The 223877-nt window shown below is 59.0% G+C and carries 224 protein-coding genes, 6 tRNA genes, 1 other RNA gene and 1 pseudogene (1 of these 232 running past the window's edge); 113 read left to right on the top strand and 119 right to left on the bottom strand.

Annotated features, from left to right (window positions below):
• Both ACR0C9_RS06305 and ACR0C9_RS06300 read left to right on the top strand, forming a co-directional pair.
• Nucleotides 1–392 carry the 3' end of a methylenetetrahydrofolate reductase gene (locus ACR0C9_RS06305; RefSeq protein ID WP_170450572.1) on the top strand. The gene continues 535 nt to the left of window position 1, outside the view, so only the last 392 of its 927 coding nucleotides appear in the window; its start codon lies beyond the left edge, outside the window; it ends in the stop codon at nucleotides 390–392.
• 9 nt (nucleotides 393–401) lie between these two features.
• Nucleotides 402–1463 carry a methyltetrahydrofolate cobalamin methyltransferase gene (locus ACR0C9_RS06300; RefSeq protein ID WP_480581082.1) on the top strand — a complete coding sequence of 354 codons (1062 nt, stop codon included), beginning with the start codon at nucleotides 402–404 and terminating at the stop codon, nucleotides 1461–1463.
• Between the two features lie 53 nt (nucleotides 1464–1516).
• On the opposite strand, the gene ACR0C9_RS06295 is transcribed toward ACR0C9_RS06300, so the two are convergent.
• On the bottom strand, nucleotides 1517–2053 hold the full coding sequence (locus ACR0C9_RS06295; protein ID WP_480780611.1) for a winged helix-turn-helix transcriptional regulator: 537 nt from the start codon (nucleotides 2051–2053) through the stop codon (nucleotides 1517–1519).
• 40 nt (nucleotides 2054–2093) lie between these two features.
• Between ACR0C9_RS06295 and ACR0C9_RS06290 the strand changes: the two genes are divergently transcribed.
• From ACR0C9_RS06290 to ACR0C9_RS06280, 3 genes are all read left to right on the top strand, one after another.
• Nucleotides 2094–2471, top strand: a complete 378-nt coding sequence (locus tag ACR0C9_RS06290; RefSeq protein ID WP_480780610.1) for a VOC family protein — start codon at nucleotides 2094–2096, stop codon at nucleotides 2469–2471.
• A gap of 131 nt (nucleotides 2472–2602) precedes the next feature.
• Nucleotides 2603–3430 (top strand): polyphosphate kinase, encoded by an 828-nt coding sequence (locus tag ACR0C9_RS06285; protein ID WP_170450580.1) that lies wholly within the window; start codon nucleotides 2603–2605, stop codon nucleotides 3428–3430.
• Between the two features lie 70 nt (nucleotides 3431–3500).
• A tRNA-Gly gene (locus ACR0C9_RS06280) sits at nucleotides 3501–3574 on the top strand.
• 103 nt (nucleotides 3575–3677) lie between these two features.
• Here ACR0C9_RS06280 and ACR0C9_RS06275 read toward each other — a convergent pair.
• Nucleotides 3678–5726: an ASKHA domain-containing protein gene (locus tag ACR0C9_RS06275; RefSeq protein WP_170621829.1), complete on the bottom strand. Its 2049-nt coding sequence runs from the start codon at nucleotides 5724–5726 to the stop codon at nucleotides 3678–3680.
• A gap of 215 nt (nucleotides 5727–5941) precedes the next feature.
• Here ACR0C9_RS06275 and guaB point away from each other — a divergent pair, with 215 nt between their 5' ends.
• The 3 genes from guaB (at nucleotide 5942) to ACR0C9_RS06260 (ending at nucleotide 11033) form a co-directional block, all read left to right on the top strand.
• Nucleotides 5942–7390 carry an IMP dehydrogenase gene (gene guaB / locus ACR0C9_RS06270; protein WP_170450584.1) on the top strand — a complete coding sequence of 483 codons (1449 nt, stop codon included), beginning with the start codon at nucleotides 5942–5944 and terminating at the stop codon, nucleotides 7388–7390.
• Nucleotides 7391–7472: 82 nt separating this feature from the next.
• Nucleotides 7473–8630 carry an RsmB/NOP family class I SAM-dependent RNA methyltransferase gene (locus ACR0C9_RS06265; protein ID WP_480780609.1) on the top strand — a complete coding sequence of 386 codons (1158 nt, stop codon included), beginning with the start codon at nucleotides 7473–7475 and terminating at the stop codon, nucleotides 8628–8630.
• Nucleotides 8631–8741: 111 nt separating this feature from the next.
• Entirely contained in the window at nucleotides 8742–11033 is a 2292-nt protein-coding gene (locus ACR0C9_RS06260) for a two-component system sensor histidine kinase NtrB (RefSeq protein ID WP_480780608.1), read from the top strand.
• A gap of 88 nt (nucleotides 11034–11121) precedes the next feature.
• Here the strand turns inward: ACR0C9_RS06260 and ACR0C9_RS06255 are convergent, their stop codons facing one another.
• Nucleotides 11122–11715 carry a gamma-glutamyl kinase gene (locus ACR0C9_RS06255; protein WP_170450590.1) on the bottom strand — a complete coding sequence of 198 codons (594 nt, stop codon included), beginning with the start codon at nucleotides 11713–11715 and terminating at the stop codon, nucleotides 11122–11124.
• 192 nt (nucleotides 11716–11907) lie between these two features.
• On the opposite strand from ACR0C9_RS06255, the gene recA reads away from it, so the two are divergent.
• The 4 genes from recA to ACR0C9_RS06235 all read left to right on the top strand — a co-directional run bounded on the left by recA (nucleotide 11908) and on the right by ACR0C9_RS06235 (nucleotide 17110).
• The gene (gene recA / locus ACR0C9_RS06250; RefSeq protein ID WP_170450592.1) at nucleotides 11908–12975 is read left to right on the top strand and encodes a recombinase RecA; all 1068 of its coding nucleotides are present in this window, start codon (nucleotides 11908–11910) and stop codon (nucleotides 12973–12975) included.
• A 177-nt stretch (nucleotides 12976–13152) separates the two neighbouring features.
• The gene (gene alaS, locus ACR0C9_RS06245) at nucleotides 13153–15825 is read left to right on the top strand and encodes an alanine--tRNA ligase (RefSeq protein ID WP_480780607.1); all 2673 of its coding nucleotides are present in this window, start codon (nucleotides 13153–13155) and stop codon (nucleotides 15823–15825) included.
• A 1-nt stretch (nucleotide 15826) separates the two neighbouring features.
• Nucleotides 15827–16114 carry a DUF1330 domain-containing protein gene (locus ACR0C9_RS06240; protein WP_170450596.1) on the top strand — a complete coding sequence of 96 codons (288 nt, stop codon included), beginning with the start codon at nucleotides 15827–15829 and terminating at the stop codon, nucleotides 16112–16114.
• Nucleotides 16115–16552: 438 nt separating this feature from the next.
• A complete protein-coding gene (locus ACR0C9_RS06235) occupies nucleotides 16553–17110 on the top strand; it encodes a transglutaminase-like cysteine peptidase (protein WP_480780606.1) in 558 nt (185 codons plus the stop codon).
• Between the two features lie 77 nt (nucleotides 17111–17187).
• Here the strand turns inward: ACR0C9_RS06235 and ACR0C9_RS06230 are convergent, their stop codons facing one another.
• From ACR0C9_RS06230 to ACR0C9_RS06205, 6 genes are all read right to left on the bottom strand, one after another.
• Nucleotides 17188–17928, bottom strand: coding sequence for a hypothetical protein (locus ACR0C9_RS06230; protein WP_480581111.1), 741 nt, complete (start codon nucleotides 17926–17928; stop codon nucleotides 17188–17190).
• A gap of 462 nt (nucleotides 17929–18390) precedes the next feature.
• Nucleotides 18391–20208, bottom strand: a complete 1818-nt coding sequence (gene typA, locus ACR0C9_RS06225) for a translational GTPase TypA (RefSeq protein ID WP_480626020.1) — start codon at nucleotides 20206–20208, stop codon at nucleotides 18391–18393.
• Nucleotides 20209–20284: 76 nt separating this feature from the next.
• Nucleotides 20285–20620, bottom strand: coding sequence for an SMR family transporter (locus ACR0C9_RS06220; protein ID WP_170518694.1), 336 nt, complete (start codon nucleotides 20618–20620; stop codon nucleotides 20285–20287).
• Between the two features lie 380 nt (nucleotides 20621–21000).
• Nucleotides 21001–22164 carry an HD domain-containing protein gene (locus ACR0C9_RS06215; RefSeq protein ID WP_480780605.1) on the bottom strand — a complete coding sequence of 388 codons (1164 nt, stop codon included), beginning with the start codon at nucleotides 22162–22164 and terminating at the stop codon, nucleotides 21001–21003.
• Nucleotides 22161–22406: a hypothetical protein gene (locus ACR0C9_RS06210; protein ID WP_170450608.1), complete on the bottom strand. Its 246-nt coding sequence runs from the start codon at nucleotides 22404–22406 to the stop codon at nucleotides 22161–22163. Before ACR0C9_RS06210 ends, ACR0C9_RS06215 begins: the two co-directional genes overlap by 4 nt.
• Nucleotides 22406–23059 (bottom strand): alpha/beta hydrolase, encoded by a 654-nt coding sequence (locus ACR0C9_RS06205; protein WP_170450609.1) that lies wholly within the window; start codon nucleotides 23057–23059, stop codon nucleotides 22406–22408. Before ACR0C9_RS06205 ends, ACR0C9_RS06210 begins: the two co-directional genes overlap by 1 nt.
• A 177-nt stretch (nucleotides 23060–23236) precedes the next feature.
• On the opposite strand from ACR0C9_RS06205, the gene iscR reads away from it, so the two are divergent.
• From iscR to ACR0C9_RS06155, 10 genes are all read left to right on the top strand, one after another.
• On the top strand, nucleotides 23237–23695 hold the full coding sequence (gene iscR, locus ACR0C9_RS06200) for a Fe-S cluster assembly transcriptional regulator IscR (protein ID WP_170450610.1): 459 nt from the start codon (nucleotides 23237–23239) through the stop codon (nucleotides 23693–23695).
• Nucleotides 23696–23740: 45 nt separating this feature from the next.
• Nucleotides 23741–24784: a cysteine desulfurase family protein gene (locus ACR0C9_RS06195; RefSeq protein ID WP_480780604.1), complete on the top strand. Its 1044-nt coding sequence runs from the start codon at nucleotides 23741–23743 to the stop codon at nucleotides 24782–24784.
• An 18-nt stretch (nucleotides 24785–24802) separates the two neighbouring features.
• Entirely contained in the window at nucleotides 24803–26323 is a 1521-nt protein-coding gene (gene sufB, locus ACR0C9_RS06190; protein WP_170518684.1) for a Fe-S cluster assembly protein SufB, read from the top strand.
• Nucleotides 26323–26526 carry a hypothetical protein gene (locus tag ACR0C9_RS06185; RefSeq protein ID WP_170450615.1) on the top strand — a complete coding sequence of 68 codons (204 nt, stop codon included), beginning with the start codon at nucleotides 26323–26325 and terminating at the stop codon, nucleotides 26524–26526. The genes sufB and ACR0C9_RS06185 overlap by 1 nt, the downstream gene beginning before the upstream one ends.
• Before the next feature lie 49 nt (nucleotides 26527–26575).
• Nucleotides 26576–27331: a Fe-S cluster assembly ATPase SufC gene (gene sufC, locus ACR0C9_RS06180; protein ID WP_170518681.1), complete on the top strand. Its 756-nt coding sequence runs from the start codon at nucleotides 26576–26578 to the stop codon at nucleotides 27329–27331.
• Nucleotides 27331–28611 (top strand): SufB/SufD family protein, encoded by a 1281-nt coding sequence (locus tag ACR0C9_RS06175; RefSeq protein WP_480780603.1) that lies wholly within the window; start codon nucleotides 27331–27333, stop codon nucleotides 28609–28611. Before sufC ends, ACR0C9_RS06175 begins: the two co-directional genes overlap by 1 nt.
• Nucleotides 28611–29096 carry a YIP1 family protein gene (locus ACR0C9_RS06170; RefSeq protein WP_170450622.1) on the top strand — a complete coding sequence of 162 codons (486 nt, stop codon included), beginning with the start codon at nucleotides 28611–28613 and terminating at the stop codon, nucleotides 29094–29096. Before ACR0C9_RS06175 ends, ACR0C9_RS06170 begins: the two co-directional genes overlap by 1 nt.
• Nucleotides 29093–29659 (top strand): YIP1 family protein, encoded by a 567-nt coding sequence (locus tag ACR0C9_RS06165; protein WP_170450624.1) that lies wholly within the window; start codon nucleotides 29093–29095, stop codon nucleotides 29657–29659. Before ACR0C9_RS06170 ends, ACR0C9_RS06165 begins: the two co-directional genes overlap by 4 nt.
• Nucleotides 29660–29671: 12 nt before the next feature.
• Nucleotides 29672–30892, top strand: coding sequence for a cysteine desulfurase (locus ACR0C9_RS06160; RefSeq protein WP_170450626.1), 1221 nt, complete (start codon nucleotides 29672–29674; stop codon nucleotides 30890–30892).
• Nucleotides 30893–30958: 66 nt separating this feature from the next.
• Nucleotides 30959–31035: transfer RNA gene (locus ACR0C9_RS06155), tRNA-Arg, on the top strand.
• 109 nt (nucleotides 31036–31144) lie between these two features.
• Here ACR0C9_RS06155 and mepK read toward each other — a convergent pair.
• Nucleotides 31145–31714 (bottom strand): peptidoglycan L,D-endopeptidase MepK, encoded by a 570-nt coding sequence (gene mepK / locus ACR0C9_RS06150; protein WP_170450628.1) that lies wholly within the window; start codon nucleotides 31712–31714, stop codon nucleotides 31145–31147.
• Between the two features lie 352 nt (nucleotides 31715–32066).
• Between mepK and ACR0C9_RS06145 the strand changes: the two genes are divergently transcribed.
• From ACR0C9_RS06145 to ACR0C9_RS06130, 4 genes are read left to right on the top strand one after another with little or no spacing between them, the layout of a single operon-like run.
• Nucleotides 32067–33674, top strand: coding sequence for a L,D-transpeptidase family protein (locus ACR0C9_RS06145; RefSeq protein WP_480780602.1), 1608 nt, complete (start codon nucleotides 32067–32069; stop codon nucleotides 33672–33674).
• Nucleotides 33675–33709: 35 nt separating this feature from the next.
• The gene (gene lpxD, locus ACR0C9_RS06140) at nucleotides 33710–34801 is read left to right on the top strand and encodes a UDP-3-O-(3-hydroxymyristoyl)glucosamine N-acyltransferase (protein WP_480780601.1); all 1092 of its coding nucleotides are present in this window, start codon (nucleotides 33710–33712) and stop codon (nucleotides 34799–34801) included.
• A 32-nt stretch (nucleotides 34802–34833) separates the two neighbouring features.
• Nucleotides 34834–35091 carry an acyl carrier protein gene (locus ACR0C9_RS06135; RefSeq protein WP_170450632.1) on the top strand — a complete coding sequence of 86 codons (258 nt, stop codon included), beginning with the start codon at nucleotides 34834–34836 and terminating at the stop codon, nucleotides 35089–35091.
• Between the two features lie 9 nt (nucleotides 35092–35100).
• Nucleotides 35101–36309 (top strand): beta-ketoacyl-[acyl-carrier-protein] synthase family protein, encoded by a 1209-nt coding sequence (locus ACR0C9_RS06130; protein WP_170450633.1) that lies wholly within the window; start codon nucleotides 35101–35103, stop codon nucleotides 36307–36309.
• 52 nt (nucleotides 36310–36361) lie between these two features.
• Here the strand turns inward: ACR0C9_RS06130 and ACR0C9_RS06125 are convergent, their stop codons facing one another.
• A complete protein-coding gene (locus ACR0C9_RS06125; RefSeq protein WP_170450634.1) occupies nucleotides 36362–36940 on the bottom strand; it encodes an invasion associated locus B family protein in 579 nt (192 codons plus the stop codon).
• A gap of 454 nt (nucleotides 36941–37394) precedes the next feature.
• Here ACR0C9_RS06125 and ACR0C9_RS06120 point away from each other — a divergent pair, with 454 nt between their 5' ends.
• On the top strand, nucleotides 37395–38942 hold the full coding sequence (locus ACR0C9_RS06120) for a helicase HerA-like domain-containing protein (protein ID WP_170450635.1): 1548 nt from the start codon (nucleotides 37395–37397) through the stop codon (nucleotides 38940–38942).
• A 1-nt stretch (nucleotide 38943) separates the two neighbouring features.
• Here the strand turns inward: ACR0C9_RS06120 and ACR0C9_RS06115 are convergent, their stop codons facing one another.
• The 8 genes from ACR0C9_RS06115 to ACR0C9_RS06080 all read right to left on the bottom strand — a co-directional run bounded on the left by ACR0C9_RS06115 (nucleotide 38944) and on the right by ACR0C9_RS06080 (nucleotide 46025).
• Nucleotides 38944–39198, bottom strand: a complete 255-nt coding sequence (locus ACR0C9_RS06115; protein ID WP_170450636.1) for a hypothetical protein — start codon at nucleotides 39196–39198, stop codon at nucleotides 38944–38946.
• Between the two features lie 196 nt (nucleotides 39199–39394).
• Entirely contained in the window at nucleotides 39395–40708 is a 1314-nt protein-coding gene (locus tag ACR0C9_RS06110; RefSeq protein ID WP_170450638.1) for a branched-chain amino acid ABC transporter permease, read from the bottom strand.
• On the bottom strand, nucleotides 40705–41715 hold the full coding sequence (locus tag ACR0C9_RS06105) for a branched-chain amino acid ABC transporter permease (RefSeq protein WP_170450640.1): 1011 nt from the start codon (nucleotides 41713–41715) through the stop codon (nucleotides 40705–40707). The genes ACR0C9_RS06110 and ACR0C9_RS06105 overlap by 4 nt, the downstream gene beginning before the upstream one ends.
• Before the next feature lie 117 nt (nucleotides 41716–41832).
• Nucleotides 41833–42186 (bottom strand): hypothetical protein, encoded by a 354-nt coding sequence (locus ACR0C9_RS06100; RefSeq protein WP_170450642.1) that lies wholly within the window; start codon nucleotides 42184–42186, stop codon nucleotides 41833–41835.
• 259 nt (nucleotides 42187–42445) lie between these two features.
• Nucleotides 42446–42790, bottom strand: coding sequence for a hypothetical protein (locus ACR0C9_RS06095; protein ID WP_170450644.1), 345 nt, complete (start codon nucleotides 42788–42790; stop codon nucleotides 42446–42448).
• A gap of 316 nt (nucleotides 42791–43106) precedes the next feature.
• Complete coding sequence (locus ACR0C9_RS06090; protein WP_480780600.1) at nucleotides 43107–43820, bottom strand: ABC transporter ATP-binding protein; 714 nt, start codon at nucleotides 43818–43820, stop codon at nucleotides 43107–43109.
• A 108-nt stretch (nucleotides 43821–43928) separates the two neighbouring features.
• A complete protein-coding gene (locus ACR0C9_RS06085; RefSeq protein ID WP_170450648.1) occupies nucleotides 43929–44717 on the bottom strand; it encodes an ABC transporter ATP-binding protein in 789 nt (262 codons plus the stop codon).
• Nucleotides 44718–44843: 126 nt separating this feature from the next.
• Nucleotides 44844–46025, bottom strand: coding sequence for an ABC transporter substrate-binding protein (locus tag ACR0C9_RS06080; RefSeq protein WP_480780599.1), 1182 nt, complete (start codon nucleotides 46023–46025; stop codon nucleotides 44844–44846).
• Nucleotides 46026–46186: 161 nt separating this feature from the next.
• Between ACR0C9_RS06080 and ACR0C9_RS06075 the strand changes: the two genes are divergently transcribed.
• Nucleotides 46187–47281, top strand: coding sequence for a PQQ-dependent sugar dehydrogenase (locus ACR0C9_RS06075; protein WP_480780598.1), 1095 nt, complete (start codon nucleotides 46187–46189; stop codon nucleotides 47279–47281).
• Here ACR0C9_RS06075 and ACR0C9_RS06070 read toward each other — a convergent pair whose 3' ends face one another.
• Entirely contained in the window at nucleotides 47282–48286 is a 1005-nt protein-coding gene (locus ACR0C9_RS06070) for a GlxA family transcriptional regulator (RefSeq protein WP_170450653.1), read from the bottom strand.
• A 168-nt stretch (nucleotides 48287–48454) separates the two neighbouring features.
• Between ACR0C9_RS06070 and ACR0C9_RS06065 the strand changes: the two genes are divergently transcribed.
• Nucleotides 48455–49825, top strand: a complete 1371-nt coding sequence (locus ACR0C9_RS06065) for a class II 3-deoxy-7-phosphoheptulonate synthase (protein ID WP_170450655.1) — start codon at nucleotides 48455–48457, stop codon at nucleotides 49823–49825.
• Between the two features lie 51 nt (nucleotides 49826–49876).
• Here the strand turns inward: ACR0C9_RS06065 and ACR0C9_RS06060 are convergent, their stop codons facing one another.
• The gene (locus ACR0C9_RS06060; RefSeq protein ID WP_480780597.1) at nucleotides 49877–50551 is read right to left on the bottom strand and encodes a PAS domain-containing protein; all 675 of its coding nucleotides are present in this window, start codon (nucleotides 50549–50551) and stop codon (nucleotides 49877–49879) included.
• 244 nt (nucleotides 50552–50795) lie between these two features.
• On the opposite strand from ACR0C9_RS06060, the gene ACR0C9_RS06055 reads away from it, so the two are divergent.
• The 12 genes from ACR0C9_RS06055 to ACR0C9_RS06000 all read left to right on the top strand — a co-directional run bounded on the left by ACR0C9_RS06055 (nucleotide 50796) and on the right by ACR0C9_RS06000 (nucleotide 62596).
• On the top strand, nucleotides 50796–51686 hold the full coding sequence (locus ACR0C9_RS06055; RefSeq protein ID WP_480780596.1) for a YicC/YloC family endoribonuclease: 891 nt from the start codon (nucleotides 50796–50798) through the stop codon (nucleotides 51684–51686).
• A 17-nt stretch (nucleotides 51687–51703) separates the two neighbouring features.
• A complete protein-coding gene (gene gmk, locus ACR0C9_RS06050) occupies nucleotides 51704–52345 on the top strand; it encodes a guanylate kinase (RefSeq protein WP_170450661.1) in 642 nt (213 codons plus the stop codon).
• The gene (locus ACR0C9_RS06045; RefSeq protein ID WP_480780595.1) at nucleotides 52342–52866 is read left to right on the top strand and encodes a gamma carbonic anhydrase family protein; all 525 of its coding nucleotides are present in this window, start codon (nucleotides 52342–52344) and stop codon (nucleotides 52864–52866) included. Before gmk ends, ACR0C9_RS06045 begins: the two co-directional genes overlap by 4 nt.
• A 28-nt stretch (nucleotides 52867–52894) precedes the next feature.
• Nucleotides 52895–53941: an ATP-binding protein gene (locus ACR0C9_RS06040; protein ID WP_170450665.1), complete on the top strand. Its 1047-nt coding sequence runs from the start codon at nucleotides 52895–52897 to the stop codon at nucleotides 53939–53941.
• A 191-nt stretch (nucleotides 53942–54132) separates the two neighbouring features.
• On the top strand, nucleotides 54133–55173 hold the full coding sequence (locus ACR0C9_RS06035) for a substrate-binding domain-containing protein (RefSeq protein WP_170518623.1): 1041 nt from the start codon (nucleotides 54133–54135) through the stop codon (nucleotides 55171–55173).
• An 86-nt stretch (nucleotides 55174–55259) separates the two neighbouring features.
• Entirely contained in the window at nucleotides 55260–56732 is a 1473-nt protein-coding gene (gene pstC / locus ACR0C9_RS06030; protein ID WP_480780594.1) for a phosphate ABC transporter permease subunit PstC, read from the top strand.
• Complete coding sequence (pstA, locus tag ACR0C9_RS06025) at nucleotides 56729–58060, top strand: phosphate ABC transporter permease PstA (RefSeq protein ID WP_170450671.1); 1332 nt, start codon at nucleotides 56729–56731, stop codon at nucleotides 58058–58060. Before pstC ends, pstA begins: the two co-directional genes overlap by 4 nt.
• Nucleotides 58061–58083: 23 nt before the next feature.
• Nucleotides 58084–58872: a phosphate ABC transporter ATP-binding protein PstB gene (gene pstB / locus ACR0C9_RS06020; protein ID WP_480582213.1), complete on the top strand. Its 789-nt coding sequence runs from the start codon at nucleotides 58084–58086 to the stop codon at nucleotides 58870–58872.
• Nucleotides 58873–58897: 25 nt separating this feature from the next.
• Nucleotides 58898–59599, top strand: a complete 702-nt coding sequence (gene phoU / locus ACR0C9_RS06015) for a phosphate signaling complex protein PhoU (RefSeq protein ID WP_170450675.1) — start codon at nucleotides 58898–58900, stop codon at nucleotides 59597–59599.
• A 12-nt stretch (nucleotides 59600–59611) separates the two neighbouring features.
• On the top strand, nucleotides 59612–60301 hold the full coding sequence (gene phoB, locus ACR0C9_RS06010) for a phosphate regulon transcriptional regulator PhoB (protein WP_170450676.1): 690 nt from the start codon (nucleotides 59612–59614) through the stop codon (nucleotides 60299–60301).
• A gap of 135 nt (nucleotides 60302–60436) precedes the next feature.
• A complete protein-coding gene (locus ACR0C9_RS06005) occupies nucleotides 60437–61666 on the top strand; it encodes an acyl-CoA dehydrogenase (protein WP_480780593.1) in 1230 nt (409 codons plus the stop codon).
• A 162-nt stretch (nucleotides 61667–61828) separates the two neighbouring features.
• The gene (locus tag ACR0C9_RS06000) at nucleotides 61829–62596 is read left to right on the top strand and encodes an SDR family oxidoreductase (RefSeq protein ID WP_170450680.1); all 768 of its coding nucleotides are present in this window, start codon (nucleotides 61829–61831) and stop codon (nucleotides 62594–62596) included.
• On the opposite strand, the gene ACR0C9_RS05995 is transcribed toward ACR0C9_RS06000, so the two are convergent.
• Nucleotides 62593–63462: an acyl-CoA thioesterase gene (locus ACR0C9_RS05995; protein ID WP_170450682.1), complete on the bottom strand. Its 870-nt coding sequence runs from the start codon at nucleotides 63460–63462 to the stop codon at nucleotides 62593–62595. The two genes, ACR0C9_RS06000 and ACR0C9_RS05995, sit on opposite strands and share 4 nt — an antisense overlap.
• Before the next feature lie 49 nt (nucleotides 63463–63511).
• A complete protein-coding gene (locus ACR0C9_RS05990) occupies nucleotides 63512–64732 on the bottom strand; it encodes a serine hydrolase domain-containing protein (protein ID WP_480780592.1) in 1221 nt (406 codons plus the stop codon).
• A 171-nt stretch (nucleotides 64733–64903) separates the two neighbouring features.
• On the opposite strand from ACR0C9_RS05990, the gene ACR0C9_RS05985 reads away from it, so the two are divergent.
• A complete protein-coding gene (locus ACR0C9_RS05985; RefSeq protein WP_170450686.1) occupies nucleotides 64904–65509 on the top strand; it encodes a 2-hydroxychromene-2-carboxylate isomerase in 606 nt (201 codons plus the stop codon).
• Between the two features lie 17 nt (nucleotides 65510–65526).
• Here ACR0C9_RS05985 and ACR0C9_RS05980 read toward each other — a convergent pair whose 3' ends face one another.
• Nucleotides 65527–66555, bottom strand: a complete 1029-nt coding sequence (locus ACR0C9_RS05980) for a phosphotransferase family protein (protein WP_170621806.1) — start codon at nucleotides 66553–66555, stop codon at nucleotides 65527–65529.
• A gap of 15 nt (nucleotides 66556–66570) precedes the next feature.
• Nucleotides 66571–67389 carry an SDR family NAD(P)-dependent oxidoreductase gene (locus ACR0C9_RS05975; RefSeq protein ID WP_480780591.1) on the bottom strand — a complete coding sequence of 273 codons (819 nt, stop codon included), beginning with the start codon at nucleotides 67387–67389 and terminating at the stop codon, nucleotides 66571–66573.
• Nucleotides 67390–67514: 125 nt separating this feature from the next.
• Here ACR0C9_RS05975 and ACR0C9_RS05970 point away from each other — a divergent pair, with 125 nt between their 5' ends.
• From ACR0C9_RS05970 to ACR0C9_RS05960, 3 genes are all read left to right on the top strand, one after another.
• Complete coding sequence (locus tag ACR0C9_RS05970; RefSeq protein WP_170518596.1) at nucleotides 67515–68516, top strand: NADPH:quinone oxidoreductase family protein; 1002 nt, start codon at nucleotides 67515–67517, stop codon at nucleotides 68514–68516.
• Nucleotides 68517–68638: 122 nt separating this feature from the next.
• Nucleotides 68639–69088, top strand: coding sequence for a type II 3-dehydroquinate dehydratase (gene aroQ, locus ACR0C9_RS05965; RefSeq protein ID WP_170450693.1), 450 nt, complete (start codon nucleotides 68639–68641; stop codon nucleotides 69086–69088).
• Nucleotides 69085–69840 carry a LuxR family transcriptional regulator gene (locus ACR0C9_RS05960; RefSeq protein ID WP_170518593.1) on the top strand — a complete coding sequence of 252 codons (756 nt, stop codon included), beginning with the start codon at nucleotides 69085–69087 and terminating at the stop codon, nucleotides 69838–69840. Before aroQ ends, ACR0C9_RS05960 begins: the two co-directional genes overlap by 4 nt.
• Before the next feature lie 369 nt (nucleotides 69841–70209).
• Here the strand turns inward: ACR0C9_RS05960 and tsf are convergent, their stop codons facing one another.
• From tsf to ACR0C9_RS05935, 5 genes are all read right to left on the bottom strand, one after another.
• On the bottom strand, nucleotides 70210–71085 hold the full coding sequence (gene tsf, locus ACR0C9_RS05955; protein ID WP_170450697.1) for a translation elongation factor Ts: 876 nt from the start codon (nucleotides 71083–71085) through the stop codon (nucleotides 70210–70212).
• 77 nt (nucleotides 71086–71162) lie between these two features.
• Nucleotides 71163–71942: a 30S ribosomal protein S2 gene (gene rpsB / locus ACR0C9_RS05950; protein WP_170450699.1), complete on the bottom strand. Its 780-nt coding sequence runs from the start codon at nucleotides 71940–71942 to the stop codon at nucleotides 71163–71165.
• A gap of 166 nt (nucleotides 71943–72108) precedes the next feature.
• Nucleotides 72109–72945, bottom strand: coding sequence for a lyso-ornithine lipid O-acyltransferase (olsA, locus tag ACR0C9_RS05945; RefSeq protein WP_170450701.1), 837 nt, complete (start codon nucleotides 72943–72945; stop codon nucleotides 72109–72111).
• 5 nt (nucleotides 72946–72950) lie between these two features.
• Entirely contained in the window at nucleotides 72951–73706 is a 756-nt protein-coding gene (gene olsB / locus ACR0C9_RS05940) for an L-ornithine N(alpha)-acyltransferase (protein ID WP_480780590.1), read from the bottom strand.
• 99 nt (nucleotides 73707–73805) lie between these two features.
• On the bottom strand, nucleotides 73806–73988 hold the full coding sequence (locus ACR0C9_RS05935; RefSeq protein ID WP_170450705.1) for a DUF3553 domain-containing protein: 183 nt from the start codon (nucleotides 73986–73988) through the stop codon (nucleotides 73806–73808).
• A 40-nt stretch (nucleotides 73989–74028) separates the two neighbouring features.
• On the opposite strand from ACR0C9_RS05935, the gene ACR0C9_RS05930 reads away from it, so the two are divergent.
• The gene (locus ACR0C9_RS05930) at nucleotides 74029–74625 is read left to right on the top strand and encodes a histidine phosphotransferase family protein (RefSeq protein WP_480780589.1); all 597 of its coding nucleotides are present in this window, start codon (nucleotides 74029–74031) and stop codon (nucleotides 74623–74625) included.
• Here the strand turns inward: ACR0C9_RS05930 and ACR0C9_RS05925 are convergent.
• The 9 genes from ACR0C9_RS05925 to ACR0C9_RS05885 all read right to left on the bottom strand — a co-directional run bounded on the left by ACR0C9_RS05925 (nucleotide 74622) and on the right by ACR0C9_RS05885 (nucleotide 82051).
• Nucleotides 74622–75884, bottom strand: coding sequence for a glutamate-5-semialdehyde dehydrogenase (locus tag ACR0C9_RS05925; RefSeq protein WP_170621804.1), 1263 nt, complete (start codon nucleotides 75882–75884; stop codon nucleotides 74622–74624). The two genes, ACR0C9_RS05930 and ACR0C9_RS05925, sit on opposite strands and share 4 nt — an antisense overlap.
• 21 nt (nucleotides 75885–75905) lie before the next feature.
• Entirely contained in the window at nucleotides 75906–77012 is a 1107-nt protein-coding gene (gene proB / locus ACR0C9_RS05920) for a glutamate 5-kinase (RefSeq protein WP_480780588.1), read from the bottom strand.
• Entirely contained in the window at nucleotides 77000–78034 is a 1035-nt protein-coding gene (gene obgE / locus ACR0C9_RS05915) for a GTPase ObgE (protein WP_170621802.1), read from the bottom strand. The genes proB and obgE overlap by 13 nt, the downstream gene beginning before the upstream one ends.
• A gap of 37 nt (nucleotides 78035–78071) precedes the next feature.
• On the bottom strand, nucleotides 78072–78608 hold the full coding sequence (locus ACR0C9_RS05910; RefSeq protein WP_170450716.1) for a GNAT family N-acetyltransferase: 537 nt from the start codon (nucleotides 78606–78608) through the stop codon (nucleotides 78072–78074).
• Nucleotides 78605–79213: a LysE family translocator gene (locus ACR0C9_RS05905; protein WP_480581192.1), complete on the bottom strand. Its 609-nt coding sequence runs from the start codon at nucleotides 79211–79213 to the stop codon at nucleotides 78605–78607. The genes ACR0C9_RS05910 and ACR0C9_RS05905 overlap by 4 nt, the downstream gene beginning before the upstream one ends.
• A gap of 95 nt (nucleotides 79214–79308) precedes the next feature.
• Nucleotides 79309–79578 carry a 50S ribosomal protein L27 gene (gene rpmA, locus ACR0C9_RS05900; RefSeq protein ID WP_039535512.1) on the bottom strand — a complete coding sequence of 90 codons (270 nt, stop codon included), beginning with the start codon at nucleotides 79576–79578 and terminating at the stop codon, nucleotides 79309–79311.
• Between the two features lie 11 nt (nucleotides 79579–79589).
• Nucleotides 79590–80201 (bottom strand): 50S ribosomal protein L21, encoded by a 612-nt coding sequence (locus tag ACR0C9_RS05895; RefSeq protein WP_480780694.1) that lies wholly within the window; start codon nucleotides 80199–80201, stop codon nucleotides 79590–79592.
• Between the two features lie 207 nt (nucleotides 80202–80408).
• On the bottom strand, nucleotides 80409–81212 hold the full coding sequence (locus ACR0C9_RS05890) for a DUF2059 domain-containing protein (protein ID WP_480780587.1): 804 nt from the start codon (nucleotides 81210–81212) through the stop codon (nucleotides 80409–80411).
• Nucleotides 81209–82051, bottom strand: coding sequence for a DUF2059 domain-containing protein (locus ACR0C9_RS05885; RefSeq protein ID WP_170518569.1), 843 nt, complete (start codon nucleotides 82049–82051; stop codon nucleotides 81209–81211). The genes ACR0C9_RS05890 and ACR0C9_RS05885 overlap by 4 nt, the downstream gene beginning before the upstream one ends.
• A 123-nt stretch (nucleotides 82052–82174) precedes the next feature.
• On the opposite strand from ACR0C9_RS05885, the gene ACR0C9_RS05880 reads away from it, so the two are divergent.
• The 9 genes from ACR0C9_RS05880 to ACR0C9_RS05840 all read left to right on the top strand — a co-directional run bounded on the left by ACR0C9_RS05880 (nucleotide 82175) and on the right by ACR0C9_RS05840 (nucleotide 90930).
• Nucleotides 82175–82264: transfer RNA gene (locus ACR0C9_RS05880), tRNA-Ser, on the top strand.
• A gap of 232 nt (nucleotides 82265–82496) precedes the next feature.
• Nucleotides 82497–83054 carry a hypothetical protein gene (locus ACR0C9_RS05875; RefSeq protein WP_480780586.1) on the top strand — a complete coding sequence of 186 codons (558 nt, stop codon included), beginning with the start codon at nucleotides 82497–82499 and terminating at the stop codon, nucleotides 83052–83054.
• A gap of 211 nt (nucleotides 83055–83265) precedes the next feature.
• Nucleotides 83266–84273, top strand: coding sequence for an alcohol dehydrogenase catalytic domain-containing protein (locus ACR0C9_RS05870; RefSeq protein WP_480780585.1), 1008 nt, complete (start codon nucleotides 83266–83268; stop codon nucleotides 84271–84273).
• Between the two features lie 70 nt (nucleotides 84274–84343).
• On the top strand, nucleotides 84344–85219 hold the full coding sequence (locus ACR0C9_RS05865) for a branched-chain amino acid ABC transporter permease (protein WP_170518560.1): 876 nt from the start codon (nucleotides 84344–84346) through the stop codon (nucleotides 85217–85219).
• Nucleotides 85220–85222: 3 nt separating this feature from the next.
• Nucleotides 85223–86320 carry a branched-chain amino acid ABC transporter permease gene (locus ACR0C9_RS05860; RefSeq protein ID WP_480780584.1) on the top strand — a complete coding sequence of 366 codons (1098 nt, stop codon included), beginning with the start codon at nucleotides 85223–85225 and terminating at the stop codon, nucleotides 86318–86320.
• Complete coding sequence (locus ACR0C9_RS05855) at nucleotides 86317–87081, top strand: ABC transporter ATP-binding protein (protein ID WP_480780583.1); 765 nt, start codon at nucleotides 86317–86319, stop codon at nucleotides 87079–87081. Before ACR0C9_RS05860 ends, ACR0C9_RS05855 begins: the two co-directional genes overlap by 4 nt.
• Entirely contained in the window at nucleotides 87078–87851 is a 774-nt protein-coding gene (locus ACR0C9_RS05850; RefSeq protein ID WP_170518554.1) for an ABC transporter ATP-binding protein, read from the top strand. Before ACR0C9_RS05855 ends, ACR0C9_RS05850 begins: the two co-directional genes overlap by 4 nt.
• A 5-nt stretch (nucleotides 87852–87856) precedes the next feature.
• A complete protein-coding gene (locus tag ACR0C9_RS05845) occupies nucleotides 87857–89743 on the top strand; it encodes an AMP-dependent synthetase/ligase (protein WP_480780582.1) in 1887 nt (628 codons plus the stop codon).
• 26 nt (nucleotides 89744–89769) lie between these two features.
• Nucleotides 89770–90930, top strand: coding sequence for an ABC transporter substrate-binding protein (locus ACR0C9_RS05840; protein ID WP_170621792.1), 1161 nt, complete (start codon nucleotides 89770–89772; stop codon nucleotides 90928–90930).
• A 57-nt stretch (nucleotides 90931–90987) separates the two neighbouring features.
• Here ACR0C9_RS05840 and rpsI read toward each other — a convergent pair whose 3' ends face one another.
• On the bottom strand, nucleotides 90988–91473 hold the full coding sequence (rpsI, locus tag ACR0C9_RS05835) for a 30S ribosomal protein S9 (protein WP_170518545.1): 486 nt from the start codon (nucleotides 91471–91473) through the stop codon (nucleotides 90988–90990).
• Between the two features lie 6 nt (nucleotides 91474–91479).
• The gene (gene rplM, locus ACR0C9_RS05830; RefSeq protein ID WP_039536983.1) at nucleotides 91480–91938 is read right to left on the bottom strand and encodes a 50S ribosomal protein L13; all 459 of its coding nucleotides are present in this window, start codon (nucleotides 91936–91938) and stop codon (nucleotides 91480–91482) included.
• Nucleotides 91939–92197: 259 nt separating this feature from the next.
• On the opposite strand from rplM, the gene ACR0C9_RS05825 reads away from it, so the two are divergent.
• Entirely contained in the window at nucleotides 92198–92944 is a 747-nt protein-coding gene (locus ACR0C9_RS05825; RefSeq protein ID WP_480780581.1) for a glycoside hydrolase family 19 protein, read from the top strand.
• Nucleotides 92945–92948: 4 nt separating this feature from the next.
• Here the strand turns inward: ACR0C9_RS05825 and ACR0C9_RS05820 are convergent, their stop codons facing one another.
• Nucleotides 92949–94352 (bottom strand): aminotransferase-like domain-containing protein, encoded by a 1404-nt coding sequence (locus tag ACR0C9_RS05820; RefSeq protein ID WP_480780580.1) that lies wholly within the window; start codon nucleotides 94350–94352, stop codon nucleotides 92949–92951.
• A gap of 99 nt (nucleotides 94353–94451) precedes the next feature.
• Between ACR0C9_RS05820 and ACR0C9_RS05815 the strand changes: the two genes are divergently transcribed.
• The gene (locus ACR0C9_RS05815; protein WP_170450749.1) at nucleotides 94452–94679 is read left to right on the top strand and encodes a YjiS-like domain-containing protein; all 228 of its coding nucleotides are present in this window, start codon (nucleotides 94452–94454) and stop codon (nucleotides 94677–94679) included.
• Nucleotides 94680–94739: 60 nt separating this feature from the next.
• On the opposite strand, the gene ACR0C9_RS05810 is transcribed toward ACR0C9_RS05815, so the two are convergent.
• Nucleotides 94740–95183, bottom strand: a complete 444-nt coding sequence (locus ACR0C9_RS05810; protein ID WP_480780579.1) for a PaaI family thioesterase — start codon at nucleotides 95181–95183, stop codon at nucleotides 94740–94742.
• A gap of 49 nt (nucleotides 95184–95232) precedes the next feature.
• On the opposite strand from ACR0C9_RS05810, the pseudogene ACR0C9_RS05805 reads away from it, so the two are divergent.
• The 4 genes and pseudogenes from ACR0C9_RS05805 to gluQRS form a co-directional block, all read left to right on the top strand.
• A pseudogene (locus tag ACR0C9_RS05805) lies at nucleotides 95233–96027 on the top strand (enoyl-CoA hydratase); the annotation flags it as partial.
• 257 nt (nucleotides 96028–96284) lie between these two features.
• Entirely contained in the window at nucleotides 96285–97625 is a 1341-nt protein-coding gene (gene trmFO, locus ACR0C9_RS05800; protein ID WP_170450754.1) for a methylenetetrahydrofolate--tRNA-(uracil(54)-C(5))-methyltransferase (FADH(2)-oxidizing) TrmFO, read from the top strand.
• A 37-nt stretch (nucleotides 97626–97662) separates the two neighbouring features.
• The gene (locus ACR0C9_RS05795) at nucleotides 97663–98277 is read left to right on the top strand and encodes a methyltransferase domain-containing protein (RefSeq protein ID WP_170450756.1); all 615 of its coding nucleotides are present in this window, start codon (nucleotides 97663–97665) and stop codon (nucleotides 98275–98277) included.
• Nucleotides 98274–99155: a tRNA glutamyl-Q(34) synthetase GluQRS gene (gene gluQRS, locus ACR0C9_RS05790; RefSeq protein WP_170450758.1), complete on the top strand. Its 882-nt coding sequence runs from the start codon at nucleotides 98274–98276 to the stop codon at nucleotides 99153–99155. Before ACR0C9_RS05795 ends, gluQRS begins: the two co-directional genes overlap by 4 nt.
• Before the next feature lie 54 nt (nucleotides 99156–99209).
• Here the strand turns inward: gluQRS and hisI are convergent, their stop codons facing one another.
• Nucleotides 99210–99599, bottom strand: coding sequence for a phosphoribosyl-AMP cyclohydrolase (hisI, locus tag ACR0C9_RS05785; protein WP_170450760.1), 390 nt, complete (start codon nucleotides 99597–99599; stop codon nucleotides 99210–99212).
• A gap of 48 nt (nucleotides 99600–99647) precedes the next feature.
• On the opposite strand from hisI, the gene ACR0C9_RS05780 reads away from it, so the two are divergent.
• The gene (locus ACR0C9_RS05780; RefSeq protein WP_170450762.1) at nucleotides 99648–100100 is read left to right on the top strand and encodes an iron-sulfur cluster assembly scaffold protein; all 453 of its coding nucleotides are present in this window, start codon (nucleotides 99648–99650) and stop codon (nucleotides 100098–100100) included.
• Between the two features lie 59 nt (nucleotides 100101–100159).
• On the top strand, nucleotides 100160–100798 hold the full coding sequence (locus tag ACR0C9_RS05775; RefSeq protein WP_170450764.1) for a MarC family protein: 639 nt from the start codon (nucleotides 100160–100162) through the stop codon (nucleotides 100796–100798).
• A gap of 186 nt (nucleotides 100799–100984) precedes the next feature.
• On the opposite strand, the gene ACR0C9_RS05770 is transcribed toward ACR0C9_RS05775, so the two are convergent.
• The 5 genes from ACR0C9_RS05770 to sciP form a co-directional block, all read right to left on the bottom strand.
• Nucleotides 100985–101107 (bottom strand): hypothetical protein, encoded by a 123-nt coding sequence (locus tag ACR0C9_RS05770; protein WP_480581227.1) that lies wholly within the window; start codon nucleotides 101105–101107, stop codon nucleotides 100985–100987.
• Nucleotides 101108–101218: 111 nt separating this feature from the next.
• A complete protein-coding gene (recG, locus tag ACR0C9_RS05765; protein ID WP_480780578.1) occupies nucleotides 101219–103309 on the bottom strand; it encodes an ATP-dependent DNA helicase RecG in 2091 nt (696 codons plus the stop codon).
• A complete protein-coding gene (gene ligA / locus ACR0C9_RS05760; RefSeq protein ID WP_480780577.1) occupies nucleotides 103306–105558 on the bottom strand; it encodes an NAD-dependent DNA ligase LigA in 2253 nt (750 codons plus the stop codon). Before ligA ends, recG begins: the two co-directional genes overlap by 4 nt.
• Nucleotides 105559–105681: 123 nt before the next feature.
• Nucleotides 105682–106398 carry a response regulator transcription factor CtrA gene (ctrA, locus tag ACR0C9_RS05755; RefSeq protein WP_170450769.1) on the bottom strand — a complete coding sequence of 239 codons (717 nt, stop codon included), beginning with the start codon at nucleotides 106396–106398 and terminating at the stop codon, nucleotides 105682–105684.
• A gap of 84 nt (nucleotides 106399–106482) precedes the next feature.
• The gene (gene sciP, locus ACR0C9_RS05750; RefSeq protein WP_170450771.1) at nucleotides 106483–106776 is read right to left on the bottom strand and encodes a CtrA inhibitor SciP; all 294 of its coding nucleotides are present in this window, start codon (nucleotides 106774–106776) and stop codon (nucleotides 106483–106485) included.
• Between the two features lie 129 nt (nucleotides 106777–106905).
• Between sciP and mnmA the strand changes: the two genes are divergently transcribed.
• A complete protein-coding gene (gene mnmA / locus ACR0C9_RS05745; RefSeq protein ID WP_170450773.1) occupies nucleotides 106906–108051 on the top strand; it encodes a tRNA 2-thiouridine(34) synthase MnmA in 1146 nt (381 codons plus the stop codon).
• Here mnmA and ACR0C9_RS05740 read toward each other — a convergent pair.
• From ACR0C9_RS05740 to ACR0C9_RS05650, 19 genes are all read right to left on the bottom strand, one after another.
• Nucleotides 108048–108593, bottom strand: a complete 546-nt coding sequence (locus ACR0C9_RS05740; RefSeq protein WP_170621786.1) for a carboxymuconolactone decarboxylase family protein — start codon at nucleotides 108591–108593, stop codon at nucleotides 108048–108050. The genes mnmA and ACR0C9_RS05740 overlap by 4 nt on opposite strands.
• Nucleotides 108594–108676: 83 nt before the next feature.
• A complete protein-coding gene (locus tag ACR0C9_RS05735) occupies nucleotides 108677–109252 on the bottom strand; it encodes a hypothetical protein (RefSeq protein WP_480780576.1) in 576 nt (191 codons plus the stop codon).
• Complete coding sequence (gene lpxB / locus ACR0C9_RS05730; protein ID WP_480780575.1) at nucleotides 109245–110411, bottom strand: lipid-A-disaccharide synthase; 1167 nt, start codon at nucleotides 110409–110411, stop codon at nucleotides 109245–109247. The genes ACR0C9_RS05735 and lpxB overlap by 8 nt, the downstream gene beginning before the upstream one ends.
• On the bottom strand, nucleotides 110411–111205 hold the full coding sequence (locus tag ACR0C9_RS05725) for an LpxI family protein (RefSeq protein ID WP_480780574.1): 795 nt from the start codon (nucleotides 111203–111205) through the stop codon (nucleotides 110411–110413). Before ACR0C9_RS05725 ends, lpxB begins: the two co-directional genes overlap by 1 nt.
• Before the next feature lie 4 nt (nucleotides 111206–111209).
• Nucleotides 111210–111995 (bottom strand): acyl-ACP--UDP-N-acetylglucosamine O-acyltransferase, encoded by a 786-nt coding sequence (lpxA, locus tag ACR0C9_RS05720; protein WP_170518503.1) that lies wholly within the window; start codon nucleotides 111993–111995, stop codon nucleotides 111210–111212.
• Complete coding sequence (gene fabZ / locus ACR0C9_RS05715) at nucleotides 111992–112465, bottom strand: 3-hydroxyacyl-ACP dehydratase FabZ (protein WP_170450786.1); 474 nt, start codon at nucleotides 112463–112465, stop codon at nucleotides 111992–111994. Before fabZ ends, lpxA begins: the two co-directional genes overlap by 4 nt.
• Nucleotides 112466–112537: 72 nt before the next feature.
• Nucleotides 112538–113122, bottom strand: a complete 585-nt coding sequence (locus ACR0C9_RS05710) for an OmpH/Skp family outer membrane protein (protein ID WP_480780573.1) — start codon at nucleotides 113120–113122, stop codon at nucleotides 112538–112540.
• Between the two features lie 6 nt (nucleotides 113123–113128).
• Nucleotides 113129–115489 carry an outer membrane protein assembly factor BamA gene (gene bamA, locus ACR0C9_RS05705; RefSeq protein WP_170450791.1) on the bottom strand — a complete coding sequence of 787 codons (2361 nt, stop codon included), beginning with the start codon at nucleotides 115487–115489 and terminating at the stop codon, nucleotides 113129–113131.
• A 127-nt stretch (nucleotides 115490–115616) separates the two neighbouring features.
• Nucleotides 115617–115745, bottom strand: a complete 129-nt coding sequence (locus ACR0C9_RS05700) for a hypothetical protein (protein WP_480708172.1) — start codon at nucleotides 115743–115745, stop codon at nucleotides 115617–115619.
• A gap of 79 nt (nucleotides 115746–115824) precedes the next feature.
• Nucleotides 115825–117177, bottom strand: a complete 1353-nt coding sequence (gene rseP, locus ACR0C9_RS05695) for an RIP metalloprotease RseP (protein WP_480780572.1) — start codon at nucleotides 117175–117177, stop codon at nucleotides 115825–115827.
• Between the two features lie 4 nt (nucleotides 117178–117181).
• On the bottom strand, nucleotides 117182–118354 hold the full coding sequence (dxr, locus tag ACR0C9_RS05690) for a 1-deoxy-D-xylulose-5-phosphate reductoisomerase (protein ID WP_480780571.1): 1173 nt from the start codon (nucleotides 118352–118354) through the stop codon (nucleotides 117182–117184).
• Nucleotides 118354–119136: a phosphatidate cytidylyltransferase gene (locus tag ACR0C9_RS05685; protein ID WP_480581262.1), complete on the bottom strand. Its 783-nt coding sequence runs from the start codon at nucleotides 119134–119136 to the stop codon at nucleotides 118354–118356. The genes dxr and ACR0C9_RS05685 overlap by 1 nt, the downstream gene beginning before the upstream one ends.
• Nucleotides 119133–119864 carry an isoprenyl transferase gene (locus ACR0C9_RS05680; protein WP_170450798.1) on the bottom strand — a complete coding sequence of 244 codons (732 nt, stop codon included), beginning with the start codon at nucleotides 119862–119864 and terminating at the stop codon, nucleotides 119133–119135. The genes ACR0C9_RS05685 and ACR0C9_RS05680 overlap by 4 nt, the downstream gene beginning before the upstream one ends.
• A gap of 9 nt (nucleotides 119865–119873) precedes the next feature.
• Entirely contained in the window at nucleotides 119874–120437 is a 564-nt protein-coding gene (gene frr / locus ACR0C9_RS05675; RefSeq protein WP_170450800.1) for a ribosome recycling factor, read from the bottom strand.
• A gap of 168 nt (nucleotides 120438–120605) precedes the next feature.
• Nucleotides 120606–121601, bottom strand: a complete 996-nt coding sequence (acuI, locus tag ACR0C9_RS05670; RefSeq protein ID WP_170450802.1) for an acryloyl-CoA reductase — start codon at nucleotides 121599–121601, stop codon at nucleotides 120606–120608.
• Between the two features lie 103 nt (nucleotides 121602–121704).
• The gene (locus ACR0C9_RS05665; RefSeq protein ID WP_170450804.1) at nucleotides 121705–122808 is read right to left on the bottom strand and encodes a dimethylsulfoniopropionate demethylase; all 1104 of its coding nucleotides are present in this window, start codon (nucleotides 122806–122808) and stop codon (nucleotides 121705–121707) included.
• Nucleotides 122809–123354 (bottom strand): DinB family protein, encoded by a 546-nt coding sequence (locus ACR0C9_RS05660; RefSeq protein ID WP_480780570.1) that lies wholly within the window; start codon nucleotides 123352–123354, stop codon nucleotides 122809–122811.
• On the bottom strand, nucleotides 123336–124040 hold the full coding sequence (locus ACR0C9_RS05655; protein WP_170450809.1) for a DUF1326 domain-containing protein: 705 nt from the start codon (nucleotides 124038–124040) through the stop codon (nucleotides 123336–123338). Before ACR0C9_RS05655 ends, ACR0C9_RS05660 begins: the two co-directional genes overlap by 19 nt.
• A gap of 4 nt (nucleotides 124041–124044) precedes the next feature.
• Nucleotides 124045–124836: a DUF2182 domain-containing protein gene (locus tag ACR0C9_RS05650; protein WP_170450812.1), complete on the bottom strand. Its 792-nt coding sequence runs from the start codon at nucleotides 124834–124836 to the stop codon at nucleotides 124045–124047.
• Between the two features lie 86 nt (nucleotides 124837–124922).
• On the opposite strand from ACR0C9_RS05650, the gene ACR0C9_RS05645 reads away from it, so the two are divergent.
• The 9 genes from ACR0C9_RS05645 (at nucleotide 124923) to ACR0C9_RS05605 (ending at nucleotide 131921) form a co-directional block, all read left to right on the top strand.
• On the top strand, nucleotides 124923–125654 hold the full coding sequence (locus ACR0C9_RS05645; protein WP_480780569.1) for a FadR/GntR family transcriptional regulator: 732 nt from the start codon (nucleotides 124923–124925) through the stop codon (nucleotides 125652–125654).
• Nucleotides 125655–125783: 129 nt separating this feature from the next.
• Complete coding sequence (locus ACR0C9_RS05640) at nucleotides 125784–127184, top strand: selenium-binding protein SBP56-related protein (protein WP_480780568.1); 1401 nt, start codon at nucleotides 125784–125786, stop codon at nucleotides 127182–127184.
• Nucleotides 127185–127197: 13 nt separating this feature from the next.
• Entirely contained in the window at nucleotides 127198–127848 is a 651-nt protein-coding gene (locus ACR0C9_RS05635) for a hypothetical protein (protein WP_170518472.1), read from the top strand.
• A 64-nt stretch (nucleotides 127849–127912) separates the two neighbouring features.
• Nucleotides 127913–128275, top strand: coding sequence for a DUF4345 family protein (locus ACR0C9_RS05630; protein WP_170518469.1), 363 nt, complete (start codon nucleotides 127913–127915; stop codon nucleotides 128273–128275).
• 36 nt (nucleotides 128276–128311) lie between these two features.
• Nucleotides 128312–128659, top strand: a transfer-messenger RNA (tmRNA) gene (gene ssrA / locus ACR0C9_RS05625).
• A gap of 100 nt (nucleotides 128660–128759) precedes the next feature.
• Nucleotides 128760–129191 carry an ester cyclase gene (locus ACR0C9_RS05620; RefSeq protein WP_480780567.1) on the top strand — a complete coding sequence of 144 codons (432 nt, stop codon included), beginning with the start codon at nucleotides 128760–128762 and terminating at the stop codon, nucleotides 129189–129191.
• Nucleotides 129192–129320: 129 nt separating this feature from the next.
• On the top strand, nucleotides 129321–130136 hold the full coding sequence (locus ACR0C9_RS05615) for a chromate resistance protein ChrB domain-containing protein (RefSeq protein ID WP_480780566.1): 816 nt from the start codon (nucleotides 129321–129323) through the stop codon (nucleotides 130134–130136).
• The gene (gene chrA, locus ACR0C9_RS05610; protein ID WP_480780565.1) at nucleotides 130133–131386 is read left to right on the top strand and encodes a chromate efflux transporter; all 1254 of its coding nucleotides are present in this window, start codon (nucleotides 130133–130135) and stop codon (nucleotides 131384–131386) included. Before ACR0C9_RS05615 ends, chrA begins: the two co-directional genes overlap by 4 nt.
• A gap of 76 nt (nucleotides 131387–131462) precedes the next feature.
• A complete protein-coding gene (locus ACR0C9_RS05605; RefSeq protein ID WP_170450827.1) occupies nucleotides 131463–131921 on the top strand; it encodes a ClpXP protease specificity-enhancing factor SspB in 459 nt (152 codons plus the stop codon).
• A gap of 29 nt (nucleotides 131922–131950) precedes the next feature.
• On the opposite strand, the gene ACR0C9_RS05600 is transcribed toward ACR0C9_RS05605, so the two are convergent.
• A complete protein-coding gene (locus tag ACR0C9_RS05600; protein WP_480780564.1) occupies nucleotides 131951–132514 on the bottom strand; it encodes a hypothetical protein in 564 nt (187 codons plus the stop codon).
• Between the two features lie 207 nt (nucleotides 132515–132721).
• Here ACR0C9_RS05600 and fumC point away from each other — a divergent pair, with 207 nt between their 5' ends.
• Genes fumC through ACR0C9_RS05580 form a run of 4 tightly spaced genes read left to right on the top strand, consistent with a single transcriptional unit; the run spans nucleotide 132722 to nucleotide 135172 of the window.
• Entirely contained in the window at nucleotides 132722–134116 is a 1395-nt protein-coding gene (gene fumC, locus ACR0C9_RS05595; protein WP_480581286.1) for a class II fumarate hydratase, read from the top strand.
• Nucleotides 134116–134292 carry a DUF4169 family protein gene (locus ACR0C9_RS05590; RefSeq protein WP_170450832.1) on the top strand — a complete coding sequence of 59 codons (177 nt, stop codon included), beginning with the start codon at nucleotides 134116–134118 and terminating at the stop codon, nucleotides 134290–134292. The genes fumC and ACR0C9_RS05590 overlap by 1 nt, the downstream gene beginning before the upstream one ends.
• Nucleotides 134289–134510: a ribbon-helix-helix domain-containing protein gene (locus ACR0C9_RS05585; protein ID WP_170518449.1), complete on the top strand. Its 222-nt coding sequence runs from the start codon at nucleotides 134289–134291 to the stop codon at nucleotides 134508–134510. Before ACR0C9_RS05590 ends, ACR0C9_RS05585 begins: the two co-directional genes overlap by 4 nt.
• Nucleotides 134511–134569: 59 nt before the next feature.
• Nucleotides 134570–135172 (top strand): DNA-3-methyladenine glycosylase I, encoded by a 603-nt coding sequence (locus ACR0C9_RS05580; RefSeq protein ID WP_480581289.1) that lies wholly within the window; start codon nucleotides 134570–134572, stop codon nucleotides 135170–135172.
• Between the two features lie 3 nt (nucleotides 135173–135175).
• Here ACR0C9_RS05580 and ACR0C9_RS05575 read toward each other — a convergent pair whose 3' ends face one another.
• From ACR0C9_RS05575 to ACR0C9_RS05560, 4 genes are all read right to left on the bottom strand, one after another.
• Nucleotides 135176–136057, bottom strand: a complete 882-nt coding sequence (locus ACR0C9_RS05575; protein ID WP_480581291.1) for a fructose bisphosphate aldolase — start codon at nucleotides 136055–136057, stop codon at nucleotides 135176–135178.
• Between the two features lie 73 nt (nucleotides 136058–136130).
• Nucleotides 136131–137480, bottom strand: coding sequence for a cytochrome P450 (locus ACR0C9_RS05570; protein WP_480780563.1), 1350 nt, complete (start codon nucleotides 137478–137480; stop codon nucleotides 136131–136133).
• Nucleotides 137477–138679 carry a hypothetical protein gene (locus tag ACR0C9_RS05565; protein ID WP_480780562.1) on the bottom strand — a complete coding sequence of 401 codons (1203 nt, stop codon included), beginning with the start codon at nucleotides 138677–138679 and terminating at the stop codon, nucleotides 137477–137479. Before ACR0C9_RS05565 ends, ACR0C9_RS05570 begins: the two co-directional genes overlap by 4 nt.
• Nucleotides 138680–138734: 55 nt before the next feature.
• Entirely contained in the window at nucleotides 138735–139487 is a 753-nt protein-coding gene (locus tag ACR0C9_RS05560; protein WP_170450844.1) for a cytochrome c biogenesis protein CcdA, read from the bottom strand.
• Nucleotides 139488–139600: 113 nt separating this feature from the next.
• Between ACR0C9_RS05560 and ACR0C9_RS05555 the strand changes: the two genes are divergently transcribed.
• On the top strand, nucleotides 139601–139834 hold the full coding sequence (locus ACR0C9_RS05555) for a sulfurtransferase TusA family protein (RefSeq protein WP_170450846.1): 234 nt from the start codon (nucleotides 139601–139603) through the stop codon (nucleotides 139832–139834).
• 50 nt (nucleotides 139835–139884) lie between these two features.
• Here the strand turns inward: ACR0C9_RS05555 and ACR0C9_RS05550 are convergent, their stop codons facing one another.
• The 6 genes from ACR0C9_RS05550 to purC form a co-directional block, all read right to left on the bottom strand.
• On the bottom strand, nucleotides 139885–142737 hold the full coding sequence (locus ACR0C9_RS05550) for an Rne/Rng family ribonuclease (protein ID WP_480780561.1): 2853 nt from the start codon (nucleotides 142735–142737) through the stop codon (nucleotides 139885–139887).
• A gap of 518 nt (nucleotides 142738–143255) precedes the next feature.
• Nucleotides 143256–144590, bottom strand: a complete 1335-nt coding sequence (locus tag ACR0C9_RS05545; RefSeq protein WP_170450850.1) for a sigma-54-dependent transcriptional regulator — start codon at nucleotides 144588–144590, stop codon at nucleotides 143256–143258.
• Nucleotides 144591–144601: 11 nt separating this feature from the next.
• Nucleotides 144602–146380 (bottom strand): sensor histidine kinase, encoded by a 1779-nt coding sequence (locus ACR0C9_RS05540; RefSeq protein WP_480780560.1) that lies wholly within the window; start codon nucleotides 146378–146380, stop codon nucleotides 144602–144604.
• A gap of 36 nt (nucleotides 146381–146416) precedes the next feature.
• The gene (gene purQ, locus ACR0C9_RS05535) at nucleotides 146417–147085 is read right to left on the bottom strand and encodes a phosphoribosylformylglycinamidine synthase subunit PurQ (RefSeq protein ID WP_170450854.1); all 669 of its coding nucleotides are present in this window, start codon (nucleotides 147083–147085) and stop codon (nucleotides 146417–146419) included.
• A gap of 25 nt (nucleotides 147086–147110) precedes the next feature.
• The gene (gene purS, locus ACR0C9_RS05530) at nucleotides 147111–147341 is read right to left on the bottom strand and encodes a phosphoribosylformylglycinamidine synthase subunit PurS (RefSeq protein ID WP_117872765.1); all 231 of its coding nucleotides are present in this window, start codon (nucleotides 147339–147341) and stop codon (nucleotides 147111–147113) included.
• 264 nt (nucleotides 147342–147605) lie between these two features.
• Nucleotides 147606–148361: a phosphoribosylaminoimidazolesuccinocarboxamide synthase gene (gene purC / locus ACR0C9_RS05525; RefSeq protein ID WP_170450855.1), complete on the bottom strand. Its 756-nt coding sequence runs from the start codon at nucleotides 148359–148361 to the stop codon at nucleotides 147606–147608.
• 187 nt (nucleotides 148362–148548) lie between these two features.
• Here purC and ACR0C9_RS05520 point away from each other — a divergent pair, with 187 nt between their 5' ends.
• Nucleotides 148549–148869 (top strand): DUF1476 domain-containing protein, encoded by a 321-nt coding sequence (locus ACR0C9_RS05520; protein ID WP_170450857.1) that lies wholly within the window; start codon nucleotides 148549–148551, stop codon nucleotides 148867–148869.
• A gap of 125 nt (nucleotides 148870–148994) precedes the next feature.
• Complete coding sequence (gene bmt / locus ACR0C9_RS05515) at nucleotides 148995–150011, top strand: betaine--homocysteine S-methyltransferase (RefSeq protein ID WP_480780559.1); 1017 nt, start codon at nucleotides 148995–148997, stop codon at nucleotides 150009–150011.
• Between the two features lie 6 nt (nucleotides 150012–150017).
• Here the strand turns inward: bmt and ACR0C9_RS05510 are convergent, their stop codons facing one another.
• From ACR0C9_RS05510 to ACR0C9_RS05465, 10 genes are all read right to left on the bottom strand, one after another.
• Entirely contained in the window at nucleotides 150018–150794 is a 777-nt protein-coding gene (locus ACR0C9_RS05510) for an enoyl-CoA hydratase-related protein (protein ID WP_170518418.1), read from the bottom strand.
• Nucleotides 150795–150867: 73 nt separating this feature from the next.
• On the bottom strand, nucleotides 150868–151323 hold the full coding sequence (locus ACR0C9_RS05505; protein WP_170450864.1) for a cytochrome c-type biogenesis protein: 456 nt from the start codon (nucleotides 151321–151323) through the stop codon (nucleotides 150868–150870).
• A complete protein-coding gene (locus ACR0C9_RS05500) occupies nucleotides 151320–153284 on the bottom strand; it encodes a heme lyase CcmF/NrfE family subunit (protein WP_480780693.1) in 1965 nt (654 codons plus the stop codon). The genes ACR0C9_RS05505 and ACR0C9_RS05500 overlap by 4 nt, the downstream gene beginning before the upstream one ends.
• A gap of 75 nt (nucleotides 153285–153359) precedes the next feature.
• Nucleotides 153360–153938 (bottom strand): holin family protein, encoded by a 579-nt coding sequence (locus tag ACR0C9_RS05495; RefSeq protein WP_480780558.1) that lies wholly within the window; start codon nucleotides 153936–153938, stop codon nucleotides 153360–153362.
• Entirely contained in the window at nucleotides 153929–154540 is a 612-nt protein-coding gene (locus ACR0C9_RS05490; RefSeq protein WP_480780557.1) for a holin-associated N-acetylmuramidase, read from the bottom strand. The genes ACR0C9_RS05495 and ACR0C9_RS05490 overlap by 10 nt, the downstream gene beginning before the upstream one ends.
• A gap of 150 nt (nucleotides 154541–154690) precedes the next feature.
• Nucleotides 154691–155137: a cytochrome c maturation protein CcmE gene (gene ccmE / locus ACR0C9_RS05485; RefSeq protein WP_170518405.1), complete on the bottom strand. Its 447-nt coding sequence runs from the start codon at nucleotides 155135–155137 to the stop codon at nucleotides 154691–154693.
• Between the two features lie 7 nt (nucleotides 155138–155144).
• Nucleotides 155145–156173 (bottom strand): N-acetyl-gamma-glutamyl-phosphate reductase, encoded by a 1029-nt coding sequence (gene argC / locus ACR0C9_RS05480; RefSeq protein ID WP_480780556.1) that lies wholly within the window; start codon nucleotides 156171–156173, stop codon nucleotides 155145–155147.
• 94 nt (nucleotides 156174–156267) lie between these two features.
• Nucleotides 156268–157077 (bottom strand): aspartate/glutamate racemase family protein, encoded by an 810-nt coding sequence (locus ACR0C9_RS05475; RefSeq protein ID WP_170518399.1) that lies wholly within the window; start codon nucleotides 157075–157077, stop codon nucleotides 156268–156270.
• Nucleotides 157078–157085: 8 nt separating this feature from the next.
• Nucleotides 157086–157964, bottom strand: coding sequence for a lysophospholipid acyltransferase family protein (locus ACR0C9_RS05470; protein WP_170518396.1), 879 nt, complete (start codon nucleotides 157962–157964; stop codon nucleotides 157086–157088).
• A gap of 79 nt (nucleotides 157965–158043) precedes the next feature.
• Entirely contained in the window at nucleotides 158044–161463 is a 3420-nt protein-coding gene (locus ACR0C9_RS05465) for an indolepyruvate ferredoxin oxidoreductase family protein (protein WP_480780555.1), read from the bottom strand.
• A 169-nt stretch (nucleotides 161464–161632) separates the two neighbouring features.
• Between ACR0C9_RS05465 and ACR0C9_RS05460 the strand changes: the two genes are divergently transcribed.
• The 5 genes from ACR0C9_RS05460 (at nucleotide 161633) to grxD (ending at nucleotide 168229) form a co-directional block, all read left to right on the top strand.
• Nucleotides 161633–162541, top strand: coding sequence for a LysR family transcriptional regulator (locus tag ACR0C9_RS05460; protein WP_480780554.1), 909 nt, complete (start codon nucleotides 161633–161635; stop codon nucleotides 162539–162541).
• A 270-nt stretch (nucleotides 162542–162811) separates the two neighbouring features.
• Complete coding sequence (locus ACR0C9_RS05455) at nucleotides 162812–165064, top strand: mechanosensitive ion channel family protein (RefSeq protein ID WP_170450883.1); 2253 nt, start codon at nucleotides 162812–162814, stop codon at nucleotides 165062–165064.
• A 190-nt stretch (nucleotides 165065–165254) separates the two neighbouring features.
• Entirely contained in the window at nucleotides 165255–167414 is a 2160-nt protein-coding gene (purL, locus tag ACR0C9_RS05450; RefSeq protein WP_480780553.1) for a phosphoribosylformylglycinamidine synthase subunit PurL, read from the top strand.
• A 145-nt stretch (nucleotides 167415–167559) separates the two neighbouring features.
• Nucleotides 167560–167796, top strand: a complete 237-nt coding sequence (locus ACR0C9_RS05445) for a BolA/IbaG family iron-sulfur metabolism protein (RefSeq protein WP_039530494.1) — start codon at nucleotides 167560–167562, stop codon at nucleotides 167794–167796.
• A 70-nt stretch (nucleotides 167797–167866) separates the two neighbouring features.
• Entirely contained in the window at nucleotides 167867–168229 is a 363-nt protein-coding gene (gene grxD, locus ACR0C9_RS05440; protein ID WP_170518386.1) for a Grx4 family monothiol glutaredoxin, read from the top strand.
• A 7-nt stretch (nucleotides 168230–168236) separates the two neighbouring features.
• Here the strand turns inward: grxD and ACR0C9_RS05435 are convergent, their stop codons facing one another.
• The 3 genes from ACR0C9_RS05435 to ACR0C9_RS05425 are packed head-to-tail and all read right to left on the bottom strand — an operon-like array spanning nucleotide 168237 to nucleotide 169836.
• Nucleotides 168237–168587, bottom strand: a complete 351-nt coding sequence (locus ACR0C9_RS05435) for an MliC family protein (RefSeq protein WP_170518383.1) — start codon at nucleotides 168585–168587, stop codon at nucleotides 168237–168239.
• Nucleotides 168584–168979: a cell division protein ZapA gene (locus ACR0C9_RS05430; protein WP_170518380.1), complete on the bottom strand. Its 396-nt coding sequence runs from the start codon at nucleotides 168977–168979 to the stop codon at nucleotides 168584–168586. The genes ACR0C9_RS05435 and ACR0C9_RS05430 overlap by 4 nt, the downstream gene beginning before the upstream one ends.
• Nucleotides 168979–169836 carry a hypothetical protein gene (locus ACR0C9_RS05425; protein WP_480780552.1) on the bottom strand — a complete coding sequence of 286 codons (858 nt, stop codon included), beginning with the start codon at nucleotides 169834–169836 and terminating at the stop codon, nucleotides 168979–168981. The genes ACR0C9_RS05430 and ACR0C9_RS05425 overlap by 1 nt, the downstream gene beginning before the upstream one ends.
• 236 nt (nucleotides 169837–170072) lie before the next feature.
• Here ACR0C9_RS05425 and tkt point away from each other — a divergent pair, with 236 nt between their 5' ends.
• Nucleotides 170073–172094 (top strand): transketolase, encoded by a 2022-nt coding sequence (gene tkt, locus ACR0C9_RS05420; protein WP_170450894.1) that lies wholly within the window; start codon nucleotides 170073–170075, stop codon nucleotides 172092–172094.
• Nucleotides 172095–172142: 48 nt separating this feature from the next.
• Here tkt and ACR0C9_RS05415 read toward each other — a convergent pair whose 3' ends face one another.
• Nucleotides 172143–172943 carry a thioesterase family protein gene (locus tag ACR0C9_RS05415; RefSeq protein ID WP_480780551.1) on the bottom strand — a complete coding sequence of 267 codons (801 nt, stop codon included), beginning with the start codon at nucleotides 172941–172943 and terminating at the stop codon, nucleotides 172143–172145.
• 89 nt (nucleotides 172944–173032) lie between these two features.
• Nucleotides 173033–174004, bottom strand: a complete 972-nt coding sequence (locus tag ACR0C9_RS05410) for a DUF808 domain-containing protein (RefSeq protein ID WP_170450898.1) — start codon at nucleotides 174002–174004, stop codon at nucleotides 173033–173035.
• 181 nt (nucleotides 174005–174185) lie between these two features.
• Between ACR0C9_RS05410 and gap (ACR0C9_RS05405) the strand changes: the two genes are divergently transcribed.
• From gap (ACR0C9_RS05405) to gap (ACR0C9_RS05395), 3 genes are all read left to right on the top strand, one after another.
• The gene (gene gap, locus ACR0C9_RS05405; protein WP_170450900.1) at nucleotides 174186–175187 is read left to right on the top strand and encodes a type I glyceraldehyde-3-phosphate dehydrogenase; all 1002 of its coding nucleotides are present in this window, start codon (nucleotides 174186–174188) and stop codon (nucleotides 175185–175187) included.
• Between the two features lie 71 nt (nucleotides 175188–175258).
• Entirely contained in the window at nucleotides 175259–175402 is a 144-nt protein-coding gene (locus ACR0C9_RS05400) for a hypothetical protein (RefSeq protein WP_170450902.1), read from the top strand.
• 93 nt (nucleotides 175403–175495) lie between these two features.
• A complete protein-coding gene (gene gap / locus ACR0C9_RS05395) occupies nucleotides 175496–176500 on the top strand; it encodes a type I glyceraldehyde-3-phosphate dehydrogenase (RefSeq protein ID WP_480780550.1) in 1005 nt (334 codons plus the stop codon).
• Here gap (ACR0C9_RS05395) and coaD read toward each other — a convergent pair.
• The 3 genes from coaD to ACR0C9_RS05380 all read right to left on the bottom strand — a co-directional run bounded on the left by coaD (nucleotide 176492) and on the right by ACR0C9_RS05380 (nucleotide 178467).
• Entirely contained in the window at nucleotides 176492–176983 is a 492-nt protein-coding gene (coaD, locus tag ACR0C9_RS05390; protein WP_480780549.1) for a pantetheine-phosphate adenylyltransferase, read from the bottom strand. The two genes, gap (ACR0C9_RS05395) and coaD, sit on opposite strands and share 9 nt — an antisense overlap.
• Nucleotides 176984–177067: 84 nt before the next feature.
• On the bottom strand, nucleotides 177068–177505 hold the full coding sequence (locus ACR0C9_RS05385) for a CBS domain-containing protein (protein WP_170450908.1): 438 nt from the start codon (nucleotides 177503–177505) through the stop codon (nucleotides 177068–177070).
• Between the two features lie 59 nt (nucleotides 177506–177564).
• A complete protein-coding gene (locus ACR0C9_RS05380; protein WP_170621753.1) occupies nucleotides 177565–178467 on the bottom strand; it encodes a LysR family transcriptional regulator in 903 nt (300 codons plus the stop codon).
• Between the two features lie 105 nt (nucleotides 178468–178572).
• Between ACR0C9_RS05380 and ACR0C9_RS05375 the strand changes: the two genes are divergently transcribed.
• Nucleotides 178573–180072 (top strand): CoA-acylating methylmalonate-semialdehyde dehydrogenase, encoded by a 1500-nt coding sequence (locus ACR0C9_RS05375; RefSeq protein ID WP_170450912.1) that lies wholly within the window; start codon nucleotides 178573–178575, stop codon nucleotides 180070–180072.
• Nucleotides 180073–180275: 203 nt separating this feature from the next.
• Complete coding sequence (locus ACR0C9_RS05370; protein ID WP_170453041.1) at nucleotides 180276–180860, top strand: L,D-transpeptidase; 585 nt, start codon at nucleotides 180276–180278, stop codon at nucleotides 180858–180860.
• A 69-nt stretch (nucleotides 180861–180929) separates the two neighbouring features.
• Here the strand turns inward: ACR0C9_RS05370 and ACR0C9_RS05365 are convergent, their stop codons facing one another.
• Together ACR0C9_RS05365 and ACR0C9_RS05360 are read right to left on the bottom strand one after the other, a co-directional pair.
• Nucleotides 180930–181406: a fasciclin domain-containing protein gene (locus tag ACR0C9_RS05365; protein WP_170450914.1), complete on the bottom strand. Its 477-nt coding sequence runs from the start codon at nucleotides 181404–181406 to the stop codon at nucleotides 180930–180932.
• Nucleotides 181407–181477: 71 nt separating this feature from the next.
• Nucleotides 181478–182329, bottom strand: coding sequence for a class I SAM-dependent methyltransferase (locus ACR0C9_RS05360; protein WP_170621750.1), 852 nt, complete (start codon nucleotides 182327–182329; stop codon nucleotides 181478–181480).
• A gap of 140 nt (nucleotides 182330–182469) precedes the next feature.
• On the opposite strand from ACR0C9_RS05360, the gene ACR0C9_RS05355 reads away from it, so the two are divergent.
• The 4 genes from ACR0C9_RS05355 (at nucleotide 182470) to mmsB (ending at nucleotide 186766) form a co-directional block, all read left to right on the top strand.
• Complete coding sequence (locus ACR0C9_RS05355; RefSeq protein ID WP_170734676.1) at nucleotides 182470–183585, top strand: carboxylate-amine ligase; 1116 nt, start codon at nucleotides 182470–182472, stop codon at nucleotides 183583–183585.
• Nucleotides 183586–183699: 114 nt separating this feature from the next.
• Complete coding sequence (locus ACR0C9_RS05350; RefSeq protein WP_480581353.1) at nucleotides 183700–184842, top strand: acyl-CoA dehydrogenase family protein; 1143 nt, start codon at nucleotides 183700–183702, stop codon at nucleotides 184840–184842.
• A gap of 7 nt (nucleotides 184843–184849) precedes the next feature.
• Nucleotides 184850–185890 (top strand): enoyl-CoA hydratase/isomerase family protein, encoded by a 1041-nt coding sequence (locus ACR0C9_RS05345; protein ID WP_480780548.1) that lies wholly within the window; start codon nucleotides 184850–184852, stop codon nucleotides 185888–185890.
• Between the two features lie 3 nt (nucleotides 185891–185893).
• Nucleotides 185894–186766 (top strand): 3-hydroxyisobutyrate dehydrogenase, encoded by an 873-nt coding sequence (gene mmsB / locus ACR0C9_RS05340; protein ID WP_480780547.1) that lies wholly within the window; start codon nucleotides 185894–185896, stop codon nucleotides 186764–186766.
• A gap of 1 nt (nucleotide 186767) precedes the next feature.
• On the opposite strand, the gene ACR0C9_RS05335 is transcribed toward mmsB, so the two are convergent.
• From ACR0C9_RS05335 to ACR0C9_RS05320, 4 genes are all read right to left on the bottom strand, one after another.
• Complete coding sequence (locus tag ACR0C9_RS05335) at nucleotides 186768–187637, bottom strand: fused MFS/spermidine synthase (protein ID WP_480780546.1); 870 nt, start codon at nucleotides 187635–187637, stop codon at nucleotides 186768–186770.
• Nucleotides 187638–187728: 91 nt separating this feature from the next.
• Complete coding sequence (gene uvrA, locus ACR0C9_RS05330; RefSeq protein ID WP_480625969.1) at nucleotides 187729–190587, bottom strand: excinuclease ABC subunit UvrA; 2859 nt, start codon at nucleotides 190585–190587, stop codon at nucleotides 187729–187731.
• Nucleotides 190588–190766: 179 nt separating this feature from the next.
• Nucleotides 190767–190843 (bottom strand) — tRNA-Asp (locus ACR0C9_RS05325).
• A gap of 45 nt (nucleotides 190844–190888) precedes the next feature.
• Nucleotides 190889–190965, bottom strand: a tRNA-Asp gene (locus ACR0C9_RS05320).
• A 334-nt stretch (nucleotides 190966–191299) separates the two neighbouring features.
• Here ACR0C9_RS05320 and ACR0C9_RS05315 point away from each other — a divergent pair.
• The 3 genes from ACR0C9_RS05315 to ACR0C9_RS05305 all read left to right on the top strand — a co-directional run bounded on the left by ACR0C9_RS05315 (nucleotide 191300) and on the right by ACR0C9_RS05305 (nucleotide 193916).
• Nucleotides 191300–192037, top strand: coding sequence for a porin (locus tag ACR0C9_RS05315; protein ID WP_480780545.1), 738 nt, complete (start codon nucleotides 191300–191302; stop codon nucleotides 192035–192037).
• Between the two features lie 111 nt (nucleotides 192038–192148).
• A tRNA-Val gene (locus ACR0C9_RS05310) sits at nucleotides 192149–192223 on the top strand.
• A gap of 106 nt (nucleotides 192224–192329) precedes the next feature.
• Nucleotides 192330–193916 carry an APC family permease gene (locus ACR0C9_RS05305; RefSeq protein ID WP_480780544.1) on the top strand — a complete coding sequence of 529 codons (1587 nt, stop codon included), beginning with the start codon at nucleotides 192330–192332 and terminating at the stop codon, nucleotides 193914–193916.
• Between the two features lie 50 nt (nucleotides 193917–193966).
• On the opposite strand, the gene lon is transcribed toward ACR0C9_RS05305, so the two are convergent.
• The 4 genes from lon to ACR0C9_RS05285 all read right to left on the bottom strand — a co-directional run bounded on the left by lon (nucleotide 193967) and on the right by ACR0C9_RS05285 (nucleotide 199207).
• A complete protein-coding gene (gene lon / locus ACR0C9_RS05300; RefSeq protein ID WP_480625966.1) occupies nucleotides 193967–196375 on the bottom strand; it encodes an endopeptidase La in 2409 nt (802 codons plus the stop codon).
• Between the two features lie 226 nt (nucleotides 196376–196601).
• Nucleotides 196602–197027 (bottom strand): DUF6636 domain-containing protein, encoded by a 426-nt coding sequence (locus ACR0C9_RS05295; protein ID WP_480780543.1) that lies wholly within the window; start codon nucleotides 197025–197027, stop codon nucleotides 196602–196604.
• Between the two features lie 74 nt (nucleotides 197028–197101).
• Nucleotides 197102–198232 carry a tRNA guanosine(34) transglycosylase Tgt gene (gene tgt / locus ACR0C9_RS05290; protein WP_170450938.1) on the bottom strand — a complete coding sequence of 377 codons (1131 nt, stop codon included), beginning with the start codon at nucleotides 198230–198232 and terminating at the stop codon, nucleotides 197102–197104.
• 63 nt (nucleotides 198233–198295) lie between these two features.
• Complete coding sequence (locus ACR0C9_RS05285) at nucleotides 198296–199207, bottom strand: nucleoside hydrolase (RefSeq protein WP_170450941.1); 912 nt, start codon at nucleotides 199205–199207, stop codon at nucleotides 198296–198298.
• Between the two features lie 176 nt (nucleotides 199208–199383).
• Here ACR0C9_RS05285 and ACR0C9_RS05280 point away from each other — a divergent pair, with 176 nt between their 5' ends.
• From ACR0C9_RS05280 to ACR0C9_RS05270, 3 genes are all read left to right on the top strand, one after another.
• Nucleotides 199384–200274, top strand: a complete 891-nt coding sequence (locus tag ACR0C9_RS05280) for an SPFH domain-containing protein (RefSeq protein WP_480780542.1) — start codon at nucleotides 199384–199386, stop codon at nucleotides 200272–200274.
• Nucleotides 200274–200552, top strand: a complete 279-nt coding sequence (locus tag ACR0C9_RS05275; protein ID WP_480780541.1) for an NfeD family protein — start codon at nucleotides 200274–200276, stop codon at nucleotides 200550–200552. Before ACR0C9_RS05280 ends, ACR0C9_RS05275 begins: the two co-directional genes overlap by 1 nt.
• A 90-nt stretch (nucleotides 200553–200642) precedes the next feature.
• Nucleotides 200643–201005, top strand: a complete 363-nt coding sequence (locus ACR0C9_RS05270) for an SUF system Fe-S cluster assembly protein (RefSeq protein ID WP_170450947.1) — start codon at nucleotides 200643–200645, stop codon at nucleotides 201003–201005.
• A gap of 221 nt (nucleotides 201006–201226) precedes the next feature.
• Here ACR0C9_RS05270 and ACR0C9_RS05265 read toward each other — a convergent pair whose 3' ends face one another.
• Nucleotides 201227–201565 (bottom strand): hypothetical protein, encoded by a 339-nt coding sequence (locus ACR0C9_RS05265; RefSeq protein ID WP_480780540.1) that lies wholly within the window; start codon nucleotides 201563–201565, stop codon nucleotides 201227–201229.
• A gap of 196 nt (nucleotides 201566–201761) precedes the next feature.
• Here ACR0C9_RS05265 and ACR0C9_RS05260 point away from each other — a divergent pair, with 196 nt between their 5' ends.
• The gene (locus ACR0C9_RS05260) at nucleotides 201762–202127 is read left to right on the top strand and encodes a HesB/IscA family protein (RefSeq protein WP_480780539.1); all 366 of its coding nucleotides are present in this window, start codon (nucleotides 201762–201764) and stop codon (nucleotides 202125–202127) included.
• On the opposite strand, the gene ACR0C9_RS05255 is transcribed toward ACR0C9_RS05260, so the two are convergent.
• A complete protein-coding gene (locus ACR0C9_RS05255; RefSeq protein ID WP_480780692.1) occupies nucleotides 202124–203035 on the bottom strand; it encodes an isopenicillin N synthase family dioxygenase in 912 nt (303 codons plus the stop codon). The genes ACR0C9_RS05260 and ACR0C9_RS05255 overlap by 4 nt on opposite strands.
• Before the next feature lie 126 nt (nucleotides 203036–203161).
• Here ACR0C9_RS05255 and tpiA point away from each other — a divergent pair, with 126 nt between their 5' ends.
• Nucleotides 203162–203911: a triose-phosphate isomerase gene (gene tpiA, locus ACR0C9_RS05250; protein WP_480581376.1), complete on the top strand. Its 750-nt coding sequence runs from the start codon at nucleotides 203162–203164 to the stop codon at nucleotides 203909–203911.
• Between the two features lie 15 nt (nucleotides 203912–203926).
• Here the strand turns inward: tpiA and ACR0C9_RS05245 are convergent, their stop codons facing one another.
• From ACR0C9_RS05245 to ACR0C9_RS05220, 6 genes are all read right to left on the bottom strand, one after another.
• A complete protein-coding gene (locus tag ACR0C9_RS05245) occupies nucleotides 203927–204238 on the bottom strand; it encodes a DMT family transporter (protein WP_170450956.1) in 312 nt (103 codons plus the stop codon).
• Nucleotides 204239–204376: 138 nt separating this feature from the next.
• Nucleotides 204377–205753, bottom strand: a complete 1377-nt coding sequence (locus tag ACR0C9_RS05240) for a TRAP transporter large permease (protein ID WP_170450958.1) — start codon at nucleotides 205751–205753, stop codon at nucleotides 204377–204379.
• Nucleotides 205753–206430, bottom strand: coding sequence for a TRAP transporter small permease (locus ACR0C9_RS05235; protein ID WP_170450960.1), 678 nt, complete (start codon nucleotides 206428–206430; stop codon nucleotides 205753–205755). Before ACR0C9_RS05235 ends, ACR0C9_RS05240 begins: the two co-directional genes overlap by 1 nt.
• A gap of 114 nt (nucleotides 206431–206544) precedes the next feature.
• Nucleotides 206545–207546, bottom strand: a complete 1002-nt coding sequence (locus tag ACR0C9_RS05230) for a DctP family TRAP transporter solute-binding subunit (RefSeq protein ID WP_170621739.1) — start codon at nucleotides 207544–207546, stop codon at nucleotides 206545–206547.
• Nucleotides 207547–207914: 368 nt separating this feature from the next.
• Nucleotides 207915–209144, bottom strand: a complete 1230-nt coding sequence (locus ACR0C9_RS05225) for a sigma-54-dependent transcriptional regulator (protein ID WP_170450964.1) — start codon at nucleotides 209142–209144, stop codon at nucleotides 207915–207917.
• Nucleotides 209141–210874: an ATP-binding protein gene (locus ACR0C9_RS05220; protein ID WP_170450966.1), complete on the bottom strand. Its 1734-nt coding sequence runs from the start codon at nucleotides 210872–210874 to the stop codon at nucleotides 209141–209143. Before ACR0C9_RS05220 ends, ACR0C9_RS05225 begins: the two co-directional genes overlap by 4 nt.
• Before the next feature lie 47 nt (nucleotides 210875–210921).
• Between ACR0C9_RS05220 and ACR0C9_RS05215 the strand changes: the two genes are divergently transcribed.
• On the top strand, nucleotides 210922–212103 hold the full coding sequence (locus ACR0C9_RS05215; RefSeq protein ID WP_170453043.1) for a cytochrome P450: 1182 nt from the start codon (nucleotides 210922–210924) through the stop codon (nucleotides 212101–212103).
• A gap of 148 nt (nucleotides 212104–212251) precedes the next feature.
• Here the strand turns inward: ACR0C9_RS05215 and ACR0C9_RS05210 are convergent, their stop codons facing one another.
• A complete protein-coding gene (locus ACR0C9_RS05210; RefSeq protein ID WP_170518306.1) occupies nucleotides 212252–212731 on the bottom strand; it encodes an Lrp/AsnC family transcriptional regulator in 480 nt (159 codons plus the stop codon).
• Nucleotides 212732–212875: 144 nt separating this feature from the next.
• On the opposite strand from ACR0C9_RS05210, the gene cobA reads away from it, so the two are divergent.
• The 8 genes from cobA (at nucleotide 212876) to ACR0C9_RS05170 (ending at nucleotide 219869) form a co-directional block, all read left to right on the top strand.
• The gene (gene cobA / locus ACR0C9_RS05205; protein WP_480780538.1) at nucleotides 212876–213652 is read left to right on the top strand and encodes a uroporphyrinogen-III C-methyltransferase; all 777 of its coding nucleotides are present in this window, start codon (nucleotides 212876–212878) and stop codon (nucleotides 213650–213652) included.
• Nucleotides 213652–213966, top strand: coding sequence for a DUF2849 domain-containing protein (locus ACR0C9_RS05200; RefSeq protein WP_170518300.1), 315 nt, complete (start codon nucleotides 213652–213654; stop codon nucleotides 213964–213966). Before cobA ends, ACR0C9_RS05200 begins: the two co-directional genes overlap by 1 nt.
• Nucleotides 213967–214032: 66 nt before the next feature.
• Nucleotides 214033–215697, top strand: coding sequence for a nitrite/sulfite reductase (locus ACR0C9_RS05195; RefSeq protein ID WP_480780537.1), 1665 nt, complete (start codon nucleotides 214033–214035; stop codon nucleotides 215695–215697).
• Complete coding sequence (locus ACR0C9_RS05190) at nucleotides 215687–216448, top strand: phosphoadenylyl-sulfate reductase (RefSeq protein WP_170450977.1); 762 nt, start codon at nucleotides 215687–215689, stop codon at nucleotides 216446–216448. The genes ACR0C9_RS05195 and ACR0C9_RS05190 overlap by 11 nt, the downstream gene beginning before the upstream one ends.
• The gene (locus tag ACR0C9_RS05185; RefSeq protein WP_170450979.1) at nucleotides 216445–216852 is read left to right on the top strand and encodes a DUF934 domain-containing protein; all 408 of its coding nucleotides are present in this window, start codon (nucleotides 216445–216447) and stop codon (nucleotides 216850–216852) included. Before ACR0C9_RS05190 ends, ACR0C9_RS05185 begins: the two co-directional genes overlap by 4 nt.
• A 106-nt stretch (nucleotides 216853–216958) precedes the next feature.
• Entirely contained in the window at nucleotides 216959–217810 is an 852-nt protein-coding gene (locus ACR0C9_RS05180) for a ferredoxin--NADP reductase (RefSeq protein WP_170450982.1), read from the top strand.
• A gap of 116 nt (nucleotides 217811–217926) precedes the next feature.
• A complete protein-coding gene (gene infC, locus ACR0C9_RS05175) occupies nucleotides 217927–218517 on the top strand; it encodes a translation initiation factor IF-3 (protein ID WP_480626269.1) in 591 nt (196 codons plus the stop codon).
• A 110-nt stretch (nucleotides 218518–218627) separates the two neighbouring features.
• A complete protein-coding gene (locus ACR0C9_RS05170) occupies nucleotides 218628–219869 on the top strand; it encodes an aromatic ring-hydroxylating oxygenase subunit alpha (protein WP_480780536.1) in 1242 nt (413 codons plus the stop codon).
• An 8-nt stretch (nucleotides 219870–219877) separates the two neighbouring features.
• Here ACR0C9_RS05170 and ACR0C9_RS05165 read toward each other — a convergent pair whose 3' ends face one another.
• Together ACR0C9_RS05165 and ACR0C9_RS05160 are read right to left on the bottom strand one after the other, a co-directional pair.
• A complete protein-coding gene (locus ACR0C9_RS05165; protein WP_480780535.1) occupies nucleotides 219878–221200 on the bottom strand; it encodes an aspartate aminotransferase family protein in 1323 nt (440 codons plus the stop codon).
• The gene (locus tag ACR0C9_RS05160) at nucleotides 221197–221958 is read right to left on the bottom strand and encodes a beta-keto acid cleavage family enzyme (protein ID WP_480780534.1); all 762 of its coding nucleotides are present in this window, start codon (nucleotides 221956–221958) and stop codon (nucleotides 221197–221199) included. Before ACR0C9_RS05160 ends, ACR0C9_RS05165 begins: the two co-directional genes overlap by 4 nt.
• 89 nt (nucleotides 221959–222047) lie before the next feature.
• On the opposite strand from ACR0C9_RS05160, the gene ACR0C9_RS05155 reads away from it, so the two are divergent.
• On the top strand, nucleotides 222048–222947 hold the full coding sequence (locus ACR0C9_RS05155; protein WP_170621730.1) for a MurR/RpiR family transcriptional regulator: 900 nt from the start codon (nucleotides 222048–222050) through the stop codon (nucleotides 222945–222947).
• 47 nt (nucleotides 222948–222994) lie between these two features.
• Here ACR0C9_RS05155 and ACR0C9_RS05150 read toward each other — a convergent pair whose 3' ends face one another.
• Nucleotides 222995–223786 carry an FAD binding domain-containing protein gene (locus tag ACR0C9_RS05150; protein ID WP_170450992.1) on the bottom strand — a complete coding sequence of 264 codons (792 nt, stop codon included), beginning with the start codon at nucleotides 223784–223786 and terminating at the stop codon, nucleotides 222995–222997.
• Nucleotides 223787–223877 lie beyond the last annotated feature (91 nt).

Below are 223877 nucleotides of genomic sequence, written 5' to 3'. Positions count from 1 at the left end.
CCACCGACGCGGAAATGGCTCTGGCCACTCAGTTTGCGTTTGACGCCAAGCCGATCATCGCATGGGCCGACAGCCTGAAAGAGGCGGGGATCGACATCCCGGTCCATATCGGTATCGCAGGCCCGGCCAAGCTGCAGACGCTGATCAAGTTTGCCATCGCCTGCGGTGTTGGCCCCTCGCTGAAGGTTCTGCAGAAACGCGCCATGGACGTGTCCAAGCTGCTGCTGCCCTATGAGCCGACCGATGTGATCACCGAACTGGCCAACCACAAAGCGGCCAACCCGGATTTCAACATCACCAACGTCCACTTCTTCCCGCTGGGCGGCATCAAGACCAATGCCAACTGGGCGATCAATAACGGCGGCGCTTCGGCAAAGCCTGCAAACTCCTAAGGAACGGATATGACCCGTACAGTCGTAGAATCAAAAACAAAAACTGCCGTTCTGGGCTTTGACGAACCGTTCTGCGTGATCGGCGAGCGGATCAACCCCACAGGCCGCAAGAAACTGGCGGCCGAACTGGAAGCGGGCGACTTTTCGACCGTGGAAAAAGACGCTCTGGCACAGGTTGCGGCAGGCGCGACCGTGTTGGATATCAACGCGGGCGTTGTCTACAACTCGAACCCCAACCCGAACGAGACCGAGCCGCCGCTGATGACCAAGATCGTCGAGCTGGTGCAGGGGCTGGTTGACGTGCCGCTGTGCATCGACTCGTCGGTTCCGGGTGCTTTGGAAGCCGGTCTTGAAGCGGCTGAAGGCCGCCCGCTGCTGAACTCGGTCACCGGCGAAGAAGAACGTCTGGAACTGGTTCTGCCGCTGGTCAAAAAGTACAATGTGCCGGTTGTGGCGATCTCGAACGACGATACTGGCATCTCGGAAGACCCTGATGTGCGCTTTGACGTCGCCAAAAAGATCGTTGAGCGTGCAGCCGATTTCGGCATTCCCGCACATGACATCGTGGTTGACCCGCTGGTCATGCCAATCGGCGCAATGGCAACAGCCGGTCAGCAGGTGTTCGCTCTGGTCCGTCGTCTGCGTGAGGAACTGGGTGTGAACACCACCTGTGGTGCGTCCAACATCTCATTCGGTCTGCCGAACCGTCACGGTATCAACAACGCCTTCCTGCCGATGGCTATGGGTGCTGGCATGACCTCGGCGATCATGAACCCGGTGGCTCTGCCGGTGACACAGAAGAAGATCGCCGAGAAGAAAGAGGCCGTTGCCGCCGCTGGCATCATCCTGCCCGAAGGCATGGATGATGAGACCTTCGTGCAGATGTTCGGTCTGGGTTCCACCCTGCCGCGCGCCGGTAAGGAAATGGAAGCCATCCGCGCCGCCAACCTGCTGACCAACAATGACCCGCATGGCGGCGAGTGGATCCGGTTCAACAAAGCGCCCGAAGCGCCCGGCGCTGAGGGCGAAGGCCGCGGACGCCGTGGTGGTGGCCGCCGCCGCCGCGCCTGATCCAAAGGCTATCGCAAATTTCAGAGGCCGGGCATTTGCCCGGCCTTTTTTCGTCAATGCCGAAGCCCGATGGCCCGGTTGATCTCGCCCCCGGTGTTCACTGCGCAATAGGTGGGGAAGGGTGCCCGAGCGGATAGATCGATATCCCGCTGGATCCACTCACGCTCTTCCAATTGGTGCAGGGCGGATGACAGGGCGCGATCGGTGACCGAGGCCAGCGTTGTTTTCATGGTCGAAAAGCGCTGCGGGGTTTCCGTCAACGCCAGTATCGGAACTGACCAACTGCGCCTCAGCAAGGTGAATTCGGTCTCATCAGGAACGGTCGCCACAATTCTGCTTGCGATCTCGGCGGCCTTCACGCCCTCTGCGGTCAATCTGAACTCGGGTCGCAGGGGGTGACCGTGACCCGGGTTTCTTTCCAACAGGCCCAATTGAAAAAGATGATCCAGACTGGCGGCAAAGGACGTCCGGCTTGCACTGGTCGCGGCAAGCAACGGGGCCTGACGGCCCGGAACCCCAGAATGCAGCGCTGCCAGAATGTTCAACGACCACGCCCTAGAGGTCAGCTTGACAAGTGTCGCAATGTCCATAAAGTATAGTTAATATAATTTCAGACATAAGGAAAGCGCAATGGCCCTGATTTCTCTGGACAACACGATTACGCTCGCAATCTCGGTTCGTGATCGTCATGCAAGCGCGGATTGGTATGGCGAAAAGCTTGGCTTCGAATTGATCCACCACATTGACGAAGCCGGGTGGAGCGAAATGCAAACCAAGACCCAAGGCGTGACCCTTGGATTGGGCGAGCAGGCAGAACCAGCGCCGGGCAACACCGTTCCGGTATTCGGCGTGGCCGACATTGCAGCGGCCCGAACTGCGCTGGAAGGGGCCGGAGTGCGGTTCGATGGCGAAACCGAAACCATTGAAGGCATGGTCAGCACCGCAACATTCTACGACCCGGACAACAATGCCCTGATGTTGGCGCAGGATTTGACCACAGCCGGATAAGCACGTGTTTCAGAGGTAAGTCGGGAATACCCTCTGAGTGACCACCACACCTAACAGCCGCGCATTTCCTTGCAATATGGACCTGTTCCGGGAACAGTGACGACGGCGTCGGCACGAAAAAGGTGGTCACTATGTCCAAACATCACCCCCCGAAACTCTCGGACGCGGATCTGACCAGTAAGTTGGGAAAGAAGGACTATTTCGACCAGTTGATCGATCTGCAGGCCAAGCTGGCCATCGTCCAGCAGGCGTTTCTGTTCCATGGCCTGAAAGGCGTGATCGTCTTTGAAGGCTGGGACGCGGCGGGTAAGGGCGGCACGATCCGACGGATCAGCCAGGCGCTGGACCCGCGCAGCTTCAAGGTCTGGCCCATCGGCGCGCCGCGGAATTATTACCTCAACCGCCACTACCTGTTGCGATTCTGGGAGCGTCTGCCGCCTTCGGGCGCAATCTCGGCCTTTGATCGCAGTTGGTACGGGCGTGTTCTGGTCGAACGGATCGAAAAATTGACGCCCGAACATCGCTGGCGCGCGGCTTATGACGAGATCAACGCCTTTGAACGGATGCTGACTGACGATGGCACGCGGATCATCAAGCTGTTCTTCCACATCTCGCAGGATGAGCAGATGGAGCGATTTACCGAACGGCTCACAAACCCGCTTAAACGTTGGAAACTGACCTACGAAGATTTTCGAAACCGCGAAAAATGGGCCGAGACAGAGGTGGCCGTGGACGAGATGCTGGCCCGCACCTCGACCCAGAACGCGCCCTGGCACGTGATACCGGCAAACAACAAAAAATATGCGCGTATCAAGGCAATGCAGGCTATTGTTGATGCATTTTCGAAGGACGTTGACCTGAACCCGCGCCATCTGGACAGCGAAACACTGGATGCCGCGTGCGAGGCGCTTGATGTCGATGAGACGCTGATCGAAAGCCTGCGCGCGCGGACCGAGTGAGTTTTGAGCCGAGCCGGGTGACAATCCCGCTTGAACCCCGGTTCCCGGTGGTGCTATCCACTTCCACGCGGCGGGTATGATGTAATGGTAGCCTGTCAGCTTCCCAAGCTGAACGCGCGGGTTCGATTCCCGCTACCCGCTCCAGAGTTTTCCCCATCGGACCAAAATACTGCCGTTCGCTGGTACACTTGCGCGCGGAGTCGCGACCTTAAATTCGAAGCAGATCGCGACCGTGGTCTTTTTGGGTTTACCCCCGGCGTCGGCGACGGCGGCCACCGCCTGTATCGGCGTCTGCGCCGCCCGTGTTAAAGCTGGGCGCGGGCAGGGTGACGACCTGACCGAGTTCCGGGAACGGGTCTATTTTGTGCGGGATGGCGTTGGCGGCGACGAAATGGTCCTGAAACTTCGGCTCGATGGCGGTTTCGATCTTGGTGATCTCGCGCACGACCCGTTCGATCTCGGCGCGCGATCCGATGTTGCAGAGCGCAATCCGCGCACCGGTGCCAGCCGCGTTGCCCGCGCTTGTGACCTTGTCCAGCGGCGCGTCCGGGATCATACCCAGAACCATTGCGTGTTTGGTCGAGATATGGGCGCCAAACGCGCCCGCCAGAACGACGCGATCCACGCGGTCGACCTCCATCTCGTCCATCAGCAAACGTGCACCGGCATAGAGCGCGGATTTGGCAAGCTGGATGGCGCGAATGTCGCCTTGGGTGACGGTGATGCGCGGGCCGCCCTCGGCGCTGGCGTCGTGGATAAGGTAAGCGTGGGTGCGGCCTTCGGGCACGCAGCGGGGGGTGCCGGTCTGCTCGGCCGACCCGATCAGGCCGCTTTCGTCCAGCAGCCCTGCAATACGCATCTCGGCAACGGCTTCGATGATGCCGGACCCGCAGATGCCGGTGATGCCGGTGGTGCCGATGTCCTTGTCAAAGCCGTCCTCGTCGGACCACTTGTCCGACCCGATGATGCGGAACCGGGGTTCTTTTGTGACAGGATCAATCTCGATCCGTTCGATGGCACCGGGTGCGGCGCGCTGGCCGGAACTGATCTGAGCGCCCTCGAACGCAGGCCCGGTGGGCGAGGAACAGGCCAAAACGCGGCTGGTGTTGCCCAGCAGAATCTCGGCATTGGTGCCCACGTCGACGATCAGCACCAGATCCTCGGATTTGCCCGGCTCTTCCGACAGGGCCACGGCGGCGCAGTCCGCGCCCACATGGCCCGCGATGCAGGGCAGGATGTAGACCTGCGCGCGCGGGTTCATCGCGGTGAGGTCCATCTCTCGCGCGGGCAGGGACATGGATTCCGACGTCGCCAGCGCAAAGGGGGCCTGTCCCAGCTCGACCGGATCGAGGCCCAGCAGCAGGTGGTGCATGACCGGGTTGCAGACAAACACCGTCTCGACAATCAGCGCGGCGTCAATCCCGGCCTCCTCGGCGATCGAGGTGGTCAGGTCGTTGATCGCCTCGCGTACGGCCCTGGTCATCTCGGCATCGCCGCCGGGATTCATCATGGCGTAGGACACACGGCTCATCAGGTCTTCGCCGAACCGGATTTGCGGGTTCATCAGGCCCGAGGACGCCTTGACCTCGCCGGTTTCCAGATCGGTCAGATGCGCGGCGATTGTGGTCGAGCCGAGGTCGATGGCCAGACCATAGAGGCCGTGTTCATGCAGGCCGGGCCAGATCTCGACGATACGGCCCACCGTGTCCTTGTGGCCTTTGTGGACGGCGACCGTGACCTCCCATTTCCCTTTGCGTAGAACCGGTTGCAGCTTGGACATCAGCGACAGATCGGCGGTCACGGCGTCGATGTTCCACTGCTGGCGCAGGGCGCGTTCCAAGCGCTCCAGATCGCCGGTGGGGGAATGCATGTCGGGCTCTTCGACCACCACAAAATACAGGCGCGTCGCCGGGTCCATGGTGATGGCGCGCGCGGCGGCGGCCTTGCGGACGACCTGGCGGTGTACCTGGCTTTCGGGCGGGACGTCGATCACCACATCGCCCTGAACAGATGCCTGACAGCCCAGACGCCGACCGGGTTTCAAGCCGCGCTTGTCGTCGTAGCGCTGCTCAACCGCGTTCCATTCGCTTAGCGCGTCTTCGGATACGGTGACGCCATGCTTGGGAAACTCGCCATAGCTTGGCGTGATCTGGCATTTCGAACAGATACCGCGCCCGCCGCAGACCGAATCCAGATCGACGCCCAACTGGCGCGCTGCGGTCAGAATCGGGGTGCCGACGGGAAAGTGCCCGCGTTTGCCGGATGGGGTGAAGACGACAAGAGGGTCGGTGGTCATGAATGGCCTGCCTTTGTATTCGCGCGTATGCGGCGCAAGATATGAGTTTATGCGCAAAGGGAAAGGCCATTCAGCGGCAGGTTTTGATCAACCAGCGTCGTTTTGGGCGCGGCATTCCCCGACATTTGGCAACAACTTGGGGTCAGGGGCTTTTCCTTAGGGTTGATCCATGCAATAGGGTCACCGCCAAACGGGCTTTTGCATGGGGTGAACAGATGCAGATTCGTGAGGCGCTTACCTTTGATGACGTTCTCTTGGTGCCGGGGGCATCCTCGGTCTTGCCTGCAACGGCGGATACCAGCACGCGTGTGACGCGGCAGATCACCATGAACATCCCGCTGCTCAGCTCGGCCATGGACACGGTGACCGAGGCGCGCATGGCGATTGCGATGGCGCAGGCGGGTGGCATCGGGGTGATCCACAAGAACCTCTCGGTCGAGGAACAGGCCCGCGAAGTGCGCCGGGTCAAGCGGTTCGAATCGGGGATCGTCTACAACCCGGTCACGCTGCGCGCGGATCAGACGCTGGCTGACGCGCAGGCGCTGGTGCAGCGGTATAATTTCACCGGTTTTCCTGTGGTGGACGATCAGGGCCGTGTTGTTGGCATCGTGACCAACCGCGATATGCGCTTTGCGACCTCGGACGACACGCCGATCCACGCGATGATGACCTCGGACAATCTGGCGATGCTGCAAGAGCCTGCGGATCTGGAAGAGGCCAAAAGCCTGATGCGCGCTCGCCGGATCGAGAAACTTCTGGTTGTCGATGGTGAAGGCAAGCTGACCGGACTGTTGACGCTGAAAGACACCGAACAGGCGGTCCTGAACCCAACTGCCTGTAAAGACACCCTTGGACGTCTGCGCGTCGCGGCAGCAACCTCGGTTGGCGATGCCGGATTTGAACGGTCCGAGTTGCTGGTCGATTCGGGTGTGGACATCATTGTTGTCGACACCGCCCATGGCCATTCGCAAGGCGTTTTGGATGCGGTGAAACGGGCCAAGACCCTGTCGAATGAGGTTCAGATCATCGCAGGCAACGTGGCCACGGCGGATGCGACCAAGGCGCTGATCGATGCGGGGGCGGATGCGATCAAGGTTGGCATTGGGCCGGGATCGATCTGTACCACCCGGATGGTGGCTGGTGTTGGCGTGCCTCAGCTGACCGCGATCATGGATTGTGCGGCTGCCGCCGGGGACGTTCCGGTGATTGCCGATGGCGGCATCAAGTTCTCGGGCGATTTTGCCAAGGCGATTGCGGCGGGTGCGTCCTGCGCCATGGTTGGTTCGATGATCGCAGGGACAGACGAAAGCCCGGGCGAGGTGATCTTGTATCAGGGCCGTTCGTTCAAATCCTATCGTGGCATGGGCAGCCTGGGCGCGATGGCGCGTGGGTCTGCGGACCGGTATTTCCAGAAGGACGCCGCCAATGACAAGCTGGTGCCTGAAGGGATCGAGGGGCAGGTGCCCTACAAAGGCTCGGCCAGCGCGGTTGTTCACCAATTGGTCGGTGGTCTGCGGGCGGCCATGGGCTATACCGGCTGTGGCACGGTCGAAGAGATGCGCAAGAACTGCAATTTCGTTAAGATCACCGGGGCCGGTTTGAAGGAAAGCCATGTGCATGACGTTCAGATCACGCGTGAAAGCCCCAACTACAGGGTGATGTGATCCGGTATTTGGATGCAGACGGCACCCTTTAGCGGGTGCCGTTTTGCATTTGCGCCGCGCGTAACAGGAAACGGAATAGGCAATGACACCTGCAGCCCGCATTCAGGCCTCGATTGAAATTCTGGATCAGATTTTGGATGGCGCGCCGGTTGAAAAGGCCTTGACCGGCTGGGCCCGGCGCAGCCGGTTTGCCGGGTCAAAAGATCGCGCGGCGGTTCGGGATCATGTATTTGATGCCCTGCGCTGCAAGCGGTCCTTTGCCGCGCTTGGCGGCGCATGCACCGGGCGCGGGCTTATGATCGGGGCAATCCGTGCAAAAGATGGCGATGTGGACACCCTGTTCACTGGCGATCGACATGCCCCTGCACCTGTTCAATCCTCCGAGACTGCGCGCGCGGTCACGACGGATGCGGAACGTTTTGACATCCCAGAGTGGCTCTGGCCTCGGTTCTCGGCTTCGCTTGGAGATGACGCCATAGCGGCGGCTGAGGCTTTGCAAAACCGGGCTCCGGTGCATCTGCGGGTAAACCTTCTGAAGGCCGACTTGCCCCTTGCCACGGAACGCCTGAAGGCCGACGGCATAACCGCTCACCCGCTGGGGATCTGCCCAACGGCTTTGGAGGTAACCGAAGGCGCGCGCAAGATTGCGCAGAGCCGGGCCTATCTCGACGGTCTGGTCGAGCTGCAGGACGCCGCGAGCCAGGCGGTCGTCGCGGCGCTGGACATGCGGTCGGGCCAGCGGGTTCTGGATTATTGCACCGGCGGCGGTGGGAAGGCTTTGGCCTTGGCCGCGCATCAAGGGGTCGAGGTCTTTGCGCATGACGTCAATGCCGCGCGGATGCGGGACCTGCCCAACCGGGCCGAGCGCGCCGGGGCCAAAGTGACGTTGGTAACGTCAGACGAGTTGGCCCGACACCAGCCGTTTGACATCGTTCTGGCCGACGCGCCGTGTTCAGGCAGTGGCTCATGGCGGCGCGCGCCTGCGGGTAAATGGGCGCTCACCGAAACGCGATTGCAAGAACTGACCATCATTCAGGCGGATATTCTGGTCACGATTGCGCCTTTGGTCCGGGACGGTGGCGTACTGGCTTACGCGACCTGTTCGATGTTGGATAGCGAGAACGCAGACGTTGTTGACGCGTTCCTGAATGCAAACCCGGAATGGCATGAACATCTGCGCAAATCGTGGCGAGTGGCACACGGCACGGATGGATTCTTTACGGCACACTTGACGCGGTAGCGCGTCACCGAATAGCAACCTTGGGTAGAAGCCCGTTGTTCGATTTTCGTTAAGCGGGAATTAACCAAATTGGGGTCGAAATACCCCAACGCCCAATTGACCGAACCGTTCATGTCCGACGCTGCCGAGTTTTTTTCTGATCCGCCCGACCAGAAATCACCGCCCGCGTGGCGCGCAGGCTCTTTGGCTGTTGTGGCGCTTGTTCTGACCTTGGCGCCGATGTCCGGTTTTTTGTCCTCGGACTGGATGTATGGCTTGTGGGTGTCGGGTGGGTCCTTGCTGTTGGTCGTGCTGGGCGTCGTCGCAAAGACGATGCTGGCAAATCGCTCGGCGCAACAGATGGCGTCGGTCATGGCCGCCTTTGCGCAGCAAGACCCGTGTCCATGCCTGATCGCGAACGCGCATGGCGACATCCTTATCGCGAACGCACAGGCCCAAAAAAGGTTTCAAGCCGATCCGGGTGCAGGCCTGGCCAGATGTTTGCGATCGGTCTTTGCCAATCCCGCCGCGATTCTGCTGCGCCTTCAATCGCAGGCGCAGGCTCAGGGGCGCGCGCATGAGGATATTGTCACCCATGACGCAACCATCCCGGTTTCTGTTTTCGGGCTTGGAAACGGCCTGTTTTGCTGGCGGTTTCATCTCAATGACGGCGGTCCGTGGACGGATCTGTCCCTGCCTGTTTTGACCGAGGGGCGAAACGGCGTGGTGCTGGACCTTAACGCCGCCGCCGAACGTCTTTTGGGATTTCGGCCCGAAAGAATGGACCAGTTTCTGCCGGATAGCCTTGGGCCCGACGGTGGAATTCGGCAACTCACAACACAAAACGGCACGACGCCTGCCGCCGTGACACAACTGTCGCGCTCGGGTATTGGGCGCAATCTGGCGCTGGTGCCTTTGGCCGAGACACCAAGCCATGGGGTCGGAACATGCTTTGCCGATCTGCCTGTTCCGATCATGTGCCTGCTGCCGGACGGAACGATTCAGGAAGCCAACCGTCTTGCGCTGAAACTGCTGGGCGGAAGCCATCTGAACCACACCAACATTAGCCACATCATGCAGGGGCTGGGCCATCCGATCCTCGAATGGTTGGAAAGGACCGCGGCCGGAGAAGACACGCAGCGGTCCGAATTCCTGCGCCTTACCCGCGATGACAAAGAGATTTTCGTGCAGGTGACGCTGAGGCGGGTGATCGATGACGGGCAGGTCTGCCTGATTGCCGTTCTGAACGATGCGACCGAGCTCAAGACCCTTGAGGCCCAGTTCGTGCAGGGACAGAAGATGCAGGCCGTCGGGCAGTTGGCGGGTGGCGTCGCGCATGATTTCAACAATTTGCTGACCGCCATCTCGGGCCATTGCGATTTGCTGTTGCTGCGCCATGACCACAACGACCCCGACTATGCCGATCTCGTCCAGATCAACCAGAACGCCAACCGCGCCGCAGCCTTGGTCAGCCAGCTTCTGGCGTTTTCGCGCAAACAAACCCTGCGACCCGAGGTTTTGGACCTGCGCGACACGATCTCGGACCTGATCCATTTGCTGAACCGGCTTGTGGGGGAAAAGGTGCAGTTGACCCTCAGCCATGATCCGGTGCTGAAACCCGTGCGTGCCGATAAACGCCAATTGGAGCAGGTTCTGATGAACCTTGTGGTCAACGCACGCGACGCCATGCCGGATGGGGGTGAGATTCGGATCGAGACCGAGGTGCTGGCCCTGACAGAACCCCTGCGCCGCGACCGTGCGAGTGTACCGCCGGGCGAATACGTGACTGTAAAGGTCAGCGACAGCGGCATCGGCATTCCCGCCGACAAACTGCAAAAGGTGTTCGAGCCGTTCTATACGACCAAACGAACGGGTGAGGGGACAGGGCTGGGCCTGTCCACCGTCTATGGCATCGTCAAGCAGACCGGCGGTTTCATCTTTGTCGACAGCGCGCCGGGGCGGGGAACCGATTTCACCGTGTTTCTGCCGGTCTGCACTTCGGCCTCGGCCCCGGAGGCGGTGGAAGAGGCACCACCGGTCGTCCAATCAGCGCGTCAGGGCGAAGGGGTTGTGCTGCTGGTGGAAGACGAAGCGCCGGTTCGCGCCTTTGCAACCCGGGCCTTGCGCCTGAAAGGCTATACGGTGCTCGAGGCGGAATCGGCCGAGGATGCCCTGCGCCTTCTGGAAGACCCTGACCTGATCGTGGACGTCTTTGTCACCGATGTGGTCATGCCGGGTATGGATGGGCCGACCTGGGTGGGCAAGGCGTTAGAATCCCGGCCTGATGCGCGGGTGGTCTTTGTGTCGGGCTACACCGAAGGTGCATTCGGAGACTCAGGGCCACAGATCGCCAACTCGACCTTCCTGCCCAAGCCGTTTTCACTAAACCAGCTAACCGAAGCCGTGCACCAGCAGCTTGCCTAAAGCGTGCGACCTTTAGCCTGAATTACCCTGCGACACGAATGGCCCGCGAGCGCCCAAGGGTATTCGCGTCTCAGATTTAAGGTTTGCTTCAAAGGGCGGCGTCATGGGCTGCGAATTCCTCGGCGTGTTTGCTGCGGAACTTTCGTTCGGTCTCGGCTAACAGGGTCAGGTCGCCCGGCGGGGATACATTCTCGCGCGGCAGAGAGATGTCCATCTGCAACCGGTCCTGCAAAAAGCTCAGGATCTTGTCCTGATGTTCGTATTTGAAGATATGGGTCGCACCGACCCCGTTGTTTCTGGTCCGAAAAAACTGGCTTTGGCTGCCCACATCCGCAAACCCGGGGCGCGGGTTCTGCATATAGGCGCGAACATACTCATCAAAGCTCAGATCGCGGGTCGAATGGGGATGGCCGATCCGATCCTCGCGGCTGCGAAAGCGGTACCAACTGCCCAGCCAGTCAATCGGTTCGCGCACGACGGCCATGATTTCCATCTCGGTGTCGTACATCTTTCGGTACATGTTCTGAAAAAACCGATCAAACCGGCGCACCGGCGCGTGTTTCAACTCGGGCGGGCCGGTCACAACCAGATCGGCCCGCGCACCCAACGCGGTGTGGTAAGCCGTGCTGCCAGTCTTGGGGACAGATAAAAACGCAAGGCGTTCTTTATAGAAAACAAGCATTTATCGGCCCCGAACTGTATTTCACCATGATGGCAGAGTGTCGTAAACGACTCTTTAACACAATTGCCCAAAAGTAAGTTCTGTAAGTTTTAGTTGAAATGTTCTCTTTTTGGTCCCATAAGGAACAAGAGGCGAACAAAGCAGCGATTGCCGCCCGGCAAAGGGTGTGACAAAAGGGAAGGCGACAGGACAATGGCGGATCTTCTGACGATGAGCGACAAGAAAAACGCGGATAAGCAAAAGGCGCTCGACAGTGCGCTGGCCCAGATCGAACGGCAGTTCGGCAAAGGCTCGATCATGAAGCTGGGCGAGGATGCCAAGCAGGATATCGACGCAAGCTCGACCGGATCGCTGGGTCTGGATATCGCGCTGGGAATCGGCGGTCTGCCGATGGGGCGGATTGTTGAAATTTACGGGCCGGAAAGCTCGGGTAAAACGACCCTGACGCTGCATTGTATTGCCGAACAGCAGAAACGTGGCGGTGTCTGCGCCTTTGTCGATGCGGAACATGCGCTGGACCCGCAATATGCCCGCAAGCTGGGCGTCGATCTGGATGAGTTGCTGATCTCGCAACCCGATACCGGCGAACAGGCGCTTGAGATTACCGATACGCTGGTGCGTTCGGGGGCTGTGAACATGGTCGTGGTCGACTCGGTGGCGGCGCTGACGCCGAAATCCGAGCTTGAGGGCGACATGGGCGACAGCAACGTGGGCGTTCAGGCCCGCCTGATGAGCCAGGCGATGCGTAAGCTGACCGGCTCGATCAGTCGTTCGAACTGTATGGTGATCTTCATCAACCAGATCCGGATGAAGATCGGTGTCATGTTCGGCAGCCCGGAGACCACCACCGGTGGCAATGCGCTGAAGTTCTACAGCTCGGTCCGTCTGGACATCCGCCGCATCGGCGCGATCAAGGACCGCGACGAGGTGGTCGGCAACCAGACCCGCGTGAAGGTTGTGAAGAACAAGGTGGCACCGCCGTTCAAGCAGGTGGAATTCGACATCATGTATGGCGAAGGTATCAGCAAGATGGGTGAGTTGCTGGATCTGGGCGTCAAGGCTGGCGTGGTCGAGAAATCGGGCTCGTGGTTCAGCTATGGCGACGAACGGATCGGGCAGGGGCGCGAGAATGCCAAGCAATACCTGCGCGACAATTCCCGCATCGCGCTGGAGATTGAGGATAAGATTCGCGCGGCCCACGGTCTGGATTTCGACATGCCGCCCGGCGCTGCCGATGATGACGACATCCTCGAAGCGTAAAGGACGCTGACGGGAACAGCAGAAATCCCCCGGCACCCCGATGGTGCTGAGAATACTGGGAACAGGGCGGTCCATCGGGGCCGCCTTGTTTCGTTTGGAACGGCTATGCTGTGGACACTCCCCGGACGCGGCGGTAAACCTGCGCAAACGAGTATGATTTCGCGCTGAGAGAGCCTGATGCCCACGCTGAACGATATCCGATCGACCTTTCTGAACTACTTCGCCAAGCAGGGGCACGAGGTGGTTGCGTCCAGCCCATTGGTGCCGCGCAACGACCCGACGCTGATGTTCGTGAACTCGGGCATGGTGCAGTTCAAGAACCTGTTCACGGGCGTTGAAACCCGCGACTACCAGCGCGCCACCACGGCGCAGAAGTGTGTGCGTGCCGGCGGCAAGCACAACGATCTGGACAATGTGGGTTACACCGCGCGGCACCATACGTTTTTCGAGATGTTAGGGAATTTCTCGTTCGGCGACTACTTCAAACCCGAGGCGATTCCTTTCGCGTGGGAGCTGATCACCAAGGAATTCGGTATCGACAAGAACCGTTTGTTGACAACGGTTTATCACACCGATGATGAAGCGTTCGAGATCTGGAAAAAGGTCGGCGTGCCTGAGGATCGGATCATCCGCATCGCCACCAGTGACAATTTCTGGCAAATGGGCCCGACCGGCCCCTGTGGCCCGTGCACCGAGATTTTCTATGACCACGGCGACCACATCTGGGGCGGGCCACCGGGATCAGCCGAGGAAGATGGCGACCGGTTCATCGAAATCTGGAACATCGTTTTCATGCAGAACGAGCAGTTCGAGGACGGCTCGATGGTGGAACTCGACATGCAGTCGATTGACACCGGTATGGGGCTGGAACGGATTGGCGCGCTGCTGCAGGGCAGCCATGACAACTATGACACTGACCTGTTCAAAACGCTGATCGAGGCGTCGGCGGATGCAACTGGCGTTGATCCCTATGGCGACCAGAACGTGCACCACCGGGTGATTGCGGATCACCTGCGCTCGACCTCGTTCCTGATCGCGGATGGTGTGATGCCATCCAATGACGGGCGCGGCTACGTGCTGCGCCGGATCATGCGCCGCGCGATGCGCCATGCGCATCTGCTGGGCGCAAAAGATCCGGTTATGCACCGGCTGGTTCCGACTCTGGTGCAATTGATGGGCGCGCAATATTCCGAACTTGGACAGGCGCAGCCGCTGATCGAAGAGACTCTGCTGCTTGAGGAAACCCGTTTCAAACAGACATTGGATCGCGGCCTGAAACTGCTGGATGATGAAGTTGCAGGCCTGCCCGAAGGTGCGGCTTTGCCCGGCGATGCGGCGTTCAAGCTGTATGACACATATGGGTTCCCGCTGGACCTGACGCAGGATGCGCTGCGCGAAAAAGGCCGAACCGTCGATACCGATGGGTTCGACGCCGCCATGGCCGAGCAAAAGGCCAAGGCCCGTGCCGCGTGGGCGGGTTCGGGCGAAGCAGCGGATCAGGCCGTCTGGTTCGACGTGCTGGACAGCGCGGGGGCCACGGATTTTCTGGGTTACGATACCGAGAAAGCCGAAGGTCAGGTTGCCGCGCTGATCGTCGATGGCGCTTTGGTCGACAAGATCGAGCAGGGCAACAGGGGCTGGGTCGTGGTGAACCAAACCCCGTTCTACGGCGAGGCCGGCGGTCAGGTTGGCGACACGGGTGAAATCCGTCGGCTGGAAGAACGCGATGATGTTTCGCGCGTCGAGGACACAAAGAAATTCGCAGACGGAAAGGTCTATGCGCACAAAGTAACCGTGGATCACGGCGCTTTATCCAAGGGCGACGCGGTTGAGTTGGAGGTTGATCACGCGCGCCGTTCGGCGATCCGTGCCAATCACTCGGCGACGCATTTGCTGCACGAGGCCTTGCGCGAAACACTGGGTGATCACGTGGCGCAGCGGGGGTCGTTGAATGCATCCGACCGCCTGCGGTTCGATTTCAGCCACTCGAAAGCGTTGACGCTGGACGAAATCCAAAAGGTTGAACGCGAGGTGAATGATTTCATCCGCCAGAACTCGACCGTCGAAACCCGGATCATGACCCCGGATGACGCGCGGGGGCTGGGTGCGCAGGCCTTGTTTGGTGAGAAATACGGCGACGAAGTGCGCGTTGTGTCGATGGGCAAAGCGCCGACCGGTAAGGGACAGGATGGCGAGACCTGGTCGATTGAACTGTGCGGCGGCACGCATGTGCGCCAAACCGGCGACATCGGAACCTTTGTTGTTCTGGGCGACAGCGCCAGCAGCGCCGGTGTCCGGCGGATCGAAGCGCTGACCGGGGATGAGGCGTTCCGCTATCTTTCGGCGCAGGATCATCGTCTGGCCCAGATCGCGACAGAGTTGAAAGCGCAGCCGGATGATGTGGTCAGCCGCGTCAAATCTTTGCTGGACGAACGCAAGGCGCTGCAAAACGAGGTCGCTCAGCTGCGCCGGGATCTGGCCATGGCTGGCGGCGCGGGGCAGGGCAACGGGGCCGAGGCGCGCGAGGTCAATGGCATCAAGTTCCTGGCCCAGGCGCTGAGCGGTGTATCGGGCAAGGACCTGCCTGCGCTGATAGACGAACACAAAGCCCGTCTTGGCTCGGGCGCGGTATTGTTGATCGCGGATGCTGGTGGCAAGGCCGCTGTTGCGGCTGGTGTAACGTCGGACCTGACCGACACGGTTTCCGCGGTGGATCTGGTGAAGGCCGCTGTTGTGGAACTGGGCGGGAAAGGCGGCGGAGGCCGTCCCGATATGGCGCAGGGCGGGGGCAAGGATGCCTCCAACGCCGACGCGGCGATCAAGGCCGCCGAACAGGTATTGGGAGCGTAACATGCCCGCACTCTGGATTTCGCACGTAACGGTGACCGACGCCGAATCATATGGAAAATACGCCGAGCTGGCCGGACCCGCGATCGCCAAACATGGCGGTGAGTTCATCGCCCGCGCCGCCCGTTACGTTCAGTTAGAAGGGAAAGAGCGGCCACGGAATGTGGTCGCCCGGTTCCCGTCCGTCGAAGCGGCGGTGGACTGTTACAATTCGGATGACTACCAAACGGCGCTGGATCACGCGCGCGATGCCAGCGAACGTGAGTTGGTGGTGGTTGAGATCACCGACTGAGAATCACCAGGCGCGGTGCGTTTTGGGCGCGTCGCGTGCAAGTGGGCCGTATGTAAGCGAAAATCAGCCAAGGCGCGGATGGCATGATTGTGGCAACAGCAGGCTCGCGAAAGGCGTGAGTTTTACTTCATAAATGTCATACACTTAAGCCTGCTCGGGCGAGTGTCCGTTCAGGTTTCCCGTCACAATTGTGGCCATCTGAACCCATTTCTTGCCCGAAATGGTCAAAATAAGTGACGAATTTCCGCCCTTTTTCCCCTTCAGTTTCGACCTAGATTGCATAATCGGCCACGTTTACGGATAGTTTCTGAAAACGGAATATGGTCCGGTTTGACGACAATCGCTCGGAGAGACTTGGATCGAGGGACAGGCATGAAATCGAATGGCGGGAAATTCACGTCCATCTTAGGACGCGCTGCGGCAGGTTCGGAGCGCTTTTTGGGTGTCGTTGCCATTACTTTTGGCACGTTCCTGGGGGCTACCGTTGCCCAGGCCTCGGAAGGGGCTTTCATCACCAGTGTGTCCGCGTCCCCTCCGCCAACCGGCGCACGTCAGTTGTGCCGCCAGTATGATTGGGCCTGCACCACGAAACGGTCCGGGTCGCTGACCAGCCAGCAAGAGATGCAGATCGTTCAGCGTATCAATCGCCACGTAAACGCCACCATTCGCGAAGTGACCGATCAATCGCAGTACAGAACCCGCGAACGTTGGGCGCTTCCGACCTCGCGCGGTGGCGATTGCGAGGATTTCGCCTTGTTGAAAAAGCGCGATCTGATCAACGCAGGTATCGATCCCAGAAAACTGCTGATTGCAACTGTGCTCGACAAACACCGCAATGCACATGCTGTATTGGTCTACCGTTCGGCGCAGGGGGATTTGGTTCTGGACAATCTGACCAATCAAATTAAACCCTGGTCCGCGACCCAGTATCTGTTCCTTCGCATGCAGGATCCCAAACAACCTCGGCGTTGGGTTGGTGTCTACGGTAGCAGTTAACGTAAGACCAAGAACGCATCGCAAAAAGCCAGCGGCGATAGTTACAACCGCTGGCTTTTTTGCATTCTAACCCGAGCTTAGTTCGTGCCCTGATCACCGGCTTCAGGCGAGCCGCCGCCTTCGGTTCCGTTACCTTCGGGCGAGTCACCCCCTTCGGTTCCGCCGCCTTCAGATCCACCGCCGGAGCTGGAACCACCGGAGCTGGACCCACCAGAACTGGAGCCACCTTCGGACCCACCAGAGCTGGAGCCGCCCGAACTGGAACCACCAGAGCTGGAGCCACCCTCAGAACCACCGGAGCTTGATCCGCCAGAGCTTGAGCCGCCCGAGCTGGAGCCACCTTCAGAACCACCGGAACTGGAGCCACCCGAGCTTGATCCACCAGAGCTGGAGCCACCTTCGGACCCACCGGAGCTGGAGCCGCCCGAGCTCGATCCGCCGGAGCTGGAGCCACCTGAGCTTGATCCGCCGGAGCTGGAGCCACCGGAACTTGATCCGCCGGAGCTGGAGCCACCGGAACTTGATCCGCCCGAGCTTGATCCACCACTGGAACCGCCAGTAGGCGTCACGCCGCCGGAGCTTGAGCCGCCAGAGCTTGATCCACCACCGGAACTGGACCCACCTCCGGAGCTTGATCCTCCGCCAGAACTGGACCCACCGCCGTTTTCGTCAGCCGGACCGTCGCCGGAACGCTGTGACGGCGCGCCGATCGACGCTGTCGGGAAGTCGGTCAGAACTGCTGCGAACGCGGGGCAGGTCTGAAGCGTCCGGGCCAGAATATCTTCGAAATCCGAACGGCGCTGCAGATACCGCAGCATACGGGATTCAACGACGGTACAAGCACACAGGGTTTCCGTCGATACAGACTGTTTGGCGGTCCGAACTGTACATTTCCCATCAGCCAATGCGGGACCAGCCGCGAGCAAAGGAAGTGTAGCTGATGCAAATATAACGGGTAGTATACGAGACTTGATGCGCATGGCGCTACTCCTTGAAACTCATTACTTACTGCGTCGATCTTATGCACTATTGAAACCGTGCGTTGTATGAACGACGTCACACTTTAGTCATGAATACACCTTTCTCTGGCCGAATTTACAAGGGCCGGATCGGGTGAGTCACTTGATTTTAACTTTACTAAAAGTTGAACGACCATGAAAAACAGGGGTTAGACCTGCCGTTACGGAAGGTCTCCCCATTTTCATCATTTTTGGGATGGATGAAAAAATGTCACACTCGTGTCATTGTTTCCAATTTCGAAATCGACCATTTGCCACAATTTAGGCGGATTTCGCCATGCGCTTGCGTTCATGGGGGTCCAGAAAGCGCTTGCGCAGACGAATGGCGTTGGGGGTTACCTCGACCAGTTCATCATCGTCGATATAGGCAATCGCCTCTTCCAGCGAGAACTGAACATGCGGCGTCAGGCGTACTGCGTCATCAGATCCGCTGGCGCGCACGTTGGTCAGTTTCTTGCCCTTCAGAGGGTTCACTTCCAGATCGTTGTCGCGTGAATGCTCACCGATCACCATGCCTTGATACACTTCTGCCTGAGGGCCCACAAACATCCGGCCACGCTCTTCCAGATTCCACAGCGCGTAAGCGACGGCCTGACCTTTTTCCATCGAGATGAGAACACCAGCACGACGACCGGGGATCTGGCCTTTGTGAGTAGCCCAGTCATGGAACACCCGGTTCAGTACGCCTGTGCCGCGCGTGTCAGTCAGGAATTCGCCGTGATAGCCGATCAGGCCGCGCGAGGGGACATGGGCGATAATGCGGGTTTTACCCGCACCTGCGGGGCGCATCTCGACCAGCTCACCCTTGCGCGCGCCGGTGATTTTTTCGATCACCGCGCCCGAGTATTCGTCATCCACGTCAATGGTAACTTCTTCGACCGGTTCCAGCCTCTGACCGTTTTCCTCGCGGAACAGAACCTGCGGGCGTGAGATGCTGAGTTCGAACCCTTCACGGCGCATGTTTTCGATCAGAACGCCCATCTGCAATTCGCCACGGCCCGCAACCTCGAACGCTTCACCTCCGGGGGTGTCAGAGATGCGGATGGCGACGTTGGATTCAGCCTCTTTCATCAGGCGATCACGGATCACGCGGGACTGCACCTTTTTGCCGTCACGCCCGGCCAGGGGCGAGTCGTTGATGCCGAAGGTTACGGTGATGGTGGGCGGATCGATGGGCTGGGCGGGCAGGGCCTCGTCTACTTGCGGCGAGACCAGCGAGTCGGCGACTGTCGCCTTGCTCATCCCGGCGATGGTGACGATGTCGCCTGCTTCGGCCACATCGATGGGTTGCTGCGCCAGACCACGGAAAGCCAGAATTTTCGAGGCGCGGAAGTTTTCAATCAGCGTACCGTCGCGGCTGAGCGCCTTGAGGCTGTCACCGGCTTTCAGGGTGCCGCTTTCAACGCGCCCGGTCAGGATACGGCCAATGAACGGGTCGCTGCCCAATGTGGTGGCCAGCATGCGGAAAGGTTCGTCTTTCTTTTCGGCCTGCTTGGGCGCGGGGACGTGATCCACGATCAGGTCGAACAGGGCGGTCAGGTCCTTGCGTGGACCGTCCAGCTCCATATCGGCCCAGCCGGACCGGCCCGAGGCATACATGGCCGGGAAATCCAGCTGGTCGTCATCGGCGCCGAGGTTGGCGAACAGGTCAAAGCACTCGTCCAGCGCCCGGTCGGGCTCGGCATCCGGTTTGTCGACCTTGTTCAGGACAACGATAGGCCGCAGGCCCAGCGCCAGCGCCTTGGAGGTCACAAACTTGGTCTGCGGCATCGGACCTTCGGCAGCGTCGACCAGCAGGACCACGCCGTCCACCATGCTGAGGATCCGCTCAACCTCACCACCGAAATCGGCGTGGCCAGGGGTGTCAACGATGTTGATGCGTGTGCCCTTCCACTCGACCGAGGTGGCTTTGGCCAGAATGGTGATGCCACGCTCGCGTTCCAGATCGTTGCTATCCATGGCGCGTTCCGCCACGGCCTGGTTTTCCCGGAACGCGCCGGATTGTTTGAGCAGCTCATCCACCAGGGTCGTCTTGCCGTGGTCCACGTGAGCGATGATTGCGATGTTGCGCAGGTCCATGAGAGGTCAGCCTTTGAACGGGAAGTTGCCGCGCGCATAACGCGGCACGCGCAAAGTTACCACCCCTAACAGGCGTTCAATGGCCCGCAGTCTTCGAAAACAGGTGAATGATCAGAATTCCGGCCAGGATCAGGGTCAGCCCCAGAACGGCCCAGATGTCCAGTTTTTGTCCAAAGACAACGAAGCCAATTATTGCGATGAAGAATATCCCCAATCCGGACCAGATTGCGTAGACGATACCAACCGGCATGAATTTCAGGGTCAGGCCCAAAAGGTAGAAGGCAAACCCATAGCTGACAACGACCAGAACCGACGGCCAAAGCCGCGTGAATTGCTGGCTGGCCTGCAACGCAGTTGTCCCTACGGTTTCTGCAAAGACCGCGAGCAGCAGGATCAGGTAGGCTTTGGGCATGTTTTATACCTTTGTCTCAATAAACCCAGGCAAGCTTGACCACGACTTTGCAATCTGCGGCAAGCACATTCAGTTGGAAAGCAGTGCCGACCCACAACATGAAGGTCAGGTATACCTGACTATGGGTAAAGTTGAATTTGTGTAAAGTTCCCCCGTGTATTGGTTTTTTTGTTACTGAGTATTGTTTCATGACGTTATTTGCAAAAACCGTCATTCTTGCTGCGTTTGTTATCGTAGCGCTTGGGTGGCTTGCTGGCGGGGGGTCCGTCGATACTGATGCAGCCAATATGGTTGAAAAGTTGGATGGTAGCGTAATTTAAGCGCCGATCAGAACGAAGCAGAGGGAAAAGGGGCCTTTGGGCTCCTTTTCCTATTTATGGCTATGCGTCCGCTGTGCTGTGCGATTGAAAAAAGGCGGACAGTTGCGGCTGTAGCCACTGCCAAAGCTGCGGGGCACCGCCTTCAACCGCCGGTCGTACCCGTGTTTCCAGCTGAGCATAGGTTACGTTGTAATCGACCCACGACCCGCCACCTGTTTCCAGATTGGCCACCGGGGTCTGGAACCGGTCAACGGCCTTGGCAAACCGCGCATCCGGCGTCTCCGCCGCCTCGAACTCGTGCCACAGAGCCGCGAATTGCGTTTGCTGCGGTTCGGGAAGCAGGCCGAACAGACGTTTTGCTGCCGCCTCCTCTTTGGCGGTTTGGGCGGCGTGATCCACTTGTCCGTGGATCGGGTGATCTCCGGCGTCGATTTCGACGATATCGTGCAGCAACAGCATGCGCAGGGCGCGGGCCTCGGACACTCCGTCCTCGGCATATTCCGCCAAGACCCAAGCATAGAGCATAATGTGCCAGGAATGCTCGGCAGAATTCTCAAACCGGTCGGACGCCATCAGGCGCGAGGCGCGCAGGACTGTTTTCAACTGATCAGCCTCGGCCAGGAAGGGCAGGCGTGTTGTAAATGCGTTGGAGTCCGTATCCGCGCCGTCCAGCAGTGCCCGCGCATGACCAAAGGCCAAAGGGAAATCCTGCGCCAGATAAGCTGCGCGCCCACCGTCCAGATTATCTTGCACGACGTCAATATGATCGGCCCGAGGATGCTGCGCGCAGAGCACCTGAAATAGGGGCTGAGAGCGATCCAGAATTTTTGCAAAACGGGCGTCGGCGGATTGATCGGCCTCGAACTCCTTCCAGAGGCTTTGAAACTCCGCCGCCTGATCGGCGGGCAGCAGGCCAAACAGTTCCGAGGCCGCGGCTTGTTCAGCCTTGGCGACGGCCTGCCAGTCGGTCTGCAGATGGATCGGATGGTCGCCCACGATGATCTCAACCAGATCATGCAACAGCAACATGCGGATCACCCGGTCAATCGAAACCTCGGGTCCGGCCAATGGCTCCATGACCAAAGCCCAAAGGGCCAGATGCCAGCTATGCTCGGCCGAGTTTTCACAGCGGGACAGGTCCAGCAGGACGTTTGCCCGTTCCACTGTTTTCAACCTGTCGGCCTGTTTCAGAAAGGCGATTTGGGCCGACAGACGATCACTCATTGCTTTTCGATAGCTTTCACTTTTGAGCGGTGGTCGCTGAGACGCTTGATCACAAAGGTGCGCGCCTTGCGTTCCGCCATCCGGACGCGGATTTCGGTCAGAAATGCCTCTTCCAGCGATTGCGACGCCGCGCCCAGAACCTCACCCACCTCGACAAAGAACCGGTCGTCGCCGGTTTCGTCCATAACCTTCATCGTATCCTCGGCCAGTTTGGCGGCGAGGGTGGTGATGGTGTCAGACATTAGCGCGTGGTCTCGGTCAGGCGGCGTTTCACATAGTCGCTGACATCGGTGATCAGTGTATCCATGTGACGGTCCTGGAAGAAATGGTCTGCACCTTCGACCTCGTTATGGGTGATGGTGATGCCTTTCTGTTCATGCAGCTTGTTCACCAGCGATGTGGTGTCCGCCGGAGGGGCAACGCGGTCGGCTGATCCGTTGATGATCAGACCGGAAGACGGGCAGGGCGCCAGGAACGAAAAGTCATACATGTTCGCCGGGGGCGACACGCTGATAAAGCCCGTGATTTCGGGCCGGCGCATCAGCAATTGCATCCCGATCCACGCACCGAACGAAAAGCCAGCGACCCAGCAGTGTTTCGAGTTGTTGTTCATCGACTGCAGGTAGTCCAGAGCCGAGGCCGCATCGCTCAACTCGCCTACGCCCTGATCATATTCGCCCTGGCTGCGGCCCACGCCGCGGAAGTTAAAGCGCAACACGGTGAAACCCATGTTGTAGAACGCATAGTGCAGGTTGTAGACGACCTTGTTGTTCATGGTCCCGCCAAACTGTGGGTGCGGGTGCAACACGATGGCGATCGGTGCGTCTTTTTCCTTTTGCGGGTGGTAACGGCCTTCCAGGCGGCCTTCGGGTCCGGGAAAAATCACCTCGGGCATGTGTGCTTTGGTCCTGTCTTTTTCTTCCGAGAGCCCGGATATACTTGACGATAATCGTCGGGCACCTTAGAACGGTTCTAATATGTAGCGGCGCGTACCGTCGCTGTCCGTCGGAGATACGCACTGGCGGCGGCGGCGTCAATGATTTCGCGCGCATCTTGCCATGAGGGATTGTCAATGAAGCTTTCGACGAAAGGTCGTTACGCCATGGTTGCGCTGGCTGACATTGCGCTGCAGCCCTCGGATCAGCTTGTGACGCTGGGCGAGATCTCAGAGCGTCAGGACATATCGCTACCGTATCTTGAGCAATTGTTCGTCAAGCTGCGCCGGGCCGAGCTTGTGTCTTCGGTCCGTGGCCCCGGTGGCGGCTATCGACTGGCGCGCCCGGCCTCGGACATTCGCGTGGTCGAGGTTCTGTCAGCCGTTGACGAAACCGTTGACGCGATGACCAAAGGGGCAGGTGCATCCGGCGCGTCCTCGGGCAGTCGCGCGCAATCCCTGACCAATCGTCTGTGGGAGGGGTTGAGCGCGCATGTTTACGTATTCCTGCATCAGACGCGGCTGTCGGATGTGATCAAGAACGATCTGGCGCCTTGTCCTGCTGTTCCCAGCCTGTTCGCTGTGGTGGATGAGTAAGGCGATGGTGTTTCACGTTACAGGCAACCGAAAAAAGATGCATCCATGAATCGCGTTTATCTGGATCATAACGCGACCACGCCGTTGCGACCCGAAGCGCGGGACGCGATGATCGCGGCGATGGAGGTCTGCGGGAACCCGTCCTCGGTCCATGCAGAAGGGCGTGCCGCCAAGGCGCTGATCGAACGCGCGCGGGCGCAGGTCGCATCGGCCTTTGGGGCGGATGGAGCGGATGTGGTGTTCACTTCAGGCTCGACCGAGGGTGCGGCCTTGACGCTGGCAGGGCGCGATATGCATGGGCCCGCGATTGAACATGATGCAGTAAGAGCCTGGATTGATGAAGATATTCCTGTTTTATCAACGGGACTGGTTTCTTTGGAAGATCCGGCGCGCGCCACACTGCAACTGGCCAATTCCGAAACCGGTATTGTGCAGTCCTTGCCGTCGGGTCTGGCCGTGACGGATGCCACGCAGGCGTTTGGCAAATTGCCTGTTGCGTTCAATTGGCTGGACGTGCAGATGGCGCTGATCTCAGCTCACAAGCTGGGCGGGCCCAAGGGCGTTGGCGCGGTTGTGATGAAACGCGGCACTGATCTGGCGGCTCAGATCAAGGGCGGCGGACAGGAAATGGGGCGTCGGTCCGGAACTGAAAATGTGATTGGAATTGCGGGGTTCGGGGCCGCAGCTGAAGCAGCCGCGCGGGATTTGGTCAACGGTGTTTGGGAGCAGGTCGAAGAATTTAGAAATATTCTAGAAAACGCTCTTGAGGCCGGAGTTAAATCACCTATTTTTGTCGGGAAAGGTCAAAAGCGACTACCGAACACTCTGTGTTTCGCGACCCCCGGCTGGAAGGGCGAGACGCAGGTCATGCAGATGGACCTGTCGGGTTTTGCAGTCAGCGCGGGCTCTGCCTGCTCCAGCGGCAAGGTTCGTGCCAGCGCGGTGTTGACTGCAATGGGATTTGATGAGGTCACAGCAGCCAGCGCGATCCGCGTTTCGCTGGGTCCTTTGACAACAAAAGAGAATGTGCTGCGCTTCGCTGAAACGTGGCTTGAGAAAGAGAAAAAGCATCGCGCGCGCGCCGCGTGATCTGACGGAGGGTAAGTTATGGCCGCTTTGGACCAGACCCAGGTGAAAGAAGGTGTCGACCAGGAAACCGTGGACGCGGTACGCGAGGTCGGAACCTACAAATACGGCTGGGACACCGATATCGAGATGGAGTATGCGCCAAAGGGCGTGAATCCGGATATCGTGCGGTTGATTTCGGAAAAGAACGAAGAGCCCGAATGGATGACTGAATGGCGTCTGTCGGCCTTTGAACGCTGGACCAAAATGGACGAGCCGAAATGGGCCATGGTGCACTACCCGCCGATCGATTTTCAGAACCAGTATTACTATGCCCGTCCGAAATCGATGGAGGAGAAGCCGAAGTCGCTGGATGACGTCGATCCCAAGCTGTTGGCGACTTACGAAAAGCTGGGTATCCCGCTGAAAGAACAGATGATTCTGGCCGGGGTCGAAGGTGCCGAAGATGCGCCCGCCGAAGGCCGCAAGGTCGCTGTGGACGCAGTGTTCGACTCGGTTTCGGTCGGGACGACATTCCAGGCCGAATTGAAAAAGGCCGGAGTGATCTTCTGTTCGATCTCCGAGGCGATCAAAGAACATCCTGAGCTGGTCAAGAAGTATCTGGGCACCGTGGTCCCAGTGTCGGACAACTTCTATGCCACTTTGAACTCGGCCGTGTTCTCGGATGGCTCGTTCGTCTACATCCCGCCGGGTGTCCGCTGCCCGATGGAGCTGAGCACCTATTTCCGCATCAACGCGGAGAATACCGGTCAGTTCGAACGCACGCTGATCATCGCCGACAAGGGCTCGTACGTGTCTTATCTGGAAGGGTGTACGGCGCCACAGCGTGATACGGCCCAGTTGCACGCAGCTGTGGTGGAAATCATTGTCGAAGAAGACGCCGAGGTGAAATACTCGACCGTTCAGAACTGGTTCCCCGGGGACGAGAACGGCAAGGGCGGCATCTATAACTTCGTAACCAAACGCGCCGATTGTCGGGGTGATCGGTCCAAGGTGATGTGGACTCAGGTCGAAACCGGCTCGGCTGTGACGTGGAAATATCCGTCCTGCATCCTGCGCGGCAATGAAAGCCAGGGCGAGTTCTATTCGATCGCGATTGCGAACAATTATCAGCAGGCCGATACCGGCACCAAGATGGTTCATCTAGGCAAGAACACCAAGTCGCGCATCGTGTCCAAGGGCATCAGTGCGGGCAAGGCGCAGAACACATACCGTGGTCTTGTCTCGATGCATCCTAAAGCCAAGGACAGCCGGAACTACACGCAATGTGACAGCTTGCTGATCGGCGACAAATGCGGCGCGCATACGGTTCCGTATATCGAGGTCAAGAACAACTCGTCCCGCGTCGAGCATGAGGCGACGACGTCGAAGGTGGATGATGATCAACTGTTCTACTGCCGTCAGCGCGGTATGGACGAGGAAGAGGCCGTGGCGCTGGTCGTGAACGGGTTCTGTAAGGACGTGTTGCAGGCGCTGCCGATGGAATTTGCCATGGAAGCGCAGCAACTGGTGGCGATTTCACTGGAAGGCTCTGTCGGCTGATGACGCGGTCACCCCGGAACGGCATCCAGAAGGATGATGTGCTGACCTGGCTGGGCTATGCGCTACCGGTTTTGGGCGGCCTGCTAGGGGTAGCTTACGTGAACATCAATCACATGGCTTTCATCAACCCGGTCTGGGCGGTTGGTGGTGGGGTAATCCTGGGTTGGATTGCTGCACGGCTGATCCGCAAGGTACTGGGATAGGGATTTATCGGGGCGACGATGCCCCTTGCGAGATGCAAAAGGACAAAACATGCTGGAAATCAAGAACCTGCACGTACAGCTTGAAGAAGAAGACAAGCAGATCCTCAAAGGTGTGGACCTGACGGTCGAGGCCGGCAAGGTACACGCGATCATGGGGCCGAATGGCTCGGGCAAGTCCACGCTCAGCTATGTGCTGTCGGGCCGTGATGGATACGAAGTGACCGAAGGTTCAGCCACTCTGAACGGTGAAGACCTGCTGGAGATGGAGCCGGAAGAGCGCGCCGCTGCTGGTGTGTTCCTGGCGTTCCAGTACCCGGTCGAAATTCCGGGCGTCGGCAACATGACCTTCCTGCGTACGGCTGTAAACGCTCAGCGAAAGGCACGCGGGGAAGAGGAACTGTCGGCAGCGGACTTCCTGAAAGAGGTGCGCGCCAAGGCCAAGACCCTGAAGATCGACGCGGACATGCTGAAACGTCCTGTGAACGTTGGTTTCTCGGGCGGTGAGAAAAAGCGCAACGAGATCCTGCAGATGGCCATGCTGGAACCCAAGATGTGCATCATGGACGAGACCGACTCGGGCCTTGATGTGGATGCGATGAAGCTGGTGGCCGAAGGTGTGAACGCGCTGCGCGACGAAGGGCGCGGGTTCCTTGTGATCACCCACTATCAGCGCCTGCTGGATCACATCAAACCCGATGTGGTGCACATCATGGCGAACGGTCGCATCGTCAAATCCGGTGGCCCGGAACTGGCGCTTGAGGTCGAAAACAACGGTTATGCCGACATTCTTGCCGAGGTGAACTGATGGCCTTGCCCGAAGTCAAACAAACCGCAACCGAGGCGCGGCTGGCAGCGCTGACCATGCCGGATGCCGGATGCACCCGCGCCGCGCGCGAAGATGCGCTGGCCCGTGTGCTTGAGATGGGTCTGCCCAACCGTCGCGACGAATATTGGAAATACACACGGCCCGACACTCTGGTCGCGCCTGCGGCCATGCCCGCTGCGGTCTTCGTGGATGATGAACCCTTGGTGTTCCACGAGTTCGACCGCCTCAAGATCGTGTTTATCGACGGTGTTTTCAGCGCCGAGGAATCGGATGATCTGACGCAGGAAGGCGTGAGCATTGATCGTCTGGAGGACATCTGCTGCAAGGACATCCATTGGGCCAAAGACCTGTATGGCGTTCTGGAAGCCCGCGGACAGGTTCCGGTGCAGCGCCCACTGGCCGCGCTGAACACCGCCTTTGCGTCGGACGGGGTTGCAATTCATGTGACGGGTAAGCCGTCCAAGCCGATCAACCTGATCTACCGGCACGAGTCCTCGACATCGGACGCGATCCTGCACCACGTAATCCGCGTTGAAAGCGGTGCCGAGGCGACCATTCTGGAAACCGGCCCCGCCGCGTCGCGCTTCAACAAGTGCATGGAGATCGACATTGCCGATAACGGCACACTGCATCACATCCGCGCGCAGGGCAGGGATTGGGAGCGTCGGGCCGCGACCCATATGTTCACCCGTCTGGGCACCGAGTCTGTCTACAAGTCCTTCACCCTGACCGTGAATGGTGTACTGACCCGAAATGAACAGGTTGTCGAATTGACCGGCGATGACGCCGTCGCGCATGTGGCGGGGGCCTGTGTCGGCGATGGTGACTTTCATCACGATGACACCGTCTTCATCACCCATGACGCGGTGAATTGCGAAAGCCGTCAGGTGTTCAAGAAAGTGCTGCGCAACGGTGCGACCGGCGTTTTTCAGGGCAAGATCCTTGTGAAAGAAGGTGCTCAGAAAACCGACGGTTATCAGATCAGCCAGTCGCTGCTTCTGGATGATGACAGCCAGTTCCTCGCCAAGCCCGAGCTTGAGATCTACGCCGACGACGTGGCCTGCTCGCACGGCTCGACCTCGGGCGCGATTGACGAGACCGCGCTGTTCTACCTGCGCTCGCGCGGGGTTCCGACCAAGGACGCGACCAACATGCTGACGCTGGCGTTCCTGGCCGAGGCCGTCGACGAGATCGAAGACGGCGCATTGGCCGAGGCCATCGTGAGCCGTCTGGAAGGTTGGTTGGCGCGCCGCAGCTGATGCCTGTGTCGTCAGATATCGTTGCCACATACCGGGGGCCGGGGCGTGTCGTGCGCCGGCTTCTGGATATGGGGCCGCGCGAAGACCGGGCGCTGATTTTCGTCATGGCCTTCTGCATTGTGTCCTTCATCGCCCAGATGCCAAGCCTTGCGCGCCGTGCGCATCTTGAAGGGGTGGAGCTGAACATGCTGCTGGGCGGTGCCTTGCTGGGCTCGGTCTTTATCCTGCCGTTGTTCTTTTACAGTCTGGCGCTGATCTCGCATTGGGCCGCGCGTTTGGCGGGTGGCAAAGGGACGCCCTATGGCGCGCGTTTGGCGTTGTTCTGGGCCTTGCTGTCTTCCGCCCCCTTGGTTTTGCTGAACGGGCTGGTCGCCGGGTTCATCGGCTCTGGTCCAACGCTGACCCTTGTGGGTTTGATTTGGGTTGCCGTTTTTGTCTGGTTCTGGTTATCCGGACTGCGACAAGTACAAAGGTCCGCTGAATGAATACTCCGAACCTGGGTCAACTGGCGGTTCTGACGCTAAGACAACCCGCCGAGGCGGCGCGTCAGCTTTTGGCCCTGAACCCGGGGCGCGAGGTGCTTTGGCTGGCGTTTTTCCTTGCCGTTGTGCTGAACTGCATAATCCAGTTGGGCATTGATCTGTCGATTCCGGTTGTCGAAGGCGATGCTGGCCCGATTACGGAAAGCGTTCCGATTGTATTGGTTCGCTCGGCAGGTACGATGATGTTCAGTATCCTTGCCTTCCTGTTCGTCGGCCGTTTTCTGGGCGGAACGGCGCGGTTCGAGGGGATGATGGTGCTGATCGTCTGGGTGCAATACCTGCAGATCGCGGCATTGCTTGGCGTCCTGATCCTGAGCCTGACGATCCCGTTTCTGATGGCGGTGTTGCTGTTGGCCACCGCGATCCTGAGTCTCTACATCACGTTGCATTTCCTGAACGAGGCGCATCAGTTCGGATCGCTTTGGAAATCGTTCGGTGTGGTTTTGTTGTCCGCTTTGGTTGCGGTTCCTTTTGTCCTTATGCTCGCCCCCGTGGCGCCCGTCTAGGAAGACAGCCCTATGTATGATGTGCAGAAAATCCGCTCTGATTTTCCGATCCTGTCGCGGCAGGTGAACGGCAAGCCGCTGACCTATCTGGACAACGGGGCCTCGGCGCAGAAACCTCAGGCGGTGATAGATGCAGTGACCCGTGCCTATGCCGAGGAATATTCGAACGTTCATCGCGGTTTGCACTACCTGTCAAACCTCGCGACCGAGAAATACGAAGGCGTTCGTGGCACGATTGCGCGGTTCCTTGGGGTGGCGAATGAGAACGAGATAGTCCTGAACTCGGGCACCACCGAAGGGATCAATCTGGTCGCGTACGGCTGGGCCATGCCCCGGCTTGAGGCAGGCGACGAAATCGTGCTGAGCGTGATGGAGCATCACGCCAATATCGTGCCCTGGCATTTCCTGCGCGAACGGCAGGGCGTTGTTCTGAAATGGGTCGATGTGGATGCAGATGGCGGCCTTGATCCGCAGGCCGTTCTGGATGCGATCGGGCCCAAAACCAAACTGGTGGCGGTGACGCAGTGCTCTAACGTTCTGGGCACGGTTGTAGATGTCAAAGCCATCACCGAAGGCGCCCATGCCAAAGGTGTTCCGGTTCTGGTGGACGGTAGTCAGGGCGCGGTTCATATGCCGGTCAGCGTCGATGAGATCGGCTGCGATTTCTACGCGATCACCGGGCACAAACTCTACGGCCCTTCGGGGTCCGGCGCGATCTTCATCAAATCCGAGCGTATGGCCGAAATGCGCCCCTTCATTGGTGGCGGTGACATGATCAAAGAGGTCAGCAAGGACCAGATCACGTATAACGACCCGCCGATGAAGTTCGAAGCCGGAACACCCGGCATCGTGCAAACCATCGGTTTGGGCGTGGCGCTGGACTACATGATGGATCTGGGGATGGAGAACATCGCCGCCCATGAATCCAGCCTGCGCGACTATGCGATGCAACGCCTGACCGGGTTGAACTGGCTACAGGTCCAGGGCACCCGCCCGGACAAGGCCGCGATCTTCAGCTTCACGCTCGATGGGGCGGGGCACGCGCATGACGTCTCGACCATCCTCGACAAAAAGGGCGTCGCCGTGCGCGCCGGTCATCACTGCGCGGGTCCGTTGATGGATCATCTGGGCGTCACTGCGACCTGCCGGGCGAGTTTTGGCCTGTATAATACCACGGATGAGGTCGACACGCTGATCGAAGCGCTTGAACTGGCGCATGATTTGTTTGCGTGAAACCTTGCCGGGTCGCGCAGATTTCCAGTTGCACCCGACCCGGAACAAGGTTAGCTAACGGCCAAGGCACCTGTAGCTCAGCTGGATAGAGCGCTGCCCTCCGAAGGCAGAGGCCAGAGGTTCGAATCCTCTCAGGTGCGCCATCTTTCACTAGGTTTAGCATCCGCGCTCCGGTCGGATCGCATTGCGCAAAACAAAACCCCCGTCAGACGATCTGCGGGGGTTCGGAACAATTGGTATTGGCGAGGCGGATTAGCCGCGCCAGGTGCGGACCACGCCGCAATCCATATGTACGAAGTTCGACCGGTAGTATTGGCCTACACCGCCCGCGCGACACGACATCGCCGCTTTGGCCATTTGCGAGACGGAACGCGAGCCGAGGCGAAGGTCTGCCGCCTGGCCTTGCATGTGCAGGGAGTTCCGGGCAACGCGGCGCGATCTGGAACGCAGCATGGCGTTTGTCTGCGGCGAACGATAGCCGGACAGCAGCATGTAAGGCTCGTTCACGTCCAGAAGATTGTGGGCGGCGGCCATGATGTCGACCGTGCGCAAATCCATGCTTTTGACCTGATCGGTCCGCCAGTCGCGCATGAAATGGTTCACTTCCTTGACAGCATCCTTGATGTATTTGCCGTCAACCCAATATATCATATCGATCCGTTCGCCTGTGCGACCGGAATACATGCGGATACGACGAATGTCGCCGCCGCCGCGAAGAAAACCTGCTGCATTGGAATAAGTCGGTGCTGCAGCAACTGCTGTGGCTGCGAATGCCCCCAATAGGGCACGCCGGGTCAAGCCCGATGTACTGCTCTTGGTCATTTTTGTTTCGTCCCGTACTGTTCCTGCCTGCGCACGATGTTACGCGCGCTGTATTAATATTTTCCCATCCCAGATGGCGAATTTATGGCACAATCGGATTCGGTCGCCAAGAAGTGTTTGATACTCACCTTTTCAAGGGGGAATTTTCGGCAGTTTTTTGCGCAGATGGGGCAACCGGCACATTTTTTGCGCAATTGAGGCGTTTCGGCACCGCTTCGATGCAAACGCGCATCAGGCCGAAATAGAAGAGGCTGAGTAAGGAATTTGTGAATAGACAAAGGCAGAGTGCAAAAATGATATTTGTTCGGCGCATCCCCATCAGCGCAAACTATTGAATAACCAAGGGCATCCCATGTTCTCAGTATTGCGGACCAGTACCAGTATCCTTGTCGCGGCATGTTTTGCGGCCACAGCAGCCATTGCCAACACAACGTCTGACCCGATTCAGGGCACCGCGTTTCAAATGGCTGTGGCCGAGCACACTCCGACATCCAGCGATATTGCGGCGTTTTACCGGACCAACGGGTTTTCGCCGGTCTGGGTCGGAGCCTCGCAAGATCATGCCGAACGGCGCGCCGCGTTGATCAAAGCGCTGTCCAACAGCCATATGCACGGTCTGCCCGCAGCAGGTTACGATGTAGACGCGCTGGTTGAACAGATGCGGCAGGCGCGATCTGTTCGGGATTTGGGCGCGGTCGAGGCTGAACTGACGCGGGTGTTTCTGGCTTACGCCGACGATCTGTACTCCGGTGCCCTGCGCCCGGCCAGCATTGACGACGGACTGGTCCGCAAGGTGGAACGGCGCAGCCCCGAGGAACATCTGCAGCAACTGAACACGCATGGTGCGGCCTATCTGGATCAGCTCGCACCGCAGACGCGTCAGTATCGCGCGCTGATGAAGCAAAAACTCGCACTGGAGGCTCTGGTCGATCAGGGTGGCTGGGGCGCGAGTGTTCCGGTGGCCAAGCTGGAACTTGGGGATTCAGGGCCAAATGTCATCAAGCTGCGCAACCGTTTGGTGGCGATGGGCTATCTGAAACCCACTGCCAGCCCTTCGTTTGATGCCACTTTGCTTGAGGCTGTTCGCAGCTTTCAAACCGCGCATGGGTTGGAGCCGGACGGTGTTGCCGGGCAGGGCACGATTTCGGAACTGAACCGCCCGGCATCGGATCGGTTGAAGTCGGTTCTGGTGGCGCTGGAACGCGAGCGTTGGTTGCCGCGTGAACGTGGGACCCGCCATATTCTGGTGAATCAGGCCGATTTCTCTGCCAAGATCGTCGATGACGGGCAGGTCACGTTCGAGACCCGCGCAGTAATCGGCAAAAACGTGCATGACCGCCGCAGCCCCGAGTTTTCGGACGAGATGGAGCATATGGTGATCAACCCCAGCTGGTATGTGCCACGCTCGATCATCACAAAGGAATATCTGCCCAAGCTGCAATCCAACCCGAATGCCGTGGGTCATATCCAGATCACCGATCGCAGTGGCCGTCAGGTCAACCGCGGGGCCGTGGACTTCACCCAATTCACCGCGCGCAACTTCCCGTTTGCGATGCGTCAACCGCCGAGCAAAAGCAATGCACTGGGGCTGGTGAAGTTCATGTTCCCCAACAAGTACAACATATATCTGCATGATACGCCTCAGAAATCTCTGTTCGCGCGCGAGGTGCGGGCCTTCTCGCATGGCTGTATCCGATTGGCGCAACCGTTCGAATTCGCCTATGCGTTGCTGGCCAAGCAAGAGGAAGACCCAAAAGCGTTTTTTCACCGAGTGCTGAATACCGGCAAGGAAACCACAGTGAAACTGGACCAGAAGGTTCCGGTGCATCTGATCTATCGCACCGCCTATATGGGCCCGAAGGGCGAGGTGCAGTATCGCCGCGACGTCTACAACCGCGACGCCAAGATTTGGGACGCGCTGCAAAAGGCAGGGGTAGCCCTGCCGGACGTTCAGGGGTAAGCACGGGGGCAAATCCTGCCGAAAGAAAGCCCGCCATGCAGTTTACCATTCAGCAAATCGCCGACAGCCTTGGTGCCGAGTGCCAGGGCGACACCGGCCTGACGATTGTGCGCGCGGCCGAGCCCGGTGACGCCGGACCCACCGATCTGGCCATGGCGATGTCACCGAAATATGCCGAGGCTCTGGCAGGTGGTGAGGCACGCGCGGCGGTTCTGTGGGAAGGTGCGGATTGGCAGGCCATGGGCCTGCGCGCGGCGATTTTTGTGAAACGTCCGCGCATGGCGATGGCAGGCATAACATCGATGCTGGATCGCGGGCAGGGGGTTGAGCCCGGCATTCACCCCTCGGCCGTGATTGATCCGACGGCAGAGATTGGCGCAGATGTGTCGATTGGGCCTTTGGCGGTTGTCGGGGCCAGGGCGCGGATCGGGGCCGGATCGGTAATTGGCGCCCATTGCACGATTGGTATCGACGCTGTTCTTGGCGAACAGGCGCTGCTGCGCGAAATGGTCAGCATCGGCGCGCGCGCTCAGATCGGGGATCGCTTTATCGCCCAACCGGGCGCGCGGATTGGTGGAGACGGTTTCAGCTTTGTAACTCCCGAAGTATCTGGCGCAGAAAACGCGCGCAAAACCATGGGGGATCAGGGTGAGGCGAAGGCGCAAAGCTGGCTGCGCATTCATTCTCTGGGCGCGGTTGAAATTGGTGACGATGTCGAGATCGGCTCGAACTGTACCGTAGACAATGGCACAATTCGCAACACCCGGATCGGCGATGGGTCGAAACTGGATAACCTTGTGCATGTGGGCCACAACACCCGTGTGGGGCGTGACTGCCTGCTGTGCGGACAGACCGGCGTGTCCGGCTCGGTCGATATTGGCAACAACGTGGTGTTGGGCGGCCAGACCGGCGTGGTGGACAACATTTTCATCGGCGACGGCGTAATCTCGGGCGGCGGCACCAAAATCCTGTCCAATGTGCCCGCCGGTCGGGTGATCATGGGCTATCCGGGGATCAAGATGGAAACCCATACCGACATCTACAAAGCGCAACGCCGGTTGCCGCGTCTGGCCCGCGACGTTGAGGCACTTAAAAAGGCTGTTTCCAAACAGCCCCCGAGCGATTAAATCATCCTCAGATTGATAATCAGGGGATCGATATGAGCATCAGCGACCGCGTCATCGCAATCATTGCAGAGCAGGCCGTGCTGGAGCCATCGGATGTGACACCCGAAAGCACGCTGGAAGATCTGGGCATCGACAGTCTGGGTCTGGTCGAAAGCATCTTTGCGATCGAGGAAGAGTTCGACATCTCGGTTCCCTTCAACGCCAACGAACCTGAATCGAACGATTTCGACATCTCGAACGTGGCCGCGATCATTGCGGGCATCGAACAGCTTGTGTCGGAAAAGGTCTGACCCGGAACAATGAAACGGGTTGTTATCACCGGCGCGGGCACCATCAACTCGCTGGGTCACTCTGTCCCCGACACGCTGGAGGCCATGCGAGAAGGGCGCTGCGGTATCTCGGAACTGGAGTTTCGCGATGTCGATCGTCTGGCCATCAAGATCGGCGGTCAGGTGCGCGGGTTCGAGGCCGAAGGGCGCTTTAATCGCCAACAGATGTCTCTGTATGACCGGTTCACGCAGTTCACACTGACCGCAGCCAAAGAAGCCATCGAGCAATCGGGGATCGAATTCCACGGGGAATTGGCGGCCCGGTCCGGCGTCGTGCTGGGCACGGCAGGCGGCGGTGTTTCGACCTGGGACGACAATTACCGGTCGGTCTACGAAGACGGAAAAAACCGCGTGCACCCCTTTGTTGTGCCAAAGCTGATGAACAATGCGGCCGCCAGCCATGTGTCAATGGAACATAACCTCAAAGGACCCAGCTTTACCGTTTCAACAGCCTGCGCATCGTCGAACCATGCGATGGCGCAAGCGTTCCAGATGGTCCGCAGCGGTGCTGCGCCTGCGATGGTCACCGGCGGGTCGGAATCGATGCTGTGTTTTGGCGGCGTGAAAGCCTGGGAAGGCTTGCGCGTCATGTCCAAAGACGCCTGCCGCCCGTTCAGCGCCAACCGTAACGGGATGGTTCAGGGCGAAGGTGCCGGCATTTTTGTCTTCGAGGAATACGAACATGCCCGCGCGCGGGGTGCAGAAATCCTGTCCGAGGTCGTCGGGTTCGCCATGTCCTCGGATGCGGCCGATATTGTCATGCCCAGCAAGCAGGGCGCATCACGCGCCATGGCCGGGGCTTTGGCTGACGCAAAGCTGAACGCCAGCGATGTCAGCTATATCAACGCGCATGGCACCGGAACGGCAGCAAATGACAAAACGGAATGCGCCGCAGTTGCAGACGTGTTCGGGCCGCATGCGGATGACCTGATGATCTCGTCCACCAAGTCCATGCACGGGCACCTGATAGGCGGCACTGGTGCTGTCGAATTGCTGGCCTGCATCATGGCTCTGCGGGATGGCGTTATTGCGCCGACCATCGGGTACGAGGAACCCGATCCGGAATGCGCGCTGGATGTGGTACCGAACGAGGCGCGCGAGGCCAAGGTGGATGTTGCCCTCAGCAACGCCTTTGCCTTTGGCGGCCTGAATGCTGTTCTGGCTTTGAAGAAAGTCTGACGACAGCCCGAAAGTCGCCGCAGCGTTTCCACTGCGGCGACGAAAGCATCGCTCAGTTTACGTTGACGCTGAGACTGTCAAACCCCGAGGTGAAGCCAGACAGCGACATGTCCATGGTCAGAACCTGATCCGGGAAGCGTGCGGGCACCAGCGAGAAGGTCGCCTTGCTGCCCGCCTTCATGGCATCGATGTCACCCTGGCTCAGACCCAGTTGGGCGACGCAGCCGACCGGCACACAGTGGTGATAGTTATACAGCTTGCGCGGCGCGCCATCGATGGACAGCGCCAGTTGCGCCTGCAGCAGGGTTTCCAGCGGAACGATCACATTCGCCCAGGCCACGGCGGCCCCACCTTCGGGCAGTTTGCCAATGGACACCTCGGCAATCGGATCGCCTTGCTGGCCGTTGAGAACCTGAACGATGGCGCATGGGTCTTCGCCTTCCTGCGCCTTGATGCAGGACACCTCCCAGTCGCCGGAAGTTTCTTTGACGAACTGTTCGCCCGCACGCGGACCGGTCTCGCCCAGGTCCAGCCCGTTATCGGCCTCGGGTTCCGAGGTTTCCTGTGCACTGACAGCGCCGCAAACAAGGACAGCAGCGAGCGTATTGATCGAAAGGAGTGACTTGATCATGAATGCCTCGATATTTGGTGATTGAGTTTTTTTTCTTCCTCTAGCACCGTTCACGGCTGGTGTCAGGCACTAAGCGATGGGTCGGTTCGAAAATGAACAATTTCTTGCCACTCAGGTAGGGTTTCCACCCCTTAAAAACAAGAAAAAGGGAGCTGGTGGAGCAGCTCCCTTCTATAAATGTTTCTCCCCGTCGGACTGGCCGACTTAGTTATGTGGCAGACGTTACGAGAGGGGGACGCGGTGGTCAACTGCTAACCTGAACTTTTAATATACTCGTCAGTTCAGTTTAATCCGCGTGAACGGGCAAAAAAGCCGTGCCCGAAGGCACGGCCAGTCAACAGGGAGGAAGTGCGCCTTTGCGGCTGGCACCGCAAAGCGCGCAAAATGACTATCGCAGTCAAAGGTTAACTTTGTATGCTGGGTCCGGATCGGTGAGACATAAGGCAGTGAAAACATGGGCGAAGATATCTTTCTGGGCGGCGGCGGTCAGGACTATGGCCAGCCGCAGGGGCTGACGCTGAAATACGCGAACCGGCATGGGTTGATTGCCGGGGCCACCGGGACCGGCAAGACGGTGACGCTGCAAATTCTGGCCGAAGGGTTTTCCAAGGCAGGCGTTCCGGTTTTCCTGTCGGACGTCAAAGGTGACCTGTCCGGGCTGGCATTGCCGGGAACCGAGACACACAAACTGCATCAGGCTTTCATGGATCGCGCCACGCGGATCGGATTCACCGATTTCGCGTACCGTGCTTGCCCGGTGACCTTCTGGGACTTGTTTGGTGAGCAGGGGCATCCGGTTCGTACGACAGTGACCGAGATGGGGCCATTGCTGTTGTCCCGCCTGATGGAGTTGAGCGAAGCGCAGGAGGGGATACTGAACATCGCCTTCCGTGTGGCCGATGAAGAAGGCATGCCGCTGCTGGACCTCAAGGACCTGCAAGCGCTGTTGGTCTGGATTGGTGAGAACCGGGCGCAGCTTTCATTGCGTTACGGCAATGTCTCGACCTCTTCAATCGGTGCGATCCAGCGCCGGTTGCTGGTGTTGGAGAACCAGGGCGGCACGCGGCTGTTCGGGGAACCGGCGCTGGACCTCGCCGACCTGATGCGCACGGATGAGGCCGGGCAGGGTGTTGTGAACATCCTTGCCTCGGACAAACTGATGGGATCGCCGCGCCTTTATGCAACTTTCCTGCTATGGCTGCTGAGCGAGTTGTTCGAAGAACTGCCCGAGGTTGGTGACCCCGAGAAACCCAAGTTGGTCTTCTTCTTCGATGAGGCCCATTTGCTGTTCGAGGATGCGCCGAAGGTTCTGATCGACAAGGTGGAACAGGTGGCGCGCTTGATCCGCTCCAAGGGTGTCGGGGTCTATTTCATCACGCAGAATCCGGCCGATATACCCGAAGATATTCTGGGACAGTTGGGCAATCGCGTGCAGCACGCCTTGCGGGCGTTTACCGCGCGCGACCGGAAGAACCTGCGCCTTGCCGCAGAAACCTATCGCGAGAATCCAGCTTTTGACACCGAAGAGGCAATCCGCGAGGTCGGTGTGGGTGAAGCCGTCACATCAATGCTGCAAAAGAAGGGTGTGCCGGGCATTGTCGAACGTACACTGATCCGCCCGCCGGCTTCCCAGTTGGGGCCGATTTCTGACGCTGAACGCCAGGAGGTTATGACTGCGTCACCAATGGCTGCAAAATACGACACACCCGTGGATCGAAAATCGGCCTTTGAGATCCTTCAGGCCCGCGCCGAGGCCGCCGCCAAGGAAGCCGAAGCCGCCGAAGCCGAAGAGGTTGTGGAAATGCAGACGGCTATGGAGCGCGAATTCGCCTCGGCCCGCAGATATTCGGGCAGTCGGGTGGGGCGGTCTTCCTCGCGCGTGACGCGCAAGAAAGACACGTTTGCCACCGCGATGAGCGAGGCCGTGATCAAGGAACTGAAAGGCACCACCGGTCGCCGCATCGTGCGCGGCATCTTGGGTGGATTGTTCCGAAACCGCTAGCTCAACCTTTCAGGCGGCGCTGGCCTTCCTGACGGCAATAGGCATCAGCCTGACGCACCGACATCTTGGTCGCCGGGAAATCAATGGCCCGGTCCCAGGTCACGCGGTCATGGCGATAGAGCTGACACGTCACAACACCCTCGGGCGTGTTGACCTTGACCGGTGTGGTTTCCAGATCTTCGGGCGAGGGGACACAGGCCGCAACTGCCGCAACAAGCGGCAACAGGATGACAACTTTGCTGAGTGGTTTTTTCATGGTTCTAAGATCTACTCTTTAGACTGGGTAACTGGCCTCATAAGACCGGCGAGAGGGTGTGTGAGTGAGCGTCGACAGAAATGAAGACGTATCCAATGCCGGGAATGGTGGGTTGGTTTAGTCAAAAAATCTTTAAGAATCAAGAAGCCGCGCCGGTATTCGCCGACACGGCTTTGTGATTTGAGAAGATTTCAGCCTATTTCTCGGGGATCAGGCCCCTTGGACTGAATCTGAGAACAATCAAAAGCACCAGCCCCATGGTAAACAGGCGCATATGCGCGGCGCTTTCGATCAGGTGCGCTTTCAGTGCGCTGCCGTCCGGCAGGCCAGAGGTGATCAGGTTCATGATCCATAGACCCATCGGCTCGACCTGAACCCACAGGAACCAGATCAGGAACGCGCCGAGAACCGCGCCAAAGTTGTTGCCCGAGCCGCCTACGATCACCATGACCCAGACGAGGAAGGTAAAGCGCAACGGCTGGTAGGCGCTGGGGGTCAACTGCCCGTCCAGCGTGGTCATCATCGCACCAGCGATCCCGCAAATGGCCGAGCCCAGAACAAACACCTGCAAATGGCGGCGGGTGACATCCTTGCCCATCGCCTCGGCAGCCACTTCGTTGTCGCGGATCGCGCGCATCATGCGACCCCAGGGGCTGTGCAGCGCCTTTTGCGCCATCCACAGCAGCACCAGCAGAACGATCAGGAACAGCAGCGAGTATCCCAGCTTGACGGACAACGTCGAGGCAGTTACCGGGTCCAGCCCCAGCCATTCCGCACGCGCGATGAATCCGGGATCCTGTTGCAGGTCGATCTCATACCCGACCACGGGGGCGGGGCGAGGCAGGCCGTAGACGTTCTTGACGCCGCGGGCCAGCCAATCCTCGTTCTTGAGGACCGCAATGATGATCTCGGCGATACCAAGCGTGGCAATGGCCAGATAGTCGGACCGCAGACCCAAAGCCGTTTTCCCGATCAGCCAGGCCGCGCCCGCCGCCAGCAGCCCGCCCGCAGGCCAGGCCAGAAGAACCGGCAGGTTCAGGCCGCCAAGGTTGCCCGCAATCGCAGGATCGATGGCCTCGACCCCCGCAACGCTGGGGTCAAACACCGCGCGATAGATGAAAAAACCAGCCACAAGGATACCGAGGATGGACAGGTTGCGCACATTGCCCTTGGGCAGTTTCTGCGCCGCCATAACAGCCGCAACAACGGTCGCCGCACCCAACAGCAAAGCAAGCACAATGCCATACCCGCCAGAGGACCACGCCCCGGGCGTCGGCGGCGTAGATACCAGCACAACAGCCAGACCGCCCAGCGCGACAAAGCCCATGACGCCAACGTTGAACAGGCCCGCAAAGCCCCATTGCAAGTTCACCCCAATCGACATGATGGCCGAGATCAGCCCCATGTTCAGGATCAGAATCGCCGCGTTCCAGCTTTGCGTGAAACCGGTCATCAGGATCAGCCCGCCGACCACGGCAAACAGAAGCGTGTTTTTGGTTGCTTCGCTCATACCGCTTTCCCTTTGAACAGGCCCGTGGGCTTAAAAAGCAAGACGATCAGCAGGATCACAAAGCTGACGGCAAATTTGTAATCGGTGGACAGGAACTGCACCAAACCCGACGGTGCCAGCGTCTCTGGCGCGAGATAGGTCAGGACCTTTTTCCAGGCGTAAGTAATCGTCACCTCGGAAAATGCGATTATGAAGCCACCGGCAATTGCGCCCAGCGGGTTGCCCAGCCCGCCGACAATGGCCGAGGCAAAGATCGGCAGAAGAAGCTGGAAATAGACGAAGGGCTTGAAGCTCTTATCCAGCCCGTAAAGCACCCCGGCGGTTGTCGCCAGTGCCGCCACGATGATCCAGGTGATCATCACAACGCGCTCGGGGTTGATACCGGACAGAAGGGCCAGATCTTCGTTATCCGAATAGGCCCGCATCGACTTGCCCGTGCGCGTCTTGTTCAGAAACCAGAACAGCAAAGCTACCGCAACGACGGCTACAACAACGGTAATCGCTTGGGATGTGCGGATCGCCAGACCCTCACTCAGCCCGGTCATCGACTTGAAATCCCGCGCGGAAATCAGAAACCGCGCGCCGTCGGAAAACCTCTGATCGTCGGGTCCGATAACAAAGCGAACCAACCCGTTCATGATGAACATTACGCCCATCGACACGATGACAAGGATCACCGGCTTGGCCTTTTGCTCGCGATAGAACCGATAGACCAGCCGATCCGTGATCAGAACCAGAACAATACAGCCTAGGATCGCAAAGGGCAGCGCCAGCAGAGCGGTCGGCAGCGGCCCAAAGCTGACACCGGCAGCCTGCAGGCCCCAGGTTACCAGCACGGCGATCATCGCGCCAAAGGCCATCGTATCGCCATGGGCGAAGTTGGAAAACCGCAGGATGCCGTAGATCAGAGTGACGCCCAGCGCCCCCAGCGCAAGTTGGCTCCCATAGGCAATCGCAGGAACGATCACAAAATTCGCAAGCGCAACAAGCGCGTTCAGTAAATCCATCAGTTCTTCTCACTGTCCGAGTGCAGCCTTATGGCATGCCCTGCCTGCCGGGCACAATATTTTGCGCCCGTTTTTGGGCCGTAAATTACAGTTCCAGTGAGAAAATTGTACGATCCGTCAGCTTATCGGATCATCACAAGCACCATGGTCCTGGGTGGCGTGCGGACCCTTGATTGTCAGGTCATAGCTCAGGTTGTCGAAATCAACCACAAAGGTGATCACGTCCCGCTCCATCAGGTGTAGAAATGTCAACGACCCGATGCCCGATAGGATGGTCGCTTCGCCCCGGATGGCGTCGGTCACGATATAGCCCTTGTTGGTGCCACCCGAACGGGCGAGGGTCACCGAGCTGCCGTCTTTGTCCGACACGCAATTGACGACAAAATCCGCGCCGTCCAGTGGGCCTGCATTCTGGGCCGAGGCCAGCTGGGGGATCAGCAGCGAAAGGGTCAAGGCGATCATCTTCTTCATCGGTCACATTTCCAACTTTTGGGCGGTCTACGGGGCGCTGGTATTCACGCCACCTACCGCCTGGTCTTAGGTCTGATGAGATCAGGTTTGGCGTCGAATCCAAACACGGATCACATCAATAGACCTAAGCCAGAAAGTCGGTCGGGAAACGGTGTTACATCCGTTCTCACCGTCAGTTGAGTCGCGGTGAATATTCCGTGTAATGAAGAATTGTATCACATTGATATTTAACGGGTAATTTTACTCAACCGTGCCAAGATCAAACTTGCCCTTCCGTGCACGTCCCTTTGTCATTTGCCGAGTGTTCCCCATTGATCGACAAATCATAGGTCATGTCGGAAAAGTTCACGACATAGGTCAGAACCTGCGTTTCCTGCATCGACAGGAAAGTAACACTGCCAACACCTTTCAACACCTGGGCGTCAAAGGCCACAGTGTCGCCAGCGATGTCGATGGTCGAAATCGTGCCCGCGCTGCCTTCCGACGCGCTGTTGAGGACAAATTCAGTTCCGTCCAGATTTGAAACGCACGAAAAAACATGCTCCTCTGCTGCGGCACCCGACGCCACCAATGCGAACAGCGTCGCCATCATCCATTTTGTCATTTTTGTTGTTTCCTGTCGTTCTTCATTGATGTTGTGCGCACGCCAATCCGAGCAGCGCGATGTCAGGCGCAGATGGAACTGGACCATCAGCACGCACGCGATAGGAGAATATTCTGACCGGAATGTATCCTTAAGCGGGCAATCTTTGGATTGAATGGCAGCTACATCGAACCGTCGTGATGCTGATTAGATGTGTAATAACATAAGCTTACAATGCATCTTTGAAAGGCGACCTCTAACGCCGAGCATCTTCGCCGCAAAACCGCCTTATTTTGGCGCGGAATCACTCAATCCTCCGCGCGCAAGGATACCGGAGTCAGCCGCCCAGAAAACTCTTACGCACTTCCGGGTCTGCCAGCAGTTCCTTTCCGGTGCCGGAATAGGCATTGCGGCCCTGTACCAGCACATATCCCTTGTCCGCAATCTCCAGCGCCTGACGGGCGTTCTGCTCGACCATCAGGATCGGCAACCCGGTGCGCGATACCTCGATAATCCGGTCGAACAACTCATCCATCACGATGGGCGAGACACCGGCGGTGGGTTCATCCAGCATCAGCACTTTCGGTTGCGTCATCAGCGCGCGGCCCACGGCAACTTGCTGGCGTTGACCGCCGGACAGTTCGCCGGCGGCCTGGTTGCGCTTGTAGCGCAGAATAGGGAACAGATCATAGACCTGCTCCATCGTTTGGCTGATGTCATCTCGACGAATGAAAGCCCCCATCTCAAGGTTCTCTTCCACCGTCATCGAGGTAAAAATATTCTGGGTTTGCGGCACAAAGCCCATCCCCTTGTTCACCCGGTCTTGCGGGGACAATGACGTAATATCTTCTCCGTCCAGCCGAACAGAACCAGCGCGCACGTCCAGCATCCCAAACACGGCCTTCATCGCCGTGGATTTACCGGCCCCGTTCGGGCCAACGATCACCGCAATCTCGCCCTTGTCCACGGCGATGGTGCAGTCATGCAGAATATCCGGCCCCTTGCCATAACCGCCGGTCATGGTGTCCCCGATCAGAAACGGCTCAGCCATTCACAGGATCCTTCTTCATCTGGCTAAAAATATCTCGGGGGTCATGGGGGCAGAGCCCCCAATCAAACAATTCAAGCGCGCCGCAGGCGCACATCTGGATCACTCCATTCACGCGCCTGCCTCCAGTTTGTCTTTGTTTTTCAACCCGGTCCCCAGATAGGCCTCGATCACATGCTCATTGGCCTTGATCTCATCCAAGGTCCCCTCGGCCAAAACCTTGCCTTCGGCCATGCAGATGACCGGATCACAAATCTTGCCGATGAAATCCATGTCATGCTCGATGACCACAAAGGTATAGCCGCGTTCCTTATTGAGGCGTAGAATTGTGTCGGCGATAGTCATCAGCAGGGTGCGGTTCACGCCTGCACCAACCTCGTCCAGAAACACGATCTTGGCGTCAACCATCATGGTGCGTCCAAGCTCCAGCAGTTTCTTCTGCCCGCCCGATACCTGACCGGCCTTGTGGTCGGCCAGATGTTCGATGGTCAGAAACTCTAAAACCTCATCCGCCTTGGCCTTCAGCGCGCGTTCTTCATCCGCGATCCGCTTGCGTCCGAACCAGGTGTTCCACAGCGATTCCCCGGCCTGCGCGCCCGGCACCATCATCAGATTCTCGCGACAGGTCATCGAGGAAAACTCATGCGCGATCTGGAACGTGCGCAGCAAACCCTTGTGGAACAGATCATGCGGGGGCAGGCCGGTAATGTTCTCGCCATCCATGAACACGCGGCCAGACGTCGGTGGCAGAACACCCGCAATCACGTTAAACAGCGTGGTTTTTCCGGCACCGTTCGGGCCGATCAGCCCGGTGATCGAACCCTTCTGGATTTCCAGCGATGCCCCATCCACCGCGTGAAACCCGCCGAAATGCTTGTGCACGTCCTCGACGACGATCATCTTTTCCCCTAGCCGCCGTTTTCGGCGTTCTTATCCCATCCTCGAACCCGAGGTGCGGCCTTTTTTCATTGAAACAGCCCGGACACAAGGCCCGGGCTGCTTTGTTTTATGACGCTTAGCGCAGGATCAACGGAAGTTGACGGTCTTGTTCTCGCCGTCGGTCACTTCGATCTCACGATACGAGCCCGCGCTTTCGCCGGGGCCGATCAGTTCAACACCCGAAGCGCCGACATAATCGATGTCCTGACCCGCAGCGATCAGCTCCAGACCCTTGACCAGCTCACCCGGATAGATCTTCTCACCCGGCGCGTTCGCGACGTCCATCACCTTGGCACCGTAATCCGCCGGGTTGGTGGACCCTGCGGCCTGCATCGCCAGCATGAACAGCGCGGCGGCGTCATAGGATTCAGGCGAATACGGCGACGAGCCGTCAAAGCCCGCAGTTTCTGCCATGGCAAAGTATTTCTCGGCGCCTTCACCACCCGAACCGGCGATCTGCCCGAACGAGCCGTTCAGGTCGGGGCCAACATTTGCAGGCAGCGAGTCACCGATCATGCCACCAGGCAGACCGAACGTGTCAAACGCGCCGCTGTCCAGCGCCGACTGGATGATGCCCAGACCGCCCTGATCCAGATAGCCCGCAACAACCAGAATGTCGCCACCGGCCGAGGCCAGTGCGCCCACTTCGGCCGAATAATCGGCTTTGCCGTCTTCATGCGCGGCCACGATGGTCACTTCACCCCCCGACGCCTCGAACGAGGACTGGATCGCATCCGCCAGGCCCTTGCCGTAGTCGTTGTTGGTGTAGGTCAGCGCGATCGAGCTGATGCCGCGGTCATTCAGAATATCCGCCATCACCTGACCTTCACGCGCATCCGACGGTGCGGTGCGGAAGAACAGGCCGTTGTCTTCCATGGTCGACAGGCCGGGCGACGTGGCCGAAGGCGAGATCATGACCATGCCGTTCGGAATCGCCACGTTCTGCAGGATCGCGCCGGTCACGCCCGAGCAGTCACCGCCGATGATACCGGCAACGCCATCCGCGATCATGCGCTCACCGTTCGAGGTGGCCAGACCGTTGTCGATACAGCCGGTATCGGCGCGGGTCCCAACAACTGTCTTGCCGTCCAGCAGTTTGCCCGACTCGCTGACCTCGGCAATCGCCATTTCCGCGCCCGATCCCATGGCCGGTGCCAGAGATTCGATGGGGCCGGTGAAACCGAACAGAATGCCCAGCTTTACATCCTCGGCCATGGCGGTGCCCGCCAGCAGAGCGGTTGCTGCAGTTGCTGTAAGCAGCTTTTTCATAAGGTTACTCCCTGATGTCGTAGTCTAACTGGGCACGACCCTAGGCAAGCTGTCGGGAAAAGAAAAGTCTTATAGAGGTCCTGCTTTTTGACAAAGCGCACCTATCTGTTTGACGTATCGGCTTGCCCTGACGACTGAACCCCAACTGATGGAGGTCACATATGATCCGGCTTTTCGCGTTTTTCGTTCTGATCTGGTCCAGCGGCGTGGCTTATGCCCAGACATTGCAGACAGCCGACGGCCCGGTTCGGGCCACAAAGATGCTGGGCGGGCTGGATACGCCCTGGGCGCTGGGTCTTCTGCCCGACGGCAGCTATCTGGTGACCGAGCGGGATGGCGCGCTGATCCATGTGTCTGATGGCGCGGCCCGGAATGTATCGGGCGTGCCAAAAGTCGCCGCCTCGGGGCAGGGCGGTTTGCTGGATGTCACCATTCCCCGTGACTTTAACCGCAGCCGCGAGATTTTTCTGACCTTCTCCAAACCGCAATCTGGCGGCGCGGGCACCGCAATGGCCGTTGCGCGCCTTTCCGAGCGTGGGGACAAGCTGACCAATGTCAGGGTCGTGTTCGAGGCCGAACCGGGCGGCTCTGGCGGTCGCCATTTCGGCTCGCGCGTGGTCGAGGCGCAGGACGGGACCCTGTTCATTACCATCGGAGACCGGGGCGACCGGCCTTCGGCGCAGGACACCAGCACCCATATGGGGTCGGTCATTCGGATCAACCGCGATGGTTCGGTTCCTGCGGACAATCCGTTTGTCGGGCAATCCGGTGTTCGACCAGAAATCTGGTCCTATGGCCACAGAAACCCGCAAGGGGCCGGTCTGGATGCGCGCGGAACATTATGGGTGTCCGAACACGGCGCGCGCGGCGGGGATGAGGTCAATCTGGTTCAACCGGGTAAGAATTATGGCTGGCCCGTGATCTCGTACGGCACCCATTATTCCGGTCAGAAAATCGGAGAGGGGACGTCAAAACCGGGTCTGGAGCAACCGGCGCTCTTTTGGGACCCCTCAATCGCGCCATCGGGCCTGCTGGTTTATTCCGGTGACATGTTCCCGCAATGGAAAGGCGACATTTTCGTAGGTTCGCTCAAGTTCGACTACATCGCACGCCTGTCCGGCTCACCCCTGCGCGAGGTTGAACAGATCAAAGGCCCGGAAACCGAACGCGTCCGCGACATTGTTCAAGGACCGGACGGATCGATCTGGTTCATTTCTGTCGGGCAGGGCGCTGTTTACAGGCTCACACCCGGCTAATCAGATCGACAGCCGCCCACTTTGCGAGCCGCGTTCGCGATAAGGCGTGGTGTTGTAATGCGCGCGGTAGCATTTCGAAAAATGACTGGGTGAGGCAAAGCCGCAGGCCAAGGCCACGTTGATAACACTCATATCGGTCTGCATCAGCAGGTTACGCGCTTTGTGAAGGCGCAGCTCCATGTAATACCGCTTGGGAGACCGGCTCAGATACCGGCGGAACAGGCGTTCCAGCTGGCGGGTCGACATGCCGACATCTTTGGCAAGGATCGAGGGCGAAATCGGCTCTTCGGTGTTTTTCTCCATCATCAGGATGACCTGGCTCAGCTTTGGGTGCCGCACCCCGATCCGGGTCGGGGTGGACAGGCGCTGGGTGTCCTGATCGGTGCGGATCGAGGAATAGATCATCTGGTCCGCCACCGCGTTGGCCAGTTCCTCGCCGTAATCATCCGCAATAAGCTTCAGCATCAGATCGATCGAGGATGTACCGCCCGCCGTTGTCATGCGGTTGCCGTCCACGATGAACACGGATTTGGTCAATTCGACCGCGTCGAATTCTTCTGAAAAGCTGTCGGCGTTTTCCCAGTGGATCGTCGCCCGCTTGTCATCCAGTAATCCGGCCTTGGCCAGCGTATAGGCGGCGGTGCAAAGACCGCCAATCTTCAGACCCTTGCGCGCCTCGCGCCGCAGCCAGTTCAGAACCTTCTTGGTCGTCGAAGCTTGAACGTCCACCCCGCCGCACACCAGGATCAAATCGTCGCGATGTAGCTCTTCAAGGTCCGAATCGAGCTTGAATGTTGTTCCGGCGGAACACGACACCAGTTCGCCGCCTTCGCCGACCAACGACCAGCTATAGATCTCGCGCCCGGCCATTCGGTTGGCAATGCGCAGGCTGTCCAGCGCAGACGCGAACGACAAAAGCGAGAACTTGTCCAGCAAAATGAATACGAAATTGACAGGCTTATCCGACCCGCCGTCCACTGTGACAACTTGGCGTTGCTCTTGCATGGCTGTTGTTTCCCCGAATCCACGACGGCTGAACCCACGTCGCGTGTGATTTGCCAGACACCATGCTCAAAGCTTGTTTCCGGCGTCAAGAGGCGCAAATGGGATATGGTCACTCTGCAATGCATTTTGTATAGAAGCGACCTGAACACTTCAGCGGAGATCAAAGCTATGACCGAATGGCAAAAATCGAACTGGCGCAACAAGCCCCGGGTTCAGATGCCAGACTATACCGACGCGGCCGCGCTGGCCAAAGTCGAGGCTCAGCTTTCGCAGTATCCCCCGCTGGTCTTTGCGGGAGAAGCGCGGCGTCTCAAGCAACATCTGGGTGCCGCCGGTCGCGGCGAGGCCTTCCTGCTGCAAGGCGGGGATTGTGCTGAAAGCTTTGAACAATTCAGCGCGGATGCGATCCGTGACACGTTCAAGGTGATGCTGCAGATGGCGATGGTTCTGACCTATGGTGCCAAGGTTCCAGTGGTCAAGGTGGGCCGCATGGCGGGCCAGTTTGCCAAACCGCGCAGCGCACCGACCGAGGTTGTGGATGGCGTGGAACTGCCCAGCTACCGCGGCGACATCATCAATGAACTGGCGTTTACCCCTGAGGCTCGGATTCCGAATCCGGCCAAGATGCTGCAGGCCTACACGCAGGCGGCGGCGACGCTGAACCTGTTGCGCGCCTTCTCGACAGGCGGTTTCGCGGATATGAGCCGCGTTCACTCGTGGACCCTTGGCTTCACGGATGAGCAGGACGTGCAGAAATACTCCGAGATTGCCGACCGCATTCAGGACACCATCGACTTCATGGATGCAGCCGGGATCACGGCAGATACCACGCATGAATTCTCGACCGTTGAATTCTACACCAGCCACGAAGGTCTGCTGCTGGAATATGAAGAGGCGCTGACGCGTCTGGATTCCACGTCGGGAAACTGGCTGGCTGGATCGGGTCACATGATCTGGATCGGCGACCGCACCCGTCAGCCTGACGGTGCCCATGTGGAATTCTGCCGGGGCGTTCAGAACCCGATCGGTTTGAAATGTGGCCCAACCACAACTGCCGAAGACCTCAAGGTTCTGATGGCCAAGCTGAACCCCGAAAACGAAGAGGGTCGCCTGACCCTGATCGCACGCTTTGGGGCTGGTAAGGCAGGCGAGCATCTGCCGCGTCTGGTCAAGGCCGTGAAGGAAGAAGGGGCCAAGGTCACTTGGGTCTGCGACCCGATGCATGGCAACACGATCAAGTCGGCCACAGGCTATAAGACACGTCCGTTCGACTCGGTCCTGCGCGAGGTGCGCGACTTCTTCGGTGTGCATCAGGCCGAGGGCACCATTCCCGGCGGTGTGCATTTCGAGATGACCGGTCTGGATGTGACCGAATGCACCGGCGGCGTCCGTGCCGTGACGGAAGAGGATCTGTCCGATCGCTACCATACCGCCTGCGATCCGCGCCTGAACGCGTCGCAGTCGCTGGAACTGGCCTTCCTGGTGGCAGAAGAACTGACCAACCTGCGCCGGAACGGCTCGAAACGCGCCGCAGGCTGAACACGGCAGATATGAATGCGAAACGGCGGGCCAAAGGCTCGCCGTTTTTCGTTAATCGTCGCGGGACACAACCAGACGCAAATGACTTGCCGCCGGTTTGAACCCGGCCTGATCTTCGGCAAAGCCTGCGGTTTCTCTGGCCGCAGGTGCCGCCGGGCTCTGCAACTCGGAGACCGGCTTGATGCGCTGATCCGAGATCGTGAACCGGCGCGGAGTAGGGCCGATGGTGCCATCGCAAAGCATGACGCCCATGATCCGGCTGACATCGCCCAGATCGCTTTTCAACGGCAACAGGATCAAACGGGCCTGCAGACGCGCGCGACCGAACCCTCCGCTTGATACAAGCCCCATCTCGGCCGTTGCGGGGGCCGAAAACACCTGTTCCAGCGTGTCTTTGACCTTGGGCCGGGCATCGGCCTCGAAAAACGCGGTGAACGGCATGCCGCGCACTTCCATACCGGCAAGCTGGTTCAGATGCGTGCCCGCCAGCCGAAACCGGGCCAGACCGGGCGCGATGCGTTCCAGAATGAACGTGTATTGCAGAACGTTTTCCAATCCGCGCGGGTCGATCTGCGACCGCATGGGCACACCGTCTTCCGAAAGCAATGCGGTCCAATACGCCTCGGCCTGACGGATCGGCGAAAGAGAGCGTCCACTGTCAAAGCGATCCATTGCGACGATCTTTCCAAATTCTGAGCCGGAGCCAGTCCCGAAAAAGGTTTTCATTACCATCACCCTACCGTCAATTGATCGCCATTTTCCTAAAATGCAGTGCATCGGGGGCATTCGCGGCCCGACAGCTTGTGCTACGGCCAAATTGACACGGGTTAATACAATTTTGGAGGAATTCTTTAACGAATGGTTAACTTCTGCGGATGAATTGCGTGTTTAGCAAACTCTTGCTCTGGACCGGCCAATGGCATTAGGTGCGGCAGACAAGAAAAAGACGTGTGGGACAGAAAGGGCAGTCATGATCAGATCCATGACCGGGTTCGCCTCGGGGACAGGGGAGTTTGGCCCGCATAGCTGGAGTTGGGAGCTGCGCAGCGTCAATGGTAAGGGCCTGGACATGCGCATCCGCGTGCCGGACTGGCTGACCGGGCTTGAGGCTGCGTTGCGCGCCACCCTGTCCAAATCGCTGAGCCGGGGCAATGTGACCCTGTCGATGCGCCTCAGCCGTGATGAATCGCAATCTGATCTTGCCCTGAATGCAACTGCAATGGCTGCGGCGCTGGACGCTTTGCGGCAAACGCAGGAGATGGCCGAGGCCAAGGGGATCACCTTGGCCCCATCCAAGGCAACCGACTTGCTGGCCCTGAAGGGGATGATGGAGGCAGGCACCGAAGCCGATGATCCCGCGCCGCTGGTTGCGCATCTGACATCCGAGTTTGCGTCCCTGTTGGCGGCTTTCATCGACATGCGCCGGACCGAGGGGGAGGCGCTGGCCCAGATCCTGCGGGCTCAACTGGATCAGGTTGAAGCCCTGACCGCGCAGGCTGCCGATCTGGCCGAACAGCGCAAGGACAAGATGGCAGACGCGCTGCGCGACAACCTTGCGCGGGTCTTGGACAATGCGCAGGGGGCCGATCCGGATCGGGTGGCACAGGAACTGGCGCTGATCGCGGTGAAGGCCGACATCACGGAAGAGATTGACCGCCTGACCGCCCATGTGGCCGCCGCGCGTGATCTGCTTGTGCAGGACGGGGCCGTGGGGCGGAAACTGGATTTCCTGATGCAGGAGTTCAATCGCGAGACCAATACCCTATGCTCCAAGGCGCAAAGCGCGGAACTGACGTCGGTCGGGCTGGAACTCAAGGCCGTGATCGATCAGATGCGCGAGCAGGTGCAGAATGTTGAATGAAAATAGGAAGAACTGAAATGGCAGATCGCCGCGGGCTACTTATCATCCTGTCTTCGCCATCCGGCGCGGGCAAATCCACTTTGGCCCGCCGGCTAATGGCCTGGGACACCGGCCTTGAATTCTCGATCTCGGCCACAACCCGCGCCCCGCGTCCGGGCGAAGAACACGGGCGCGAGTATTACTTCCAGACCGAGGATGAGTTCAAACAGCAGGTCGCCAATGGCCAGATGCTGGAACACGCGCATGTGTTCGGTAATTTCTATGGCTCCCCCGCTGGCCCGGTGCGCGAGTCGATCGATGCAGGCAAGGACGTGCTGTTCGATGTCGATTGGCAGGGTGAAGTTCAGATCCGTAATTCGGACCTTGGAAAACACGCGTTGTCGATCTTCATCCTCCCGCCCTCGATCCCCGAACTGCGCCGCCGTCTGGAAGGCCGGGGTCAGGACAGCGAAGACGTGATCGCAAAGCGGATGCTGAAAAGCTGGGATGAGATCAGCCATTGGGGTTATTACGACTATGTTCTGGTCAACGATGATCTGGACGCGACCGAGGAAAAGCTGAAAACCATCGTCAGTGCCGAACGGATGCGCCGCATTCAACAGCCGAAACTTCAAGACCACGTCCGCACATTACAAAACGAATTCGAGGCCCTGTCATGACAATTTACGCATTGGGAGATCACGTCCCTCAGATCCACGAGGACACCTGGGTCGCGCCGGATGCCAATCTGATCGGCAAGGTCGTTCTGGAAGAAGGCGCCTCGGTCTGGTTCGGCTGCACGATCCGGGCCGATCATGAAGAGATTCGGGTGGGCGCAGGCAGCAATGTTCAGGAAAACTGTGTCATGCATATCGATGCGGGTTATCCGCTGACCATCGGGGCGAACTGCACCATTGGTCACAAGGTCATGCTGCATGGCTGCACCATCGGTGAAAACACTCTGATCGGTATGGGCGCGATTGTTCTGAACGGGGCAAAGATCGGGAAGAATTGCCTGATTGGGGCAGGGGCCCTGATTACCGAGAACAAGGAAATCCCGGACAATTCTCTGGTCATGGGATCACCGGGTAAGGTTGTGCGCCAGTTGGATGATGCCTCGGCCCAGCGGATCACGTTCAGCGCGCTGCACTATCAGCAGAACATGCGCAAATTTCGCGAAACCATGAGGCCTGTGTCCTGACAGATCGGGACAAGTACGGAATCAGCCGATGTCAGAAGACCTGCTCACGGAAATAGTGTCGGCCATTCCGATGCCCGCGCTGATGGTAGATCAGACCGAGCGCATCATTGCCGCAAATACCGATGCCCGCACGCTGCTGGGGCAAAATATGCAAGGTCGGCATTTCGCGACCATCCTGCGCCAACCGCAGGTGATCGACGCGATGGAGCAGAGCCTGCGCAGCAAAGGGCCCAGCAAAACCCGGCATCTGTCCAATGACGGCGCGCAGGACACCACGTTCGAAGTTCAGTGCCGCTATATGAACGGTGTCGGTGCCGTCTCGGGCGGGGCGGTTCTGGCCATCTTTCAGGACATTACCCATCTGGAACAGGCCAGCCAGATGCGCCGTGACTTCGTCGCAAATGTCAGTCATGAATTGCGCACGCCCCTGACCGCGCTGATGGGCTTTATTGAAACCCTGCGCGGCCCCGCGCGCGAGGACGCAGCGGCGCGGGATCGGTTTCTTCAGATCATGACGGATGAGGCGAACCGGATGAACCGGCTTGTCGGCGATCTGCTGTCGCTCAATCGTGTGGAAAGCGAAGAGAGGGTGCGCCCCAAAGAACAGCTGGAACTGACGGGGCTTTTGCAATCGACGCTGAATTCGCTGAAACCCTTGGCCGAGGATGCCAGTGTCGTCCTGAATTTGAACGCGCCGCAGGACCCGGTGTCATTGATCGGTGACAGCGACCAGTTGCGGCAAGTTTTCACGAACCTTATCGAAAACGCCATCAAATATGGCGGCAGCGGCGGCAGTGTCGAAGTGCGCATTGTCCCTTCCGAGCGTGACACAGCCATGCGCGGCCCGGCGGTCCGGGTGCAGATCGTGGACAAAGGCCCGGGCATCGATGCGGTGCACCTGCCGCGCCTGACCGAGCGATTCTATCGCGCCGACAGCCACCGCTCGCGTCAATTGGGTGGAACCGGGTTGGGGTTGGCGATTGTAAAGCACATCGTCAATCGCCACAGGGGGCGGTTACGCGTGGAAAGCGATCTGGGCAAGGGATCGGTCTTTACTGTTATTTTACCACGGTAATGACTGGGTTCGTGGTTGAACCCGCCGGTATGTAAACGGCGCATGGCAGCTTTGCGTCAGGTCACTCAGTTTTCATAACGACTGTCATAAAGCTGTTACGTACCTGTCACAAAAGGCTTACGCACCTCACTTAAACGTGCCCGCAAGATCATCATGGGGGTGATCAAGTTCTACTTTTCAGGGAGACTGAAATGTCCTTTGTAAAACTGTCGGCATCTGCGCTGGCAATCGCTGCCGTCTCGGCAACCACTGCTGCAGCTCGTGACAACGTACAGGTTGCCGGTTCGTCGACCGTTCTGCCTTATGCCTCGATCGTTGCTGAACTGTTTGGTGAAAACACCGATTTCCCGACACCTGTTGTCGAATCGGGCGGTTCTTCGGCGGGCCTGAAGCGTTTCTGTGAGGGCGTTGGCGAAAACACCATCGACGTTGCAAACGCATCGCGTGCCATCCGCGAAAAAGAAATCAAAGCCTGTGCCGAAAATGGCGTGACCGACATCATGGAAGTCCGCATCGGCTATGACGGCATCGTTTTTGCAAGCCAGCAGTCTGGCCCTGCCTTCACCGCATTCGAGCCTGCGGACATCTTCAATGCCCTGGGCGCGAAGGTTCTGAAAGACGGCGAGATCGTCGACAACCCCTACAACACCTGGGCCGAGTTCAACGGCGACTTGCCTGATGTCGAAATCGCCGGTTTCATCCCCGGCACCAAGCACGGCACCCGTGAAGTGTTCGAAGAAAAAGTTCTGCTGATCGGCTGTGAAGCAACCGGTGCAATGGAAGCCATGGTTGCAGGCGGCATGAGCGAAGATGACGCCGAAGATGCATGTCTGGACGTGCGCACCGATGGCAAGTCGGTCGACATCGACGGTGACTACACCGAAACTCTGGCCCGTATCGACACCAACCCGAACGGCATCGGCGTGTTTGGTCTGGCGTTCTACGAGAACAACACCGACAAGCTGAAAGTTGCGACCATGTCCGGTATCGCACCGTCGACCGAGACCATCTCGACCGGTGAATACCCTGTGTCGCGCCCGCTGTTCTTCTACGTGAAGAAAGCCCACATCGGCGTGATCCCCGGCCTGAAAGAATACGCTCAGTTCTTCACCGCTGACGAAATTGCTGGCCCGTCGAGCCCGCTGGCCAACTACGGTCTGGTTGCTGACCCTGAGCTGTCCAAAACTCAGGAAGCGATTGCCAACGAAGTCACCATGGGTTCGGGCAGCTAAGCCCCCTTCGATATGATTTGCGGGGGGCGGCATTCTGTGCCGCCCCCATGTTTCTTTTCTTCCCGATCAAGACCTGTGGGGGCGTTATGCCGATAATTTGGCTTTTTCTGATTGTCTTGGCGATTGCGGCAGTCGGTTATGTGTTGGGGCGGTCTCGCGCCTTGCAAAGCGCCGGGGGCGACAGTCGGGAACTGCATTCCCTTCCGTCCTTTTACGGTGCCAATGTCGCGCTGAAGGTGGTCATACCTGCCTTTGGGTTGTTGATCGTGTGGCTGCTGGCGCAGCCGTTATTCGTGAACTCTCAGATCTCGGGGATGATCCCGGATTCGGCCATTCAGGAAGGCTCGTCGCGCGGGCTGGTCATGGCCGAGGTGCGCCGTACCGCGTCGGGGCTGGATGCCGCCATCACTCAGGGTCAGTTGGATGAGGCCGTCGCCCAAAACCCAAGCGCGGATGTCGCCGACATCACGCAACTTTTGAAAGACGCCGGGCAGGTTGTGACATCGACCATCACGCAACCGGTTCTTCAAGCCGCGCAGCGCTATCGCGTGATGAATGCAAGCGGCTATCTGGTGATGACGATCGCTGTGATCCTTGTTGCATTGGCAGGCGCAGCCGTCAGCCTGGTGCAAACCAATGCCAGCTATCGCGCCCGAAATGTGGTTGAGCAGGGCGTTCGCATTTTGCTACTGGCCGCCGCGTCCATCGCCATCCTGACAACCGTCGGCATCGTTCTGTCGTTGGTCTTCAACACGTGGGAGTTCTTCCGACTATACCCCGCCTCTGATTTCTTTTTTGGCACCACCTGGGCGCCCAGCTTTTCGGGTCGGGGTGGCGCGTCGGATCTTGGCATCCTGCCGCTGCTGTGGGGCACGCTGTATATCTCGGTCGTTGCCTTGCTGGTGGCGGTGCCGATTGGCCTGTTCGCTGCGATTTACCTCAGCGAATATGCCTCGCCCGCCGTTCGTTCGATTGCCAAGCCGCTGCTCGAAGTTCTGGCTGGTATCCCGACCATCGTCTACGGCCTGTTCGCCCTGCTGACCGTTGGCCCGATGCTGCTGGGTGTCTTCGGCGATGAAGGTTTGGGCTGGATGAAAGCCGGTACGGCTGTGATGACCGCCGGTCTGGTCATGGGCATCATGCTGATCCCGTTTGTCTCATCCCTGTCCGACGACATCATCAACGCCGTGCCGCAAGCGATGCGTGACGGGTCCTATGGGTTGGGTGCCACGCAGTCCGAGACCATTCGTCAGGTGGTTCTGCCTGCCGCGTTGCCGGGGATCGTGGGGGCCATCCTGCTGGCAGCCTCGCGCGCCATTGGTGAGACCATGATCGTGGTTCTGGGGGCAGGGGCCGCAGCGCGGCTTAGCCTGAACCCTTTTGAGGCGATGACAACCGTCACCGCGAAAATCGTAAGCCAGCTGACCGGCGACGCAGATTTTGCCTCGCCCGAAGCGCTGGTTGCCTTTGCGCTTGGCATGACACTGTTCGTTGTCACGCTGGGCCTGAACGTCTTTGCCCTTTACATCGTGCGCAAGTACCGGGAGCAGTACGAATGACCGACGCAAGCATGCAAACCTCTGAGCCGCGTCGCAAATCTGTGTCGCTCACGGCGTCAGACGCACATACCCGCAAACGTGCCAATGCCGAAAAACGCTTTCGCGCCTATGGGATCGTGGCCATTGCCACCGGCCTGTTCTTTCTGCTCGTCCTGTTCGCCTCGATCCTGTCCGAAGGGATCCCGGCCTTTACCCGGACCGTTGTCAGCGTGGAATTCACACTGACCGAGCAGGAACAGGAAGAAGCCGAAAGCACCTTGTTCAAGACCAAGGCCTATTCTGACCTGTTCATCGCGGCTTTGAACAAAGAGCTGGATGAAAGCGGTCTTGAGGTCGATTTCGACGAGGCCGCGATTGAGCGTCTTCTGGGTAAAGTCGGCGGAACCATCCGGACGTTCTATGCGGACAACCCGGATCAGTTGGGCCAACCGGTTGAGTTTGATCTGGCAGCGTCCAGCCGGGTGGACGGATACTACAAGGGCCGAGTGTCGCGCGACAGCATTCAGGACAGCCGCTTCCTTCAGAAAAGCGACCTGGATCTGGTGGATGCGCTGGAAGAGGCCGGGATCATCAAGCAGGTCTTCAACTGGCCCTTCATCACCGGCGCAGACTCGGGCGTGGACAACCCCGGCGGTGCTGGTATCGGCGCCTCGGTCGTGGGTTCGTTCTTCATGATGCTGGTCGTTCTGGGCCTGTCCCTGCCGATTGGTGTGGCGGCATCGATCTATCTGGAAGAATTCGCGCCGCAGAACAAGTTTACCGATCTGATCGAGGTAAATATCTCGAACCTCGCCGCTGTTCCGTCGATTGTGTTCGGTATCCTCGGTCTGGCTGTGTTCATCCAGTTCATGCACCTGCCGCAATCGGCCCCGCTGGTCGGTGGTCTGGTGCTGACGCTGATGACATTGCCGACGATCATTATCTCGACCCGCGCGTCGCTGAAGGCGGTTCCTCCGTCGATCCGTGACGCGGCGCTTGGGGTAGGGGCCTCGAAAATGCAGGCGGTGTTCCACCACGTTCTGCCGCTGGCTGCACCCGGCATCCTGACCGGAACCATCATCGGTTTGGCGCAGGCTTTGGGGGAAACCGCCCCGCTGCTGCTGATCGGGATGGTGGGCTTTGTGGCCCGTGGCTACCCCGACGGCTTCCTTGCCGGGTTTACCGAGGCAAACTCGGCCATGCCCGCCCAGATCTACACCTGGGCCGCCCGCGCCGATGTGGGTTTCTACGAAAAGGCCTGGGGCGGGATCATCATTCTGCTGATGTTCCTGCTGACCATGAACATCATTGCAATCATCCTGCGCCGCCGCTTTGAACGCCGCTGGTAAAAAGGGGCTATACTATGAACGACATGTCGCGAGTGGAGAGACAAGTGGACACCAATGAAATCAAGCTGGAGTGCCGGGACTGCCAAGTCTACTACGGCGACACCCACGCCATCAAAGATGTGAATGTCGATATCGAAGACAAAACCGTCACCGCGTTCATCGGCCCGTCGGGCTGCGGTAAGTCCACCTTTCTGCGCTGCCTGAACCGGATGAACGACACAATCGACGTGGCGCGCGTTAAGGGTAGTTTCAAACTGGATGGCGAAGACATCTATGACAAACGCGTCGATCCGGTGCAGCTGCGCGCCAAGGTCGGCATGGTGTTCCAGAAACCGAACCCGTTTCCCAAGTCGATCTATGATAACGTAGCCTATGGTCCGCGCATCCACGGTTTGGCCAAGAACAAGGCGGAACTGGATGAGATCGTTGAGAAATCCCTGCGCCGCGGTGCGATCTGGGATGAGGTCAAAGACCGTCTCGATGCCCCGGGCACCGGCCTGTCGGGTGGTCAGCAGCAGCGCCTGTGCATCGCCCGCGCCGTAGCGACTGAGCCGGAAGTTCTGTTGATGGACGAGCCATGCTCGGCGCTGGACCCCATTGCGACCGCGCAAGTCGAGGAACTGATCGACGAACTGCGCGCGCAGTATTCGGTGGTGATCGTCACCCATTCGATGCAGCAGGCCGCGCGCGTCAGCCAGAAAACCGCGTTCTTCCATCTGGGCAATCTGGTCGAGTTCGGAGAAACCGGTCAGATCTTCACCAACCCCGTAGATCCGCGCACGGAAAGCTACATCACAGGCCGCATCGGCTGAGCACAGGTATTCAGATATGACCGATATGAGCGAACAACATATTGCATCTGCTTTCGATCGTGACCTTGAGGCCATCCAGGCGCATATCATGAAGATGGGCGGCCTGGTCGAAGCCGCCATCATGAGCGCCGCCCGCTCGCTTGAATCCCGCGACGTGGAATTGGCGCAGGAAGTGCGGCAGGGTGACAAGGCCATCGACGCGCTGGAAGAGGTGATCGATGAGGAAACCGCCCGCCTGATCGCGCTGCGCGCGCCGACAGCCAGCGACCTGCGTCTGGTTCTTTCAGTGCTGAAAGTATCCGGCAACCTCGAACGAATCGGTGACTATGCCAAGAACATCGCCAAGCGTACCACGGTTCTGGTCGATGCAGGCGAGGTCAACGGCAGTGCCGCCGCCCTGCGCCGCATGGCGCGCGAAGTCGAACGGATGCTGCGCGACGCCCTGGACGCCTATATCCAGCGCGATGCCGAACTGGCGACCGACGTCATTAACCGCGATGAAGATGTCGACCAGATGTATAACGGCCTGTTCCGCGAGTTCCTGACCTATATGGCCGAGGACCCGCGCAACATCTCGGCCTGTATGCACCTGCATTTCATCGCCAAGAATATTGAACGGATGGGCGATCACGTTACCTCGATTGCCGAGCAGGTGGTCTATCTGGTCACGGGTGAACGCCCGGCCGAAGCGCGGCCCAAGGCCGACACCACGTCGCAAACCGTCTAGGAGACGCAGAAGATGTCCGCAGATCAGCCAACTGTCCTGGTTGTCGAGGATGAACTCGCCCAGCGTGAAGTGCTGGCATATAACCTCGAGGCCGAAGGGTTTCGGGTTTCCAAAGCCGCCAGCGGTGACGAAGCATTGCTTCTGGTGGATGAAGACAGCCCCGACATCATCGTTCTGGACTGGATGATGCCCAATCTCAGCGGGATCGAGGTTTGTCGGCGGTTGAAAACCCGGCCTGATACCCGCTCGATCCCGATCATCATGCTGTCGGCGCGCTCGGAAGAGGTCGACAAGGTGCGCGGCCTTGAAACGGGCGCAGACGACTATGTTGTCAAACCTTATTCGGTTGTCGAACTGATGGCCCGCGTGCGCACCCAATTGCGGCGCGTGCGTCCGGCGACCGTGGGCATCCTGTTGGAGTTCGACGACATTGTTCTTGATTCCGAGACGCATAAGGTCAGCCGCGACAGCAAGCCGCTGAAACTGGGCCCGACCGAGTTCAGGCTGCTGAGTACCTTCATGGAAAAACCGGGACGCGTCTGGAGCCGCGAGCAACTGCTGGATCGGGTCTGGGGCCGCGACATCTATGTCGATACGCGGACCGTCGATGTTCATATCGGTCGGCTGCGCAAGGCATTGACCCAACATGGCGGTGAAGACCCTGTGCGCACTGTGCGCGGCGCCGGTTACGCTTTGGGATAACACATCAAGGGCAGGGACCTCGGACACCGGTTTCCTGCCCATGACAATTGCTTGTGGACACGTGCCAAACTCTTGCTGTTTTTTGCGGCAGACCCACGTTAGGGTGCAGCAAATCTGATCAAGCGGAGAAGCACAATGAACGCGCCTCAAACGAAACCGACCTTGCGTGCAAAAGATGCGCCGGATCTGGGTAAATTTTCGTGGGAAGACCCGTTTCGCCTGTCTGACCAACTGCAAGAAGACGAACGGATGATCACCGACAGCGCCCGGGCCTATGCTCAGGAAAAGCTGCTGCCGCGCGTGACTGCCGCTTTCCAGACCGAAGAAACCGATCCTGAGATCTTCCGTGAGATGGGTGAGATGGGCCTGCTGGGCACCACGATCCCGGAGGAATACGGCGGTTTGGGCGGCAACTACGTGTCCTACGGCCTTGTCGCGCGCGAGATTGAGCGTGTGGATTCCGGCTATCGCTCGATGATGTCAGTGCAAAGCTCGCTGGTCATGTATCCGATCTATGCCTACGGCAGCGAAGAACAGCGTCAAAAATACCTGCCGAAACTGGCTTTTGGCGAATGGATCGGTTGTTTTGGCCTGACCGAAGCGGACGCAGGCTCGGATCCCGCAGGCATGAAAACGCGGGCCGAGAAAATCGATGGTGGTTATCGGTTGACCGGCAGCAAAATGTGGATCTCAAACGCTCCGATTGCGGATGTATTCGTGGTCTGGGCCAAGTCCGATGCCCATGACGGCAAAATTCGCGGGTTTGTTCTGGACAAAGGGTTGAAAGGCCTGAGCGCGCCGAAGATTCAAAACAAACTAAGCCTGCGCGCGTCGATCACCGGTGAAATCGTTCTGGACGGCGTTGAAGTGGGCGAGGGCGCGTTATTGCCGCATGTTCAGGGCCTGAAAGGTCCGTTCGGCTGTCTGAACCGCGCCCGCTATGGCATCAGCTGGGGCGTCATGGGGGCTGCGGAACACTGCTGGCACGCAGCGCGTCAATATGGGCTGGACCGTAAGCAGTTCGACAAGCCGCTTGCACAGACCCAACTGTTCCAGCGCAAACTGGCGGATATGCAGACCGAGATCGCCTTGGGCCTGCAGGCCAGCTTGCGTGTCGGTCGTTTGTTGGACCAGGCCGAGGCCGCGCCCGAGATGGTGTCGATTGTGAAACGCAACAACTGCGGCAAGGCGCTGGACATTGCACGCATGGCCCGTGACATGCACGGCGGCAACGGCATCTCGCTGGAGTTCCACGTGATCCGCCATATGGTCAATCTGGAGACCGTGAATACATACGAAGGCACGCATGATGTGCATGCGCTGATACTGGGGCGTGCTCAGACGGGGTTGCAGGCGTTTTATTAAGTCTTGCACCAATCCCAAATCTGCCGCCAACCGTGCGATTGGCGGCAGTGGGAGCAGTGTTTAGATAATCGTATAATCAGTATTATGTAAAGTTAGGTGATTTGAAAACACTGCAAAACCTTACGCTTAGCGCACATAACTGAACCACATCGGAAACGCCCCATGGATCTAAATGGAAAAACAGTTGTTGTAACCGGCGCCGCTGGCGGCATTGGCAAAGGTCTGGCTCAGCGGTTTGCGCAGGACGGTGCAACGGTCGTGTGTTCGGACATTGATCTTGCAGCCGCACAAGCCGTTGCCGCTGGTATCGGCGGCCATGCCTATCCCTGTGATGTGTCCAGCGAAGCGCAGATCAAAGCTTTGATCGATCATGTTGAAAGCGAGATCGCGCCGATAGATCTGTTCTGTGCAAATGCTGGCATCCTGACGCTTGGCGGCCCGGATGTTCCGGATGACGACTGGAACAGGATCTGGACCATCAACGTTATGTCTCATGTCTGGATGGCGCGTCATCTGGTGCCGCGCATGATCGAACGTGGCAAAGGCTATGTGCTGATCACGGCCTCAGCAGCCGGACTTTTGAACCAACCGGGCGCAGCGCCGTATGGGGTCACGAAACACGCAGCCGTCGGATTTGCCGAATGGTTGTCCTTGACCTATGGCCATAAAGGCCTGGGCGTATCGGTCCTGTGCCCTCAGGCCGTGCGGTCCGAGATGACGCGCGGGCACGAGGCTTCGGTCGCCGCCATAGACGGAATGCTGGAACCCGAAGACGTCGCAAACGCCTGTGTCGAGGCCATTCGCGCCGAACAGTTTCTTGTTCTGCCACACCCTCAGGTTCTGGATTACATCCGCCTCAAATCCGCCGACTATGATCGTTGGCTGATCGGAATGCGGAAGTTAAATCAACAGTTTGTGGAAGATAACTAAACCCTCGACTGTGGCTTGCGCATCAAACCTTCCTGCGCGACCGACGCAACCAAAACTCCGTCCTGCGAATAGATCGAGCCGCGATTGAACGAACGTCCCTGCCCTGACCACGGTGAATCCATCGCGTAAAGATGCCAGTTCTCGAAACGCACCGGCGCATGAAACCACATTGTATGATCAAGGCTTGCGCCGTTCACCTGTCCGGTGAACCAGCTTAGCCCATGCGGGCGCATTCCCGAACTCAGCAGACCCATATCCGAGGCATATGCCAGCAACAGGTGCTGTGTTCGGGCATCAGCGGTTGCGGCGGCCCCCATGCGGAACCAGATCTGGTTGCGGTCATCTGCCACCGCCGGATTGAACGGGTCCAGATGCCCAACCTCTCGCACCTCGATAGGACGTTCGCGCATCAGTTCCTTGCGAAGCCTCTCGGGAACGCGGTCCAGGTATTTGCCCCGAAGCTCGGCACGGGACGGATAGGTTTCTGGCCCGTTCAGAGCGGGCATCGCATGCTGATGTTCCCATCCTTCATCCTGAACATGAAACGAAGCCGACATGTTCAAAATTTGCCGCCCATGCTGAACCGCAACAACCCGACGAGTTGTAAAAGAGCCTCCATCCCGCGCTCTATCCACTTGATAAATAACAGGGATCGACGGATCGCCGGGACGAATGAAATAGGCGTGCAAAGAGTGGCAAAGCCGATCCTCAACCGTTCGATAGGCTGCGGCCAGGGCCTGGGCGATCACCTGCCCGCCAAAGATGCGGGTCGGGGTTTCGCCGCCAGACCCGGTGCCCCGGAACAGATCAACCTCAAGCCGTTCAATATCCAGAAGGTCAAGAAGAATACGTTCGGCTTCGGTCATGGTCCTGTCTCCGGAAGTGATCGTGCTTTGGGTATCAGCCGGTATCGGATCATTCAATCATGGCGGCCAGAACCAGCGCCTTTAACTCGGCCCGGGACGGGTAGGAACTGGATGGCGACAATTGCGTAAAAAACACGGCTGTAAGATCGTTTTGCAGGTCGAGCCAGAAATAGGTCGAGGCCATGCCGCCCCAGCTGAAATCCCCGACCGATCCCGGCACACGCACCCTGCCCGGATTCAGGACGACCGATCCGCCCAGACCAAAACCCATCCCCTCCATCGGTTGTTCGGCAAAACTGCTGGGACCCATCGAGGCAATATCGCCCGGTAAGTGGTTGCAAAGCATGAAGTCTACGGTCTTCGGCCCCAGCAGACGGTGAACGTTAAAAGCCCCCCGATTGCGCAGCATTTCGACAAACCGCGCATAATCGTCGATGGTGCCGATCAACCCGCCACCGCCGGAAAATGTGGTCGTGCGTTCAAAGGGCGATGATCCGGCCTCATCCACAAGGCGCAGAGTTTCCGTGCCCCGCTCGGCAGAGTTCAGCGCCATGGCATCGCCGGACAAGGGCGAGTAGAGCGAGGCAAACCGGTCCCCTGCCCCTTGAGGCACCGAAAAGCCGGTTTCGGTCATCTGAAGTGGTGCGAATATCTCTTGCGCGAAATACTGATCCAGCGGCAGGCCGGACACGATTTCGATCACGCGGCCCAACACATCCGTGCTGACCGAGTATTCCCACCGCGTACCGGGCTGAAACGCCAGCGAAAACGCGGCCAGATCACGGATACGATCTGCCAAAACCCCTTGGTTAGGCTTGAATAACAGATCCTGTTCATCCATCGCTTCGGGCAAAAGGCCTGGATTGAACGGATAGCTGAACCCGCTTGTATGCGTCAGCAACTGATGAAGCGTTGGCGTCGGCGCATCCTCGGTTTGATCCAGCCGTTCGGCACCGGGAACAAGCGCCTGCATCCCCCTGAATTCCGGTAGAAAATCGGACAGAGGCGCATCCAGGTGGAACAGCCCCTTCTCGGCCAACATCATCAGCCCGACCGACGTGATCGGTTTGGTCATCGAGTAAATCCGGGTCAGCGTGTCCCGCTGAAACGGCAGATCCTTTTCAACACTGCGCTGGCCGCAGGCGTGAAAGAACACCTCGGTACCTTGATGTGTCAGCAAAAACGCGCTGCCCGCGTATTTTCGCTGCGTGACATACCGATCCATCCAGGTGCGGATGCGGTTCAGGCGGTTTGGGTCGAAGGATGTCATGATTAACCTGTCTGAATGCTGCCTGATTTCACCCTATGCCAGCACGGCAAAGTTTGTCCCTTGCAATGTGCAGGCCATAAGCGATTACTTTCTATGAAAGGCTGCCCCCGTCGCAGATTCGTTGCGTGCCTGTTCTAAAGATCTGCCGACACCTTCTTTTGGAGTACCGACATGGCGCAAACCATAGATTTCGTTTACGATTTTTGCAGCCCGAATGCGTTTCTCGCGTATAAAATGCTGCCGAAAATCGCCAAGGGGCACAAGGCCACGGTCGTGCCGGTCCCGGTGATGTTGCCGGTTATCTTCAAATCCACGCATAACCAAAGCCCGTTCGAGGCTTTTTCAGAGAACCGTCAGAAATCATCCTATCTGACCCATGACCTGCATCGCTTTGCCCGCCGTCGCGGCGTAAGCTTTCACATGAGCCCGCATTTTCCGGTGAACACCAAATTCGCCATGCGCGGCGCGTATTTTGCATCCGGAAAGCCATGGGAAAACAAATATATAGACGCAGTATTTGATGCGATTTGGGTGCATGGTCAAAAGGTCGATGAGCTGAATGTACTATCAGAGATCCTGCGCGAGGCCGAACTGCCCGTCCGCAAAATCCGCGAGGCCATCGCCGCGCCCGAGACCAAGCAATTGCTGAAAGAGCAGACCAAGGACATCGTCAGGCGGGGCGCCTTTGGTGTTCCCAGTATGTTCGTTGGGTCCGAGATGTTTTTTGGCAAGAACAGCCTTGCCAATCTCGATCTTGAACTTTCTCTGAAAAATTAGATGCTTGACGACCCTACCTAACGTCGTTCCAGCGCGGCCAGCCCGTGTTGCGCGAAGATGGGAACATAGGCTCCGAACGCCTGGGCGCGCTTTGGATCGGACGCGTTGCCATCCAGAGCGCGTTTGTAGACGCCCTGCAAAATCCCCGCCATCCGAAAGAAGTTGAAGGCCAGATAGAAGCCGAAATTGTCGATCCCCGGCAGTCCGCGCCGTTCGCAATATTGTGCGATAAAGGCCCGATCACTAGGCAGGCCCAGAGCGTCCCGGTCGATTCCGGCCAGCCCGCGCCCCTCTTTTCCCGGAGGCATTTGCCACTGCATGATCACGGCTGCCAGATCTGCATAGGGGTGGCCGATGGTCGACAATTCCCAATCCAGAACACCGATGCAGTTTGTGCCGTCTGCGGCGAACATCAGATTGTCGATGCGATAATCACCATGCACCAGCGTCCGTTGCCCGTCATCCTGCGGAAGCGACGTCTCCAGCGCGCCGATCAACCTGTCCATGTCCGCAATGTTCGCGGTTTCGGATGCGCGGTATTGCTTGGTCCAGCGTGAGATCTGGCGTTCGAAATAGTTCCCCGTCGGGCCGTAGTCAGTCAGACCAGCGGCGTCGATGTCCACCATATGCAACTCTGCCAGAACCCGGTTCATTTCGTCGATGACCGCGCGGCGGGCATCGTTGCTTTCGCCCTCCATCTGCGGCTCAAGAAAGACCCAGCCTTCCAGATGTTCCATTACGTAGAATGCCGACCCGATCACCGAATCATCCTCGCACAGTAACAGCATGCGCGGCACCGGAACGCGGCTGTCGGCAAGGGCGCGTTGCACCCGGAACTCTCGATCCACCGCATGGGCGGATTTCAGCAGCACACCCGGGGGCTTGCGGCGCAAAACGTACGATTGTTTTGGGGTACGCAACCGGAAGGTCGGGTTCGACTGGCCGATGGCGAATTTCGTGGCGTCCAGCGGACCTTCATACCCCGCCAGATGTTGGGACAGGTAGGCGTCGACAGCATCCAGGTCCAGATCGGTTTCGGTGCTCATAACTGGCCCTCGCACTTAGAACGCAGCTTCAAAGATATTACCGGCAGTCACAACGTTAATGCCACCTGATACTGGGATAACCGCACCGGTCACGAAACTGCCACCGCGTCCGCACAGAAACAGCATACAGCCCGCAATATCCTCGTCCCGGCCCACGCGGCCCAGAGGGACGGATTTGCCGACCTTTGCGCGAGTATCTTCGTCCGCTGTGGCAAAAGCTGTCATGCGCGACACAAACGGCCCCGGGGCCAGGGCGTTCACGGTGACATGGTAAGGCGACAACTCTTTCGCCAAGATTTTGGTCAGGTGCAGCACCGCAGCTTTAGACGCCGAATAGCTATAGGCCCCATCGCCCATCGGAACCTCACCCATGACCGAGCCGACATTGACGACCCGCGCAGGATCTTCGGCGGTGCCGGACTTCATCAGCAAGGGCAACAGTTTCTGGGTCAGGTCAAATATACCAGCAACGTTGACGGACATGACCTTGTCCCAAGCGTCATACGGGAACTGCCCCATTGGCGCGCCCCAGCTAACGCCGGAATTATTCATAAGAATATCAAGGCGGTCAGTGCGCGCATTAATGCCTGCAACCAGTGCATCAATCCCTTCCTGGCTTCCCAGATCCCCGGCAAATCCAACCGCGCTGCCCGGTGCATCCAGTGCGTTCAGCTCTTCGGCAACTGCTGCGCAGGCGTCGCCTTTGCGCGAGGCAATCAGGACATGGGCACCAGCCCGGACCAAAGCCTCGGCCGCCATGCGCCCGATGCCGGTTGCACCACCTGTCACCAGCGCGGTTTTGCCTTGCAGCGAAAATAGGGTCTCGGGGGTCATGGTCTGCTCCTCACTTACATCTGTGGGCAGGTGCCGTTGCGGGAACCAAGGGGATGGCCCGTTGACAACACATGATCCTGCACCAAAGCTTTCTGTGACAGAATAACAGAGACATCAGGGTCAACATGCAAGCATTACTCAGCGTCGCGCCCGGCGGGCCCGAGACTTTGGAACTGACCACCCTGCCCGATCCAACCCCCGGCAAAGGCGATCTGTTGATCGAAGTGAAAGCGGCTGGCGTGAACTTTCCCGACACGCTGATCATCCGCGATCTGTATCAGATGAAGCCCCCGCGCCCCTTCGCCCCCGGCGGAGAAATTGCCGGAGAGGTTCTGGCCATCGGTGAAGGCGTCACCGGATTTGAACCGGGTGATCGGGTGCTGGCGCTGACTGGTCACGGCGGATTTGCGACGCACCTGACACTCAAGGCTGCGACGGCGATCAAGATCCCGGACGAGATGCCGTATGAGGACGCCGCCTGTTTCATTTTCACCTACGGCACCTCGTACCACGCCCTGAAAGACCGCGCGCATCTGCAATCCGGCGAAACCCTCTTGGTTCTGGGCGCGGCCGGAGGCGTCGGTTCGGCCGCGATTGAGTTGGGTAAGGCCATGGGCGCGCGGGTGATTGCGGCGGTGTCTTCGCAGGACAAGGCCGAGTTCTGTCGTCAGGTCGGCGCGGATGAAACCATCGTGTACCCGAAAGACATGGACAAACAGGCGCAAAAGGACTTCTCGGGCCAGATCAAAGCATTGGCCGGGTCAAATGGTGTGGATGTCGTCTATGACGCGGTCGGAGGACCCTTTGCCGAGCCCGCCCTGCGCAGTATGGCGTGGAACGGGCGCTTTTTGGTTGTCGGCTTCCCGGCAGGGATCCCGAACATCCCGCTGAACCTTCCCTTGCTCAAAGGGTGTCAGGTCGTTGGCGTATTCTGGGGCGCGTCCGTATTCCGTGACCCAAAGGGGCACGCGGAAAACGTTGCCGAGCTGTTTGGCCTCTATGCTGCGGGACACATCAAACCGCGCATCAGTGATCGATTCCCGCTGGCCAAAGCCGGACAGGCGCTGGATCTGCTGGCCGGGCGTTCGGTTCTGGGAAAGCTGGTCGTCACGCCCGGTTCAGACTGAAATTCGCGCTGAACAAGCGGCACAAGATCACAGCTCGAGGCGCTTATGCTGCAATGCGACACAGCGCGGTAGACAATCTGGCCTATTCATGTCTATGAACCTGTAATGGGGATAGTAAAGACATGAATAACGTTCTGGTTTTGAATGGTCCGAACCTTAATTTGCTGGGCACGCGCCAGCCCGAGGTTTACGGCAGCACCACCTTGCAGATGGTCGAGGATTTGTGTGTCGAACATGGTGCGTCCATCGGCCTGAATGTCACGCATTTCCAATCCAACCACGAAGGCGCGTTGATCGACGCGATTCATGCGGCGCGGGGCGCGCAGGACGGTCTGGTTCTTAACGCGGGTGCGTATACGCATACCTCTATCGCGCTGATGGATGCGATCGCCTCTGTCGAACTTCCGATGGTCGAAGTTCATCTGTCCAACATCCACGCCCGCGAAACCTTTCGCCATACGTCTTATATCGCAAAGGTAGCACTGGGGCAGATTTGCGGGTTCGGGGCGCAGAGCTATGTTCTGGCGCTTGACGCGCTGGCCGCCCATTTGGGGTCAAGAGGTGCCGGATGACTCTGAAAGAATACCTGCATTTCGTAAGCTACGCCAAAACCCTGGAAGAGTTGTGGGACGCGCATTGCCGGCAGATGGCCGAATATGGCTTTGACCGGCTGATTTATGGCTATACGCAGTTCCGCACCGAAACCTCGCTGGGCGACCCCGAGGATTTCGTGATCCTGACCAATCACTGCCACAACTACGTGGACGGTTTTCTGAAGGGCGGACTGTACTTCCATGCCCCGATGCTCAAATGGGCGCTGGACAACGAAGGCGCTGCCAGTTGGCGGATGATCCAGGACATGATGTCCAGCGGTCGTATGACGGCGCAGGAACGCAAGGTCTTTGAGTTCAACAAGTCGATGGGCGTAGTGACGGGCTACACGGTTAGCTTCAATTCCGTTTCGATGCGGTCGAAGGGTGCGATTTCGCTGTCCGCAAAAGGTGGGCCAAGTCAGGATGAAGTTGACGAGATCTGGGCAGAGCATGGCGAAGACATCCTGTTGATGAACAACATGGCGCATCTCAAGATCCTGACCCTGCCCTACAATCCCCCGAACCGGGCGCTGACCAAACGACAGCGCGAGGCGCTGCAATGGGTCGGGGATGGCAAGACGACTCAGGACATTGCGCTGTTGATGGGGCTGACCTCGGCCACCGTGGAAAAGCACCTGAGGCTCGCGCGCGAGTCGCTTTCGGTTGAAACCACGGCGCAAGCGGTCCTCAAGGCCTCGCTACACAACCAAATGTTCATCATGGAGGCCTGATGTTGTTGATTTCTGACGCTAAACTGCGTCAATTTACCTTAGGTAAGGAAATCATGACTTCCGGTTTACGCGATAAAGTTGCAGATTGATATTGTTCCGTGAGTGGTGGCTTTAGCCAGGGAACACATCGATCAGATCTTTGCAATTTCAGAGCTCTCTGGTCACTCTGACACTGAGGCGCCTATTTGTCCGCGTCACGAGGTCGGAAATTTGGGGGGCCTCGACCATCCCCATCATGCGGGGCCCTCCATCCTTCTTCCTCTTGGTTTGCGTCGGCCTGACGTTGGCCAAAAAAAGAAAACCGGTTACGCTGGGCGTAACCGGTTTTTTTTGTTGTGTCGGGCCTCTGACGAGGCCCTGAATGGTCGCTTAGCCTTGGGCCGCCTTGGCGACTTCGGCTGCGAAGTCTTCTTTTTCGACCACGATGCCTTCGCCAACTTCCAGACGGATGAAGCCGGTGATGGTTGCGCCCGCTTCTTTGGCCGCTGCTTCAACGGTCAGGTCAGGGTTCACAACGAACGACTGGTTCAGCAGAGTCGATTCCGCGACGAATTTCTTCATGCGGCCTTCGATCATCTTCTCGATCACCTGCTCCGGCTTGCCGGATTCGCGGGCGATGTCCATCTGAACCTGCTTTTCTTTCTCGACAACTGCCGGGTCCATGTCGGCCTCGGACAGAGCTGCCGGGTTCACAGCAGCGATGTGCATCGCAACCTGCTTGCCGATCGCTTCGTCGCCACCGGTCAGAGCGACCAGAACGCCGATTTTACCCATGCCGTTGGTGGCTGCGTTGTGGACGTAGGACACAACAGTGTCGCCCGACAGCTTGGCCATACGGCGTACCGACATGTTTTCGCCGATGGTGGCGATCTTGTCGGTCAGGGTGTCGGCAACGGATTTTCCACCCAGATCAGCGGCCAGCAGCGCTTCGACATTGTCGACGCCTTCGGCTGCGTAAGCGATCTTGCCAACCATTTCCTGGAACTCGGCGTTTTTCGCAACGAAGTCGGTTTCCGAGTTCACTTCGACTGCAACACCGTTGCCACCGTTGACGTGAACAGCAACCAGACCTTCTGCTGCGGTACGGCCCGATTTCTTGGCCGCTTTGGCCAGACCTTTGGTGCGCAGCCAGTCAACGGCTTCGTCCATGTTGCCGCCGGTTTCGGTCAGCGCTTTTTTTGCGTCCATCATGCCTGCGCCGGTTGCGTCGCGCAGTTCTTTAACCATTGCTGCTGTGATTGCCATCTCTTGGCTCTCCTCAATTCAAACGGAATTGGGGCAGGTCATACCCTGCCCCATATGTCATTTACGTGACGGGCAGCTTACGCTTCGGCAGGTGCTTCAGCTTCTTCTGCAACGGCTTCTTCAACCGGGGCTTCTTCGAACTCGCCCAGGTCAACGCCTGCGGCACCCAGCTGAGCGGTCATGCCGTCCAACGCGGCACGGGCTGCCAGATCGCAGTACAGAGCGATGGCGCGCGCTGCGTCGTCGTTGCCGGGGATGATATAGTCAACGCCGTCGGGCGAGCAGTTGGTATCGACAACGGCCACAACCGGGATACCCAGCTTGTTGGCTTCGGCGATGGCCAGTGCTTCTTTTTTGACGTCGATGACGAACAGCAGGTCAGGAACGCCGCCCATCTCGCGGATACCGCCCAGCGACGCCTGCAGCTTGGCCTGGTCACGTTCCATGCCCAGACGCTCTTTCTTGGTCAGGCCTTCGGCGCCTGATTCCATCGCTTCGTCGATCTGGTTCAGACGGTTGATCGACTGGGAAACGGTTTTCCAGTTGGTCAGCGTGCCGCCCAGCCAGCGGTGGTTCATGTAGTACTGAGCCGACTTTTCAGCGGCTTCGGCGATCGGGCCGGCGGCCTGACGCTTGGTACCAACGAACAGAACGCGGCCACCTTTTGCAACGGTGTCACGAACGGCCTGCAGCGCCTGGTCCAGCATCGGAACAGTCTGGGTCAGGTCCATGATGTGGATGCCATTGCGCGAACCATAGATGAACGGGCCCATGCGGGGGTTCCAACGCTGTGTCTGGTGACCAAAGTGAACGCCAGCTTCCAGCAGCTGACGCATGGAGAACTCGGGAAGAGCCATGCTATTTTCCTTTTCCGGTTTACGCCTGGGCGGGGGTGAAAGAAGCGGATGCTCCAACCGGCGGTCTTGATGAGGATGTCTCCCTCAAAAAGCCCAAACCCCGCCTGCGGGTTTGAATGGCGCGCGTATACGGCAGGTTTTGATGCAGTGCAAGGGCCTTTTGCCCTTATTTTTCAAGCCGCGCCAGGCTGTGCGCATGCCGCACGGCCTCTTCGCAATGGGCTGCCAGCGCCTTGCGGTTTTCAAAGTCGCTGACCTTGGCGGGCGCGTGGTAAATCAGTTCGACCGAACCCTGACGCAGTGCGCCGAGTGTCTTGAGAAGGTGCGGACCGAACTCCATATCACCCCACCAGCCATAGAACCGATCCGGTTGCTCCTTTGGCGCGTGAAACACGACGGAAACAGGCTGCACATACATAAAATCACGCAGTTCATCTGCGAAGAATGCCGCGAAGAGCGTTGTTTTAAATGGCAAAACCCGCAATCCATCGGTCGAAGTCCCTTCGGGGAAGAACAACAGTTTGTGTCCGGCCTTCAGGCGAGACTCGAACACTTTGGTCTGCTCGCGCGCCTTTTTTGGGTTCCGCTCGATAAATACGGTTCCGGTCGAACGGGCCAGCCAGCCGATTCCGGGCCATTTCGCGACCTCGGCCTTGGACACAAAGTAAATCCGCTTGCGCGCGTTCAGGGCGAAGATGTCCAGCCAGGACGTGTGGTTCGCCACCACAGCTCCGCGCTGCTGCATCAACTCGCCCGACGTTCGAAAACCGATACCCAGAAACCGGAGTGCATTGCGGCACACAAATTGCGCGATGAACGGAGTAATCGGACGACGAACCCCGAAGAGAGGGAGTTCGAACAGGCGAATGGTCAGAAGGACGATCAGGCCCCCAAACACCAAAAGCGCCAGAGGCACCCCGCGCAAGATGACAAGAACCCAGCCCAGCGGACCCAGATTGATCGGGTCAGGTGCCTCGTCACTATTCCACAATGGATCGTTCACGCCGGTTATGCCCCACCATAGATGCGTTTTTGCCGCTCGTTCATACGGGCGGTATCCAGGATCAGGCAAACATCCGTGGTGTTGAACGCATGGTCGATAAACGCCCCCTCGCCCACAAATCCACCCAAACGCAAATAGGCTTTGATCAGCGCGGGCACCTGCACCATCGCGGCGCGGCGGTCGAGGTCTTCGGGCGCGACCAGATCCATCGATTGAAACACGTCCGGCTGTGCCCGCACCCGCAGATCCTCGGGGGCCAGATGGTTGTGGTGCAGCATGGACAGGGATTGCGCGAGGGGTTGAACATCGGTGCCGTGAAAGCTGGCGACGCCGAACAGAACTTCGATCCCGCGTTCGTTCACATAGGCGGCCAAGCCATTCCACAGGTGATACATCGCAGTACCACCGCGATAATCTGCATGCAGGCAGGACCGGCCCAATTCCAACAGCTTGCGTCCGCTTTGCTTTAAGACGGTCAGATCATACTCGTCTTCGGAATAGAACTGCCCGATTTCCGCAGCACGTTCGCCCGGTAACAGCCTGTAAACGCCCACAACTTCGCCACTCAGGTCGTCAATGGCCAGCATGTGATCGAAATACGGGTCGAACTTGTCCTGTTCCAGACCCGCGTTGTGATCGACCATCTCGCCGCCGCCGCCCAGTTCGCGCACGAACACATCATAGCGCAGCCGTTGCGCGGCGCGCAGGTCATCCTCGGTTTCGGCGAGTTTGATGGTAAATGAGGGGCCTGTATCCGGCATGTCTATCCTTTGAATTGCCCCCGGCTGATACCGCAGGTTTTCACGTAAAGGCAACACGGCCACATCTGGTGTTCAGCGTTAACCTTTCCTAAACCAGTTTCACGGATCAAAGACCGGCACCAGGGCAATGCGTGTCCCGTCGATTACCACTTTGCCCTGCTCGCGAAAGTTAACGGTGATCTTGCCTGCGATGTTGGACTGCACCTGTCCGATACCCCAATCGGGGAAATCCGGGTGGCGGACATACATGCCCGGTGCAAGAATGGCATTGAGGTCTGACATTTGGGCTCCGGTCCGGTGGCAGATACAGCAGGAGGTACGCATGGGCGCTACGGACGTCAACCTGGCCGAGCTGATCGGCTCGCGGATCTGTCACGATCTGATCAGCCCGATTGGGGCAATCACCAACGGATTGGAACTGTTGGACATGGTTGGCGCAGTGCAGGGCCCCGAGATGGAGTTGATCTCGGGCAGTGTTGGCAGCGCGGGCGCGCGTATCCGGTTCTTTCGGGTGGCGTTCGGGTCGGCCAGCGATCAGCCGCTGGGGAAGACCGAAGTCGCTGAATTGCTGAAGGATATCGAACGCGCCGGACGTGTGCGGGTGAACTGGAACCTGACCGAGCCGGTGCCGCGCAATCAGGTCAAGCTGGCCTTTCTGGCGCTGATGTGTTGCGAAAGTGCGATGCCCTTGGGTGGCGAGGTCGAGATTTTAGTCAATGGTACCGGCTGGCAGGTGACCGGGACGGCGGACAAGTTAAATGTCGACCCTGATCTTTGGAAGAACGTCACAACGGGGCGGTTTCCCAAAAAGATCACGCCCGCGCAGGTGCAGTTTGCCCTTCTGCCGGAGACGGCGACCGCGATGGGGCGGCGGGTTAGCGTAGAAACCAACTCAACCCGCGTCGCCCTTCGGTTTTAGGCGCGGGTGGTGCCGTTGCCGCGCACCAGGTACTGAAAACTGGTCAGTTGCGCCGCGCCCACCGGTCCGCGCGCATGCATCTTGCCGGTGGCAATCCCGATTTCAGCGCCCATCCCAAATTCACCACCATCAGCAAACTGGGTTGAGGCGTTGTGCATCAAAATCGCACTGTCGAGCCGTTCGAAGAAGCGCCCTGCGGCAGCAGTGTCCTCAGTCATGATACAGTCGGTGTGGTTCGAGCCGAACTGTTGGATGTGCGCAATCGCCGCGTCGATATCGGCAACGGGTTTGGCAGCGATGATGCTGTCCAGAAACTCTTTGCCCCAATCATCGGCGGTGGCTGCGACGGTCCCTTCTGTGGCCAGAGCGCCCTCGGCATGGACCTCGACACCCGCTGCAATCAGCGCCGCGATCACGTCACGCCCCAACGTGTCTACGACGTCCTGATGGACCAGAAGACACTCAGCCGCGCCGCAGATACCGGTGCGGCGGGTTTTTGCGTTCAGCACCACGTCCAGCGTCTTTTGCGGGTCAGCGGCTTTGTCGATGTAGATATGCACGATGCCTTCCAGATGCGCAAAGACCGGAACGCGCGCCTCGCGCTGAACCAGCCCGACAAGGCCTTTGCCACCTCGGGGCACGATGACATCGACATAGTCGGTCATGGTCAGCAATTCCTGAACTGCGGCGCGATCACGGGTCGGAACCAGTTGAATCGCATCTGCGGGCAGGTTCGCGGCCTTCAACCCTTCGACCAGACACGCGTGGATGGCGGTTGAGGAGTGGAAGCTTTCGGACCCACCGCGCAGAATCACCGCATTCCCTGATTTCAGGCACAAAGCACCCGCATCCGCTGTCACATTGGGGCGGCTTTCATAAATCACGCCGATCACGCCCAAAGGCGTGCGGACCCGCTGGATATTCAGGCCCGAGGGCATGTCCCATTCGGTGATCACCTCACCCACAGGGTCAGTCTGGTCCGCGACAGTGCGCAGCCCGTCAACCATGCCCTGAATGCGGGATTCGTCCAGCATCAGGCGATCCATCATTGCGGGGCTCAGGCCCTTGTCACGACCAAACTCCAGATCTTTCTTGTTGGCCTCGATGATTTCCGCACGGTTGGCCCAAACGGCCTCAGCAGCCGCGATCAGGGCCGCATGTTTGCGCTCGGCGCTGGCAAAGGCCAGTTCGCGCGCAGCCTCTTTGGCGCGTTTGCCAAGGTCGGCCATCAGGGCGGGGATATTGTCGAGGTCCTTCATATCATATGCCTTTCTGCGCCGTTACAGCGCCAAATCGTCCCTGTGGATCAGCGCCGCGCGACCGGGATAGCCCAGCGTCGCCTCAATCTCCGAGGATTTGCGCCCCTTGATCGCGTCCGCTTCCTGCGCGGTATAGCGGCTGATCCCTTGCGCCAGTCGCCGCGCCTGCGGGTCGAGGATTGCAACGGGGTCGCCGCGCCCGAAATCGCCGGTGACTTCGACGATACCGGCGGGCAGCAGGCTATTGCCATTGGCCAGCGCCTTTGCGGCACCCGCATCCACCTTGATTTCGCCGCGCGGTTTCATGGCCGAAATCCAGCGCTTGCGGGCTGCATGCGGGTCCAACGTCGCCGTGAACCACGTGCGGTTCGCGCCATTTTCAAGCGATTGCAATGGGTTGAGGGGCGATCCTTCGGTTATCGCCATGTCACAGCCCGCCGCAGTCGCCATTTTAGCAGCCAGCAACTTGGTCTTCATCCCGCCTTTGGACAGGCCGGACCCGGCATCGCCTGCCATCGCCTCAATCTCGGGCGTGATGGTGTCGATGGTGTCATAGCGGGTGGCCGAGGGGTCTTCGTTCGGATTGCCGGAATAGAACCCATCGACGTCGGACAGAAGGATCAGCTGATCGGCCCCGACCGTCACCGCGATTTGCGCGGCCAGACGGTCATTGTCGCCATAGCGAATCTCGTCCGTGGCGACGGTGTCGTTTTCATTGACGATGGGCACAACACCCAGCCCCAACAAAGTCTCAAGCGTGGCGCGCGAGTTCAGATAGCGCCGCCGATCCTCACTGTCCTCCAGCGTAACCAGCACCTGAGCCGTGGTGATGTCATGAGGGGCAAGCGCCTCTTCATAGGCGCGCGCCAGCCTGATTTGACCCACTGCCGCTGCCGCTTGCGATTTCTCCAGTGGCAAGTCTGCCATCGGCAATCCCAGAACGCCGCGACCCAATGCGATTGAGCCGGAGGACACCAGAATGACATCCGCGCCCTGCCCCTTGAGCCACGCCACGTCCTGCGCCAGTGATTTCAGCCAGTCCGAGCGCAGCAAACCGGTGTGCCGGTCCACCAGCAAGGCAGACCCGATCTTGACCACCAAGCGGCGTGCTGCGGTCAGGGTTGCCAAGACTGAGCCTCCTCAGCGGGCTTTTGGCGCAGGCGGTTTTCGTCGATCTGCGCGCGCAAGGCCCGCAGCACTTCGGTCACGCCGAGATGAGCAACACCTGACATGGTCATGACGGGGCCACCAACTGCCTCTTCAAGTTCGGCCTTGATCAGGTCGCGTTCTTCCTCGTCCAAAGCGTCGATCTTGTTCAGCACGGTGATGCGCGGCTTGTCCGCCAGCTCTCCGCCGTAGGCTTCGAGTTCGGTGATGATGGTGCGATAATCTTCGACCACGGTTTCCGAGGTGCCATCGACCAGATGCAGCAGAACCGCGCAGCGTTCCACATGTCCTAGGAACCGGTCGCCGATCCCCCGCCCCTCATGCGCCCCTTCGATCAGGCCGGGGATATCGGCCACGACGAATTCGACGTTATCGACGCCAACAACACCCAGATTGGGATGCAGCGTCGTAAACGGATAGTCGGCGATCTTGGGCCGGGCATTCGACGTGGCGGCCAGAAAGGTCGATTTGCCCGCGTTGGGCATGCCAAGCAGACCCACATCCGCGATCAGCTTCAGCCGCAGCCAGATGGTGCGGTCAATCCCCGCCTGCCCCGGATTTGCGCGGCGCGGGGCCTGGTTGGTGGCCGATTTGAAGTGCAGGTTGCCGAACCCGCCATTGCCGCCCTTGGCCAGCAGGAACCGCTGTCCAACCTCTGTCAGGTCGCAAATGACGGTCTCTTCATCCTCGTCCAGGATCTCGGTCCCGATAGGCACGCGCAGGATAATGTCGTCACCATCCTTGCCGGTGCGTTGCTGACCGCGACCGGGTTGGCCGTTCTTGGCGAAGAAATGCTGTTGATAGCGGAAGTCGATCAGGGTGTTCAGCCCATCCACAACCTCGGCCCAGACAGACCCGCCCTTACCGCCGTCCCCGCCATCGGGTCCGCCGTATTCGATGTATTTTTCGCGTCGGAAGCTGACGCAGCCGCTACCGCCGGCCCCGGACCGGATGTAGACCTTTGCAAGATCGAGAAATTTCATGTCAGTCCCCTACTGCAAAGGCCCCATCGGCCACAAGTCAGAGTTTTTTACTATAGGTCCAGGTGGGCACATTTGCGTCGCGCGCCACCGAATAGCTTTCGGCGTCCCCCAGATATTCAAACCCGCAATGGGTCAGCACCCGGGCCGAGGCCGGGTTGTCCTGAAACACGCTGGCGAACATGGTCGAGTTTTCCAGCGGATTCGCCAGAACCAGAGCCTCGACCGCCAAGGACGCGATGCCTGTGTTCCAGTAAACCGGAGCGACCCAATAGCCGACCTCGGACTGGTTGCGATCCAGCCGCTGCAACGAGATCAGGCCGATCAGTTCAGGCCCGCCATCCTTGGTGGCGTCCATCGCCCAGACGTCTTCGTCCCGGTCTTCGGCCATCGAACGGGTCACAAAGGCCTCAATCGAGCCCGGTGGCAATGGGTGCGGAATCGACGTCGTCATCCGCGCCACGCGCTCATCGCCTGCATAATGTTCAATGAGACCCATATCCGACCGGCGCAGGGGGCGCAGGTCGAACCGCTCGGTTTCGATGACCGGCTGATTGATTATCGTCTCAAGTTTCATGAGTGCGTTCCTCCTCCGAACAACACAAAAAGTACGGACGCAACGGTTAAACTGGCTAACGTCCACATCAGATATTTTTCCGCAGGCCGACCTTCAACCGTCTGGGCGATCCGATCGCCTGCAAAAGTCCAGACCGGGTGCAATAAGACCTGACAAAACAACAGGCAAAGAGCGATTGTTAACGTCGCTTCAAAACTTGATGTGCCCGCGGCCACAAAGCCCGTAAACCCGGCAATGATCATCGCCCAGGCCTTGGGGTTCAGTGGGTGAACGATCAGCCCGGCCAGAAAACCCGGCACTTGCGTGTCAGCGTTTCCGCGCGACAGCCGCAGATTGGCAATCTTCCACGCCAGCCAGATAATATAAGCGGCCGAGGCATATTTCAGCACCTCAAACACCAACGGCGCCTGATCGGCCACCTGCATCAGCCCGAACCCAACAGGCCAGATGATCAACTGCTTGCCCAGAATAACGCCGCCCACAAAAGGCAACGCCGCCCGAAAACCATAGCGCGCACCTGTTCCCAGCAGGACCATATTGGCTGGTCCCGGCGTGCCGACCTGGCTGGCGGCAAAGATCAGGAAACTAGTGGTGGCGACTGTCATTCGGGTGGTCAATCACGACTGCGTTAAAACGAAAAAGGGACCGGCACTTTCTGCCGGTCCCCCATGAATTTTTTATTAACCTTATGGGTTTCGGCTTACTCTGCGGCCTCCGCCACTGGCAGGACCGAAATGAAGGTGCGGTTTTTCAGTCCCTTGTGGAACTTCACGGCGCCATCGGTGGTTGCAAAGATGGTGTGATCTTTGCCCATGCCTACGCCTTCGCCCGGCCAGAACTTGGTGCCGCGCTGACGTACGATGATGTTGCCTGCGATGGCTGCCTGGCCACCATAGAGTTTCACGCCAAGGCGACGACCCGCTGAGTCGCGACCGTTACGGGAGGAACCGCCAGCTTTTTTATGTGCCATTCTCTCTCTCCTTAGCCCTGAGCCAGCTCTTTGGCTTGCTCAACCCATTCGGGTTTCACTTTGATGGTGTCGATAGCAGCAATCTGCTCGTCCGACAAGGCGGCCAGAGCGGCAAAGCTCTCGATACCGGCTTCGGCCAGCTTTTTGGCAGCGGCAGGGCCGACACCGTTCAGCGCGGTCAGATCGTCAGAAGCAGCGGCAGCCGGAGCTTCTGCTTTTGCAGCAGCTTTTTTGGCGGGCTTTGCAGCCGGAGCCGCCTCACCTGCCGGTGCCGAACCGGTTGCAGCTTTGATACCAGACTTGTCAGCGCCCGACGACAGGATGTCGGTGATTTTGACCAGAGTCAGTTTCTGACGGTGGCCAACGGTACGCTTCGAGCTGTGCTTACGACGGCGTTTGACGAACTTGATGACCTTGTCACCTTTGACCTGTTCGATCACTTCGGCCTGAACGCCTGCGCCTTCGACGAACGGCGCGCCAACGACCGGTGCGTCACCGCCCAGCATCAGAACGTCGTTGAATTGAACTTTTTCACCTGCGTCGGCAGCCAGTTTTTCAACGCGGAGGATATCACCCGCCTGAACCTTGTACTGCTTGCCGCCAGTCTTGAGGACCGCAAACATGCGTCTTTCCTTTTCATACCCGCGTTCTGTGGTCCCCGTATGGGTGTTGCCGGCTTTCGCCACCTCGAACAGCGCGCCCTTTTCGGGCTGTGTGACGACCCCGGGACAATCCCGATGGGTCAAATAATAACGAGACCCGGCGCGGAAAACCGGCCGGGATGCGCGCTTATCCATAGATTGCGGGGCAAAGTCAACACCCAACCGGGCCTAAAGATCCGGGGCGTTCAAAACCTGTGCAACGGCCTCGCCCAAGCGGAAGGAAATTCCATCGAACATCCGGTCGAACCCGTCAAACAAGGCGTCGTTCAGGGCCTTGCCCGTCTCGGTTCGGGAAAAGGCAATGTATTCGCGCATCTGCGTCTCGTCCAGCGGGGCATAGGCCATCAGCAGAAAGGAATAGACCCATGAGGTCGTATCTGCGGTAACCGCATCCTGTTCGGCCAAAAGCTGCGCCAGCAACTCGGCATCGTCAGAGCTGGGGCCGTATTCCAACCCCTTGAAGAAATTGTAATCGGCACTCAGCGCGCCCTGAACGTTCAGGTCAATCAGATCGTTTACCTGTATAAACTCGTCCACCAGTTCATAATGCACGTCGTCCTTCGAGGCATTTTCATAAGCCTCCCGCGCCATATCCTCGATGGTTTCATCCAGAAATGCCCGCCGGGCCGAGTTTTCCAGCGTGATAATGGTCTGTCCCAGGTCGCTTTCGAAAAACACGATTGCCTGATCCAGTTGAGCATCGGTCAGTCCGACCTCAAAAGCGTCGGTCATCCGGTTGCGCATCCAGACAGGGTCAAAGATGTCCTCGACCTGCGCCTCAAAGAACTCGCCACCGGAATTGTCCAATAGGGTCTTGTCCAGTTCCTGCCGCTGGGTGTCGCCTTCGTCGACAATAATGTCCATCGCCTGCATTAAATGCATGGCCAGGGCCAGCCGTTCGACCTTTTCACTGGCAAAGCCGGGCGCAACCCAAAAAAGCAGCGCGGGAATAAGTGCCAGCAGACGCATCATATGTCTTGCGCGGGGTGCAATTCAGCCATTCGGGCTGCCAGAACTTCGAACCGCATGGCCATGATCTCGTATTGGATTGCGTTCAGCAATTCGTAGACTTCCTGCATCAGAGGGTGTTCCAGCGCCTCGACATAGTCATCCACTTCGGCGTCCGAGAAGCTCTGATAGGTATACGCAGCCCCCGCCAGCCCCGACAATTGCAGCGATTGGCGCATCCCGGCCTCATTGTGTTTGAGCATTTCCCGCAACTCATCCGCGCTCAGCTGCAATTCGATAACGCCCGAAGCGCTTGCCGCCAGCAGAAACCGCACCTGAATCTCCTGCAAGGCCCGCAATGCAGTCCCCGACGAGTCAATCGCCGCGTTCATGCGCTTGTAGCTTTCAACCCGTGGCGACCCCGCCTCGACCAGCGCGGCAAAGATCTGCTGTCCTTCCAGTTGCTTGCCGTCCTCATCCTCTTTCAGGTGCGAGGCATTTTCGGCCACGACCAGGCGCTGACCCAGATCCGAGGCATAAAAGTCAACCGCATGGTTCAAAGCCTCGTCATTCAGGGTCTGCTCAAGGATCGACACGGCTGTTTCATGCATGCCCTCGGTGTCGAACACCTCTTCCGTCAGGCGCGTCCAGTCCGAGCCGAATCCGTCCGGGTCTATTCCAAGCATTTGCGGTGCCGACCCGGACGCAAGTGCGATGCTTTCCAGGGCAACGTCAAATCCCGTGGTGGTCAGAAAAGCCTCAATCCGGTCACGATTGGCTGCGGCCACAAGTGAAGGCAAAAGCAACAGCGCGATAAGCGGGGCCAAAAACGAAAGAGCAAGGCGTTGGGCATGATGTGTCATACCCATCAGCCTAGGTGTTTTGATCCGGCAGGCAATGGAAAATCACGGCTTTCTGAGTTTGAGGAATTTTCTGCTTGCACCCCTGCCCGTTCCTCACTAAATCCCCCCCTCACAGACCCCCGCGGAGAGGTGCCGGAGTGGTCGAACGGGGCGGTCTCGAAAACCGTTGTGGGTGCAAGCCCACCCAGGGTTCGAATCCCTGTCTCTCCGCCACTCAATCAGAGTAGCCAGAAATTCCGACGTCAAAGAGCGCGCAACTTTCAAGTGGTGTGTGGCCAGAAATCTAAGATCATCGTGCGGGTTGGCGTGTTATTGCCGTGCCGGACCGGCTGGATCAGCGTAGCATGGCGCATATCTCGCAGATGCAGAAAAACTCGCGGAATTCCCCTTTGAGAACAGTTAGTTTTGCCGCATCCCGGCGACACAAATTCCAAAGGAGATTCACATGTCGCGTACTCTTATTCTGGCCATTGTCATCGCTGCAATCGGCGCTGGCGGCTATTACTATCTGAACCAACCCGAGCCCACCCCGGCAGAGCAATTGCAGGACGCCGCACAAGATGCAGCCGAAGCTGTGAACGACGCGGCGACAGAGGCACAAGACGCGGCAAGCGACGCGGTGGCCGACGCGCAAGAGGCTGTGACTGACGCGGTTGAGTCCGCGCAGAATACCGCTTCGGAAGCGTTGGATGCTGCTGCGGATCAGGCAGCCGAGGCCGCGTCTTCGGTCGCGGATCAAGCCGCGGATGCGGCCGAGCAGGCTGGCGATCAGGTTGCGGCGCTGGCAGGTCAGGGTCAGGAACTCTTCAACTCGTGGCTGCAGGACGGAATGCTGACCGCGCAGCAGTTCGACTATGACGCCATGGTTGCCTCGGTTCAGGACAGCGCGCTGTCGGAAGAGCTGAAAACCCAGGCGATCCAGATCTTTGATGAGATCAAAGCCTCGCCCGAGACGATTTTGCAAAAGATCCAGGACCTGCGCAATCTGTTGACGCAACAATAAAAAAACGGGGGTCAGCTTTCAGGGCTGACCCCTTTTTTGGACGTTACCGTCCCTTCCGTTGGGTCAGGTATCCGCGCGATTGACGCAGCAGCCCCCATTTGCTTGGCTCACGTTACACCCAAACCATCGCCATTTCGCAGGGTCCTTCGGATTCAAGCGATACAACGGCGACAATTTTGAGGACGTAACCGTGACCGATATCCCCTCTTCCATGTTCGCAACCATCCTCAGGCATGAGGGGTATTCCGGCACCATGACCGGCCCGGTGATCGAGAATGCCGGTGACTGGTTGGCCGAAGCGGAACTGCCCGTTCCCCAGCCCGGCCCCGGACAGGTTCTGATCAAGCTGCGTACAGCCTCGGTCAATCCATCGGATCTGCATTTCATCAAGGGCGAGTACGGACAACCTCGGGTCAAGGGGGCTGCGGCGGGTTTTGAGGGGTGCGGCAATGTGGTGGCCACCGGCAAAGGGGCCGAGTCGTTACAGGATCAGCGCGTGGCCTTTGTGGCGGCAGGTTCCGGCGCGTGGGCCGAGTATGTGGTGACCCAGATGCAGATGTGCATCCCGCTGCGCCCGGATATTTCAGACGATGACGGCGCGGCTCAGATCGTCAACCCGCTGACCGCGATGGCAATGGTCGACATGGCGAAAGAGGCAGGAGACGCCTTTGTCATCTCGGCAGCGACCAGCCAACTGGGCAAGCTGATGTGCAGCTTGGGGCGCGATCTGGGTCTGAAACCCATCGCTCTGGTCCGGCGGGCCGAGACCGTCGATATGCTCAAAGACCTCGGCGCGTCCGAGGTGTTGGTCACCTCCGACCCTGATGTGGGCCAGAAATTCGCCGAGCTGAGCCGCACATTAAAGCCGCGCATGTTTCTGGATGCGGTGATGGATCAACTCTCGGAACAGGTGTTCTGCGCCATGCCAAACAAGGCGCGGTGGGTGTGCTATGGCAAGCTGGGCAGCGAGGCCCCGACGCTGACGCAAACCGGCCAGTTGATCTTTATGGGCAAGCGGATCGAAGGCTTCTGGCTGACGCAATGGATGATGTCCACGCCGCCCGCAGACCAGATGCGCGTCGTGACCGAAGTTCAGGCCCGGTTTGCCGATAGGCGATGGAAAACCGATGTGTCAGAACGGCTTACACTCAGGAATCTGGTCCCAAATCTTGCCGATGCGCTAAAAAAGAGTGACGGGAAGGTGATTATCACGCCATAGTAGAACGAACGCCGCACCTTTGCTGTGCGGGTTGGACATGAACCGGATAACCGGCATGGGGAGGGTGAGCTTGGATAACGCGCAGCTGCTGATCAGCGGGCTGGCGAACGGGTGTGTGTACGGCCTGATCGCGCTTGGTTTTGTTCTGATCTACAAGGCGACCGAAGCGGTGAATTTCGCACAGGGCGATTTCATGATGCTGGGGGCCTTTGTCACGATCGGCCTGACAAACACCGAATATATGGGCCTGCCTTTCTGGATGGCATTGCCGATTTCTCTGGGGATCATGGGGGCGCTGGGGTATCTGCTGGATCGCCTGATCATACGTCGCATGTTTGGCCAAAGCCAGACCGCCGTTGTCATCCTGACCATCGCTTTGGGTTTTGTGATCCGCTTTGTCGCCGGGCTGATCTGGGGGCATGAACCGCAGACACTGCAAAACCCACTGGCCGGGAAAGAGGTCCGCTTTGGCGGGCTTGTTCTGGGGATGGAGGACGTTGCTGTCATCGTCGTCACCATCCTGCTGACCTGGGGTCTTTATGTGTTCTTCAGCAGAACCAAGCTGGGGCTGGCGATGCAAGGCGCTTCGCAGAACCAGTTGGCGGCCTATTACATGGGTATTCCGGTCAAGCGCGTGCAGGGGTTCATCTGGGCGCTGGCCGGAGTTGTGGCCGGGATCGCCGGTATTCTCTTCGCCGCGAAGGGCTCGGTCGATCCAACGACGGGCCTGCTGGGGATCAAGGCTTTTGCTGCCGCCGTGATTGGCGGCTTCGGCAGCCTGCCCGGCGCGTTGGCAGGTGGTCTGATCGTCGGCGTGATCGAGCCGTTTGCCAGCCGCTATATTGCCGCAGGCTACAGCCAGATCGCCCCTTATGCGCTGCTGCTGGCCGTGCTGATCTTCCGCCCCAACGGCCTGTTCAGCCAGGTTCGGGTCAAGAAGGTCTGACCCATGCGCATCGTATTCAAAACCAACTACATGCAAGACATCCGGCCCTGGAAAGACCGCTACCAACGGGTTCTGTATCTGCTCCTGCTGGTCGTCGTCGCGACTGCCCCGTGGTGGCTGGATGACTTTTATCTGGGTGAGTTGACCAATGTCCTGATCTGGGCCATCGCCGGTCTGGGACTGATGATTCTGACCGGTCATACGGGGCAGGTCAGCCTTGGTCACGCTGCATTTCTGGCCTTTGGCTGTTATGCCAATGTGATCCTGATCGAAGCCGGAGTGCCCTTTCTGATCGCTTTCCCGCTGGCCGGTGTACTGACCGGAATAGCTGGAGTCACCGTCGCCATCCCTGCCCTGCGCCTGCACGGGATCTATCTGGCGATCTTTACCATGGCATTGTCCATCCTGATGGATGACGTGATCGTTTTGGCCGAGCCTCTGACAGGCGGCGTGGCGGGCAAGTTCATCGGCGGCGTCGACATCTTTGGCCTGAGTGTGGATCGCTGGGGCACCCCCGCCCCATTCTTCTGGCTGGTGCTGAGCGTCGCTGTTCTGGTCACGCTGGGCTATATCAACCTGCTGCGCGCACCTTTGGGGCGCAGCTTCATCGCCGTGCGGGATTCGGAAGTCTCCGCGCAAGCCATGGGGGTCGATATTGCCCGAACCAAGATGATCTCGTTCGCGTTGTCCTGTGCCGTAACCGGCTGGGCCGGCGCGCTGATGGGGATGTTTTCCGGGGCGTTCAACAATGAAACTTTTTCAGTTCTGATCTCGATCCAGTTGCTGATGATGATTGTGATTGGTGGGTTGGGCTCGATCCACGGCGCATTTCTGGGGGCTATCGTGATCGGCTTCCTGCCGCAATTCCTGTCAATCTCGAAGGAGTACGTTGGTGCCCTTTTCGGCGGCAATACAGTCGCTATTCCGGGGCTGGAATTCGGCATTTTCGGCATGATCCTGATCGCCTTCATCCTGTTCGAACCCCTGGGCATGTATGGCCGCTGGCTGAAAATCCGCACCTGGTTCGAGCTGTTCCCCTTCTACCGCAAGGACATGTTCAAACGGCAGAAATCCTATCTCAAGACGGAGCGTCTGAGATGAGTCTGCTGGAGTTCGAGAACGTCACCCTGAAATTCGGCGGCGTCACCGCGGTCGACAATCTGTCGTTTGAGGTCGAGGAAGGCGAGGTGTTTGCCATCGTCGGCCCCAACGGCGCGGGCAAGTCCACCGTGTTCAATCTGATCTCACGCTTTTACGACCCGGTCGCGGGCTCGATCCGCTTTGACGGGCATGATCTGTTGCGGGTGAAACCTTCGGGCGTGGCCGCCTTTGGCGTGGCCCGGACCTTTCAGAATATCGAGTTGTTCGAACATGCCACCGTGCTGCAAAACCTGCTGGTCGGTCGGCACCGGCACCGCAAAACCAACCTGCTGTCCGAGGTTCTGTTCCTGCCCTCGGCCCGAAAGCAAGAGCTGGAAAACCGCGAGAAGGTCGAACAGATCATCGACTTCCTCGACCTGCAGGCCTATCGCGACAAGATGATCTCGGGCCTGCCATACGGTGTGCGCAAAGTGGTCGAGGTGGCGCGCGCGCTGGCCACCGATCCAAAGCTGTTGCTGCTGGACGAACCGGCCTCAGGCCTGTCTGTCGAGGAAACCACCGATATGCGCTGGTGGATCGATGACATCCGGCGGCAGATGGGGATCACCGTGCTTATGGTCGAACATGACATGGGTCTGGTCTCGGGTGTGTCTGATCGAGTTCTGGCGATGGCAGACGGGGCCAAACTGGCCCTTGGAACACCTACCGAGGTGCAATCCCACCCCGCCGTGGTCGAGGCCTATCTGGGGAAAGCCTCATGAGCGAGCCGATCCTGAAAATCCGCAATATCGAAAGCTTCTATGGCCCGATCATGGCCATTCGCGGTGTCTCGCTGGATGTGCATCCGGGTCAGATCGTCTCGATCCTTGGGGCCAATGGGGCGGGTAAGACCACGCTGATGAAAACCGTCTCGGGCGTCATGGACCCCGAAAAAGGCAAGATCACCTTCGACGGGCGGGATATTCAGGGGTCCGAGCCGCATAAGGTTGTGCAACAAGGCATCGTTCATGTCCCCGAGGGCCGCGAGGTGTTTCCCTTGCTGACAGTGAACGAAAACCTCAGCCTCGGGGCCTACACGGCCAAGGACAAAGCCCAGATCGAACAGGATCGCGAGATGGTGTTCAGCTATTTTCCGGTTTTGAAGGAACGTCGCGGGCAAGAGGCCGGAACCCTGTCAGGCGGGCAGCAGCAAATGCTGGCGATTGGCCGGGGCCTGATGGCCAGTCCAAAGATCATGCTGCTGGACGAACCCTCGCTGGGTCTGTCGCCGCTGCTTGTTCAGGAGATCTTCGGCATCCTCAAACGGTTGAATGACGAACAGAACATGACGATGATGCTGGTTGAACAGAATGCCCACGCGGCGCTGGAACTGGCCCATCATGGCTATGTGATGGAGGTCGGACGCATCGTCATGGACGGGGCTGCCGACACATTGCTGCAATCCGAGGACATCCAGAACTTCTATCTGGGTGTGCAGGAAGAAGGCGCGCGGGAAAACCGCCGCTGGAAGCGGAAAAAGACGTGGAGGTGACGCAGATGGACAGCACCCCCCTGCCCCCTCAGATCACGATCAACGGCGTGCAGTTGAATGCAACGCCCGGTCAGCGTCCCGTGCGCGTGGATGGCTGCATCACGATCTCGGACCTTTTCCAAAGCCGTTGCGCGGAACTGGGTGATCGCACGGCCCATCGGGAAAAGGATCTGGGCATCTGGAAGTCCTATTCCTGGACCGACTATTGGCAACACGCCAAATGGATCGGTCTGGCGCTGCGAAAACTTGGGCTTGAGCGCGGCGAAGTGGTCTCGATCCTGTCCGAGGACCGTAAGGAATGGGCCTGGTTCGATATGGGCATCCAAGGCGTTGGGGGGATTTCTTCCGGCATCTACACCACTGACGCAGCCAAACAGGTGCAATACCTGATCAATGACAGCGATAGCCGGTTTCTGGTTGTCGAGAATGAAGAACAACTGGACAAGTTTCTTGAGGTCGAAGACGAGGTTCCGGGGCTGCTGAAGGTCATCATTCTGGAAGACGAAGGTCTGCACGATCTGGATCATCCCCGCTGTATGATGATCGAAGACCTCTATACGCTTGGCAAACAGGCCGCAGCCGAGGATCCGGGCCGGTTCGAGACCGAAATTGCGCTTGCCAAACCGCAGGACACCGCCTTGCTGGTCTACACCTCGGGCACCACTGGCCAACCAAAAGGCGCGATGCTGAGCCACGAGAACATTCTGGCCGGTATCGAATGCGGTGCACGGGCGCTGCCGACCCTGGCCAGCGACGAGCAGCTCTGCTTCCTACCCCTGTGCCATATACTCGAACGGGATGTTTCCGTCTTTTTCCCCTTGGCCGCCCGCTGCACCGTCAATTTCGCCGAAAGCCCGGAAACGGTGTTCGCCAACCTGCAAGAGGTCTCGCCCACCACTTTCACCGCTGTTCCTCGTGTGTGGGAGAAGATCTATGCGCAGGTCCAGATCATGTCGCAAGATGCCACGCCGCTGGGCCGGTTGGCCTTTGGTCTGGCGGTAAAGGCCGGGTTGGCAAGGGCCGAGTACCTGACGACGGGCCAGCCTGTCCCGACCAGCATTGCCGCGCGGTTCTGGGTCTGGGATCATCTGGTGTTGCGCAATCTGCGGCGGATGCTGGGCATGGACAAAATGCGCCGCGGCGGGTCCGGGGCGGCACCGATCTCACCTGATCTTCTGAAATGGTATTGGGCCATCGGTGTTCCTTTGATCGAAGGGTTTGGCATGACCGAGACCTCGGGGCTGGCATCCCTGAACACGATCGAAGACAACCGCGTCGGCACCATTGGCCGCGCGGTCGAGGGGTGTGCCATGCGTATCTCGGAGGACGGGGAAATTCAGGTAAAGGGCCTGAATGTCTTTCAGGGCTACTGGCGCAACAACGCCAAAACCGCTGAAAGCTTTACCACCGACGGTTGGCTGCGCACCGGCGATGTCGGGAAAATTGACGAGGACGGGTTTCTCTCGATCACAGGTCGGATGAAGGATATTATCATCACGGCGGGCGGCAAGAACATCACCCCGGCTGAAATCGAAAGCCGGTTGAAGTTCAGCCATTATATCTCGGACGCGGTGATCGTGGGTGATCAGCGCAAATACCTGACCGCGCTGATCATGATCGATCAGGAAAACGTCGAGAAATTCGCGCAAGACCGCAAAATCCCCTTCTCGAACTTTGCATCACTTTGCGCTGCAACCGAAATCAAGGATCTGATCGGTGCCGAAGTCGCCTCGGTCAATTCCGATTTCGCGCGGGTTGAACAGATCAAGGATTTCCGCCTGATCGACGTTTTGCTGACGGCCGAGGATGACGAACTGACCGCCACGATGAAACTGAAACGCGGGCTGGTGGAAAAGAAACACGCACATTTGATTGAAGATATGTACAGTTAACCAAGGGATAAAACGGGAGGAGAAAGATGAGCAAGTTGAGGAACCGACTGACTGTTGCTGCGGCGCTGACTGCAGCGGCAACGATGGGTTGGGCGCAAACGCAAGGGGTCACTGACGATGAGATCGTGATCGGCTCGGTCAATGATCTGAGCGGTATTTTCGCCGCCGTGGGTGTTCCGGCCACCAAAGGCGCGAATGTGGTCTTTGATAGGGTGAACGCGGCAGGTGGCGTGCATGGTCGCACGATCCGCTATGTGGTCGAGGACAATGGCTATCAGATGCCGCGCGCGATGCAGGGCTATAACAAGCTGCTGAACCGCGACAAAGTGTTTGCCATGCTGCAATCGCTGGGCACACCGATGAACCTGGCCGGGTTCAAGTTGCTGGACCCCAAAGGTATTCCAAACGTTGCCCCTCTGACCGCCGCGCGGCAGATGCTGCAGGAACCGATGGACAACAAGTTCACATCCTTCTCGACCTATTATGATCAGGCCCGGGTTGGCGTGAAATACCTCAACGGTGAGTTTGGATCACAATCTGTCTGCACCATGTATCTTCCTACCGATTTTGGAGAGGAAATTCTGGAAGGCAGCAAAGCCGGGGCTGAAGAAGCCGGGATCTCCTTTGTCGCAGAAACCACCCACAAGCCGGATGAAACGGACTTTGTCGGCTCGCTAAGCAAACTCAAGGAAGAAGGCTGCGACATCGTCACCATGGCGCTTGGCGTGCGGCAGGCGATCACGGTCGTTGGGACCGCCAAGAAAATGGGCCTGACCGACATGAAATTCCTGGGCACCTCGGCCAGCTTCCTGACCGTTGTCGCGCAGGTGCCGGGCGGTGTGACCGACGGTTTCTACGCGGCGGCGTCGTGGAAGGATCTTTGGGCACGCGCCGACGAACCTGCGCCGGCTGCGTTTATCGAGGAATACAAGGCCGCAACGGGTGAAGATCCGGTTGGCTTTGCGATGTTGGGCTATTCCGCTGCGGAAATGATGGTCAAGGCGCTAGAGGCCGCCGGTCCTGACCTGACCCATGAAAGCTTTATCGCGGCAATGGAGTCGCTGGACTACACCGACGAACTGGTCGGTAACCACATCACCTACGGCCCGGATGACCATCAGGGCGCGGACACGGTCTTTGTGAACGTGGTCGAAAACGGGGCGTGGAAACTGGTCTACGAAGAGTAATCGCAAAGAAAAAGGGCTCGCAAATGCGAGCCCTTCGAATGTCGTATTCCGCAGCGATTAACGCTTCGAGAACTGGAACGAACGACGCGCTTTGCGCTTACCGTATTTCTTACGTTCCACAACGCGGCTGTCGCGGGTCAGGAAGCCAGCGGCTTTCAGGGCACCACGCAGCGACGGATCGTACAGTTGCAGCGCTTTCGAGATGCCGTGCTTGACCGCACCGGCCTGACCGGTCAGGCCACCGCCTTTGACGGTTGCAACAACGTCAAACTCACCTTCCACGCCGGCAACCTGGAACGGCTGGCGCAGGATCAACTGCAGAACGGGACGCGCGAAGTACTTGTCCTGGTCTTTGCCGTTCACGGTGACCTTGCCGGAACCCGGCTTGATCCAAACGCGGGCAACAGCGTCTTTACGTTTGCCGGTGGCGTAGGAACGACCGAGTTCGTCACGCACGGGTTCACGTGCGATGACTTCTTCGACTACGGTTTCTACGCCTGCGACGGCGCTCAGCTCTTCGAGAGTATTGATCTGATCAGCCATCGGTCATTAGCTCCGGGTGTTTTTCTTGTTCATGGACTTGACGTCCAGAACTTCGGGCGCTTGCGCCTCATGAGGGTGCTCGGCACCGGCATAAACGCGCAGGTTGGTCATCTGCTGGCGCGCCAGACGGTTGCCCGGCAGCATGCGCTTGACCGCCTGGGTCACGACGCGCTCGGGGTGTGCACCTTCCAGGATCTGCTGTTTGGTGCGCGACTTGATGCCGCCCGGGTGGCCAGTGTGCCAGTAGAAGTTCTCTTCGCGCTTCTTGCCGGTCATCTGGATTTTGTCAGCGTTGATCACGATGACATTGTCGCCCATGTCCATGTTCGGGGTGAACGACGCTTTGTGCTTGCCACGCAGGCGCATGGCGACGATCGAGGCAAGACGGCCCAGAACAACGCCCTCGGCGTCGATCAGGATCCATTTCTTGTCGATGTCTGCAGGTGTTGCAGAAAAGGTTTTCATGGCAGGATAGTCCTGTTTGATGTGAAAGACCGCCCCAGCGGAGCGGCCCGAATTCGATGGACGGGTTTTAGTCGCGCGGGAATGCCGCGTCAACAACCGAAAACCTTATTTTATGACGTAATTACAAAGTGTTAAAAAATAGGTATTATTTTACCCCATCTAAATTCCACCTCGCGCAGTATCCTGCTGCCCTATTTTTCAATTTCTGACAGTTTCCAAAACGCGATTGCATCGCAAGCACATATTTCAGGAGGGGAACATGCTGGACCTGTCCGCGTTAGACAAAATCGATCCGGGTACACGACTGGATGACCTGAACAAAACCCGACTGGCCGCCGTTCAAAGAGGGTTGGCCATCTGCGCCCACCCCCTTGGTGAAGCGGATGGTTTGATTGGACCCAAAACCCGAAACGCTTTTGCCGAACTGGTGCAGGACATCGGAAATGGCCATCCCTCGGTCGTCTCTGATACTGTGATCGATCACCTGAAGAAAAAGGCCAAGCGGCTGCGCACAATTTTCGCAATGCCCGCCGACAGCAAGGATGACGTCAAAGACAGCATCGCCGCCATGTTCCGCTTTATCGGTTTGGGGTTGAAGACCCAAATCGCCTACGGCCTTGCAACCGCGCAGTGGGAAACCGGGCACACTTTCGAACCGGTAAAAGAAGCCTACTGGCTCAGTGAAAAGTGGCGGAGGGACAACTTTCGCTACTATCCCTACTACGGACGCGGCTATGTGCAACTGACCTGGGAGAATAACTACAAGGTGTATTCCAGTATTCTGGGGCTTGATCTTGTCGGCGACCCCGATCTGGCCCTTCGGCACGACGCGTCCCTGTTCACCATCGCTCATGGTATGAAGATCGGCACATTCACGGGGCGAAAGCTTGAAGATTACGTGTCGAAGGGAAAGACCGATTTTCTTGAGGCGCGACGGGTCATCAATGGCACCGACAAGCAAAAGGAAATCGCCGATCTGGCCGAGGATTATCTGGACGAGTTGTAACCGCTTAGACGCTGATTTGTTCAGGTGGGTTGTCCAGCAGTGCCCGCAGCCGCAGCATGGCATCCTCGAACCGCTGCAATGAGACGTGACCGTTCATTGCGACACGCACAGCGTTCGGCGCGCGCCCGTCGCGCAGAGCGAACTCATCCGCGGATCGCAACTGTATCCCTTCCCGCTCAGCCGCGCGGCTGAAGGCGGCGGCGCGCCAGCCGGATGGCAAGTTCAGCCAGACAAAGGGCACATCCGGTGCCCAGTTCAGATCAAAGCCCCCCAGCGCATTCACCGTCACCCGCACATATTCGCCCATACGGGACCTTACGTCCTGGGCGATCTGGCGGGTGCGGGGATCAGACAGGATCAAGCGGGTAAGCTCCGCCAGCGGCTGGGCGAGACCGAAGTACCCGTATTCGGCCGAGCGTCGCAGATCCACGCTGCGTTCCTTCGGCGCAATGGCAAATCCAACGCGCAAGGCCGGGGTCAGGGTTTTCGAGATTGACGAGACATGCCAACCCCGTTCCGGTGCCAAAGCGCGATAGCTGGGTTCGCGCGCGTCGCCCATACGATAACAATCGTCCTCGACGATTTGCAGATCGAAACGGCGGGCCACTTCGACAACCTCTTTGCGCCGCTCTAATGGCGTATGTGCACCGGTTGGGTTTTGCACTTCGGGCGAGACGCAAACAGCCTGTGCCTGGTTCTGCCGCAGCACATGCTCCATCGCTTGTGGGTCGATGCCCCATTTGTCCATTTTCACACCAATGACCTCGGCCCGCATCAGCTCTCCGGCCCGTCGAAACCCGGCATAAGACAGGTCTTCGACCAGTACAGTCGGCTTTGGACCGCGCAGGATTGTCTGGAACACAAGACACAATCCGTTCTGACCGCCATGTGTCAGTACAATGTCGTCATGCGAGACGGCACCCAACGGCAAGTCCGACAACCAATCGACAACCGCCTGACGCATCGGTTGATAGGCATCGCGCGTTGGATAATTCAAAAACAACCCCGGATCGGCTTGCGAGACCTTTTGCAGACACTCCCGGATCAAAGCCACCTGCCCGGCATCAGCCAAACGTGGGCTGAACAGGCTGACATTGGCATTGTACTTGTCGTCCCGCAGATGCAGCTGCCGTGCCCAGACATCGTCCAGAATCGGTGATTTTGGCGGGGCCACGAATGTACCACGCCCAACCTCGGCTTGTAGCAAGCCTTCGTCCGTCAAAATCGTATAAGCCCGCGCAACTGTGCCCGGAGTGATTTTCAATCGATACGCCAGCTCACGCACCGGCGGCAGTTTGGTTCCGATGTCTAACGTTTTGCTTTCGATGGCTTTTCGTATTGTGTCGGCGACCAGAGTGTATTTTGGCCCCTTGGATTTCGGCAGTGCTTCTGGCCAAATTGTATCCATTACAATTCTTCCTTTGCATTTGACACAATATCGAATGTATCAAGCAACTGTACCGAACAACAATGATTTGTGTCAATACAATTTGAAGGGAATACTGAGATGACACGCACAATGCACAACCCCGCCCTCTTGCTGCTGAACGACAGCCCCCGGCTGCCGCTGATCGCCGCGCTGGCCGTGCGGTTTGCGGCGGCGGTCACTCAATGGGAACGCCGTCGTCGCAGTCGTATTAACCTGAGCTATCTGGATGACAGGCTGCTTGAAGATGTGGGTTTGACCCGCATGCAAGCCACACGCGAAGTAAAACGCTATTTCTGGCAGCTTTGAATTATCCCCAGTCCCATCACGGGACCTCTTCCTAGGCCGGGGTTCGTCCCCGGCCCTTTTTCAACCGAATTTCGCCGCAGCCGAACCTTCGGACGGGATGGAATAGGTCATATTGGCCCGCGCCACAGGCTTGTTCGACCCTTCCGAGAAGATCAGCACATCCCCGACCGCTAGGCTGCGCCCCAGTTTCAACAACCGGCATTCGGCTATCAGATCCTTGCCGCCTTCCGGTTTGCGCAGAAAATCCAGTGATCCGTTGGTGGTTACAGCCAGGGATTGACGCCCCTTGCGCGCCAAAACCATCGCATAGACGCTGACATCCGCCAGGCTGAAAATGGACGGGCCAGATACGGTGCCACCGGGGCGCAAGTGACGCTCGGCCACCATCATCCGCATGGTCACACTGTCTTCGGTCAGGTCCTCGACAACAAAATCCTGTTTCACCTGCGGAAATACCTGGTGAAGGTATTGTGACAGTTCGTCCTTCTGCAGCGCTAAACCCATACTTCCCCTCCTGAACGTCGCGCCCTAGAGTTGGACCAACAGCCAGCGGGAGGGCAAGATGGCAATTTTGGAACGTAACGACACAGGCGCGGTTGCTCAGTTGAAACTGAACGCGCCTGACAGGCTGAATGCCCTGAGCGATGAGATGCTGGCCGCCCTTCAATCCGAGTTCGACGCGCTGCGCGAGGACAGCTCGATTCGAGCGATCACGCTGTCGGGCGCGGGAAAGGCCTTCTGCGCCGGACACGACCTGAAACAGATGACCGCAGGACGCCAGTCCGAGGATGGCGGCAAGGCGTATTTCCAGGACCTGTTCGCGCGTTGCGCCAAAATGATGATGTCCATTCAGACACTTCCGCAACCGGTTATCGCGCAAGTGCACGGCATCGCCACGGCTGCGGGCTGTCAGTTGGTGGCAACCTGTGATCTGGCGGTCGCTGCCGAGGGCACGCGATTTGGCGTGAATGGTGTGAATATCGGGCTGTTCTGCTCGACCCCCATGGTCGCGCTCAGCCGCAATATCCCCAGAAAACATGCGTTTGAGATGCTGACAACGGGTGATTTCATCTCGGCTGAACGGGCCGCGGAATTGGGTCTGGTCAATCGTGTTGTGCCAGAAATGCTGCTGGAGCATGAAACGATCTCATTGGCCGAGCAATTGGGCAGCAAGCTGGGAACGGCCGTTAAAATCGGAAAAGAGGCGTTTTATCAACAGCTTCAGATGCCGCTGGATCAGGCCTATACCTATACCGGAGAGGTAATGGCGCAGAATATGCTGCATCGGGACACAGAAGAAGGCATTTCCGCCTTTATTGAGAAACGCCCCCCGAATTGGACGCAATGACGCAATTGTTAGGTACATTTTTTGCCACTGTTTTCATTTTTGCACTTTTCAAAAGGGCGACACTGTGGCAAAGCTGAGACGAGGCTGAGGCCTCAGGTACACTTTTGGGTCGCCGTGGGCGGAAGGTCCCTCCAAGCTGGTTTCTCTCACCGGCGTTGACATTCCCGCAGCGGCGACCCCAAGACCCTCCCATAAAATTCGAAGCCACTGACAGGGTTGAGTTGCGTCTGCCAGCCCCCTGCCCTATGTGGCAGCGCATGACACAAGTTTTGCATATCGTGGGCGGCGGCATGGCCGGGTCCGAGGCCGCATGGCAAGCCGCCGAGATGGGCGTGGATGTTGTGATCCATGAAATGCGCCCCAATGTCGGCACTTTCGCGCACCAGACCGGCAATCTGGCCGAGATGGTGTGTTCGAATTCCTTCCGGTCCGACGATGACGAACAAAACGCCGTGGGCCTGCTGCATTGGGAAATGCGTGCCGCGAACGGCCTAATCATGACCACCGCCGATGCGCACCGCCTGCCCGCCGGGGGCGCACTGGCCGTCGATCGCGATCCGTTTGCCGAGGATGTCACCGCCAAGCTGCGCGCCCATCCCCGTGTAACCGTGACGGACGAAGAGGTCACGACCCTTCCCGATGACGGGCATTGGATCTTTGCCACCGGCCCCCTGACCTCTCCGGCTTTGGGTGAGGCAATCCGGGCCGAGACCGGTGCGGACTCGCTGGCCTTCTTCGATGCCATTGCCCCCATTGTCTACGCTGACAGCATCGACATGAGTCAGGCCTGGATGCAGTCACGCTATGACAAGGGCGAGACGGAAGAGGAACGTACGGCCTATCTGAATTGCCCGATGGACCGCGATCAGTATGAAGCGTTCATCGATGCCCTGCTGGCCGCCGACAAGACCGAGTTCCACGAAGGCGAGACCGCAGGTTACTTTGACGGCTGTCTGCCGATCGAGGTGATGTCCGAGCGTGGTCGCGAAACCCTGCGCCACGGTCCGATGAAGCCTGTCGGCCTGACCAATCCGCATCAGCCGGACGTGAAACCTCATGCGGTGGTGCAATTGCGTCGCGACAATGCCTTGGGCACGCTGTTCAACATTGTGGGTTTCCAGACCAAGATGAAATACGGCGCACAGACCGAGGTGTTCCGCATGATCCCCGGGCTTGAAAACGCCAGTTTCGCACGTTTGGGCGGTATTCACCGCAATACGTTTATCAACTCGCCCACGTTGCTGGACGCGCAGATGCGGTTGAAAACCAAACCGAATATCCGCTTTGCCGGTCAGATCACCGGGGTCGAGGGGTATGTCGAAAGCGCCGCGATGGGTTTGCTTGCTGGCCGATTGGCTGCTGCCGAAATCTTGGGGCGCACCCTACCCACCGTACCGCAAGACAGTGCCATGGGGGCCTTGATCCACCACATCACCGGCGGGGCCGAGGCAAAGACCTTTCAGCCCATGAACGTGAATTTCGGCCTGTTCCGCCCTGTCGATGGCCTGAAAGGCGGCCGTCGCGGACGCAAAGACCGTTACAAAGCCTACACGGATCGCGCCAAAGAAGAATGGACCAACTGGCTGGCCGCGTGCTGACTGGACGCGACGCCGTTGATCAGCCTACCATGTGGTCATGAGCGACGAATTCTTTAAAAGCACCTACGATCTGGAAACACCCGAACAAACCGAAGCCCACTATCAGAAATGGGCCGCGACCTACGAGGCCGAGGTGGCCGAGCAAGGCTATGCCACCCCCGACCGCGTGGCCCAGGCGCTCTGGTCGAAAATGCCGGAACCCCTGACGCCAGTTCTGGATTACGGCTGTGGCACCGGCCTGTCCGGCGTCGCGCTTCGCAAGGCCGGGTTCGAAGTGCTTGATGGCATGGACCCAACCGAAAACATGCTGAAGGTTGCGCGCGACAAAGCTGTTTACCGGGATCTCAAGAGCTTTGAAATTACCGAACCCGCACCGTTGACCCCAGATGCCTATGCGGCGATCACGGCTATCGGTGTGATTGGTTCGGGGGCCGCTCCGCCGGAAACTCTGGACATGCTTATGCACGCGCTTCCCAAGGGTGGAAAGCTGGCCTTTTCCTTTAACGATCATACGCTTGCGGATCACAGCTACACGTCACGATTGAACGACTGGCTCGATATGGGGGCTGCGCGTCTTCTGTTCCGGGAACATGGCCCGCATTTACCCGGCCTGGACATGAAATCTGACGTGTATGTATTAGAAAAAACGTGATTTTTACCACGCGCTTCGCGCCTTCTCCGACGGGTCCCCTTCATCTGGGTCACGCCTATTCGGCGCTGCTGGCCAGTGACATGGCGGCTGCCGAGGGCGGTGCCTTTCTGCTGCGGATCGAAGATATCGACCAATCCCGATCCCGGCCTCACTGGGAAGAGCAGATCTATGACGACCTGCATTGGCTGGGCCTTGACTGGCCCGAGCCGACGCTGCGCCAGTCGCAGCGGCAATCCATCTATGACGCGGCTTTGGACAGCCTCTGGCAACGCGGCTTTCTTTATCCCTGCACTTGCAACCGCAAAGACATCGGGGCGGCGGTCAGCGCCCCGCAAGAGGGCGCGCCGCTGCTTGGTCCGGACGGTTTGATCTATCCCGGAACCTGCCGGAACCGCCCCCAAACGCGGGGAACATCGCCCCGACCAAGGACCGAGGCACTACGACTGGACATGGCCAAAGCCGCGCGCCACGTCTTCGATAAAAACCCCACTGCAGGTCAATTTGCCGAATTCGGCCAGGGGCCAAACGGCGAAACGGGTACTGTCACCTTCACACCCAAAGAATTGACCGAAACCATCGGTGACGTGGTCCTCGCGCGCCGGGGAATGGGCACATCCTACCATCTGTCCGTCGTGCTGGACGATGCCGAGCAAGGCATCACACGGGTTATCCGTGGGCAGGACCTGTTCGAAGCCACCCGCATCCATGTGCTGCTGCAAGCCCTTTTGGACCTGCCGACGCCTGAATACCTCCACCACGACCTTGTCCGGGACGAAAATGGAAAACGGCTGGCAAAACGCGACGACGCGCGCGCGATCTCAAAATACCGATCCGAAGGTGCGTCGCCTCAGGACATCCGCGTCATGGTCGGCCTCTGACCGCGCTTCATCTTTTTAAAAATACTCTCGCCGAAGGCATGGCGCTTGCGCCATTCACTCCATCGGTTTCATCAACTCGGTCTCATCTCCGTCCCGAATGGCCGTATAGAAACAGCTGCGCCGGTTGGTGTGACAAGCGGGACCTTTCTGATCAACAAGAACCAACAGGCAGTCCCTGTCACAATCGACACGGAAATCGACCAGTTCCTGAGTGTGTCCCGAAGACTCACCCTTGATCCAGAAGGACTGCCGCGACCGCGACCAATAGGTGACGCGCCCTGTTTCCAACGTGCGTTCCACCGCCTGCGCATTCATCCAGGCCATCATCAGCACCTCGCCGGATGTGTGATCCTGCGCGATGGCGGGGATCAACCCAGCCTCGTTATATTTCAAAGTCGATGGGTCAAACACGACAGGGTCAGACATGACAAAAACCTTTTGCATCCCGGGGGCTGACCACTATGTATGGGGAACACGCAACGAGGGAAAGCCATGAGCGGCGAGAACGATCTGATAAAGCTCTATTCCGGACGCATTCTGGCGCTCGCGGCGGATATTCCGCATCTGGATCGGCTGGATAACCCCGATGCGACGGTCAAAAAACGGTCTCCGCTGTGCGGTTCGACCGTGACCGTTGACGTGAAGGTGCAGGATGGCCGAGTCGCCGCTTTCGGGCAGGACGTGAAAGCCTGTGCATTGGGTCAGGCATCGGCTTCGGTTGTCGGAGACGCGGTATTGGGGGCCACGCGGGCGCAGATCGAAACCGCTCGGGATCAACTGGCTGCGATGCTGAAAAAAGACGGGCCGGTCCCCGACGCGCCGTTTGACGGGTTAGAGGTGCTGATACCCGCGCGGGACTATAAGAACCGCCACGCCTCGATCCTTTTGTGTCTTGACGCCACCGCCGAAGCAATTGCGCAAGCTGAACAGGCCAACTGCGCCTGATCGTAGCGTTTTGCGGCAATCCCGTCTAACGTCAGTCACAATTTGGCGGAGAGATGGGTGTGAACAATTTACTCGAACATTTCGTGACATTGTGGGTCGTGATTGACCCCATCGGGACGATTCCTGTGTTCATTGCCGTCACAGCCGGGCTTGAGGCTGCCGCGCGACGGCGCACCGCTGTTCTGGCCGCCTTGATCAGCGCCGGCGTTTTGCTGTTTTTCCTGGTATTCGGCCAGTTGCTGATCGAGGCGCTGGATATCGGCCTGAATTCATTTCAGGTGGCAGGCGGGATCATTCTGTTCCTGTTCGCACTGACGATGATCTTTGGCGAAAGCAAACAGGACATGGAACAACGCGCCGCCGAGGATGATAAGGACGACAAAACCCACACGCATAACCCGGCCATCTTTCCGCTTGCCGTGCCGTCCCTTGCCTCACCGGGCGCGATGCTGGCGATTGTGATCCTGACCGACAACAACCGTTACAGCGCGGCAGATCAGGGCATTACCGCGCTGGTCATGCTGTCGGTTCTGGTGATTGCCTTTGTCCTGATGTTGCTGGCCGAGCCGATCATTCGCCTGATCGGTCATTCCGGTGCCGCGATTATCAGCCGGGTGATGGGGATGATCCTGGCCTCGGTCGCAGTCAATTCGGTGCTGTCGGCGATGCTGGAAATCATGAAAACCGGTCAGCTATAAAAAAACCGCCGCACCTTCCGGGCGGAAAGGGCGGCGGCAGGCAATGCGTTTCTCGTGTGGGGTCCGGGACACCGCGCGGGGCCGAGGCATGGCCCCTTCAAGGGGTTTGGGACAGGCAGGTCACCCTTGATCGTATTGGGGATGACAGGCGCGGGTTAATCGGCACGAGAGCGCAGGCAGAAAGACTTAGAATCCAATCGGAAGGTGAAGGGCAACCATCAGCATAACGACCAAGGAAGCCACACCCACCGCATCCTGCAGGATGGTCGGTTGCGAGCGGGTAAAGACTGTCTTGATCTGGGTCAGCATGGGTCACCTCCGGTCAGGGGTTTAATCCTTTGTTGACCTTTTGTTCTCATATTTTGCCGAGTCGGTAAAGAACTTTTTGAGAACATTTGTGAACTTTAAGGGATTTACAATCTAACCCACTGAAATCAAACGGATCGCCTGATCCTGTTTCATAAGCCACAGTAGAACACGCGCGGCTTTGCCCCGGTCCGAGGTCAGTTTCGGGTCCGCATTCAACAACGCGCGGGCATCGGATTGCGCAACCGCCATCAACCCGGCCTGCCGCTCCAGATCGGCAATGCGGAATTTCGGCAACCCGGATTGCGCCGTGCCGATCAGATCGCCCGCGCCGCGCATCTGCAAATCCGTTTCCGAGATGCGAAAACCGTCCTCGGTCTCGCGCAGCACTTCCAGCCGCTTGCGCCCGCCTTCGCTGAGCGGCGCTTGATACATCAGCAAACAGGTCGAATCCGCGTCGCCCCGACCAACGCGACCGCGCAGCTGGTGTAGTTGCGCCAGTCCAAAGATCTCGGCCCGTTCAATCACCATGATCGTAGCGTTGGGCACGTTCACACCGACCTCAATGACCGTCGTGGCCACCAGAACCTTGATGTCCCCGTTCTGAAAGGCTGTCATGGCCGCGTCTTTTTCGGCAGGCGGCATCTGACCATGCACCAGCCCAACGATGCCTTCGCCCAACACCGCCCGCAGGCGCTTGAACCGTTCCTCGGCCGCTGTCAGGTCAGACACCTCGGATTCGTCGACCAAGGGACACACCCAATAGCACTGTCGCCCCTCATCAATCGCGCGACGCAGATGGGCGACGACCTCATCCATGCGCCCAGTGCTGACAATCGCGGTTTTGATCGGCTTTCGCCCGGGCGGCTTTTCGTCCAGAACTGAAACATCCATGTCGCCATATTGCGCCAGCGCCAGGCTGCGCGGGATCGGAGTCGCGGTCATCACCAAGACATCGGCGCCCTGTCCTTTCTCAGACAATTCCATCCGTTGACGCACCCCGAACCGGTGCTGTTCGTCAACGATGGCGAGCCGCAGGTTTCTAAATGCCACGTCGCTTTGGAATACTGCATGGGTACCGACAAGAATCTGAATATCGCCACGCGCCAAAGCCTCAAGCTTGGTGCGACGCTCGGACCCCTTGTCGCGTCCGGTCAGGATTTCCAGAACAACTCCGGCCTCTTCGGCCAAGGGGCGCAGGCCTTCCAGATGTTGACGGGCCAGAATCTCGGTCGGGGCCATCATCACGCCCTGCCCGCCAGCCTCAACCGCGATCAGAAGCGCCATGAACGCGACCAGTGTCTTCCCCGCCCCCACATCGCCCTGCAGCAACCGGTTCATCCGCAAGTCCGAGGCCATATCGGCCGAGATTTCTTCAATCGCGCGGGTTTGCGCCCCGGTCGGCCGATACGGCAGGCTGCGCAGAACTCTGGACTGCAACGCCCCGGTGCTGACACTGGAGATCCCCCGCGCCTTGCGTTCGATCTGCCGCGCCAAAGCCAGGGTCAACTGATGCGCCAACAGCTCATCATAGGCCAAACGTTCCCGGGCCGGAGAGAACGCGGCAACATCATCAGCGCCCTGCGGATGATGGGCGGCGTGAACCGCATCATGCCAGCTTGTCCATTTTTTCTGAGCCAATTGAGCCGGATCAATCCATTCGGCCAATTCAGGCGCGCGGGCCAACGCATTGCGCGCGGCCTTGTAGGCCATTTTTTGCGTCACCCCTTGCGTCAGGTGATAGACCGGTTCGAATTCGGGAATGTCCCGGGCCTGCTCAACCGGCAGCATGTGATCGGGATGCACCATCTGCGCCATCCCGTCGAACAGCTCCAACTTGCCCGAGATCACCCGGCGCGATCCCTGCGGCAGCACCTTCTTCAGGTATTCGCCCCGCGCGTGAAAGAACACGAGTTGAAAATCGGCCTGACTGTCCTCGACATGAATTCGATAGGCCCCGCCTTTGTTTCGGGGCGGACGGTGCGGGCCAACAGTCACCTCAACCGTCAGAGTTGTCGGCAGATCAGCCCCTTGGATCGTGTCACGCCTGCGCCGGTCAACCACGGCATATGGCAGCCCAAACAGCACATCGCGCGGGCTTTCGATCCCGCTTTGCATCATGGCCTGTGCGGTTTTGGGGCCGACACCCTCCAGCGTTTCCAACCCGGCAAACAGCGGGAAAAGTTGTTCGGGCCGTCCGCTCATGCGCCGTCGATCAGCTGCAGCCAGCCATCCTCATCCAGCGTTTCGATGCCCAGTTCTGCGGCTTTCTTGGCCTTGGATCCTGCCCCGGGCCCGGCCACCAACAGATCGGTTTTTTTGCTGACCGAGCCTGAGACTTTGGCACCCAAAGCCTCAGCCCTCGCCTTGGCCTCGGCGCGGGTCATCTTTTCCAGCGTTCCGGTGAAGACGACCGTCTTGCCTGCAACCGGGCTGTCCGATGCAGGGGCGTCGGGTGATATGATCGTCAAATGCCGGATCAGGTCATCGAAAGCGCGGCGCTCATCCGAATTGGCAAAGGCATCCGACAGGGACAGGCCCAGCGTTGCGCCGATGCCGTCGATGCCAATCAAATCGGACCAGGCCGTGGCAGCGGCCTCGGGTACATCCGAAGTTGCGATTGCAGCGTCGCGTGCTTCTTTAACGCGGGCCCGACGGTTTTCTTCGGTGGCGGCGATGCGTTCGGCCTCTTCGGCCTGATCAGCACGCCGCTGCGCCAGTGCGGCCGGGCGGGCCGCATCAATCGCCTGCGCCATGGCCTCCCAAGTCAGGTAGTGCAGCGCCAAGTCGCGCGCGCCAACCTCTCCGACGTGGCGAATGCCGAGGGCGAACAGCAAGCGCCCAAGTTCAATGGTTCGTTTCTCGTCAATGGCGTCGAACAGGTTCCTGGCCGACGTCTCACCCCATCCATCCCGGTTCTTGAGCCGAGCCAGATTGCCCGTGTCGCGCGCCTGCAGCGTGAAAATATCCGCCGGAGTGTTGATTGGCAGAACCTCATCGCCATGAAACATCTCAATCTGTTTGGCCCCCAGCCCTTCGATGTCGAACGCTTTCCGGGATACGAAGTGTTTCAGTTTTTCAACCGCTTGCGCAGGGCAAATCAGCCCGCCGGTACAGCGCCGGACGGCATCACCATCTTCGCGGATGGCGGCACTGTCGCATTCGGGGCATTCTTGCGGGAAAGCGTACGCGATACTGTCTGCCGGGCGTTTGGTCAGATCGACATCGGCCACTTTGGGGATCACGTCCCCGGCGCGATAGACCTGCACCCAATCGCCGACCCGAATGTCTTTGCCGTCGCGGATGGTGCCACCCTTGGCGTCCCGACCTGCAATATAGTCTTCATTGTGCAAAGTGGCGTTGGATACGACGACGCCGCCCACCGTCACCGGATGCAGGCGCGCCACGGGGCTGAGGGCACCGGTGCGCCCGACCTGAATGTCGATTGCCTCCAACCGGGTCCAGGCCAGTTCAGCGGGGAATTTATGGGCGATGGCCCAGCGAGGCGTCGTGGACCGGAACCCCAACCGCGCTTGCAGCGCCAGGTCGTTCACTTTGTAGACGACCCCATCGATGTCATACCCAAGGGTCGATCGCTGCGCTTCAATATCGCGGTAATGCGCGAGAATATCTTCTGTCGCATTACAAAGACGCGTCAAGGCATTGGTCGAAAACCCAAAATCCTTTAGCCGTTCAATTGCACCCATCTGAGTGTCCGCCAGCGGCTCTGACACCTCGCCCCAGGCATAGGCAAAAAACCTTAAAGGTCGCGCGCGGGTGATTTCCGCATCCAGTTGTCGCAAGGACCCGGCGGCCGCGTTTCTGGGGTTGGCGAATGTCTTCCCTCCGCTCTCCGTCTGGCGCTGGTTGAGCGCATCGAAATCCGCGTGGGACATATACACCTCGCCCCGAACCTCCAGAACGGCTGGCGCGTCTTTGATCCTTTGCGGGATGTCCGAAACCGTGCGGGCGTTTGCGGTGACATTCTCGCCCACCTCGCCATCGCCACGCGTTGCGGCCTGAACCAATTCACCGTCCTCATAACGCAAGGACAGGGACAAACCGTCGATCTTGGGTTCCGCCGTAAAGGCCAGCGGCGCGCCTGCGGCCAACCCGAGGTATTTTCGGATCGACCGGTCGAAATCGCCTACGTCCTCGTCATCAAAGGCATTTCCCAATGACATCATGCGCATCGCATGGGTGACTTTGGAGAATCCGTCTGCGGCCCGGGCGCCGACCTGTTCGCTGGGGCTGTCGGCGCGTTTCAGGTGCGGGAATTGCGCCTCGATCTCGGCATTGCGGCGTTTCAGAGAATCGTATTCCGCATCCGAAATCTCGGGCGCGTCTTCGGCGTGGTACAACCGATTGGCCCGCAAAAGCGCTTTGGCCAAACGCTCCAGCTCGGCGCGGGCCTCGTCTTCGGTCATGTCTGCGGGTGTAATGGAGTTGCTCATGGCCTCGCCCTGTCACGTCTTCTTGGACATCAGTGATAGGGCGAGGCCATGGCCAGGTCCAGACGTGCTGATCCGTGAGTGCGGGTGCCGCCCTGGACCACCGGCGGCAAAGGTGTTCTTGTGTCAGGCGCCGACGGCCATACGGGTCTCGTCCACCGTGTTGCTTTGCGGGTCGCGCAGAACGTAGCCACGGCCCCAAACGGTTTCGATATAATTGTCGCCACCGGTCGCGTTGCTGAGTTTCTTACGCAGCTTACAGATGAAAACGTCGATAATTTTCAGTTCGGGCTCATCCATGCCGCCATAGAGATGATTCAGAAACATCTCTTTGGTCAGAGTCGTCCCCTTGCGCAGGCTCAACAGCTCCAGCATCTGGTATTCCTTGCCGGTCAGATGAACCGTTTTGCCATCCACTTCGACCGTTTTTGCATCCAGATTAACTGCGACGCGGCCCGTGTGGATCACCGATTGTGAATGCCCTTTGGAGCGGCGGATGATCGCATGAATACGCGCGACAAGTTCTTCACGGTGGAACGGCTTCGTCAGGTAATCGTCAGCCCCGAAGCCAAACCCTTTGATTTTGCTCTCGGTATCATCGGCGCCCGACAGGATCAGAATCGGCGTTTCTACCCGCGCGATCCGCAATTGCCGCAAAACTTCGTGCCCATTCATGTCCGGCAGGTTCAGGTCCAGCAAAATAAGGTCGTAATCGTAGAGTTTTGCCAGATCGATCCCCTCTTCCCCCAGATCCGTCGCATACACGTTCAGGTTTGCATGCGTCAGCATCAGTTCGATGCTTTTGGACGTGGTCGGATCATCCTCGACAAGAAGTATTCTCATTTCACTGCTCCAATTCGGGTCAAATATTCCAATTAAAATTAAACCTGACCAAGAATGGTTAATCTGACGTTACCGTTGAATCATTTATTCACTTTCTCCTTTAGGTTGTCGATATTTTTTTAAGGCGGTGACTTTCAGCGCCTCAACACCGTGCTCGGCAACCGCTGCGACCCAGGTGTTGAACTCTTCATCGCTGATGCCATAGCGCTTCTTGGCCTCTGACAGCGTAATCAGCCCATAAAGCACCCCGCGTACGACTACGATCTTGCGCGAGGCCACCCAGCGCCGCGTGTCCGAAGGCGGAAGATCGGCGCGGGACAAAATCGTTCCATCCGGCAGGGTTACGGACCGCGGTCCTTCAACTTTGTGCAAATACATCTTTCAACCCTTTTCCTGCTGCATCAAAGCTGGCACCAGCCTACTTAATGCCGGGTGAAACCGCCCCTTGAGAGTGTCTAGAATTTTCCTATATTCTGCCGGTCTTTCTTAACCCGGACTGGAATCGCCATGGCCCTCGCCGCCGAGACCCAACTCAATTCGCTTGGCTTTGCCAAACCTCCCTCGGAAACGCGGGTGGTTGTTGCCATGTCTGGCGGCGTCGACAGCTCCGTCGTGGCAGCCTATCTGGCCGATCAGGGGTATGACGTGGTGGGCGTGACCTTGCAGCTATACGACCACGGCGCGGCGCTGGCCAAGAAAGGTGCATGCTGTGCAGGGATCGACATCCACGACGCGCGCCGCGTGGCCGAGGAACGTGGCTTTCCGCATTACGTTCTGGATTACGAGAACATCTTCAAGGACGCGGTGATCGACGAATTCGCCGACAGCTATCTGGCCGGCGCGACACCGGTGCCCTGTATCCGCTGCAATGAACGGGTGAAATTCAAGGATCTGCTGGAAACCGCCAAGGATCTGGAAGCTGATTGCATGGCCACCGGTCACTATATTCAGCGCAAGATGGGCGCGAACGGCCCGGAATTGCACAGTGCCGAGGATGCAAACCGCGACCAGTCCTACTTCCTGTTCTCGACCACGCCCGAACAACTGGATTACCTGCGCTTCCCGCTGGGCCACCTGCCCTCCAAAGACGCAACGCGCGAAATGGCGGCGCAATATGGGCTGGCAGTGGCCGACAAGCCCGACAGTCAGGACATCTGTTTCGTGCCCAACGGCAACTATGCCAGCGTGATCGAGAAGCTGCGCCCTGGTGCTGCGGAACCGGGTGAGATTGTGCACGCCGATGGCCGTGTTCTGGCGCAGCATGACGGGGTGATTCACTACACCATTGGTCAGCGGCGCGGTCTTGGCATCGGTGGGCTGAGCGAGCCACTTTATGTCGTCAAGCTGGACGTGGATAAGAAACAGGTTGTTGTCGGCCCAAAAGAGATGCTGGCCACCCGCACCGTTCCCGTGCGCGAGATCAACTGGCTGGGCGATGAACCCTTCACCTCACGCAGTGAATGGCACTTGTCGGTCAAAGTTCGCTCGACCCGCCCCCCGCGTGAGGCGATCATCCGCCCCCTGTCGGACACCACGGCTGAGGTCGAGTTGCTGACACCCGAAGAAGGTATCTCTCCGGGTCAGGCCTGCGTGTTCTATGCCAATGAAGGCAGCCGCATCTTTGGCGGCGGCTGGATCTGGCGCGGGTATTAAGCCGAGACCGGCTCGACCTCGGGTTCGATCTGGATTTGCAGCGCATCGTTGAACCGGTTGAACGCGCCGCACAGCGCGATGCGCCAGGTCAGTTCGACGATCTGCGCATCGCTGAACCATTCCCGCAGGTCCGCAATCTCGGCATCGCGCATCCGGCCTGAACGGGTTGTCACCGCCTGAGCGTAGAGCACGACCGCCTTGTCGCAGGCGTCCAGTTCGGGGTGATCTTCAACATCGGGCAACCGCGCCGCGCCTTCGGGGCTAAGCCCGGCAACCGTCAGCAATGGCGCGTGATGCGACACGCAATAGTCGCAGGCATTCAGCTTGGACACTGTCACCATCGCCAGTTCCAGCGCCCGGCGCGGCAGAGTTTCCTGCGCGCGCAATGCGGTCAGCATACCGCTCACGTGTTCCAACACCGGCGGGCAATGGGCCGCCACCCGCGCCCAGTTGTCGAACGGGCCGTATGCACCCAGCTCGGTATGGGCCGCGCGGGCCTGCGGAGTCATCTGATCGTCGGTCAATGGGGGAATGCGGGTCATCTGCGATCTCCTTTGGCCGCAGGGTATTGCAGGGCCAGATCGCCGCGACAACAGCGCGGCGATCACAACGCCGAGACGGCGGATCAAAGCACGTCGGTCGGCGAATTGAGCAGGATGTAAAGGCCGACACAGACCATGATATACGGCGCGATCCGATCCAGACGCGCAACACGAGGCCCAAGGTTCTGTGCGTAAGGCGCCCCCCACGCAGCGACCGAGGCCAACAGAACCGCGGCGCAAATCGCTCCGATCAGGGCGACCAGCCGGAAAACCGAGGCCGAATCCGCCAGCAGTGGCGTCATCACTGCGAAACTGTCCACTGACAGGCTTAGAAACAGGGTCACAACCGAAGTCACCGCCCCTTTGGGTCCATCCGCCTGTCGCTCGGCCCCCGAAAACTGCTGCCAGATACCGCGAAGCCCCAAGGCCAAGGGGATCAGCCCCAGATACCCGATCCAGCCCGGAAGGCCGCTTTGACTGACACCGATGGCCACCGCGAAAGCCAGCGACAGCACAATCGCCTGCGCCATGGCGAACCCTGCCACGGCCCGCTTGTGATCCATGACCAGCATCAGCCCCAGCAGCACCGCCAGATTATCGAGATTGGTCGACACCATCGCGATCCCGGCGGACACCGCAAAGAGCAGGTATTCACCCATCTGCGGCCGTCATGCGCTGCAAAACCGCCCTTGCCGCCCGCAGACCTGGCGCTTCGCCGCCGCGGCCCAGACGCTCCATCGTGATCTCCATGGCCTGCCGCTGGGCATCCGGTGCATCCGCAACTTGCGTCAACGCAGCGGCGATCTTGTCCGGTTGGCAGTCATCCAGCAGACATTCGGGAACCGTCCGGGTTTCCGAGACCAGATTGACCAGAGTCACGGTGTCCAGTTGCACCATGCGTTTGGCGATCAGGGTCGTTAGCCAGTTCAGGTTGTAAGCAATCACCATTGGTGTCGCCTGCGCCGCCAGCTCCAGCGAGACCGTCCCCGACGCAGCCAGCGATAGATCGGCCGCCGCAAAGGCTGCTCGTTTCTGGGCCACCGCCTGATCCGAGGGCATATCACGCGGGTCGATCACAACTGGCGATCCGGGCCAGTCGCGCAGATGCTCGGCCACTGTATCAACCATATGGGCCACGGCGGGCACCACGACGCGCGTGTCTGGTCGGGTTCTGAGATACTGCCCCAGCGCCTTCCCAAAGACGGGGGCCAGCCGGTCCACCTCGCCCCGGCGCGAGCCCGGCAAGGCCAGAAGAATGGGCGCATCGCCCAGATCATAGGCGGCCCGGAAATCGCGGATTTCCGTCTCGGTCGCAATTGGTTCGCTGGCGACCGGATGGCCGACAAAGTCGCACTCCATCCCCGCGCGTTCCATATAAGGCGGCTCGAAGGGCAGCAGGGCCAGAACGTGATCGATCACCTTGGCCATCTTGTCCGCCCGCCCCGGACGCCAGGCCCAAACGCTGGGGGCCACGTAATGCACGGTGCGAATGTCGCTGGCCGCCTTCACCAGTTTTGCCACACGCAGCGAGAAATCGGGGCTGTCGATGGTGATCAGCACATCGGGCTGCGTGTCCAGCACCGCTTGCGCAGTCTCGGCGGTCCGGCGTTTGAGGTGGAAGAACTTGGGCAGGACCTCGACCAGCCCCATGACGCTCAGCTCGGCCATCGGGAACCGGCTTTCCAACCCTTGCGCCTGCATCAGTGGCCCGCCTACCCCATCGAATTCGATTTCGGGAACCAGGGTCCGTAGCCCCTCCATCAAAGCGCCGCCCAGCCGGTCGCCCGAAGGTTCCCCGGCGACCAGAAAAACACGCATCAGGAGGCACGCTCGCGCACGTAAAGGAACAGCCCCAGACGGTCGCATTCGGCAATCACGCGGTCGCGTTGCAACACCAGAACGCCGCCCTTTTCGATGACGATCCCCGCAAGGCCCGCAGCCACCGCGCCCGACACGGTATCGGGTCCGATCGCAGGCAAATCGGCCCGACGATCCTGATCGGGTTTGGGGCCTTTGAACAACACACCGCCGCCAGCATCGGGCCGCTGGGTCAGAGATTGCAGCATCCAGGCGGTGCCAAAGATGCTTTCGACGGCCAGCACCTGCCGTTGCGAAACCGCACAAGCCTGTCCGATATCAGCGTTGCCCATTGCGCGCAGAACAGTTGCGGCGCGCTCAGCGTCAGCCAGATCAGCCTCGGACGGTTGCGCTTCGGTCAGGCAACCAAGCGGAGGCAGCAAATCGGGCGCAATGTCATGCGCGGCTTGAACGGTCAGGCCAGCATCCTCGAAGATGCCGATCACCGCCCGCAAGGCACCATCGTCGCCAGACATGATTGCCTGCTGCAGGATCGGCACCAAAGGCAGCGTCGCCGCATCGATGCGCGCGGGATCCACCTTGGGCCGCCGAACTGCGCCTGCCATGCAAATTTGGGTCACGCCGCGCGATTTGAGGTCGGCGATGAAACTGCCCAATTGTTCCAGCGGAAACACCAGATCGGGTGTCAGGTTATCGGGCTCGAACCCCTCCATTGCACAGATCAAAGGCCGCTCTGCCAGCGCAGACGCAACCTCCCCCGGTAAAACACCCGTTCCCGCAATCAATGCCAGCATGGGGTTACTTCCTTGGGGTCAGGAACGACCGGTCCGTGTCACCTGTCACAAAGTCGACAATACGGCGCACATATTCGCTTTCGGTATCTTCACCCGCGCGCCGGGCGCGCTCCTGAAAGGTGCCCTCGCCGCCCGACAATTCGCGGAACGCCGCCCGCAAAGCCGAGATATCAGCGCGCGACACGCCGCGACGCTTGAGGCCCACCAGGTTCAGACCATCCAACTCACCGCGCGGTGCCTGTACCAGCCCGTAGGGAATCACGTCGTTGGGCACCATGGTCAGCGCGCCGATAATGGCACCGCGACCCACACGTACCCATTGGTGCAGGCCCGAGATTCCGCCCACAATCACGTCATCCTCGATGATGCAATGACCTGCCGCACCGGCGTGGTTTACCATGATCACGCGATTGCCGATCTGAACGTCATGAGCCACGTGAACACCGGCCATCAGCAAGCAGTCATCGCCAATGCGGGTCACACCGCCGCCGCCTTCGGTGCCGGTGTTGATGGTCACATGTTCGCGGATCCGATTGCGCTGACCGATTTCCAGCCGCGTGTTCTCACCGCCGAACTTCAGGTCCTGCGGGATCTCACCGATGACCGAGAAATTGAAGATCACCGTGTCGTCGCCAACCGACGTTTCGCCGGTGACAACCACATGTGACTTCAGCTCGACCCGGTCCCCCAATCGGACCTGCGCCCCGACATAGCAGAACGGCCCAACGACGCAGTCCTGCCCGATCTGGGCGCCTTCTTCGATGATTGCACTGGGGTGAATGCCGCTCATGTTGTCTTTTCCATGTCCCAGTCAACATAGGCCGAAAACTCAGCTTCGGCGGCAACCTCGCCTTCAACGGTTGCCCGACCGCTGAACTTGAACAGTTTGCCGCCCTTCTTGCCACGGATCGTCTCGACATGCATTTCCAGCACGTCACCCGGAACAACCTTGCGACGGAATTTGCACTTGTCGATGCTCATGAAATAGATCAGCAGTTCGGTGTCGATCACATCCATGCCAACACCCAGCATAACACCGGCGGTCTGAGCCATCGCCTCGACAATGGTCACGCCGGGCATGATCGGGGTTCCGGGGAAATGGCCCTGGAAATGCGGCTCGTTCATGGTGACATTCTTGATGCCACGGGCCGAGTGGTAATCGGTGATATCGACCACCTTATCGACCAGCAGAAACGGATAGCGGTGCGGCAAAATCCGCTGGATCAGCTGAATGTCAGCGCTTTTGGTTTCCGTGGTCATAACTCAAATGTCCCGTTTTGCATTCTCAGTTTCAGCGTGGTTAGCAATACAGGCCCGCAAGGGCAAGCAAACCTATTCGCCTGTCCCGTCCTGCAAGCCGGTTCCATCACCGATTGCAGCATCGATACGCTCAATCGCGGCGCTGGTAATGTCCGAAGTGTCCGAACTGAGCAGCACGCTGGAGCGTTCGAGGATGATGGACGCCCCGTTTTCACGCATAAGATCGATCAGGACCGGGCGCGCCAATTCGTAGAACTTTTGTCGGCTTTCTTCACTGATGCGGCCCAGGGCATCCAGTTTGGCGCGCTGACCCTCGCGATGCGACTGCACTTTGCGATCAAATGCCTCGGCCAGAGGACGGAAGTCTTCGGGCGCCAATTCGGCACGTTTCTCGGTCAGGTCCTTTTCTTCAGTGCTTAGCTCGGCAACGATCCGTTCGTTTTCCTCGGACAGCAGCGTGCCTTCCTGCTCGATCTCGCGCAGCACCCGCTGGCCAAATTCGGATTCGGTGAACAAGCGATCGCTTGAGACTGTCAGCACAACGGTCTGCGTGACGCCCAATTGCTGCGCCGCCGCTGATGTCACGCCAAACAGAGCCAGAAAAACACACAGGGCCCCCAAAGGGCCCTGAATGAGACGTTTGCAAATCCACCGCATCGCGGATCAGAACCGGGCTTGAACGGTCAGGTCAAAGTTCTGCTCGTTGTCGAACTCTTCTTTTTTCAGAGCTTTCGAGAAGTTGAACCGCAGCGGGCCGAAGGGCGTTTCCCACAGGACCGAGACGCCGATAACGTGACGGATCGATCCGTTGGCACCGACGATGTTCGCCCCCGCCGTGTTCACGTTGTCGATGTTGTAGAGGTTCCCGACGTCATAGAACACACCGCCGCGCAGTCCCAGTTCCTCTGGCAGGCCCAGCGGGAAATCCGACTCGAACCGGGCAACCCAGTAGTAGTTGCCGCCGATGGCATCGTCCTGACCGTTGGACAGGTCACGCGGGCCAAGACCCGCGGGTTCAAACCCGCGGAATGTGTTCGGCCCCAGAAGGAAGCGGTCAATTGTGCGGCTGAAATCGTTGCCTGTCCAATGCAAGGCACCCAGTTCCAGTGTCGCGCGCAATACCACTTCTTCGCTTAGGACGCGGGTCTGTGCGATACCGCGCGCGGTTGTTCTGAAGAACTCGTTGTCGCCACCCAGACCAGCCGCATCAACACCAACTTCGAACAGCACACCGGCATTCGGGTTCAGGCCGCCAAGACGGCTGTCATAGACATAAGACACACCGATTGAACTGGTCGTCCGCTTGCCCTGATCGATTTCCGAGGAAATGACAGCGCCGTTGATCTCATCATCCTGCTGCGTCATCTCACTGCGTTCCCAGCCGTACCGCAAGCGAAGCGAGGACAGCTCGCCAATCGCGTAGGTCAGCTGCGGGTTAAAGAACACGCGCTCGGTGTCATAGCTTGCAAAGCCCGAGTTGGTACCTGCCAGACCGAGGCCCAGATCGAAACGCAGTCGACGTCCCAACAGATAAGGTTCGGTAAAGTTGATGGTGTACTGCTCGGAATCCTGCGCCGTCGACAGGGTCAAACCCAGGTTCTGACCGCGACCGAGGAAGTTGGATTCGTTCAGGCCAATCGCAATCCCGAAGCCATCCGAGGCCGAGAAGCTACCACCAAGGCTGAGCGATCCGGTCGGTTGCTCTTCGACATCCACATCGAGAATAACCTGACTGGGCGAGGATCCTTCGCGCGGCTCGACATTCGCCACGGCAAAAAAGCCCAGTGCGTTGATGCGTTCCGCTGCCTGCCGGATCTCACGCGGGTTGAAGGGGTCGCCTTCGACCGTGTCGAACTGACGCCGGATTACGCGGTCAAGCGTGGTGGTGTTGCCTTCAATGTCGATCCGCTCAACAAAAATGCGTGGTCCCTTGCTCAGGACAAATTCGACATCCAGCGTCAGATCGCGTGGGTTGCGGGTCACCCGAGGTTCGACTCGAAGGAAATCGACACCTTGCCGGATCCCCAAACGCTCCTGCCGGGCAATCGAGTTTTCGATCAGCGTGGGCGAATAGGTCACGCCCGGTTTGATCTTCAGCGCTTCCTGATACGGGGCCGGATCGACGCCGGGAATTTCGCTGACAGTCGTGATCTTGCCGAACGAGAATTTCTGCCCCTCGGTCACGTTCATGACCAGGAAGAAGGCATCACGCTCGCGGGTGAATTCCACATTTGCGCTGTTTACGCGGAAGTCGATATAGCCGCGCGACAGGTAGAAGTCGCGGATAACCTGTTTGTCGAACTCGATCCGGTCACCGATGAAGGTGTCGCTGCGGAAGAAAGTGCGCAGGAAGGTCGCTTGTTTGGTTTCCAGCACACGGCGCAGGCGGCGGTCCGAATAGGCCCGGTTGCCGACAAAGCTGACACGCTCAACCTCGATCGTCGTGCCTTCGGCGACTTCAAAGACCAGATCTACGCGATTGTCGCTGCGGCGGATGATGCGCGGGATTACGGTTGCGGCGACCCGACCTTGGGCCGAGTACACCTCGGCAATCAGATCTGCGTCGGTTTCCGCGACCTGAGGGGTGAAAACGCGTCGTGGTTGGGACGAAATCACTTCGAGCAGGACATCGTCTTTGACGCGACGATTCCCTTCGATGCTGATCTGGTTGATCGTCGGGTATTCCTGTACCTCGATCAGCAGGGTTGTGCCGCGCGGGGTCAGTTCGACTGTTTCAAAAACACCACTGTCAAGCAAACGCTGGAACGCGTCATTCAACTGACCGGTTGTGACGGTTTGCCCCGGTTCGATCCCCGTTCTGGCGATGATCGTCCCCGTCTCGATGCGGCGGTTTCCTTCCACCTCGAACGAGTTGATGGTGAAACTTTGCGCCTGTGCCGTATTCGGCAAAGCCAGTAAGCTGGCGGCAACAAAAAGGAAAAGAAACGTCAGCGATTGCCACAAAATCTTGTTTGTAGACTTACGCCCCCCGCAGGATGTGCCCGCGCCTCGCCCGTCGGTCATTTTTTTCTCAACCCAGAATTTTAAGACTTTAATGCTGAGTAGCGGGAATGGATGGGGTTGTCAAAAGGCCAAAAAGCGCATCCGGCATTTGATGGCCTTTAGGGCGTGAAAAGACGGTCTGTCAGAATCACAATCCCGCCAGATAGGCGCCAGCGGCCAGTGCCAGAGCGGTGACGGCAAAACTCAGCAACACATCCCAGTTCAGCATGAACAGGAAGCTAAAACTCCGATAGGATTTGCGCAGTGCTTTGGTCATGATCGCCCCTCAACGTCGCGCAAACCGTACCGTCGGAATGCGGCAAGAATGCGGCTTTCCTGTGCGGCTTGCGCCACAATCAGCAAAACAGGTCGTTGGTCACCGAGAACAACATCAGGCTGAGAATAACCGTGATTCCAACAGTCATCAGAATCCGCAATGCCATGTCGCTGGGTGGTTTTCCGGTCACGGCCTCATAGGCGTAGAACAGCAGATGACCACCATCCAGAGCCGGAATCGGGAACAGATTCAGCAACCCGACTGCGGTGGACAGGACGGCGATGAAGAAGACAAAGCTTTGCGCGCCTTGGCTGGCCATTGCGCCCGACGTCTCGGCGATGCCAATCGGGCCGGAGATGTTGCAGGTGCTGATCGCGCCGGTGATCATATGCCACATCCCCGACAGCGACCCTTCGATGATGCGGATCGTCTGATTGACGCCGCCAGTAAGCGAGTCAAACAGACCCGCAGGCTGGGTTGCAGGTTCCAGCATCATTCCACCGACGATCCCGATGCGCCAATGGGTCTGAAAACCGCCATCAGACTTCGGTTCATCCGTGCGGCGCGGGGCCAGTGCAAACTCAAGATCGGCCCCATCGCGCCAGACATTCAGCAACAGAACCCGACCATCCGAGCTTTCGACAAATTCCTTGAGCTGCTCGAACGCAAAGATCGGTTCACCATTTACCGAGGTGATGACATCCCCCTGCTCCAGCTGAATATCCATGGCCGCGCTGCGCGGTGCCACCTGACGGATCAGCGGCGGAAACAGCCACGGGGCTTCGACATCGATGGTCTGCCCATCGCGAATGACCGTGTAGTCCAGAACTGGCTCAACCGGCAGCGAGTCGGTGAACTCGCTCCAAGTGCTTTCCTCATCGAAATCCGGTGTTTGGATGCCTGCGATTGCGACGATCTCATCCCCGACCTGCAAACCCTGAACGGTGCCCGGCAGGGGCTGCAACTCACCCACGGTCAAAGGCTCGCGCGAAACGCCCTGAGACCAGAAGATCAGCCCGAACACGATGATCGACATTGCAAAGTTGAACACAGGACCCGCCGCAACAGTGGCCGCCCGCGCCCAGAGCGGCGCGCCGTGCATCGTGCGACGCAGTTCTTCGGGGCTTTGTTCGGCGATCTCTTCCATCGCCTCTTCGTCCTTGCCCGACGCGGCGTTGGCATCGCCCAGAAACTTCACATAGCCGCCAAAGGGGAGCAAAGCGACCTGCCAGCGGGTGCCGCGCTTGTCCATGCGGCTCCACAGCACCGGGCCGAACCCGATCGAGAAGACCTCGGCATGAATGCCTGACCAGCGCCCGACGATGTAATGGCCATATTCGTGGACCGCGACAATGGCAGACAAGGCGATGACAAAGGCCACAATGGTCCAAAGCAAATTGCCAAATTGCGGGATCAGGGAAATTAGGTCCAAATGTCTATCCTGCTCGTTTGCTTACGGCTTCATCCGCCCATTGCCGTGCCAGATGGTCCGTTTGCTGTACGTTATCAAGAGTCAAAGCGGCATCAATAAGACTATGTCCCGCTTCGAATCTGTCCAGAACCATTGCGACAATATCCGCCATGCTGGGGAAATTGATTCGACCCGCGATAAAGTGATCCAGCGCTCGTTCCTTGGCCGCGTTGAACACAGCCCCCGACAAGCCCCCGCGCGCCATCACGTCCCGCGCCAGTTTCAGCGCTGGATAGCGGGTCAGATCGGGGTCCTGGAAGTTCAACTGCCCAATGGCCGGCAGATCCAGTCGCTGAACGGGCAAATCCTGACGCTTGGGCCAATGTAGCGCGAATCCAATGGCGTGACGCATATCCGGCGCGCCCAAATGGGCCATCACCGCACCGTCGCGAAACCCGACCAGCGCATGAACGATGGATTCGGGATGGACCAGAACCTCGATCTGATCCTGGGCGACGCCAAAGAACTCTTTCGTTTCGATGACCTCAAGCGCCTTGTTGAACATCGACGCGCTGTCGATGGTAATCCGCTGACCCATATCCCAGTTCGGGTGGCTCGAGGCCTGTTCGACCGTCGCCTTGACCAGATCGTCCAGCGGCCAGTCCCGGAATGCGCCGCCGCTGGCGGTGATGATGATGCGCTCGACCGCATCAATCTCTTCCCCCACCAGTGCCTGAAACACGGCCGAATGCTCGCTGTCCACCGGTAGCAGGCGGGCATTGTGGGTCTTGGCTGTTTCCAGCACCAAAGGCCCGGCACAGACCAGCGTTTCCTTATTGGCCAGCGCCAGTGTCGCGCCTTGCTTTAGCGCTTCGATACCCGGCGCAAGACCGGCGGCTCCGACAATGGCAGACATGACCCAATCCGCCGGGCGCGCCGCCGCTTCGGTCAGTGCTTGAGATCCTGCGGCAGCTTCGACACCAGACCCCTGCAACGCATCGCGCAGGTCCGGCAGGCGATCCTCAAAGGCCGTGACGGCCAGATCGGCATTCAAGCGACGGGCGTCCAAGGCAAGCTGTTCGATATTCGCACCACCTGTCAGCGCGACAACGTCATAGGCCTGCGGATCCCGCGCGATCAGATCAATCGTGTTCTGACCGACAGAACCGGTCGCGCCAAAAATCGATACTTTGCGCATCACATTGCCCCGGGTGAATAAAGCAGGCCCGCCAGTAAGACAAACAGGGCCGCACCCATCATACCGTCAAACCGGTCCAGAAACCCGCCATGGCCCGGTATCAGGTTCGAGCTGTCCTTGACCCCGAACCTGCGCTTGACCGCGCTTTCCACGATGTCGCCCGCCTGACTGGCCATGGACGCAAAGACCGAAACCATTACGAACAGAACGCCAAACCCGCCATGGGCGGCAAACGCGACCCCGACAATAGCAGCAGCGACCCAACCGCCTGCCGTACCAGACCATGTCTTCTTGGGGCTGACCTTGGGCCAGAACTTCGGCCCGCCGATGGCCTTGCCGACGAAATAACCCGCGACATCGGTGGCGACCACAATGGCGATCAGCCAGATCATCCAGCCGAACCCCATATTCTCGCGGATCGAGATAAAGCCCAGCCCTGCCCCGGCAATCCAGATCACAAAGATTGCGTACAGCCCCTTAGAGCGGCTGACCTGCCCGGCCCCCACAAGCGCCGGGGCCAGCAAGATCGGCAGTTTGTAAAGCGGCGGCACATGATAACTCAGAACCACCGCGATGCCCGTCAGAATGCCCAGTTGAACCGCCACGCCCATGCGCTGCGGTTCGATCATCCGAACCAGCTCCCATGTCATGATGGCGCAAGCTATGGCGATGAACGCCTCGAACCACAGACCGCCCAGCCACACCTCGATCGAGCCGATGGCCACAAGCACAATGGCGGACAGAACCCGCGTCGTCAGATCAGACCATCGGCCTTCGCTCATGCCGGAACTGCCCCAAAGCGTCTCTCGCGCGAGCCGTAGTTGCGACACAGGCGTTCCAGTTCAGCGGCGGTGAAATCGGGCCACAAGGTGTCGATGAACTCATATTCGGAATAAGCGGATTGCCAGAGCAGAAAGTTGGAAATCCGTGCTTCACCACTGGTGCGGATCACCAGATCAGGGTCGGGAAGAACCCGGGTATCCAGATATTTCGGCAGGGTTTCTTCATCCACATCTTCAGGCTTCAACCGCCCCTCGGCGACATCACTGGCCAGACGTTTGGTGGCCCGCGCAACCTCATCCCGACCGCCGTAGTTCAGCGCCACCGTCAGATGGACAAGGTCATTATCCTTGGTCTCTTCCTCAAGGGAATCCATCAGATCGGTCAACTTGGAATCCAGCCGCACCCGATCCCCGATGAACCGCACGCGAATACCGTTATCCGCCAGCGTCTTGGTTTCCTTGAGGATATACCGACGAAACAAGCTCATCAGCCCGGCGACCTCGACCTGTGTCCGTTTCCAATTCTCGGTCGAAAAGGCAAAGATCGTCAGGTATTTGATCCCCAGTCCCGGGCAGGCCTCGACCACTTCGCGCACGCGCCGTGCGCCTGCATGGTGCCCAAACAGCCGGGGCCGACCGCGCGCCTGCGCCCAACGGCCATTGCCATCCATGATAATGGCCACATGGCGCGGACCAGCACAGGGCTCGGTGTGGGGATCTTTGGGCATGAGACCGGCTCAGACCTGCATGATTTCGGACTGCTTGGTCTCAAGCGCGGCATCAACGGCCTTGATCATCTCATCCGTCAGGTCCTGCACTTCGCTTTCCCAGAACTTCTGATCGTCCTCGGACATGCCGTCAGCCTTGGCTTTCTTGATCTGGTCCATCCCGTCGCGGCGCACATTCCGGATCGAAACCCGGGCGCTTTCGGCGTACTGCCCGGCGACCTTGCCCAACTCGCGGCGACGTTCTTCGTTCAGTTCGGGGATCGGCAACATGATGATCGTGCCGTTTAGCTGTGGATTGATCCCCAGCCCGCTTTCACGGATTGCCTTTTCCACCTTACCGACCAGGGACTTATCCCAGACATTGACCGTCACCATCCGGGGCTCGGGCACATTGACCGTGCCAACCTGATTGATCGGTGTCATCGACCCATAAGCATCCACCATCACCGGCTCCAGCATCGAGGCCGAGGCCCGCCCGGTCCGCAGTGAGGCAAATTCGGTTCTGAGGTTGGACATCGCGCCTTCCATGCGGCGCTTCAGATCATCGGTGTCCAGTTCGAAGTCGTCAGACATGCTGCTCACTCCCCGTCTTCAGGTGCTGTTTGGATGGGTCTTACGCCATCGCACTTGGGATGTATAGCAATCATGATCAGGAATTGTGCCAATGACCAGAGTTGTTTCGGTCCTTTTTCGCCAGGTTTTGATCAGCCGGGACAGGCACGCCCCGGCTGCCATGTCAGATCAGGCGTTCACGTCGACAACCACGCGCCCTTTGACCTGACCTTTGAGAATATCCGCGCCCAGTCCGGGCAGATCGGACAGCGCGGCGGGGTGCACCATCGCCTCCAGCTTATCCATAGGCAGGTCGGTCGCGATCCGCTGCCACGCGCGCACGCGGTTTTCATAGGGCTGCATCACGCTGTCGATGCCCAGCAGGTTCACACCGCGCAACAGGAAGGGAATCACTGTCGCAGGCAGCCCCGCGCCCCCGGCCAGACCTACGGCCGCGACCGAGCCGCCGTATTTCATCTGCCCCAGCACCCGCGCCAGCATCTCTCCGCCAACAGCATCCACACAACCCGCCCAGGTTTCGCTTTCCAGCGGGCGTTTGGTGGTCTCGTTCAACTCCTCACGCGGCACAATGGTCGTGGCCCCAAGCGACTTCAGATAATCCCCGGTCTCGGGCCGCCCGGTCACGGCGGCGACCTCGTAACCCAGGTTGCCCAGAATGGCGGTCGCCACGGACCCAACGCCGCCTGCGGCACCGGTGACCAGAACCGGACCTTTGTCCGGGGACAGACCATGATCCTCCAACGCCATGACAGCCAGCATGGCCGTGAAACCAGCAGTTCCCACCGCCATCGCCTGCCGCGCGCTCAGCCCGTCCGGCAAGGGAACCAGCCAATCCGCCAAAGCGTTGGCTTTCTGCGAATATCCGCCCCAATGCGCCTCACCCACGCGCCAACCGGTCAATACCACCTTGTCGCCGGGCGCGTACCGATCGTCCGAGGACGCCTCGACCGTACCCGCATAATCGATGCCCGGCACATGTGGGTACGACCGCACCAACCCGCCCCCTTTGGGCGACATGCACAGACCGTCCTTATAGTTCACTGTCGAGTATTCGACGGCAACCGTCACCTCACCATGGGGCAGATCATCTGCTGAAAGCTGCTTGACCGAAGCGCTCGCCAGCCCGCTTTCTTCATCCTTGTCCATTACCAACGCATTGAACATTTGCAGTTCCTTTCGTTTCCAAAAAACCAGATCCGAGTCTTCATCTGGCTAAAAATATCCCGGGGGAGTCGCGCAGCGACGGGGGCAGAGCCCCCTTCCCCCTCTAAACCCAAAAATGCGCCTTCACCTGCGCGCGGCGCGTGCCATCCGGCGTTTCAACATCCAGTTCGGTCCCCGGTTCCCAATGGCTCAGGCGGATCATGCCTATGGAGACATTCGTTTCGAAATCGGGCGACCAAACAGACGAGGTCACCTGCCCCACCTGTTTCCCATCCACAAAAGCCGGCCAGGGTCGATCGCAGGGCGGCACCGGGTCGCCCTGAATCGCAATCGGACGGATTTGTTGCACCGGGCCTTCCTTGGCCACGCGCAACAAGGCATCGCGCCCGATGCAGCCAATGGCCGTGTGCGTGTTGCAGAACTTGCCCAGTCCACATTCATGCGGCGTGTTGTCGTCCGTCATGTCATTGCCATAAGACAATAGGCCGCCCTCGATGCGTTCGATCAGGTTCGGACACCCGGCCCGCACCTGAAGGTCCTCGCCCGCCTTGAACAGCGCGTTCCAAAGCGGCATCCCGATATCGCCGCCCTCGACATAGATCTCGAACCCGCCCTGTTTTGAATAGCCTGATCGCGCAACAGCCAGATCGCGACCTTCGAACTCGAACATATCGAACTTGAAAAACCGGATATCTCGCACCCGATCCCCAAAGACACGCGCCATCAACTCATCGGCCTTGGGCCCCTGAACTGCCAAAGGCGAGACGTCAGGCTCGTCCACCAGCACGTCCAACCGATACCCATTTGCCAATCCTTTGACCCACAACAACAAATCACTGTCGGCAATGGAAATCCACCAACGGTCCTCGGACAGTTTCACCGCAACGGGATCGTTCAGCATCCCACCGGTTTCATCCACGATGGGCACGTAATAGCACTGCCCCGGAAGCATCCCGCGCAGGTCACGGGGCGTCAGCATCTGCATCAGCCGCGCCGCATCCGGGCCGCGCAGTTCCACCTGCCGCTCGCAGGATACGTCCCAGACCTGAACATGCTCTTTCAGATGGCGATAGTCGGCTTCGACACTTTCAAAAACCGTCGGCAACAACATGCGATTGTAAACCGTATAGCCTTTAACCCCCGCAGCCTCGACCCCGTCGGAAAAGGGCGTGCGCCGCAAGCGGCGAGACAAGGATATTTGCGGCATTCAGCCCTCCTGCGGCAGGAAAACCAGATCACTGACCGGGGCCTCTGACCCGGTCTCGGTCAGCATTTTGTGCAATTGACCACGATGATGCGTCTGGTGGTTGAAAAAATGCATGATGCATTGCGCGTAAGGCAATGTAATATCACCTTCTTTTGCCGCCGAATACCAGGTAAACGGGCCGGTGATCAGATCATCACCCAACGTGTTCGCCCAATCTGCAATCCGGGTATCCACGGTCTTACGCAGAGACAGCCAACTGGCCAGATCAGGGCACAGATAGACGCTTTCATGGATGCCGCCGCCTTTGCGATGGATGTTGCTTTCCGGGCCCGGCCCCTTGTCGAACCGGGACATCCAGATCCAATCGCCCCACAGCAAGTGGTTCGCTGTGCCCAGGATCGAGCCAAAAAACGCCCCGCGTTCTCGCGTTAGTTCCTCAGGGGTCAATGCTTGAAGAAACTCTGACAACTGACTGTTTTGCCATTGATTATAGCGCGACATTTCACGCGCATAGGCTCCGGTAATCATCACTTTGGCCCATGCCAATCGATGGGGCAAATCTCGGCTGATTTGCCGCCGAAATCCCAGACGCGGCCATAATCGCGCACCTTGGACTTGGTACCGCGCGCCACGATGATGTCCGGTCCCATCCAGTATTTCGAGTTCGAGACCATCACGGGATGCTCGGGATCCTTGCCCGCCAGCATCTCAATCTCACCCTGAACTTTGCGACCGATCACGATCCGGCGCTTGGTGCCGTCGCGCTCGATGGCGACCGGAGCCCGCTCGGCCCCGATGATCTCACTCACCAGCATGGTGAACAGGCCGGTGGTGCCGCCCGCCTGACCGCTGAAAATCTGCAATAGCCCGTTATACGCCTTGCCGCTGGCACGTTCGTCCACATAGGCGGCGACTTTCCATTGCCCCTCGCCCATACGGCCCGGAATGTCGACCAGCAGGCCGACGCACAGACCCGAGAGGTCCTCACCCTCGTAATGCCCCTCATCAATGATGACACCCATCCACGCGTGACAATGCCCCTCGGTCGGAGGGTGCGCGCCCAGCGAGACAACGCAGGGACAAAACACATCGCACGAGCAGTTCAGGATCAGTTCGCCCTTGATGGCCCATTCCGTCGGGCTCATCTCGCGCCGTTTCGGGTTGGGCATACGGCTGTCGATCCGCTGACTTATGGGAAGCCTGTCCGCTTCGGGTTTTCTGTTTTTTGCCATCGGCTTATCCTCCGTATGCAAAGGGATAGATCAGCAGGACAAGACCGCCTGCAATCAACGCAAACCCCATGGGTCGGGTCACAACATGCCCGATCTGGGGAAGTTTTTCCAAAACCATGAACAAGGTGGCCAGACCCATCCACAATAGGCTCATGACACCACCGACAAAGCCAAGTGCCATGAAGCCCCAACAGCAGCCCACACAAAACGCGCCAAGGCCCAGCCCCATTTTCACGCCGCCTGCGAAACCGGTTTTCCAATGGCCCAGGAAATAGGTCATCGGCGCATGGCAGACGCCGTGGCAGACCTCTTTCACGCGGGTGAATTGGAAGGCACCGACGACGATCAGCAACCCTCCGGCCACCCAGTTGGACTTGGCGATGCCCAACATGTCAACGACCCCACCAAACAACAGAGCTAGTTGAACGCCGGTGATCAGCGCCGCGAAGCCCACCCAGACGATGAAGTAACCGGTCAGAACGCCCAGCCATCCGGCGCGCGTGCCGTTGGCGCTGCGGATCAGGTCGTCATAGCCGCGCAGGGTTGGCACCAGAGTCGGCAGCATCATCGCCGCCATCATGATCGCCCACATCCAGAACAGCGGACCAAACTCGGCCATGGGCATATACATGTCCATACGCGGATCCATCGCCGCCATGGCCTGTCCCATCGGACCCGGACGACCGATCCAATCCAGGTCCATGTCGCGGCTCATCGAGAACATGACCCACCAGGCCCACAGGATCAGCACATAGAACGCCAGCCACATCCCGCTGCGTAGCATTGCGCGACTCATGTGATCCCCTCCGACTCAACTCCCTTGCTTTTCAAATGTCAGACTTTTAAATGTCAGACAAATAAAATCGTAAAGCCGCGTGCAAAATGAAGATTAACCCACAGAAAACCGCAGACCTGTCCGCGCAAATCGCGCAGGCCATTCGCGATGCGATTGTCTCGGGTGAGTTGATTGTGGATGAGCGTTTGCCGTCCGAGGCCGAATTGGCCGACCAATTCCAGGTCTCTCGCCCTACGGTTCGCGAGGCGCTGAAACGTCTGGCGGCTCAGTCCCTGATCCGCACCCAGCGCGGGGCAACCGGCGGGGCCTTTGTGAACCGCATCAGTTTTGAAGATGCGTATTCGCAGCAAATCACCACTTCGACCCTGTTGCTGTCGATGAACGCGGTGCGCTTCGATACGGCTTGCGAGGCGCGATACGCGCTGGAACGCGCCTGCGCCCCCTTGTCTGCGCAGCGTCGCACAGCAGATCAACTCGCCACCATGCGGGCCGAGATTTTCCGACAGGCGCAGCCCGGCTTGACGGATGAGGCGTTTTGCGCCTCGGACGTCGCCTTTCACCGGGCACTTGTGGACGGCGCGGGCAATCCGGTTCTGTCCTATCAACTGGCAGGCGCGGTCGAGGCGATGCAGCCCCTGATGAACATGATCACCTTCACCGCAAGGTCACGCGAAGAGATCATCTTGCTTCACACCAAGATCGCCGACACCCTTGAAGCGCATGACGCCACAACGGTCGATGCCACCTTGGTCGAGCTGGAAGCTTACACCCGCCAACTGGCCCAGGACGTGGCCGAGCGCAAACGCAAACCCGCCTGATCCCGATCAGGCCCCAGGATTGACGCAGACGAACAGGCACAAGGAAGACAGAGCAGGCAGGATGTCACCCGGCGCCAAGACCGGAACTCTCAATACAAATTGAATATCAATTGCTTACGGGAGGACGTTATGAACACAAGACCGGACCCAACCTTTTATCCATCCGCCAAGCTGGCGATGGAAGGCCCCGCCGAGACGCTTGCTTTCACGCTGATGCTGAGCCCGGATTTTTCGCAACCCGACGGGCTGGCGGTTGTGAATGTCGATCCGACATCCGACGATTTCGGCAAGATCGTCCACAAGGTGATGATGCCGGAAAAAGGCGATGAGTTTCATCATTTTGGCTGGAACGCTTGTTCCTCGGCCTTGTCACCGCTGACCGGCCATGCGTTTCTGGAACGGCGCTATCTGATTATTCCGGGTATTCGGTCGAGCCGGATTTACGTGATCGACGTCAAGAACCCGCTTGAGGCCAAGATCCACAAGATCATCGAACCCGAAGAAGTCTTTGCAAAAACAGGATATTCCCGCCCTCACACCATCCATTGCGGCCCCGAAGGCATCTATGTCAGCACGCTGGGCGGTGGCGGTGAAGACGGAACAGATGGCCCTCCGGGTATCTTCATCATGGATTGCCAAAGCTTTGAGATCATAGGGCGGTATGAGATCGAGCGCGGCGTGCAGGACAAGCACTATGATTTCTGGTGGAACCTGCCGCGCGACTACATGGTCAGTTCCGAATGGGGACTTCCTCCGCAGTTCGAAAACGGCATCGTGGCCGAGGATCTGTTGTCGAACAAATACGGTCACAGCATCCACTTCTGGAACCTGCGCAACCGGACCAATATCCAGACCATCGATCTGGGTGAAAACCATCAGATGGCGTTGGAAATCCGCCCGGCCCATGATCCGGTCAAGCAATACGGGTTCTGCGGCGTGGTTGTGGACACCACCAACCTGCAAGGCGCGATTTTCACGTGGTGGCGCAATGAGGACGGCACGTTCGAGGCCAAAAAGACCATCACCATCGACCCGCATCCAGCCGACCCGGATGACCTGCCCGATCTGTTGAAGGGATTCTCGGCCGTTCCGCCGCTGGTCACTGATATCGACCTGAGCCTCGACGACAAGTATCTCTATGTCGCTTGCTGGGGTACGGGTGAGATGCATCAATACGATGTCTCGGACCCGATGAACCCGACACTGGCGGGCAAGGTTGAAATCGGTGGTATCGTCAAGAAAACCAAACATCCGAACGGACAGGATTTTGGCTACGGCCCGCAGATGGTCGAGATCAGCCGAGATGGTAAACGCGTTTACTGGACCAACTCACTTTATTCCACATGGGATGATCAGTTCTATCCCGGCGAACGCGGAGCGGCGATGGTCAAGGCCGATGTCGGCGAAAACGGTGGCCTGACGCTGGACCCGAACTTCTGGGTCGAATTCCCCGACGGCTACCGCAGCCACCAGATCCGGCTGGAGGGCGGAGACTGCTCGACCGACAGTTTCTGCTACCCTTCGGTCTGAGTTGGAGGTTCTGATGACATCAACGGCTGGTCTCTGGCTGGCCGTTGTTCTCAGCGGTGCGTATCACGGGCTGAACCCCGGAATGGGCTGGCCGCTGGCTGTTTCTTCGGCATTGATGGAGCAGCGCCAATCCGCCCTGTGGCGCGCGCTGGCGGCCTTGGCTGGCGGGCATTTCGTGGCGATGCTGGGTGTCCTGCTGCCCTTTGCCCTGATGGCCGTACTGGTTGACTACCAACGCGAGATTCGCATCGGGGCGGCGCTGATCGTCATCGCGATGGGTCTCTATATCGCCCTCACCCAGCGCCACCCGCGATTCCTGTCGCGCGTCCCCCCAAGGAAACTGGCGCTTTGGTCCTTTCTGGTGGCGCTGGCGCATGGGGCCGCGCTGATGCTGGTTCCGATCTATCTGGGCCTGTGCGGCTTGGATGAATTGGATGCCGGGCATCAGGCAATCTCGCAGATTATGACAACGAATGGCCTGCTGGTTCTGGGCGTGGCGGCGCTGCATACCGCCGCAATGATCCTTGGCGGAGGTCTTTTGGCCTATGCCGTCTATCGCTGGCTGGGCCTGCAATTCCTGTCCCGCAGTTGGTTCAATCTGGAACTGATCTGGGCGCTCAGTCTGATTCTGGTTGGAGTTCTGGGGCTGTGGTCGGCGATTTAGTGCTTTTCTTCGGAAAACAACGGATTACCGTTGTCGATGGATAAGCAAGTTGGAAGAGGCCGAAATGGTAACAACCCTGAATGTAATCGTCGCTTTGCTGACCATCGGATTCGGCCTTTTCGGCTTTCTGGCCCCCGCCCACACCGCCAACGCGCTGGATCTGGCCCCGACCGACAGCACAATGGGCCTAAGTGAATTGCGCGCCTCGGTCGGAGGGTTGTTTGTTGTGACCGGCATTGCCGTGATCTGGCTGAACGCGCCGATGGCCTACACAATGTTGGGCGTGGTCTACGCAGGGGCGGCGCTTGGGCGGTTCGTGTCGCTGGCGTTGGACAACCCGCCATTCGTCAAAGCAGCCACTTTTGGTGGAATCGAACTTGTACTGGCCGTCTGGCTGATTGCGGCGAACTTCAACAAAACAACGTAACCATCTGTTCTTGAACGTATCCGCATCCAAAAATCTGGATTTGCAACCCAGCGCCGCCTCACCTATATAGGGTATGTCCTTCGGGACTATGGACATAAACGCGCTCGTAATAAGCGGATCGGACCCGGGGGCGGTACCCGGCGGCTCCACCAACCATCCTTCGTTTGGGGATTTTGGGGCCGAAACAGGATCGACGAACGTCTAAAGGGGTTAGCTTTGTCTCGGCTGTCTGCCACCGTTACCGGCGAAAATAGTACAATTGCAAACGACAATCGTGCTCCGGTTGCAGTTGCTGCGTAAGCAGTAACAAGACCGAAATCTAAGCCCTTGCGCCTAGCCGCGTAAGGCGGGGTTCGCAGGTACCTGGCAACAGAAACCTGCATTTCCACATTATAATGTCTGAGTTTAATTCTTTTTCTGTGCAGATTTAGAGTTTGTTCATCCCTTTTGTCCACTGTCATCCCAGTCAGACAGGAGAGCCGGGATGAAACACACAGATATCCTAAAAGCATGGTACGCCGAGGTTTGGGAACAGGGAAACACCGAAGCGATCGATCAGTATTTTGCGCCCGATACGATGGCCGAGGGGTTGATCCCCGAAATGCAGGTGGGCGCCGACGATTTCCGCGATCTGGTCATGTCCTTCCGTCATATCCTTGGCGAGATCACTGTTGAGATGCCCAAAATCATCGAAAACGGCGATTGGGTTTCAGCCATTCTGCACGTCAAAACCTTCCGCGCCGATAACGGGGCACCGCTGGAGGTCACCGGGCAGGTCATGGCGCGATTCAAGGGCGACAAGATGGTCGAAGCCTATAATCAGTTCGATTTCGTCTCGCTTTTCGAACAACTGGGGCAGTTTCCGCAGGACACACTGCCGGTTTGTATGACGGGGCAAAGACTGGATTGGGCCTGATCCAAGGGTGGTGCAATCTTGACCCATGGGCGGCTTGCACGGTAGCTAGAGCCATGGGGTAAGATTGCGAACGCCCCGTGAGGCGTCAGCCCAAGTTTCGCATGTATCCGAGACTACAAGGAACATGCCATGGCATCGCCAAACTCCATTACCCCAAAGCAATTGTCGCGTCTGATCGGCACACCTCAGGCCCCGATGCTGGTGGATATTTGTCTGGACGAAGATTTTGCGGAGGATCCGTATCTGATCCCCGGTTCATTCCGGCACCCGGTCGCAGACATTGCGGGGCTTGTGCGGCTGGTCTCGGATCGCCGCAGCGTTATCATCTGTCAAAAGGGCAAGAAACTCAGCCAAGGTGTCGTTTCCTGGCTGCGCAGTGAAGGCTGCGCGGCTGAGTATCTGGATGGCGGCACGTATGGTTGGCGCGACCTGCCGGACGGCCTGCGCATTCCGGCCGCGTCTGTGCCGTCGCCGGTTAACGGGCAGACACTGTGGGTCACGCGGCACCGCCCAAAGATTGACCGTATCGCCTGCCCCTGGCTGATCCGTCGCTTTGTCGACCCCAAGGCGAAATTTCTGTTCGTCGCGCCAGCCGAGGTGGAAAGCGTCGCAGAAAAATTCAACGCCACGCCCTTTGACATCGAAAACGCATTCTGGAGCCACCGAGGCGACGCCTGCACATTTGATACACTGTTGGACGAGCTGCGCCTGCGCTCTGAAGCGTTGGATCGGCTTGCAACCGTGGTGCGGGCTGCGGACACCAATCGCCACGACCTTGCCCCCGAGGCAGCCGGATTACTGGCCATCTCGGTCGGCCTGTCACGACAATATCGTGACGATCACGAAAACCTTGAGGCCGGGATGCATCTCTATGACGCCCTGTACCGATGGGCGCGCGACGGGTTTGAAGAAACCCATGACTGGCCGACGGATCGCAGATCATGACGCCTACACTCAGGGAATTAACGCAAGTGTTCGGCAGGATTGGCCTTCTGTCGTTCGGAGGGCCGGCCGCTCAGATCTCGCTGATGCATCACGAGTTGGTTGAACGTCGGCCCTGGCTGGATGAACAAGCCTATCTGCGAGCCTTGTCCTTGTGCATGTTGCTGCCGGGCCCCGAAGCCATGCAACTGGCGACCTATGCGGGTTGGCGCCTGCGCGGCGTGACCGGCGGGTTGATTGCCGGAACCCTGTTTGTGCTGCCCGGCGCGATTGTGATCGCGGCTTTGGTGATGCTTTACGCAGCATTTGGCACCCTGCCCCTGGTTCAGTCGGCCTTTCTTGGGATCAAGGCCACGGTCATCGTGATTGTCCTACAGGCTTTGCTCAAACTGTCCCGCAAGGCGCTGTCGGATGTGGAACACCGCATCCTCGCGGGTCTCGGGTTTCTGGGCATTTTCCTGTTCAACATTCCGTTCCCTTTGATCATTCTGACGGCTGCTCTTTGGGGGTATCTCAGTTTCAAGGGCGCGGGCCCCGCACCCGAACCCACCGCTGCACCGACCTTGGCAAAACCGTTTCGTACGATAGCCATTTGGCTGCCCCTGTGGCTGGGGCCGCTGGTCCTGCTGACACTGTCGGGGCACCAACTGCTCAGCGATCTGGGATGGTTCTTTACCCGTCTGGCCGTTGTAACCTTTGGCGGAGCTTATGCGGTTCTAGCCTACATGACTCAAACGGTCGTCGACCAGTACAACTGGATCAGCACGGGCCAGATGATCGACGCGCTGGGCCTTGCCGAAACAACGCCGGGGCCTCTGATTCTGGTCACGCAGTTCGTTGCCATGCTGACCGGGCAGTTAAACGGAGGCGTCACATTGGCGCTGGCAGCGGGTGCTGTGGCGCTATGGGCGACATTTGTTCCCTGTTTCCTCTGGATTTTTCTGGCCGCCCCCTATCTGGACAGCCTTGCGACAAGGCCAAGGCTGACGGCCGCGCTGCACGGCATCACGGCGGCGGTGGTCGGTGTGATTCTCAACCTGTCCGTGTGGTTCGCCCTAAATGTTCTCTTTGATGTGGTCGGTCAGGCAAGCTGGGGGCCGCTGTCAACTCCTGTTCCGGACGTGTTATCCGCAAATTACGCCGCTTTGGCGCTGACATTTGCCGCAGGACTATTGATTTTCAAAGCAAAATTAGGGATGGCAACGGTATTGGCGCTGATGGCTCTGGCTGGCATGGCCATCCATCTATTCTGATCAATCCGGCCATACCTGCTCTTTCGTTTCCAGTTAAAACGCCTATGCTGGGGATAACCACTTTCGAGGATTACACATGTCGCAAGACATCGACTATGGAAACCTGATGCACACCGCCATGCGCGGTCTCATCAAAACGGTTCTGACCGGCGTTTCCGAAACCGGCCTGCCCGGCACCCATCATTTTTTCATCACCTTCGACACCCGTGAACCCGGCGTGCAGATCGCGGATTGGCTGCGCGAGCGGTATCCGGAAGAGATGACGATTGTCATGCAGCACTGGTTCGAAAACCTTGAGGTTGGCGAGACCGGCTTTGCCATCACGCTGAACTTCGGTGACGCGCCCGAGCCGCTGTATATCCCCTATACCTCCATCAAAACCTTCGTGGACCCGTCCGTCGAGTTTGGCCTGCGGTTCGAAAGCCCCGAGGACGAGCTGGAAGAAGACAATTTCATCGAAGAATCGATTGAGGTTGAAGAGCCCGAGGAACACCACGACGCAGACGTCGTCTCGTTGGACAGCTTCCGCAAATAGGCCCTGAAACCCCGCGACCCACGCGGGGTTTATTGTTTCTTCAGAAACGTTTCGACCGAGCGGGACTTTTCGCCGTTGATAAAGCGCGAGAAGGACAGGTTCAGGCCACCCTCGGCCAGAGTGCGGTCGAACTGCTGCAATTCATATCCGCCGGTCTCATCGATAAACAGTGAAAACACGGTCATCGTGTCCCAGTCGATGCGGCCCCAGACAAAGGGTTCGCCTTTCATGGGGTCCAACGGAACCTCATGACCAAAGACATTGCGCTTCATCGCGGCGGCGAACACGTCGGGCCGGTCAGACGGTTGGAAATCGATTGAAAACGCCTGTTCCTTGACGCGCCCGTCCAGCTTGTAGGTCGTTGTTTTCCAACTGACATTAAAGCCGTTTTTGGTTTCGTGAATCGAAACGCTCATGTCTCGGGGCGTGCTTGTTCCGTCCGCGTCCACCACATTTGCCGAACCGATATAATCTCCGACAAACGGCGTTACGTCGGCGGCGCGGGCCGACACGCTTAGGACTGCGATCCACAAGGTCGCGGACAAAGCCACCGCGATGGCTTTGATTGGCGATATCCGTTCAGATTCGGGCATTTAAACCTCCTCGACCGCAGCCACCTTATTCTAAACATGCGCGCGGTGCGCACAATGGCACAATCCTGTGCGGTGCAAATTAAAATGTTGCCATCCGGCGGCTATACCTTTCGGGACCGTATGTCTAAGGTGCGCGCAACTGGCCGATTGCGTCACAGCGTTGTGGCCGCTAAACGGCATACGACTGCATACCAGACGGAGTGACAGATGTCTCAGACCCGCACCGAATCCGACAGCTTTGGCCCGCTCGAGGTTCCTGCCGACAAGTATTGGGGCGCGCAGACGCAGCGCTCGATCATGAACTTCCCCATCGGGTGGGAGAAACAGCCCGTGGCCATCGTGCGCGCGCTGGGCGTGATCAAGCAAGCCTGCGCCATGGAAAACAAGGCGACCGGCAAGCTGGACGCCAAAATCGCTGACGCGATCATTCAGGCCGCTGGTGAGGTATTCGAGGGCAAGTTTGACGACAACTTCCCTCTGGTCGTCTGGCAGACCGGTTCGGGCACGCAGTCGAACATGAACTCGAACGAAGTTATCGCAAACCGCGCCATCGAGATTCTGGGCGGCGTGATCGGTTCGAAAGACCCGGTGCACCCGAACGATCACTGCAACATGGGTCAGTCCTCGAACGACACCTTCCCCACCGCCATGCATATCGCCACCGCGATGAGCGTGCGCGACGTGTTGCTGCCGGGTCTTGAAAAACTGGCCTCGGGGCTGGAACAGAAGGCCGAGGAGTTCAAGGACATCATCAAGATCGGCCGGACCCATACGCAGGACGCAACGCCCCTGACACTGGGTCAGGAGTTCAGCGGCTACGCCCACCAGATCCGTCAGGGGATTGCCCGTGTGCACGCGGCGATGCCGGGGATCTATGAACTGGCGCAAGGCGGCACAGCCGTCGGCACCGGCCTGAACACCCAGAATGGTTGGGGTGAAGCGGTCGCAGGCCATATGGCCGAGATCACCAGCCTGCCCTTCGTCACAGCGCCGAACAAGTTCGAGGCGCTGGCCGCCCATGACGCGATGGTCTTCCTGTCTGGTGCTTTGGCGACGATTGCAGGCAGTTGCTACAAGATCGCCAACGATATCCGGTTCCTGGGCTCCGGCCCGCGTTCTGGTCTTGGTGAACTGATCCTGCCCGAGAATGAGCCCGGCTCGTCGATCATGCCCGGCAAGGTGAACCCGACTCAGGCCGAGGCGCTGACTCAGGTCGCGGCCCATGTGATGGGCAACAACGCCGCGATGACCTTTGCCGGGTCGCAGGGGCATTTTGAGCTGAACGTCTATAACCCGATGATGTCCTACAACCTGCTGCAGTCGATCCAGTTGCTGGGCGATGCCGCCGACAGCTTTACCGAACGGATGCTGTTGGGCATCAAGGCCAACGAACCGCGCATCGACAAGCTGATGAAGGAATCGCTGATGCTGGTTACGGCGCTGGCTCCGACCATCGGTTATGACAACGCCACCACCGTTGCCAAGACCGCGCATAAGAACGGCACGACCCTGAAGGAAGAGGCCATCGCGCTGGGTTTTGTCGATGAGGCGACCTTTGACGCCGTTGTCCGGCCCGAGCAGATGATCGGCCCGAAAGACTGATGGGCAAGCCGGTCAATCTGAACCGGTTTCGCAAAGAAAGGGCGCGGGCCGAAAAGAAGGCCCGCGCAGATCAGAACGCTGTCGCCTTTGGGCGGACCAAGGCCGAAAAAGACGTCGTGAAACTGCGGCAGGACAAGCAGAAGCGCGACCTGGACAATCACGAGCTGGATGAATGAGCGGCCGTCCCGTCAAACGGTCCCTGACGCTAAAAGGGCATCGCACATCGGTGTCTCTGGAAGATGAGTTCTGGCGGGCCTTTCGGGACATAGCGCAGGAAAAAGATCAACCAATCAATGCTTTGGCGGCAGAGATTGATGTGGCCCGTGATCCCGAAACAGGGCTGGCATCCGCTATTCGGGTTTTCATTTTAGATTGGTATCGCAACAAGGTTTGACCCTTGTCAGCGCGTGCTCAATGCGTGTAGCGTGAATTGAGAACAAAAAGGGTACATGCATGACGGACACAGCCATTGGACCAGACGGCAAACCTCGGTGCACGTGGTCTTTGGCCGCGCCCGAGTTCCCGGAGTATCATGACAATGAATGGGGATACCCGGTGGCCGATGACCAGCGTTTGTTCGAGAAACTGTGTCTTGAAAGCTTTCAGTCCGGCCTCAGCTGGCTGACGATCCTGCGCAAGCGCGAAAACTTTCGCGCGGCCTTTTGTGGATTTGATTTCAACAGGATGGCCGAGTTTTCCGATGCAGATGTCGAACACCTGTTGCAGGACCCAGGCATCATCCGCCATCGCGGCAAGATCGAAGCGGTGATCAACAATGCCCGCCGCGCGCAAGAACTGGTCGCCTCGGAAGGCTCTCTGGCCGCTTATGTCTGGCGGTATGAGCCGGAAATCCCGCCGCCGCCACGCAGCGCCTCAACCTCGGCTGAATCCATCGCCATGTCGAAGGACCTGAAAAAACGCGGTTGGAAATTCGTCGGACCCACCACGGTCTTTGCCTTCATGCAGGCGATGGGATTGGTCAATGACCATGCCGAGGGCTGCATATGCCGGGAAAAAGCGGCGCAGATGCGCCGCGATTTTGTCAAACCGGTCTGAGGCTTAGCAGGACGCGTTGAAGATCTTGTCGATATTGCCGCCCAAAGCCGCGTTGAACTCGGCTTCTGATTGCTGCTTCGACAGTCCTTCGGTCAATGCGCGCGAGAACGAGGCGATCATCTTGCCGTTCTGACCCAGAAGATCACAGGCCTGCTCGGTCGAATACCCGCCCGACAGCGCCACGACACGCACGACGCGCGGGTGATCTGCAACCTCGTCATACAGGTTCGCGTTGCTCGGGATTGTCAGCTTGAGCATCACATCCTGCCCCTCGTCCAACTGGTCGAGGTTTTTCAGCAACTCACCCTTCAGGATATCTTCGGCCTCGGCCTTGGTTTCCGAGTTGATGTTCACCTCAGGCTCGATGATCGGAACCATGCCTGCGGCGACAACCTCGCGCGCGACGTCGAATTGCTGTGCGACCACAGCGGCGATGCCTTCTGCGTTGGCTTCGTGGATGACCGAGCGTTCCTTGGTGCCGAACACGCCCTCGGCCTTGCCCAGGGTTTCAGCCAGCCCCGGAATGGGCTTCATCATCTGAACGCCATTGGCCTGATCTTCCAGCCCTTTGTCGATTTTCAGGAACGGAACGATTCCTTTGACCGACCACAGATAATCGGCCACTTTTCGGCCTTCGATTTCCTCGCCCAACGTGCGTTCGAACAGGATTGCGCCGATCACTTTGTCCTTGGTGAAGTCATCCGCCAGAATGATCCGTGCGCGCATTTTCTGGATTTCACCGAACATTTCCTCGTCCGAACCATATTGCGAGGCATCCACGCCATAAAGCGCCAGCGCCTTGGGAGTCGATCCGCCGCTTTGATCCAGTGCTGCGATAAACCCTGCGCCATTGGACATCTGCGCGCGCTGTTCTGCTTTGGACATAATGTTTTCCCGTTCAAGAATGATTCCGATTTCATTCTTCGCATACAGCACGACGTTGGGCGATGATAGTTTGTTAGCGCTCAACCACGCGCAACCAAATGCCGTCTTTCGATCTGACGGTCAGATGGGCCACCGGAACCGGTGTTTTTTCGGCGATTGTTTCGAATCTGAACCTGCGCAGCAGCGTGGACAGGATCAACGGCCCCTCGACCATCGCAAACCCCGCCCCAGTACAGACGCGCGGGCCGGTGGAGAACGGGATATAGGCGTCGCGCTGACAGGACTTGCCATTTTCGGTGTGCCAGCGTGCCGGATCGAATGCGTCGGGGTTATCCCACAACCGTTCTTGGCGGTGCAGATGCCACGGGCTGATCACGATCTGGGACGCCTTCGGCACTTCTCGATTGCGAAATCTTTCAGGGCAAGCGGCTTGCCGCACCATCATCGGCACCGGCGGGTACAGCCGCAATGCCTCGCGAAACACATCGCGGCTGAGCTTCAGCTTGGACATGACCGCGAACGAGGGGTCGCCCAACGCCTCGGCCTCTTGCGCGACTTTCTCCTGCCACTCAGGGTACAGCGCCATCAGGTACAACGTCCACGCAAGCGCCGAGGCGCTGGTTTCATGGCCCGCCAGAAAGAAAATCGCGACCTGATCGATCATCTCTTCGGTGTCAAAACACGCGCCGGTTTCGGGATCAGGCGTCGTCATGATCTTGGTTGCCAGATCATCCGGGGCCTGACCCTGAGCAATCGCCACGGCCCGCTCGGACGTGAGCCTTGCGATCAGGTCGCGGATTTCCCGAGCCGTCTGACGGGTGCGTTTCGAATGAAACCGGGGCAGCCAGCGTGGCAACGGCACAAAGGCCGCCAGATTCAGTAACGGTTGTTCGCGTTGATAGGTTCGAAACTTACGAAACACCTCGGCAGCGATTTCATGCTCGATCGGTACGGAAAACAGCGTCCGAAAGATCACATCGGCGGCGGCGTGGCTGGTCAATTCTTCGCATTCGACCTCAGCCCCGGCCTGACCGCGCAGCCGTTCAACGCAGGCGTCGGCGGCGGCCAGCATGGCGGGAAACGTGTCTTTCAGACGTCCGCCCTCGAAAGCAGGGTCAATGATGCGGCGCTGGCGTTTCCAGACGTCGCCATTGGTCAGGAATACTGAATTGCCCAACAATGGGCGCAGCCCCTCACTGATACGGCCGGATTTAGGGAAGTCGTCGGGGCGTTTTTTCAGAACGGTTTCAACCAGGTCCGGCTGGTTGATCATGTAGGACCGGAAGAAAGGCGTTCGAAACTCGGCCATCCAGGCGCGGTACAACCGCTCGGGCTGCGCGGACAGCAGATCGCGGCGGAACAGTTTGAGATAGCGCCACAGCGAAACACGATCAGGACGAGAGCGCGGCTTGGGCGGGGTCATGCATCGACACTCGTATGTTTCGAAACCGCGGTCTCGATGCGGGTTTTGGACGGGGTTCGCCCTTTGAACCGTGCGCCCAGTGTTTGGGGGCCCGCCGTGATGCGGAAGTAGTCATAAGTTCCGGGTTGGTCAAAAGCGCAAAGGTATTGAAAATGCAGACGAAAGAACTTCCACCGCAATTCCCGCCACCGCTGGGATGACAATGTCTGAGTAAACGCCGCAGACAGGACCAGCGGCCAAATCTTGTCCGGCCCCGCAACCCCGCTGACCGCAACCGGATCGCAAAGCGCAAAGGAGCACCCATCGCCCGGCGCCGAAACATCGACCCAAGTCAAAGCCTTTTGCGACGACAGAAACCGCAGATCACCCCGCAGTCTTGTGGCCTGGGGCAGAAACGAGACCATCGGAACCACCTGCCCGAGCGTCAAAAAGGACAGAACCGGGCGGTTCGGCAGATCGCCGCGCGCGCGGATCAAATCGGCCAGAACAGACACGCCCAAATGCGCGCCAGAGCTGTGGCCGACGACCAGAACCTCATCCACATCTGCATCCAAGGCGGCATCAATCAGGTGCACAAACTCATCCAGACGATTCTGCAGCCCGGCGGGAGTTTCCCCGTTCAGCTGCGCTGAATAGGCGTAATCGTGCATGAGGTAATAGGCGAACAACCGGTTATCGATCTTTCGAAACCATTGAAGCAGCAGGTAAGCTAAAGCCAAAGAGGGCAACAAACCCCACCAACCCAGAGTAGCTATCGCAACAACCACTACGATCATCGCAGCCGCCAATTGCAGCAAGAGCATCCCAACCGGGTATAGCGCCGCGATCACCGGCCCTTTCCGCAACTGACTGAGCCGTTTCAGCGTGCCGGTTGAGATATAAGTCCACGCCGTGCGCCCGAGTTGAAGATAGGTCGCCAAAATCGACCCGGACATGCTGTCGCGCACGATGTCGGACCAGACCAGAACGTCTATGTCCGTCTGGACCTCCATGCCATCCTGAGCCGATGTCACATGCCAGCCAAATGGTCCTTCGACAGGTTTGGGAGACATAGCAATCTCATAGCCCGAAATTTCGGCCTGCGCCTGCGACTCGGTCCGATACAGCTCACGGTACCGGCGCGCCGGAATCGGGTCGTAGCCAGGGATGTAGAACACCCGGCGTTTACTCACCTGAGGCTGATTTGTGTGACTGCTCATGGCCTTACCTTCTGCTGCGCAGGTTAACGCAGCATTGCGGCCAAGGTAAGGAGGATCAGCCCAGAACCGCCAGTGCCGGGAAGGTTTCCAGCAGCCACCAGCTGAATTCGGTGAAAAGGCCGGTGATCAGCATGATCCCAACGAACAGCAGTAGACCGCCCATCACCTTCTCAATCGTGCCCATGTAGGGCTTGATCCGGTTCATCACACTCATCGAGCGGTTCAGGAACATCGCCGCCAGCAGGAACGGAATGCCCAGACCCGCAGCATAAACACCCAGCAACAACGTGCCGCGCGCAACCGATGCCTCTGACGCCGCCAGGGACAGGATGGCTCCCAACTGCGGGCCGATGCAGGGCGTCCAGCCAAAGGCAAAGGCCAGACCAAGGATATAAGCGCCGAACACCGAGCCTCCGGAATCACCGGTTTCAACCCGCGCCTCGCGGTCCAGCAGCGGAATGCGGAAAACGTTCAGAAAGTGCAGACCAAAGACAATAACCACCGCGCCCGAGAGCTTTGCAAACAGCACCTGATTCTTCAGCACAAACGCCCCAAACGCCGAGGCGGTAAAGCCCAGCAGCAGAAAGACGGTCGACAGGCCCAGAACAAAGAACAGCGCCGACAGGGTCGCCTTGCGCCGCGCGCGTGCCTCATCCTGCATCTCATTGATGGTCACGCCGCTCATATATGCCAGATAGGGCGGCACAATCGGCAGAACGCAGGGCGACAGAAAACTGATCAACCCACCGATCATGGCGATGAACATGGCGGGCAGCAGCCCCGCGTCGATGATATCAATTCCGAACATGACTAAGCACATATGGTATCAGGTGGATTTCGTCACGGGGCCATTCAGTCACATCCTCGTGGTCGTATGTTGCATGCTGGACAGCGTCGCCTGTTGGAAATATCTCAATCAACATGACTGACGAACCCGAGATACTCGACGCGCTAGGGCTTTTGTGCCCCCTGCCCGTTCTGAAGGCCCGAAAGCGGCTGAAATCCCTGCCTGCTGGGGGGCTTTTGCGTGTGCTGGCGGATGACCCAGCCGCAATCGTCGATGTTCCACATTTCTGCATGGAAAGCGGCCATAACTTGCTGTCGCAGGAAGAAGAGAACGGCCATCAGGTCTATCTGATCCAAAAATCAGCCTGATCGGATCGAGCCAAAGAAAAAGGTGGGCACCTGGCCCGCCTTTCTTTTGTTTACTGGCCCAAGGACCACCATCCGCGCCGTTTGGGTTTTGGCGGTTCGCTGGGCTTTTCGGGCTCTTCCGCCACCGTTTCCAAGACCGGTTCGGCTGCGGTTTCTTCTGCTACCGGTTCGGCAGGCGTGTCTTCGACGACAGGTTCGGCTGTAACCTCTTCCGCCTCAGCAGGGTCTTCCTGAGCGTCTGCGGCTTCGATTGGCTCTTCCACCGACTCAGCGACTTCAACAGCCTCAGCCTGAACCTCTTCGGGCTCAGACACTGCAGGGGCTTCGGCTTCTGCGGCAACGTCTTCGGCTTCGGGTTCTGCAACAGGCTCTTCGGCCTCGGGTTCCGCAACAGGCTCAGCTTGGGCTTCCTCAGTCACCTGCGTTTCCACCGTTTCCGGGTCACCGGTTTCTGCCTCAGTTTCGGCCGCAACCGGTTCCGCATCCTTCTTCTTACGACGCGGTGCACGGCGGCGTTTTGGCTTCGCGGGCTTGTCCTCATCTTCGGACGCGTCGGCACCCTCTTGGGGCTTTGCATCGTCAGAGCCATCCTCGTCAGAACCGGCCTCTTCGCTCACGGCATCAGAATCCGCCCCGGCGTCTTGCTGTTCAGCCGCATTGCCACCCTTCTTCCGACGGCGACGGCGACGCTTGCGCTTGGGCTTGGTCTCTTCCTCGGCCTGAACGGTTTCCTCTTCAGCCTCATCCTCATCGGTCGCATCGACCAGATCCATCAGCGAGGCATCCGCAGACACAACAGGCGCGGTCGCCTCGGGCACGATCCGGCTGGCGGTCTTGAATTTCTCCATCGAGAAATCAGGGCTGACCAGATGCAGATCACCTTCGACCCGTACCGACAGACCATAGCGCGCCTCGATCTGAGCGATATGCTCGCGCTTCTGGTTCATCAGGAAGTTTGCAATGCTCACCGGGCAACGCACCAACACCTCGCGCGAGCGGCGGCGGGTGCCTTCCTCTTCGATCTGACGCAGGATCGACAGCGCCATATTGTCGTCCGAGCGGATCAGGCCGGTGCCATGACAGGCCGGGCACGGCTGCGTGGTCGCTTCCAGCATACCGGGGCGCAGGCGCTGGCGGCTCATCTCTAGCAGGCCAAAGCCCGAGATGCGGCCAACCTGAATGCGCGCACGGTCGGTTTTCAGCTTGTCTTTCAGGCGCTTCTCAACAGCGGTGTTGTTCTTGCGCTCGTCCATATCAATAAAGTCGATGACGATCAGTCCGGCAAGGTCACGCAGACGCAACTGCCGCGCCACTTCCTCAGCCGCCTCAAGGTTGGTCTTGAGCGCCGTTTCCTCGATCGAGCCTTCCTTGGTGGCCCGGCCCGAGTTCACGTCGATCGCCACCAGCGCCTCGGTCACGCCGATCACGATATAGCCACCGGATTTCAGCTGCACAGTCGGGTTGAACATCCCCGCCAGATAGCTTTCCACCTGATAGCGCGCGAACAGCGGCAGCGCGTCCTCATACCGTTTCACGTTCTTGGCGTGCGACGGCATGATCATCTTCATGAAGTCCTTGGCGATGCGATAGCCGCCCTCGCCTTCAACCAGAACCTCATCGATATCGCGGTTATAGAGGTCGCGGATCGACCGTTTGATCAGATCGCCTTCCTCGTAGATTTTCGCGGGCGCGATGGATTCCAACGTCAGCTCGCGGATCTGCTCCCACAGACGCTGCAAATATTCATAGTCGCGCTTGATCTCGGATTTGGTGCGTTTGGCCCCGGCGGTCCGGATGATCAGGCCCGCGCCGGTCGGTACGTCGATCTCGGCTGCAATCTCTTTCAGCTTCTTGCGGTCGGGGGCATTGGTAATCTTACGGCTGATCCCGCCACCGCGCGCGGTGTTTGGCATCAGAACGCAGTAGCGCCCGGCCAGCGACAGATATGTGGTCAGCGCAGCACCCTTGTTGCCGCGTTCTTCCTTGACGACCTGCACCAGCAGAACCTGGCGCACCTTGATGACTTCCTGAATCTTGTAGCGACGCGGCCGCGGCTTGCGCGGAGGGCGAATATCCTCGCTGTCATCTTCATCCGCAACCGATTCAATCGAAGCATCCTTGGCAGTTGCATCCGATGGTGCGTTACCGTCTTCGGGGTTCTCACCTTCGGCATCGGCCTTGGCTTCTTCTTCAGCCTGCTCTGGCTCGCTCACCTCGTCCGACGAGTCCGCAGCGTCCTCTGCCGAGGCGTCCACCTCTGCATCGGCCTCACCCTCTGCTTGCGTCTCAGCCGCAGAGTCAGTTTCTTCCGCGGCCTGCTCATCGGCCTCGACCGCTACATCCGCCGCGTCTTCTGCAGGCGTTTCCTCATCCGCCGGCTCTTCCACCGGAGTGTCTGCAACCAAATCAACCGGTGAGGTCCCCTCGGGCACCGCCAGTTCCGCCTCTTCCCCGTCTTCAAGATCGATGGTTTCCATGCCGCTCGGTTCGGACGACACTTCAATCGACTCGACCGCATCATCGGATTTCACATCCGCCGCCTTGGTCCGCGACCGCGACCGGCGTTTTTTCGGCTTGGCCTCTTCCGCTTCATCCCGTGCCTTCATGGCCTCGGCATAAGCGCGCTCTTCCTCCATCAGCGCCTCACGGTCGGCGACGGGGATCTGGTAGTAATCGGGATGAATCTCGGAAAATGCCAGGAAGCCATGCCGGTTCCCGCCATAATCCACAAAGGCCGCCTGCAGCGACGGCTCGACCCGGGTTACTTTTGCAAGATAGATGTTGCCAGCAAGCTGGCGTTTGTTTTCGGATTCAAAATCGAACTCCTCGACCTTGTTTCCGTCGACCACCACGACGCGGGTTTCTTCCGCGTGGGTGGCATCGATAAGCATTTTCTTAGCCATGTGTCCTTGGTGCACCGCGCCAAACGCGTTGTCCTGACCCGTCCAGGCGGACAGGCGCTTTTGGGGAGGTGTCTTGTCAGGGCGATATCAGACGGCGCGCGGCAGGGTCTGGCGCTTTGGCCCCCTGCCCGGTCTCTCAATCGTTGCGCGCGCGTCATCGCGGTTCTTCTCCGACAGGCGCGATTAGGATCGCTGCCTGCCCATTTATTCCTTTCACCCAACGCATCGGGCTCAGGTACTCAACTGCCCCATGGATCGGGGCACAATCGGTCTGCTTCGCGGTGAAAACCAAAGATCACCTGTTGCGACGCAGCGAAACTCAAAGATTCGGGGCTTAAAGGCGCAAAAATGGCCCGGCCCGTTCGGACACAATAAAAGCAGTCCTGTGGAAAACACAATGGGCAAACTGCATCCCGTCCATCTCAAACGCGCCGAGCCCATCTTCTTCTGTTCAAAAATACCTCGGGGGGTGAATTGAGCCTATGGCTCAAGAGGGGGGCTGGTCCCCCTCCCCGGACTCACAAATAGTCCGACCGTTGAAGCCCGTATTTCGCCATCTTCTCATTCAACGTCCGACGAGGCAGGCAGAGCTCATCCATGACCGAGGCAATAGAACCTTTATGTCGCCGCATCGTGTTGTCGATCAGCATCCGCTCGAATGCCTCGACATATTCTTTCAGCGGCTTGCCTTCGGTGGTCATCACCGGCTGCATTTCCTCGTGATCCGACATCAGCAAGGATGCAATCGTCCCCGACCCACGCCGCGATTGCAGCACGGCCCGTTCGGCGATGTTGATCAACTGACGCACATTCCCCGGCCACGGGGCCTGCAACAGCTGCGCCGCTTCCTGAGCGCTGACCTGCGGCGCATCACAGCCATATTCCTCGGCAAATTGCTCGCTGAGGCGGGTGAAAAGGGTCAGAATGTCTTCACCTCGCTGACGCAGCGGCGGCATGGTGATCCGCAACGCGGCAAGCCGATAGAACAGGTCCGGGCGCAGCACGTCTTCGCTGGTCTTTCCGGCCTCTTGCAGGTTCGAAATCGCAACGATGCGTGTTTCCGCCGGGGTGCCCTGTTCATTCATCACGCTCAGCAACCGCGCTTGCAGCGTGTCACTTAGGGCCTCCACATCCTCCAGTACCAGCGTCCCACCACGGGCTTCCTCAATCGCAGGCAGTTGAGCGTCTTCGGGCATCATGGGGCCAAACAGGCGCTTGGACAAAGCCTCTTCTTCCAGTGCCGCGCAGGACACCAGAACGAACTTTTTACCCGCCCGGCTGCCAACCGCGTGCAGGGCATGGGCCACCAACGTTTTACCCGTTCCGGTTTCGCCGTCGATCAGCACATGGCCGTCCGCCTGCCCCAGATCCAGAATATCTTCGCGCAGGCGTTCCATCACGGGGCTGGCCCCGATCAGTTTATTCATGATTTGGGTGCCGCCCGACAACTCGCGCCGCAGCGCCCGGTTGTCCAGCGTCAGACGCCGCGCATTGCTGGCGCGTTTGGCCAGTTCCGACATGCGATCCGGATTGAACGGTTTTTCAAGGAAATCGAACGCCCCAACCCGCATCGCCTCAACTGCCATGGGTACATCGCCGTGACCGGTAATCATGATCACCGGCAGAGTGCTGTCCGCCCCCATCAGCTTTTTCAAAAGCTGAATGCCATCCATCCCAGGCATCTTGATATCCGAGATCACAATGCCCGGATAGTCCGGCCCCAGCACCTTCAACGCATCCTCGGCGCTGGCAAAGGTTTCGGTGTCATATCCGGACAATGCCAGCCATTGGCTGATCGACTGGCGCATGTCCTGTTCGTCATCCACAATGGCGATCTTCATGGCCTGTGCCATAGTCTTCCCTTTTATTCTGCGGCCTCAAGGCCGTCGCTTTCCAGTATCGGCAATTGCATCTCAAATACCGCGCCGCCGTGTTGTCCGTTGCGCGCGGTTAGCCGTCCACCATGGTCGTTCACGATCCCGGACGAGATGGCAAGCCCCAGTCCGACGCCATCGCCGGGCTGCTTGGTGGTGTAGAAGGGCTCGAACAGGTTCTCGATATCCTCGATCCCGTAGCCATTGTCGCGCACGGTCAGCACCGCCGTATCACCCGCTGCCAGGATGATTTCCACATCCGGCTCTGCCACCGATTTGGTGGCGTCCAGCGCATTGCGCAAGAGGTTGACCATTACCTGCTCAATCCGCATCCGGTCACCCATCACCACCACAGGTTCTTCCGGCAGGATCTGAGTGATCTTCACATGTCGCTGGCGCAGTTGCGGTTCCATCATCGACAGGGACGAGGCCAGCGCTTCACCAAGATTCACAGGTGAAAACGCATCTGCCCCTTTGCGAGCGTAAGATTTCAGTTGCCGTGTGATCGCACCCATGCGCTCGATCAGCCCATCGATGCGGCCAAAGCTGGCCAGCGCCTCTTCGGGGCGGTTGCGGCGCAGCAGCAGACGCGCGCCAGCCAGATAGGTTTTCATCGCCGCCAGCGGTTGATTGAGCTCGTGGCTCACCGCCGCAGACATCTCGCCCAACGCCGCCAGTTTCGAGCTTTGGGCAAGGGTCTGCTCGGCCAAATCCAGCGTCTTTTCAACCCTTTCCCGCTCAGCGATTTCCCGCTGTAGCCTTGTGTTCAATGCGCGAAGCTCTGCCGACTCGCGCTGGAACAGGGCCATCCGCAAGGTGGCCCGACGGCTGAGCGCATAGAAGGTCAGCGCCAGAAGAATCGCAAATCCCATGATTTCCAGCGCAAGCACGCTGTTCACCCGCTCGCGCACCGACTCGTACGAGGTGAACGAGGTCATCTGCCAGCCGCGGAACGGGATGCGTTTTTCCATTCGCATCACCGCCTCACCCTGCAGGTAGGCGTCGGGCGGAAGCGCCGTCCAATCGGTCGTGGCCCGGATCGCGCGTTGAATTGCGCCCTGAGGCGGCTGGCGCAGCATCGCCGACGTCTCATCCAGACCGCGCCATTGCGGCTCGGTTGAAAGGATGATGTTGCCGGTGCTGTCGGTCACCAGAACGGCGTGCGAAATACCTGCCCAGGCCCGCTCGAATTTCTGCAAATCGACCTCGACCACGATCACGCCGAGGATTTCGGCCGCACCTTGAATTCGGCGCGAATAGACAAAGCTGTAGCCGCCGGATTCCCTTGGTATGACCGAAAACAAAGTCGAATTGGCCCGGATTGCATCCACGAAATAAGGCGCGTTTCGATGCGCCTCACCCAGTCGGTTGCGGTCGGTGGCGGCAACCGTACGCCCGTCTCCATCCAGCAGCATCAGCGACGCGGCGCCGATTTCTTCCACGAACGAAATCAGGCGTTGGGTGGACAGCGTATAATCGCTGGATTGCAACGCCGAGATCAGGGTGGGGTCGCGCGACAACAATTGCGGAACAATGGCGTTGCGGCGCAACTCGCTCAGCAAGTTGCCGGAATCAAGCGCCAGCCGCAGTTCGGCGCTGTTTCGGGTGTCTTCGGTGAAGCGGTCGGTCAGCAGACGGTTGGTGATCCAGACCGTTGCTACCGTGACCAAAAGCAGCAGGATGATGGCCAGACGCAGCCGCCACCCCAGAGGTGCCCCGCGAAAGGGTCGTGCCAGTTTGGACCAGCCTGTGCGAACCTCGGTACTCATACCCAGAAGGTACGCGCGCTAGGGCCCAACCTCAAGTCACGCCGGAGCGAGCACGCCCGACAATGCGCGGAACAATGCCGTACCATCGGTGCCGCCGTGACCTTCATCCGCGGCCCGTTCCGGGTGCGGCATCATCCCGAGAACACGACGGTTTTCCGACAAAATACCAGCAATATCCCCGACCGAGCCGTTCGGGTTCTCGGTATAGGTGAACGCTATCCGGTCCTGATCGCGCAGCGTGGACAATGTGGCATCATCCGCGAAATAGTTGCCGTCGTGATGCGCAATCGGAATGCCAATCACGTCGCCAGCATTGTAGCCTTCGGTAAAGGCGCTGTTGCTGGTTTCGACCTTCAGGCCGACAGTTCTGCAGATGTATTTCAGCCCCGCATTACGCAACAGCGCGCCCGGCAGGATACCGGTCTCGGTCAGGATCTGAAAGCCGTTGCAGATACCCACGGCATAGCCGCCACGCTCGGTATGTTCGACAACCGCCTTGCAGATCGGGGATTGGGCCGCAATCGCGCCACACCGCAGGTAGTCGCCATAGGAAAAGCCGCCCGGAACGCCGACGATGTCGATCCCGTCCGGCAATGCCGCATCCTTGTGCCAGACCATATCGACCTGAAAACCGGCCTGTTCGAAAGCCACGGCAAGGTCCCGGTCGCAGTTCGAGCCGGGGAATACGATGACGGCAGCACGCATGGCAGACCCTCCTTTGCGGGTAATATCAGACCAGTTCGATCTCGTAGCGTTCGATGACCGTATTGGCCAACAGCTTCTCGCACATCTCGGTCACGTCAGCCTCGGTCGCGCCGTCTGCCAGCTCAAGGTCGATCACCTTGCCCTGGCGCACACCTTCGACCTGATCAAAGCCCATGGCGCCCAATGCGTGCCGCACAGCCTCGCCCTGCGGGTCCAGCACCCCGTTCTTGAGCATCACATGCACCCGTGCTTTCATTTTCGCAACTCCACCTGCGGGCCGCGCGTCAGGGCCCATTTCGTTGCGCGGGGGATAGCGTGGTTGCGGCCTTGGGACAACCCTGTTTGCACCGCAGTTTGACGCAGGTCGTTTTCTGGCCGCCACCGACGGGCATGTGCGACAAAGCCAGGCAATTCGGCGGCTCTGAATCCGCAAAGGGCGGTCACACTGGACGGGCTTTCAATCCCAACAAAAAAGCGCCACCGGATTCGCGGTGGCGCTTTGTTTCATCAGCCAAAGGGATCAGTTGATCAACGTTGGCTTGGTCACGTTGCTTTTCGGCAGCACACCCAGACGACGTGCAACTTCCGAATAGGCGTCGGTCAGATTGCCCAAATCACGGCGGAATACGTCCTTGTCCAGCTTCTGACCGGTTTCAATATCCCACAACCGGCAGCTATCGGGGCTGATTTCATCGGCCACGATCAAGCGCTGGTAATCGCCATCGAAAACGCGCCCGATTTCGATCTTGAAGTCGATCAGGCGAATTCCGACAGCCAGCATCAGGCCGCTCATGAAATCATTGACCCGCAGCGCAAGGCTTAGAATATCGTCCATGTCCTGCTGGCTGGCCCACCCGAAGGCGGCGATATGTTCCTCGGTGACCAGCGGATCGCCCAGCGAGTCATCCTTGTAGCAATACTCGACAATCGGGCGCGGCAACTGCGTGCCTTCGGCAATGCCCAGACGTTTGGACATCGTCCCTGCGGCATAGTTCCGGACGATCACTTCCAGCGGCACAATCTCGCAATTGCGCACCAGTTGCTCGCGCATGTTCAGGCGGCGGATGAAATGTGTGGGCACGCCGATCTGGTTCAGACCGTTCATGAAGAACTCGGACAGGCGGTTGTTCAACACGCCCTTGCCATCGATCACGTCCTTCTTTTCCGCATTGAACGCGGTGGCGTCATCCTTGAAATACTGCACAATCGTGCCCGGCTCGGGGCCTTCATACAGAATCTTGGCTTTGCCTTCGTAGATTTTCTTGCGACGCGCCATAAGCGACCTTTCCAGACTGATCAGAGGGATCGAGTCCCCTCACGTTGGCGTCCTCATAGTCCAAGCCCCCTCTTCCCGCAAGTTTACAGACCAGCGAGACTTTGACACAGCGCAAATACCTTGCACCGATGGTCCCGTATGGTCATATCATCAATGCAGACATCCTAACCCAAGAGGCCCCTGTCCCATGACCACTTTTGACGAGCGTGAAGCTGCGTTTGAATCGAAATTTGCACATGACGAAAAGATGCAGTTCATCGCCCGGATGCGCCGCAACCGGTTTATGGCTGTCTGGGCCTCGACCCTGAAGGGCGAGACCGTTGAACAGGCGCGCAAATACGGGCAGGAACTGGTGCACACGGACCTGCAGAATGTAAGCGAGGATGACGTGGTCAACGCGGTCAAAGGCTATCTGGGTGATCTGGCGGATGAAGCCAAAATCCGTTCAAAGATGGTCGAGCTGCTGGTCGAGGCCAAAGAACAGGTCATGGCCGAGGCCGATATCTGACCCTTCTCACAGAATTGCTCATGATCTTCATGAGTAATATGAATTTGATTTGACGCCCCTGTCATGAGACACGGGGCGTCTCTTTTTTCTTACAGGCGCATTACGCCTTGCTTCGGAATACCCCAATGACAAACGCGCTGACTGAACTTCTGAACACCGCCGATGCCATTCTGGCAGACGGCGCGACCGGCACCAATCTGTTCAATATGGGCCTGCAATCCGGCGATGCGCCCGAGCTTTGGAACGTTGACGCGCCGGACAAGATCAGGGCGCTGTATCAGGGTTCGGTCGATGCGGGCAGCGATCTGTTTCTGACCAACACCTTTGGTGGCACGGCCGCACGGCTGAAACTGCATGACGCACAGAATCGCGTGGGTGAGCTGAACCGCATCGGGGCCGAACTGGGCCGTGAAGTGGCGGACAAGGCCGGGCGCACCGTGATCGTGGCCGGGTCCGTCGGCCCGACCGGTGAGATCATGGAGCCTGTCGGCAGCCTGTCCCATGCGGAAGCGGTCGAGATGTTTCACGAACAGGCCGAGGCGCTGAAAGAAGGTGGCGCTGACGTCTTGTGGCTGGAAACCATCAGCGCGCCCGAGGAATTCCGCGCCGCCGCCGAGGCGTTTGCACTGGCCGACATGCCCTGGTGTGGCACCATGAGCTTTGACACCGCCGGGCGCACCATGATGGGCGTGACCTCTTCCGATCTGGCCCTGCTGGTCGAGACCCTGCCCAACCCGCCAGTGGCCTTTGGCGCGAATTGCGGCACAGGCGCGTCGGACATTCTGCGCACGGTTCTGGGCTTTGCGGCTCAGGGCACCGAACGCCCGCTGATTTCCAAAGGCAATGCGGGTATTCCGAAATATGTGGATGGCCACATCCACTATGACGGTACGCCTGATCTGATGGCGCAATACGCCGTGATGGCCCGCGATGCCGGGGCCACCATCATCGGTGGCTGCTGTGGTACCATGCCCGCGCATCTGGAAAAGATGCGCCGCGCTTTGGACACCACGCCGCGCACGGAACGCCCAACGCTGGATCAGATCACCGACGCGTTGGGGCCGTTCACGTCGGCCTCGGACGGCACGGGCGAGGATGCGGCAGCGCCGGAACGGCGCACGCGCCGTCGCCGCCGCGCCTGATTGCGATCAGCGCCCCTCGAATTTGGCGGGGCGCTTTTCCAGAAAGGCCACAACACCTTCGGCAAAGTCGCGCGAACGTCCGCATTCGCCCTGCAAATGCGCCTCGGTCGTCAACTGCTGCGTCAGCGTGTTTTCGTATGTTCCGCGCAGGGCCTGTTTCATCGCTGCAAAGCCTGCGGTCGGGCCGTTGGCCAGATAGGTGGCCCGCTTGCGCCAATGCGCGGCAAAATCCTCATCCGCGACCGCTTCCCAGATCAAACCCCAGTCATCCGCCTGACGGGCGCTGATTTTCTCGGCAAACAGCGACGCCCCCATCGCCTTGGCCAGCCCCATCTGACGCGGCATGAACCAGGTTCCGCCCGCATCCGGCAACAGTCCGATCAGGGCAAAAGCCTGCAGGAAATACGCACTTTCGGTTGCGATCACCACATCGGCACACAGCGCCAGATTCGCCCCCGCCCCGGCAGCCGGGCCGTTCACGGCGGCGATGGTCGGAACCGGGCAGTCATGGATGGTTTCAAGCATCGGCTGATACTCATCACGCAGGGACCGTTCGAGATCGATCTTCCCGGTCGATGACGCATCGCCCAGATCCTGCCCCGAGCAAAACGCCCCACCGGCCCCGGTCAGCACGACACAGCGCGCGTGGCGAGCGGCGTGTTTCATGGCATGGGTGATTTCCGCGCGCATCTGCGTGGTCAGAGCGTTCATCTTGTCCGGACGGTTGAATGTCAGAACGGCAAGCCCGTCCGTGATGTCCAACAGGATCGTTTCATAATCCATGCAAAGCCTCCCCTGGCGACAGTTTCAGCGAACCCTGACGTATTCGCAGGACAAGGGGAAGTGGAACCGCGCGTCAATCTTCCAGAATCTGACGCAGCCGTTCCTTTTCTTCGTCGCTGAGCGTATCCGTCTCGCCCGCCGCCTGAACTTTGGAACGGTTTCGAACAAAGTTCCACCCCATGCCAGCCGCAACCAGCAGCATCAGCGGACCGGCCAGCCACAGCATCAGGTTGGATCCCGTAACTTTCGGTTTCAGCAACACATATTCGCCATAGCGATCGACGATAAAGGAAATCGCCTGCTCGTCTGTATCCCCCGCGACCAGCCGTTCCCGCAGCAACAGGCGCAAATCGCGGGCGAGGTCCGCGTTGCTTTCATCGATGCTTTCATTTCGGCACACCAGACAGCGCAACCCCGTGCTAAGGTCACGCGCGCGCTGTTCCAGAACCGGATCGTCCAGAACCTCGTCAGGTTGCACGGCAAATCCGGGCGTCGCCAGCAGCATCAGGATCAAGATCAGGCGCTTCATTCCGCAGGTACTCCGGCCGAGGGGGTCTTGCGCGCGCCAGCAGCAACCCGGAAACGACGGTCACACAGGCTGAGAACACCACCCAGCGCCATCAGGATACATCCCGCCCAGATCCAGTTGGCAAAAGGTTTGACATAGGTCCGCATCACCCAGCCCCCATCGGCCTGTTGATCGCCAATCACCACATAAAGATCACGCAGAACCCGGTAGTCAATCGCCGCCTCGGTGGTGGGCATGCGCGCCACCGGATAGTCTCGTTTCTCTGGGTGCAAAGTGCCAATCACCCGATCGCCGGATTCAACCAGAACATCGGCCGTGGTCGAAAAATAGTTCGGTCCCTGCACGCGTCGCACGTCTTCCAGCGTCAGGGTAAACTGCCCCACCTCGAACGGCTGACCGGGTTGGGCGACCCGAATATCCTCAACCTCCCACGCGGTCAGACCGGCGATGGCGAAGATGGTGACGCCCAGCCCGGTATGGGCCACGGCCTTGCCCCAATCGGCCCCCGGCAGGCGAAACAGCCGTTTCAGATTTCCTTTTCGGCCCGTACGGCTCCACAGATCAATAATCGCGCCGAGCGTGATCCAGGCCCCAAGGAACAGCCCCACCGGACCCAGCGCGCTGCGCCCGGTCTGCATTGCCCAAACCAACAGCCCCAAGGCCACGGCCAGCAGAAAGGCATAGCGCAGAGACCATGCCGTCTTGCCCAGCTTGCCCCGTTTCCAAGGAAGCATCGCACCAATGGGCAGAACGAGACCCAGCAGCACCATGAACGGCGTGAAGGCGACATTGAAAAACGGCGGCCCGACCGAGAGTTTCCGGTCAAACATCATCTCGGCCACCATCGGCCACATGGTCCCGGCGAATACGACAAAGCAGCTGACGGCCAGAAGAACGTTATTCACCACCAGCGCGCTTTCACGGCTGACAACACCAAAGACGCCCTTAGCCTCCATCGCCTGCGCGCGCGCCGCAAACAGGGTCAGTGCGCCGCCGATGAAGAAAACAAGGATCATCAGGATGAACACGCCGCGCTCGGGATCCGTTGCAAAGGCGTGCACCGAGGTCAGTAGGCCCGAGCGGACAATGAACGTCCCGATCAGCGAGAACCCAAAGGCGATGATCGCCAGCAAGATGGTCCAGCTTTTTAACGCTTCGCGCTTTTCAACCACAATGGCCGAATGCAACAGCGCCGCCGCCAGCAACCACGGCATGAACGAGGCATTCTCGACGGGGTCCCAGAACCAGAACCCACCCCAGCCAAGCTCGTAATACGCCCACCACGATCCCAGCGCGATACCGATGGTCAAAAAGACCCAGGCCGCCAGAGTCCACGGACGTACCCACCGCCCCCAGGCCGCATCAACCCGCCCCTCGATCAGCGCGGCGACGGCAAAGCTGAAGGCCATGCTAAGGCCCACATAGCCGAGGTACAGAAACGGCGGGTGAAACGCCAAACCGGGGTCCTGCAGCAGCGGGTTCAGGTCGCGCCCATCAAAGGGCGCAACGGCAAGCCGGTCGAACGGGTTCGAAGTGAACAGGATAAAGGCAAAAAACGCCACCGCCACGGCCGATTGCACAGCCAGCACCCGTGCCTTCAACGTCGGCGGCAAACCACCGCCAAAGACCGCAGCCATGGCGCCAAACAGGGTCACGATCAGCACCCATAGCAGCATCGACCCTTCGTGGTTCCCCCATGTCCCGCTGATCTTGTAGATCATCGGTTTCGCGGAATGACTGTTTTCAACCACGATCCGCAGCGAGAAATCCGAGCTTGTGAACGCCCAGACCAAGGCCCCAAATGAAAATGCGGTCAGCAGGAACTGCGAAATCGCGGCAGGTTCCGCAAATATCATCCACCCGGTCCACCGCTTGGCAGCGCCGACAAGAGGCACCACGCTTTGCACGATGGCGACCAGAAAGGCTAGAATTAAGGCGAAGTGACCGAGCTCTGTAATCATGCCCATGGATATACTCCGCAGGCTTCCTGATCGCCAATCACTTTCGCCGATTTCAGGCGCACATAGTGTCGCGGTTCAGGCGCTGCGCAACCGTTTCCAATCGACCAATGCAGGATTGGGATCGGCGTGCATCACCTCAAGCTGCGACCCGGCATCCGGGCCGGTATCGGCAGCGCCCGGGCTGTCACTGCGCAACTCCCTCAGCGCGCGCAGATTGTCCATGACCTGCGAGGCCCGCAACATGGTCTGAGATATCTCACGCTGCAAATCCTGCGCCTTGGCCTGATGGCGCGCGCCGAAATAGAACGAGACGATGACACCCAGCAACCACCACAAAGGTTCAGGCACCAGTGCGATCCCCTGCATCCGCGCGGCAAACCACAAGGGGTCGATCATCGCCGCCGCAAACAGGCCCAGCGTTCCCAACGCCAGCGCCGGGCGCGGTACGCGGTTCAGCCCGTCCATAAACCGGTCAAACGCACCCTTGCGCGGCACCTGAAACTCGGCACTGAATTGCGCCATCGCCTGCCCTTGCACGGCCAGCGCCCGCCTGGCCCCTTCTTCGGAGTTTTCTCTGAATATTTCCGCAGTTTCACGCACGACGTTGCGCCCGCCGCCGAATAGAAAACCCAACACGCCCGTAATCAACCCCATGCTGCAACTCTCCTTTGAAACTCAACGTCACCCATGTGGTATTTGGGCGAAATGAACTCCTCGGCCCGCCTGATCCATCCGCCTTTCCCACCGGCACGGCTGCGCGCGTATTTTCGCGATGCGGGGCGTCGATCCGCCAACCGGAAATAATAGTTTCGGCGCGCCACGCCATATGCATCCCGAAGGGCAACAGCGTCAGGGCGCAACGCCTCTTCACAGGCGCGTTCCGTCTGCGGACCAATGACCCCATCAACCGCCACATCAAAGCCCATCTCGCGCAATAACCTCTGAAGGATTCGAACCGCCTGCGCACCCGCGTTGACATACATGTCAAACACCGTCGCGTGCAGAGTATCGGGCAAGGCGGCAATGCGCGGCTTCTCAAAATAGTGCCGCACGAAAATATCGACCGCCTGCCCTCGGCTCAGCGCCCGGACATCGGCGGTGTCGACCTGCCCATCGCCGTTTAAATCCAACCCAAGCCTGCGCATGGTGTGAACGGTGACGCCAAACTTCGTGGCCCCGCCCGGATCGTCCGGGTCGTCCACAAACCCGCCTTCCCGCGCTACGATCTCTGCGGCTATCTGTTGAACCGTCTGCATATCTTCCCCTGACCAATCTGTCGGGCAAAACGGTCACGCAAGACAGTTAACATCTCCAAACAAAACAGGGCGCTGCCGCCTTATACGCGCAACGCCCCTGCTTCTTCTGTTCAAAAATACCTCCGCCGGAGGCACGCAGCGCAGCTGCGTTCAGCTTTCCTCAGGCCCCTTGTATACGCCTTGTTCTTTCAAAGCATCCATCACTTCCTTCGGCATATAAGTCTCATCGTGTTTCGCAAGTATTTCAGTGGCTTCAAATACACCGTTCACGTAACTTCCGGTCCCCACCATGCCCTGATTTTCAGAAAACAGATCCGGCAGAACACCGGTAAAGGCCACCTGTACGCTTTCGCCGCCATCAGTCACGACGAAACGCACCGTCTCACCCTGCCCGCGCACGATCGAGCCTTCCTCGACCAAGCCACCGATGCGAAACACCTCGGTCGGTGCGGGCGGTTCCGCGATCACCTGACTGGGCGAGCGGAAAAAGTTGATGCCGTCGCGCATTGCGTACCCAATCAACGCCGTCGACGCCACAAGGGCGACAACGGCCACCAGAATGACCTGAACTCGACGACGTTTCTTGAGCGTTTTCATACCGTCCTCACGGGAATAGAGGAGCCATCATCAGCCCCCGGGTTTCATCCTCACCTAACATCAGGTTGGCGTTCTGCAAGGCTTGCCCACTGCTACCTTTTGTCAGATTATCCAGCGCAGCGACCACAATCGCGCGCCGTTCGATCCGGTCAGCCACCACACCGATATGGCAGAAGTTCGAGCCCCGCACATGATGGGTCGACGGGGCTTCGCCCATTGGCAGCATCTGAATGAACGGCTCGCCTTCATAGGCCTTGGCCAGCGTCTCAAAGATGCTCTGCGGGTCGCCCTTTACATAGGTCGTCGCCAGAATCCCCCGGTTCGCCGGGACCAGATGCGGCGTGAATTGCACATGGACCGTGCGCCCGGCGAGTTTCGAGAATTCCTGATCAAACTCACCCAGATGCCGGTGCGTACCACCGATGGCATAGGCGTTGTACCCCTCGCTCAACTCGGCGTGCAGCAGGTTCTCTTTCAAAGACCGCCCCGCACCCGAGACTGCGCATTTCAAATCCAGCACGATATCGTCCAGATCGATCACACCGGCCGAGATCAACGGCCGCAGCACATACTGCCCCGTCGCCGCGTTGCAGCCTGTACCAGCCACCAGCCGAGCGGTGCGGATCTCGTCCCGGTAGAACTCGGTCAGGCCATAGACAGCCTCTTCCTGCTGCTCCAACGCACTGTGCGGATTGCCGTACCATTTTTCGTACTCATCCGCGTCCCGCAGCCGGAAATCTGCGGACAGGTCGATGATTTTCAGGGTCTTCGGCAGATCGCGGATCACATCCTGACTGGTTTTGTGTGGCAAAGCGCAGAAACACAGATCGATCTGAGAGAAGTCGATTTCCGAAATCTTGCACAGATCCGGCAGGTCCATATGGCGCAGATGCGGGAAGACCTGCGCCATGCTCATGCCTGCCTTACGCTCGGCCGCCAGCGCGACGATGTCCATGTTCGGGTGCTCGGCGATCAGCCGCACCAATTCGGCGCCGGTATAACCGGATGCGCCCAGAATTGCGATTTTGTGGGTCATGTCAGACCTCTTCTTTCCATGTGTCACATTTCATGACCGCCGATGTGACGGTCTTGGATTTAGAAAATTGGAAGGGGCGCGTCCTTGACCTAAATCAGGCCGCCTCGAACGAGATTTGTCGTCGGAGGAATTGTGTCGCCCGATCGCTGACAAAACCCGGCTTGCCGGTCGTCAGGAATCCGCTCGTGCCGTCGCCCAGCATATTGGGGTGGCGTTGCAGGTAGTCCGCCAGACTTGCGGCAACCAGATCGCCCTGGCTGAAGACCTGAACATCCGGGCCCAACGCGGCCTGAAAGGTCTCGGCCATCAACGGGTAATGGGTGCAGCCCAGAATCGCGGCCTGAGGGTCGGGCATTTTCCGTTTCAACGCATCCACATGGCTGCGTACCAATGCCTCGGCCAGAATCATGTCGCCATCTTCAATGGCATCGACCACACCACCGCAGGCCTGCGCCTCGACATCGACGCCAATCGCGCGGAACGCCAGTTCCCGCTGAAAGGCCCGGCTGGATACGGTGGCAGGTGTGGCAAACAGGGCAACGTGCTTCACCGCAACCTCGCGCGGGGGTGAGTTATCGCCCCACTGCCGTTCGGTCAGAGCTTCGATCAGAGGAACGAAAACGCCCAGAACCCGCTTACCCTCGGGCACACCCGCTTCCTGCATCCGCCGCAGCGCAGCGGCGCTGGCGGTATTGCAGGCCAGAATCACCAGATTGCAGCCGCGATCCCACAGTTCGTGCACCGCCTTGCGGGTCAGTTGATAGATATCCTCGGCGTCGCGCACACCGTAAGGCGCGTGTGCACTGTCCGCAAAATACAGGAAATCAACGTCCGGCAGGTGTTTCTGCGCGGCGTTCAGGACGGTCAGACCGCCCAAACCGGAATCAAAGATGCCTACTGCCATTTGCCCCTTCAGGCGCGATGCCGTTCCTCGAATTCATAGCCGTAGTCATAAGACTTCAGCGGTGTCGGAGACAGCTCATACGTGGCTTTGCGCAGGAAATCCATCATCTTGCGCGTATCCTTGCCCAACGGGTCCAGAACATCGCGCCCGATGGGCTCGCCAATCACCACTTTGACCGGGGTATCGACGCGTTTCTTGAATTCTTTGATCAGCAGTCCCATCCGCAACGTGTTGTGCAGATGGCTGGCGATCTGGAACAGGCGCGAGGTGTGCCCGTCGAAAAACACGGGCACCACGGTCGCGTTCGATTTTGCCACCATTCGGGCCGTGAACCCACGCCAACCCGGATCCATCGGATAGGCAAACGGGTTGACCGCCGTGCTGACCGTACCGCCCGGGAAAATCCCAATCGCCCCGCCATCCCCCAGATAGTTCAGCGCGGTTTTGCGGGTTTCCAGGTTCAGCTTCATCGCCTCTTTCGTCTCATCAAACGAAATCGGCAGGATGATGCGGTTCAATTCCTCGGCCTTGCGGAACACCCTATGGGCCAGAATGCGGAAATCGCCGCGCGTCTCGGAAAGCATATGCCCCATCATCAGACCATCCAGAATGCCATAGGGGTGGTTGGCAATCAGGATCAAAGGTCCGTCCTTGGGGATATTCGACAACGACCCGCCCACAACGTCCAGCGTCAGCCCATATCGTTCGACCATGACGGCCCAGAAGTCGCGCCCTTTGGCCACGTCTTTTTCATACCCATCCGCACGCTTGATCAGGCGCATTCGGCCCGTTGTATTCTCCATAAGCTTGATAACCATCCGACCGCCTTTGGTTTCGGCGGAATGGGCGTAGGAAATGTCACGAACGACATGACGGCGCGAGGGCATTTACGGACTCCGGTTGTTCGCCTGTATTATATGTTTGAGGCGCAATTTTGCCTAGCTATCGTGACAGGTTTGTGACGCCTCATTCCGCCGCAGCGCGCAGTTCTGGCCCTCCACTTTTGATGGTCGCTAGCAATTCCTCGCGCCGTTTCGCGGCTTTGGCCTCGTTTTCCAGCAAAACCGGGCCGAAACCGCGGATTTCCAGCGGCAGACGCGCCAGGGCGGCAATGGCTTCTTGCGTGTCCTGAGACACCAAAGGCAGAACCTGCTTCATGTCCTTTTCATATTGCCGGATCAAAGCGCGTTCCATTTTGCGCTCGGCCGAGTATCCGAAAATGTCCAGAGGTGTTCCCCGCAGCACCTTCATCTTCGCCATCAGCTTAAGCGGCCCCAGCATCCACTCACCAAAGGCGCGTTTGCGCGGTCTGCCGTTACCGCCTGCTCTGCCAAAGATCGGCGGGGCAAGATGGAAGGTCATCTTGAAGTCGCCATCAAACTCCGCCGCCGCTTTGTCCCGGCTGCTGAGCAGCAATCGGGCAACCTCGTATTCGTCCTTGTAGGACAGCAGTTTGTGGTATCCCTTGGCCGCCGCTTCCTGGATCTTGGCATCCTCGATCCCATCCACCAGCTTGCGATAACGTTTGGCCAGCCGCTTGGATTGGTAGTTGGTCAAGTGCTGCGCCCGGAACTCAATCATCTGGTCCAGAGATTTCGGCAACTCGGTGACCGAGGGCGACAACATCGCCTGCACCTCGTCCGGGTGCAGAACAGCCCAGCGGCCTACATTAAAGGCGCGTTTATTGCGCTCAACCGCTGTGCCGTTGAGTTCGATGGCACCCATTATGGCCTCGTAGGTAACCGGCAGGACGCCGCGCTGCCAGGCCGCACCAAAGACCATCATGTTGGAATAGATCGAATCGCCCATCACCACCTTTGCCAACTCGGTGGCATCAAATAGCGTGACATCGTCTTTCAGCCGCGCCTGCAAGGCCAGTTCCAACTGATCGGCCGGGATGCGGAATTCGGTGTCGCGGGTGAAGTCGCCGGTTACGGTTTCGTGGCTGTTGACCACGGCACCTGTCTGTCCGGCCCGTGTCAGGCCCAGCGTCTTGGCCCCGGCTGACACCACCAAATCGCCACCAATCAGCGCGTGCGCCTCACCCGTGGCCACGCGAATGGCGCTGATGTCTTCCGGCTTGTTGGCCAGACGGCAGTGGATATGAACCGCGCCGCCTTTTTGCGCCAGACCTGCCATCTCCATCATGCCCGCGCCCTTGCCGTCTATCTGCGCGGCCTGCGCCAGAATAGCACCAAGGGTCACGACGCCCGTGCCACCAACCCCGGTGATGACCACGTTATGCGTGCCCCTGATCTGCGGTAGCTCCGGCAGTGGCAGATCGGGCAGATCAAGCTGTTTCGTCGCCTCTTTCCGAATTTTCGCCCCTTCCAGAGTGACAAAGGACGGGCAGAACCCGTTCAGGCACGAAAAATCCTTGTTACAGCTTGATTGATCAATCGCCCGCTTGCGGCCCAGTTCGGTTTCCTTGGGCACGATCGAGACGCAGTTCGATTGCACCCCGCAATCGCCGCAACCTTCGCAGACATCCGTGTTGATAAAGACGCGTTTGTCCGGGTCCGGGAATTCGCCCCGCTTGCGGCGGCGGCGTTTTTCAGCAGCGCAGGTTTGGACATAGACGATGACCGAGACACCCTCGATCTCGCGGAACCGATCCTGCACCTGCATCAACTCGGCCCGTTCGAAGGTTTCGACGCCGGAGGGCAAGGCACCAAGGTTCACGTCTTCTTTCTCGTCATAAACGAGCGCTACGTGTTGGACGCCCATGGCCTTGACCTCGGCCACAATCCGTTCGGCGGTCAGATCGCCTTCGTTTCCCTGTCCACCAGTCATGGCAACCGCGTCGTTGAACAGAATCTTGAAGGTGATGTTCGTGCCCGCCGACAAAGCGGCCCGGATCGCCTGCACGCCCGAGTGGTTATAGGTTCCGTCGCCAAGGTTCTGGAACACATGGCTCGTGGTCGAAAACGGAGCTTCCCCAATCCAGTTCGCGCCCTCGCCGCCCATCTGAGTGAACCCGGTCGTTTCCCGATCCATCCACTGCACCATGTAATGGCACCCGATCCCGGCATAAGCCCGGCTGCCCTCGGGCACTTTGGTCGAGCTGTTATGCGGACAGCCCGAACAGAAATACGGCAGGCGCGTTGCGATTTCCTGGGCGTTGTCGGCCCGACGCGCCTCGGACAGTTTACCCAGACCGGCGCGAACACCATCGGTATCGCGGCCCTCTTCGATCAGGATCTCACCCAGTTTCTCGGCAATCATGATCGGGTCCAGCGCGCCGCGCGTTGGGAACAGTTCCTCGCGGTGCAAGGTCCCGGCCCCGCCTTTGTACCAACCGTAAACGCGGCGGCCGCGGCGGTCGTCAAAGATGGCTTCCTTGACCTGCACCTCGATCAGTTTGCGCTTTTCTTCAACGATTACAATCAGGTCCAGCCCCTCGGCCCAGTCATGGAACCCGGCCATATCCAGCGGAAACGTCTGCCCGATCTTGTAGGTGGTGATGCCAAGGCGATCGGCCTCGGCCTCATCAATGTTCAGCAGCGACAGCGCGTGGGCCAGATCCAGCCAGTTCTTGCCAGCCGCCACAAACCCGATCTTGGCCCCCGGCTTGCCCCAGACCCGTTTATCCAGCTTGTTGGCATGAGAAAACGTCTCGGCCGCGAAACGTTTATAGTCGATGATCCGCGCCTCTTGCAGATGCGGCGTGTCGCCCAGTCGGATGTTCAGTCCGCCCTCGGGCATGTCGAACTCGGGCATTACCAGACCCACCCGGTCCGGCCTGCCATCCACGACCGAGGTCACCTCGATCGTGTCCTTCATCGTTTTCAAGCCAACCCAGACACCGGCAAACCGGCTGAGTGCAAAGCCGTAGATGCCGTAGTCCAATATCTCCTGCACGCCCGCCGGGCTGACCACCGGCATATACATATCGACCAAAGACCACTCGGATTGGTGCAAAACGGTCGAGCTTTCGCCCGTGTGGTCATCCCCCATCGCCATCAGCACGCCGCCATGCTGTGCCGTGCCCGCCATATTGGCGTGACGCATCACATCGCCCGACCGGTCGACACCCGGCCCTTTGCCGTACCAAAGACCGAACACACCATCATAGCGCCCATCGCCGCGCAATCCGGCCTGCTGACTGCCCCATAACGCGGTGGCGGCCAGATCTTCGTTCAGACCGTACTGAAAGGTCACGTCACTTTCGGCAAGATATCGCTGCGCCCGCATCATCTGCTGATCGACCGCGCCAAGTGGCGAACCGCGATATCCGGTCACCAGTCCCGCCGTATTCAGCCCGGCCTGCCGGTCGCGCGCGCGCTGCATCAGCATCAGACGCACCAGCGCCTGCGTTCCGTTCAAAAGAACAGGCGATTTCTCAAGATCGAACCGGTCGTTCAGCGATATTTGTGGCTGACTCATCAGACGTCTCCCCTCGTCAGATCAGTGTGCTTCATATTCTCGCATATTAGGTCACAAATACTGACCTGTATAGAGTTTATCCACTGAAACCTAACGATTTCACCGTTTGTTTGTGGAACTTGTTACCTATTTCATATAGGCCTTCCCGAGGATAACGAAAGTTGCGGCGATGGATTGGGATAAGCTTAGGATATTTCACGCGGTTGCAGATGCAGGCAGCCTGACCCATGCGGGGGACAAGCTCAATTTGTCTCAATCCGCCGTGAGCCGTCAGATCCGCGCGCTGGAAGAATCACTCGATGCGACCCTGTTTCACCGTCACGCCCGTGGCCTGATCCTGACCGAACAGGGTGAGTTGTTGTTCGATGCGACCTCGGCCATGTCCAAACGCCTCGACGCTGCAGCTGCCCGCATCCGCGACAGCGAGGATGAGGTGTTCGGCGTCCTGCGTGTTACCACGACCTTCGGCTTTGGTACCCTGTGGCTGGCCCCGCGCCTGCCAAAGCTCTACGAGCAATACCCCGATCTGAACATCGACCTGATGCTGGAAGAACGCGTTCTGGACCTGCCCATGCGTGAGGCCGACGTTGCCATCCGCATGAAAGAACCCAGCCAGGCCGATCTGGTGCGCAAGCGGCTGATGACTGTACAGATGACGCTGTATGCCACGCAGGAGTACATCGAAACGCATGGCGGCAACCTGAAGTCGCTGGACGAGATCAAGGATCATCGCCTGATCTGCCAAACCCCCGCAGCGCCTCAGGTCGGGGCAAGCGCGTCAATGGTACGCCATTTGATGACCTATAATCCGGGGTCGCTGCTGACGGTGAACAACTACTTCGGCGTCCTGCAGGCCGTGCTGCACAATCTGGGCATTGGCGTTCTACCCGATTATGTCACGCAGGATTTCCCGCATCTGGTCCCGGTCCTTTCCGATATCGAAACCGCCGATGTTCCGGTTTATCTGGCCTACCCCGAGGAATTGCGGCACTCTAAACGCGTTGCAGCGTTCCGCGATTTTGTTCAGGCCGAAATCATTGAACAACGCAAGCAGTCGAAGAAATTGGGTAAACTATAGATATGCGCGCAGGGCATATCAGGGTTGTCCAATGCACAGTCTGAAACTCCTTGAACGTTAACAAACTGATCCCTAAATGAGCACTCGAAGGCGGTGATGCTGAAACGCTCATCATCTTCATACCTCCCTGTTGGACTATGGCCGAGCTTAGTGCTCGGCCTTTTTTTTGGTTTCACGGGTTGTCAGGGCGGTGAAACTGCTGGGAAATCTGGCGGCTTGTGCCTATGATCCCGAAAAACAACTAAATTTTTCGCGATCGAGGACAAATCAATGTTCCACCCCCTACGCCTTTTGGCGGCGCTTTTGTCATTTGTGCTGATGACCGCGCCATTGCATGCGCAAATCGCCACAACGTCGTCATCGGACGCACCTGCCACAGTGACCATCCCCGAGGACCTGACCCCGGAACAGGTAGATGGTCTGGTGGCCCGCATGTCGGATGATCAAGTCAGGTCGATCCTGTTGGAGCGTCTGGATGCCGTTGCCGAAAAAAACGCGGCAGAGGCGGAGGAGGTTGACGATCCGATCACGGAACTCAACGAAATCTGGACCGAGATGGTGACGTCGTGGACGCAGGTCATCATGACCGTACCGAACATCTTCCATGCCCAGGTCGAGGCGGTTTCGAATTTCACGGGAACCTTTGGAGCCAGCGGGGCGCTTACACTTATGGGGTTGGTCCTGAGTGTTCTGGTCGTGGGCTTCATCGCGGAAAAGCTGTTTGAGCTGCTGACGCGTCGTTGGCATGTCCAGGCTGAGGTTGAAGAAGAAGGCGACCTGTGGGGCGCTGTCCGCTACCTGTTTGGTCGTTTCTGCCGAGAAATCGCCGGGCTTGTGGTGTTCTATGTGGTGATCCGCGCGGTCGGTCGCGGCCTTTTGTCTGCAGAACAAATCACCTATGCCGCGCCTTTCGTGTTCTATCTGATCTGGGTTCCGCGACTGGGTGCAGCCGCCTCGCGTTTCATTCTCGCACCCAAAAAACCGCATTACCGTTTGGTCAATATTGACGATCACTGGGCGAAATACCTGCATCGTAACCTGATTGGCCTGCTGATCTTGATCGGCTTCACGCTGTTCCTGTTGCACTTCAACCGGCTGAACGGGATCACCAGCGGCGAGACGCGCATTGGTTTCTGGCTGAACGCGGGGATTCACATCTATATCGGCGTCATCGCGTGGAAAGCGCGTGAGGGCCTGTCGCAGATGATGCTGGGCACCGACCCGGACCACACAAAATTCGACGAGGAAGTGGCGCACTACTATCCCTACTTCGCGATCGGTGTCTCGGCGGCGATCTGGCTATTGGTCGAGTTTCTGGTGGCTCAGCGCGATCCGTCGTCGCTTGCGCTTCTTGTTCAGGGCGCGCATTTCGCCACGATGTTCTGGCTGCTGATCGCGCCTGCGCTGGATACGTTAATCCGGGGTCTGGTGCGTCACCTGCAACCGCCAATGCTGGGCGAAGGCCCGGTGGCCGAGCAGGCCTACAGATCGACCAAACGCAGCTATATCCGCATTGGTCGCGTTCTGGCCGGTATCCTTGTGATCCTGATGATCGCCAAAGCCTGGAACCTGAACCTGCAGGAAATCGCAGGCGGCGCGCAGGAAGAAGGCAGCCGGCTGATCCAGTTCTTCATCATCATCGCGGTCGGCTACATCCTGAACGAGGTCGTCTCGCTTTGGATCAACCGTCGCCTGGCGAAAGAGATGACCGCCGATCAAAGCCCCGATGAAGAGGCTGGCGAAGGCGGCGGTTCGGGCGGATCGCGTCTGGCGACGGTTCTGCCGCTGCTGCGGGTCACGGCTCAGGTCGCGATTGCGGTGATCTTCCTCTTGCTGGCGCTGGGGGCCTTGGGTCTCGATATCACGCCGCTGCTGGCGGGTGCCGGTATCCTTGGTCTGGCCATCGGCTTCGGCGCGCAAAAACTGGTCTCGGACATTGTGGGCGGCATCTTCTTCCTGATCGACGATGCCTTCCGCGTGGGCGAATATGTCGATGTGGGCGGCACCACCGGCACGGTCGAGAAAATCTCGATCCGGTCGATGCAGCTGCGTCACCATCGCGGGCCGGTCCACACCATTCCTTACGGTGAGATTCAAAAGCTGACCAATTACAGCCGCGACTGGGTCATCATGAAGCTGAAATTCACCGTGCCTTTCGACACCGACCCCAACAAGGTTAAGAAGATCTTCAAGAAGATCGGCGCCGAGATGATGGAGGACGAGACTCACAAGGATGGCTTCCTGCAGCCCTTCAAGTCGCAGGGTGTGTTCGACTTTGACGATGTCGGCATGATCATCCGCGGCAAGTTCATGGCTAAACCGGGCAAGCAGTTCACCCTGCGCAAGGAAATCTTCAACCGGGTCAAGGCGTCGTTCAAGGAAAACGGCATCGACTTTGCCCGCCGCGAGGTGCGCGTTGCGATCCCGGGTCTGGATGAGGCCGAGAACCTGACGGATGAGCAAAAGGCAGCAGTTGGGGCCGCCGCAGCGGATGCCGCCAACAAGGCACAAAACCCCGCGTAACGATACGCAGCCAGCCCTCATTCTGTTGATGGCTGGCCGCTGAATTGCAAGGAAAGAACACGGAACCGCCCCTACCGTCGGTTCCGTTTTTCTTTGCCATAACCGCCCTGCGCTGACTTGGCCCTTTCCACAGGCCGCCCCTTGCCCTAAAAGGCGCGCAATCTCGGCCCACTTGGACACAGGACAGACGATGCAAGAGCCCGCTATCACACCCGATCTGATTGCCGCACACGGGCTCAAGCCCGAGGAATACGACATGATCCTCGAGATCATCGGGCGTGAACCGTCCTTCACCGAATTGGGCATCTTCTCGGCCATGTGGAACGAGCATTGTTCCTACAAGTCCTCGAAGAAATGGCTGCGCACCCTGCCGACCTCTGGCCCTCAGGTGATCTGCGGTCCGGGTGAAAACGCCGGTGTGGTCGATATCGGCGACGGTCAGGCGGTGGTCTTCAAGATGGAAAGCCACAACCACCCGTCCTACATCGAACCCTATCAGGGCGCGGCGACCGGCGTGGGCGGCATCCTGCGTGACGTCTTTACCATGGGCGCGCGTCCCATCGCCTCGATGAACGCGCTGTCCTTTGGTGAACCCGGCCACCACAAAACCCGCCAGTTGGTGAACGGCGTGGTCGAAGGTATCGGCGGCTACGGCAACTGTTTCGGCGTCCCGTGCGTCGGCGGCGAGGTGCGGTTCCATCCCGCCTATAACGGCAACTGCCTTGTAAACGCATTTGCCGCCGGTCTGGCCGACAGCGACAAAATCTTCTACTCGGCCGCATCGGGCGTCGGGATGCCGGTCGTCTATCTGGGTGCGAAAACCGGCCGTGACGGCGTCGGCGGCGCGACCATGGCCTCGGCCGAGTTCGATGACACCATCGAAGAAAAACGCCCCACCGTTCAGGTCGGCGACCCTTTCACCGAAAAGCGCCTGATGGAGGCGACACTGGAGCTGATGCAGACCGGTGCCGTGATCTCGATCCAGGACATGGGCGCGGCGGGTCTGACCTGTTCTGCCGTGGAAATGGGCGACAAGGGCGGTCTGGGCGTGCGCCTTGATCTGGAAAACGTCCCCCAGCGCGAAGAGAACATGACCGCATATGAGATGATGCTGTCGGAATCTCAGGAACGCATGCTGATGGTTCTCAAGCCAGAGCTTGAGGCCGAGGCCCGCGCCGTGTTCGAGAAATGGGATCTGGATTTTGCCATCGTTGGCGAAACCATCGCCGAAGACCGCTTTCTGATCATGCATAATGGTGAGGTCAAAGCAGATCTGGTCCTGTCGAAACTCTCCTCGACCGCGCCGGAATACGACCGCCCATGGGTGCCGACCCCCGAGGCCGCACCTTTGGAAGACGTGCCCCAGATCGATCCCATCGACGGTCTGCGCGCCCTGCTCGCCTCGCCCAACTACGCGGGCAAGCAATGGGTTTATGAGCAATACGACACGATGGTTATGGCCGACAGCACCCGCACGCCGGGACTGGGCGCAGGCATGGTCCGAGTGCACGGCACCGACAAGGTGCTGGCCTTCACCAGCGACGTGACGCCGCGCTACGTGCGCGCCAACCCGGTCGAAGGCGGCAAACAGGCGGTGGCCGAAGCCTATCGCAACCTGACTGCCGTCGGGGCCAAACCGCTGGCCACCACCGACAACCTGAACTTCGGCAACCCCGAAAAGCCCGAGATCATGGGTCAGTTCGTTGGTGCCATTCAGGGCATCGGTGCCGCCGTCGGCGCACTGGACATGCCCATCGTGTCGGGCAATGTCTCGCTTTATAACGAGACCGACGGTCAGGCGATCCTGCCCACCCCGACCATTGGTGCCGTGGGTCTGCTGAACCATTCCGATGAAATTATCGGCAATGAGGTTCGCGAGGGCCATGTTGCCCTGATCATCGGCGAGACCAATGGCCATCTCGGCCAATCCGCCCTGCTGGCCGAAGTGTTCAACCGTGAAGACGGCGACGCCCCGCATGTGGATCTGGACGCAGAAAAGCGCAACGGCGATTTCATCCGCGCCAACCGCGAGATGATCAAGGCCTGCACCGATCTGGGCGATGGCGGCCTGGCGCTGGCCGCGTTCGAACTGGCCGAGGCCGCTGGCGTGGGCGTCCAACTCGACGAAGCCCCGACCGAGTTCCTGTTCGGCGAGGATCAGGCCCGCTATCTGGTCGCCTGCAACTTCGATCAGGCCGAGGCGCTGATGATCGCCGCCGGTCAGGCCGGCGTACCGCTGGTCTCGGTCGGTCGTTTCACCGGCGACAGCGTCAAGATCGGCGCGTCCGAGGCATCGCTGGCGGATTTGCAAGACACGTTCCGCACCAGCTTTGCGGCGGCAGTTGCCTGACCTACAGGCTTCTTCTCGTCCCAAATACGGACATCCTGCGCGCGCAACCGGGCGCAGGATTTGCCGGTTTTGTCCGCGCGTGCCATCTTGCACGCCCCGCCCCATCGCTCTACATCTTGGGAAAGACTTTCAGGAGTAAACCTACATGCCGATGAGCGCCCACGAAATTGAAACCCTGCTGCGCGAGAGCTTTCCCAACGCGGAAATTCAGGTTGGCGGCAGCGATGGCGTGCATATGTCCGCCATGGTCGTGGACGAAAGCTTTCGCGGCAAAAACCGCGTTCAGCAACAACGCGCCGTTTACGCGGCCTTGAAAGGCAAGATGGACGGCCCGGACGGAGAGTTGCACGCGCTGGCGCTGACCACGAAAGTCCCAGAATAGCTCTTGGTTTTCCGCAGAAAACAGAGATCCCAATGCATTCCCTAAAGGGAAGACCACAAGGAAACGCGAAATGACCGATGTGAAAACCCAGATCGATGAAACCGTCAAAGCCAATGACGTGGTTCTGTATATGAAAGGCACCAAAGAGATGCCACAATGTGGCTTCTCATCCCGTGTGGCTGGCGTGCTTAACTATATGGGCGTCGACTATGCCGACGTGAACGTTCTGGCCGATGACGCGGTGCGTCAGGGCATCAAGGACTACTCGGACTGGCCGACCGTGCCGCAGCTATATGTCAAAGGTGAGTTTGTCGGCGGCTGCGACATCATCACCGAGATGACCCTGTCGGGTGAACTGGACACGTTGTTTGACGAAAACGGCGTCGGCTACAACAAGGAAGCCGCAGACAAAATCCGCGAAGCAAACGCGTGATCCAGCCTCAGCGGCTGGAGCAATTCTGATAGATCACCTGCTCGCTGGCGGCATCGCTTGCCGCCAGATAGCTGATGGACGCGTCCCACCCTTTCGAGCGCAGAACATAGGTGCCTTCCGTATCGACGGATTCGTAGCGGATGCCCGAACCGCTTTCGACCTGACGCAACGCGACAAGAGTATTGTCCACAATCGTCGCCGCCGCACCCGTCCCGTCGGCAGCGTTGAAATAGGTGACCGGCAGCGGCACACCGTTTTCGCAAGTGAAGGTCACAGACAGAATGTCGATCTCGGCCAACGCTGCCGAAGCAGACATCGCGACCAGTGCACCACCGGCCAGAACACATAGCTTGTTCATTGGGATTTCTTCTCCTCAACGACCGAGGCCAGGGCTTCGGCCCGTGCCGCCAATTCGGCCAGCGTATCGGTCACCGAAGGCGGAACCACCGCAACCTCGACCCGTTCCGGCTCGGGCGCAGGGGCGTTGCGCAGGGTGTTCAGCTCGGTTTCGGCCTCGGCCAGTTTGGCCTCCAGCGCCTTGACCTTATCCTCGGTCGCAGCCGTTTTGTCGGCCAGCATCAGGCCCGCCATCAACAGCATCCGAGATTCCGGCATCCGACCGATCTGATCCGACAGGACCTGAGCCTCGTCATCCAGCATTTTTGCGGCGGATTGCAGAAACACCTCTTCCCCGTCCTGACAGGACACATCGAATCCGCGCCCGCCTATATGAATGGTAACCTCGGGCATTATTCCACCTCACCTTCCGCAAGTTTTGCCTGGTTCAGCAACGGCTCCAGCCGCGCCAGAACCGCGTGGGCCTCGGCCGCATCGGTTGCCTGCGCTGCGCGCGTCGCCTCCAATTCCGCGATCGTCGCCCGGTTCAGAAGTTCGGCATCTGTCACGCCTTGTTCCGCTGCGGCCCGCAACTCATCAACCGAACCACGCAGTTGTTCGTTGGCTTTGCGCATCCGTTGCAGATCATCATCCAGCCGAGACATCGCTGCCCCATGGCTGGCCCGTTCGGCGCGCAGCATCTCAAGCTCGGCGCTCAGGTCGCCAACACGTTCCGTATCGGCAAGTTCCGCCCGCAACCGGCTGTTTTCCGCCTCAATCTGCTTGGCCTGCGCCACAAGCGCCTGAAGCTGTTCCAGCTCGGCCTGCAAGGGCGCGTTATCATCAAGCGCCTCAAGTTCGGCCTTTAGCTGTTCATTCTCGGCTTTCAGCGTGTCCAGCTCTTCCGAGTTTTCCAACGCGGCTTTGGCTTCGGCCAATTCCGCACGGGCTGCTTCGACCGATGCCAGCTTTGCGGTCGCCTCGGCCAGTTGTTCGCGCAGTGTCTCGGTTTCGGACCCGTCGCCCGAGGCCCCGCGGGTCTGATCCAATTCGGCGCGCAGCCCGTCGACTTCCTGTTCATGCCGTTCTTTCAGGGACTTCAGCCGTTCCTGTAGCTGAGCGTTCGCGACGCGTTCATCCTCAAGCTCGGCCTTCAACCCTTCATCCGCGTCGCCACTGCCGGGGGCTGCGTCCTGCAAGGCGTCGACGCCCGCGCCAATGCGCTCCATCGCTGCAATAATGCGATGCTGTAATTCCTCGATCTGGCTCATGCCCCTGTCACCTCTTTATCAAGGTTCGTTCTGTTGCAGGGTGACCCGAATCAACGTCATCCCCCGCCTGCAAGTAGTTTAGCGGAATGCGGCGGGAAATACCCACTGTTTGGTTTCAACAACTTGGACTGCTCTCTTGAAGCGCCTGGTCTTTGTGACACGCGGTTCTGCTTGCACTTTGAGGGGTGGATGCTATTGAGCGCGCAATCTGCTTCAAATCCAAAGGAACAACGCCCGTGGACCTGACTGCGCTGCGCAATGCCAACCCCGAACACTGGGACAAAGCTGCGGCCATCCGCACCCTGACCCTGGACGCCGTCGCCGCCGCCAATTCCGGCCATTCCGGCATGCCGATGGGCATGGCCGATGTTGCGACCGTGCTGTTCGAAAAGCACCTGAAATTCGACGCCGCAAACCCCAGCTGGCCCGACCGTGATCGGTTCATCCTATCGGCAGGCCATGGCTCGATGCTGGTCTATTCGCTGCTGTATCTTACGGGTCATGCCGACGTCACACTGGACGAGATCAAGAATTTCCGGCAGCTGGGCGCGAAAACCGCCGGTCACCCGGAAAACTTCCTGATCGATGGCGTTGAAACCACCACCGGCCCGCTGGGTCAGGGTATTTCGAACGCGGTTGGCTTTGCCATGGCCGAGGAAATTCAGCGCGCCCATTACGGCAAGAAGGTTGTCGATCACTATACTTACGTGATCGCAGGCGACGGTTGCCTGATGGAGGGTGTCAGCCAAGAGGCGATCACCCTGGCGGGCCGTCACGAACTCAGCAAGCTGATCGTCTTCTGGGACAACAACAACATCACCATCGACGGCACCGTCGACATTGCAGACCGCACCGATCAGGTGCGCCGTTTCGCAGCCTCGGGCTGGCATGTGATCGAGATCGACGGCCACGACCCCAAGGCCATCGATGCCGCTATCGTGGACGCGAAGAAATCCAGCAAGCCGACCATGATCGCATGTGAAAGCCATATCGCGCTGGGTCACGCGGCGCAGGACACGTCGAAAGGCCACGGCGCGCTGACCGATCAGGATCAGTTGAAAGCCGCCAAAGACGGCTATGGCTGGCCGCATGATGCGTTCGAAATCCCCGCGAATGTCAAATCCGCTTGGGAGGCCATCGGCTCGCGCGGTGCTGCTGAACGTGCCGCATGGGAAGAACGTTTTGCGCAACTGTCCGAACGCAAACAGGCCGAATTCAACCGTGCCTACGCGTTTGAGGCCCCCAAGAAACTGGCCAGCGCAATCCGTGCGTTCAAAAAGCAGGTGTCGGAAGATCAGCCCAAGCTGGCCACCCGCGCCTCGTCTGAAAAGGTTCTGAACGTCGTGAACCCGATCATGACCGAAACCGTTGGCGGCTCGGCTGACCTGACCGGTTCGAACAACACTAAATCAGCCGATATGGGTGTGTTCCTGCCGGAAAACCGTAAGGGTCGTTACATCCATTACGGTATCCGTGAACACGGTATGGCCGCCGCGATGAACGGCATGGCGCTGCATGGCGGCATCCGCCCCTATGGCGGTACGTTTATGGCGTTTACCGACTATGCCCGCCCGTCCATGCGTCTGGCAGCACTGATGAAGATCCCGTCGGTTTTTGTGATGACCCATGACTCGATCGGTCTGGGCGAAGACGGCCCGACCCACCAGCCGGTCGAGCATCTGGCAATCTCGCGCGCGACGCCGAACACCTATGTGTTCCGCCCCGCCGATACAGTTGAAACGGCTGAGGCATGGGAACTGGCGCTGACCTTCAAGGACAGCCCCTCGGTCCTGTCACTGACCCGTCAGGGCGTACCGACCGTGCGCAAGGATCACAAGACCAAGAACCTGACGGCGCAAGGCGCTTATGTTCTGGCCGAGGCCGAAGGCAAACGTCAGGCCATCCTGATTGCCACCGGGTCCGAGGTTTCGCTGGCGATGGACGTCAAAGCGATGCTCGAAGCCGAAGGCATCGGCACCCGCGTCGTCTCGATGCCCTGCATGGAGCTGTTCGCGCAGCAGGACGAAGCCTATCGCAAGCGCGTTCTGCCCGCCGGTGCCGTGCGCGTCGGGATCGAGGCCGCCGTTCGCGCCGGTGGCTGGGATCGCTGGCTGCTGGGCGAGCGTGGCCGCGAAGCCAAAGCGGGCTTCATCGGCATGTCTAGCTTTGGCGCATCGGCCCCTGCGGGTGAGCTTTACAAGCATTTCGGCATCACCGCCGAAGCGACCGTCGCCAAGGTCAAGGAATTGCTGGGCTAAACCCAAGCGCTCAACCCAAAAGCCCCGGCCAGCGCCGGGGCTTTTTTGTCAGACGAAGATGATAACCGACTGCATCCCGTCCACGATCAGATCGCCGTCGGTATTCCACACCCGCATGACCTGCGAGCTATAACCGTCGCGCCCTGCCGTCAGTTGATGTTCCAGCAGCCACCAGCCATCGCGAGTGTGAACATCCTCGGACAACACGTTGAAAATCCAGTTCATTGATGAATTCGGGCCGGGTTTCTTCAAGGTCGGATAGATCGCAGGCGGTGGCAGATCCGCGACCGAGATCAGCCCTTCCATCCGATCCCACATTCGCGGGTCACGGTGCCGCGCCCATAAACGCAAGTACCCGTGTTCCGCACCCGAAAACGGCAAAGAGCCTTCCACCCGTTTGACATCGAAATTCTCAAGGAACGGAATTGGCGGACGCGGCAAGCCCGGCGGGAAATAGGGATCACAGGCTTCGGGGTCCGGGGCGGGTTTTGCGGGGTGGTCAAATGCAACATGGCTGTCCTGCGCATGACCGAACGAGAAAGTGGCGGTTGCCGCCACCTGCCCTTCAATCTCGGCGCGGGCGCTGATGATTGTCACATTGCGGCCCTGGCGCAAAACGTCGGTACTGATCGTGGGCGCAGCGCCAATCGGGGCTGTGAAATTGATCAGAGCGGATCGCAAAGGCGGCAGGCCCTTATGATGTGCGTGGACAGTTGACAGCATCAGGGCCGAGGAAAACCCGCCAAAGGTCGTGCGGCCCTGCATCCAGTTCTGGGGCACAGGGAAACTCAGGCCGTTGTCTTTGGCGACCCGCGCCTCAAGAACATCGATCAAAGACTGATTGGGCATGAGGGTACCAATTCTACTGTGTCTTACCCGACACTAGCCGCCTGACAACACATCACCATCACAACCCAACGTCACATTCGGATTCTGTTTCAGTGCTTCTCGGCTGATCCGCTGAAAGCGCCCATCATCGGACCGACGACCTTGGTCGCGACCGGAATCAGAACAAAGCCCCAGGCCAGACCGAACACGCCGTCCATCGTGGCTTTGGACACCCACTCAATCACACCGACCCACTGGCCGGATGCCATATGACCAAGCGCATAAGCCCAATCGTGAATATGATGACCAAGCCAGCCAAAGCCCAGAACCTCCATCCCGTGGATGACAATCGATCCGCCGACCCACAACATCGCCGCCGTGCCGACGATGGACAGAATTTTCATAACCACCGGCATGGCCTTGACCAGACCCCGGCCTGTCCCACGCCCAATCGGCGTTGGCGCGTTCTGCGCCAGAAACAGCCCGACATCGTCCATCTTCACGATCAATGCGACCGATCCGTAAACGGCCACGGTCACGCCGATGCCCACTACTGCCAGAGTCGCCGCCTGCATCCAGATATTCGGGGCCTCAATCGCCGCCAGTGCAATCGTCATGATCTCAGCCGACAGGATAAAGTCGGTCTTGATCGCGCCCTTGACCTTTTGTTCTTCAAGGTGGCCGGGATCGCGCACGCTCATGTCTTCTTCGATGGCGTGGCTGCCATGAGGGAACAGGGCGTGAAAGATCTTCTCGGCCCCTTCGAAACATAAATAAGACCCGCCAAGCATCAGTAGCGGAGTGATCAGCCACGGCGCGAAATTCGCCAACAACAGCGCGACTGGCAAAAGCAGGATAAGCTTGTTGAAGAACGACCCGCGTGCAATGCGCCAGATGATCGGCAACTCGCGCGCAGGTGCGAAACCCTGAACGTATTTCGGCGTCACCGCCGCGTCGTCGATGATCACGCCCGCCGTCTTGGCCCCGGCCTTACCGGCCGCTGCTACCACATCATCGACCGAGGCCGCAGCCACCTTGGCAATCCCCGCCACGTCGTCCAAAAGGGCCAACAGACCGCTCATTGCGCATCCTTTCCTGTCACCTGTCGCACCGCGACCCTACCCGATCTCACAGCTAGCGCAAGCGTTAGCGCAATCGCGTGAGGTTTGCGCTAACACCTTAAAAATATGCCGCTTTTGCCCTTTTGAGATTCCAATTTCGCCGCTATATGGCCAGCAACGCAAGCGCATCTGGAGACATCTCATGACCATTAAGGTCGGCATCAATGGTTTTGGCCGCATTGGCCGCTGTACCCTGTCGCATATCGCCGCCTCTGGCCGCAACGACATCGAAGTGATCAAGGTCAACGCAACCGGCCCGCTGGAGACTTCGGCGCATCTGTTGAAGTATGACAGCATTCATGGCCGTTTCCCGCGCGATGTATCGATTGACGGAAACACCATGGATCTGGGTCGCGGCCCGATGCAGATGTTCTCGACCTACGACATGAACGAGCTGGACTGGGAAGGCTGCGATGTCGTTCTGGAATGCACCGGCAAGTTCAATGACGGCATCAAGGCGAAAACGCACCTTGAGCGTGGCGCCGGCAAGGTTCTGCTGTCCGCACCGGGCAAGAATGTCGACAAGACCATCGTGTTTGGTGTCAACCACAACACCCTGACCGCGAATGACAACATGGTGTCGAACGGCTCGTGCACCACGAACTGCCTTGCCCCGCTTGCCAAGGTTCTGGATGAAGGTGTCGGCATCGAACATGGCATCATGACCACGATCCACGCCTATACCGGCGACCAGCCGACCCTGGACCGCCGCCATAGCGATCTGTATCGCGCCCGCGCTGCCGCGATGTCGATGATTCCAACCTCGACCGGTGCCGCCGCAGCGCTGGGTGAAGTGCTGCCCAACCTCAAGGGTCGTCTGGACGGCTCGGCCATCCGCGTGCCGACACCGAATGTCTCGGCCGTTGATCTGAGCTTCCGCGCCTCGCGCGATGTGACCGTCGAAGAGGTCAACGCCATCGTCGAAGAAGCCGCCAAAGGCCCGATGCAGCGTGTTCTGGGGTACGAGCCCGCGCCGCTGGTCTCGACCGACTTCAACCACACCGAAGAAAGCTCGATCTTCGCACCCGACCAGACCCGTGTTGTCGACAACCGCATGGTCCGCGTGCTGGCCTGGTATGACAACGAATGGGGCTTTTCGGTCCGCATGGCAGACGTTGCCGTTGCAATGGGTCGTCTTAACTGACCCTTCGGACTTCGCTTGTAGCTTTGCACCCGCTCAGGTTATCTGGGCGGGTGTTTTCGTTCGGGGACAGAATGACAAATCAACTCGCCATCTGGCTCGGATTGCTTATCCTCGGCGCGATCGTGCTGGACTATGCGCTGTTCGGACCCGAGCATTTGGTGTTCCTCAGCAAGAAGCTTTACGCCTTCCTGGACTGGGTCGCTTTCTGGCGCTGACGGAGGTTTTTCTTGACATTCGCGCCAATCTGGAATTGTTAGCGCTAACCAAGCCCAATTCGGGACTCTTTGACGAATGAAACGGAGCGCGACATGACACTCAAACTGGCAATCAACGGCTTTGGACGGATCGGGCGCGGAGTTCTACGGGCGGTCATGGAATCGGGCCGTACGGATGTGCAGATCGTGGCGATCAACGATCTGGCGAAACCCGAAATGAACGCGCATCTGTTCGAGTTTGACAGCGTACATGGCCGCTACCCCAACACAGTCACCCTAAGCGACGCAGGTCTGGACGTCGGCGCGGGCCCCATCCGTCTGACCAGTGAACGCGATCCCGAAGCGCTGGATTGGTCGGACGTCGATGTCGTGCTGGAATGCACGGGCGTGTTCCGGACGCGTGAAGCCGCTGAGCGTCATCTGAAGAACGGATCGAAGAAAGTGCTGATCTCGGCCCCCGCGCGTGGCGATGGTGGGGTCAAAACCGTGGTCTTCGGTGTCAACGACAGCGAACTGACCGCAGACGACATCATCGTCTCGAACGCGTCCTGCACCACTAACTGCCTGTCGCCGGTTGCTGCGGCGCTGGATGCGGGGCTTGGCATTGTGCATGGCAACATGACCACCGTTCACGCCTACACGGCCAGCCAGCCGGTGCACGACACGGCGGGCAAGGACCCTTACCTGTCGCGCGCTGCCGCCTTGTCGATGATCCCGACAACCACCGGCGCGGCTGCTGCGGTCGGGCTTGTGCTGCCGCAACTGGCGGGAAAGCTGACCGGTCAGGCGATCCGGGTCCCTACCCCCAACGTCTCGGTTGTCGATCTGGTGGCCGAGGTATCGCGCCCGACGACCGAGGATGAGGTCAACGCGCTGTTCATCGATGCTGCTGCGAAAACTCCCGGCGTACTGGCTGCGGAAAACCGGCCCTTGATCTCGGTCGATTTCAATCATGATTCCCACAGCTCGACCGTGTCGCTGGCCGAAACCAAGGTCACCGACGGCACCCTTGTGCGGGTGCTGGCGTGGTATGACAATGAATGGGGTTTCTCGAACCGGATGCTGGACACAGCCGCCGCGATGGGTGCCCTAGCCTAAGCGGTCGCGCAAGGCCGCGTGCACGCTGGGTGTGACGAATTTCGACACATCCCCGTTTAGCCGCGCGATTTCTTTGACCAGTTTCGAGGCGATGGCCTGGTGCCGCGCCTCGGCCATCAGAAACACGGTCTCGATTGAATCGTCGAGGGCACGGTTCATGCCGACCATCTGGAATTCATACTCAAAGTCGGCCACAGCCCGCAGACCGCGCACGATGATCTGGGCGCCCACATCGCGGGCGCAATCGATCAGCAGGCTTTCAAAGGGATGAGCAACGATCTCGGTGCCGGTCTGTTCGGTCAGATGCACGCATTCCGCCTCGATCATGGCGACACGTTCTTCCAGTGAGAACAACGGCCCCTTGTCGCGGTTGATCGCAACGCCGATCACCAGCTTGTCCACCAGCGCAGAGGCCCGACGGATGATATCAATATGACCCAGGGTAATCGGGTCAAAGGTTCCCGGATACAATCCAACCCGCATCAGGATCTCCTGCGCAACATTATTTCTGCGCTAGCAAACATAACTTTGACGCAGGTGCAAGGGGTGGAAACGCCCCCGACCAAGTCAATGGCCCATGATCATGCCCTGAAGGGCGTCCTTTTCCATCGCCAGTTCTGCCAGTTGCGCCTTGACGACATCGCCAAGGGTAACAATGCCGACCAGCTTGCCCTCTTCAACGACCGGCATATGGCGAAAGCGCCCTTCGGTCATGCGTGACATGATGTCTTGAACCGTCGCCTGCCGTGTGGTCGTGACCAGATCTTCGGTCATGTACGAGCTTACCGGCTGATTCAGGCACCCGCTGCCGCTGGCCGCCAGTTCGCGGACGATATCGCGTTCGGACAGGATGCCCACCGCCGTCTGCCCGCCGTCTTCGGATACGACAACGGTCCCGATCCGTTTCTCCGCCAGGATTTTTGACGCCTCAGAGACCGTCGCTGAAGGTTGAACCGTGACCACGCCTTCTGCGGCCTTGGACTTCAGAATGGCCTGAACGAGCATTAAGAACACCTCCGGAATAATAAACTTATTCCAAAGCGTTGCGCGATTAGGACAACCTGTCAAGCTTCGGCGGCGGCTTCCAGCCGCGTCACTTCTTCACGGATGCCCTGCGTCAGCGCCTCGGCAAAGCGGTTCAGGCGTTCATTGCGCTGATCGCCCTGATGCCGGACCAGATAGAAACTGCGGGTCAAATGTACTTGGTCCGTCAGGATTTTCCTCAGGTTCGGATGGAACGGCAGGGTAAAATCATGCGCGACACAGACCCCGGTGCCCAACGACACCTGCCGCAATTGAACCGAGACCGAATTCGATGCAAGCGCGACACGGTCAACGCCGATGTCATTCAGATAATCCAGTTCCCGGTCGAAAATCATATCCGGGATATACCCGATCAGACGATGCCCTTTCAGGTCGCCAACCTTGCGGATCGGATCATGGCGATCCAGATAATCCTGCGCGGCGACCATGTGCAGGCGGTAGTCGCTGATTTTCTTGACCAGCAGTTTTCCCGCGGTCGGAGCACTTACAGTAACGGCCATATCGGCCTCGCGCCGGGACAGGTTGATGATCCGGGGCAAGGCGAGGATCTGAATGTCCAGATCCGGGTTGGCATCGCTGATCTTGGCGCAGACTTGCGGCAACAGATAGTTGGCCGACCCATCCGGTGCCCCGATCCGGATCTGACCGCTAAGCGATTTGGTCGAGCCAACCACCGCACCGGCGGCGGCACGCATCGCCTCTTCGGCTTGCAGACCGTGATCCAGCAAGCGTTGACCTGCCCGCGTCAGAATGTAGCCCTGTTGCGATTTGGTAAATAACGGCGCGTCCAGAGTAGCCTCGAGCCGGGCAATGCGCCGACCGACCGTGGCCGGATCGATTTTCAGGATACGACCCGCTGAAGACAGGCTTTCCTCGCGCGCGACGGCCAGGAAAACCCTCATATCGTCCCAATTTGGGTCCATGCTTTGCCTTCCGTGCTTTTCCCAGCGCGTATTTTTCGAACATTTCCTCTGTTCGGGTGATTTTTGCAAGCCTATCCTGCGCCCAAACGTTCGGAGGAGATATCAATGCAAGACCTGACTCATTTCCTGAATGGCGCGCAAGTGGCCGGCACGTCAGGCCGGTTTGACGACGTCTTCAACCCTGCAACGGGCGAAGTGCAATACAAATGCCCGATGGCCAGCGCCGCTGAAACGACGGCCGCCATTGAACAAGCCGCGATTGCGCAACCCGCATGGGGCGCGACCAACCCGCAAAAGCGGGCGCGCGTGATGATGGCGATGGTGCATCTGATGAACCGCGACATGGACAAGCTGGCCGAGGCGCTCAGCCGCGAGCACGGCAAGACCATCCCGGATGCCAAGGGGGATCTGCAGCGTGGATTGGAAGTGATCGAATACTGCATCGGCGCGCCGCAAATGCTGAAAGGAGAGTTCACCGACAGCGCAGGCCCCGGCATCGACATGTATTCGATGCGTCAGCCGCTGGGCGTTGTGGGCTCGATCATGCCCTTCAACTTTCCCGCCATGATGCCCTTGTGGCATGTCGGTCCGGCGCTTGCCTGCGGGAACGCCGTGGTTCTGAAGCCGTCTGAACGTGACCCGTCGGTTCCCCTGATGCTGGCGGAACTGTTCGTCGAGGCAGGTCTGCCGAAAGGCGTCTTCCAGGTCGTCAATGGCGACAAGGAGGCGGTCGACACCATCCTTGATAGCGAGATCATTCAAGGTGTGTCATTTGTGGGCTCGACCCCGATCGCGCAGTATATCTATTCCCGCGCCACCGCGAACGGGAAACGCGCACAGTGCTTTGGCGGCGCCAAGAACCATATGATCGTGATGCCCGATGCGGATCTGGATCAGGCTGCCGACGCCTTGGTCGGTGCAGGATTTGGCGCGGCGGGTGAACGGTGCATGGCCGTTTCGGTTGCGGTTCCCGTGGGTCAGGATACCGCCGACGCGTTGATCGAAAAGCTGGTGCCGCGCGTCGAAAAGCTGAAGGTCGGCCCCTACACCGCAGGCGATGACGTTGACATGGGTCCGGTCGTGACCGCCGCGTCAAAGGAACGTATTCTCGGCCTGATCAACTCAGGTGTGGAACAGGGCGCAAAGCTGGTCGTGGACAACCGCGATTTCAGCCTTCAGGGGTATGAGGACGGCTTCTTTGTCGGGCCGCACCTGTTCGACCATGTGACACCCGATATGGACATCTACAAACAAGAGATCTTTGGCCCCGTCCTGTCGACCGTGCGCGCAGAGTCGTATGAAGAGGCGTTAAAGCTGGCGATGGACCACGAATATGGCAATGGCACCGCGATCTTCACCCGCGACGGGGACACAGCGCGTGACTTTGCCAACCGGGTCAACATCGGCATGATCGGCATCAACGTTCCCATCCCGGTGCCGCTGGCCTACCACACCTTTGGCGGCTGGAAGAAATCCATGTTCGGGGACCTGAACCAGCACGGACCGGACAGCTTCAAGTTCTACACGCGCACCAAGACCGTGACGGCCCGCTGGCCGTCGGGCATCAAGGAAGGTGGCGAGTTCAATTTCAAAGCCATGGACTGATCTGAGCCATGACACCCTCAAGCCCGGCCCATTTGGCCGGGTTTTTTGTGGCAAAGACTCGCCAATGCCCCAGAAAACCCGCACCTTCACGATAAATTCAGGTTTCACAGGCTGGAAATTCGCATCCTGCACAAATAATTTACTCTCAAATTTTTTGATCGAGCAGTTCAAAAATATCGGAGGCCGTTTTGTCCAATTCCCGTATGACCCGCCGCTCGGCCCTTTTGGGGGTCGCGTCCGTTCTGGCAACGCCCGCGCTTGTACGCGCGCAAAGCACGGATGCCTTCCCGCAGACCGAAGACGCGATCAGCACGCAGTTGCCGGTGCGCCGCAATGTATCCTCGTTCTCTCAGCAGAACTGGCAGGATCACTTTGACGAGCTTGGCTCGGGCTGCCTGCTGGCCGACATCACCAGTCGCGCCGTACATTACTGGGGTCCTGACGGGACCTATAAGCTGTATCCAAGTTCTGTACCGATGAGCGAAGAACTGACCAAGCGCGGCTACACCAAAGTTGTGCGCAAGGCCGAAAATCCAAGTTGGACACCGACCGCGTCGATGCGGGAACGCGATCCTTCGCTGCCTGTCCGGATGGATGGCGGCGATCCGGGCAACCCGTTGGGCACCCGCGCCATGTATCTGGACTGGCCCGCCTATCTGGTGCACGGCACCCATGATACGCGCAAAATCGGTCGTCAGAGCTCATCCGGTTGCATCGGACTGTATAACCAGCATGTGGAAGAGCTGTATCCGCTGGTCCAGATCGGCACGCAGGTGCGTCTGGTCTGATCTGATCATCAGTTACACGAAAGCCCCGGCCATCAGGACCGGGGCTTTTGTTTTGTGCGGTCGTGGCGCTTATTCCGGCAGGATCACCGCATCGACCACGTGGATCACGCCATTGCTGGCCTCGATATCGGCCTGAACAACTTCGGCACCGTTGACCTTCACGCCGTTGCGCGCATTCACGCTCAGACGGTCGCCCTGCACGGTCAGAACCTTCGCGCGCTTGCCAGCGATATCGCCCGACATCACCTTGGCCGGAACCACGTGATAGGTCAGAATCTCAACCAGCTGATCCTTGTTCTCGGGCAGCAAGAGGCTTTCGACAGTCCCCTCGGGCAATGCTGCAAACGCCTCATCCGTCGGCGCAAACACGGTGAACGGGCCATTGCCCTTCAGCGTATCGACCAGACCAGCCGCCTGAACGGCTGCGACCAGGGTGGTGAACGATCCGGCAGATACTGCGGTATCGACAATGTCAGCAGCCTGGGCCTTCAGCGGCATGGCAAATGCGAGTGCGGCGGCAGCGCCCATAAACGTGCGACGAAACATGGCTGTCTTCTCCTCTCCAGCTTGTTATGGAAAGGGGTACGGGCCTTTTGTCACACCGGATCACTTTGAGATCACTGTTCCTTGATCTGAACCCAGATACTCTGGGCGCGACCCTCTTTCAAAAAGGGCAAGGCTTCGACGGCATCCGGACGCTCCTGTTGCAGGTAGTATCCCGGCCAAAGCATTGAAAACGCGCCAGATTGCAGCAAAGCGTGCAACATGTACTGTTCCCCCCAGCCGGGGCAGTCATAGAAGAACCGCTTGGGATATTCATAGGGCAAAAAAACATCATGCACGTGGATGACAACACCCGGTTTCAGGCTGGGAATGATGCGGCAGAACAGGTGCGCGACATCGTTCGACATCCGAACAACATGGCTGGAATCGATGAACAGGACATCGCCGGCCTCCAATTGGTCGAACAGCGCGGGGTCCACATCTTCCAGCCGTTTCTGTTCGAACGCGTCCACCACATGCGCAATATCCGCCCGGGGATACGGGTCGATGGCCGTGATCTTGGTTTCCAACCCACCATCGATGATCGCCTGACGTGTGACGCGGGTCGAATTTCCGCAGCCGACCTCGATAACCTGTCTTGGCTGAAACCTTCGGATCATCAGGTACAGCGCATCCGCGTCAGGGCTGTCATAGTAGCCATTGCCGAGGCGATAACCGGTCTGATTGCGCGTGGGGTCTTTCAGAGCGGCCAAGGCGTCGCGGTGTTCCGCAAACTCCTGTTTCAGCGGCTCGATATCGAACCCCTCCATCCCCGGTGACAGAGTGTATGCCGGTTTGGTCAGCCCCCCTGCCCGCTCGAACGCTTCAAGCCGTGCGCGTTCGTCCTGTTCGGCGGCCTTGTCGATCAGTTTCACCCCCAACTCATCAAGCGCTTCGTTGATCTTCGGGAATTTTCTGAGTTTCACGCGCGTCGCTCCGGTTCGGTGGCTTTCTGCATTTCCATACCTTTCCGGCATGGGCCTTCGCAAGCGGCAGAACGGCAAACCCTTGGCAAAACGCCGATTTCCGTATTCACTGAGATCGTAAAACAAAGGGAGGTCCGTGTATGCAGCAGGATTTCACGCTGGGCATTGAAGAAGAATATCTGCTGGTTGACCGCGACAGCCTGCAACTGACCGAAGCCCCCGCCGCCCTGATGGAAGCCTGCCAGGCCGATTTCGAAGGTCAAGTCAGTCCCGAATTCCTGCAATGCCAGATCGAGGTCGGCACGCGCCCTCATACCACGATCAAAGGCGCGCGTGAGGATCTGAAACGGCTGCGATCTTGTGTGTCGAAACACGCCGCCGCATATAACCTCAGCCCGATTGCGGTATCCTGCCACCCGTTCGCCAATTGGAAGGATCAGCACCACACCCGGAAGGAACGCTACGATGCCCTGCAACATGCATTGGGTGGTGTTGCGCGACGGATGCTGATCTGCGGAATGCACGTTCATGTAGGGGTCGAGGACCCGGCGCTGCGGGCTGACCTGATGCCCCAGCTCTGCTACTTTCTGCCTCACCTTCTGGCGCTGTCCACATCCTCGCCCTTCTGGAACGGAGAGGATACGGGCCTGTCCTCCTACCGCCTGACCGTCTTCGACAACCTGCCGCGCACTGGGCTGCCGCCTGACTATAACAGCTGGTCCGAATACGAGCGCACCACCGGCGTTCTGGTCGAATTGGGCGTGATCGAGGATACCTCAAAAATCTGGTGGGACCTGCGCCCCTCGCACCGGTTTCCGACGCTGGAAACCCGCATCATGGATGTGCAACCCCGGCTGGAACATACGCTGTCGCTGGCGGCCCTGGTGCAGGCCCTGACCCGAATGCTGTGCCGCCTAAAGGCGCGAAACCTGCGGTGGCGTCAGTATGATCGGTTCCTGATCAGTGAAAACCGGTGGCGCGCGCAGCGCTATGGGGTTGGCGAAGGGCTGATCGATTTCGGGGATCGCTCGATCAAACCGATGGCCGAACTTATGGGCGAACTTATGGGCATGCTGGCCGAAGATGCCGAGGCGCTGGGCACCATGACCGAACTCGCGCGATTGCGGCAGATTGCCGAAAACGGGACCTCGGCCACACGTCAACGGCGCGCGCATGCCGAAGCTGTTGCCAAAGGCGAGGACCCCGGTCAGGCGGTCGTTCGCCATTTGATCGAAGAGTTTCACGCCGATCTGTGACCCTGCGGCGCGTAGTCGCCGCGCAGCCCGCGAACGATTGCTGATCTTGCAAAATTTCTGTAACGATTGCGAAATAAACAAGCGTTCAATTCTTTACCTGCGGGAGGGTACGCCATGGATTTCGGGCTGACCGAGGAACAGACAGCCATCTTCGATATGGCATATGCGTTTGGGCAGGAAAACATCGCCCCATTCGCGCGCCAATGGGAAAGCGACGGCACCATTCCAAAGGACTTGTGGCCCAAGATCGGGGAACTTGGATTCGGCGCGCTATACGTGTCCGAGGATAGCGGCGGTTCGGGTCTGACCCGGTTGGACGCGACACTGGTGTTCGAGGCCTTGTCGATGGCCTGCCCTTCGGTCGCGGCCTTTCTGTCGATCCACAACATGTGCGCCAAGATGCTGGACAGCTTTGCCAGCGACGACCTCAAATCCCAAGTTATGCCAAACGTGCTGAGCCTGAACACAGTGCTCAGCTACTGCCTGACCGAACCGGGCTCAGGCTCGGACGCGGCCGCGCTGAAAACCCGCGCCGAACGCACGAATGAAGGGTACACGCTGAACGGGTCAAAGGCCTTTATTTCCGGCGGAGGATATTCGGACGCCTATGTTTGCATGGTGCGTACCGGTCAGGACGGCCCAAAGGGTATTTCGACCGTCTATGTTGAAGACGGAACACCCGGCCTCAGCTTTGGTGCGTTGGAACAAAAGATGGGCTGGAAAAGCCAACCCACCGCGCAGGTACAGTTCGACGACTGCAAAATTCCATCCGGCAATCTGGTCGGCGTTGAAGGCGACGGGTTCAAATACGCCATGAAGGGTCTGGATGGCGGGCGTCTGAACATCGCCTCTTGTTCCTTGGGCGCGGCACAGGCCGGGCTGGACATGACCCTGCAATACATGTCCGAACGCAAAGCCTTTGGCCAATCCATCGACCAGTTCCAGGCCCTGCAATTCCGCCTGGCGGATATGGAGATCGAGCTGCAGGCCGCCCGCACTTTTCTGCGCCAAGCGGCCTGGAAACTGGATCAAGGCGCTCCGGATGCGACCAAATTCTGCGCCATGGCCAAGAAATTCGTGACCGAGACCGGATCGAAGGTCGTCGATCAGTGCCTGCAACTGCACGGCGGCTACGGCTATCTGGCCGATTACGGCATCGAAAAGCTTGTGCGTGATCTGCGGGTGCATCAGATATTGGAAGGCACGAACGAGATCATGCGCGTGATCGTCGCGCGCCAGATGATTGCACAAGGCTAAAGGTTACATGTCTGACATCGACATCCGCACAACCGGCCGCGCTGGGCGCATCACCCTGACCCGACCCAAGGCGCTGAATGCGCTGACCTATGATATGTGCATGGCCATCGACACAGCCCTGCGCAACTGGCGCGAGGATGATGCGGTCGATCTGATCATCTTCGACGCCGAAGGCGACAAGGCCTTTTGCGCAGGAGGGGACATTGCTGAACTTTACCAGACCGGAGTCCAGGGCGACTTCGCCTATGGTCAGACATTCTGGCGCGACGAATACCGGCTGAACGCCCTGATCTTCGAATACCCCAAACCTGTCATCAGCTTCCTGCAAGGCTTCACCATGGGCGGCGGCGTCGGAATCGGCTGCCACGGCAGCCACCGGGTTGTCGGCGAAAGCTCTCAGATCGCGATGCCCGAATGCTCCATCGGGCTGGTTCCCGATGTCGGCGGCACGCTGATGTTGGCGCTGGCCCCCGGTCGATTGGGTGAGTTTCTGGGCATCACCGGGCACCGCATGGGCCCCGCTGATGCGATCCTTGCCGGGTTCGCCGATCATTTCATTCCGCAGGATCAATGGGCTGATCTGATCGACATGCTGGAGGCGTCCGGCAGCGCCGATCTGATTGGCGAACATGCCGCCACGCCGCCCAACGGTGAACTTGCCGGTCTGCAACCCGAAATTGACAGCACCTTCGATGGTGAGACACTCGGCGATATTCTCACCAACTTGCGGAGCAGTGGTTCCGAATTCGCGGTGAAGGCGCAGGCCAAGCTGGAACGGAACGCGCCGCTGTCGGCGGCCTGCACGGTGGAAATGCTGCACCGCCTGCGCGGAGAGTCTCTGACCATGCGCCGGGCGCTGGAAATGGAATACCGTTTCACCTTCCGCGCCATGCAACATGGTGATTTTCTGGAAGGCATCCGGGCGCAGATCATCGACAAAGATCGCAATCCCCGCTGGCAATATGCGGATATGACCGTGCCAGCGGTCGCGGTGTCGAAGATGTTGCAGCCGCTGGGCAAGAACGCCCTGACATTCGAGGAGGAGTAAGACATGCAAATCGGGTTCATCGGGCTGGGCAATATGGGCGCGCCCATGGCCGCCAATCTGGCCAAAGCCGGTCACACGGTGCGCGGTTTTGATACCGCTGGGGTCAGCGTGGACGGTGTCGCCAACGTTCAGACAGCTGCCGAGGCCGTAGCGGACGCGGACGCCGTCATCACCATGCTGCCGAACGGGGCCATCCTGCGCGCCGTCGCCGATCAGATCATCCCCCATATGCAATCCGGTGCCGCTCTGATCGACTGTTCAACCGTCGATGTCGACAGCGCCCGCGCCGTCGCTGATCAGGCTAAAGCGGCCGGGCTGCTCTCCGTCGATGCACCTGTTTCGGGCGGGATCGGAGGCGCCTCGGCAGGTACGCTGACCTTCATGGCCGGTGGATCCGAAGACGCCTTTGCCAAAGCCGCCCCCCTGTTCGAGATCATGGGGCAAAAGGCAGTGCACTGCGGCGAAGCCGGGGCCGGTCAAGCGGCCAAGATCTGCAACAACATGATCCTCGGCGTCACCATGATCGCAACCTGCGAAGCCTTTGCATTGGCTGACAAGCTGGGTCTGGACCGTCAGAAAATGTTCGACGTCGTCAGCACGTCCTCCGGCTATAGCTGGACCATGAACGCCTATTGCCCCGCCCCCGGCGTTGGCCCAACCAGCCCTGCGGATAACGGCTACCAACCCGGTTTTGCCGCCGAACTGATGCTGAAAGACCTGCGCCTGAGCCAACAAGCCGCCGAAAGCGCCGATGCGGATACCCCGATGGGGCAAGCCGCAACGGCGTTGTACGAACAATTCGTCGAAGGTGAAGACGGGAATGGTATGGATTTCAGTGCCATGCTGCCTCGATTCGAGAAACGCGGTCGCGGCTGATCTAACTTTCGTCTTGGGATAAGATACAAAGCCGATCTGCGTATTCGGACAAATCAAACCCAAACGGCATCCGCGTTTGCAGCGCGCGCGCGGATGCCGAAACACTGTCCGGATCGGCATACGCCTCTTTGCATCCGAACAGAACATGCGTGCCCTCGACTTCAACCATGCAGGCATCTGCAAAAACCGCCTGAAAGTCCGCTTTCTGCTCAGACAGCCGAGGGTCGCTGTCCACGAGATTCATGCAGACCACGCCCCGGGGCCTTAGCTTGCTTGCGCACATTTCAAAGAACGCGGGCGTGGACAAGGACTGCGGCACACGCCCGTCCGCCGCGAAGCAATCCAGATAGATGTGGTCGAATTGCGCGTCCAACTGTTCGGCCAAATGCAAGCTGCCGTCGGCGCAGGAAATCCGCAGGCGCGGACCGTCTTTCAGACCGAAATACCGGTATGACAGGTCAAGAACTTCCCGATCAATCTCCGAGCCGGTGATCATGACATCATCGAGCAGCGCATGAAGAACCGTGGGCACCCGCCCACCGCCACCGCCCATGACATAGACGCGCTCGGGCCGAGGCACGAAAGCAAGGCACAACAGCATCGCCTGCGTATAACCACCGGTCAGAGTCAGCGGGTTTGTCAGATCAATGCGCGACATGACTCCGCTGAGCGCGTCGTTGGTCAGAGGAACTCCGCTGGGGCAAAACACCAGAAACAGCTCGCTCCCGCTCTTTGCAACGACCACCTGACCGATTTGGCCCTGCCGATGCTCGACCAAACCATCCGGCAGATCCTGCAAATGCCTCAGCCGCTGTGCAATTGAGCCGGGTAAGGATGCCGAGGTGAACACGGTCGGATCTGGATCGGCCATGCGACCTCCGTTCGCGTTGGACGCACCGACACCGCCGATTTGCCAGGCGCCGTCCCCAATAGACGTATTCCTGGCAGTATGCGTGAGCGGGCTACTCGGCGGCAACCGCCTTTGCATCAAGCATCTGTTTCAGATACCGCCCGGTGTGGCTGCGCTCGACCTCGGCCACCTCTTCCGGGGTGCCGGTCGCGACAATCTCACCACCACCGTCACCGCCTTCGGGGCCGATATCGATGATATGGTCGGCGGTTTTCACCACGTCCAGATTGTGTTCGATTACAACAACCGTATTTCCCTGATCGACCAATTCATGCAGCACTTCCAACAGCTTGCGCACGTCTTCGAAATGCAGACCCGTGGTCGGTTCATCCAGAATATACAAGGTGCGCCCGGTGGAACGTTTGCTGAGCTCTTTCGACAGCTTCACCCGCTGCGCCTCGCCCCCTGACAGGGTCGTGGCCTGTTGACCGACCTTGATATAGCCCAGCCCCACACGCGCCAGCGCATCCATCTTGTCGCGGATCGACGGCACGGCTTTGAAGAACTCCTGCGCGTCCTCTACCGTCATGTCCAGCACGTCGGCGATGGACTTGCCCTTGAACTTGATCTCCAGCGTCTCGCGGTTGTAGCGCGCGCCCTTGCAGGTCTCGCAGGTCACGTAGACATCGGGAAGGAAGTGCATCTCGATCTTGATGACACCATCCCCCTGACACGCCTCGCAACGGCCACCTTTGACGTTAAAGCTGAACCGCCCCGGCTTGTACCCGCGCGCCTTCGCCTCGGGGAGGCCAGCAAACCAGTCACGGATCGGGGTGAAGGCCCCCGTGTAAGTCGCTGGATTCGAACGCGGAGTCCGTCCGATGGGCCGTTGGTCAATGTCGATGACCTTGTCCAGAAACTCCAGCCCCTTGATGGTCTCGCACGGCGCGGGTGTCTGACGCGCACCGTTCAGACGCATCGAGGCGGTTTTGAACAGCGTCTCGATGGTCAGCGTGGATTTGCCGCCTCCGGACACGCCGGTCACACAGACGAATTTACCCAGTGGAAAATCGGCGGTCACATTCTTCAGGTTGTTTCCCGTCGCTTTGACAACCGAAACCTTCTTTTTGTTACCTTTGCGCCGTTCGGTCGGCACCGAAATCTCTCGCGTGCCGGCCAGATATTGACCCGTGATCGAAGCGGCGTCAGCCGTGATTTCCGCAGGCGTTCCTTTACTGACCACCTGCCCGCCATGCACACCCGCGCCGGGGCCAATGTCGAACACATAGTCCGCCTCGCGAATGGCTTCCTCGTCATGTTCTACGACGATCACCGTGTTCCCCTGATCTCGCAGGTTCTTGAGCGTACCCAGCAGGCGATCATTGTCGCGCTGGTGCAAACCGATGGATGGCTCGTCCAGCACATACAGAACACCCGTCAAGCCCGAGCCGATCTGGCTGGCCAAGCGGATACGCTGACTTTCCCCTCCGGACAGTGTGCCACTTGAACGTGACAGCGTAAGGTATTCCAAACCAACGTTATTCAGGAATCCAAGACGTTCGCGGATTTCCTTGAGGATGGCGCGCGCGATCTCGTTCTTCTGCACGCTCAGATGGTTCGGCGCATCCTCAACCCAGGCCAGCGCCTCGCGGATCGACATCTCGACCACCTGACCCACGTGCAGGCCCGCAATCTTTACTGCCAACGCCTCGGGGCGCAGGCGGTAGCCTTCGCAGGTGCCGCAGGGGCGGTTGTTTTGGTACCGTTCGAATTCCTCGCGAATCCACGCGCTGTCGGTTTCGCGATAGCGGCGTTCCATGTTCGGTATCACGCCCTCAAAACTGCGCGTGACCTGATAGACCCGCCCGCCTTCGTCATAGCGGAACTGGATTTCCTCATCGCCCGAGCCGCGCAGGAAAACCTGCTGCACCTTTGACGGAAGATCCTTCCACGGCGTGTTCTTGTCGAACTCATAATGCCGCGCGATGGCCTCGATGGTTTGCAGGAAATACGGGGACTTCCCTTTGCGCCATGGGGCCAAGGCACCATCGTACAGCTTCAATGTCTGATCCGGTACGACGAGGCGTTCGTCAAAGAACAGCTCGACCCCCAAACCGTCACAATCCGGGCATGCCCCGAAAGGAGCATTGAATGAGAACAGGCGTGGTTCGATTTCGGGAATGGTGAAACCACTGACCGGGCAAGCAAAATTCTCACTGAACGTAATGCGTTCCGGATCACCCTCGCGCGGGGCGGTTTCCAGAATCGCGATCCCATCCGCCAAATCCAAGGCCGTGCGCAGGCTGTCGGCCAGCCGGGTTTCCATCCCTTCGCGCACGACCAGACGGTCGACCACAACGTCGATGTCGTGACGGAATTTCTTGTCCAGCGTCGGAGGCTCATCCAACTCGTAGAATTCGCCGTCAACTTTCACACGCTGGAAGCCCTGTTTGCGCAGTTCCAGAAATTCTTTCTTATACTCACCCTTCCGGTCGCGCACGATAGGGGCCAGCAGGTAGCCGCGCGTCCCCTCCTCCATCATCATGATCCGGTCAACCATGTCCTGCACCTGCTGCGCCTCAATCGGCAGGCCGGTGGCGGGGCTGTAAGGCGTTCCTGCGCGCGCAAAGAGCAAGCGCATATAGTCGTAAATCTCGGTCACCGTACCCACGGTGGAACGTGGGTTCTTCGATGTGGTTTTCTGTTCGATGGAAATCGCCGGGGACAGGCCGCTGATGTGATCCACATCCGGCTTTTCCATCATGTCCAGGAACTGACGCGCATAGGCCGACAGGCTTTCGACATAGCGGCGCTGGCCTTCGGCATAGATCGTGTCAAACGCCAGCGAAGATTTGCCCGAGCCGGACAGACCGGTGATCACCACCAGCTGATCCCGTGGTATATCGACGTCGATCCCTTTCAGGTTATGCTCGCGCGCGCCGCGCACTTCGATGTTCTTCAGCTCAGCCATTCAGGCCCCCAACCAGACAAGTGTCCTAGAAATAGGCGAGCGGCGCTGAGTCTCCAACAGAAAAGTTAGAACAAAGTGTGAACGAACCAATTATTGCCGACACCTACTGACAAGGCGCGACGCAGTTGGGCCTTGCTGGGCAATTGCTGATGGCCTGAGGTGGAAACTAAAGAAGAAAATGGCGCGGTTGACGGGGCTCGAACCCGCGACCCCCGGCGTGACAGGCCGGTACTCTAACCAACTGAGCTACAACCGCGCATCTATTTTCATGGCCTTTATCCTGGACCAAGGATTGCAGCGATGGCGCGGTTGACGGGGCTCGAACCCGCGACCCCCGGCGTGACAGGCCGGTACTCTAACCAACTGAGCTACAACCGCCCGCTGCACGTTCGCTCTGAACGTTGGGGTGTATTATGGCCCCGCCCCGGCATCGTCAAGCGGCGTTTTGAAGTTTTTTCCGAATTCCAGAATTTTACGCATGCCGCTGTCCGGGCGGCGGCGTCAGTTTTCTGGATACGGTCAAATGGCACGCGGTTGTCCGTGGATTTCCGCACAGAAACAGCATGCTTCACCCTCAATGTGACACCCCGGCAACAGCACCAGTTAATTCAAGTGAATCAATACACCGCAAAGCAGAATCAACCTAATGCTGCGCGCGCAAAAAGGGCCACATTCCGGGGCCCGGCCAACAAAAAAAGAGCGGAGCATAATCTTGAAAAAACTCTTTATCTACAGCGCGCTGTCAGCAACTCTGTCGACCGGCGCGGTGCAGGCCGTCGAACTTACAGGCGGTTATCTTGATCTGGGGTATTCAACCTTCACCGACACCGATTTTGGTGACGTCTACAACCTGAACGGGGCGGCTGAACTGGCCTTCACCCGCGCGTTCAGCGCCCAGTTGGATCTGGGCGGCTATCGTTTTCAGGACCTCGGCGAAACCGCAACGAACTGGACACTGCACGCCAACTTGCACACCAGCGGCAACGCGTCGTTTGGTGCGTTCTACGGTCAGGAAAAGTTGGAAGATGCTGATTTCGACTTTTTCGGAATCGAGGGTGGCTTCGACGCAGGCCCGGCAGAGATCGAAGGTTATATCGGTCGCCAGGAACTGAGCAACGTCTCTGGTCTGGACGGAACAATCTTCGGAGTTTCGGCCAAAACCGAACTGAGTGACCGCTGGGACTTCACCGCAAGCTGGGACATTGTCGACAACTTTGTCGGTGCGTTGGATTACAACCTGTTTGCAATCGGCGCCACCTATGCCGCCGCTGACAACGCCGAAGTTTATGGCAATATCGGCGTCGCACATATCTCATCCCCGCTGGTTTCCGGCAGCTCGAACGAGGCCTATGTGGGCGTCGGCGTTCGTGTGAACTTTGGCAACGATCGCGGCACGACATTTGGCCGTCGCGGCGTTCTGGCCAAACTGCCTGGCCTGCCCGGTCTGTAAAACACCAGGGCCCCGGTTTTCCGGGGCCTTCCGTTTTGCGCATGTTAGCCGGGAAAACTGATCTTCCCGCCCTTGCAGAGCACCAAGACCTGCGGTAAGAGGCCGCCCTATGGGTGATTAGCTCAGTGGTAGAGCGCTTCGTTCACATCGAAGATGTCAGGAGTTCAAATCTCTTATCACCCACCATTCCACTTTCCAATCGTGTGACTCCACCCAGCTTGCCACCGGGCGTTGTAACTGCGTATCCTTTTCACAATCGCTGAATTAACGGCGCGTGAACAAGAGGATACGCATGGCCAAACTGAAGCGGGATATTGGCCTTGTGGGTCTGACCTTCATTTCAGTCGGCGGAATCATCGGGTCAGGATGGCTGTTTGGGCCGTTGCTGGCGGTGCAACACGCAGGCCCTGCTGCGATCCTGTCATGGATCATTGGCGCGGTAGCGATGTTCATCCTTGCCATTACATTCGCCGAGATTTCGGCCATGCTACCGATCCCCGGCGGCATCGCCCGCGTACCACAGTTCTCGCACGGCAACATCGTGTCGATGGCGATGGGCTGGACGGCCTGGATCGGCTACAACACCACGGCCCCGATCGAAGTCGAGGCAATGTTGAAATACCTGGCCCCCTACGCCCCGTGGCTCCACACCGCAGCGACCGGAGATCTGACCGGCGCGGGTATTGCAGTGGCCCTGTTCTTCATGCTGCTGTTCGTGGCCATCAACGCCTTGGGCGTCAAGTTCTTCACCCAGGTCAACGCCGCGCTGACATGGGCCAAGGTTGCAATTCCGATTGTGCTGTCGGTGCTTTTGATCGCCAGCCGGTTTGACGCGCAGAACTTCTCACACCCCGACGGATTCGCACCTTACGGCCTGCAAGGCATCATGGCCGCTGTATCGACTGGAGGGGTGATCTTTTCGTTCATCGGCTTCCGCCACGTGGTCGACATGGCCGGAGAGGTTCGGAACCCGAAATTCGATATTCCCGCCGCGCTGATCCTGTCGATCATCCTGTGCGCTGCCATCTATCTGGGCCTGCAAGTCGCATTCATCGGCGCGCTTGACCCCGTCATGCTGAAAAACGGATGGAGCAGCCTGAATTTCGGCGGCGAAGGTCCGTTGGACGCTGTCATCATGTCCGTCGGGATGGTCTGGTTTCTAAGCTTGCTGAATGTTGGGTCGGTCATCGGCCCCTTCGGTAACGGGCTGGTTGCGACCGGATCGAACGCCCGCATCGCGCTCGCCCTGTCCAAGAACGGGTTCCTGCCGCAGCGCTTGACGATTCTGTCCACGTTTGGCGTGCCGCTTTGGGCACTGGCGCTGAATTTTGTGATCGGCATTGTGTTTCTGCTGACGGTGCCCTTTACCACGGTCATCGCCCTGAACGGGGCCGCAATTGTCTTGTCCTTCGCAGTGGGTCCAATCGCCGTTGTCTGCCTGCGCCGCTTGATGCCCGACCACCCCAGATCCATCCGCATCCCCGCCGTCAAACTGGTGGCCGTCACCGCCTTTGCCGTTGCAACTCTGGTCGTCTATTGGAGCGGCTGGGACACCGTATGGCGGCTGGGCATTGCGCTGATTGCAGGGATGGTCCTGCTTTTGGTCCGGTTCCGGGGTCGGCTGGATGAGATGGACGTGACCGAGGCGCTGTGGCTGGTGCCCTATCTGGCGGGCATCGGCCTGATCTCTTACCTCGGTCAGTTCGGTGACGGCGCGCTGAAGCAAATTCCGTTCGGGTGGGACATTGTACTCTGCACCCTGTTCTCGGCGGTAGTTTTCGCCCTCGCCGTTCGGTCCGCCCTACGGGATGAAAAGTTTCAACAATACATTGCGGAAGAAGAGATACTGGACCCCAAAAAACCGATTATTGGGTTCTGAAACGAAAAAAGGCGGGGTCCGGCCCCGCCTTTTCAATCTTTTCCGCACGCTTAATGCGCCGTCGCTGATGGGCCTGCGTTTTCCGCAGCCTTTGTCGCAGCGGCAGCAGCTTCCTCGGCGGCCTCGTCCCATTCGATGGGCTCTGGCTCGCGCACCAGTGCTTGTTTCAATACTTCCGAGACATGTTTGACGGGAATGATTTCCAGCCCTTCTTTCACATTGTCCGGAATCTCGGCCAGATCCTTTTCGTTTTCTTCCGGGATCAGAACCGTCTTGATGCCACCGCGCAGCGCCGCCAGCAGTTTCTCTTTCAAACCACCGATGGGCATCGCATTGCCGCGCAACGAAACCTCGCCCGTCATGGCAATGTCCTTGCGCACTGGAATGCCGGTCAGGACCGAGACAATCGAGGTCACCATCGCCAGACCCGCCGAGGGGCCGTCCTTGGGCGTTGCCCCATCCGGCACGTGGACGTGAATGTCCAGCTTGTCGAACTGCGGCGGCTTCACCCCGATCTTCGGTGAGATCGACCGCACATAGGACGAGGCCGCGTCGATGGATTCCTTCATCACATCGCCCAGCTTACCGGTGGTCTTCATCCGACCCTTGCCGGGCAGTTTCAGCGCCTCGATATGCAGCAGATCACCGCCCACGGACGTCCAGGCCAGACCGGTCACGACGCCGATCTGGTCGTCCTGCTCGGCCAGGCCATAGCGGAACTTCGGCACACCCAAGAAATCATCCAGATTGTCCGGCGTCACCGTCACGGTTTCCGCCTCTTTCTTGATGATCTTGGTCAGCGATTTCCGCGCAACCTTGGCGATTTCACGTTCAAGGTTCCGCACGCCCGCCTCGCGGGTATAGGTGCGGATGATCTTTTGCAGCGCCTCATCGGTCAGTTCGAACTCTTTGGCTTTCAGACCGTGGTTCTTGACCTGCTTGCTGATCAAGTGCTGCTTGGCGATCTCACTCTTTTCCTCTTCGGTGTAACCGGCCAGCGGGATGATTTCCATCCGATCCAGCAGAGGCCCCGGCATGTTGTAGCTGTTCGAGGTTGTCAGGAACATCACGTTGGACAGGTCATATTCGACCTCAAGGTAGTGGTCCATGAACGTGCTGTTCTGTTCCGGATCCAGCACTTCCAGCATCGCCGAGGCCGGGTCGCCACGGAAGTCCTGCCCCATCTTGTCGATTTCATCGAGCAGGATAAGCGGGTTCGTGGTTTTCGCCTTTTTCAGCGCCTGAATGATCTTGCCGGGCATTGAGCCGATATAGGTGCGACGGTGGCCCCTGATCTCGGATTCGTCGCGCACACCACCCAGCGAGATGCGGATAAACTCGCGCCCCGTGGCTTTTGCAACCGATTTACCCAGCGAGGTTTTACCCACACCGGGAGGGCCAACAAGGCACAGGATCGGGCCTTTCAGCTTTTTCGAACGCTGCTGAACCGCCAGATATTCGACGATCCGCTCTTTGACTTTCTCAAGCCCATAGTGATCAGCGTCCAGAATGTCCTGCGCGCGGCCCAAGTCCTTTTTGACGCGGGATTTGGTGCCCCACGGCAGCGACAGAATCCAGTCCAAATAGTTGCGCACGACGGTGGCTTCGGCCGACATCGGGCTCATGTTGCGAAGCTTTTTCAGCTCGCCTTCAGCCTTTTCGCGGGCCTCTTTCGACAGCTTGGTTTCGTTGATCTTGGCTTCCAGCTCGGCGACTTCGTTCGAACCGTCCTCACCATCGCCGAGTTCCTTCTGAATGGCCTTCATCTGCTCATTCAGGTAGTACTCGCGCTGCGTCTTCTCCATCTGGGATTTGACGCGGGTCTTGATCTTTTTCTCGACCTGCAGAACCGACATTTCGCCCTGCATCAGGCCATAGACCTTCTCAAGCCGTTCGCTGACGCTGAGCGTCTCAAGCAGTTCCTGCTTTTGCTCAACCTCAATACCCAGATGACCCGACACCAGATCGGCCAGCTTGGCAGGCTCGGTGGTTTCACCAACGGCGGTCAGAGCCTCTTCGGGGATGTTCTTGCGCACTTTTGCGTAGCGCTCGAACTCATCCGCTACAGTGCGCAGCAGCGCCTGTGTGGTGGTCACATCGCCCGGGATTTCGGTCAGATACTCGGCACGCGCCTCGAAAAACTGATCGTTTTCAAGGAATTCCGTGATCTGCACACGCGCCTGTCCTTCGACCAACACCTTGACGGTGCCGTCGGGCAGTTTCAGCAGTTGCAGGACGTTGGCCAGAACACCAGCCTGATAGATGCCGTCCACTTCCGGATCATCGACACCGGGGTCGATCTGGCTGGACAACAGAATTTGCTTATCATCCTGCATCACCTCTTCCAGCGCGCGGACCGATTTGTCTCGGCCCACGAACAGCGGCACGATCATATGCGGGAAAACCACAATGTCGCGCAGCGGCAGGACGGGGTATGAGGAATTCAGAGGCTCTTGCATGCTCTATCCTTATCGTTGGCAAGACGGCTCTGGTCCCTGCTTGAGGCAACGCTTGGCCGTCTCCTGTCTTGGATGGTTAAAGGTGGGGCTGTCACCGCCCTATTTCAACCTCACCATCATGTCTCTGGCGCAGCATGACCCGAGGTTTTCCGGACTGCAAGGCGTCCCGGAAACATATCCACCGAAATTAACGCACCCTGCGTGAGAAATACGCAGGCAAAAAAGATCAGAACACGCGCTGCACGGCGCGGGACAGGAAAAACCCGTGGCCGTCCTGATTGCGACACTCCAGACCTTTCCGCGAGGAGCTACAGGTAAACCCACCAAACTGGCCCGTGACACCATATTCCGCACGGTTAAACCCGCCGCGGTTTCGATTCAGCGGCTGGCACAGCATTTCCACGGGGCCGGTATTGAACATCAGGAAATCATGGCCCCAGTCGGATTGGCAGTCGGAAGGCCGAGGTAACGCGGGCTGGCCGGACTTTTCGATTATCGTGCACTGGATATCAGAAGACTCAGCGCCTTCGCCCACCGAACACTGAATATTTTCGGAAGGGGTTTCAAAGGTCCAGACATCTGAAATGACAGGTGTCGCGCAGAAAATTGCTGCGCCGAGAGAAAGGCGAAACATAAAAACTCTCCGGGTCACGAACTAAAAATAACATTGCTTAAAGTGTCCTCAGACTACCTGAAAACCACGCAATTGTCACCCGAACGGGACGGCTATAGCGGCTCGATATCGCCCTGCGCGCGCGTTGCATGGAAATCGGCCTGCCACGCATCGAAGCTTCCGGCCGAGATGGCATCCCGCATGCCCTGCATGATCTCCTGGAAATAATGCAGGTTGTGCCAGGTCAACAACATGCCCGAGATCATCTCGTTCGACCGGAACACATGATGCAGATAGGCGCGCGAATAATTCGAACAGGCCGGGCACGAGCATTCCTGATCCAGTGGGCGCGGGTCGTCCGCATGCCGCGCGTTTTTGATGTTCACCACGCCACGACGGGTGAAAACCTGTCCGGTACGGCCAGAGCGCGACGGTAGGACGCAATCCATCATGTCCACACCGCGCGCCACCGCGCCGACGATGTCATCCGGCTTGCCCACGCCCATCAGATAGCGTGGCTTGTCGGTGGGCAGGAAATCGGGGGCATAGTCGAGGCAGTCAAACATCGCCTCCTGCCCTTCACCCACGGCCAGACCGCCAATGGCGTAACCTTCGAAACCGATGGCTTTCAACGCCTCGGCGCTTTCTTCCCGCAGATCCTGTTCCAAACCGCCCTGCATGATCCCAAACAGCGCGTGACCCGGACGATCCCCGAACGCATCGCGCGACCGCTCGGCCCACCGCATCGACAGGCGCATCGACTCGGCAATCCGCTCCCGGTCGGCGGGCAGCGAGGGGCATTCGTCGAAACACATCACAATGTCCGAGCCCAGCAGGCGCTGGATTTCCATCGAGCGTTCCGGCGTGAGTTCGTGCTTGGACCCATCCACATGAGATTTGAAGGTCACGCCCTTCTCGGTCAGCTTGCGCAGCCCGGCCAGCGACATGACCTGAAACCCGCCCGAATCCGTCAGAATGGGCCGCTCCCAATTCATGAATTTGTGCAGGCCCCCCAGACGGTCAATCCGCTCGGCCGTGGGACGCAGCATCAGGTGATAGGTGTTGCCCAGCAGAATATCCGCCCCGGTTGCACGCACGCTTTCCGGCATCATCGCCTTGACGGTCGCCGCGGTGCCGACCGGCATGAAGGCCGGCGTGCGCACCTCGCCCCTTGGCGTGTTGATCACGCCGGTACGGGCCTTGCCATCGGTGGCTTTCAGCTCAAAAGAAAACTGCTGGGTCATATCATCGTCTCTGATCGCGGAACCGGGCAGGCTTTGCCCGATCCACCGGTGCTTTGCAACCCGTCAGGGCAACGAGGCGACGCGGGCCGTAAACAGATCCACCACCCCTGCCCCGTCCACATCCCGACAGACCGAGACCTTTGGGCGACCGTCATGTGGCACCGTGGCCCCCAGCGCAGCGCCTTCAGTGGTGACGTTCAAACCGGTCTGAACGATCTCGAACATATGATCATGGGTGCAGGCGATTACTGCGGTCGAGTCGTGCAGGCCGCAGCCTTCCAACCCGCCGATATCCTTGTAGAACTTCAGATAAAACCGCGAAATATCGCGCAGGAATGCGCCCATATTGGGCGACTGATCTGCCAGCGCCTCGAAATCTGCGGTTTCGTACAGGGTTTTCAGCGTGACATCCAAACCTACGACCACTGTCTCTGGTGGCGCGGCGAACACCGCATTGGCTGCCTTGGCGTCGTGGTAGATATTCGCCTCGGCATGTTCGGTGATATTGCCGGGGCAATAGACAGCGCCACCCATGACAACCAACCGCTTGAGGTTCTGCGCGAACTCGGCATCCAGCTTCATGGCGTCGGCGATGTTGGTCAGTGGACCAACGGCGCAGACGACCAGCTCACCCCGATGCTGGCGCGCCATGTCCGCCAGAAATTCGGCCGCGGACAAGTCGTGGTTCTGCCCGATCTCGGGAATATCGGTCAAATCGCCAAAACCCTCGGGACCATGCACATGCTCGGACGGGCTGTGGCTGTCCTGCCCGTGGGCAAACGGCGCGCCTTGGGCGACCGGAATTCCCAAACCCAGCTTATCGACCAGAAACCGGGCGTTTCGGCTGGACTGGTGGACATGCGTATTGCCAAAAACAGTGGTCAGCCCGATCAGATCAATCTCGGGCGCGGCAGCGGCGTAGGCGATGGCCATGGCATCGTCGATACCGGGGTCTGTGTCGATAATCAGTTTCATCCCGCTCCGATAGCGCAATCAGGCACAGATGCAAAGCGATCACTGTCACCGCTTGCAACCGTCCGAATGAGGCATACCGCTATTTGCAACCGCCTGCATTCACGCCATACCAGAGTTGAAATCGGGCGACTCAATCCCCTAATGTATACCAATGTACACAATAAAAGAGGACAGTTATGACAGAAGAGCAGATCATCGGATTGCTTTCGTCGAATACCATTTACTTTTTGGCTGCCATTCTGGTGGTCATCGTTACGCTCAAAGGCATAAAGATCGTTCCCCAATCCGAAAAATACGTGGTTGAAAGGTTCGGACGCCTGCATTCTGTGCTTGGACCGGGCATTAACTTTATCGTTCCGTTTCTGGATGTTGCACGCCACAAGATATCCATTCTGGAACGCCAGCTGCCCAACGCCACCCAAGACGCGATCACCAAGGACAACGTGCTGGTTCAGATCGACACCTCGGTCTTCTACCGAATTCTTGAGCCGGAAAAGACCGTGTACCGTATCCGCGACGTGGACGGCGCGATTGCCACCACCGTTGCCGGTATCGTCCGCGCCGAGATCGGTAAAATGGATCTGGATGAGGTCCAGTCGAACCGCGCCCAGCTGATCGCTCAGATTCAGGAAAGCGTCGAAACCGCCGTGGATGACTGGGGCATCGAAGTGACCCGGGCCGAGATTCTGGACGTGAACCTCGATCAGGCCACCCGCGACGCGATGCTTCAACAGTTGAACGCCGAACGCGCCCGCCGCGCGCAGGTGACCGAAGCCGAAGGTCAGAAACGCGCCGTGGAACTGCAGGCCGATGCCGAGCTTTATGCCGCAGAACAAACCGCCAAAGCCCGCCGCATCCAGGCCGAGGCCGAGGCATATGCCACCGGCGTCGTCGCCAAGGCCATTCAGGACAACGGGATCGAGGCCGCGCAGTATCAGGTTGCGCTGAAACAGGTGGAATCGCTGAACGCGCTGGGCAATGGCACCGGCAAACAAACGATTGTCTTGCCTGCAAATGCTCTGGAAGCCTTTGGCGATGCGTTCAAGATGCTGAAAGGAGGCAAGTGATGGCCGACCCCTTCTGGCTGACATGGTGGATCTGGTTGGCGGGCGCTTTGGCGCTCGGCATCCTCGAAATCGTTCTGCCCGGTTTTATATTTCTGGGCTTTGCCATCGGGGCCGCTGTGACCGGGCTGCTGCTGCTCATCCCGGTGCTTGCCCCATCGCTGCCGGTTGTGCTGCTGATCTTCGCGGTGCTGTCGCTGATCGCCTGGCTGGGGCTGCGCCGAACCTTTGCGCACCCGCACGGGCAGGTGAAAACCTTTGAGCATGATATCAACGACTAACGTCAAGGGTCGCGCGGCAGCCTTTGCAGCACTGGACGCTGCCACAGCCATTCCCTATATAATCACTCAGGCAACCGACCCGAGGCGAAGATGACGCACCCGAGCGAACACTTAGAAGGCACACCGCTGATTGCACCTTCGACAATTGAACACCCCCTTTACGACCAGGTGGTCGAGGCGTGCAGAACGGTCTATGACCCTGAAATTCCTGTCAATATCTATGACCTCGGCCTGATCTATACGATCGACATCAAGGACGACAACGCGGTCAAGGTGATCATGACGCTGACCGCGCCCGGCTGCCCGGTTGCGGGCGATATGCCCGGCTGGATCATGGAAGCCATCGAACCGGTTCCGGGGATCAAAGAAGTGGACGTTGAACTGACGTGGGAGCCCCCCTGGGGCATGGAGATGATGTCGGACGAAGCCCGGCTTGAACTCGGGTTCATGTGATCGCGCCTAAGGCATTGTCACAAAAGGTTAATCCATCCGTTACCGAACTGTAGGCCCGCTGTCACATTTCTGCGGGACACATACGGCGCGTCGACAACCGCCAAGGTTTAATTCTGTCATGCGCATGGGCCGGTACCGACTGTGCCATCCCCCATCCCCGGCCCGGAAATTGGACCGCTCTTGCCCGAGAGCGGTCTTTTCTTTTTCGGATACGCTGGGGCCTAACTCAGACCGCAGGTCGCTTTGATGTCCGCGGCCCGCTGGTCCAGCTCTTTGACGTAGTCGCCGGACAGCATTTGCAGTCTTTTGTTCTCGGTCCCGGTCACAAGACCCAGTAATGCACCTGCCGGAGTGATCGCGGCGACGCTTTCCAGTTGCTGGTCCTGAGCGTGTTTCTTTTCCGATGCAATCGCCCGCAGATCCCCTTCGGCTGTGGCACAATTGATCGGATGCCGCTTGAGTGTTGTATCCGCATAAGCGGGAATGGCCGTGATCATGGCTGCGGTGCCGATCAAGGCAGTATAAACAATTGCATTAGCTTTGTCGCGTAACCCATTCATTTCAATATAACTCCCCAAATGTAATCTGATCTCTGGCCGACTTTGGCAAACTGTCTTGGGTCAGGCTACGCGCATCCGTCACGTCAAGGCAACCCGCGCAAGCCGGTGGTAAATTTCACAACATCCAATCGCACTGACTTGAGCCTGCCGGGATACGCCCCTAAATTAGCGGTAACGCGCGACGACGGAGACACAGATGTTCGGCATTCCCGGCAAACAGGCCGTGACCATTACGCCCAAAGCTGCAGAGCAGATCACCCGCCTGATGAAATCCGGCGGTCATACCGGTCTGCGTATCGGTGTGAAAAAAGGCGGCTGTGCAGGCATGGAATACACCATGGACTATGTCGACGAAGCCGATCCGCATGACGAGGTGGTCGAGCAAGACGGCGCGCGCGTGATGATCGCCCCGATGGCGCAGATGTTCCTGTTCGGAACCGAGATTGATTACGAGGTCTCGCTGCTGGAATCCGGGTTCAAGTTCAAAAACCCCAATGTGGTCGATGCCTGTGGTTGTGGCGAGTCGATCAAGTTTGACGAAAGCCTGTCAACGCAGCCTTAAGCCGATTTCAGGTGCAGATAGGTTTCATTGAAACGTTTCGTCAGGTGATCACCTGCGGTAATCACCTGCCCTGACCCCGGCGGGGCGACATTGGTGTCGTAGGTTGGGTTGAAGAACATCGGGACCGAGATCCGTTCGTGGGACCCGCCTATTACCCGGTGCTCGGTCGCCTTGACGCGGCCTGCGGTCCAGAACTCCAGCATCTCACCGAAGTTGATCACAAAGACACCCGGTTCGGCCTGAACCTTCTCCCACGCCCCATTGGGCATCCGTACTTCCAATCCGGACGTGCCGTCGGTGGCCAGCAAGGTCAGACAGCCGTAATCGGTATGCGCGCCAATGCCGAAGTCTTTGTCTCCGGCCCAGACAGGCCGCTGGGGATAGTAGTTCCCGCGCAGCAGGGCCATTGGCGTATCGAAGGCCGCATCAAAACTGCTCGAGTCCCGCCCCAAGGCGACAGCAATCGCGCGCAACACCCGCATGGATACATCGCAGGCATCGGCGTAATACGCGCGAATGGTGTCTTGAAAGTGCTCTGGTTCCTCGGGCCACAGGTTCGGGGCATACACGCTCAGGTTCTGGGCGCGGTATGGGTTGTCCTGAGGCAGTTCATACCCGCAATCGAACACTTCCTTGAAATCCGGATTGGCTGTCGGATCAACCTGCTCAGACTGCGGCGCGCCCCAGCCCCGATTGGAACCGGTCACAGCCATGTCGACAGCGCGTTTGTCCTGCTCGGGCAAGCGGAAAAAGTCGTAATAGGCAGCAATCACGTTCTGAATGCGTTCCCGCGTCAGCCCTGTGTTGCGCACTTTCAAAAACCCAACCTGTCCAACGGCTTGCCGCAAGCGTGCCAGCTCTTGCGGGTCCCGGTTGTCCAGCTTTTCAAGATCAAGGTTGTCGATCATGGCATCCTCGGAAGACTCAGCGCGGAAACTGCCCGTCACAGATATGAACTGCAACCGCAATTGTAAGGTCCGATCATCGATGCTATCCGATGGCCCAAACAACCAAATTCGCAGGGAGAGTTCGATATGCGGCGCAAGCTGGCGGCTGGAAACTGGAAAATGAACGGAACCGGCGCAGCGCTTGCCGAGCTTAAGCAACTTGCGGCCAAGCACCCCTCGCCTTCGGTCGATATTCTGATCTGTCCCCCGGCCACCCTGTTGCACCGCGCCGCCGAGATGGTTGAGGGTACTGGCGTCTCGGTCGGCGGGCAGGACTGCCACGCAGAACACTCGGGCGCGCATACCGGTGATGTCAGCGCCGAGATGCTGCAAGACGCCGGTGCCACGGCAGTCATTCTGGGCCATTCGGAACGGCGCGTGGATCATGGCGAGCAAAACGAAGACGTGCGCGCCAAGGCCAGATCGGTCATGGATGCAGGCCTGAAAGCCATCATCTGCGTCGGCGAAAGCCTCGAACAGCGCGAGGCCGCCAACACATTGGACATCATCGGCGGGCAGATGTCGGGTTCGATCCCGGACCAGTCAACCGGCGAGAACCTGATCGTCGCTTACGAGCCGATCTGGGCCATCGGCACCGGCAAGGTTCCGACGCTGGAAGAGATCGGTGAGGTCCATGATTTCATCCGCGCCCGTCTGGAACGCCGTTTTGGCGAGGGCGTCGGCCGCTCGGTCCGGTTGCTATATGGCGGTTCGGTCAAGCCGTCCAATGCGACCGAAATTTTCGGTGTTTCGAACGTAGACGGCGCGCTGGTCGGCGGGGCCAGCCTGAAAGCTGCGGATTTCTCGGGCATCATCGAGGCGCTGGAAAGCGTCTGAGCCGGGGCCGCACAATCAGGCCAGCTTCATCGTCACGATCCCGGCAATGATCAACGCCGCTGCCAGCAGGCGCATGGGCGTCAGCGCCTCACCCAGCACCGTGACGCCCACCAGAAACGCGCCAACCGCGCCGATGCCGACCCAGATCGTGTAAGCAGTGCTCAGCGGCAGATCCCGCATCGCCAGTGACAGCAAACCAAACGAGCCGATCATGGAAATCCCCATGATCGCGGTTGGCAAAAGCCGCGTGAAACCAGCGGATTGCTTCATCGCACCCGCCCAGACAATTTCGAGAATTCCGGCAAAAACTAGCATGATCCATGCCATGACATGACCCCTTGTCAACGCGGGTCGTCCCGCATGATCTGCCCGTGGTGGGGAGGTCGTCCTCTGACCCCGAGATAGGCATCCCTGCCCCGGGTTCAAGTGTGTGGCCGGGCGAAACGCCGCCCGGCCACCAAATCGCTAGTTTGTTATGATCTCCGGCCCCATGACCGAGTTCGGCAGGAAGGTCGAAATCCACGGGATATACGTCACCATGATCAGGAAGACGAACAGCACCGCCAGGAACGGCAATGCAGCCCGCACGACGCTCATCATCGGCATGCCTGCCACGCCGGACGTCACGAACAGGTTCAACCCAACCGGAGGCGTGATCATCCCGATTTCCATGTTCACCACCATGATGATGCCCAGATGGATCGGATCGATGCCCAGCTCGATCGCAATCGGAAACACCAGCGGGGCGACAATGACCAGTAGCCCCGAAGGTTCCATGAACTGACCACCGATCAGCAGGATCACGTTGACTACGATCAGGAAGGTCACCGGACCCAGACCGGCAGACAACATCGCCTCGGCAATATGCTGTGGGACCTGCTCGTCGGTCAGCACATGTTTCAGGATCAGCGCGTTGGCGATCACGAACAACAGCGTGACGGTCAGTTTACCAGCCTCGAACAGCGTATGCTTGGTGTCAGGGTGAAAGAACGCGGTGACCAGCGCATGCGGTTTCTTGAACAGTGGAATATTCGCCGTCCCCTCTTCCGTACTGAGCGGCCCCATGTCCTTGTAGACAAAGCTGGCAATCAGGAAGGCGTAAACAGCGGCCACCGCTGCGGCCTCGGTTGGTGTAAAGATACCACCGTAGATGCCGCCGAGGATGATCACGATCAGGAACAATCCCCAACCGGCCTCGCGCGCCGAGGTGAAAATCTCGCCCCAACCCTTCCAGTCACCTTTGGGCAGGTTCTTCACCTTGGCCATAACGTAAATGGTGATCATCAGCATCAGACCGGCCATCAGGCCCGGAATGACACCCGCCAGAAACATCCGCCCGACCGAGACCTCGACGGCTGCCGCGTAGACAACCATCACGATCGAGGGCGGGATCAGGATGCCCAACGTCCCCGCGTTACAGATCACACCGGCGGCGAATTCCTTGGAATAACCCACCTGACGCATCCCGGCGATGACAATGGAGCCGATGGCCACAACGGTCGCCGGGGACGACCCGGACAACGCAGCAAACAGCATACAGGCAAACACGCCCGCAATCGCCAGACCACCGGGCAGATGCCCCACGCATGCAATCGAGAACCGGATGATCCTCCGTGCCACCCCACCCGTGGTCATGAAGGACGAGGCAAGAATGAAGAACGGGATCGCCAGCAGGGTAAAGTGCCCCTCGAACGCCTCGAACAGCGTGCCCGCGACCGAAGCCAGCGAACTGTCGGAATAAATCAGCAGGAACAGGGTCGAACTGAGGCCAAGCGCCACCGCAATCGGAACCCCGATCAGCAGCAGGCCGATGACCATCGAGAAAAGAAGTACAACGTCCATCAGTCATGTCCTCCCTGCTGCGCGCGCACTTCTTCGATCTCGTCCTCAACCTCGTGGCTGGCGACCAGACGGTCCGTTTCACCGCGCCAAATCTGCAGGGCAACCTGCGCAAAGCGGATCACCAGCAGCAGCATCGACAAAGGCAGGATGAAATACGGAACGACCTTGGGCAGTTTCTCGTAATATTCGCCATAGTTGATCAGGTCTTCCAGGAACCGCAGCGGTGCGATCATCGGAATATCGTCAACTTCATAGAAACTCTGGCTGCGGGCGTCGAAATTGAACCCGGTCGGGAACCAGCGACCCGATGTGGGCGGCAGGTCAGCAAATACCGCCCAGTAATCATAGGCACCCTTGAGCAACAGCAGCGAGAACACCAGACAACAGGCCACGGCGATCAGCGCCAGGATCCGACGCGGCGCGGGGGCCAGCATGTTCAGGATCGCATCGACCCCCAGATGAGCGTGTTTCTTGACCGCATATGACGCGCCCAGCAGCACAAGCCAGCCGAACATGAACACCGTCAGTTCCAGCGCCCAAAGAATGTTCGAGTTAAAAAAGAACCGGGCGATCACATTGGCAAAGGTCACGGCCGTCATCAGGCCCAGCAGCAATGCAATCACGGTCTCTTCGATATGGTCGACCAGCCCAGCCGGGCCGGATTTCGCACCAGACATCTTTCTGTCCCCGCATTTTTCGTGATGAGAGTAACTTGCGGCGGGCCTTTGAAGCGGCCCGCCAAGGCCGCGCGTCGTTAACTCCCCAGTCCCCGGACGCGCGGCCTGACCGGATCAGAACCCGGCGTTGATGGCCTGTGCGGCGTCGATCTTGTCCTGCCCCACGTCACCGGCGAACTGATCCCAGACGGGCTTCATCGCATCAACCCAGGCCTGACGCTGTTCGGGGTTCAGTTCACGAATGATACCACCCGCGTCGGTGATCGACGCTTTGGCTGCTTCATTCACGGCAAAGGCTTCCTTGTTCCGGGTTTCGGTCACTTCGTCCATGATGGTCATGAACTGGTCACGCACCTCGGGGTCCAGGCTGTCCAGCCAATCCACCGAGGTCACGACCAGATAATCGATGATGCCGTGATTGGTCTCGGTAATGCCGTCCTGCACCTCGAAGAACTTCTTGCCGTAGATGTTCGACCAGGTGTTTTCCTGCCCGTCCACAACGCCCTGTTGCAGCGCGCCATAGACTTCCGAGAACGCCATCTTCTGCGGGCTGCCACCGATCGCTTCCATCTGCGCAACCAGCACGTCCGAGGACTGCACCCGGAATTTCAGACCATCCGCATCCGACGGATCAACCAGCGGCTTGTTCGCCGACATCTGCTTCATGCCATTGTGCCAGAAGGCCAACCCCTGCAGGCCACGGCGCTGCATGCTGTCCTTCATCGCCTGACCATCGGCCGAGGCCTGGAACGCGTCCACGGCATCGATGTTCTTGAACATGAACGGCAGGTCGAACAGGCGGAACTGTTTGGTGAACTTCTCAAACTTCGACAGCGACGGCGCGGCCAGTTGCACGTCGCCTTGCAGCATCGCCTCAAGCACCTTGTCGTCATTGTAGAGGGTCGAGTTCGGATAGACCTCCATACACATCACGCCGTTCATCTCGTCATTTACACGCTGTTCCAGCAGCGAGGCAGCGATACCTTTCGGATGCTTGTCGGTGTTCGTCACATGCGCGAACTTGACGACGATTTCACCGTCGTCGCACGCCGCAATACCCGCCGAGGCGGTTACCGCCAATGCCAGAGCCGTCGCGGCTGTTGTCAAAACTCTCATCTGTTCTCCTCCCAGACTTCAAAACATTCCATCAGATGCCACAGGGGCACCGCATGCCGGGCAGTGAAGCGAATCAAATCTTACCGCACAACGTTTTGATTCCGGGGATGAAGGGTCGTTATTTATATAATAATAACCGATACTTAAATTATACCTTTCAGGCACGTATTTTATCACCCAGCCAAGGGTGTGCGGAAATCCGCACAGCGGAAAACCAAGATGTGCGGAAATCCGCACGGTTTTCGAATCACCGGTCCAGAATCAATCCCTTTGCCCCATCACACCCACCGCAGCCCGCGCCAGCGGGCTGCCCGGCCCAACAGCTTTGACCGGATGAAAATGCGGGCAAAGCTGGCGGGAGTGTCTGCTTATCTGCGATAATCCTCGGGGCGGATCTGATACCGCGCCAGCTTGTCATAGAACGTCTTGCGCGGCAGTTTCAGTGCCTTTGCCGCGTTCGAGGCTTTGCCATTGTGCCGCCCCAAAGCCGCAATCAACAACGACCGTTCGACCCGCGCCATCTGATCGCTCAACCCAAGTTCCGCGGCCTGAGCGACATCCTCGGGCATGCCCAACACAAATCGCATCGCTGCAGACATCAACGACCGTGCATTCCCCGGCCAATCGCGCGCCATCAACGACGCCAGATGGTCCGAGGTGATCTCGGGCTCGGGGATACCGGCCTGTTCGGCGGCTTGCGCCACATAGTGACGAAAGATGACCGGGATATCCTCGGGTCGCTCGGCCAGAGACGGAATGCGCACCTGCATCACGTCCAGACGATAGAACAGATCGGCGTTGAAACGCCCCTCGTCCGACAGCGCAGCCAGATCCGCTGTTGTTCCCGCAAGGATCCGGGCATCCGTACCCTGTTCAATCCGTTCCAGAGCCGCATATTGCGTGGCCTGCGGCATTGCCGAGATCTCATCCAGAAACAAGGACCCGCCCGCAGCATCCTCGCACCCTTGCAGTAGCTCCTCAGCAGTCAACGCGGATCCCGCGCGCTTCACAAAGGGACCCTGTGCAACAGGAGACATCAGATGCACAACTTCGGCCACCTTGGACACCCCGCTGCCCGGCGGCCCTGTCACCAAAACCTCGGCCCCGGTTGGGGCAACGTTTCGCACCCGCTCGCGCAACGCCTCGGCCTGTGGTGACAGGCCGAACAACAAACGCGCTGCGGGATCGCCGCGCTCAAGCTCGGACTTCAGTGCACGCTTTTCCATGACCTGCGACCGCTGCGCAAAAGCGCGTTCAAGCACCACCAGCAGATCCGAGGCCGCGCAGGGCTTTTCCAGAAAATCAAACGCCCCCTGCCCCATGGCCTGCACCGCCATCGGAATATCCCCCTCACCGGTCAACAGAATCACCGGCAGTTCGGGGTCCACATCGCGCGCATAGGTCAGAAGATGAAAACCGTCACGCCCCGGCATCCGAATGTCCGAGACGATGACACCGGGAAAATCCGCCCGGATATGATCCTTTGCCGCAACAAAGGATCCTGCCGGAACCGGCGTGAATTCGGCCAGTTCCAAAGTCTGCGCCAGCGCCTCACGCACGGCGGCATCGTCATCGACCAGAAGGACCCTGCGTGTCATGCAACCTCTTCCTCTCTGAAATACTCAAGCTCGACAGTGAATACCGCGCCGTTTTCGGCGTTCGCACCGCGAATATTGCCGCCAAAACTCTGCACCAGCCCGTAAGAAATCGACAGGCCCAGCCCCATGCCTTCGGACGAGCCGACGGATTTGGTGGTATAAAACGGCTCGAACAATTTGTCGGGGTCTTCGATACCCGGCCCGCTGTCGCGTATCGCCACAACAACGCGATCTCCGGTTCCAATCTCGATCAAGATACGCTTGTCTGCCTGCCCGCTCATCGCGTCGATGGCGTTGTTGATCAGGTTCACAAAGACCTGCGCCAAACGAACCTCACCGCCCCACGCATTCACCGGATGGGTCGGTGGGGTCCAGTCCAACGTTACCCCTTCTTCACGCAATCTTGCCTCTGTCAGTTCAATCGCCGATTGGATCACCTGAACCAGATCGACCTTGCCCATAGGCTCGCTTTCGTTGCGCGCAAAGGCCCTCAGGTTCTTGATGATCCGCGCCATGCGCGCGGCCATTTCCGAGATACGGCCAAGGTTTTTTCCGGCCTTTTCACCCTGCCCCCGCTCCATGAAGGCTGCACCATTGTCGGCGAACTGTTGAATGGCCATCAAGGGCTGGTTCAATTCGTGACTGATGCCCGCCGACATCTGACCCAATGCGCTTAGCTTACCGGCCTGCACCAAATCCGCCTGAGCTTGCTTCAAGGCGGCTTCCGCCTCCTGCCGCTCGGCCACTTCGCGCCGCAGGGCCGTGTTGGCTGTCGTCAGGTCCCGTGTTCGCTTTGCCACGCGGCCTTCAAGCACGGCATTGGCTTCGGCCAAGGTCCGCCGCCGCTCGGTGGCCAGAAACAGCAAGGCGCCAAAGGCCAGACAGATCGCGGCCACGGCCGCCGCCTGCAACCCGGCCAACCGCCGCGCCGGGGCCACATCCACCAGCACCTCGGCGGTCATGTCGATCACCGGCAGATCAAGCGTCAGATGCAGCGCGTGCTGCGGCAGGTAACGGCCCCAGTTCAACCGCCATAACTCGTGCCCGCCAACCCAGGACGAGGCAAAATCGACTGGCGCGCCCTCGGGCGGCGTCAACCCCCGCTGCCCGTCGGCGCGGTACCAGAACAACAGATCGGACCGGTTCGAGATAAAGACGACGCCGTTGTGATCAACAAAGAAAACCGCTTCGGTACTGCCGCGCCAGGTCTGTTCGACATCCTGAACATCTGCGAACACCATCAAGGCCCCTACGACCTGTCCGGCTGGACCAAAAGCCGGGGCCGCGTAGGAATAGATCCTGTTTCCGCTTTCGGTTTCGACACCATGCGCACTGCCCATCGCGCCCTGCAATGCACGCTCAAACGCGGGATGCCCCGCCATGCTGCGTTGCGCAACTGGCTGGGCCGAGGCCAGAACGCGGCCAGTTCGATCCAGATACATCATGTTGACCGCAGCTGTCTTGTCGGCCACATCCAATAGCACCTTGCGCGCCTCTTGCTGCTGCTGGGACGTTTCCAGCGCGGCCAGCGTCGGGTGACCTGCCATCAGAACCGCAAGCTCCTGATAGACCTGCATCTGAGTGCTCAGCCGGTCGGCGGCAAGCTCCAGATCGGCTTCGGCCTTTTCACTCAGCTGCGACAGCGCCTGCCGATACCCGTAGGACCAGACACCTGCCGACAATAAACCGACCGCGATCAGGAAACCGCAAATGACCCAAAACCTTTGCATGACATAGGGTCTTGCATTCACGCCGCCTGATGGCAAGTCTGCGCCGCATGAAGACCGTCTCTCAATCTCCGACCGATCCGGGTTTCGTTCAGGACCCCTATCCGTTCTATGACACAGCCCGCGCGCATGGAGATCTGGTTTATTGGAGCGACTACAACATGGTCGCCGCCGTTTCGCACAAGGCGGTCCACGCGCTGTTGCGCGACCGCCGCTTTGGTCGCGAAATCCCTGCTGAGCTTGCAAAACCCGGCCCGGATCACCTGGCCCCGTGGCTGGCGGTCGAGGCTCATTCGCTGCTTGAGACTGAACCACCCCGCCACACGCGGCTGAGGGCTTTGGTCACACGGGCCTTCACCTCGCGCGCCATTGCCGCCTTGGCCCCGTCGATCGAAACCCTGTGCCATGACTTGATTGATCAGTTTCCGGACCGGCCCTTCGACTTACTGGATGCCTATTGCACGCAAGTTCCTGTCATAACGATCTGCCGCCTGCTGGGGGTGCCCGAAAGCATGTCCCCCGACCTGCTCAGATGGTCCCACGACATGGTCGCGATGTATCAGGCAAGCCGCACGTCAGAGACTGAACAGAACGCAGCGCAATCCGCACAGGATTTCACCGCCTTTCTAGACGGTTACATCCAACAACGACGCACCGACCCGCGTGACGACCTGATCACCCGCCTGATTGCGGCAGAAGAAGAAGGCGACAGGCTGTCAACCGATGAACTGATCGCCACCTGCATCTTACTGCTCAATGCAGGGCATGAGGCGACGGTCCACTCACTTGGGAATGGTGTAAAAACCCTTCTTCAATGCGGTCTGGGCAGCAGTACCCTCGGGCCGGATGCAATCGATGGCACTGTGGAGGAGATCCTGCGCTTCGATCCGCCCCTGCATATGTTCACCCGCTATGCCTATGAAGAGGTTGAGGTTTTTGGCCATTCCTTCAAACGCGGCGATCAGGTTGCGCTGTTGCTGGGTGCCGCCAACCGGGACCCCGAGGCATGGCCGGACCCGCATATCTTCAATCCAAAGCGTCCGGTCAAAACAAACTCAAGCTTTGGCGGCGGCCTGCACTTTTGCGTTGGCGCGCCCCTGGCCCGGCTCGAGATGCGCATCGCTCTGCCCATCCTGTTCGACAGATGCCCCAATCTGCACCTGACCGAGCCGCCAACATACTCGGACAGCTACCATTTTCACGGCCTTGAACACCTAATGGTTCTGGCCTAAAGCCTAAAATCAAATCGCGCGTTCCGCGCGATGCCTCCGGCGGGGATATTTTTAGCCAGATGAAGTCTGGATCCCCTGTTCATCTGGCTGGAAATATCCCGGGGGAGTCGCCCCGACAGGGGCGGCGGGGGCAGCGCCCCCAACCCCCTTAGGTGCTGGCCAAGGCGTTCAAGGGAAGCATGGTCGTGGACTTGATCTCTTCCATTGACAGCAATGCGGTGACGTTGTGGACACGAACCTCTGATATCAGAGACTGGTAAAACTGATCATAGGCGCGGGCATTTTTAACCCGTACTTTCAGAATATAGTCGATGTCCCCTGCCAGTCGGTGTGCCTCTTGCACTTCGGGTTGATCCCGAAGGGCTTTCAGGAACTTACGCTGCCAGTCGGCTTCGTGCTCGGATGTGCGGATCAGAACAAAAAAAGTGGCCTCGAACCCCAGCGCTTCGGCGTCCAGCAATACCGTTTGCTGACCAATGATTCCGGCGCTTTTGAGCTTGCGGATTCGATTCCAAACCGGGGTCTTGGAACTGCCGACCCGGGCTGCTATTTCGTCCAGCGACTGGCTGGCATCGCGCTGCAGCTCAGCCAGAATTTTCCGATCCGTATCGTCTATCCGCACCGACATTCCATTTTTCCTTCAGTTTCGAAACGCTCGTCCCAAACAGGTCGCTTAAGAAGACGCACGTTCTTATTTATTCCGCGATATGGCGGTTTGGTGGGAATATTTCCTATATTGTAGGGCAAGTCAAACCAAGCTCTGGACGATCTGATGCAGCTTACGAACGAAACAGGACGCACAGGACATGTCGACTTTGTCGGCGCTGGTCCCGGTGATCCGGAATTGCTGACGCTCAAGGCCCTGAAAGCCTTTGAGCGCGCGGATGTCGTTCTGCATGACCGTCTCATCGGCGAAGACGTCCTGACCCTTGCCGGGCAAAGCGCGCATCTGGTGGATGTTGGCAAGGCTGGGTTCGGCCCGTCATGGAAGCAAGCCGATATTGACGCACTGCTGGTCGATTATGCCCTGAAAGGCAACCGCGTTGTGCGTCTGAAATCCGGCGACCCCACCGTGTTTGGGCGGCTGGACGAGGAAATCGAAGCGGTTGAGGCTGCTGGTATCTCGTGGCGCATCGTTCCCGGCATCACTGCGGCCTCTGCAGCCGTTGCGGGCATCGGTCAAAGCCTGACCCGGCGTGGGCGCAATTCCTCGGTCCGGTTTCTGACCGGGCATGACATGAAGGGTTTCGCCGATCACGATTGGACCGCTCTGGCGCGCGAGGGATCGGTTGCCGCGATTTACATGGGCAAGAAATCCGCCCGTTTCATCCAGGGTCGCCTGATCATGCACGGTGCTGATCGCGCCACCCCCGTAACACTGATCGAAAACGCCTCGCGCCTGGATCAGCGCATTGTGGCAAGCACGCTCGATCAACTGCCCACCGACCTGAGTGCCGCCGAAATGGACGGCCCGGTTCTGACATTCTATGGCCTTGCCCCGCGCCAAGCGGCCGAGGCCCTGACCGAATTCAATAAGGAGCTTGCCTGATGGCCCGCGCTTTTACCCCTAAAGTTGTCACTGCAAATGACCTGCTGGAAGGCGACGTGATCTACCAGACCGAGGATGACCGCTGGTCGCGCGATCTGTCCGAGGCCGAGCTGATCACTGATGAAGCCCATGCGCAGGTCCGTCTGCTGGACGCCGCCCGACAGGCCAACAAGATCGTTGGTGCCTATCTTGCCGATGCAGCCGCTGGCGCACACGGCCCCGAACCCACCCATTTCCGCGAGGAGTTCCGCCGCACCGGGCCCTCGAACTATGCCCATGGCAAGCAGGAAACTGAAACGCAGCCCCGGGCCTGACTTCCGGCCCCTCTTCCTCTCCCCAAAGGCCCCAAAGTTCGGGGCTGCAACTAAGGACAGCTAGATATGTATCGCTACTCCGAGTTCGACACAGCATTCCTGGCAGAGCGCAACAAACAGTTCCGCGCGCAGGTCGAGCGTCGTATTGACGGCTCGCTGACCGAAGATGAATTCAAACCCCTGCGCCTGATGAACGGCCTGTATCTGCAGCTGCACGCCTATATGCTGCGGGTCGCCATTCCCTATGGCACCCTGAACAGCGCGCAGATGCGCCAACTGGCCTTGCTGGCCGAGAAGTGGGACAAGGGCTATGGCCATTTCACCACCCGTCAGAACATCCAGTATAACTGGCCGAAACTGAATGACGTGCCGGATATGCTGGACGCGCTGGCCGAAGTTGGGATGCACGCCATTCAGACCTCGGGCAACACGATCCGCAACGTGACCGCCGACCATTTCGCCGGTGCCGCCGCGGACGAAATCGCCGACCCGCGCCCCTATGCAGAACTGCTGCGCCAGTGGTCGACCGACCACCCCGAGTTCCAGTTCATGCCGCGCAAGTTCAAGATCGCTATCACCGGGTCCGAGAATGACCGCGCTGTGATCAAGGCGCATGACATCGGCCTGCAACTGGTTGAACGTGACGGCATTCTGGGTGCTCGCGTCATCGTGGGCGGCGGTCTGGGCCGTACGCCGATGATCGGCAAGGAACTGTCGGAATTCGTCGCCTTTGACGACCTGCTGGCTTACCTCGAAGCCACCGTATCCGTTTGGAACCAGATCGGTCGCCGCGACAACAAGTACAAGGCGCGTATCAAGATCACCGTGCATGAGCATGGCATCGACGCCATCCGCGCCAAGGTGAACGAGCGCTTCCTGCAGGTCCGCCCGCAGTTCAAAGGCGCCGACATGAACCTGCTGGACGAGATCAAGGGCCACTTTGCTGCCCCTGCCTTCCGCGAAGGTTCGGTTGCGTCGTTCGAAAGCGCCTATACCAACGATCCGGTCTTCCGCTCGTGGGTCGACACAAACATCGCACCGCACAAGAACGCGGACCACGCGATTGTCACGATCTCGATCAAAAAGCACGGCGCCACTCCGGGCGATGCGACTGCCGAGCAGATGCGCGTAATGGCCGATCTGGCCGAAGAGTTCGCCTATGACGAGCTGCGCATCAGCCATGAGCAGAATGTGATCCTGCCGCATGTCCATAAATCGGACCTGCCTGCGATCCACGCGAAGCTGAAGGAATACGAACTGGCCACCGCCAACATCGGCCTGATCAGCGACATCATCGCCTGCCCCGGCATGGATTACTGCGCGCTGGCGACGGCCCGTTCGATCCCGGTTGCGCAGGAAATCGCGACCCGTTTTGACGAGCTGAAGCTGGAGCACGATATTGGCCACCTGAAGATCAAGATCTCGGGCTGCATCAACGCATGTGGTCACCACCATGTGGGCCATATCGGCATCCTTGGTCTGGACCGCGCTGGCGTCGAAAACTACCAGATCACGCTGGGTGGTGACGCGACCGAAACGGCCGCCGTTGGCGACCGCACCGGTCCGGGCTTTGCCTATGACGAGATCGTGCCAGCGGTCGAACGCATCGTGGACACCTATCTGAACCAGCGTGAGAGCGCCGAAGAAACCTTCCTGGAAACATATCGCCGCGTCGGTATGGCTCCGTTCAAGGCGGCCCTCTACCCCGAGGCTCAGGCGAATGCCGCTTGACCTTATCCAGACGGAACTGGGTGCAGACAGGCGCGAACTGACCGACAAGGTTGACGCGCTGAACAACCGGTTCCGCCACCACAGCGCCCATGATGTCATGCATGGCGCAATCGAAGAGATCGACGAGCTTGCTCTGGTCTCAAGCTTTGGGGCGGAATCGGTGGTGCTGCTGCATATGGCGGCGGTGGTCGACAAGATGACCCCTGTGCTGTTTGTGGATACGCAGATGCTGTTCACCGAAACGCTGGAATACCAGCAGGAGGTCAGCGAGCGTCTGGGCCTGAAAAACGTTCAGATCATCCGCGCGGATGATCAGGAGATTCAGCGGGAAGACCCCTATGGCGCGCTGCGCCTGCGGGATACGGATGCGTGCTGCAACCTGCGCAAGACCTTCCCGCTGCAACAGGCATTGACCGGGTATTGCGGCTGGATTACCGGGCGCAAGAGATTCCAGTCCGGTACCCGCGCCGCGCTCGATTTCTTCGAGGTCGAGGACGGAACAGGCCGGATCAAGGTGAACCCGCTGGCCCATTGGGCGCCCGAAGATGTGCGCGCCTATATGGAAGAAAACAACCTGCCCCGGCATCCGCTGGTGGCCAAAGGATACCCATCGATCGGCTGTGCGCCCTGCACCTCGCCGGTCAAAGAGGGCGAAGACCCCCGCGCCGGGCGCTGGCGCGACCAGAACAAGGAAGAATGCGGCATCCATTTTGTCGACGGCAAGATGGTGCGCGCCGGAGAGAAAACATGAACGTAATCGTAACGGATGAGGGGTTCGCCCCCGACGACTGGACCGACGGCTTTGTGACCCTGGAAGACGCCGCGAATGATGTTGTGGCGCTGGATGTGGCCTCGGACACCGACCCGGATGAGCTGATTGACCGTTTGGGCAGCGCAAAAATGGTACGCGTGGACTTTCCGTCCTCGGCGGATGGGCGTGGGTTCACCATCGCGCGCGTGCTGCGCCTGAAAGGCTTTACCGGCCGTCTGCGCGCCAAGGGGCACGTTCTGGCCGACCAATACGCCATGGCCCGCCGCAGCGGGTTTGACGAGGTTGAAATCGACAACGCCTTGGCGACCCGTCAGCCCGAAGATCAGTGGCTGGCCCGCGCCGACTGGAAAGAGAACAACTACCAGGCCCGCCTGCGCGGCTAAGACCGCCATCGCCAGCTTGTGAAGGAAGGGGGCAAACTGTCCCCTTTTCCTGACTTGGATCAAAGATTAAACGGAGATGTCGGTTTACCTCACCGGCAGTGAAACGATGACAGAGATGAAACCCGTGAGTGAAGCAACCGCCGTAAAGGCCCCCGTACTGCCCGACGCGCAGACTGTGACCGATGTGAAGCATTGGACCGACAGCCTGTTCTCGTTCAAAGTGTCGCGCCCTGCGACGCTGCGGTTCCGCTCGGGCGAGTTTGTGATGATCGGCCTGATGGGCGACCCCGACCCCAAAACCGGGCGTCAGAAACCTCTGCTGCGCGCCTATTCGATTGCTTCGCCTTCGTGGGATGAAGAGCTGGAGTTTTACTCGATCAAGGTGCAGGACGGCCCGCTGACCTCGAAGCTGCAGCATATCAAACCCGGCGATCAGATCATCCTGCGGCCCAAGCCCGTCGGCACGCTGGTGCATGATGCCCTGCTGCCCGGCAAACGTCTGTGGTTCTTTGCCACCGGCACCGGCTTTGCGCCATTTGCCTCGCTGCTGCGCGAGCCGCAGACCTATGAGGACTATGATGAGGTCATCATCACCCACACCTGCCGCGAAGTGGCCGAGTTGGAATATGGCCGCCAGCTGATTGAAAGCATTCGTCAGGACGAATTGCTGGCCGAACTGATGGGCGAAGGCTTTGCCGACAAGATCCGCTACTACCCGACAACAACGCGGGAAGAGAGCCCCAAGATGGGCCGCATTACGGAACTGCTGAAAGACGGCACCGTGTTTGCCGATCTGGGCATCGAAGGCGGCATCAAGCCCGAAACCGACCGCGCGATGGTCTGCGGCTCGCTGGCCTTCAACCTGGACATCAAGGAAATCCTGGAAGAGTTCGGCCTGCGCGAGGGCGCAAACTCGGAACCCAAGGAATTCGTGATCGAAAAGGCATTTGTCGGCTGATCGACACGGCTGGCTGGGCCTTTCCTGACCCGGCCAGCCGATTCCCGCGATAATTCACGGGAATTTCCGACTTACAGGCGTTTATGCTGCTTGAAACGCTGCCCGGCCCGGTCTAAATTCCGGGCTCGAAATTCTGCAATCATCAAAGGAATGAACCCATAGCTCGCAGACCCCACAACGCGCCGCCGCAAAGAGATACCGGACCGCGCGTCAACGACAAAATCCGTGCCCCCGAAATCCGCCTGATTGGTGCTGAAGGTGAAAATGTCGGGGTGGTTCATCCCGCCAAAGCCATGCAACTTGCCGCCGATGCCGGCCTCGATCTGGTCGAGATCTCGCCCAACGCGAATCCGCCGGTCTGCAAGATTATGGACTTTGGCAAGTACAAGTACGAAACGCAAAAGCGCGAAGCCGAGGCCCGCAAGAAACAAAAGATCATCGAGGTGAAAGAGGTCAAGTTCCGGCCCAACACCGACACGCATGATTATGACGTCAAGATGAAGAACGTCTTCAAGTTTCTGGAAAAGGGCGACAAGGTCAAAGTCACCCTGCGGTTCCGCGGTCGTGAGATGGCGCACCAGAACCTGGGGCGTGAACTGCTGGAACGCGTTGCCGAAGACATCAAGGATATCGGCAAGGTCGAGAACATGCCGAAGATGGAAGGCCGTCAGATGATCATGATGATCGGCCCGCTACCGCAGAAATAGTCCCTGCAAGCAATCCCAATTCGAACCCTGTCAGAGACGATCTGGCAGGGTTTTTTCGTTCACCTGAACGTCATAGAACGCGATTTGCATCCCATCGAGATAATCCGCACATGCTGAAAGCCGGAAAGCGACAACTGGTCGATTTCAGACGCTCTGATTTCGACGCCGCCTTGGCGCAATCCGGAAAGATGTGGATCGGGGTTTGGCTCAATCCGAATGCGACGGATCCTTGGGAGGCTACGATGGGTGAAATGTCTTTTGCCGGCGGCGTTTATCAGTCGCTTCCATCGCAGGCCTATTGCGACGAGGCCGTGTTTGCCACCGAACGCAGCCGCATATTCAGACGCGCGTGGCAACTGGTTGGCCATGTAACCGACCTGCCCAACCTTGGGGATTACGTAGTCGAGGATATCAGCGGCATCTCGGTGATTGTGGTCCGGGGTCAGGATGGTGAAATCCGCGCTTTCTACAATGTCTGCGTGCATCGCGGGCATGAATTGCAAAATGGCAAGGGCTGCGCCAAAAAGATGACCTGCCCCTATCACGCCTGGACCTACGACACGACCGGTCAGCTGCGCGCCGCCCCAAATGCCACTGCCTTTCCCGGGTTCGACAAAAGCCAGTACAAACTGCGCCCGGTGCGGATTGAGGTCTTTTTTGGGCTGATCCTGGTCAATCTGGATGCGGATGCACGCCCGATGGCCGAACTGGCACAGGAGGCGCTTGGCGAGATTTCGGACTATGCCCCCAACCTGCCCACCTACCAGCGCGCCGATCGCACGGAACGCTTGGCCAGTGCGAACTGGAAGGTCGTGGCCGAGAATTTCAACGAATGCTACCACTGCGCCGTCGTGCACAAGACCCTGACCACAGGCGTTGTCGACCCGGATCAATACCAGACGCGCGGTCACGATTACGGCATTCGCCACGCCAGCCCGGCCCGGCCGGATTCCCAGAAATCCTATGAGTATGTGGCGGACCCCGCTGCGCGCACGGACAAATTCTTGACCTGGTGGTTCTTTCCCCTGTTCGCGCTGCAGGTCTATCCCGGTGGCATCGTGAACACCTATCGCTGGAAACCGCTGAGCGTAAACTCCACCAAGATCGAGGTCGACTGGTGGCTGCCCGACGCCACCCCCAACACGGTCGAGCGCGAGATCATCCTGCAACACCGCACCACCACCTTTGCCGAGGACGGCCCGATTGTGGATTCGGTGCAACGCGGATTGGAAAGCGGTGCCATCGGTCACGGCGCACTGGTGGTGGACAATGCCTGCTCGTCTCAGTCAGAGCATCCGATCATGGCATTCAACGCGCATTATCAGAAGGCCATGCAGAACACGGCCCTCTGACCCCTTTTTCAGACCGGAAGCGTCGCATCGATGGCTTTCGCCAGTTTTGAAACCAACTCGTCAATCTGCGGCTCTTCGATGATGAAGGGCGGTGCCAGCAGGATGTGATCGCCGTTCTTGCCGTCGCGGGTTCCCGACATCGGGTAGCAGATCAGCCCCTCGGCCATTGCCGCCTTCTTGATCTTTCCGGCCACACCATGCGCCGGATCGAACGGGGTCTTGCTGTCCCGATCCGCAACCAGTTCGATCCCCCGGAACAGGCCACGCCCGCGAATATCGCCCACATTCGGGTGCTGGCCAAAGGCAGCTTCCAGCGCCGATTGCAGTTTCTCACCCATCACACCGGCGCGCGCGGGAAGATCTCGCCCGGTCAGTTCGCTAACAACCGCCAAAGCCGCCGCCGTGGCCACCGGATGGCCGATATAGGTATGCCCGTGCTGAAAGAAGCCAGAGCCGTTCTGAATGGCCTCATAGATCCTGCCCGTGCACAGCATCGCGCCAATCGGTTGATAGCCAGCCCCTAACCCTTTGGCGATACATAGAATATCAGGTGCCGCCCCGTCATGATCGCAGGCAAACAGATGCCCGGTCCGCCCCATGCCGCACATGACCTCATCCAGGATCAACAGCACACCGTACTGATCGCAGATTTCACGAATGCGCTTGAAATACCCGTCCACCGCCGGAACAGCGCCCAGCGTCGCCCCGACAACCGGCTCGGCCATGAACGCCATGACCGTTTCGGGACCAAGCCGCAGAATCTCGGCCTCCAACTCATTGGCGACACGTTGGCCGTAGTCAAAACTGCTCTCACCCTCGGGCTTCTCGGCATATTCATAGCAGGGCGCGATATGGGTCATCTCGATCAGCATCGGCGCAAATTGTGCCCGCCGCCAGGCATTGCCGCCCGCCGACAAAGCCCCTAGCGTATTGCCGTGATAGCTTTGCCGCCGTGCGATCACGTGGCGGCGCTCGGGCTGGCCGATCTCAAGGTAGTATTGCCGGGCCAGCTTGATCGCGGCCTCGGTCGCTTCGGACCCGCCCGAGACAAAATACACCCGATCCAGATCACCCGGAGCATGCTCGATCAGCAAATCCGCCAGCGCCTCGGCAGGTTCCGAGGTCATGAACCCGCTATGCGCAAAGGCAATCTGTTCGACCTGCTTTTGAACCGCTTCGATAACGGCAGGATTGGAATGCCCCAAACAGGACACCGCCGCATCGCCACAATCCAGATAGCGTTTGCCATCGGCATCAATCAGGTAACACCCCTCGCCCCCCGCCGCGACGGGAAGAGCAGCCTTGGTGTGGCGCGGAAAAACATGGCTCATTTCGAAACTCCCTTGATCAAAGACACCAGCGCCGCAACCGACGCCGCATTGTCAGCCCATGGCTGACCGTCAGAATTCGTCAGGCTGTTTTCGAACCCGACCCGCAGATCACCGCCGCGCTGCGCGGCCTTATGCAAGCACGCATGTTCACGCGGCCCAAAGGCGCACACCATCCAAGGTGAGCGATCCTGCGGGAACTGATCAAGATCTTCGGGCGACGACACCTGACCGGTCGAATAGCGTCCCAGCACCAAAAGGCGATCCTCCTGCCCGTCCCGGACAATGCCTGCGCGCTGCCATTCGGTCAGCAATGCCGCATCCTCAGCATCATACAGAATATGCTGAACGCGCGTCCCCTGATCTTGACACAGCCCATAGACACGATCCGCCATCTCGGGCGCCCGCGCGATCTCACGCACCGAGACCGATGCCCAACCGGGCCGCACCTGTCGCAAACACCCATACTGGGCATCGACGCCATAAATGCCCGCAGCCTCGGTCGTGATCTGAATGTCAAGATCGGGCACCTGCTTTTTCAGTTCCGCGACGGCTTCGAGATACCGCCCTGCATCCAGCGAATGTTGCCCGTGCGCATCCCGAATATGAAGATGCAAGCCATCTGCCCCAGCCTCACGACACGCCCGCGCGGTTTGGACCGTCTCTTTCAGTGTAACTGGCAGGTGCGGGTGATCCACATGCCCGCGCCGCGCGCCATTGGGTGCGACGAGGATGTAAGGTTTGTCAGGCAGGTCGGTCATCGGTTGCTCCGTTAAACACAAAGCCGATCTATCCATGCCCCGGACGTTTTCAATTGGAAAATTTAAAAACATATGTTTTCTTTCACACCATGACCGACACCCTCAACCAATTGACCAACGCTCTCAGACACGAGATCGACCACATGCCGGCGCAATTGCAGGCGGCGGCCAAATACGTGATCGACCATCCCGGCGACTTTGGCCTCGACCCGATCCGCGTCACAGCCGAGAAGATCGGCGTCAGTTCAAACGTCCTTGTGCGCCTTGCCCAGCGTATGGGGTTTGACGGCTACGACGCCTTCCGCCACCCGTTCCGGCAAGCTCTGGTCACGGACGGAGAGGACCGCCTGCATCAGGACTGGCTGTCACGCCAAGGGGCAGACGGACCGTTCAGCGCAGCCCAGGCCGATTTCGCCCGCAACGAGTTAAATGTGGCTACAAGATCACTGCGGTTGATGGACCCCGGAGACGTCAAGGACGCGACCAACCTTATTCTGAACGCGCAGCGCTGTTTCATCACCGCGACGCGGGCCAGTTACGCCCTGGCTTACTATTTCCACTACGCGGGCCGCATGGCGCATCCCGGCCTGCAACTGGTGCCACGGCACATGGGCTCTGCCACTGACGATCTGCTGGACGCGGACAGCAACGATTGCCTGCTGGCCATGACCGTGCGGCCCTATTCGGCAGAAACCATCCGCACCATGCGCTTTGCGGCAGACAAAGGGGTCCGGATCATCCTGATCTCGGACAGCGACGTGATCGCGCCGGGATTGCGACCCGATGTCAGCTTACAGATCAGCACGCGGTCCATGCACCATTTCTCCAGCTTTTCCGGGGCCATGGCCGTGCTGGAATGCCTTCTCAGCCATCTCTTCGCCGCAGGTGGCGAGGACGCCCGCCGCCGGGTCGAAGCCTATGAAAAGGCTCGCGAGGATACAGGCGCCTATTGGCAGGCCCCGAAACTGCCCAGAATACGCAGCACATAAAAAGCCCCGGCGCACAGGCCGGGGCTTTCCAGAAAAATCTGCCCGCTTCACATACAGGCTTCAACGGCCCGCTTTGTCATCACCCCAACCAGATGCGCCCGGTATTCCTTGCTGCCATGCAGATCGGCAATCATGTTCATCGGATTGACCTTCAGATCCATCAACGCATCCGGACGGAATGCAGTGTTCAGTGCCGCCTCGGCCTCGTACCACCGGAACACACCATCCTCGCTGGCCCCAGTTATGGCAACACGGACACCATCCGAGAACCGCGCCACAAACACACCGACCAGAGCAAAGCGCGAGGCAGGTTGCAGGAACTTCTGATAACTCGCCGCCTGTGGCACCGGGAACCGGACCGATGTGATGATCTCACCCTCATCCAGCGCCGTGCTGAACATACCGTCAAAGAAATCATCCGCCGCGATCTGGCGCGTATTGGTCACAACCGTTGCACCCGATCCCAATACACCAGCCGGATAACACGCCGCCGGGTCGTTATTTGCAATCGATCCTCCAAGCGTGCCACGATTTCGCACCGCCGGATCACCGATCTGACCCGCCAGCGCCGCCAACGCCGGATAGTTTCCCGCAGCCTCGCGCGCCACCACCGCATGCGGTGTCGCCCCGCCAATAGCGACCGAGCCGTCATCCTCGATGCAAACCCCCTGCATCTCGGCAATCCCGCTCATCGACACCAGTTTGGACGGCGCAGCCAACCGCTGTTTGAGGGTCGGAATCAGCGTCTGCCCACCCCCCAGCGCCTGCGCATCTTCAGACCCTAACGCAGCCACCGCATCAGCGATGGTCGAGGGCTTCTCAAACTCGAAATTGTACATTTCGTCTTCCTTTCCGAAAGGCGCGGATCCGCCCTTCATCTGGCTGTAAATATCCCGGGGAGTCGGAGGGGGTGGCCCCTCGCACCCCACG

This window comes from Ruegeria sp. C12, assembly GCF_056537745.1.
This window is presented reverse-complemented; position numbering and strand designations above follow the sequence as displayed.

Excerpts from the sequence above, each read along its gene's own strand:
- ACR0C9_RS06300 (WP_480581082.1), top strand. The coding sequence starts at position 402 with ATGACCCGTACAGTCGTAGAATCAAAAACAAAAACTGCCGTTCTGGGC.
- ACR0C9_RS06295 (WP_480780611.1), bottom strand. The coding sequence starts at position 2,053 with ATGGACATTGCGACACTTGTCAAGCTGACCTCTAGGGCGTGGTCGTTG.
- ACR0C9_RS06290 (WP_480780610.1), top strand. The coding sequence starts at position 2,094 with ATGGCCCTGATTTCTCTGGACAACACGATTACGCTCGCAATCTCGGTT.
- ACR0C9_RS06285 (WP_170450580.1), top strand. The coding sequence starts at position 2,603 with ATGTCCAAACATCACCCCCCGAAACTCTCGGACGCGGATCTGACCAGT.
- ACR0C9_RS06275 (WP_170621829.1), bottom strand. The coding sequence starts at position 5,726 with ATGACCACCGACCCTCTTGTCGTCTTCACCCCATCCGGCAAACGCGGG.
- guaB (WP_170450584.1), top strand. The coding sequence starts at position 5,942 with ATGCAGATTCGTGAGGCGCTTACCTTTGATGACGTTCTCTTGGTGCCG.
- ACR0C9_RS06265 (WP_480780609.1), top strand. The coding sequence starts at position 7,473 with ATGACACCTGCAGCCCGCATTCAGGCCTCGATTGAAATTCTGGATCAG.
- ACR0C9_RS06260 (WP_480780608.1), top strand. The coding sequence starts at position 8,742 with ATGTCCGACGCTGCCGAGTTTTTTTCTGATCCGCCCGACCAGAAATCA.
- ACR0C9_RS06255 (WP_170450590.1), bottom strand. The coding sequence starts at position 11,715 with ATGCTTGTTTTCTATAAAGAACGCCTTGCGTTTTTATCTGTCCCCAAG.
- recA (WP_170450592.1), top strand. The coding sequence starts at position 11,908 with ATGGCGGATCTTCTGACGATGAGCGACAAGAAAAACGCGGATAAGCAA.
- alaS (WP_480780607.1), top strand. The coding sequence starts at position 13,153 with ATGCCCACGCTGAACGATATCCGATCGACCTTTCTGAACTACTTCGCC.
- ACR0C9_RS06240 (WP_170450596.1), top strand. The coding sequence starts at position 15,827 with ATGCCCGCACTCTGGATTTCGCACGTAACGGTGACCGACGCCGAATCA.
- ACR0C9_RS06230 (WP_480581111.1), bottom strand. The coding sequence starts at position 17,928 with ATGCTGCGGTATCTGCAGCGCCGTTCGGATTTCGAAGATATTCTGGCC.
- typA (WP_480626020.1), bottom strand. The coding sequence starts at position 20,208 with ATGGACCTGCGCAACATCGCAATCATCGCTCACGTGGACCACGGCAAG.
- ACR0C9_RS06220 (WP_170518694.1), bottom strand. The coding sequence starts at position 20,620 with ATGCCCAAAGCCTACCTGATCCTGCTGCTCGCGGTCTTTGCAGAAACC.
- ACR0C9_RS06215 (WP_480780605.1), bottom strand. The coding sequence starts at position 22,164 with ATGAGTGATCGTCTGTCGGCCCAAATCGCCTTTCTGAAACAGGCCGAC.
- ACR0C9_RS06210 (WP_170450608.1), bottom strand. The coding sequence starts at position 22,406 with ATGTCTGACACCATCACCACCCTCGCCGCCAAACTGGCCGAGGATACG.
- ACR0C9_RS06205 (WP_170450609.1), bottom strand. The coding sequence starts at position 23,059 with ATGCCCGAGGTGATTTTTCCCGGACCCGAAGGCCGCCTGGAAGGCCGT.
- iscR (WP_170450610.1), top strand. The coding sequence starts at position 23,237 with ATGAAGCTTTCGACGAAAGGTCGTTACGCCATGGTTGCGCTGGCTGAC.
- ACR0C9_RS06195 (WP_480780604.1), top strand. The coding sequence starts at position 23,741 with ATGAATCGCGTTTATCTGGATCATAACGCGACCACGCCGTTGCGACCC.
- sufB (WP_170518684.1), top strand. The coding sequence starts at position 24,803 with ATGGCCGCTTTGGACCAGACCCAGGTGAAAGAAGGTGTCGACCAGGAA.
- ACR0C9_RS06185 (WP_170450615.1), top strand. The coding sequence starts at position 26,323 with ATGACGCGGTCACCCCGGAACGGCATCCAGAAGGATGATGTGCTGACC.
- sufC (WP_170518681.1), top strand. The coding sequence starts at position 26,576 with ATGCTGGAAATCAAGAACCTGCACGTACAGCTTGAAGAAGAAGACAAG.
- ACR0C9_RS06175 (WP_480780603.1), top strand. The coding sequence starts at position 27,331 with ATGGCCTTGCCCGAAGTCAAACAAACCGCAACCGAGGCGCGGCTGGCA.
- ACR0C9_RS06170 (WP_170450622.1), top strand. The coding sequence starts at position 28,611 with ATGCCTGTGTCGTCAGATATCGTTGCCACATACCGGGGGCCGGGGCGT.
- ACR0C9_RS06165 (WP_170450624.1), top strand. The coding sequence starts at position 29,093 with ATGAATACTCCGAACCTGGGTCAACTGGCGGTTCTGACGCTAAGACAA.
- ACR0C9_RS06160 (WP_170450626.1), top strand. The coding sequence starts at position 29,672 with ATGTATGATGTGCAGAAAATCCGCTCTGATTTTCCGATCCTGTCGCGG.
- mepK (WP_170450628.1), bottom strand. The coding sequence starts at position 31,714 with ATGACCAAGAGCAGTACATCGGGCTTGACCCGGCGTGCCCTATTGGGG.
- ACR0C9_RS06145 (WP_480780602.1), top strand. The coding sequence starts at position 32,067 with ATGTTCTCAGTATTGCGGACCAGTACCAGTATCCTTGTCGCGGCATGT.
- lpxD (WP_480780601.1), top strand. The coding sequence starts at position 33,710 with ATGCAGTTTACCATTCAGCAAATCGCCGACAGCCTTGGTGCCGAGTGC.
- ACR0C9_RS06135 (WP_170450632.1), top strand. The coding sequence starts at position 34,834 with ATGAGCATCAGCGACCGCGTCATCGCAATCATTGCAGAGCAGGCCGTG.
- ACR0C9_RS06130 (WP_170450633.1), top strand. The coding sequence starts at position 35,101 with ATGAAACGGGTTGTTATCACCGGCGCGGGCACCATCAACTCGCTGGGT.
- ACR0C9_RS06125 (WP_170450634.1), bottom strand. The coding sequence starts at position 36,940 with ATGATCAAGTCACTCCTTTCGATCAATACGCTCGCTGCTGTCCTTGTT.
- ACR0C9_RS06120 (WP_170450635.1), top strand. The coding sequence starts at position 37,395 with ATGGGCGAAGATATCTTTCTGGGCGGCGGCGGTCAGGACTATGGCCAG.
- ACR0C9_RS06115 (WP_170450636.1), bottom strand. The coding sequence starts at position 39,198 with ATGAAAAAACCACTCAGCAAAGTTGTCATCCTGTTGCCGCTTGTTGCG.
- ACR0C9_RS06110 (WP_170450638.1), bottom strand. The coding sequence starts at position 40,708 with ATGAGCGAAGCAACCAAAAACACGCTTCTGTTTGCCGTGGTCGGCGGG.
- ACR0C9_RS06105 (WP_170450640.1), bottom strand. The coding sequence starts at position 41,715 with ATGGATTTACTGAACGCGCTTGTTGCGCTTGCGAATTTTGTGATCGTT.
- ACR0C9_RS06100 (WP_170450642.1), bottom strand. The coding sequence starts at position 42,186 with ATGAAGAAGATGATCGCCTTGACCCTTTCGCTGCTGATCCCCCAGCTG.
- ACR0C9_RS06095 (WP_170450644.1), bottom strand. The coding sequence starts at position 42,790 with ATGACAAAATGGATGATGGCGACGCTGTTCGCATTGGTGGCGTCGGGT.
- ACR0C9_RS06090 (WP_480780600.1), bottom strand. The coding sequence starts at position 43,820 with ATGGCTGAGCCGTTTCTGATCGGGGACACCATGACCGGCGGTTATGGC.
- ACR0C9_RS06085 (WP_170450648.1), bottom strand. The coding sequence starts at position 44,717 with ATGATCGTCGTCGAGGACGTGCACAAGCATTTCGGCGGGTTTCACGCG.
- ACR0C9_RS06080 (WP_480780599.1), bottom strand. The coding sequence starts at position 46,025 with ATGAAAAAGCTGCTTACAGCAACTGCAGCAACCGCTCTGCTGGCGGGC.
- ACR0C9_RS06075 (WP_480780598.1), top strand. The coding sequence starts at position 46,187 with ATGATCCGGCTTTTCGCGTTTTTCGTTCTGATCTGGTCCAGCGGCGTG.
- ACR0C9_RS06070 (WP_170450653.1), bottom strand. The coding sequence starts at position 48,286 with ATGCAAGAGCAACGCCAAGTTGTCACAGTGGACGGCGGGTCGGATAAG.
- ACR0C9_RS06065 (WP_170450655.1), top strand. The coding sequence starts at position 48,455 with ATGACCGAATGGCAAAAATCGAACTGGCGCAACAAGCCCCGGGTTCAG.
- ACR0C9_RS06060 (WP_480780597.1), bottom strand. The coding sequence starts at position 50,551 with ATGAAAACCTTTTTCGGGACTGGCTCCGGCTCAGAATTTGGAAAGATC.
- ACR0C9_RS06055 (WP_480780596.1), top strand. The coding sequence starts at position 50,796 with ATGATCAGATCCATGACCGGGTTCGCCTCGGGGACAGGGGAGTTTGGC.
- gmk (WP_170450661.1), top strand. The coding sequence starts at position 51,704 with ATGGCAGATCGCCGCGGGCTACTTATCATCCTGTCTTCGCCATCCGGC.
- ACR0C9_RS06045 (WP_480780595.1), top strand. The coding sequence starts at position 52,342 with ATGACAATTTACGCATTGGGAGATCACGTCCCTCAGATCCACGAGGAC.
- ACR0C9_RS06040 (WP_170450665.1), top strand. The coding sequence starts at position 52,895 with ATGTCAGAAGACCTGCTCACGGAAATAGTGTCGGCCATTCCGATGCCC.
- ACR0C9_RS06035 (WP_170518623.1), top strand. The coding sequence starts at position 54,133 with ATGTCCTTTGTAAAACTGTCGGCATCTGCGCTGGCAATCGCTGCCGTC.
- pstC (WP_480780594.1), top strand. The coding sequence starts at position 55,260 with ATGCCGATAATTTGGCTTTTTCTGATTGTCTTGGCGATTGCGGCAGTC.
- pstA (WP_170450671.1), top strand. The coding sequence starts at position 56,729 with ATGACCGACGCAAGCATGCAAACCTCTGAGCCGCGTCGCAAATCTGTG.
- pstB (WP_480582213.1), top strand. The coding sequence starts at position 58,084 with ATGTCGCGAGTGGAGAGACAAGTGGACACCAATGAAATCAAGCTGGAG.
- phoU (WP_170450675.1), top strand. The coding sequence starts at position 58,898 with ATGAGCGAACAACATATTGCATCTGCTTTCGATCGTGACCTTGAGGCC.
- phoB (WP_170450676.1), top strand. The coding sequence starts at position 59,612 with ATGTCCGCAGATCAGCCAACTGTCCTGGTTGTCGAGGATGAACTCGCC.
- ACR0C9_RS06005 (WP_480780593.1), top strand. The coding sequence starts at position 60,437 with ATGAACGCGCCTCAAACGAAACCGACCTTGCGTGCAAAAGATGCGCCG.
- ACR0C9_RS06000 (WP_170450680.1), top strand. The coding sequence starts at position 61,829 with ATGGATCTAAATGGAAAAACAGTTGTTGTAACCGGCGCCGCTGGCGGC.
- ACR0C9_RS05995 (WP_170450682.1), bottom strand. The coding sequence starts at position 63,462 with ATGACCGAAGCCGAACGTATTCTTCTTGACCTTCTGGATATTGAACGG.
- ACR0C9_RS05990 (WP_480780592.1), bottom strand. The coding sequence starts at position 64,732 with ATGACATCCTTCGACCCAAACCGCCTGAACCGCATCCGCACCTGGATG.
- ACR0C9_RS05985 (WP_170450686.1), top strand. The coding sequence starts at position 64,904 with ATGGCGCAAACCATAGATTTCGTTTACGATTTTTGCAGCCCGAATGCG.
- ACR0C9_RS05980 (WP_170621806.1), bottom strand. The coding sequence starts at position 66,555 with ATGAGCACCGAAACCGATCTGGACCTGGATGCTGTCGACGCCTACCTG.
- ACR0C9_RS05975 (WP_480780591.1), bottom strand. The coding sequence starts at position 67,389 with ATGACCCCCGAGACCCTATTTTCGCTGCAAGGCAAAACCGCGCTGGTG.
- ACR0C9_RS05970 (WP_170518596.1), top strand. The coding sequence starts at position 67,515 with ATGCAAGCATTACTCAGCGTCGCGCCCGGCGGGCCCGAGACTTTGGAA.
- aroQ (WP_170450693.1), top strand. The coding sequence starts at position 68,639 with ATGAATAACGTTCTGGTTTTGAATGGTCCGAACCTTAATTTGCTGGGC.
- ACR0C9_RS05960 (WP_170518593.1), top strand. The coding sequence starts at position 69,085 with ATGACTCTGAAAGAATACCTGCATTTCGTAAGCTACGCCAAAACCCTG.
- tsf (WP_170450697.1), bottom strand. The coding sequence starts at position 71,085 with ATGGCAATCACAGCAGCAATGGTTAAAGAACTGCGCGACGCAACCGGC.
- rpsB (WP_170450699.1), bottom strand. The coding sequence starts at position 71,942 with ATGGCTCTTCCCGAGTTCTCCATGCGTCAGCTGCTGGAAGCTGGCGTT.
- olsB (WP_480780590.1), bottom strand. The coding sequence starts at position 73,706 with ATGCCGGATACAGGCCCCTCATTTACCATCAAACTCGCCGAAACCGAG.
- ACR0C9_RS05935 (WP_170450705.1), bottom strand. The coding sequence starts at position 73,988 with ATGTCAGACCTCAATGCCATTCTTGCACCGGGCATGTATGTCCGCCAC.
- ACR0C9_RS05930 (WP_480780589.1), top strand. The coding sequence starts at position 74,029 with ATGGGCGCTACGGACGTCAACCTGGCCGAGCTGATCGGCTCGCGGATC.
- ACR0C9_RS05925 (WP_170621804.1), bottom strand. The coding sequence starts at position 75,884 with ATGAAGGACCTCGACAATATCCCCGCCCTGATGGCCGACCTTGGCAAA.
- obgE (WP_170621802.1), bottom strand. The coding sequence starts at position 78,034 with ATGAAATTTCTCGATCTTGCAAAGGTCTACATCCGGTCCGGGGCCGGC.
- ACR0C9_RS05910 (WP_170450716.1), bottom strand. The coding sequence starts at position 78,608 with ATGAAACTTGAGACGATAATCAATCAGCCGGTCATCGAAACCGAGCGG.
- ACR0C9_RS05905 (WP_480581192.1), bottom strand. The coding sequence starts at position 79,213 with ATGACAGTCGCCACCACTAGTTTCCTGATCTTTGCCGCCAGCCAGGTC.
- rpmA (WP_039535512.1), bottom strand. The coding sequence starts at position 79,578 with ATGGCACATAAAAAAGCTGGCGGTTCCTCCCGTAACGGTCGCGACTCA.
- ACR0C9_RS05895 (WP_480780694.1), bottom strand. The coding sequence starts at position 80,201 with ATGTTTGCGGTCCTCAAGACTGGCGGCAAGCAGTACAAGGTTCAGGCG.
- ACR0C9_RS05890 (WP_480780587.1), bottom strand. The coding sequence starts at position 81,212 with ATGATGCGTCTGCTGGCACTTATTCCCGCGCTGCTTTTTTGGGTTGCG.
- ACR0C9_RS05885 (WP_170518569.1), bottom strand. The coding sequence starts at position 82,051 with ATGACACATCATGCCCAACGCCTTGCTCTTTCGTTTTTGGCCCCGCTT.
- ACR0C9_RS05875 (WP_480780586.1), top strand. The coding sequence starts at position 82,497 with ATGTCGCGTACTCTTATTCTGGCCATTGTCATCGCTGCAATCGGCGCT.
- ACR0C9_RS05870 (WP_480780585.1), top strand. The coding sequence starts at position 83,266 with ATGTTCGCAACCATCCTCAGGCATGAGGGGTATTCCGGCACCATGACC.
- ACR0C9_RS05860 (WP_480780584.1), top strand. The coding sequence starts at position 85,223 with ATGCGCATCGTATTCAAAACCAACTACATGCAAGACATCCGGCCCTGG.
- ACR0C9_RS05855 (WP_480780583.1), top strand. The coding sequence starts at position 86,317 with ATGAGTCTGCTGGAGTTCGAGAACGTCACCCTGAAATTCGGCGGCGTC.
- ACR0C9_RS05850 (WP_170518554.1), top strand. The coding sequence starts at position 87,078 with ATGAGCGAGCCGATCCTGAAAATCCGCAATATCGAAAGCTTCTATGGC.
- ACR0C9_RS05845 (WP_480780582.1), top strand. The coding sequence starts at position 87,857 with ATGGACAGCACCCCCCTGCCCCCTCAGATCACGATCAACGGCGTGCAG.
- ACR0C9_RS05840 (WP_170621792.1), top strand. The coding sequence starts at position 89,770 with ATGAGCAAGTTGAGGAACCGACTGACTGTTGCTGCGGCGCTGACTGCA.
- rpsI (WP_170518545.1), bottom strand. The coding sequence starts at position 91,473 with ATGGCTGATCAGATCAATACTCTCGAAGAGCTGAGCGCCGTCGCAGGC.
- rplM (WP_039536983.1), bottom strand. The coding sequence starts at position 91,938 with ATGAAAACCTTTTCTGCAACACCTGCAGACATCGACAAGAAATGGATC.
- ACR0C9_RS05825 (WP_480780581.1), top strand. The coding sequence starts at position 92,198 with ATGCTGGACCTGTCCGCGTTAGACAAAATCGATCCGGGTACACGACTG.
- ACR0C9_RS05820 (WP_480780580.1), bottom strand. The coding sequence starts at position 94,352 with ATGGATACAATTTGGCCAGAAGCACTGCCGAAATCCAAGGGGCCAAAA.
- ACR0C9_RS05815 (WP_170450749.1), top strand. The coding sequence starts at position 94,452 with ATGACACGCACAATGCACAACCCCGCCCTCTTGCTGCTGAACGACAGC.
- ACR0C9_RS05810 (WP_480780579.1), bottom strand. The coding sequence starts at position 95,183 with ATGGGTTTAGCGCTGCAGAAGGACGAACTGTCACAATACCTTCACCAG.
- trmFO (WP_170450754.1), top strand. The coding sequence starts at position 96,285 with ATGACACAAGTTTTGCATATCGTGGGCGGCGGCATGGCCGGGTCCGAG.
- ACR0C9_RS05795 (WP_170450756.1), top strand. The coding sequence starts at position 97,663 with ATGAGCGACGAATTCTTTAAAAGCACCTACGATCTGGAAACACCCGAA.
- hisI (WP_170450760.1), bottom strand. The coding sequence starts at position 99,599 with ATGCAAAAGGTTTTTGTCATGTCTGACCCTGTCGTGTTTGACCCATCG.
- ACR0C9_RS05780 (WP_170450762.1), top strand. The coding sequence starts at position 99,648 with ATGAGCGGCGAGAACGATCTGATAAAGCTCTATTCCGGACGCATTCTG.
- ACR0C9_RS05770 (WP_480581227.1), bottom strand. The coding sequence starts at position 101,107 with ATGCTGACCCAGATCAAGACAGTCTTTACCCGCTCGCAACCGACCATC.
- recG (WP_480780578.1), bottom strand. The coding sequence starts at position 103,309 with ATGAGCGGACGGCCCGAACAACTTTTCCCGCTGTTTGCCGGGTTGGAA.
- ligA (WP_480780577.1), bottom strand. The coding sequence starts at position 105,558 with ATGAGCAACTCCATTACACCCGCAGACATGACCGAAGACGAGGCCCGC.
- ctrA (WP_170450769.1), bottom strand. The coding sequence starts at position 106,398 with ATGAGAATACTTCTTGTCGAGGATGATCCGACCACGTCCAAAAGCATC.
- sciP (WP_170450771.1), bottom strand. The coding sequence starts at position 106,776 with ATGTATTTGCACAAAGTTGAAGGACCGCGGTCCGTAACCCTGCCGGAT.
- mnmA (WP_170450773.1), top strand. The coding sequence starts at position 106,906 with ATGGCCCTCGCCGCCGAGACCCAACTCAATTCGCTTGGCTTTGCCAAA.
- ACR0C9_RS05740 (WP_170621786.1), bottom strand. The coding sequence starts at position 108,593 with ATGACCCGCATTCCCCCATTGACCGACGATCAGATGACTCCGCAGGCC.
- ACR0C9_RS05735 (WP_480780576.1), bottom strand. The coding sequence starts at position 109,252 with ATGGGTGAATACCTGCTCTTTGCGGTGTCCGCCGGGATCGCGATGGTG.
- lpxB (WP_480780575.1), bottom strand. The coding sequence starts at position 110,411 with ATGCGTGTTTTTCTGGTCGCCGGGGAACCTTCGGGCGACCGGCTGGGC.
- ACR0C9_RS05725 (WP_480780574.1), bottom strand. The coding sequence starts at position 111,205 with ATGCTGGCATTGATTGCGGGAACGGGTGTTTTACCGGGGGAGGTTGCG.
- lpxA (WP_170518503.1), bottom strand. The coding sequence starts at position 111,995 with ATGAGCGGCATTCACCCCAGTGCAATCATCGAAGAAGGCGCCCAGATC.
- fabZ (WP_170450786.1), bottom strand. The coding sequence starts at position 112,465 with ATGACCACGGAAACCAAAAGCGCTGACATTCAGCTGATCCAGCGGATT.
- ACR0C9_RS05710 (WP_480780573.1), bottom strand. The coding sequence starts at position 113,122 with ATGCGGTGGATTTGCAAACGTCTCATTCAGGGCCCTTTGGGGGCCCTG.
- bamA (WP_170450791.1), bottom strand. The coding sequence starts at position 115,489 with ATGACCGACGGGCGAGGCGCGGGCACATCCTGCGGGGGGCGTAAGTCT.
- ACR0C9_RS05700 (WP_480708172.1), bottom strand. The coding sequence starts at position 115,745 with ATGACCAAAGCACTGCGCAAATCCTATCGGAGTTTTAGCTTCCTGTTC.
- dxr (WP_480780571.1), bottom strand. The coding sequence starts at position 118,354 with ATGCGCAAAGTATCGATTTTTGGCGCGACCGGTTCTGTCGGTCAGAAC.
- ACR0C9_RS05685 (WP_480581262.1), bottom strand. The coding sequence starts at position 119,136 with ATGAGCGAAGGCCGATGGTCTGATCTGACGACGCGGGTTCTGTCCGCC.
- ACR0C9_RS05680 (WP_170450798.1), bottom strand. The coding sequence starts at position 119,864 with ATGCCCAAAGATCCCCACACCGAGCCCTGTGCTGGTCCGCGCCATGTG.
- frr (WP_170450800.1), bottom strand. The coding sequence starts at position 120,437 with ATGTCTGACGACTTCGAACTGGACACCGATGATCTGAAGCGCCGCATG.
- acuI (WP_170450802.1), bottom strand. The coding sequence starts at position 121,601 with ATGTTCAATGCGTTGGTAATGGACAAGGATGAAGAAAGCGGGCTGGCG.
- ACR0C9_RS05665 (WP_170450804.1), bottom strand. The coding sequence starts at position 122,808 with ATGCCGCAAATATCCTTGTCTCGCCGCTTGCGGCGCACGCCCTTTTCC.
- ACR0C9_RS05655 (WP_170450809.1), bottom strand. The coding sequence starts at position 124,040 with ATGGCAAAAAACAGAAAACCCGAAGCGGACAGGCTTCCCATAAGTCAG.
- ACR0C9_RS05650 (WP_170450812.1), bottom strand. The coding sequence starts at position 124,836 with ATGAGTCGCGCAATGCTACGCAGCGGGATGTGGCTGGCGTTCTATGTG.
- ACR0C9_RS05645 (WP_480780569.1), top strand. The coding sequence starts at position 124,923 with ATGAAGATTAACCCACAGAAAACCGCAGACCTGTCCGCGCAAATCGCG.
- ACR0C9_RS05640 (WP_480780568.1), top strand. The coding sequence starts at position 125,784 with ATGAACACAAGACCGGACCCAACCTTTTATCCATCCGCCAAGCTGGCG.
- ACR0C9_RS05635 (WP_170518472.1), top strand. The coding sequence starts at position 127,198 with ATGACATCAACGGCTGGTCTCTGGCTGGCCGTTGTTCTCAGCGGTGCG.
- ACR0C9_RS05630 (WP_170518469.1), top strand. The coding sequence starts at position 127,913 with ATGGTAACAACCCTGAATGTAATCGTCGCTTTGCTGACCATCGGATTC.
- ACR0C9_RS05620 (WP_480780567.1), top strand. The coding sequence starts at position 128,760 with ATGAAACACACAGATATCCTAAAAGCATGGTACGCCGAGGTTTGGGAA.
- ACR0C9_RS05615 (WP_480780566.1), top strand. The coding sequence starts at position 129,321 with ATGGCATCGCCAAACTCCATTACCCCAAAGCAATTGTCGCGTCTGATC.
- chrA (WP_480780565.1), top strand. The coding sequence starts at position 130,133 with ATGACGCCTACACTCAGGGAATTAACGCAAGTGTTCGGCAGGATTGGC.
- ACR0C9_RS05605 (WP_170450827.1), top strand. The coding sequence starts at position 131,463 with ATGTCGCAAGACATCGACTATGGAAACCTGATGCACACCGCCATGCGC.
- ACR0C9_RS05600 (WP_480780564.1), bottom strand. The coding sequence starts at position 132,514 with ATGCCCGAATCTGAACGGATATCGCCAATCAAAGCCATCGCGGTGGCT.
- fumC (WP_480581286.1), top strand. The coding sequence starts at position 132,722 with ATGTCTCAGACCCGCACCGAATCCGACAGCTTTGGCCCGCTCGAGGTT.
- ACR0C9_RS05590 (WP_170450832.1), top strand. The coding sequence starts at position 134,116 with ATGGGCAAGCCGGTCAATCTGAACCGGTTTCGCAAAGAAAGGGCGCGG.
- ACR0C9_RS05585 (WP_170518449.1), top strand. The coding sequence starts at position 134,289 with ATGAGCGGCCGTCCCGTCAAACGGTCCCTGACGCTAAAAGGGCATCGC.
- ACR0C9_RS05580 (WP_480581289.1), top strand. The coding sequence starts at position 134,570 with ATGACGGACACAGCCATTGGACCAGACGGCAAACCTCGGTGCACGTGG.
- ACR0C9_RS05575 (WP_480581291.1), bottom strand. The coding sequence starts at position 136,057 with ATGTCCAAAGCAGAACAGCGCGCGCAGATGTCCAATGGCGCAGGGTTT.
- ACR0C9_RS05570 (WP_480780563.1), bottom strand. The coding sequence starts at position 137,480 with ATGACCCCGCCCAAGCCGCGCTCTCGTCCTGATCGTGTTTCGCTGTGG.
- ACR0C9_RS05565 (WP_480780562.1), bottom strand. The coding sequence starts at position 138,679 with ATGAGCAGTCACACAAATCAGCCTCAGGTGAGTAAACGCCGGGTGTTC.
- ACR0C9_RS05560 (WP_170450844.1), bottom strand. The coding sequence starts at position 139,487 with ATGTTCGGAATTGATATCATCGACGCGGGGCTGCTGCCCGCCATGTTC.
- ACR0C9_RS05555 (WP_170450846.1), top strand. The coding sequence starts at position 139,601 with ATGACTGACGAACCCGAGATACTCGACGCGCTAGGGCTTTTGTGCCCC.
- ACR0C9_RS05550 (WP_480780561.1), bottom strand. The coding sequence starts at position 142,737 with ATGGCTAAGAAAATGCTTATCGATGCCACCCACGCGGAAGAAACCCGC.
- ACR0C9_RS05545 (WP_170450850.1), bottom strand. The coding sequence starts at position 144,590 with ATGGCACAGGCCATGAAGATCGCCATTGTGGATGACGAACAGGACATG.
- ACR0C9_RS05540 (WP_480780560.1), bottom strand. The coding sequence starts at position 146,380 with ATGAGTACCGAGGTTCGCACAGGCTGGTCCAAACTGGCACGACCCTTT.
- purQ (WP_170450854.1), bottom strand. The coding sequence starts at position 147,085 with ATGCGTGCTGCCGTCATCGTATTCCCCGGCTCGAACTGCGACCGGGAC.
- purS (WP_117872765.1), bottom strand. The coding sequence starts at position 147,341 with ATGAAAGCACGGGTGCATGTGATGCTCAAGAACGGGGTGCTGGACCCG.
- purC (WP_170450855.1), bottom strand. The coding sequence starts at position 148,361 with ATGGCGCGTCGCAAGAAAATCTACGAAGGCAAAGCCAAGATTCTGTAT.
- ACR0C9_RS05520 (WP_170450857.1), top strand. The coding sequence starts at position 148,549 with ATGACCACTTTTGACGAGCGTGAAGCTGCGTTTGAATCGAAATTTGCA.
- bmt (WP_480780559.1), top strand. The coding sequence starts at position 148,995 with ATGACAAACGCGCTGACTGAACTTCTGAACACCGCCGATGCCATTCTG.
- ACR0C9_RS05510 (WP_170518418.1), bottom strand. The coding sequence starts at position 150,794 with ATGGATTATGAAACGATCCTGTTGGACATCACGGACGGGCTTGCCGTT.
- ACR0C9_RS05505 (WP_170450864.1), bottom strand. The coding sequence starts at position 151,323 with ATGAAGCGCCTGATCTTGATCCTGATGCTGCTGGCGACGCCCGGATTT.
- ACR0C9_RS05500 (WP_480780693.1), bottom strand. The coding sequence starts at position 153,284 with ATGATTACAGAGCTCGGTCACTTCGCCTTAATTCTAGCCTTTCTGGTC.
- ACR0C9_RS05495 (WP_480780558.1), bottom strand. The coding sequence starts at position 153,938 with ATGGGGTTGATTACGGGCGTGTTGGGTTTTCTATTCGGCGGCGGGCGC.
- ACR0C9_RS05490 (WP_480780557.1), bottom strand. The coding sequence starts at position 154,540 with ATGCAGACGGTTCAACAGATAGCCGCAGAGATCGTAGCGCGGGAAGGC.
- ccmE (WP_170518405.1), bottom strand. The coding sequence starts at position 155,137 with ATGAAAACGCTCAAGAAACGTCGTCGAGTTCAGGTCATTCTGGTGGCC.
- argC (WP_480780556.1), bottom strand. The coding sequence starts at position 156,173 with ATGACCCACAAAATCGCAATTCTGGGCGCATCCGGTTATACCGGCGCC.
- ACR0C9_RS05475 (WP_170518399.1), bottom strand. The coding sequence starts at position 157,077 with ATGGCAGTAGGCATCTTTGATTCCGGTTTGGGCGGTCTGACCGTCCTG.
- ACR0C9_RS05470 (WP_170518396.1), bottom strand. The coding sequence starts at position 157,964 with ATGCCCTCGCGCCGTCATGTCGTTCGTGACATTTCCTACGCCCATTCC.
- ACR0C9_RS05465 (WP_480780555.1), bottom strand. The coding sequence starts at position 161,463 with ATGAGTCAGCCACAAATATCGCTGAACGACCGGTTCGATCTTGAGAAA.
- ACR0C9_RS05460 (WP_480780554.1), top strand. The coding sequence starts at position 161,633 with ATGGATTGGGATAAGCTTAGGATATTTCACGCGGTTGCAGATGCAGGC.
- ACR0C9_RS05455 (WP_170450883.1), top strand. The coding sequence starts at position 162,812 with ATGTTCCACCCCCTACGCCTTTTGGCGGCGCTTTTGTCATTTGTGCTG.
- purL (WP_480780553.1), top strand. The coding sequence starts at position 165,255 with ATGCAAGAGCCCGCTATCACACCCGATCTGATTGCCGCACACGGGCTC.
- ACR0C9_RS05445 (WP_039530494.1), top strand. The coding sequence starts at position 167,560 with ATGCCGATGAGCGCCCACGAAATTGAAACCCTGCTGCGCGAGAGCTTT.
- grxD (WP_170518386.1), top strand. The coding sequence starts at position 167,867 with ATGACCGATGTGAAAACCCAGATCGATGAAACCGTCAAAGCCAATGAC.
- ACR0C9_RS05435 (WP_170518383.1), bottom strand. The coding sequence starts at position 168,587 with ATGAACAAGCTATGTGTTCTGGCCGGTGGTGCACTGGTCGCGATGTCT.
- ACR0C9_RS05430 (WP_170518380.1), bottom strand. The coding sequence starts at position 168,979 with ATGCCCGAGGTTACCATTCATATAGGCGGGCGCGGATTCGATGTGTCC.
- ACR0C9_RS05425 (WP_480780552.1), bottom strand. The coding sequence starts at position 169,836 with ATGAGCCAGATCGAGGAATTACAGCATCGCATTATTGCAGCGATGGAG.
- ACR0C9_RS05415 (WP_480780551.1), bottom strand. The coding sequence starts at position 172,943 with ATGCCCAATCAGTCTTTGATCGATGTTCTTGAGGCGCGGGTCGCCAAA.
- ACR0C9_RS05410 (WP_170450898.1), bottom strand. The coding sequence starts at position 174,004 with ATGAGCGGTCTGTTGGCCCTTTTGGACGACGTGGCGGGGATTGCCAAG.
- gap (WP_170450900.1), top strand. The coding sequence starts at position 174,186 with ATGACCATTAAGGTCGGCATCAATGGTTTTGGCCGCATTGGCCGCTGT.
- ACR0C9_RS05400 (WP_170450902.1), top strand. The coding sequence starts at position 175,259 with ATGACAAATCAACTCGCCATCTGGCTCGGATTGCTTATCCTCGGCGCG.
- gap (WP_480780550.1), top strand. The coding sequence starts at position 175,496 with ATGACACTCAAACTGGCAATCAACGGCTTTGGACGGATCGGGCGCGGA.
- coaD (WP_480780549.1), bottom strand. The coding sequence starts at position 176,983 with ATGCGGGTTGGATTGTATCCGGGAACCTTTGACCCGATTACCCTGGGT.
- ACR0C9_RS05385 (WP_170450908.1), bottom strand. The coding sequence starts at position 177,505 with ATGCTCGTTCAGGCCATTCTGAAGTCCAAGGCCGCAGAAGGCGTGGTC.
- ACR0C9_RS05380 (WP_170621753.1), bottom strand. The coding sequence starts at position 178,467 with ATGGACCCAAATTGGGACGATATGAGGGTTTTCCTGGCCGTCGCGCGC.
- ACR0C9_RS05375 (WP_170450912.1), top strand. The coding sequence starts at position 178,573 with ATGCAAGACCTGACTCATTTCCTGAATGGCGCGCAAGTGGCCGGCACG.
- ACR0C9_RS05370 (WP_170453041.1), top strand. The coding sequence starts at position 180,276 with ATGACCCGCCGCTCGGCCCTTTTGGGGGTCGCGTCCGTTCTGGCAACG.
- ACR0C9_RS05365 (WP_170450914.1), bottom strand. The coding sequence starts at position 181,406 with ATGTTTCGTCGCACGTTTATGGGCGCTGCCGCCGCACTCGCATTTGCC.
- ACR0C9_RS05355 (WP_170734676.1), top strand. The coding sequence starts at position 182,470 with ATGCAGCAGGATTTCACGCTGGGCATTGAAGAAGAATATCTGCTGGTT.
- ACR0C9_RS05350 (WP_480581353.1), top strand. The coding sequence starts at position 183,700 with ATGGATTTCGGGCTGACCGAGGAACAGACAGCCATCTTCGATATGGCA.
- ACR0C9_RS05345 (WP_480780548.1), top strand. The coding sequence starts at position 184,850 with ATGTCTGACATCGACATCCGCACAACCGGCCGCGCTGGGCGCATCACC.
- mmsB (WP_480780547.1), top strand. The coding sequence starts at position 185,894 with ATGCAAATCGGGTTCATCGGGCTGGGCAATATGGGCGCGCCCATGGCC.
- ACR0C9_RS05335 (WP_480780546.1), bottom strand. The coding sequence starts at position 187,637 with ATGGCCGATCCAGATCCGACCGTGTTCACCTCGGCATCCTTACCCGGC.
- uvrA (WP_480625969.1), bottom strand. The coding sequence starts at position 190,587 with ATGGCTGAGCTGAAGAACATCGAAGTGCGCGGCGCGCGCGAGCATAAC.
- ACR0C9_RS05305 (WP_480780544.1), top strand. The coding sequence starts at position 192,330 with ATGGCCAAACTGAAGCGGGATATTGGCCTTGTGGGTCTGACCTTCATT.
- lon (WP_480625966.1), bottom strand. The coding sequence starts at position 196,375 with ATGCAAGAGCCTCTGAATTCCTCATACCCCGTCCTGCCGCTGCGCGAC.
- tgt (WP_170450938.1), bottom strand. The coding sequence starts at position 198,232 with ATGACCCAGCAGTTTTCTTTTGAGCTGAAAGCCACCGATGGCAAGGCC.
- ACR0C9_RS05285 (WP_170450941.1), bottom strand. The coding sequence starts at position 199,207 with ATGAAACTGATTATCGACACAGACCCCGGTATCGACGATGCCATGGCC.
- ACR0C9_RS05280 (WP_480780542.1), top strand. The coding sequence starts at position 199,384 with ATGACAGAAGAGCAGATCATCGGATTGCTTTCGTCGAATACCATTTAC.
- ACR0C9_RS05275 (WP_480780541.1), top strand. The coding sequence starts at position 200,274 with ATGGCCGACCCCTTCTGGCTGACATGGTGGATCTGGTTGGCGGGCGCT.
- ACR0C9_RS05270 (WP_170450947.1), top strand. The coding sequence starts at position 200,643 with ATGACGCACCCGAGCGAACACTTAGAAGGCACACCGCTGATTGCACCT.
- ACR0C9_RS05265 (WP_480780540.1), bottom strand. The coding sequence starts at position 201,565 with ATGAATGGGTTACGCGACAAAGCTAATGCAATTGTTTATACTGCCTTG.
- ACR0C9_RS05260 (WP_480780539.1), top strand. The coding sequence starts at position 201,762 with ATGTTCGGCATTCCCGGCAAACAGGCCGTGACCATTACGCCCAAAGCT.
- ACR0C9_RS05255 (WP_480780692.1), bottom strand. The coding sequence starts at position 203,035 with ATGATCGACAACCTTGATCTTGAAAAGCTGGACAACCGGGACCCGCAA.
- tpiA (WP_480581376.1), top strand. The coding sequence starts at position 203,162 with ATGCGGCGCAAGCTGGCGGCTGGAAACTGGAAAATGAACGGAACCGGC.
- ACR0C9_RS05245 (WP_170450956.1), bottom strand. The coding sequence starts at position 204,238 with ATGGCATGGATCATGCTAGTTTTTGCCGGAATTCTCGAAATTGTCTGG.
- ACR0C9_RS05240 (WP_170450958.1), bottom strand. The coding sequence starts at position 205,753 with ATGGACGTTGTACTTCTTTTCTCGATGGTCATCGGCCTGCTGCTGATC.
- ACR0C9_RS05235 (WP_170450960.1), bottom strand. The coding sequence starts at position 206,430 with ATGTCTGGTGCGAAATCCGGCCCGGCTGGGCTGGTCGACCATATCGAA.
- ACR0C9_RS05230 (WP_170621739.1), bottom strand. The coding sequence starts at position 207,546 with ATGAGAGTTTTGACAACAGCCGCGACGGCTCTGGCATTGGCGGTAACC.
- ACR0C9_RS05225 (WP_170450964.1), bottom strand. The coding sequence starts at position 209,144 with ATGACACGCAGGGTCCTTCTGGTCGATGACGATGCCGCCGTGCGTGAG.
- ACR0C9_RS05220 (WP_170450966.1), bottom strand. The coding sequence starts at position 210,874 with ATGCAAAGGTTTTGGGTCATTTGCGGTTTCCTGATCGCGGTCGGTTTA.
- ACR0C9_RS05215 (WP_170453043.1), top strand. The coding sequence starts at position 210,922 with ATGAAGACCGTCTCTCAATCTCCGACCGATCCGGGTTTCGTTCAGGAC.
- ACR0C9_RS05210 (WP_170518306.1), bottom strand. The coding sequence starts at position 212,731 with ATGTCGGTGCGGATAGACGATACGGATCGGAAAATTCTGGCTGAGCTG.
- cobA (WP_480780538.1), top strand. The coding sequence starts at position 212,876 with ATGCAGCTTACGAACGAAACAGGACGCACAGGACATGTCGACTTTGTC.
- ACR0C9_RS05200 (WP_170518300.1), top strand. The coding sequence starts at position 213,652 with ATGGCCCGCGCTTTTACCCCTAAAGTTGTCACTGCAAATGACCTGCTG.
- ACR0C9_RS05195 (WP_480780537.1), top strand. The coding sequence starts at position 214,033 with ATGTATCGCTACTCCGAGTTCGACACAGCATTCCTGGCAGAGCGCAAC.
- ACR0C9_RS05190 (WP_170450977.1), top strand. The coding sequence starts at position 215,687 with ATGCCGCTTGACCTTATCCAGACGGAACTGGGTGCAGACAGGCGCGAA.
- ACR0C9_RS05185 (WP_170450979.1), top strand. The coding sequence starts at position 216,445 with ATGAACGTAATCGTAACGGATGAGGGGTTCGCCCCCGACGACTGGACC.
- ACR0C9_RS05180 (WP_170450982.1), top strand. The coding sequence starts at position 216,959 with ATGACAGAGATGAAACCCGTGAGTGAAGCAACCGCCGTAAAGGCCCCC.
- ACR0C9_RS05170 (WP_480780536.1), top strand. The coding sequence starts at position 218,628 with ATGCTGAAAGCCGGAAAGCGACAACTGGTCGATTTCAGACGCTCTGAT.
- ACR0C9_RS05165 (WP_480780535.1), bottom strand. The coding sequence starts at position 221,200 with ATGAGCCATGTTTTTCCGCGCCACACCAAGGCTGCTCTTCCCGTCGCG.
- ACR0C9_RS05160 (WP_480780534.1), bottom strand. The coding sequence starts at position 221,958 with ATGACCGACCTGCCTGACAAACCTTACATCCTCGTCGCACCCAATGGC.
- ACR0C9_RS05155 (WP_170621730.1), top strand. The coding sequence starts at position 222,048 with ATGACCGACACCCTCAACCAATTGACCAACGCTCTCAGACACGAGATC.
- ACR0C9_RS05150 (WP_170450992.1), bottom strand. The coding sequence starts at position 223,786 with ATGTACAATTTCGAGTTTGAGAAGCCCTCGACCATCGCTGATGCGGTG.